At 62.4% G+C, this 207960-nt stretch carries 165 protein-coding genes, 10 tRNA genes and 2 pseudogenes; 48 read left to right on the forward strand and 129 right to left on the reverse strand.

All coding sequences use genetic code 11. The annotated features are described in order from the left end of the window. Positions 1–633 (reverse strand): transposase family protein (locus tag B1526_RS05600; protein WP_456061922.1); only part of this gene is annotated, 633 nt, incomplete at its 3' end. Between B1526_RS05600 and B1526_RS05605 the strand changes: the two genes are divergently transcribed. Together B1526_RS05605 and B1526_RS05610 are read left to right on the forward strand one after the other, a co-directional pair. Next, positions 583–1728: a restriction endonuclease subunit S gene (locus tag B1526_RS05605; protein ID WP_327078352.1), complete on the forward strand. Its 1146-nt coding sequence runs from the start codon at positions 583–585 to the stop codon at positions 1726–1728. The genes B1526_RS05600 and B1526_RS05605 overlap by 51 nt on opposite strands. 73 nt (positions 1729–1801) lie before the next feature. Then, entirely contained in the window at positions 1802–5266 is a 3465-nt protein-coding gene (locus B1526_RS05610; protein ID WP_162287944.1) for a type I restriction endonuclease subunit R, read from the forward strand. Between the two features lie 32 nt (positions 5267–5298). Here B1526_RS05610 and B1526_RS05615 read toward each other — a convergent pair whose 3' ends face one another. Genes B1526_RS05615 through B1526_RS05625 form a run of 3 tightly spaced genes read right to left on the reverse strand, consistent with a single transcriptional unit; the run spans position 5299 to position 8406 of the window. Then, positions 5299–6228 carry an ImmA/IrrE family metallo-endopeptidase gene (locus B1526_RS05615; protein WP_095615102.1) on the reverse strand — a complete coding sequence of 310 codons (930 nt, stop codon included), beginning with the start codon at positions 6226–6228 and terminating at the stop codon, positions 5299–5301. A gap of 4 nt (positions 6229–6232) precedes the next feature. Next, entirely contained in the window at positions 6233–7126 is an 894-nt protein-coding gene (locus B1526_RS05620; protein ID WP_095615103.1) for a hypothetical protein, read from the reverse strand. Further along, a complete protein-coding gene (locus B1526_RS05625) occupies positions 7123–8406 on the reverse strand; it encodes a hypothetical protein (RefSeq protein WP_095615104.1) in 1284 nt (427 codons plus the stop codon). The genes B1526_RS05620 and B1526_RS05625 overlap by 4 nt, the downstream gene beginning before the upstream one ends. Positions 8407–8601: 195 nt before the next feature. Here B1526_RS05625 and B1526_RS05630 point away from each other — a divergent pair, with 195 nt between their 5' ends. The 3 genes from B1526_RS05630 to B1526_RS05640 all read left to right on the forward strand — a co-directional run bounded on the left by B1526_RS05630 (position 8602) and on the right by B1526_RS05640 (position 10705). Further along, the gene (locus B1526_RS05630) at positions 8602–9387 is read left to right on the forward strand and encodes a hypothetical protein (RefSeq protein WP_095615105.1); all 786 of its coding nucleotides are present in this window, start codon (positions 8602–8604) and stop codon (positions 9385–9387) included. Positions 9388–9457: 70 nt separating this feature from the next. Then, positions 9458–9832 (forward strand): hypothetical protein, encoded by a 375-nt coding sequence (locus tag B1526_RS05635; protein ID WP_133088487.1) that lies wholly within the window; start codon positions 9458–9460, stop codon positions 9830–9832. 114 nt (positions 9833–9946) lie between these two features. Beyond that, complete coding sequence (locus B1526_RS05640; RefSeq protein WP_235607065.1) at positions 9947–10705, forward strand: hypothetical protein; 759 nt, start codon at positions 9947–9949, stop codon at positions 10703–10705. A gap of 182 nt (positions 10706–10887) precedes the next feature. On the opposite strand, the gene B1526_RS05645 is transcribed toward B1526_RS05640, so the two are convergent. The 8 genes from B1526_RS05645 to B1526_RS05680 all read right to left on the reverse strand — a co-directional run bounded on the left by B1526_RS05645 (position 10888) and on the right by B1526_RS05680 (position 14660). Next, positions 10888–11550, reverse strand: coding sequence for a hypothetical protein (locus B1526_RS05645; protein WP_095615108.1), 663 nt, complete (start codon positions 11548–11550; stop codon positions 10888–10890). A gap of 239 nt (positions 11551–11789) precedes the next feature. Further along, the gene (locus tag B1526_RS05650) at positions 11790–12413 is read right to left on the reverse strand and encodes an ABC-2 transporter permease (RefSeq protein ID WP_095615109.1); all 624 of its coding nucleotides are present in this window, start codon (positions 12411–12413) and stop codon (positions 11790–11792) included. Beyond that, positions 12410–13297: an ABC transporter ATP-binding protein gene (locus B1526_RS05655; RefSeq protein WP_095615110.1), complete on the reverse strand. Its 888-nt coding sequence runs from the start codon at positions 13295–13297 to the stop codon at positions 12410–12412. Before B1526_RS05655 ends, B1526_RS05650 begins: the two co-directional genes overlap by 4 nt. Next, positions 13294–13713, reverse strand: coding sequence for a GntR family transcriptional regulator (locus B1526_RS05660; protein WP_095615111.1), 420 nt, complete (start codon positions 13711–13713; stop codon positions 13294–13296). Before B1526_RS05660 ends, B1526_RS05655 begins: the two co-directional genes overlap by 4 nt. Positions 13714–14280: 567 nt before the next feature. Then, positions 14281–14353 (reverse strand) — tRNA-Val (locus tag B1526_RS05665). 33 nt (positions 14354–14386) lie between these two features. Further along, positions 14387–14458: transfer RNA gene (locus B1526_RS05670), tRNA-Val, on the reverse strand. A 30-nt stretch (positions 14459–14488) separates the two neighbouring features. Continuing rightward, positions 14489–14559: transfer RNA gene (locus B1526_RS05675), tRNA-Cys, on the reverse strand. Between the two features lie 28 nt (positions 14560–14587). Then, a tRNA-Gly gene (locus B1526_RS05680) sits at positions 14588–14660 on the reverse strand. A 281-nt stretch (positions 14661–14941) separates the two neighbouring features. On the opposite strand from B1526_RS05680, the gene B1526_RS05685 reads away from it, so the two are divergent. Next, complete coding sequence (locus B1526_RS05685) at positions 14942–15742, forward strand: PAC2 family protein (RefSeq protein WP_095615112.1); 801 nt, start codon at positions 14942–14944, stop codon at positions 15740–15742. An 89-nt stretch (positions 15743–15831) separates the two neighbouring features. On the opposite strand, the gene B1526_RS05690 is transcribed toward B1526_RS05685, so the two are convergent. Continuing rightward, on the reverse strand, positions 15832–16722 hold the full coding sequence (locus tag B1526_RS05690) for an undecaprenyl-diphosphate phosphatase (RefSeq protein WP_095615113.1): 891 nt from the start codon (positions 16720–16722) through the stop codon (positions 15832–15834). Between the two features lie 265 nt (positions 16723–16987). Between B1526_RS05690 and B1526_RS05695 the strand changes: the two genes are divergently transcribed. Next, the gene (locus B1526_RS05695; protein ID WP_095615114.1) at positions 16988–17782 is read left to right on the forward strand and encodes a fructosamine kinase family protein; all 795 of its coding nucleotides are present in this window, start codon (positions 16988–16990) and stop codon (positions 17780–17782) included. A gap of 22 nt (positions 17783–17804) precedes the next feature. Here the strand turns inward: B1526_RS05695 and dnaJ are convergent, their stop codons facing one another. Together dnaJ and hrcA are read right to left on the reverse strand one after the other, a co-directional pair. Then, complete coding sequence (gene dnaJ, locus B1526_RS05700; protein ID WP_095615115.1) at positions 17805–18953, reverse strand: molecular chaperone DnaJ; 1149 nt, start codon at positions 18951–18953, stop codon at positions 17805–17807. Between the two features lie 63 nt (positions 18954–19016). After that, complete coding sequence (gene hrcA / locus B1526_RS05705; RefSeq protein WP_095615116.1) at positions 19017–20111, reverse strand: heat-inducible transcriptional repressor HrcA; 1095 nt, start codon at positions 20109–20111, stop codon at positions 19017–19019. A gap of 336 nt (positions 20112–20447) precedes the next feature. Between hrcA and tkt the strand changes: the two genes are divergently transcribed. Together tkt and tal are read left to right on the forward strand one after the other, a co-directional pair. Next, the gene (gene tkt / locus B1526_RS05710; protein WP_095615117.1) at positions 20448–22544 is read left to right on the forward strand and encodes a transketolase; all 2097 of its coding nucleotides are present in this window, start codon (positions 20448–20450) and stop codon (positions 22542–22544) included. 95 nt (positions 22545–22639) lie between these two features. Then, the gene (tal, locus tag B1526_RS05715) at positions 22640–23743 is read left to right on the forward strand and encodes a transaldolase (protein ID WP_095615118.1); all 1104 of its coding nucleotides are present in this window, start codon (positions 22640–22642) and stop codon (positions 23741–23743) included. A 113-nt stretch (positions 23744–23856) separates the two neighbouring features. Here tal and B1526_RS05720 read toward each other — a convergent pair whose 3' ends face one another. The 12 genes from B1526_RS05720 to uvrA form a co-directional block, all read right to left on the reverse strand. Continuing rightward, the gene (locus B1526_RS05720; RefSeq protein WP_095615119.1) at positions 23857–25020 is read right to left on the reverse strand and encodes a pyridoxal phosphate-dependent aminotransferase; all 1164 of its coding nucleotides are present in this window, start codon (positions 25018–25020) and stop codon (positions 23857–23859) included. Then, positions 25020–25538, reverse strand: a complete 519-nt coding sequence (locus tag B1526_RS05725; protein WP_095615120.1) for an Lrp/AsnC family transcriptional regulator — start codon at positions 25536–25538, stop codon at positions 25020–25022. The genes B1526_RS05720 and B1526_RS05725 overlap by 1 nt, the downstream gene beginning before the upstream one ends. 42 nt (positions 25539–25580) lie before the next feature. Continuing rightward, positions 25581–27419 (reverse strand): aminotransferase class I/II-fold pyridoxal phosphate-dependent enzyme, encoded by a 1839-nt coding sequence (locus tag B1526_RS05730; protein WP_407641005.1) that lies wholly within the window; start codon positions 27417–27419, stop codon positions 25581–25583. A gap of 251 nt (positions 27420–27670) precedes the next feature. Then, positions 27671–28501, reverse strand: coding sequence for an HAD hydrolase family protein (locus B1526_RS05740; protein WP_235607067.1), 831 nt, complete (start codon positions 28499–28501; stop codon positions 27671–27673). A 160-nt stretch (positions 28502–28661) separates the two neighbouring features. Continuing rightward, positions 28662–28913 carry a preprotein translocase subunit SecG gene (secG, locus tag B1526_RS05745; protein ID WP_095615242.1) on the reverse strand — a complete coding sequence of 84 codons (252 nt, stop codon included), beginning with the start codon at positions 28911–28913 and terminating at the stop codon, positions 28662–28664. Between the two features lie 82 nt (positions 28914–28995). Beyond that, entirely contained in the window at positions 28996–29802 is an 807-nt protein-coding gene (gene tpiA, locus B1526_RS05750; protein ID WP_095615122.1) for a triose-phosphate isomerase, read from the reverse strand. A gap of 121 nt (positions 29803–29923) precedes the next feature. Continuing rightward, complete coding sequence (locus B1526_RS05755; RefSeq protein ID WP_095615123.1) at positions 29924–31129, reverse strand: phosphoglycerate kinase; 1206 nt, start codon at positions 31127–31129, stop codon at positions 29924–29926. A gap of 181 nt (positions 31130–31310) precedes the next feature. Then, positions 31311–32261 carry a DNA-binding protein WhiA gene (gene whiA / locus B1526_RS05760; RefSeq protein WP_095615124.1) on the reverse strand — a complete coding sequence of 317 codons (951 nt, stop codon included), beginning with the start codon at positions 32259–32261 and terminating at the stop codon, positions 31311–31313. A 158-nt stretch (positions 32262–32419) separates the two neighbouring features. Beyond that, positions 32420–33355 (reverse strand): RNase adapter RapZ, encoded by a 936-nt coding sequence (rapZ, locus tag B1526_RS05765; protein WP_235607068.1) that lies wholly within the window; start codon positions 33353–33355, stop codon positions 32420–32422. Then, complete coding sequence (locus tag B1526_RS05770) at positions 33352–34263, reverse strand: shikimate dehydrogenase (RefSeq protein ID WP_095615125.1); 912 nt, start codon at positions 34261–34263, stop codon at positions 33352–33354. Before B1526_RS05770 ends, rapZ begins: the two co-directional genes overlap by 4 nt. A 137-nt stretch (positions 34264–34400) precedes the next feature. Then, positions 34401–36707 carry an excinuclease ABC subunit UvrC gene (gene uvrC / locus B1526_RS05775; protein WP_095615126.1) on the reverse strand — a complete coding sequence of 769 codons (2307 nt, stop codon included), beginning with the start codon at positions 36705–36707 and terminating at the stop codon, positions 34401–34403. A 51-nt stretch (positions 36708–36758) separates the two neighbouring features. Beyond that, positions 36759–39695 carry an excinuclease ABC subunit UvrA gene (gene uvrA / locus B1526_RS05780; protein ID WP_095615244.1) on the reverse strand — a complete coding sequence of 979 codons (2937 nt, stop codon included), beginning with the start codon at positions 39693–39695 and terminating at the stop codon, positions 36759–36761. Positions 39696–39997: 302 nt separating this feature from the next. Between uvrA and B1526_RS05785 the strand changes: the two genes are divergently transcribed. The 3 genes from B1526_RS05785 to B1526_RS05795 all read left to right on the forward strand — a co-directional run bounded on the left by B1526_RS05785 (position 39998) and on the right by B1526_RS05795 (position 43199). Beyond that, a complete protein-coding gene (locus tag B1526_RS05785; RefSeq protein WP_095615127.1) occupies positions 39998–40918 on the forward strand; it encodes a hypothetical protein in 921 nt (306 codons plus the stop codon). After that, the gene (locus tag B1526_RS05790) at positions 40915–41475 is read left to right on the forward strand and encodes a DNA-deoxyinosine glycosylase (protein ID WP_095615128.1); all 561 of its coding nucleotides are present in this window, start codon (positions 40915–40917) and stop codon (positions 41473–41475) included. Before B1526_RS05785 ends, B1526_RS05790 begins: the two co-directional genes overlap by 4 nt. Before the next feature lie 122 nt (positions 41476–41597). Next, positions 41598–43199, forward strand: coding sequence for an ABC-F family ATP-binding cassette domain-containing protein (locus B1526_RS05795; RefSeq protein WP_095615129.1), 1602 nt, complete (start codon positions 41598–41600; stop codon positions 43197–43199). A 146-nt stretch (positions 43200–43345) separates the two neighbouring features. On the opposite strand, the gene B1526_RS05800 is transcribed toward B1526_RS05795, so the two are convergent. The 3 genes from B1526_RS05800 to bsh all read right to left on the reverse strand — a co-directional run bounded on the left by B1526_RS05800 (position 43346) and on the right by bsh (position 46409). Then, the gene (locus B1526_RS05800; RefSeq protein ID WP_095615130.1) at positions 43346–44434 is read right to left on the reverse strand and encodes a cation diffusion facilitator family transporter; all 1089 of its coding nucleotides are present in this window, start codon (positions 44432–44434) and stop codon (positions 43346–43348) included. A 44-nt stretch (positions 44435–44478) separates the two neighbouring features. Continuing rightward, positions 44479–45237: a carboxymuconolactone decarboxylase family protein gene (locus tag B1526_RS05805; RefSeq protein ID WP_095615131.1), complete on the reverse strand. Its 759-nt coding sequence runs from the start codon at positions 45235–45237 to the stop codon at positions 44479–44481. A gap of 227 nt (positions 45238–45464) precedes the next feature. Then, entirely contained in the window at positions 45465–46409 is a 945-nt protein-coding gene (gene bsh / locus B1526_RS05810) for a choloylglycine hydrolase (protein WP_095615132.1), read from the reverse strand. 342 nt (positions 46410–46751) lie between these two features. On the opposite strand from bsh, the gene B1526_RS05815 reads away from it, so the two are divergent. The 7 genes from B1526_RS05815 (at position 46752) to B1526_RS05845 (ending at position 54623) form a co-directional block, all read left to right on the forward strand. Continuing rightward, positions 46752–48587: a bifunctional ADP-dependent NAD(P)H-hydrate dehydratase/NAD(P)H-hydrate epimerase gene (locus B1526_RS05815; RefSeq protein ID WP_095615133.1), complete on the forward strand. Its 1836-nt coding sequence runs from the start codon at positions 46752–46754 to the stop codon at positions 48585–48587. A gap of 51 nt (positions 48588–48638) precedes the next feature. Then, complete coding sequence (locus B1526_RS05820; RefSeq protein WP_095615134.1) at positions 48639–49202, forward strand: redoxin domain-containing protein; 564 nt, start codon at positions 48639–48641, stop codon at positions 49200–49202. Beyond that, positions 49202–50977 carry an FAD-dependent oxidoreductase gene (locus B1526_RS05825; protein ID WP_095615135.1) on the forward strand — a complete coding sequence of 592 codons (1776 nt, stop codon included), beginning with the start codon at positions 49202–49204 and terminating at the stop codon, positions 50975–50977. Before B1526_RS05820 ends, B1526_RS05825 begins: the two co-directional genes overlap by 1 nt. A gap of 217 nt (positions 50978–51194) precedes the next feature. Next, complete coding sequence (locus B1526_RS05830; protein WP_095615136.1) at positions 51195–51827, forward strand: HAD family hydrolase; 633 nt, start codon at positions 51195–51197, stop codon at positions 51825–51827. A gap of 71 nt (positions 51828–51898) precedes the next feature. Continuing rightward, the gene (locus B1526_RS05835) at positions 51899–52828 is read left to right on the forward strand and encodes a LysR family transcriptional regulator (protein ID WP_095615137.1); all 930 of its coding nucleotides are present in this window, start codon (positions 51899–51901) and stop codon (positions 52826–52828) included. Between the two features lie 516 nt (positions 52829–53344). Further along, on the forward strand, positions 53345–53689 hold the full coding sequence (locus tag B1526_RS05840) for a winged helix-turn-helix transcriptional regulator (protein ID WP_095615138.1): 345 nt from the start codon (positions 53345–53347) through the stop codon (positions 53687–53689). A gap of 34 nt (positions 53690–53723) precedes the next feature. Beyond that, positions 53724–54623, forward strand: a complete 900-nt coding sequence (locus B1526_RS05845) for an ADP-ribosylglycohydrolase family protein (protein WP_095615139.1) — start codon at positions 53724–53726, stop codon at positions 54621–54623. A 121-nt stretch (positions 54624–54744) separates the two neighbouring features. On the opposite strand, the gene B1526_RS08980 is transcribed toward B1526_RS05845, so the two are convergent. From B1526_RS08980 to B1526_RS05855, 3 genes are all read right to left on the reverse strand, one after another. Next, the gene (locus B1526_RS08980) at positions 54745–54984 is read right to left on the reverse strand and encodes a helix-turn-helix domain-containing transcriptional regulator (RefSeq protein WP_133088489.1); all 240 of its coding nucleotides are present in this window, start codon (positions 54982–54984) and stop codon (positions 54745–54747) included. Between the two features lie 58 nt (positions 54985–55042). Continuing rightward, the gene (locus B1526_RS05850; protein WP_095615140.1) at positions 55043–55471 is read right to left on the reverse strand and encodes a GNAT family N-acetyltransferase; all 429 of its coding nucleotides are present in this window, start codon (positions 55469–55471) and stop codon (positions 55043–55045) included. 384 nt (positions 55472–55855) lie between these two features. Continuing rightward, positions 55856–56227 carry a hypothetical protein gene (locus B1526_RS05855; RefSeq protein WP_095615141.1) on the reverse strand — a complete coding sequence of 124 codons (372 nt, stop codon included), beginning with the start codon at positions 56225–56227 and terminating at the stop codon, positions 55856–55858. Between the two features lie 184 nt (positions 56228–56411). Between B1526_RS05855 and B1526_RS08985 the strand changes: the two genes are divergently transcribed. The 5 genes from B1526_RS08985 (at position 56412) to B1526_RS05875 (ending at position 63843) form a co-directional block, all read left to right on the forward strand. Continuing rightward, positions 56412–56657 carry a hypothetical protein gene (locus B1526_RS08985; protein ID WP_133088491.1) on the forward strand — a complete coding sequence of 82 codons (246 nt, stop codon included), beginning with the start codon at positions 56412–56414 and terminating at the stop codon, positions 56655–56657. Between the two features lie 113 nt (positions 56658–56770). Beyond that, positions 56771–59914: a type I restriction endonuclease subunit R gene (locus B1526_RS05860; protein WP_095615142.1), complete on the forward strand. Its 3144-nt coding sequence runs from the start codon at positions 56771–56773 to the stop codon at positions 59912–59914. A 64-nt stretch (positions 59915–59978) separates the two neighbouring features. After that, complete coding sequence (locus B1526_RS05865) at positions 59979–61670, forward strand: type I restriction-modification system subunit M (RefSeq protein ID WP_095615143.1); 1692 nt, start codon at positions 59979–59981, stop codon at positions 61668–61670. Beyond that, complete coding sequence (locus tag B1526_RS05870; protein ID WP_162287945.1) at positions 61663–62871, forward strand: restriction endonuclease subunit S; 1209 nt, start codon at positions 61663–61665, stop codon at positions 62869–62871. Before B1526_RS05865 ends, B1526_RS05870 begins: the two co-directional genes overlap by 8 nt. A gap of 51 nt (positions 62872–62922) precedes the next feature. Beyond that, positions 62923–63843, forward strand: a complete 921-nt coding sequence (locus tag B1526_RS05875) for a tyrosine-type recombinase/integrase (protein WP_095615145.1) — start codon at positions 62923–62925, stop codon at positions 63841–63843. Positions 63844–63891: 48 nt separating this feature from the next. Here B1526_RS05875 and B1526_RS05880 read toward each other — a convergent pair whose 3' ends face one another. The 15 genes and pseudogenes from B1526_RS05880 to B1526_RS05955 all read right to left on the reverse strand — a co-directional run bounded on the left by B1526_RS05880 (position 63892) and on the right by B1526_RS05955 (position 82353). After that, a complete protein-coding gene (locus B1526_RS05880) occupies positions 63892–64998 on the reverse strand; it encodes a restriction endonuclease subunit S (protein WP_095615146.1) in 1107 nt (368 codons plus the stop codon). 21 nt (positions 64999–65019) lie between these two features. After that, a pseudogene (locus B1526_RS09430) lies at positions 65020–66354 on the reverse strand (serpin family protein). A 33-nt stretch (positions 66355–66387) separates the two neighbouring features. Then, a complete protein-coding gene (pyrE, locus tag B1526_RS05895; RefSeq protein WP_095615245.1) occupies positions 66388–67083 on the reverse strand; it encodes an orotate phosphoribosyltransferase in 696 nt (231 codons plus the stop codon). Positions 67084–67142: 59 nt separating this feature from the next. Then, entirely contained in the window at positions 67143–68105 is a 963-nt protein-coding gene (locus tag B1526_RS05900; RefSeq protein WP_235607079.1) for a dihydroorotate dehydrogenase, read from the reverse strand. Between the two features lie 11 nt (positions 68106–68116). Then, entirely contained in the window at positions 68117–68935 is an 819-nt protein-coding gene (locus tag B1526_RS05905; protein ID WP_095615150.1) for a dihydroorotate dehydrogenase electron transfer subunit, read from the reverse strand. A 63-nt stretch (positions 68936–68998) separates the two neighbouring features. Next, entirely contained in the window at positions 68999–69952 is a 954-nt protein-coding gene (gene pyrF / locus B1526_RS05910; protein ID WP_095615151.1) for an orotidine-5'-phosphate decarboxylase, read from the reverse strand. A gap of 51 nt (positions 69953–70003) precedes the next feature. Next, a complete protein-coding gene (locus tag B1526_RS05915) occupies positions 70004–71407 on the reverse strand; it encodes a dihydroorotase (protein WP_095615152.1) in 1404 nt (467 codons plus the stop codon). Then, a complete protein-coding gene (locus tag B1526_RS05920) occupies positions 71407–71829 on the reverse strand; it encodes an aspartate carbamoyltransferase regulatory subunit (protein WP_095615153.1) in 423 nt (140 codons plus the stop codon). Before B1526_RS05920 ends, B1526_RS05915 begins: the two co-directional genes overlap by 1 nt. Continuing rightward, positions 71829–72791, reverse strand: a complete 963-nt coding sequence (pyrB, locus tag B1526_RS05925; protein ID WP_095615246.1) for an aspartate carbamoyltransferase — start codon at positions 72789–72791, stop codon at positions 71829–71831. Before pyrB ends, B1526_RS05920 begins: the two co-directional genes overlap by 1 nt. A 243-nt stretch (positions 72792–73034) precedes the next feature. Continuing rightward, on the reverse strand, positions 73035–76136 hold the full coding sequence (locus B1526_RS05930) for a bifunctional [glutamine synthetase] adenylyltransferase/[glutamine synthetase]-adenylyl-L-tyrosine phosphorylase (protein ID WP_235607069.1): 3102 nt from the start codon (positions 76134–76136) through the stop codon (positions 73035–73037). Between the two features lie 55 nt (positions 76137–76191). After that, complete coding sequence (gene metF, locus B1526_RS05935) at positions 76192–77028, reverse strand: methylenetetrahydrofolate reductase [NAD(P)H] (protein ID WP_095615154.1); 837 nt, start codon at positions 77026–77028, stop codon at positions 76192–76194. A 122-nt stretch (positions 77029–77150) separates the two neighbouring features. Continuing rightward, entirely contained in the window at positions 77151–79451 is a 2301-nt protein-coding gene (gene metE / locus B1526_RS05940; protein WP_095615155.1) for a 5-methyltetrahydropteroyltriglutamate--homocysteine S-methyltransferase, read from the reverse strand. 193 nt (positions 79452–79644) lie between these two features. Continuing rightward, positions 79645–80196 (reverse strand): SixA phosphatase family protein, encoded by a 552-nt coding sequence (locus B1526_RS05945; protein WP_095615156.1) that lies wholly within the window; start codon positions 80194–80196, stop codon positions 79645–79647. A 78-nt stretch (positions 80197–80274) separates the two neighbouring features. After that, positions 80275–81342: a tRNA (adenine-N1)-methyltransferase gene (locus tag B1526_RS05950; protein ID WP_095615157.1), complete on the reverse strand. Its 1068-nt coding sequence runs from the start codon at positions 81340–81342 to the stop codon at positions 80275–80277. A gap of 117 nt (positions 81343–81459) precedes the next feature. Beyond that, entirely contained in the window at positions 81460–82353 is an 894-nt protein-coding gene (locus B1526_RS05955) for an ABC transporter ATP-binding protein (RefSeq protein ID WP_095615158.1), read from the reverse strand. A gap of 215 nt (positions 82354–82568) precedes the next feature. Between B1526_RS05955 and B1526_RS05960 the strand changes: the two genes are divergently transcribed. Then, a complete protein-coding gene (locus tag B1526_RS05960; protein WP_095615159.1) occupies positions 82569–83054 on the forward strand; it encodes a peroxiredoxin in 486 nt (161 codons plus the stop codon). 133 nt (positions 83055–83187) lie between these two features. On the opposite strand, the gene B1526_RS05965 is transcribed toward B1526_RS05960, so the two are convergent. The 5 genes from B1526_RS05965 to lepA all read right to left on the reverse strand — a co-directional run bounded on the left by B1526_RS05965 (position 83188) and on the right by lepA (position 93365). After that, positions 83188–83646: a hypothetical protein gene (locus B1526_RS05965; RefSeq protein WP_095615160.1), complete on the reverse strand. Its 459-nt coding sequence runs from the start codon at positions 83644–83646 to the stop codon at positions 83188–83190. Positions 83647–83818: 172 nt separating this feature from the next. Beyond that, positions 83819–85354, reverse strand: a complete 1536-nt coding sequence (locus tag B1526_RS05970; protein WP_095615161.1) for a glutamate synthase subunit beta — start codon at positions 85352–85354, stop codon at positions 83819–83821. 1 nt (position 85355) lies between these two features. Continuing rightward, entirely contained in the window at positions 85356–89924 is a 4569-nt protein-coding gene (gene gltB, locus B1526_RS05975; protein ID WP_235607070.1) for a glutamate synthase large subunit, read from the reverse strand. Positions 89925–90206: 282 nt separating this feature from the next. Continuing rightward, positions 90207–91406, reverse strand: a complete 1200-nt coding sequence (gene hemW / locus B1526_RS05980) for a radical SAM family heme chaperone HemW (protein WP_095615163.1) — start codon at positions 91404–91406, stop codon at positions 90207–90209. A gap of 78 nt (positions 91407–91484) precedes the next feature. After that, complete coding sequence (gene lepA / locus B1526_RS05985) at positions 91485–93365, reverse strand: translation elongation factor 4 (RefSeq protein WP_095615164.1); 1881 nt, start codon at positions 93363–93365, stop codon at positions 91485–91487. A 148-nt stretch (positions 93366–93513) separates the two neighbouring features. On the opposite strand from lepA, the gene rpsT reads away from it, so the two are divergent. Further along, positions 93514–93774, forward strand: coding sequence for a 30S ribosomal protein S20 (gene rpsT / locus B1526_RS05990; RefSeq protein WP_095615165.1), 261 nt, complete (start codon positions 93514–93516; stop codon positions 93772–93774). Between the two features lie 71 nt (positions 93775–93845). Here rpsT and B1526_RS05995 read toward each other — a convergent pair whose 3' ends face one another. The 3 genes from B1526_RS05995 to B1526_RS06005 all read right to left on the reverse strand — a co-directional run bounded on the left by B1526_RS05995 (position 93846) and on the right by B1526_RS06005 (position 97040). Then, on the reverse strand, positions 93846–94688 hold the full coding sequence (locus B1526_RS05995; RefSeq protein ID WP_095615166.1) for a trimeric intracellular cation channel family protein: 843 nt from the start codon (positions 94686–94688) through the stop codon (positions 93846–93848). A 201-nt stretch (positions 94689–94889) separates the two neighbouring features. Beyond that, positions 94890–96017, reverse strand: a complete 1128-nt coding sequence (locus B1526_RS06000; protein WP_095615167.1) for a branched-chain amino acid aminotransferase — start codon at positions 96015–96017, stop codon at positions 94890–94892. 402 nt (positions 96018–96419) lie between these two features. Further along, positions 96420–97040 (reverse strand): 50S ribosomal protein L25/general stress protein Ctc, encoded by a 621-nt coding sequence (locus B1526_RS06005; protein WP_095615168.1) that lies wholly within the window; start codon positions 97038–97040, stop codon positions 96420–96422. 263 nt (positions 97041–97303) lie between these two features. Here B1526_RS06005 and B1526_RS06010 point away from each other — a divergent pair, with 263 nt between their 5' ends. Continuing rightward, a complete protein-coding gene (locus tag B1526_RS06010) occupies positions 97304–98299 on the forward strand; it encodes an alpha/beta hydrolase (RefSeq protein WP_157908705.1) in 996 nt (331 codons plus the stop codon). A gap of 104 nt (positions 98300–98403) precedes the next feature. Here the strand turns inward: B1526_RS06010 and B1526_RS06015 are convergent, their stop codons facing one another. From B1526_RS06015 to B1526_RS06025, 3 genes are read right to left on the reverse strand one after another with little or no spacing between them, the layout of a single operon-like run. Next, positions 98404–99834: an NAD(P)(+) transhydrogenase (Re/Si-specific) subunit beta gene (locus B1526_RS06015; RefSeq protein ID WP_201260136.1), complete on the reverse strand. Its 1431-nt coding sequence runs from the start codon at positions 99832–99834 to the stop codon at positions 98404–98406. Then, positions 99834–100142, reverse strand: coding sequence for an NAD(P) transhydrogenase subunit alpha (locus B1526_RS06020; RefSeq protein ID WP_095615248.1), 309 nt, complete (start codon positions 100140–100142; stop codon positions 99834–99836). The genes B1526_RS06015 and B1526_RS06020 overlap by 1 nt, the downstream gene beginning before the upstream one ends. Before the next feature lie 13 nt (positions 100143–100155). Beyond that, positions 100156–101301: an NAD(P) transhydrogenase subunit alpha gene (locus tag B1526_RS06025; protein ID WP_095615171.1), complete on the reverse strand. Its 1146-nt coding sequence runs from the start codon at positions 101299–101301 to the stop codon at positions 100156–100158. 250 nt (positions 101302–101551) lie between these two features. On the opposite strand from B1526_RS06025, the gene B1526_RS06030 reads away from it, so the two are divergent. Then, a complete protein-coding gene (locus tag B1526_RS06030; RefSeq protein WP_095615172.1) occupies positions 101552–103603 on the forward strand; it encodes an AMP-dependent synthetase/ligase in 2052 nt (683 codons plus the stop codon). A gap of 99 nt (positions 103604–103702) precedes the next feature. Here B1526_RS06030 and era read toward each other — a convergent pair whose 3' ends face one another. From era to B1526_RS06060, 6 genes are all read right to left on the reverse strand, one after another. Next, a complete protein-coding gene (era, locus tag B1526_RS06035; protein WP_095615249.1) occupies positions 103703–104692 on the reverse strand; it encodes a GTPase Era in 990 nt (329 codons plus the stop codon). After that, positions 104685–106109 (reverse strand): hemolysin family protein, encoded by a 1425-nt coding sequence (locus tag B1526_RS06040; protein ID WP_407641006.1) that lies wholly within the window; start codon positions 106107–106109, stop codon positions 104685–104687. Before B1526_RS06040 ends, era begins: the two co-directional genes overlap by 8 nt. Positions 106110–106150: 41 nt before the next feature. Continuing rightward, positions 106151–106696 (reverse strand): rRNA maturation RNase YbeY, encoded by a 546-nt coding sequence (ybeY, locus tag B1526_RS06045; protein WP_095615174.1) that lies wholly within the window; start codon positions 106694–106696, stop codon positions 106151–106153. After that, positions 106693–107823 carry a PhoH family protein gene (locus B1526_RS06050; RefSeq protein WP_095615250.1) on the reverse strand — a complete coding sequence of 377 codons (1131 nt, stop codon included), beginning with the start codon at positions 107821–107823 and terminating at the stop codon, positions 106693–106695. The genes ybeY and B1526_RS06050 overlap by 4 nt, the downstream gene beginning before the upstream one ends. Before the next feature lie 128 nt (positions 107824–107951). Beyond that, positions 107952–108287: a histidine triad nucleotide-binding protein gene (locus B1526_RS06055; protein ID WP_095615175.1), complete on the reverse strand. Its 336-nt coding sequence runs from the start codon at positions 108285–108287 to the stop codon at positions 107952–107954. A gap of 88 nt (positions 108288–108375) precedes the next feature. After that, a complete protein-coding gene (locus B1526_RS06060) occupies positions 108376–109200 on the reverse strand; it encodes a 16S rRNA (uracil(1498)-N(3))-methyltransferase (protein ID WP_095615176.1) in 825 nt (274 codons plus the stop codon). 120 nt (positions 109201–109320) lie between these two features. Here B1526_RS06060 and B1526_RS06065 point away from each other — a divergent pair. Next, a tRNA-Leu gene (locus B1526_RS06065) sits at positions 109321–109407 on the forward strand. Positions 109408–109563: 156 nt separating this feature from the next. Further along, the gene (locus B1526_RS06070) at positions 109564–110439 is read left to right on the forward strand and encodes a TrmH family RNA methyltransferase (RefSeq protein ID WP_095615177.1); all 876 of its coding nucleotides are present in this window, start codon (positions 109564–109566) and stop codon (positions 110437–110439) included. 36 nt (positions 110440–110475) lie between these two features. Here B1526_RS06070 and B1526_RS06075 read toward each other — a convergent pair whose 3' ends face one another. From B1526_RS06075 to B1526_RS06130, 12 genes are all read right to left on the reverse strand, one after another. Then, on the reverse strand, positions 110476–111042 hold the full coding sequence (locus B1526_RS06075; protein ID WP_095615178.1) for a metal-sulfur cluster assembly factor: 567 nt from the start codon (positions 111040–111042) through the stop codon (positions 110476–110478). Between the two features lie 49 nt (positions 111043–111091). After that, complete coding sequence (gene sufU, locus B1526_RS06080) at positions 111092–111637, reverse strand: Fe-S cluster assembly sulfur transfer protein SufU (RefSeq protein WP_095615179.1); 546 nt, start codon at positions 111635–111637, stop codon at positions 111092–111094. Between the two features lie 89 nt (positions 111638–111726). After that, positions 111727–112998: a SufS family cysteine desulfurase gene (locus tag B1526_RS06085; protein ID WP_095615180.1), complete on the reverse strand. Its 1272-nt coding sequence runs from the start codon at positions 112996–112998 to the stop codon at positions 111727–111729. 47 nt (positions 112999–113045) lie between these two features. After that, positions 113046–113825: a Fe-S cluster assembly ATPase SufC gene (sufC, locus tag B1526_RS06090; RefSeq protein ID WP_095615181.1), complete on the reverse strand. Its 780-nt coding sequence runs from the start codon at positions 113823–113825 to the stop codon at positions 113046–113048. Further along, positions 113826–115052, reverse strand: a complete 1227-nt coding sequence (gene sufD, locus B1526_RS06095; protein WP_095615182.1) for a Fe-S cluster assembly protein SufD — start codon at positions 115050–115052, stop codon at positions 113826–113828. A gap of 3 nt (positions 115053–115055) precedes the next feature. Next, a complete protein-coding gene (sufB, locus tag B1526_RS06100) occupies positions 115056–116537 on the reverse strand; it encodes a Fe-S cluster assembly protein SufB (protein ID WP_327078358.1) in 1482 nt (493 codons plus the stop codon). 218 nt (positions 116538–116755) lie between these two features. Further along, positions 116756–118357, reverse strand: coding sequence for a L,D-transpeptidase (locus tag B1526_RS06105; protein WP_095615184.1), 1602 nt, complete (start codon positions 118355–118357; stop codon positions 116756–116758). A 164-nt stretch (positions 118358–118521) separates the two neighbouring features. Further along, positions 118522–120183 carry a CTP synthase gene (locus B1526_RS06110; protein ID WP_095615185.1) on the reverse strand — a complete coding sequence of 554 codons (1662 nt, stop codon included), beginning with the start codon at positions 120181–120183 and terminating at the stop codon, positions 118522–118524. Positions 120184–120233: 50 nt separating this feature from the next. Next, on the reverse strand, positions 120234–121100 hold the full coding sequence (locus tag B1526_RS06115; protein WP_157908706.1) for a helix-turn-helix domain-containing protein: 867 nt from the start codon (positions 121098–121100) through the stop codon (positions 120234–120236). A 205-nt stretch (positions 121101–121305) separates the two neighbouring features. Next, positions 121306–122901, reverse strand: coding sequence for an alpha-amylase (locus tag B1526_RS06120; RefSeq protein WP_095615251.1), 1596 nt, complete (start codon positions 122899–122901; stop codon positions 121306–121308). A 147-nt stretch (positions 122902–123048) separates the two neighbouring features. Next, positions 123049–123858, reverse strand: coding sequence for a hypothetical protein (locus B1526_RS06125; RefSeq protein WP_095615187.1), 810 nt, complete (start codon positions 123856–123858; stop codon positions 123049–123051). Positions 123859–123872: 14 nt separating this feature from the next. Continuing rightward, the gene (locus tag B1526_RS06130; RefSeq protein WP_095615188.1) at positions 123873–125354 is read right to left on the reverse strand and encodes a hypothetical protein; all 1482 of its coding nucleotides are present in this window, start codon (positions 125352–125354) and stop codon (positions 123873–123875) included. Positions 125355–125534: 180 nt separating this feature from the next. Between B1526_RS06130 and B1526_RS06135 the strand changes: the two genes are divergently transcribed. From B1526_RS06135 to B1526_RS06145, 3 genes are all read left to right on the forward strand, one after another. Continuing rightward, on the forward strand, positions 125535–125960 hold the full coding sequence (locus B1526_RS06135; RefSeq protein WP_095615189.1) for a protein-(glutamine-N5) methyltransferase: 426 nt from the start codon (positions 125535–125537) through the stop codon (positions 125958–125960). 98 nt (positions 125961–126058) lie between these two features. Then, complete coding sequence (locus tag B1526_RS06140) at positions 126059–126703, forward strand: hypothetical protein (protein WP_235607071.1); 645 nt, start codon at positions 126059–126061, stop codon at positions 126701–126703. A 45-nt stretch (positions 126704–126748) separates the two neighbouring features. Beyond that, positions 126749–127720, forward strand: coding sequence for a GIY-YIG nuclease family protein (locus tag B1526_RS06145; RefSeq protein ID WP_095615190.1), 972 nt, complete (start codon positions 126749–126751; stop codon positions 127718–127720). A 90-nt stretch (positions 127721–127810) separates the two neighbouring features. Here the strand turns inward: B1526_RS06145 and B1526_RS06150 are convergent, their stop codons facing one another. The 5 genes from B1526_RS06150 to aroC form a co-directional block, all read right to left on the reverse strand. Further along, positions 127811–130621 (reverse strand): InlB B-repeat-containing protein, encoded by a 2811-nt coding sequence (locus B1526_RS06150; RefSeq protein WP_095615191.1) that lies wholly within the window; start codon positions 130619–130621, stop codon positions 127811–127813. Between the two features lie 277 nt (positions 130622–130898). Continuing rightward, complete coding sequence (gene pulA, locus B1526_RS06155) at positions 130899–136088, reverse strand: type I pullulanase (RefSeq protein WP_235607072.1); 5190 nt, start codon at positions 136086–136088, stop codon at positions 130899–130901. Positions 136089–136463: 375 nt separating this feature from the next. Beyond that, positions 136464–136925 carry a type II 3-dehydroquinate dehydratase gene (aroQ, locus tag B1526_RS06160; protein ID WP_095615192.1) on the reverse strand — a complete coding sequence of 154 codons (462 nt, stop codon included), beginning with the start codon at positions 136923–136925 and terminating at the stop codon, positions 136464–136466. A 55-nt stretch (positions 136926–136980) separates the two neighbouring features. Beyond that, positions 136981–138639 carry a bifunctional shikimate kinase/3-dehydroquinate synthase gene (locus B1526_RS06165; RefSeq protein ID WP_095615193.1) on the reverse strand — a complete coding sequence of 553 codons (1659 nt, stop codon included), beginning with the start codon at positions 138637–138639 and terminating at the stop codon, positions 136981–136983. A gap of 36 nt (positions 138640–138675) precedes the next feature. Next, complete coding sequence (gene aroC, locus B1526_RS06170; RefSeq protein WP_095615194.1) at positions 138676–139869, reverse strand: chorismate synthase; 1194 nt, start codon at positions 139867–139869, stop codon at positions 138676–138678. Positions 139870–139914: 45 nt separating this feature from the next. On the opposite strand from aroC, the gene B1526_RS06175 reads away from it, so the two are divergent. After that, positions 139915–140385 (forward strand): prepilin peptidase, encoded by a 471-nt coding sequence (locus B1526_RS06175; RefSeq protein ID WP_268802228.1) that lies wholly within the window; start codon positions 139915–139917, stop codon positions 140383–140385. Here the strand turns inward: B1526_RS06175 and mltG are convergent. The 6 genes from mltG to B1526_RS06205 all read right to left on the reverse strand — a co-directional run bounded on the left by mltG (position 140382) and on the right by B1526_RS06205 (position 146296). Continuing rightward, complete coding sequence (mltG, locus tag B1526_RS06180; protein WP_095615195.1) at positions 140382–141596, reverse strand: endolytic transglycosylase MltG; 1215 nt, start codon at positions 141594–141596, stop codon at positions 140382–140384. The genes B1526_RS06175 and mltG overlap by 4 nt on opposite strands. A 24-nt stretch (positions 141597–141620) precedes the next feature. Beyond that, a complete protein-coding gene (ruvX, locus tag B1526_RS06185) occupies positions 141621–142076 on the reverse strand; it encodes a Holliday junction resolvase RuvX (protein ID WP_095615196.1) in 456 nt (151 codons plus the stop codon). Between the two features lie 11 nt (positions 142077–142087). Then, entirely contained in the window at positions 142088–144784 is a 2697-nt protein-coding gene (gene alaS, locus B1526_RS06190; protein ID WP_095615197.1) for an alanine--tRNA ligase, read from the reverse strand. 89 nt (positions 144785–144873) lie between these two features. Next, entirely contained in the window at positions 144874–145110 is a 237-nt protein-coding gene (locus B1526_RS06195; protein ID WP_095615198.1) for a hypothetical protein, read from the reverse strand. 3 nt (positions 145111–145113) lie between these two features. Next, the gene (locus tag B1526_RS06200) at positions 145114–145530 is read right to left on the reverse strand and encodes a DUF948 domain-containing protein (protein ID WP_095615199.1); all 417 of its coding nucleotides are present in this window, start codon (positions 145528–145530) and stop codon (positions 145114–145116) included. 88 nt (positions 145531–145618) lie between these two features. Beyond that, on the reverse strand, positions 145619–146296 hold the full coding sequence (locus tag B1526_RS06205; protein ID WP_095615200.1) for a histidine phosphatase family protein: 678 nt from the start codon (positions 146294–146296) through the stop codon (positions 145619–145621). Between the two features lie 39 nt (positions 146297–146335). On the opposite strand from B1526_RS06205, the gene B1526_RS06210 reads away from it, so the two are divergent. After that, on the forward strand, positions 146336–146701 hold the full coding sequence (locus tag B1526_RS06210) for a phage holin family protein (RefSeq protein WP_095615201.1): 366 nt from the start codon (positions 146336–146338) through the stop codon (positions 146699–146701). Positions 146702–146801: 100 nt separating this feature from the next. Here the strand turns inward: B1526_RS06210 and rpsD are convergent, their stop codons facing one another. Then, a complete protein-coding gene (gene rpsD, locus B1526_RS06215) occupies positions 146802–147428 on the reverse strand; it encodes a 30S ribosomal protein S4 (protein ID WP_095613116.1) in 627 nt (208 codons plus the stop codon). Positions 147429–147656: 228 nt separating this feature from the next. Next, positions 147657–150368, reverse strand: a complete 2712-nt coding sequence (locus tag B1526_RS06220; protein ID WP_162287946.1) for an ATP-dependent helicase — start codon at positions 150366–150368, stop codon at positions 147657–147659. A 192-nt stretch (positions 150369–150560) separates the two neighbouring features. Between B1526_RS06220 and B1526_RS06225 the strand changes: the two genes are divergently transcribed. Both B1526_RS06225 and B1526_RS06230 read left to right on the forward strand, forming a co-directional pair. Further along, the gene (locus B1526_RS06225; RefSeq protein WP_022857631.1) at positions 150561–151142 is read left to right on the forward strand and encodes a xanthine phosphoribosyltransferase; all 582 of its coding nucleotides are present in this window, start codon (positions 150561–150563) and stop codon (positions 151140–151142) included. A 20-nt stretch (positions 151143–151162) separates the two neighbouring features. Beyond that, on the forward strand, positions 151163–152512 hold the full coding sequence (locus B1526_RS06230; RefSeq protein WP_095615203.1) for a nucleobase:cation symporter-2 family protein: 1350 nt from the start codon (positions 151163–151165) through the stop codon (positions 152510–152512). Between the two features lie 270 nt (positions 152513–152782). On the opposite strand, the gene B1526_RS06235 is transcribed toward B1526_RS06230, so the two are convergent. From B1526_RS06235 to B1526_RS06245, 3 genes are read right to left on the reverse strand one after another with little or no spacing between them, the layout of a single operon-like run. Beyond that, positions 152783–153661 (reverse strand): transcriptional regulator, encoded by an 879-nt coding sequence (locus tag B1526_RS06235; protein WP_235607073.1) that lies wholly within the window; start codon positions 153659–153661, stop codon positions 152783–152785. Next, positions 153648–155120, reverse strand: coding sequence for an alpha-amylase (locus B1526_RS06240; RefSeq protein WP_235607074.1), 1473 nt, complete (start codon positions 155118–155120; stop codon positions 153648–153650). The genes B1526_RS06235 and B1526_RS06240 overlap by 14 nt, the downstream gene beginning before the upstream one ends. A gap of 50 nt (positions 155121–155170) precedes the next feature. After that, positions 155171–155920, reverse strand: a complete 750-nt coding sequence (locus B1526_RS06245; protein WP_095615205.1) for a gamma-glutamyl-gamma-aminobutyrate hydrolase family protein — start codon at positions 155918–155920, stop codon at positions 155171–155173. A gap of 191 nt (positions 155921–156111) precedes the next feature. On the opposite strand from B1526_RS06245, the gene B1526_RS06250 reads away from it, so the two are divergent. Then, on the forward strand, positions 156112–157137 hold the full coding sequence (locus B1526_RS06250) for an adenosine deaminase (protein ID WP_095615256.1): 1026 nt from the start codon (positions 156112–156114) through the stop codon (positions 157135–157137). On the opposite strand, the gene B1526_RS06255 is transcribed toward B1526_RS06250, so the two are convergent. Together B1526_RS06255 and B1526_RS06260 are read right to left on the reverse strand one after the other, a co-directional pair. Continuing rightward, positions 157138–157902, reverse strand: coding sequence for a hypothetical protein (locus B1526_RS06255; protein ID WP_095615206.1), 765 nt, complete (start codon positions 157900–157902; stop codon positions 157138–157140). 3 nt (positions 157903–157905) lie between these two features. Further along, complete coding sequence (locus B1526_RS06260) at positions 157906–158412, reverse strand: hypothetical protein (protein ID WP_201260134.1); 507 nt, start codon at positions 158410–158412, stop codon at positions 157906–157908. A 523-nt stretch (positions 158413–158935) separates the two neighbouring features. On the opposite strand from B1526_RS06260, the gene B1526_RS06265 reads away from it, so the two are divergent. Beyond that, positions 158936–159592, forward strand: coding sequence for a zeta toxin family protein (locus tag B1526_RS06265; RefSeq protein WP_095615257.1), 657 nt, complete (start codon positions 158936–158938; stop codon positions 159590–159592). A gap of 14 nt (positions 159593–159606) precedes the next feature. Here the strand turns inward: B1526_RS06265 and B1526_RS06270 are convergent, their stop codons facing one another. Continuing rightward, the gene (locus B1526_RS06270; protein ID WP_095615207.1) at positions 159607–160044 is read right to left on the reverse strand and encodes a GNAT family N-acetyltransferase; all 438 of its coding nucleotides are present in this window, start codon (positions 160042–160044) and stop codon (positions 159607–159609) included. 182 nt (positions 160045–160226) lie between these two features. Beyond that, positions 160227–161060, reverse strand: coding sequence for a helix-turn-helix domain-containing protein (locus tag B1526_RS06275; protein WP_095615208.1), 834 nt, complete (start codon positions 161058–161060; stop codon positions 160227–160229). Positions 161061–161307: 247 nt separating this feature from the next. Here B1526_RS06275 and B1526_RS06280 point away from each other — a divergent pair, with 247 nt between their 5' ends. Next, a complete protein-coding gene (locus B1526_RS06280; RefSeq protein WP_095615209.1) occupies positions 161308–161733 on the forward strand; it encodes a GntR family transcriptional regulator in 426 nt (141 codons plus the stop codon). A 1-nt stretch (position 161734) separates the two neighbouring features. Then, positions 161735–162850 (forward strand): DUF1648 domain-containing protein, encoded by a 1116-nt coding sequence (locus tag B1526_RS06285; protein ID WP_095615210.1) that lies wholly within the window; start codon positions 161735–161737, stop codon positions 162848–162850. A 26-nt stretch (positions 162851–162876) separates the two neighbouring features. Here B1526_RS06285 and B1526_RS06290 read toward each other — a convergent pair whose 3' ends face one another. Then, positions 162877–163374, reverse strand: coding sequence for a P-loop NTPase family protein (locus tag B1526_RS06290; RefSeq protein ID WP_235607076.1), 498 nt, complete (start codon positions 163372–163374; stop codon positions 162877–162879). Positions 163375–163583: 209 nt separating this feature from the next. On the opposite strand from B1526_RS06290, the gene B1526_RS06295 reads away from it, so the two are divergent. Further along, a complete protein-coding gene (locus B1526_RS06295; RefSeq protein WP_157908708.1) occupies positions 163584–164579 on the forward strand; it encodes an FUSC family protein in 996 nt (331 codons plus the stop codon). Positions 164580–164775: 196 nt separating this feature from the next. Here the strand turns inward: B1526_RS06295 and guaA are convergent, their stop codons facing one another. Beyond that, on the reverse strand, positions 164776–166338 hold the full coding sequence (guaA, locus tag B1526_RS06300; protein ID WP_095615212.1) for a glutamine-hydrolyzing GMP synthase: 1563 nt from the start codon (positions 166336–166338) through the stop codon (positions 164776–164778). Between the two features lie 497 nt (positions 166339–166835). Here guaA and B1526_RS06305 point away from each other — a divergent pair, with 497 nt between their 5' ends. The 3 genes from B1526_RS06305 (at position 166836) to B1526_RS06315 (ending at position 172960) form a co-directional block, all read left to right on the forward strand. Continuing rightward, positions 166836–169313 carry a phosphoketolase gene (locus B1526_RS06305; protein WP_095615213.1) on the forward strand — a complete coding sequence of 826 codons (2478 nt, stop codon included), beginning with the start codon at positions 166836–166838 and terminating at the stop codon, positions 169311–169313. Positions 169314–169541: 228 nt separating this feature from the next. Next, positions 169542–171221 carry a phosphate acetyltransferase gene (pta, locus tag B1526_RS06310; protein WP_095615214.1) on the forward strand — a complete coding sequence of 560 codons (1680 nt, stop codon included), beginning with the start codon at positions 169542–169544 and terminating at the stop codon, positions 171219–171221. 500 nt (positions 171222–171721) lie between these two features. After that, positions 171722–172960, forward strand: a complete 1239-nt coding sequence (locus tag B1526_RS06315) for an acetate/propionate family kinase (RefSeq protein WP_095615215.1) — start codon at positions 171722–171724, stop codon at positions 172958–172960. A gap of 840 nt (positions 172961–173800) precedes the next feature. Here the strand turns inward: B1526_RS06315 and aroA are convergent. The 26 genes from aroA to B1526_RS06445 form a co-directional block, all read right to left on the reverse strand. After that, on the reverse strand, positions 173801–175204 hold the full coding sequence (gene aroA, locus B1526_RS06320) for a 3-phosphoshikimate 1-carboxyvinyltransferase (RefSeq protein ID WP_095615216.1): 1404 nt from the start codon (positions 175202–175204) through the stop codon (positions 173801–173803). Between the two features lie 171 nt (positions 175205–175375). Continuing rightward, a tRNA-Asn gene (locus B1526_RS06325) sits at positions 175376–175451 on the reverse strand. Positions 175452–176116: 665 nt separating this feature from the next. Next, positions 176117–176192, reverse strand: a tRNA-Asn gene (locus B1526_RS06330). Between the two features lie 97 nt (positions 176193–176289). Next, on the reverse strand, positions 176290–177378 hold the full coding sequence (gene tsaD / locus B1526_RS06335) for a tRNA (adenosine(37)-N6)-threonylcarbamoyltransferase complex transferase subunit TsaD (protein ID WP_095615217.1): 1089 nt from the start codon (positions 177376–177378) through the stop codon (positions 176290–176292). Between the two features lie 75 nt (positions 177379–177453). Then, positions 177454–177990, reverse strand: coding sequence for a ribosomal protein S18-alanine N-acetyltransferase (rimI, locus tag B1526_RS06340; protein WP_095615218.1), 537 nt, complete (start codon positions 177988–177990; stop codon positions 177454–177456). Continuing rightward, positions 177987–178850: a tRNA (adenosine(37)-N6)-threonylcarbamoyltransferase complex dimerization subunit type 1 TsaB gene (tsaB, locus tag B1526_RS06345; protein ID WP_095615219.1), complete on the reverse strand. Its 864-nt coding sequence runs from the start codon at positions 178848–178850 to the stop codon at positions 177987–177989. The genes rimI and tsaB overlap by 4 nt, the downstream gene beginning before the upstream one ends. A gap of 43 nt (positions 178851–178893) precedes the next feature. Further along, positions 178894–179466, reverse strand: coding sequence for a tRNA (adenosine(37)-N6)-threonylcarbamoyltransferase complex ATPase subunit type 1 TsaE (gene tsaE, locus B1526_RS06350; RefSeq protein ID WP_268802229.1), 573 nt, complete (start codon positions 179464–179466; stop codon positions 178894–178896). Positions 179467–179509: 43 nt separating this feature from the next. Then, positions 179510–180490, reverse strand: coding sequence for a DNA polymerase III subunit delta (gene holA, locus B1526_RS06355; RefSeq protein WP_095615221.1), 981 nt, complete (start codon positions 180488–180490; stop codon positions 179510–179512). A 35-nt stretch (positions 180491–180525) separates the two neighbouring features. Beyond that, positions 180526–182400 (reverse strand): ComEC/Rec2 family competence protein, encoded by a 1875-nt coding sequence (locus B1526_RS06360; RefSeq protein ID WP_095615222.1) that lies wholly within the window; start codon positions 182398–182400, stop codon positions 180526–180528. After that, on the reverse strand, positions 182397–182993 hold the full coding sequence (locus tag B1526_RS06365; protein ID WP_157908709.1) for a ComEA family DNA-binding protein: 597 nt from the start codon (positions 182991–182993) through the stop codon (positions 182397–182399). Before B1526_RS06365 ends, B1526_RS06360 begins: the two co-directional genes overlap by 4 nt. A gap of 354 nt (positions 182994–183347) precedes the next feature. Next, complete coding sequence (leuS, locus tag B1526_RS06370) at positions 183348–186320, reverse strand: leucine--tRNA ligase (RefSeq protein ID WP_095615224.1); 2973 nt, start codon at positions 186318–186320, stop codon at positions 183348–183350. A gap of 81 nt (positions 186321–186401) precedes the next feature. Then, positions 186402–187295 carry a transporter substrate-binding domain-containing protein gene (locus B1526_RS06375; RefSeq protein WP_095615225.1) on the reverse strand — a complete coding sequence of 298 codons (894 nt, stop codon included), beginning with the start codon at positions 187293–187295 and terminating at the stop codon, positions 186402–186404. Positions 187296–187301: 6 nt separating this feature from the next. Further along, on the reverse strand, positions 187302–188252 hold the full coding sequence (locus B1526_RS06380; protein ID WP_095615226.1) for a magnesium transporter CorA family protein: 951 nt from the start codon (positions 188250–188252) through the stop codon (positions 187302–187304). Positions 188253–188370: 118 nt separating this feature from the next. Further along, positions 188371–189198: a histidine phosphatase family protein gene (locus B1526_RS06385; RefSeq protein WP_095615227.1), complete on the reverse strand. Its 828-nt coding sequence runs from the start codon at positions 189196–189198 to the stop codon at positions 188371–188373. 138 nt (positions 189199–189336) lie between these two features. Continuing rightward, positions 189337–189741 carry a pyridoxamine 5'-phosphate oxidase family protein gene (locus B1526_RS06390; RefSeq protein WP_095615228.1) on the reverse strand — a complete coding sequence of 135 codons (405 nt, stop codon included), beginning with the start codon at positions 189739–189741 and terminating at the stop codon, positions 189337–189339. Between the two features lie 207 nt (positions 189742–189948). Further along, positions 189949–190021, reverse strand: a tRNA-Ala gene (locus B1526_RS06395). Between the two features lie 34 nt (positions 190022–190055). After that, positions 190056–190128 (reverse strand) — tRNA-Ala (locus B1526_RS06400). Between the two features lie 113 nt (positions 190129–190241). After that, positions 190242–191120: a hypothetical protein gene (locus B1526_RS06405; protein WP_095615229.1), complete on the reverse strand. Its 879-nt coding sequence runs from the start codon at positions 191118–191120 to the stop codon at positions 190242–190244. A 104-nt stretch (positions 191121–191224) separates the two neighbouring features. Next, positions 191225–191929, reverse strand: coding sequence for a histidine phosphatase family protein (locus B1526_RS06410; protein WP_235607077.1), 705 nt, complete (start codon positions 191927–191929; stop codon positions 191225–191227). 11 nt (positions 191930–191940) lie between these two features. Continuing rightward, positions 191941–192336 carry a ribosome silencing factor gene (gene rsfS, locus B1526_RS06415; RefSeq protein WP_095615231.1) on the reverse strand — a complete coding sequence of 132 codons (396 nt, stop codon included), beginning with the start codon at positions 192334–192336 and terminating at the stop codon, positions 191941–191943. Between the two features lies 1 nt (position 192337). After that, positions 192338–193720, reverse strand: coding sequence for a bifunctional UDP-N-acetylglucosamine diphosphorylase/glucosamine-1-phosphate N-acetyltransferase GlmU (glmU, locus tag B1526_RS06420; protein ID WP_095615232.1), 1383 nt, complete (start codon positions 193718–193720; stop codon positions 192338–192340). Between the two features lie 87 nt (positions 193721–193807). Next, positions 193808–193881, reverse strand: a tRNA-Gln gene (locus B1526_RS06425). 77 nt (positions 193882–193958) lie between these two features. Further along, complete coding sequence (locus tag B1526_RS06430; RefSeq protein WP_162287947.1) at positions 193959–194978, reverse strand: ribose-phosphate diphosphokinase; 1020 nt, start codon at positions 194976–194978, stop codon at positions 193959–193961. Positions 194979–195082: 104 nt separating this feature from the next. Next, complete coding sequence (gene nadD / locus B1526_RS06435; RefSeq protein ID WP_407641004.1) at positions 195083–195811, reverse strand: nicotinate-nucleotide adenylyltransferase; 729 nt, start codon at positions 195809–195811, stop codon at positions 195083–195085. Between the two features lies 1 nt (position 195812). After that, entirely contained in the window at positions 195813–196367 is a 555-nt protein-coding gene (locus tag B1526_RS06440) for a phosphoribosylglycinamide synthetase (protein ID WP_235607085.1), read from the reverse strand. Between the two features lie 68 nt (positions 196368–196435). Next, positions 196436–197749 carry a glutamate-5-semialdehyde dehydrogenase gene (locus tag B1526_RS06445; protein WP_095615234.1) on the reverse strand — a complete coding sequence of 438 codons (1314 nt, stop codon included), beginning with the start codon at positions 197747–197749 and terminating at the stop codon, positions 196436–196438. Between the two features lie 645 nt (positions 197750–198394). On the opposite strand from B1526_RS06445, the gene thrC reads away from it, so the two are divergent. After that, positions 198395–199876 (forward strand): threonine synthase, encoded by a 1482-nt coding sequence (gene thrC, locus B1526_RS06450; protein ID WP_095615235.1) that lies wholly within the window; start codon positions 198395–198397, stop codon positions 199874–199876. A gap of 556 nt (positions 199877–200432) precedes the next feature. On the opposite strand, the gene B1526_RS06455 is transcribed toward thrC, so the two are convergent. From B1526_RS06455 to B1526_RS06465, 3 genes are all read right to left on the reverse strand, one after another. Continuing rightward, positions 200433–201197 (reverse strand): HAD family hydrolase, encoded by a 765-nt coding sequence (locus B1526_RS06455; RefSeq protein ID WP_095615236.1) that lies wholly within the window; start codon positions 201195–201197, stop codon positions 200433–200435. A gap of 230 nt (positions 201198–201427) precedes the next feature. Continuing rightward, a complete protein-coding gene (gene recN, locus B1526_RS06460) occupies positions 201428–203173 on the reverse strand; it encodes a DNA repair protein RecN (protein WP_095615237.1) in 1746 nt (581 codons plus the stop codon). Between the two features lie 66 nt (positions 203174–203239). Beyond that, positions 203240–204343 (reverse strand): NAD kinase, encoded by a 1104-nt coding sequence (locus tag B1526_RS06465; protein ID WP_095615238.1) that lies wholly within the window; start codon positions 204341–204343, stop codon positions 203240–203242. 430 nt (positions 204344–204773) lie between these two features. On the opposite strand from B1526_RS06465, the gene B1526_RS06470 reads away from it, so the two are divergent. Next, the gene (locus tag B1526_RS06470; RefSeq protein ID WP_095615239.1) at positions 204774–206237 is read left to right on the forward strand and encodes a TrkH family potassium uptake protein; all 1464 of its coding nucleotides are present in this window, start codon (positions 204774–204776) and stop codon (positions 206235–206237) included. Between the two features lie 383 nt (positions 206238–206620). Continuing rightward, a complete protein-coding gene (locus tag B1526_RS06475; protein WP_095615240.1) occupies positions 206621–207271 on the forward strand; it encodes a potassium channel family protein in 651 nt (216 codons plus the stop codon). 44 nt (positions 207272–207315) lie between these two features. On the opposite strand, the pseudogene B1526_RS06480 reads toward B1526_RS06475, so the two are convergent. After that, a pseudogene (locus B1526_RS06480) lies at positions 207316–207960 on the reverse strand (ISL3-like element IS2001 family transposase); the annotation flags it as partial.

A 207960-nucleotide genomic window follows, 5' to 3' on the forward strand; every position in this document is an offset into this window, starting at 1 on the left:
CATGTCCAGCAGTCTTGCCGGCCTGCCGTCGCAACGCGGGGTCAGGTCGACGATCACGGTCACGTACCGGTCTCCGAACGCGCCGTGGCGCCACACGTGCTCGTCCACGCCGATCGCGCGCACCGAGGAGAACCGGTCGGCCTGCTCGAGCAGCAGCATGCCCTGCTCGCGCACCGCCCGGTCGACCACCGCCCATGCCACATGAAGCAGCCTGGCGCACGCCGAGACAGTCATCGAGTCCAGGCACACGCGCCGCAGCGCCCACATCACCGCCGGCACGCTCAACACGCCCCTGCCGGCGCCCACCGCCTCAAGATCATCGCTCCACGAGCGTGAGCACGGCACGCACTCGTAGCGGCGCACGCGCACCAGCAGATGCACCGCGTCGTCGCCGTAGGGCACATGCGCCAGCGTGCGCAGCCACGACGAACGCACCCTGGCATACGCGCCGCACGAGGGGCACCAGCGTGCGTCGTGCGAGTCCGGCTCGCACCTGATCTGCCTTAATCCCGGGCCGTCCGGCCTGCCAAGACGCCGCCACGAGAGCACACGAAGACCCATCTCATCCAAACCAAGGAAACGTTGGGGGTCGAACACGATAAACTCGGGTTCAGGCCGTGTTTCCTCATTCAATTTTTCTATCACACAAGCAATGATGAAGCACGGCCCTTACACACTAACTTGAGAAGAGCCATTAAAGCTTCGGATTACTGTGTATCGGGACGATATCCGATTATTGACCAAGGACAAAATGCGATAGCAGGATATACAGATGACGCGACGGGCATATATGAAAATGTTCCTGCCATTGTCTTCGGAGACCATACGGGTGTGTTCAAATATGTGACACAGCCGTTCTTCATCGGCGCAGATGGCACAAAAGTGCTCGAGACTAAAGACCCAACAACAGAACAGCGATACCTATACCACGCGCTACGCTTTGTTGATCTTCCGGACGGAGGTTACAGCAGGCACTATAAATGGCTCAAGGAAGTTGCAATACGCGTTCCAGATACTGTATTGCAGCGACGCATTGCCAACCGATTGGATGAGATTGAGCGTCTTCAACGTATCGCGCAGGATATGCTGGAGAAATACGACGAGCTCATCCAATCCCGCTTCGTTGAGATGTTTGGCAGTTCGGATCAAGAGATGGTAACGCTCGGTGAGTGTTGCATGCTCCAGAGTGGTAAAACGCCTTCAAAAAGGAATGCTGATTTCTGGGAGCATGGCACTATCCCTTGGTTTAGTCCGAAGGATATGAAGCATCCTCATCTGACTGATTCGCAGGACCACATCACAGAAAAGGCAATTACTGACGCGTCCATGACTGTATTCACCGAGCCCACGGTGGTCGTTGTAGTACGAGGTATGATTCTTGCCCATGATGTGCCCATTGCCGTGTTGAGTGGTCCACACGTTACAATTAATCAAGATATGAAGGCACTTATCCCCAAAGATGCAATGGACCCGACATTCTTGGCGGAAGCGGTGCGCAATCAGGAACAGCTATTGCTGGCTGAAACGACCCAGTCTGCGCATGGCACATACAAACTGGATGCTCAGGTTCTTGTGCAAATTCCAATTCCACACGTCCAATTGCCATCACAGCAGCGTTTCGCTGCCTTCGTCGAGCAAGTGAACCAGATGAAGGATGCGACAACAAGAACACTTGAGCAACTGCAGATGCTGTACGACAGTCTCGCACAGCAATATTTCGCCATCTGAACCAGACCAGACGATGTTTTGTCCGGTTATCCAAGTCGCGAAACCATACCCACCACCACACGGAGGAAAGCACATGTCCACGAACTTCACCGGCAACTTTGGATTCCTTCTTGAGTATCCGGATTATGAGGCCTTCGCCAAACCATGCATGGAGGCGGAGCGCGCCATGGGATTCTCATACAATACGGTCGTCGAAAACTCACGCAAGGCACTCGAACAGGTGGTGAAATGGATATACGCGACCGAGCAGTTTGGGGACATCTCGGTGCAGCGTGGTGTGCCGATGTTGGGTGATCTGCTCAAAGGACCGGAGTTCGTTCGGCTCATGGGGCAAGACGAAGTCAATAAACTGCGTAGCGACATCGTGACACCAGGCAACAAAAGCATGCACAAGAACACGCAGTACGGGAAAGATGAGGCGCTGCAGTCGTTGCTTCGCCTCTTCTCGTTCGTCGAAGGTGTGGATCGGCTGTACAACGAGGACTTCGTCAAGCGTTCGTTCGACGCCCGGAAGATTCCGATCGTGATGGCCCGTGCGCTGCAACGGCAGAAAGCGTCGGAAGCCGCAGAGCGGGAACGCCAGCGTGAAGAGGAGATGTCACAGAAGGAAATGGAAATCGCCGAGATCCGCCGTCAGCTGGAATCGGTGCGTGCGGAACTCGTCGAGACTCGCAAGACACGTCCCGTCGAGTCGACGATGGCGTCCTTCGATATCTCCGAAGCGAAGACGCGGAGCATCTACATCGATTACGAACTTCGTCTGGCCGGATGGACACTCGGGGAGGATGCGCTCACCGAAGTGCCTGTGCCGGATATGGAAGGCCATGCCGGGCAACATGGACGCATTGACTATCTGCTCAATGGCCCGGATGGCAAGCCCCTTGCGATTATTGAGGCGAAGAAGACCTCACGTGACGCCCGTGATGGCGAGCATCAGGCGAAGCTGTACGCGGATTGCCTTGAGCGGCAATACGGGTACAGGCCGTTCGTGTTCCTGTCGAACGGGTTTGAGATCTGGCTCGCCGATGATCATTTCGGCCCGTCGCACCGTGTTGGTGGATTCTACTCCCCCAATGACCTGGGCCGTCGTTTCCGGCAAAGCAGGGACTGGAACAATCCAGCGCTCGTACCAGTGAACAAGCAGATCGCTGGCCGCGACTATCAGCTGGAAGCCATCAAGGCGGTGTGCGACAACATCGATGCCAGGCATGCGCGCAGTCTGCTCGTCATGGCGACCGGCACCGGCAAGACGCGCGTCTCCGCGGCACTCGTCGACGTATTCTCCCGCGCGGGACTCGTGACGAATGTGCTGTTCCTGGCAGACCGTGTCGAGCTTGTCCGGCAGGCGAAAAGCTCCTTCGGTGAATATCTGAAGGACCAGTCGCTGTGCAACCTGTGCGATGACAAGTCCGGCGCGGCCGACTCCCGCATCGTGTTCTCGACCTACCAGACGATGATCAACGCGATCGACGCGCTGCAGCACCCTGACGGCAGCGCACTGTTCGGCGTGGCCCATTTCGACCTGATCATCATCGACGAGGCGCACCGCTCGATCTTCAACAAGTACGGCGAGATCTTCCGCTATTTCGACGGCCTCATGGTCGGACTCACCGCAACCCCGGCGAAGGATGTGGACCGCAATACCTTTGAGTTCTTCCATGTGAAGGAAGGCGAACCCACGTTCGAATACGAGTATGCGCAAGCACTCGCAGCAAAGTATCTGGTGCCGTTCTACTCAATCGAAGGCAGCACGAAATTCATCGATGAAGGCATCACATACGATGAATTGTCCGACGAGGACAAACAACGCTACGAGGAGGACTTCGGCTCCGTTCCCGCAGACGACGATGAGGAACGCGAACAGCGCGATCTGCCGAAGCACATCAACGCGTCGGAACTCAACACGTTCGTCATGAACGAGGACACCGTGGACGAGGTGCTCCTCGATCTGATGGAGAACGGCATCCGAACAGCGGGTGGCGAACGGCTCGGCAAGACGATCATTTTCGCGCAGACGCAGGCGCATGCTCGTTTCATCGAGGAACGCTTCGGCATACTCTACCCGAAGGAATCCGCAGACGGGTGGATGAAGGTCATCGTGCATAGCGAAAGCTACGCGAACAATGCGATCGACGAATTCAAGACCAAGCCGTTGCCCATCATCGCCGTCTCGGTCGATATGCTCGACACGGGCGTGGATGTACCCGAAGTGGTCAATCTCGTGTTCTTCAAGAAAGTGCGTTCGAAAATCAAGTTCTGGCAGATGATCGGACGTGGCACGCGAACCTGCGAGGGCCTCGACTGCGTCGATGGCGTGGACGGTGAATACGTGGACAAGCGCCGCTTCTACATCTTCGATTATTGTGGCAATATGCGGTTCTTCGGACAGAATCCGGAAGGCATCCCGGCTTCCGTCCCTGTCTCGCTCAGTGAACGCATTTTCCGTCAGCAAGTGCATCTCATCGAATCATTGCAGTCATCGGCAAGCACATCCGACGACAAGCTCATGCAATGGCGGGACGAGCTTGTGCGCGATGCCCAAGCACAAATCGCATCGATCGATACGAACACATTCATTGCGCGACTGCACCGCGCCGCCATCGTACGATTCAGCGACGAACATGCGTTCGACCATCTCGACGACAAGGATGTGCAGATCCTTGACAAGGAGATCGCACCCTTCGCCCATTATGGCGACGATGACATCCACGCGTTGCGCTTCGACTCGATGATGTATGAGTTCATGGCATTGCGCGTGGGCGGCGGGAAGACCCAGGCCTATGTCAACCGGCTGACCGACGTCGCCTCGCAACTGGACGACCATATGACGACCCCCCAAGTGCGTGAACACCAGCAGACAATCAAACTCATCACAAGCGACCCTGCGTTCATCAAGCATGTCGACGCACATGGGCTTGAAGATGTACGCGAAGAGCTTCGCGGCCTCATCCGGTTCATCTCGGATTCGAAAGAGGAGCGGGAAAAGGCAATCGTGTTCACCGCATTGCAGGACGAGGTGCGTTCGCGCGTGGAAGGCGAGGCATTCGACCAATTGGTGCAGGTCGATGCGCTCGCGGCCTACAAGACTGATGTCACGGACTACATCGACAAGCACCGCGAGGAAGGCGCGATCGGCATGATCGCACATAATGAGCCTGTTCCGATGCCTGAATGGAGCGAACTCGAGAACGCGTTGATGAAGACGATTGGTTCCGAGGAGCAGTACGCACAGGCGTATGGTGACAACCCAGTGGGACTGACAGTACGCAAGACGACCGGCGTGGACCATGCGGCGGTGCGTCGGGCATTCGCTGATTTCCTTGACGCCAATGAGCTGACGGACCCCCAAAGGGAGTTCATGGAATTCCTGATCGACCAAATCGCCAAGAACGGGTACATCAAGGAAGCGGGTGAATTGTTCGAACCTCCATTCGACCGCCCACAGACGATGGACAAGCTGTTCTCCGAAGACCAACAGCGCACCATCATCGCTTGCGTCAAGCGCATCAAGCACAACGCGGAGGGACCAGCCAAGTAGCCCACAATCCCCTCATGCGACATGCGTCATAATCAGTACGGCCTCAGGACGATAATGTGCCATCGGATGCCGCCCTTGCCTGTCTGCTGCGCCGACATCGTCATCATGCCCCGCTTGGTCTGCCTGTCGACCTGCACACGCCCGGCATCCTGAAACAGGTTGTGTTCATCTTCGGTGCATGCCGGGCCGTATTCGATGCCGCCGCCGGCATGCGCCCGAAACACGATGCGCATCCTGCCGCTGTCCCCCATCGCATACGCCAAAGCCGTATAGCCTCCGTCCGGAAGGAAGTCAGCGAATCGCCTCGTGACCGCCTGCCGCGACACCCGGCATACCCTGCGGGTGCCACGGCTCTGGTCCGATTTGAAGAAATCCGCGACGTTCTTTGCGGTGAATGCACGGAGCATCCTGCAATGCTTACGCATATACGCATCCGGAAGCAATGAGAGCGACGCGAACCTATTGCACGCCCCCTCCTCGAAACGTTTGTTGTAATTCGTCGAGCTGATCGACATAAGCGTTTCGGCGAGGTCATCGTCGGTCTGTTGCAGATAATGGCCCAGTTCATGCAGTATCGTGAAATACCGGCGCATCGAATACCGGGTCCGGTCGTTGCTCATCCGTTTGCGCTCGTCCCTGCGCTCTTTCTTCCTGTATTGGACCTGTATCCTATGGACGTGGCGGCTATCGAAGGAGGGACTGAACAACCCGAGCAGATCATTGAGCGAGGAACGGTCCTCACCGTCGTTCTCATAGAACACATACGCATCATCACGTAGCTGGCTGTCCACCAACGAATCGACAAAGCGGATGGACACATCGCCACGCCAATGCTTGGCAAGCATATCCGGATCCGTGATGCAATCCTCTTCGAATTCAGGATGCAGTGTACGGGCGAGCTCGATCATGCGCCTCGCCTGCTCGTCCACTGCGCGGTGAAATGCGGCGTTGGGATCCGTCATCGTATCACTGTCCGTGCTTCATCGATTCGATGGCTTTAAGGAACGCGCCGTTCACTGCGGCGGCATCGTGGCCGGATGTTCGGGCGGCGAGATCGAATGCCGCCGTGCGGGCGAGTTCCAAACGAACGTCATTGCCATCAAGATCCATATCATCGAGGGCTTGGTGCCAGCGGGGCTGTTCGGCCGCAATCAGATACTCATCGGGAATGGCCTCTTGCGCTTGGGGCGGAGTGGATGCGAAACCGGCCTTTTCCATCTTCTTGGCCTGTGACGCCGTAAGACGCATGCCATGGTTCATGATCGCGTTGCGTTGCACAGCGCTCAGTCCAAGGACATCCTTCAACGCCTGCGCATACGCTTTGCGCTCATCGGAGACACCGAATGTGATGGCTGCTTCCTGATGCAGTGGCGGCAGATGCTTGCCAATCGTCCACCAATGCTGGAACAGCCGCGCCCGAGCGGATGCCTGGGCGTATGCTGTGAGGAAATCGTCCGGATTCTCCGCCCGGTGCACCCGTTGGTCCAGATCAGGCTCGTTGTGTGCGATGGCCTGTACGACCGTGGGTTCGAAATCGCCAAGTGGCACATCCAATACACGGATGGGGATCGGAATCGCCAACGAGGGCCATGCGACCATCGGCATACCCAACGGCGTTGTTTCGATGACAAGCCCGTCCGACGTCTGCTCAATGGGGGCATTGGACATCGGGATGATGTGCGCGATGCGCGGATCGCACTCATCAATGTCTACAATCATCAGGAACTCGGTGCGGTCCTGCTCTTCGGCGATCCATAACTGACCGGCGTGTGGCCCTGCCTCAATCGCCTGACGACGGTAATCGGGATTGGTGACGTCGAGCATCTCCTGAGGTATCTGCGCAGGTGTTCGTTCGTTCATGAGCGGTCCTCCTTCATCGATTCACGCAATTCGGATTCGAGCTGCTCGATAATCTCATCCTTACTCGTTGTCCGCATACGTCTGCAACGTATTTCGATTGCAAGTCCCCTCAGCATGTGCGGCGGCAGCGCATGGACATCAATCAAGTCCTGTGCCTCCTCGGGTAATTCGGCGCGGATGATCCCGATCAACGCCCGCTGCTCACGAGTCCCCATCTCCTGGCTCTCGTAGAAGCCCAACGCGTCGGCGGGGTCTGTCGAATCCGGATACCCTGTAGGAACATGCCGCCCATATGCGCTCATTTCGACGTCAGTGCGCATCGTACCATCCTCAAACTCCAGTGATTCCATGTGCATGTCAACCTGATGGTCAGGGGCGAGATAGGGATGGTCGATGAGCATCACCTCGACGATCTCGGAAAGCGTCATCGACCCTTCGGCCGCGGTGAGCACGGCCAAAAGCCATGCGTCCAGCTGTGACATCCTTCCTTTTGCCCCATTTTTCCCAATCGTATACCTCGGCCCCCGTTGCTGATACAACATGCCGGTTTTGGGATCATATTCAAGGGCAAGGGCGGCACGTTTCCTGTCCACGTCCCTCACCTCTTCCTCGGTAGGCCACGAGACCGTGACCTTGGCGCCGGCTTCGGCCAGTGCTCCCTTCGTCTTCGTCGTCCGTGCAGTGGGCGCGCCCAGCACGTGCCACGCATTCACGTGTTCACTACGTTCGGGAGCATTGCACGCGGCCTTGATGTACTCAAAGACCGGCTCGCCGGATTCCACAGACGTGCACCGTTGCAATCTGGCTTCGACGCGCGCGCGAAGGCGTCCGAAATCCGTGTTCTGGGCGAATTCCTTGCCGAAGAAATCATGAACGGGTTTATAGGAGCGGATACGGAACTGATGGTCGCTGTGGGAACTGAGATACAACTTGATGAATGCGGGACGCAATCCGATCGCCTTGCGTTTCTTGTCATACAGCATATGCATCGTGCAGAACTCATTCGCCCAGTACTCACCCATCTGGTCGGCGCCACAACCATCCGTGTCATCCTGGTATGCAAACATGGCTTGCAAATCCGGGTAGAACACAATCCTGCTGTTGCAGGTCTTCCCCAAGACGCCGATAGTCTTCGGGCCCGGCTTCCTCAAGTCACGGATTTCCTCGCCGATCCGGTAACTGCCATCATCGGGCGTTTCAGGTGCTTCGAACCATTCCGCGGCCCACCCTCTCGGATGTTGTGCGGGATCCCATGTCGTTTTCGCCTGTTTGTTCGGCATCACTCCCCCTTTCGCTATCCTTCTGCGGCATGTCTGATTCTAGCGAGTCGACGCACGAACGGACAACCCTCACCGTCACCAACCGGACAATATGTCCGTTACACCGACTGTTTTGGCGACAGGTCGCAAGTTTTATCCGGTTCATAGCTATACCACCGCAACGAATCGTGCACAACAGGAAAGGATTGATGGGTCATGAACAATGCATACAACGACATCGATGGTCATGGCGAAGGGTTCATCTGGGTCGGGGACACAAGCCGACCTGATGCAGTCGAACAGGTACAGCGTTCGTTCAATGAGCAGCTCGCGCATGCGGCCGAGCAATTCCGTATCACTGGCTTCAAGGATTTTTCAACACTCGAATGCAACAAGTATGGTTGGCCTTCCGCGTTCCTGCTGTTGCGTCGCGACTGGCATGATTCGCGCATGCGGATACAACACGACACACTCAAGGAGATCGCGTTCAATATGGCCGCACTGCGCTCCCTCACCCCGGTCAATTCGGTGAGCACCGGCGATTTCGTCGTGCGTTTCCTTGATGAAGGCGGCTTGGATGAGCACCGTATATTGACGAACGTCCAACGCACCAACGTGCTGCATAGGCATGGTTTCCTCACCGACGACTACAACAAGCGGGAAGGCTGCGCGCTCGCCCTCAATTGTGTACGTACCGGATTCACATTGGCGCTGCCAAGTGAGAGCGTCGTGGTATGGAAAACCGATGACAATGGATTGATCATCGACCTCGGCATCTATGACGCGGTGTCACTGCGCATGCAGATGCGAGCCTACCCGCAGCTCTTCGACAAGGGCTCCATGCTCTCGGACGATGATATGGAACGCGATATCACCGATTGTCTCAATGTACTCAATTTGATTCGCGATGCGCATCTCAATCCACAGGAGGTACCGCAGGAACAACTGCTATTTCTGCCGCCACACGCACTGAACAAACGATACGAACCACAACAATATTGACGGACCTGTCTTCGTCCATTGACCTATATTTCATATTTCATCACAACAATGCATCAGATAAGGAGTCATCATGATATCGCTAAACGTGACCTGTGTGGACACACATGCACTCACCATCACGCCCGACAATACGCAAACACAGGATGATGGTGATTTCATCGACACCATCGGTCCGCTGTTCGACAATGACGACGGACCCCACGACGAATCATGCAATTATCTGTACGGTACGTGCGATGATGTAGCCACATTCTCGATCACCAACATCGACTTCGATGGCATGGCCAACACACGGTTCTACTGCCCCAAGCATTTCCTATTGTGCCTGCACTTCATCATCGACGCGACGACAAGCGACAACTGGTTCTCCCAATTGGACACCCAGGAAGAGCGAGCCGCGGCGTTCCGCACATACTATGCCAGCGCGCAACGCATCCGTGGGTAATCGGCGATGCCCGCATGCCGCACTATGCTATGCTCATTGCGCGGCATCGGCACCACAGAACGCCACAGATACTTCATGCGATGATGCGCCATGACCGCTGGCAGGAGGAAGCATATGCGCTATTTCACTTCCGACACGCATTTCGGTCATCCCCTCGTCTCCGCATTGCGCGGGTATATCAAGGACGGTGATGTACGCTCGCGGTATCTGGGGATCTGGCGTGATGAAGGACGCGACAATGCCCAAACATGGCTCAGCCAGTATGTGCGCGATCATAAGACCGCGTTCCGCCGCATAGCGGATGTCGACGCGCATGACAATGCCGTCATCGCACATATCAATGGCACGGTGGGTGCTGATGATGAGCTGTGGATACTCGGCGATGTCTCATTCCGTTGTTCGGCCGACCACACGATACGGCGGTTGCGTGAAATCGACTGCCGCCATCTGCATATGGTCATCGGCAACCATGATTTCAACTTCGAAGACCGGACGAAGGACGGCATATACAGCAGCGTGTTCGAGACGATCGATGCGTGCGCGCAGATCATGATGCCGTTGCCGGTGTTGTCCGGCGACAGCATCACAGGCGACATCGCGGAGCAACCGGTGACACTTTCGCATTTCCCGCGGCGCAGCGCCGTAGAGGCGGTACGCGAAGGCGCCACCGTAACGAATGACCAGGCTCCGAACGCCGCCGATTTCGTCGACGAGGCACCGGCGACGGATGGCTGGCTCCTGTACGGCCATACGCATCAGGGCGTCCCCGATGGCACCGATGCGCGTAGCGTCAACGTCGGACTCGACGCGTGGGACATGCATCCCGTATCCGAACGCGAGATCATTGACTGGTTCACGAAAGCCAATGCGTAACGATCAACGTACAGCAACGCTCACGTGTGATTCGGGTATCCGCATGTGTACGTGTGAGGCAAAAACAGTTGTAGCCTGCGCATGGGCCACTGCACCAATACAAAAAGCGCATGCCGTACATCCGATTGGATGCCGGCATGCGCTTTCCTTTACTGTCCAGATGGAGCAAAGGTTAGGTTTGGTCAGTCGCGACGTAGATTGGTGAATGTCTCCACACTCGCCGATGGCACGGCGTTTTCCTGCATTTTCGCCTGTTCCATGTTGGACAGTGCCTCATCGACCTTGCGGCGGATTTCGCTGTCCGCCATGCCATTATGGCGTTTCATTTCCTGCCGCTCCTCATAGGTCGGGCCCGGGTCAGCCGCCACGCCATGCGCACAGGCGAGACCAATGAGGCATATGATGCCGCTGAGTATGATCATCAGCCAGTTGTGGCGGTAGGTGAGCATGAGCCATGCGGCCGGGCCGACGATGAACGGGGACATGGCGATGGTGATCAGGATCGGGTGTTTGGAGTTGGTCTTGCTGCCGATAGCGCCGGCGATTGTGCAGATGATGTAGGTGACGGCGAACAGGGCGACGAGCAGGCCGATGCCTGCGAGCATGCCATTGAAGCCATTGAGGCCGAACGTGTTCTGTGAGGTGTCGCATACGGCTTCGTCCCAAGCGTTGAGGCCTGTGCACTTGTAGCGTCCGGTTTCGTCGGTCGGCATGAGGATGTTGCCGATGAATTGGATGCCCGTGATTGCGCCGACGCCTGCGACTGCGAAGATGATGATGCCGCCGACGATGGCGATGGCGATCAGTGTGAGGACTATTTGTCCGATTTGTTCGAGCAGTTTCATGTTGGGTTCCCCTCCCTCTCAATTTCTATAAACATATAACTATATCATATAAAGCAACACACAGCGTAGATGCTCATATCCCATTCATAAAGAATTATTTCAGTATGCAGGACCGGCGCTGTAGCGTCTGTCGTGAAATAAAGATGAATCGAATAATCCTGTGACCACGAATAACTTGTGTGGCATTGGCCTACAAAAAAGGGGAACCATCGCTCCCCCAATCGACTCATGCTGTCATCTCACAGCTGTGCACGGCGCAACGCATGCAAGGAGACCATCGCGGACACGGCGAGCGACGCGACGCCAATCGCGACACCCGCGCCATACAATGCCCACGCCGGTATCGACGCGATCGTCCGCAGCAACCCTTCGGGGCCCATGTCGATCGACACCGCGAGCACGACGAGCGTGAACACGACCGCGAGCACACATACGCGCGCGACCTGCGCACGGTCGCGGAAGACGATGTTCACCGGGATCTCGACCGACACGGTGAGCGCCGTCAGGAACGCCGCGCATGCGACGACCATCACCGACTGCGCGAACGTCTGCCGGTGCACGGCCGCGCTGACCGATTGCAGCGCGATGGCGAACAGAATGGATGGGGCAGTCGAAACGAGGTACTTCTCCGCGACGTACTCCCCTTTGCCGAACGGCAACGCGAACAACGCGCGCCGTATCGGCGCGCTCATGTCATTGCGCACCATCGCGCCGCACACCGTCGCGAACAGCATCGGCATGAGCAACACGCCCGTGACGTACATGTCCGAAACGACATAGCACACGCACAGCACGACCATCACGGCGAGGAACACACGATTCTTGCCCATTGCGATGACATCCCGCTCGAACAACCCTTTCATGACCTGCTCCTTTCGTTACGTGCGCCGTGAGCACCGGCCGCAGCGATGATCGTGACCAATTCGTCGATGTCGCCGCGCACGACCGCGACGCCGGGCATATTCTCCTCGACATACCGCCGCGCGTCGGTGAGCGCACGGACACCGCCGTGCACATGCGCGCTCGCGAGGATGTGCGTGCCGTCGAGCGTTTTCGCCTGCTCGTCGGTGAGCATGAGGACCGCGTAGTCGTCGCGCAGCCGGTCGATTGTCTCATGCAGCAGGATGCGGCCGCGGTCGATGAGGTAGAAGTCGTCACACAACGTCTCGATGTCCTTCGAATTGTGCGAACTGATGAGGATCGAGCGGCCCGGTGTCTCCATGTAGGCGCGCAGCACGTCGAGCAGTTCGCTGCGTGCGACGACGTCGAGACCGGCGGTCGGCTCGTCGAGGATGAGCACGTCGGGCCTGTGGCTCATCGCGATGATTGTCTTGAACTTCGCCGCCATACCGGTCGAGAACTCCTCCATCTTCCTGTCCTTCGGCAGGCCGAACCGCGCAAGCAGCGCGTCGCAGCACGCGGTGTCGAAGTCCGGATAGAACGCCTGCATCTGACGGATGACGTCGGCGCCCGTGAACGCCACGTCGAACGACGAATCCGCGAGGACGGCGCCCACGCGTCGTTTGACGGCGTTCGGCAGTCCGGTGACGTCCGCGCCAAGCAGTGTGCCGTTGCCACTGTCCGGTGTCGTGAGTCCGAGGATGATGCGGAACGTCGTCGTCTTTCCCGATCCGTTGACGCCGACGAGTGCGGTGATCGTGTCCTGCGGCACATGCATCGTCACATCGAGCGTGAAATCGTCGTACCGTTTCGTGACATCGTCGAGCATGATCACATCGTTCGTCATCGCGTTGCTCCTTCCGTGTGTGCACCGCTGTCCGCACTGTCTTCGGTGTCGTCGAGCAGCATCGTGACAAGTTCCCTGATCTCCGCGTCGCCCAGCCGCAATCGGCGCGCCTTCGCGATCGCCTGGGCGAATTCCTCTTCGACCTGGCGGTTGAGTTCCTCGGCGACGATGTTCGGTGAGACGTCGGCGACGAACGTGCCTTTGCCCTGCGCGGTGACGACGAGTCCCTCCTGTTCGAGCACGTCGTACGCCTTCTTCGCGGTGAGCGCCGAGATCGCGCACTGCCGCGCGAGGCCGCGCACCGACGGCAGCGGGTCGCCCGCCTTGAGTTCGCCTTGCTTGATGAGCGCGCGTATGCGGTCGACGATCTGTTCGTAGATCGGCGTCATCGATGTCGGATTGATGATGATGTCCATGATCTCCTCATCGTGTGTGCTTCGTGTCCTTGTGCGATACCGACGTTTCATCCACGATGTCCGAACGTGGTATATAACACTATACAACAGTGAGATACAGTATATAACTTTCGACGACGAACCGAGGGCGTTTGCGGTTTCGGCGTGTCGTCCAACCGCTCAAAACACTGGGCAAAATCGCCAGTGCCCTAGGCAAACGTGTACACGTCAGCATCAGCTGACCTCATGCCCTCGGACTGGACGACGCACGTCTGCAGGACACGAACGCAGATTTGTTCATCGGCACCGCACTCGGTGGCACCGCGCGACGACGGGAGCCCACATCCGTCCATCGTTGCCACATGCAGCGAGATCGTGCGACGCAAACAGGTGCCGCAAAGTCCAGCGGCAGCGCATATCGCGGTATCGCACGTCGCGCAGGGGTGATGCAGCGTCGCGTCATGCAGCATCCTGCGGCACCGCGCGACGCTCGCGATATCTCCGAGGGCAGTCCCCTGAAACCGATCCGCCACCGCAGGGAACGCGAGAGGCCCCCGGAATGCATCCGGGGGCCTCTCGCTGTATCTGTGGGTGATGTAGGAATCGAACCTACGACCCCTTCCGTGTGAAGGAAGTGCGCTAGCCGCTGCGCCAATCACCCGTATTCGGTTATATGCGCCGATTGCTCGGCTCGTGGGCGATACAAGATTCGAACTTGTGACCCCTTCCGTGTCAGGGAAGTGCGCTACCACTGCGCCAACCGCCCGGTCGGCTCGGATGATCGCTCATCCATGCGAGGTGGGTACGAGAGTCGAACTCGTCTATACGGCTTTGCAGGCCGCTGCCTAACCGCTTGGCTAACCCACCAACAAGGTCTGCACATTGTGGACCTTAGAGCGGACAACGGGACTCGAACCCGCGGTCTCGACCTTGGCAAGGTCGCGCTTTACCAACTAAGCTATGTCCGCATGTGCCGTCCAGAAGGGCCTTCGCCGCTGTCTGAGCACGATTGACTACCTTAAACGACACGGACGTCATTCGCAACACGTCGGCGTGTCGCACATGGCGCGACCACAGTGCGGACGTGGCGCATATGCGCCCGTTGGGGCAATCTATGCTGTGAAAACCAACATTCATGCCGAGCTGTTTGTACACAGTGTCAGCCCGGGGCTAATCTTCACAATTCCGGAACAAACCGGGGATTAGAGTAAGAACCATGTACGGACAGAGAACCAGAGCGAAATACATCATGGTCGCGGCATTCGACGGTTGGAACGACGCCGGGCAAAGCGCGACGAACGTTATCCGCCATCTGGTCTCCAAGTTCCATGCGCTTGAGGTCGGCCACATCAGCCGGGACGGCTACTACGACTATCAGACCGCACGCCCGATGCAATGCGTCATCCAGGGCACGCGGCGCATCCTGTGGCCGCAGACCGCGTTCTACGACATCACGATAAACGAATCGCTGCACATCCTCGCACAGCTCGGACCGGAACCGAACTACCAGTGGATGGAATACTGCAAGGAAAGCCTGCATTTTGCACGCCAATATGATGTGGACAGCATCATCACGCTCGGATCGATGTTCGCCGAATGCCCGCATACGAGGCCGCTGCCGATGGACATGAGCATCGGCGGCGAACAGACGGATCCGGACAACGAATACAACGGCCCGATCGGCATCCCCCACGTGCTCGATGTAGCGGCGATCGAAGAGGGGTACGAGACGAAGGCGATTTGGGTGTCGCTGCCCCAGTACTTCGGGTCAGACCCATGCCCCCAGGCCACATTGCAGCTCCTCGAGACGCTCTCCGACATCATCGGCGTCAGACTCGACCCCAAGGAGATCGCGGAGCGAGCGGAACAGTGGCGCGCGCACTGCGACATCATGGTGCGCAGCAACGCCGACCTCGCGCAGTATGTGGACCAGCTCGAGCATGACGCGGACATGCGCCAACATGCGAAAGACATCGCATCCTCCGGAACGCCCGCGGTCGAACAGCTCGTCCAGGAAGCGGAGGCCTATCTGCGTGACCAGCAGATCTGAAACAACGTCATTGTGTGTATATGGTTCGGCGCCCACGGAATCGAAATTCCGTGGGCGCCGAACCATATACACACGAAGATGTCAGCGTGTCACGCGTTGCCTCCAAGCGGCGCACCCTCAAGCGGCTGCAGGACGCCGGTGAGCAGCAGCACCGCGACGACGACCGCAAGCACGATGCGGTAGATCGCGAACGCCTTGTACGAGAACGTCGAAACGAACTTGAGGAAACCGATGATGACGATGTAGCCGACGACGAACGCGACGACGGTCGCCGCGATCGTCGCGCCCCACCCCGGGAACATCGGATCGGCGGCCGCTCCCCCATGGATCGCCTTGTACGCCTCGAGGATGCCGGCGCCGAACACGGCGGGGATCGCCATGAGGAACGCGCAGCGCACGGCGGCCTCGCGCGTGTAGCCCATCGCGCGGCCGAACGTGATCGTGCCACCCGAACGGGAGACGCCCGGGATGAGGGCGAGCATCTGGCCGATGCCATACAGGACCGAATCCTTCGTCGTCATGTCGTCGATCGTCTTCGCCTGCGGCGCACGATCATCGACGATCCACAGGATGATGCCGAAGATGAGCAGCATCGCCGCGGTGATCCACAGGTTGCGCAACGTGCTTTCGATCGCGTCCTGGAACAAGAGGCCTGCGACGACGATCGGGATCGTCGCGATGATGATGTACCAGCCGAGTCGCGCGTCCTTGTTGCCCGCGCCCATGCGGTGCCGCCAATCGGAGCCGTGCTTGCCCGCAAGGCACAGGCACCAGTTCTTGAGGATGTTCCAGATGTCATGGCGGAAATACAACAGGACGGCGAGCTCGGTGCCGATCTGGATGATCGCCGTGAACGCCGCACCCGGATCCTGCCCAAGCATGAGATCGCCGATGATGCGGATATGCGCGCTTGACGAGACCGGCAGATACTCGGTCAACGCCTGCACAAGTCCGAGGAAGATGGCCTGAAAGAAGTTCATGAACCCTCGTTGAGATAGATGGATAATCGGATAGACTTCATGTTCACTGTACCGCGACCCATTCCATCACACCCACATGTGCACCGGCGGCGTAGGGACAGTCCATCCACACGACCCATACCGGACATGCACGATGCCCCACGCACGGACGGCCGTTTTGCGCCGAACGCGCATACCACCACCGTCCTACGATGGGAGAGGACAGCGCCACCACGGCGCGCATGACCAACCTACAACCATCCCTCAGCAGGAAGGAGCCTCGACGATGACTTCGGTATACAGGAAAAGCAGGGCGTTCGCACCCAAAGGGTTCTTCGAATGCGAAGGCAAAGGCCTTGAATGGCTCGGCGCGGCGCAACCCGAAGGCGGACCACGCGTCGTCAAGGTGTTCGACTGGGGCGACGACCACCTCGACATCGAACGTGTGGCCCCCTGCCCAGCGACGCCCGACGCCGCCTACCGCTTCGGCGCGGCGCTCGCGCATATGCACGACGCCGGCGCACCGTACTTCGGCTCCGCGCCGGACGGCTACGACGGCACATGCTACTTCGGTCCCTTGCAGGACCCGGTGCCGATGGACACCGGCACATGGACCGATCCGGCCACCTACCTCGCCGAAGGACGCCTGCGCCCGATGGTGCAGCTCGGCATCGAACGCGGCACACTGCGCGCGTCGGACATGAACCTGACGAACGACGTCATCGACGCACTGCCCGAACTCCTCGGACGCGCCGCCACGGACAAGCCCGCACGCGTGCACGGCGACCTGTGGAGCGGCAACGTCATGTGGACAGGCGACAGCGGACACGTCGAAGCCGTCCTCATCGACCCCGCCGCACACGGCGGCCACCGCGAGGAGGACCTCGCGATGCTCCACCTGTTCGGCATGTCCTATCTGAGCGACATCACAGCCGGATACCAATCCGTCCACCCGCTCAAAGCCGGCTACGAGGAACGTACAACACTCTGGCAGCTCTACCCGATCGCCGGACACTGCGTGTTCTTCGGCGGCGGCTACGTCAGCGAATACCGGCAGGTGTGCCGGTCACTGCTCGGCTGACGACGGCCGGCTCCAGCCGAACTCAGCTGAACGCGTCCTTGATCTTGCTGAAGAACCCCTTCTTCTGTGACGGGACCGGCTTCGAGCCCTGCGCATCGACGGAACGCTCACCGTCCTTGCGTAGCTGGCCGAATTCGTCGATGAGCTTGCGCTCGCGGTCGTTGAGCTTCGTCGGAATCTGCACGTCGATATGCACGACGAGGTCGCCGCGCGAGCCGTCGCCGTCGAGGTGCGTCACGCCGAGACCTTTGAGTTCGATCGACTGTCCCGGTTGGCATCCGTCGGGAATCTCGAGCGTCTGCGCGCCATCGAATGTGTCGATCGACGTTTCGCGGCCGAGCACGGCCCATGTCATCGGCACCGTGATCCAGCAATGCAGGTCGTCGCCGTCACGCGTGTACTGGCGGTCGCGGCGTACACGGATGTCGACGTAGAGGTCGCCTTCCTCGCCGCCGCATTCGCCGACCTCACCCTGATGGGCAAGGCGGATGCGCATGCGGTCGGCGACGCCCGCCGGGACGGGGACGCCGATCGTACGGCGTGTGGGGACGCGGCCATGGCCGTGGCACACCGTGCACGGATGCTCGATGATCGTGCCATGCCCCTCGCACCGTTCGCACGGCGCGGACGTCATCATCTGGCCGAGCATCGTGCGCACGACCTTCTGGACGTGTCCGGTGCCATGGCATTGCGGGCACGTGACAGGCGGCTTGCGGTCCTCGGAACCGGTCCCCTCGCAATGCTCGCATACACCGAACGTGCTGTATTCGAGGTCCTGTGTGCCGCCGAACACGGCCGTCTTGAGCGAAATCGCGAGGGACGCGAGCGTGTCGCGGCCCGGCTGTGTGCGTGGGACCGGCCCTTCCCCGCCCCCGCCGAACGCGCCGGTGAAGAACTGGCTGAAGATGTCGCCCATGTCGAACGCACCTGACCCGCCGAAGCCCGCGCCGCCGCCGTTCGGGCCGTTCGGGTCGACGCCCGCGTCGTACATCCTGCGCTTGTCCGGGTCGGAGAGCACCTCGTAGGCGCTGTTGACCTCCTTGAACTTGTCCTCGTATTCGGGTCCGGCGATGTCGGGATGGTATTTGCGGCTCATCTTGCGGTACGCCCGCTTGATCTCCTCTTCGGTAGCCGTGCGTTCCACGCCAAGCGTTTCGTAGTAGTCAGCCACTGCCAGGTTCCTTTTCTGTTGCTGTTGCGGTTCTTCCGGTTGATCTGCGGGTATGGTCCCGTGTCACGAGGCCATGCTGGTCTTCGACGTCCCGGTGTTGCCCAGGAACGTCGTCAGGTATTTCGCCACGGCGCGCACCGACGCCATCGTGGCCGCATAGTTCATATGCGTCGGTCCGATCGAACCGACGAACGCGATCGGCTCATGCATGCCGTCCGTTGGCGTGTCAACGCCGTCAGACGACTCGCTCGCACCGTATCCGCTTGTGACGACGGCCGCGTGGATGAGGCCGGGCGTGTTCGTCTCCGATCCGATCGCCACGCCGACGCCACGGACGTCCGGCGTCTCGCTGAGTTCGGTCATCAGATGCATGAGGACGGCGCGTTCCTCGAGCGCGTCGAACAATGGGGCGAGGTCCTGCGCGCTCGCCTGCTGGTGCGCGAGTGTCGAGACGCCCGACATGAACAGTTCATGAGTCCGTTCCTCGTCGGCCATCGATTCGAAGGCCTGGGCGAGCATATCGGGCAGTTCACGAACATCCTGCAGGTCGTCGCCGTACCGCAGCGTGCGGATGTGCGCCGCGGCGGCGCGCAGCGTCATCGACCCGCACCGTTCGTTCACGGTGTCGCTCAGCGACCGCAGATGGTCGCGCGACGGCAGCTGCGCGACCGAAAGCACATGCTGTGCGACACGCCCTGTGTCGGTGACGACGACCGCGAGGATCGAATTGGCGGAGACGGGCACGAGTTCGAGGTGCCACAGCCGTGATTTGCTCAGCGAAGGCGATGCGACGACCGCGACCTGGCCGGTGAAACGCGACAGCAGATGCGCGGCGCGCTGCAGTGTGTCCTGCAGGTTGACCGAATCGTCAAGGAACGTGTGGATCGCGCGTCGTTGCGTCTCGCTGAGCGGGACGACGGTCGCAAGTGTGTCGACGAAATAGCGGTAGCCGCGCTCGGTCGGCACACGTCCCGCAGACGTGTGCGGCTGGACGAGGTAGCCTTCCTCCTCGAGCGCGGACATGTCCTTGCGGATCGTGGCCGAGCTCACATGAAGGTCGTGGCGTGCGATGAGCGCCGCGGAACCCACGGGTTCCTGTGTGCGGATGTAATCCTCGACGACGGCGCGCAGTACCTGCATGCGACGTGTCTGGGTCATGGTCGCTCAAGCCTCCTGAACTTGGTTGCGCGTAATCGTGCATGCGCGCATCGGGGCGCACGTGCACAGCACTCATTCCATTGTATGAGCACTCTTGGTCATCGAGTGCTAGTTTTGACTCATAGAAGAAGGCGCTTGCCCTGCGCAGGCTCGTGAGGCACCATGGCACACGATACGGCCCCGTATATATACAGCACTGTGACGAACACGCCAAACCCCGCGGTTTAAGTCGGTTACGGCGGCTAGTATGTAAGGGCAATGTGAAGGGCATGCGAAAGACCGGCACAATGCCGACCTTTCGCACGCCCGAAGTATTGGAAGGAAAGTAGATCACCTATGACCGATAACACCTGGTCTGAACTGGACGAGCGCGCCATCAAGATGGCGAAGGCCCTCTCCGCCGATGCGGTGCAGAAGGCGGGCCACGGCCATCCGGGCTCCCCGATTTCGCTGGCCCCGATCGCCTACACGCTCTATCAGCGCTTCATCAAGCAGGATCCGAACGACCCGAACTGGGCCGGCCGCGACCGCTTCATCCTCTCGGGTGGCCACGCCTCGCTCACCCAGTACGTGCAGCTGTACTTCTCCGGCTACGGACTGACGCTCGATGACCTCAAGTACTTCCGCGGCGGCGCGGACACCCGTACGCCGGGACATCCGGAATACGGCCTGACCCCGGGCATCGAGATGACGACCGGCCCGCTCGGCCAGGGCGTCGCCTCCGCCGTCGGTTTCGCGTACGGCCAGCGCTACGAGCGCGGCCTGCTCGACCCGGACGCCCCGGAGGGCACCTCGCCGTTCGACCACAAGGTGTGGGTCATCTGCGGCGAAGGCGACATCGAGGAAGGCGTCTCCGGCGAAGCCTCCTCGCTCGCCGGCAATGAGCAGCTCGGCAACCTCTTCGTCATCTTCGACGCGAACCATATCCAGATCGAAGGCGAAACGAAGATCTCGCTCGACGAGGACGTCATCGCGCGTTACAAGGCCTACGGCTGGTACACCGACGAGTTCAGCTTCATCCAGCCCGACGGCTCCTACAAGGAAGACATCGAAGGCCTGACGAAGGTCCTCGAGAAGGCCGAGCAGGTCACCGACCGCCCGCACTTCATCAAGGTCGACACGCTCATCGCATGGCCGACCCCGGGCAAGACGAACGATCCGTCGTCGCACGGCTCCGCCCTCGGCGACGAGGCCGTCGCCGGCCTCAAGAAGGCCCTCGGCCTCGACCCGGAGAAGACCTTCGAGGTCGACGAAGAGGCGCTTGCCCACGCCCGCAAGGTCGCCGAGCGCGGCCTCGAGGCACACAAGGAATGGGACGAGGCTTTCGACAAGTGGGCCGCGGCGAACCCGGACAAGGCTGCGCTGTACAACCGCATCAAGAACGGCGAGCTCCCGGAGGAGTTCGACAAGGCGATCGACGACCTCGAGGCCGGTTTCGAAGCCGGTTCGAAGGTCGCGACCCGCAAGGCCTCCGGCGCCGTCCTCAACGCGATTGCGCCGATCATGCCGGAACTGTGGGGCGGCTCCGCCGACCTCGGTGGCTCGAACAACACGAACATCAAGGGCGCTGCTTCCTTCGCCCCGGCCGATGACGCCACGACCCAGTGGCCGGACTGCTCGCCGTACGGACGCCAGCTGCACTTCGGCGTGCGCGAGTTCGCGATGGGCTGCATCACGAACGGCATCCTGCTCGGTTCGGACACCCGTCCGTTCTCCGGCACGTTCTTCCAGTTCGCCGACTACATGCGCGCCGCGGTCCGCCTGTCGGCCCTCATGGAGATCCCGAACCTCTACATCTGGAGCCATGACTCCGTCGCCCTCGGCGAGGACGGCCCGACCCACCAGCCGATCGAGCACCTGAGCTCCTTCCGCGACATCCCGCAGCTCGAAGTCGTTCGTCCTGCCGATGAGTGGGAGACGGCCGAGGCCTACCGTTACTTCTTCGAGAAGAAGAACACGCTGCCGACCGCGATGGTCCTCACCCGCCAGGGTGTCCCGACGCTCGTCGAGACCGCCGAGAAGGCCAAGGAAGGCGTGCGCAAGGGCGCCTATGTGCTCTACGGCGAGGAAGGCGAGCCGGATGTGATCATCATGGCTTCCGGCTCCGAGGTCCAGTGGGCCCTCGAAGGCGCGAAGCAGCTCGCGTCCGAAGGCATCAAGGCCCGCGTCATCTCGATGGTCTCGATGGAATGGTTCGAGGAGCAGGACGACGAATACAAGGAGGAGATCCTCCCGAAGAGTGTCAAGGCCCGCGTCTCGATCGAAGCCGGCTCCGCGATGTCCTGGTACAAGTACCTCGGCACCTATGGCAAGGCGATCGCGATCGACCAGTTCGGCCTGCAGGGTGACGGCGCCCAGAACATGATCGATTTGGGCATCACCGCCGAGCACGTCGTCGAAGCCGCGAAGGCCTCGATCGAAGAAGCCCGCTGATTCATCCATGAGGGGATGTCGTCCGGCATCCCCTCCCCTTTGTGCCTATACTGATAGGCGAATGATTTTCCCCAACAACAATTAGGAGAAGCAATATGACTGCATCTACTCAGGCAATTTCCGACGCCGGCGTTTCGATCTGGCTGGACGATCTGTCCCGCACCCGCATCGAATCGGGCAACCTCGAAGAGCTCATCAAGAACGACAATGTGGTCGGTGTCACGACCAACCCGTCGATCTTCCAGAAGGCCCTGAGCCAGGTCGGCCCGTACGACGCGCAGCTCAAGGAGCTCGGCAAGGTCGATGTCGAGACCGCGATCCGCGAGCTCACGACGACCGACGTGCGCAATGCCTGCGATATCTTCAAGCCGGTCGCCGAGGCTTCCGACTACGTCAACGGCCGTGTCTCGATCGAGGTCGACCCGCGCCTCGCGCATGAGACCGAAGCCACCGAGAAGCAGGCCGAGGAACTCTGGGCCAAGGTCGACCGCAAGAACGCGATGATCAAGATCCCGGCGACCCTCGAAGGCCTCCCGGCGATCACCGCGACGCTCGCGAAGGGCATCTCCGTCAACGTCACGCTCATCTTCTCGCTCGAGCGCTACGAGCAGGTCATCGACGCCTTCATCGAGGGCATCGCCCAGGCCGCCGAGAACGGCCATGACCTTGAGCACATCGCTTCGGTCGCTTCGTTCTTCGTCTCCCGCGTGGACACCGCGGTCGACAAGCAGCTCGAGGAGATCGGCTCGCTCGAGGCCAAGGGCCTCCTGGGCAAGGCCGCCGTCGCGAACGCGCGCCTCGCGTATGAGCTCTTCGAGAAGAAGTTCGCCGAGGATCCGCGTTGGGCCGACCTCGAAGCCAAGGGTGCGAAGAAGCAGCGTCCGCTGTGGGCCTCCACCGGCACGAAGAACGCCGCCTACTCCGACGTCAAGTACGTCGACGAGCTCGTCGCGAAGGACGTCGTCAACACGATGCCTGAGAAGACGCTCATCGCCGTCGCCGACCACGGTGACGCGACGATCGGCATCACCGGCAACTATGACGAAGCGCACGACATCATGAACGACCTCGCCGAAGTCGGCGTCAACTTCAAGGATGTCACCGACAAGCTCGAGGCCGACGGCGTCGCCGCCTTCATCAAGTCCTGGGATTCGGTCCTCACCGACGTCCAGTCCGGCATCGACCGCGTCAACGCCTGAGATCATCCGGATTCCCTGAATCCGGACCGATAGCGTATATGGGGATGCCCCGGCACCTGTGCCGGGGCATCCCCATATTGCATATGTAGGAACATGGTTGGTTGGGTTTCCGGTCAGGCGTCGCGCAGCGTTTCGAGGAACCCCTCGATGCGCGCGCACGCCTCTTTGATCTGTTCCATGCTCGTCGCATAGGAGATGCGCACGAAACCTTCGCCGGACTCGCCGAATGCGGTGCCCGGCACGACCGCGACCTTCTGTTCCTCGAGGAGGCGTACACAGAATTCATCCGACATCAGTCCCGACGATGTGATGTTCGCGAAGACATAGAAGGTGCCTTTCGGAACGTTCGTCGTCAATCCCATCCGGTTGAGCCGCGCGCAGATGAGGTTGCGGCGCGCCTCGTATTCGCCGCGCATCGCTGCGATGTCCGGCATGCCGTGTTCGAGCGCCTCGATCGCCGCGTATTGCGCGGAGGTGGGCGCCGACATGATGACGAACTGGTGCACTTTCGTCAGCTGCGCGCTCAACTCCGGATTGGCGAGCAGGTAGCCGAGGCGCCAACCGGTCATCGCGAACGCCTTCGAGAACCCGTTGATGACGAGCACCTGGTCACGGATCTCGTCGAAATGCGCGGGAGAGCAGAACTCCCCGTCGAACACGAGTTCCGAATAGATCTCGTCGGATATGACGTAGATGCCGGATGCTTTGAGGATCGGCACGAGGCGCGCGTAGTCCTCACGGGTCATCACACCGCCCGTCGGGTTCGACGGGAAGTTGACGATGACGGCTTTCGTCCGCTCGGTGATCGCCTGTTCGAGGTCTTCGGGGAGCAGTTTGAAATCGTGTGCCTGCGTGAGCGGGATGCGCACGGGTACACCGCCCGCCATCAGGATCGCTGGTTCATAGGCGACGTAGTTCGGGTCGAGCACGATGACCTCATCCCCCGGTTCGATGATCGTGCGGCAGCACAGGTCGACCGCCTCCGATCCGCCGACTGTCACGAGGATCTCGGATTCGGGGTCGTAATCGATGCCGTAGCGGTTGCGGTAGTAGTTCGCGATCTGCCGGCGCAATGCGATCAGGCCGCGGTTCGCCGTGTAGTGTGTGTGCCCTTCCGCGAAGGATTCGACGGCCTTCGCGCTGATGTGCCAGGGCGTGTCGAAATCCGGTTCGCCGACGCCGAGCGAGATGACGCCTTCCATCGCGTTCGCGAGGTCGAAGTATTTGCGGATGCCGCTCGGCTTGAGCCGTTCGATTGTGCTGTTGATCGGTTTCATCAGTAGCTCACCACCAATCGCCCTTCGCCCGGCGTCGTGCGCCCGGCGCCTGTGAGCACTCCGGATTGCTTGTATTGTTTGAGCACGAACAGTGTCTTCGTGCTTTGCACGTTCTCCATGACGGCGATGCGGTCGGCGACGAACTGGCACACTTCGAACATCGTCCTGCCCTGTACAAGGCATATGAAGTCGTTGTCTCCGGTGATCAGGTACAGCGAATCGATCTCCGGGTATTTCGCGAGCAACGCCGCGGTGTGGTCGTAGCCTTTGTCCTTCATCGGCGAGACGTCGACTTCGATGAACGCCATGATGCGTTCGTCGCGCAGCACTTTGTTGTAATTGATGACCGTATGGTATCCGCAGATGATTCGCTCGTCCTCCATGCGCCGCACGGCGTCACGCACGGCGTCCGCGTCCTCGTTGAGGATGTCCGCGAGGTCCTGCGCGTTGAGCCGTGCGTCGTTCTCGAGCAGTTCGAGGATCGATTGGTCGCGTCCGCTGATGTTCGGTTCCGTCATATCCACCTGTCCTTCGCTGTCCCGTGCATCGTCATCGTGGTGTCACTGTCGATAGTAGCCGAAGAAGTCCGTCATTTTCTCGACGGCGCCTTTGAGCACTTCGACGCGCGGCAGGTAGACGACGCGGAAATGGTCGGGGTCCTTCCAATTGAAGCCGGTGCCTTGCACGATGAGCAGTTTCTCGTCGTGCAGCAGGTCGAGCGCGAACTGTTCGTCGTCGTGGATGTTGAATTTCCTCACGTCGATCTTCGGGAAGATGTAGAACGCGGCCTTCGGTTTGACGGCGGTGATGCCGTCGATCGAGTTGAGCGCCTCGTAGATGTATTCGCGCTGCTCGTAGAGGCGGCCGCCGGGAACAAGGTAGTCGTTGACGCTCTGGTGTCCGCCGAGTGCCGTCTGCACGATCGACTGCGCCGGTACATTCGAGCAGATGCGCATGTTCGTGAGCATGTCGATGCCTTCGATATAGTCCTTCGCGATCGCCTTGTTGCCCGACAGGACCATCCATCCGATGCGGTATCCGGCGATCATATGCGATTTCGACAGGCCGCTGTAGGTGACGCAGAACAGGTCGGGCGCGAGCGACGCGATCGACGTGTGCTCGAGGCCGTCCATGACGAGACGGTCGTAGATTTCGTCGGAGAAGATCATCAGCTGGTGTTCGCGCGCGAGGTCGACGATCTGTTCGAGGACTTCCTTCGGATAGAGCGCGCCCGTTGGATTGTTCGGGTTGATGATGACGATTGCCTTCGTGCGATCGGTGATCTTCGCGCGCATGTCGTCGATGTCCGGATACCATTCCGACTGTTCGTCGCAGATGTAGTGCACCGGTTTGCCGCCGGCGAGTGTGACACATGCGGTCCACAACGGGTAGTCGGGCGCCGGGAGAAGCACTTCGTCGCCGTTGTCGAGCAGCGCGCTCATGCTCAGGTTGATCAGTTCGCTCACGCCGTTGCCGGTGTACACGTCCTCGACGCCGACGTTCGGCAGATGCTTGAGCTGCGCGTACTGCATGATCGCCTTGCGCGCCGAGAACAGGCCCTTCGATGCCGAGTAGCCTTCCGTGTCGGTGAGCTGCTGCGCCATGTCGTAGACGACTTCGTCGGGTGTACGGAAACCGAACGGTGCCGGATTGCCGATGTTGAGCTTCATGACGTGCATGCCCGCCGCCTCCATGCGCGCGGCCTCGTTGACGACTGGTCCGCGTACATCGTAGAGGACGTTGTCGAGCTTATGCGATTTTGTGAACGTCCTGCGTGAACGGACGGTCGGCTGTCCTTCCGTCACACTCGACGGCACGTCGGTGAACGACGGGTCCTGTACGCTGTTGTCGAATTGCGGTTCCATGACGTGCTCCTGTCCTGTGGATGGCTGCTGCGGATGATGACGGTCTGTCGCGGACGATTGTTGTGCAATCGTCGAAGAATGTTCAATATTGGCCGCGACTGCATTGTTGTTCAATGTTGATGGCGTCGCATGTTCCGCATCACTATGCTCAATATTGATGTGTTCAATGCCCTGTTGTTCAACATTATGGTCATTAGTTTGTTCAATATAGTATGCACTATTACGTTCAATGTTGTGTTCAACCCCGCGTGCACGAGTATGTTCAACGTTCCTTTGCGCCATATGGATGGAATCGTTTCGTGCGGCAATCTTCTGCACATCGTCGAAGGTCGCCGGACACTCGTCGAACGGCACGCGCTCCCCTGCGAGCCACCGTGCGTCGACGCGGAGCACGGCGGCGAGGAAGCATTCGATCTCCGGACGTGGTTTCGTCTTCCCGTTGACGTATTGGCTCACATGGCTGCGTCCGAGCTTGACGCCGTGTTCTTCGGCCGCTTTGACGAAATCGCTCTGCCGTATGTTGCGCAGGTCCATCGCCTGGTTGAGGCGTTGCGTGAAGAGATCGGCCAAGTCCAGCTCCCGTCCTCGGATGTTCAAAACAACAACTGGGAACCAGTCTACCACGCGTTGAACACAACACACAGAACATTGAACATTATCGACGATATGATGCCGTTAGCGACGACATACGCAATCGCAGCTCAAGCATTGTTCAAAGTTTACATCTGATTCCTGATTGTTCAATATGAATACTGTATATTCAACGACACTCGTCTATGTTCAATTTACAACAATTTCTGTTCAATCCATTGGGCGACGCCATCGTCGTTGTTCGACGGGCAGACTTCGTCCGCTATTTTGAGTACGTCGGGATTCGCGTTCGCGACGGCGACACCGGTACCGCTTATCCGCATCATGTCGATGTCGACGATGTCATCGCCGAACGCCGTGACATCGGACAGGTCGGCGCCCCACCGTCCGCACAATGTCCGTGTCGCCTGTTCCTTGTTCGCGTCGGGTGCCATGAGCATCCAGAGGCGTCCTTCCGAGACGTGCACGTCGAAATCATCAGGGATGAGCGCCGCGAGCGACTTCGTCTGGTCAGGGCGCGGGAACGCGATGATCTTGTCGGCGGTCCCCTCGGGTACGTCGCGGAAATCGGTGTAGGTCCACGTCTGCGTCGTCCAGTATTTCGATACGTCGAACGTCGTGTACCGCACGTCGTCCATGACGATGCCGATCTCAAGGTCGGGGATGACATTGAGGATCGCACGGCAGACGTCGCATGCGCGCGACGAGGTGAAGCCGACCTTGAGCAACGTGTCCGCACGCGGCGGCTTCCTGCCAGTGAGCATCTCGATGTCGGAATGCGCGGGGTCGAAATCGATGAGCGCCCCGTTCAAATAGATGCACGCATCGGCGCGCAGACGGCGTACGATGTCATGTCCGGTGCTCACGGGACGTGCCGTCGCGACGGCGAACGGGATGCCCTCGTTGTGCAGACGGTCGACGGCGCGCTGGGTGCGCATCGTGAAGTCACGGTCCTCGAAGCGCGCGGCGTCATGCAGCAATGTGCCGTCAAGGTCGACGATGACGATCGGTGTTGTGGAAGGCACGGCCACTCCCCTACTGTTGTGTCCTGTACTGTTGGTGTTCGGTTGATGTTGGTGTTGGCATCCGTACGGTAACCGTCGCTGTGCGGATGCGGATATGCAGCGATCCCATGGCCTTCGCGGCCATGGGATCGGCAACGTCATTTCCCTGCGTTGGGATGCGTCATGCGGTCGGGACGAACTTCGCGATGAGCCCGAGCGCGACGACGATCGCGACCCAGACGAGGGCGATGATGACCGTCCAACGGTTCAGGTTCTTCTCCGCGACACCCGATGAGCCGGCGTTCTGCGTCAGACCGCCGCCGAACATATCGGACAGGCCGCCGCCCTTGCCCTTGTGCATAAGGATGAGCAGGGTGAGCAGCAGGCTGAGCGCGACGAGCACAATCTGCAGAATCAGCTTGACAACTGCAATACCGGACACTGGTGAACCTCCAAAACTTTTCAATTGCTTGTACCACCATAGCGCATGGTGGAGAACAAAACGACGGGTAATCTCAAAGACCTTGTGAAGATGTCGTCTTGAGCGTGAGCATGCAGATCTTCGTCAGTTCGTCGACGTCGAGCGCGGCGCCGCCGATGAGGAAACCGTCGACGTCGGGTTCGCTGATGAGTTCGACGGCGTTCTTCGACGTGACCGACCCTCCGTACAGGACGCGTACCGTCTGTGCGACATGCTCGTCGAAGGTCTGCGACAGGTGCGCGCGGAACGCCTCGGCGGCGTCCTGGGCGCTCTGCGGCGTCGCGACCATGCCGGTTCCGATCGCCCAGACGGGTTCGTACGCGATGATGAGTTTTGCGGCCTCCTCATCGGACAGGTCCCGTGTCACATCATGAACCTGCCCGACCGCGAAGTCGAGTTCGATGCCTTTGCGGCGTTCCTCGAGGCTTTCGCCGACGCACAGAATCGGCTGCATGCCTGCGGCGAGGACCGCGCGCACCTGGTCGACGATGTTCGCGTCGTCCTCGGGGTGGTATTTGCGCCGTTCGGAGTGTCCGACGATGACATAGCTGCAGCCGAGGCGTGCGAGCATGTCCGCGGAGACGTCACCGGTGAACGCGCCCTGCGATGTGACGGAGACGGTCTGCGCGCCGTAGCGGATCTTGAGGTTGTCCGCGTCGACGAGCACCTGGACGCTGCGCAGCGACGTGAACGTCGGGAAGAGCGCCACTTCGCACTTCGGGAAGTCGAACCGTTTCGATTTGAGGTTCTTCGCGAACCGTTCGACAAAGGACGTCGCCTCGAGATGGTCGAAGTTCATCTTCCAGTTGCCGGCAACCATCGGCACACGTGCTGATGCCATATCGTTCCCCTCGGACGTGATGAAGGCTTGATGATTCAAGCGCAAGGCGCGCACCGCCGTGCTTGCCGGACGGTGCGCGCCGCGCGTGGGCCGCATCGGTCGCGCCAGTGGCGCTCCGATGTCAGTCGAGGACCTTGAGGCCCGGGAGTTCCTTGCCTTCGAGGAATTCGAGGGAGGCGCCGCCACCGGTCGAGATGTGCGAGAAACCGTCCTCCGGGAAGCCGAGGTTGCGCACCGCGGCCGCCGAATCGCCACCGCCGACGATCGTGAACGCGCCGTTCGCGGTCGCGTCGACAAGCGCCTGGGCGACGGCGCGTGTGCCCGCCGCGAACTGCGGGATCTCGAACACGCCCATCGGTCCGTTCCAGACGACGGTCTTGGAATCGACGATCTTGTCGTGGAAGAGCTTGCAGGATTCCGGTCCGATGTCGAGGCCCATCATGTCGGACGGGATCTGGTCGGCCGGGACGACCTTCGGGTCGATCGGGGTGTCGCCCGCCGGGAAGCCCTTGTTGACAACGATGTCGACCGGCAGCACAAGTTCGACGCCGTTCTTCTCGGCCGTCTCGATGTAGCCCTTGACCTTGTCGATCTGGTCCTCTTCGAGGAGCGACGTGCCGACCTCATAGCCCTTGGCCTTGAGGAACGTGAACACCATGCCGCCGCCGATGACGAGACGGTCGGCCTTGTCGAGCAGGTTCTCGATGACGCCGAGCTTGTCGGAGACCTTCGAACCGCCGAGCACGACGGTGAACGGACGCTCGGGGTTCTCGGTCGCCTTCGAAAGCGCCTTGACTTCCTTCTCGACGAGCAGGCCCGCGGCGGCCGGCAGGTCGGCGGCGACATCGTAGTTGGAGCCCTGTGCGCGGTGCACGACGCCGAAGCCGTCGGAGACGAAGACGTCGCCGAGCGCGGCGATCTTCTTCGCGTACGCGGCGCGTTCGGCCTCGTCCTTGCTCGTCTCCTCGGGGTTGAAGCGGACGTTCTCGAGCAGGACGACGTCGCCGTCGTTCATCGCGGCGACCTTCTCCTGGGCGTCCGGGCCGTATGTGTCCTTCGCGAGGACGACCGGGCAGCCGAGCAGTTCGCTCAGGCGTGCGGCGACCGGGGCGAGGGAGAGCTCCGGGACGACCTTGCCCTTCGGGCGGCCGAGGTGCGCCATCAGGATGACCTTCGCGCCGTCCTTGCGCAGTTCCTCGATCGTCGGCAGGGCGGCCTTGATACGACCGTCGTCGGTGATGGTCGTGCCATCGAGCGGCACATTGAAATCAGCGCGGACGAGGACGCGCTTGCCCTTGAGATCTCCAAGATCCTTGAGTGTCTTCATATGGATTATCCTTTCTCGCCGCCGGTGTTGGCGCCGAACGGCTGCATGATCCGCCAGTTACGCATCATAGCGTCAAAAACGAACAAGCGCGGCATTCGCCGAGAGCGGCAACGCCACGCCCGTCCAACAATCATCGAAGGGCCCGGCACGATGCGGGTCCGGAAAACCGGGAGCCGGTCAGTCAGTCCGCGGCGCCCTGGGTCTTGGCGACCTTGTCAGCGAGCTGCAGCAGACGGCGGATGCGTCCCGCGACCGCGTCCTTCGTGATCGGCGGGTCGGCGAGGCGGCCGAGCTCCTCAAGGCTCGCGTCGTCGTGGTCGAGGCGCAGCTGGCCCGCGGCGCGCAGGTTCTCCGGGATGTCGTCGCCGAGAATGTCGAACGCGCGGCGCACCTTCTCACATGCTTCGGCGGCGGCTTTCGCGCTGCGGCGCATGTTCGCGTCGTCGAAGTTCGCGAGGCGGTTCGCCTTGCCGCGCGCCTCGCCGTCGGAGCGTTTGCCGGTCCACTCGCGCGCCGCATGCGGCGCGCCCATGAGGATGAGCATGCGTTCGATCGCGTCGGGGTCCTTGAGCGTGACGCGGCGCGAGCTGCGCAGCTGACGCGGCTTTGCGCTTATGCCAAGGCGGCGTGCGGCGCTCGTGAGCGCCAACGCGGTCTCATCGGTCGGGCAGATGATTTCGAGGTAGCTCGCCTTGCCCGGGTCGGACAGGCCACCATGCGCGAGGAACGCGCCACGCCATATAGCCTTGACCTGTGCGATGTTGCCGGACGTGAGCTCTTGCGGCAGTCCCATGACGGCTTGGCGTTTGTGGCGGTCAAGCAGTCCCGTTTGCAACGCGAGGGCGACGCCGCCGCGTTCGACGATCACCATGTAGCGGCGTACCGGTCCTGCGGGCGTCTGGCGCTCGACGGCGGTGAGCATCGCATCATGGCCGTACAGGTTCTTGATCGCCCGTTGGAGCCATTGCGCGGCATCGATCGTATCGAACTGCGCCTGGACGATGATGGTTCGGTCGCTTTTGCGAAGGCCGCCTCCGAAACGGAGCATGGACGTCACTTGTGCCTTCTGTGCGAGGACCATCTCCCCGTCGATTTCGGACAGCTCACGTTTGACTTCATCGAGAAGAGCCAAAGGATCCTCCTGTTGTATTGATCGTGATCGATACGGCGTGTCGCGAGTGACTACCGAGATTCCGTGATACCGAAGGTCTTGGACATCTGCGGATGTGGACGCTCATTTGACAAACCGTTGGAATTATGCTTATTTGTCCGCGTGTCGCACCCGCGCGATCAGGATTGGCGGCGGTCGAGTTCGCGTGCGGACACGCTCACGTTGAGGCCGTGTGCGCGCAGCCGGTCGGCAAGCGCCTCGCTCATCGCGACCGACCTGTGCTGGCCGCCTGTGCAGCCGATCGCGATCGTCACATAATGCTTGTCCTCCTGCGCGTAGCCGTTGACGGCGGTCTCGATCGCCTTCTCGTACGCGTCGAGGAAGTCGGACGCCCCCGTGCTGCGCAGCACGTAGTCGCTCACCGGCTTGTCCTTGCCGTTGAGCTCGCGCAGTTCGGGCACCCAGTACGGGTTCGGCAGGAAACGCACGTCGGCGACGAAGTCGGCGTCAATCGGGATGCCGTATTTGAAACCGAAGCTGAAGATGTGCACCGAGACGGTCGTCGGCCCCGATCCCATGAGCGCATTGTACAGTTTCGTCGACAGTTGGTGGATGCTCAAATGGGATGTGTCGATGACGATGTCGGCGCGTTCCTCGAGGTTCTCGAGCATCTCGCGTTCCTCGCGGATGCCGTCGATGAGCCTGCCGTTGCGTTGCAACGGGTGCGGGCGGCGCACCGATTCGAAGCGTTTGATGAGCACTTCGTCGTCGGCGTCGAGGAAGAGGATGCGTGTCTTGACGCCGAGGTCGTCGAGATGGCTCAGCATCGCGGACAGGTCGGCGAAGTAGTCGCGCGAACGCACGTCGATGACGGCGGCGAGCTTGTGCACGCCGCTCTGCGACGCGGTCATCATGTCGACCATCGGCACCATGAGCTGGGGTGGCATGTTGTCGACGACATACCAGCCCATGTCCTCGATGCTGTGCGCGGCATGCGAACGGCCTGCGCCGCTCATGCCGGTGATGAGGATGACCTCGAACCCTTCCGCGGGGCTGCCGACGTATCCCCCAGGCTTGCCGTCCGCTTCCCGCTGCGCCTCGTTCGTCTGGCTCACAACGCCTCCTCCAATGCTGCCCTCATGGCCGTTTCGAGTGCTTCGTGCGTGGCCTGCGCCCCGACTTGGTCGAATGCGTCGTCGTGCGCGCGCCCCGTCATCAGGAGCACTTGGGCCACCGCTTGATACAGTAGCATCTCCTCTCCGCCGAGCGTGATCCCTCCCAGACGTGACCACGCGCGCATGAGCGCGGTCGGCCTGGGATCGTAGACGACGTCAAGCAGCATGCCATGCACACGGGCATCGGCCGCGTCGAGCCGGGCGGCGACGTCGTCCGCGCCATGGCCGGGAATCGTCGAGATGGCGATGCCGGCCGTTTCGAGCCGCACGATCGTGCCGTCGGACGCGAGCGGCAGCATCGACACCTGGATGCCGTGGCGTGCGCCGAGTTCGGCGAGGCCGGGGTTGCGTTCGGGGTGGCGTGCGGCGACGGTGACGTCGCGTATGCCCATCATGATGCATGCGGCAAGCGCCGATGTCGCCGTGTTGCCATTGCCGAGGATGACGGCGTCGTCGATGTGCGGCGCCGTCTCGCCCCTCGCGTGCGCGAACGCGCGTGCGATGCCGTAGACATCCGTGTTGTACAGCTTGACGCCGCCGTCGGAGAACACGGCCGTGTTCGCGACGCCGAGTTCACGCGCCCACAGGTTCGCGGGGTGCCCGTATGGCTGGATTGTGCGTTTGAGCGGCATCGTCAGGCTCAGTCCCGCCCATGTCCCGTCGAGCGTCGCGAGGAATGGCGCGAGGTCGTCCTCCCCCGCCTCGACGCGCCCGTAGGTCCATCCGTCGAGGCCGAGCGCGCGGTATGCGGCTTCGTGCAGCACGGGCGAGAGCGAATGCGCGATCGGTTTGCCGAGGACCGCGCACCGTCGTGATCCGCGCGTCCCGCCTTGTGGTACCTGTGCCATAACACCTCCTGACAGGCTGTGCGTCGCCGCGGGGCGCCGCACAGCCTTATCGTCGTCTTCTTGTGACATCTGCTTTGTGCGTCCAGCGTACCGAACATGTGCGTCTTGCGCCGGTGCACCGTCCGGCCGGTGGCCCGTCAGGCGTCCGTGGCCACATCCCGTTCGGCGGCTGTCTCCGTTGCCGTCCGCGCATCTGTCGTGGCCATGCCATTGCCTGTGCCCGTGCCGTCGGCATGGAGCGCCGACCAGATCCGTTGCGCCTTCGCATGGCCGATGCCTTTGACCTCCTCAAGCTCTTCGACGCTCGCTTTGCGCATCGCGCGCACCGACCCGAAATGCGCAAGGAGGCGTTTTTGGAACGCGGGGCCGACGCCTGGGATCTCGTCGAGCGCGGAACGCAACGCGCCTTTGCGGCGCGTCTGGCGGTGGTAGATGATCGCGAAGCGGTGCGATTCGTCACGCACCCGTTGCAGCAGGTACATGCCTTCTGATGAGCGTTTGAGGATGATCGGATAGTCGTCGTCTGGCACCCACACTTCTTCGAGGCGTTTCGCGAGCCCGCACACGGCGACGTCGGTCACGCCGCTGTCAGCGAGGGCCTTCGCGGCCGCCATGACCTGCGGTTTGCCGCCGTCGACGACGACGAGGTTCGGTTTGTAGGCGAACCGGTGGCGCTCCGTGCGCTGTTGCACGGCGTCCGCATCCCCCGCCTGTGCGGCACGGCGTTCGTTGTCGATGCTGTCACCGCTGTCACCGGCGATGTTGCCATGGCGGAACCGCCTCGTGAGCGTCTCATACAACGCCGAAAGGTCGTCGAGCGCGCCGGAGCCGTCGTCGCCGCGGATCGCGAAGCGCCGGTACTCCGATTTCTTCGCGACGCCGTCCTCGAACACGACCATCGACGCGACCTGGTAGGCGCCGCCGACCGTGTTCGAGATGTCGTAGCATTCGATGCGCAGCGGCGCCTCGTCGAGGCCGAGCGCGGCGGCGACGTCGTTCATTGCTTTCGTGCGCGCGCCGATGTCGCTTATGCGGCTCATCTTGCTGCGTTGGAGCGCCTGGCGCGCGTTCTCGTCGGCGCGGTCGAGCAGTTGCCGTTTCGTGCCGCGTTGCGGCACGTCGATCGAGACGGTTCCCCCGCGCAGGCCGGAAAGCCATTGTTCGAGCTCGGCCTTGCGCGCCGGTTCGATCGGCACGAGGATCTGGCGCGGCACGGGCGCGATCGGCGCGAGCAGGTCGGCGCGGCCCGTCTGTTCACGCCGTTCGTTGCGTGCGCGCGTCGCCTGGGCGCGCGCGGCCGCATCGGTCGCGCGGAATCGCTGCGACGCGGCGACAGCGTTGCGTTCCTCGTTGACGACGACGTTCGACGCGCGCTCCTCGCCGACGAGGTCGGCGTAGACGCGCACGAGCAGGTCGGCGATGATCTCGCCGTCCTCGATGCGTTCGGTGCGTTCGACGCTCCAGTTGCGTTCGCCGCGGATCGTGCCCGCACGTACGAAGAACGCGTGCACGGACGCTTCGAGTTCGTCGGTGTCGAAACCGAAAACATCGGCGTCGGTGTCTTGGTCGAGCACGACCGAGTTCTGTTCGACGACGGTCGACAGCATCTGGATGTCGTCACGCAATCTCGCGGCGCGTTCGAAGTCGAGGTCGGCGCTCGCCTCCTTCATCTGCGCGGTGAGCTGTGCGATGTAGCTGCGGCCGATGCGTCCGGTGAGCACGCCGACGAGCTGTTCGCACATGCGCCGGTGTTCCTTCGCGCCGATCCTGCCGACGCATGGCGCCGAGCATTTGCCGATCGAGGCGAGCAGGCATGGCCGTCCCGTCAGATGCGCCTTGCGGAACACCGACGGCGTGCATGTGCGCACGGGGAAGGCGCGCAGCAGCCGGTCGAGGCTTTTGCGCAGGTCCCATACCTTCGCGTACGGCCCGAAGTAGCGTGTGTCGCGGCGTTTGCGGCTGCGCGTGACCCATACGCGGGGGTATTCCTCACCGACCGAGACCGCGAGGTACGGGTAGGTCTTGTCGTCGCGGAACACGACGTTGAACCGTGGGTCGAATTCCTTGATCCACGTGTATTCGAGCGTGAGCGCCTCGAGTTCGGTGCCGACGACGGTCCATTCGAGCGACCGTGCGGTGAGTACCATCGTCTGGGTGCGCGGGTGCAGCTGGTGCAGTGGTTGGAAGTAATTCGTCAGGCGGTTGCGCAGGTTCTTCGCCTTGCCGACGTAGATGACCTGCCCGTCGCCGTCGCGCCATTTGTAGACGCCGGGCTGGGCGGGGATGTCCGAGGTCTTCGGGCGGAACAGGTCGCGGCTGTCGCCGAGCAGCGGCGCGCCGTTCGCGTTGACGCCCGCGCCGCCCTGCCCGATCGGCGCGGGCGCGGCGAGGCTGCGCGCGATCGCGTCCCATGTGCCCGGCGCGTGCCGTTCGAATATACTCACGGTGTCTCCCTGTGCGTGCGTTTCCTCATCGTTCCAAGACCGTTGCGCCGTTCAGCCGAGCAGCGGTTCGAGGAACCTGCCGGTCCACGACGCGTCGCATGTCACGATGTGTTCGGGTGTGCCTTCGGCGACGATCGTGCCGCCGCCTTCGCCGCCTTCGGGGCCGAGGTCGATGATCCAGTCGCTGGATTTGACGACGTCGAGGTTGTGTTCGATGACGATGACGGTGTTGCCTTTGTCGACGAGGCCCTGGAGCACGACGAGGAGCTTGTTGACGTCCTCGAAGTGCAGGCCCGTCGTCGGCTCGTCGAGGATGTACACGGTCTTGCCGGTGGAGCGCCGCTGCAGTTCGGTCGCGAGCTTGACGCGCTGCGATTCGCCGCCCGAAAGCGTCGTGGCGGGCTGGCCAAGGCGGATGTAGCCGAGGCCGACCTGCACGAGCGTGTCGAGGTAGCGTGCGATCGACGGGTACGCCTTGAAGAACTCGGCCGCCTCGCTTATCGGCATGTCGAGCACGTCGGCGACCGACTTGCCGTTGTACTTCACTTCGAGCGTCTCGCGGTTGTAGCGTTTGCCATGGCATTCCTCGCAGTCGACGTAGACATCCGGCAGGAAGTTCATCTCGATCTTCAACGTGCCGTCGCCGTGGCAGGCTTCGCAGCGGCCACCCTTGACGTTGAACGAGAAGCGTCCCGGACCGTAGCCGCGCACCTGCGCCTCGGGCGTCTTCGCGAACAGCGCGCGGATCTTGTCCCAGACGCCCGTGTAGGTCGCCGGGTTGGACCTCGGGGTGCGTCCAATCGGGTTCTGGTCGACGTGGATGACCTTGTCGCATTGGTCGACGCCTTCGACACGGGTGTGCTTGCCGGGCACGATCCTCGCGCCGTTGAGCCTGTCGGCGAGCACCGGGTAGAGGATCTGGTTGACGAGCGTCGACTTGCCCGAACCGGAGACGCCGGTGACGCATGTCATGACGCCGAGCGGGAAGTCGACGGTGAGGTCCTTGAGATTGTTCTCGCGGGCGCCGACGACACGCAGCCTGCGGCCCTTCTTCGCCTTGCGTCGCTTCTTCGGCGTCTCGATGCGTCTGCGGCCGGCGATGTAGTCGCCGGTGATCGAGCGTTTCGCGTCGACGAGATGGTCGGCGGGGCCCGAGTAGACGACTTCGCCGCCGTGTTCGCCGGCACCGGGGCCGATGTCGACGAGCCAGTCGGCGCTGCGGATCGTGTCCTCGTCGTGTTCGACGACGATGAGCGTGTTGCCGAGGTCGCGCAGATGGTGGAGCGTGTCGATGAGGCGCGTGTTGTCGCGCTGGTGCAGGCCGATCGATGGTTCGTCGAGCACGTACATGACGCCGACGAGGCCAGACCCGATCTGCGTCGCGAGGCGGATGCGCTGCGCTTCGCCGCCCGAGAGCGTCTTCGCGGCGCGTGAAAGCGTCAGGTAGTTGAGGCCGACGTCGTTGAGGAAGCCGAGACGCGCCCGGATCTCCTTGACGACTTCGCCGGCGATGTGCGCGGCGGCGCCGGAGAGCTTGAGCCCGTTGATCCATGCGAGGCTGCGCTCGGCGGACATGTCGCACACGTCGGCGATCGACTTGCCGTCGACGGTCACGGCGAGCACCTCGGGCTTGAGGCGTTTGCCGTGGCATACGGCGCATGGCACCTCACGCATGTACGACTCGTAGTACTGTTTGCGCTGTTCGGAATCGGTCTCCTCATGGCGGCGCATGAGCGAACGCACGACGCCTTCGAAACCGGTCGAGTATTCGCGCATGCGCCCCCAACGGTTGCGGTAGGAGACGGTGACTTTGAAGTCCTTGCCGTACATGATCGCCTGCCGTACCTCCTCGGGCAGGTCCTTCCAAGGCGTGTCGAGGTCGAAGCCGAGTTCCGAGGCGAGACCCTCGAGCACATGGCGGTAGTAGTCACCCGAGCTTTTCGTCATCATCCACGGTTCGATCGCGCCCTCGTTGAGCGTCTTGTCCGGGTCGGGCACGACGAGTTCGGGGTCGATCGCGAGGCTGAAGCCCAGACCCGTGCATTCGGGGCATGCGCCGTAGGGGGCGTTGAACGAGAACGTGCGCGGCTCGATCTCGTCGAGTTCGAGCGTGTGCCCGTTCGGGCACGCCATGTGCTCGGAGAACGGTACACGGCGCGACGGGTCGTCCTCGTCCCGGTCGACGAAATCGGCGACCATGAGGCCCTTCGCGAGCCTGAGCGCCGTCTCGACGGAGTCGGTGAGGCGTTGACGGATGCCGTCCTTGACGACGAGACGGTCGACGACGACCTCGATCGTGTGCTTCTTCTGCTTCGTCAACGTGATGTCGTCGGACAATTGGCGCATCTCGCCGTCGATGAGCGCACGCGCATAGCCGTCACCGCGCAACAGCTCGAGTAGGTCCCCGAACTCGCCTTTGCGGCCGCGCACGACGGGCGCGAGGATCTGGAACCTGGTGCGCTCCGGTTCGCCGAGGAGCCTGTCGACCATCTGCTGCGGCGTCTGCGCGCTCACCTCGGCGCCGCACACCGGGCAATGCGGCACGCCGGTGCGCGCGAACAGCAGGCGCAGGTAGTCGTAGACCTCGGTGATCGTGCCGACCGTCGAACGTGGGTTGCGGTTCGTCGTCTTCTGGTCGATCGACACGGCGGGGCTCAGGCCCTCGATGAAATCGACGTCCGGCTTGTCCATCTGGCCGAGGAACTGGCGCGCGTACGCGGACAGCGACTCGACATAGCGCCGCTGGCCCTCGGCGAACAACGTGTCGAACGCCATCGACGACTTGCCCGACCCGGACAGGCCCGTGAAGACGACCATGCGGTTGCGCGGGAACTCGAGGTCCGCGTTCTTGAGGTTGTGCTCACGCGCGCCCTGGATGACGATCTTGAGATCGTTCGGCAGATGGCCGATGTCCGCGATGAGCGAACCATGCTCCTCGCGCAACGGCGCTTTCGCAAGCTCGCGGCTCAGAAAGGAATCGCTCGACATCACACGTTCGAGGACGACGTTCGTACCCTGTGCTGCACGTTCGGCTGCCAATGTTCCTCCATACCTTGACGTGTCCGTAACAACCACGACAAGGATACCGCATCGAAACGAAAAAATCGAACACCTGTTCGAAACCTTCGCATGTGCATGCCACACACCCGACACTGACGCCCCGGTTGTTTACCCCTTGTTTTACCCCGCAGGGGAAAACGTCGCGGCCCTACGCACACAAACCCCGTTTTCCTCTACTGTGGGAGACAGGCCGGGACACATCCGGCAGTACCGAGCGCAAAGGAGAGACGATGACGCACGACACAGACGTACAGGACGACGGGAAGGCGAAAGTCACACGCGACATCGAAATGATCGTCGCCTGGGTCTCCTTCCTCGCGCTCATCATCGTCATGGCGCTCGCGCAATGCGGCGTGCTGGTCCACATCGACATGGACGACGAACGCCAACGCGTCTACTCATGGTTCGCCGCCGAACGCTACGTGCAACTCATCTGGGTGCCCGTCTACCTGCTGCTCGCGATCTGGCTCATACGCATCGGCAACGGCCGCAAGCACGCACGCAAGCTCGGACACACCCGCTTCACGCTCATCGGCGTGCTGTTCATCGCCACATGCCTCGTCGGCATCGGCTGGGTATTCGCATGGGCGTTCAAGAACTACCCGAGCGCCGTGCCGCTCATCGGCATCCAGACGCTCCTCGTCTGGGCCCTGTGGTTCTTCTCGCGCCGTGAGGACGGCAGCTTCTGGGGCTGGGCGCCATTCTCGCTGTGGGGCGCATGGCTCGTCGTCGAAACGGTCACCGACCTCGCACGCGCCGTCACCTACTACGTCTCGAAGGACGGACCGATTGCGGCGGGTGGACAGTCGGCCGCGACGATCGCGCTCGCGCTCATCCTGTTCGCGCTCGCGTGCTTCGCACGCTTCAGGTTCGACGACTGGCTCTTCGGCCTCGTCGTGCTGTGGTCGATGGTGGGCGTCGCGATGCGCCTCATGGATGTCTCGAAATTCACGGCCGTCGTCGTCATCGCGCTTGCCGCCGTATGCGCCGTGTTCATGTACATCCCATGGAAGCGCGTCTCTGGGCGTCTCGACGCGATCGAGCCGCGCAAGCCGCAGCCGACGCCGGAGCAGCGCAAGGCGGCGCAGGAGACGTCGACGCCGCACGTCGAGGACTATGACGGCGGCACCCACGAGGAGGCGCTGCGATGAGCGGCCGGAGCGGCGCCAGCACGCAATGGACACGTGTCGAGCACGGGTTCGGCCCATTGTTCGACGCCCGTTCGCGTGTCCTGTTCCTTGGCACGATGGCGAGTCCGAAATCACGTGAGGCCGGATTCTTCTACATGCATCCGCGCAACCGGTTCTGGCCGATCATGGATGCGCTCTTCGCCGATCCGCACGACCCGGATGACAAGGTCGGCGCGACGCGTGCGACACGGCGCGCGTTTGCGCTGCGGCATCGCTTCGCGCTCTGGGACACGGTCGAATCCTGCGAGATACTTGGCGCGTCCGACGCGTCGATCAGGAACGTCGTGCCGAGCGACCTGACGCCGATCATCCGCGGTTCGCAGATCAGGCACATCTACCCATGCGGCACGAAGGCGATGCAATTGTACGAACGCCTGTGCCGTCCGCTGCTGCTCGGCGACGGCATCGACCTTCCGGTGACGGCGTTGCCGTCGACATCACCCGCCTATGCGTCGAAGACGCTCGCCGACCTCATCGGCATCTACCGCTCGCGCATCGACATGTCCGATTTCGTCTGACGGCCGCGGCGGCCGCGCACAGGGGCGGCCGCCGCCGGGACAGTGACGTCCCGGCAGCGTTCATGGCCGCGTTTATGATGGTTTTCCGGCAACGAACAGTGCTCATATGAAGACGGAGACGCATGGCAATCGAAGTACAGGGACTGGAGATCCAGATCGGCGCGCGCACGCTGCTCAATCCGACGAGCTTCCATGTCGCGAGGGGAGACAAGATCGGCCTCGTCGGCCGTAACGGCGCCGGCAAGACGACGCTCACACGCACGATCGTCGGCGAACTGCTGCCGACGGCGGGCACCGTGCGTGTCAGCGGCAAACTCGGCTACCTGCCGCAGGACACGCATGCCGACGATCCCGAACAGTCCGCGCTCGACCGCATGATGAGCGCGCGTGACATCGCCTCGATCATCAGACGCATCCGCAAGGCGGAGAAGGAGATGACCGACCCCGACCCGGACGTCATGACGAAGGCGATGAACCGCTACGACAAGGCGATGCAGGATTTCGAGAAGGCCGGCGGCTATGCGGCGCAATCGGAGGCGCAGGCGATGGCGGCGAGCCTCGGCCTGCCACAGGACGTCATGGACCGCCCGCTCGGTACCCTGTCCGGCGGCCAGCGCCGCCGCATCGAACTCGCGCGCATCCTGTTCTCGGATGCGGACACGCTCATCCTCGACGAGCCGACGAACCACCTCGACGCCGATTCGATCGAATGGCTGCGTGACTTCCTCAAGAAATACGAAGGCGGTTTCCTCGTCATCTCCCACTCGGTCGAACTGCTCGACGAGGTCGTCAACAAAGTGTGGCATCTCGACGCGCAGCTCGCGCAGATTGACATGTACTCCCTCGGCTACAAGGCGTATCTGCACCAGCGCGCCGTCGACGAGGAGCGCCGCCGCCGCGAACGCGAAGTCGCAGAGAAGAAGGCCGAACGCCTCATGCAGCAGGGCATCCGCCTGCATGCGAAAGCGACGAAGGCCGTCGCCGCGCAGAACATGATGCGCCGCGCCGAGAAACTGCTCAGCGAGACGAGCGGCGAGCAGAAGAAGGAGAAGGTCGCGGACATCCGCTTCCCGGAACCAGCGCCATGCGGACGCACGCCGATCATGGCGAAGGACATTTCCAAGGCGTACGGATCGAACATCGTGTTCGCCGGCGTCGACCTCGCGATCGACAAGGGCTCACGCGTCGTCATCCTTGGATACAACGGCGCCGGCAAGACGACGACGCTGCGTCTGCTCGCCCACCTCGACGAGCCGGACACCGGCACAGTCGAATACGGACATGGCGCGAAGATCGGCTATTTCGCCCAGGAGCATGACACGCTCGAACTCGATATGACGGTCCTCGAGAACCTCCAGCATGTCGCCCCCGAACTCACCGACACGCAGGCGCGTTCGATCCTCGGCTCGTTCCTGTTCTCCGGTGATGACGCGTTCAAACCGGCGCGTGTGCTCTCTGGCGGTGAGAAGACACGTCTCGCGCTCGCGACGCTCGTCACGTCGCGTGCGAACGTGCTGCTGCTCGACGAGCCGACGAACAACCTCGACCCCGCGTCGCGCGCCGAGATCCTCAAGGCGATCTCGAAATACGAGGGCGCGATCGTGCTCGTCACGCACGACGAGGGCGCCGTCGAGGCGTTGCGCCCCGAACGGGTGCTGCTCATGCCGGATGGTGACGAGGACCTGTGGAACGATTCCTACCTTGAGCTCGTAGCCGAGGAGTGACGCCGCACACCGGACTCCGGCTTCCGCGCCGCGGCATGCCCAGGCCCCTCCCACCGTACGGTGGGAGGGGCCTGGGCATGCCGCGGCGCGGAAGCCGGAGTCCAACTTGGCAATACGGTTTGCGCCGGGCTGTGGCCGTCTGGGGGTCACTCGTCGTCGTCCGGGTCCTCGAACTGTGCGGGGCCGTGCGCCTTCGCCGGGTTGTAGATGTCCGGTTCGACGTAGATCTCCCAGTTGAACCATGGCATCGCCGAACGCACGGAGTCCTCGATCTTGTTGACGGTGTCGACGTCGTAGTCGCGGTCGAGTTTCGACGTCTGCACTTTGAGGCACAGCAGGATGTTGTCCTCGGACATGTGCACGGTTTGCATGTTGATGAGTTCCTCGACGCCTTCTGTGCCTTCGACGGCGTCGATGATGCGCGACTGCGTCAGGTCGCTCGCCGATTCGCCGATGAGCAGCGAACCGACCTTGTATGCGAGCAGGAGCGACCCGATGATGAGGACGACACCGACGCCGAGGCCGCCGAGCGCGTCGTAGAGTTCGTCATTGCACACGATCGCGGCGCCGATGCCGAGGAACGCGAACGCGAGGCCGATGAGCGCGAGTGTGTCCTCCATGATGACCGAGGCGAGGTCGGCTGATTTCGTCACGCGCCAGAACCGGTAGATGCCCATATGCGGCATGCCGGTGTGTTCCATGCGTTCGTTGGCTTCCTTGATGCTTTGGTGCAGGCCGTAGCCTTCGAGGCATGCGCTGATGATGACGACGATGAGCGCGACGACGAGTTCGCCGCGGTTCGCGGCGCGTGCCGCCGGGTTTGCGCATACGTCGATGACCTTCTTGATCGCTTCGCTTGACGAGAAGAAGCCGCCGACGAAGAACAGCAGTGTCGCGACGACGAATGACGCGAGGTATTTGACACGGTACCAGCCGAACGGATGCACGGTGTTGTACCGGTGTTTCGAGAATCTGCCGCCTGCAAGGAGCACGATCTCGTTCGAGCAGTCCGCGATCGAGTGGACGGATTCGGACAGCATCGACGACGACCTGGTGAACGCGAATGCGGCGAGTTTCGCGAGGGCGACGCCGATGTTCGCGGCGAGGGCCGCCTTGACGGCCGCGCCTTCGTGTTTGCGTTCGCGTCGCACGTCCGCGTTCGCCTTCGGTGGGATCGTGCGCACCGCCGCGCGTTGCGCTTCGCCGGCGTCGGGTGTCGCGCCTGTGGATGCCATGGGTGTGGTTCCTTCCTTATTCCTTCATTCCTGTCGTGTGCGGTTCAATCCTTGACGACGTCGCGTATGCATGCGATTGCGTTGAGTGCGCGCGGATAGCCGATGTAGGGCAGGCATTGCGAGATGACGGCGATGAGGTAATGCGTGTCGCGTCCCAAGTGCAGGTTGCCGCGGATGTGTGCCCTGACCTGCGCGTCGCAACCGCCTTGGGCGATGAGGATGCACAATGTGACCATCTCGCGTTGTGCGAGGGTCAGGCCGCCGCGCGTGTAGTAGTCGCCGAAGCAGTTGTCGGTGAGCCATACGTTGATGTGCTTCGTGTCGTCGGGGCCTTTGCGGTGGAAGTCCTGCATCGCGTCGCCGAAAATCGCCGTCTCGACCTGGGCGCCTTTCGCGAGCCTGTCGTCCGCGGTGACGGTCGCCTGTGGCGCGAGCGGCAGTTGCACATTGCGCGCGTTGAGGAAATCGTTGAGTTTCTTCAGATACGGCAGGGAGTGCGCGAATCCGGCGAATGCGGTCGCCTGGTAGATGACCTCCTTGAGCTGGACCGATGTGACGCCCGCCTGGTAGACGACCGGCAGCATCATATCGAACGCGTCCATGCCTTGCGCGCCGATGATCGCGGCGATGACGGCGAGGCAACGGTCGGTCTCGTCGAGTGCGTCGTCGTTCGCTTCGGGCTCGTGCACGACCTCGTCGTAGGCGAACCGTGAGAACAGTTCAATGAATTCCGGATCGGTCTCGCTCAACGTGCGGTCGTCATTCCAGAAATGGTTCATTTTCCTATGCAGTTCCTCGAACATCGATAACCTTCCATCCATTGTGCTCATGTCGCTCATGGTCTCGCCCGCGCCTGAACACTAAGGGTGGATGGTGGGATGTTCGCGCACAGATCAAGACTCCGATGACCGTGTAATACGACAGAATATTGCATGGTGCCCATGACGAGCCTTTCCTGTGCGGCCGGCTCGTCATGGGCACCGTTGTTCGAATGCCGTGGGCGGCGCGGATCGCCGCCCACGGCCGCATGTCACTTCTCCTGCAGCTTGTTGCTCGACGCGTCGAAGTCGGAGACGGGTGTTGCGACGATCGTCGGATCGTCATACGTGGACATGTAGTACGTCTGCGTCTTCGCCGAATAGCCGCTCGTGAAGACGGTCTTCTCGAACTGGCCGTCGGCCATCGCGCTCATGCCCTCGACCATCGCGGCGCTCGAAAGGGTCTTGAACAGGCGCGTGACGTTGTCCTTCTCCCCCTCCTTGTTCGGATAGTGCGCGTTCGCATAGGCGACGCGCACGAAGCGGGACATCGAATTCGGGTCGCCCGGCAGGCCATGCGAGCTCAGTCCGGCACCCCACGGCTTGAGTTCCGCATTGCCCCACTTGACGGGCTTGACCATCGCCGGATCGCAGTTGATGTAGTTGATGAGATTGGCGCGATGCACCGGGAACTCCGGCTGGTTCGTCATGACATCGATGTCGTTGTCATAGACATGCATGCCGCTCTCCGTGTATTCGACGACGATGCTGCGCGTCGCGTCGGCGATGATCCAGTGGAGCATCGCAACCGGATACTTGTCGTTGATCGGCTTGCCGACGATCGTCACGTTCTTGAGCGCCTCCTGCACCTCGTCGACGCTCGTGAAGCAACGCGCGACCCACAGCGGGAACTCATACGCGGCGACATTCGTCGTCAGGTTGACGGCATCCGGCGCGTACTGCGCATAGCCCGGGAAATTCAGGCCGGCGACTGCGAGGCCCGCATCATTCGCGCAATCGAAATACAACGGGGTGTCATCGGAAATGATGCCGACGCCGATGACGGCATGGTTGCGGTCCTCGGCGTTGAACGCAGGCTGATAGTCGTAGTCGGCCGGCGTGTAGACGATCTTCTCGCCATAATCGAACGACCAGTCGAGGTTGCGTCCGAAGAACAGGTTGCCGTCGCCGTCGACGAAGCGGACTGCAGTGCACATGATGATGTTCCTTTCGTATACGGCAAGACCATCGTCCCACCGTGGGTTTCGCATGGGCGGCGTAACGCGTCACCGGAACCGGCCCAAGTCCGGACATGCCATATAGCCGCCATTGTAGGAAGCCACGGCATGCACCGGCCACGGTTATCGTTGACAGAGGAAGCGCCGCCGCATTCGCCGACGGTGTGCTTAAGCTCACACACCCGGCCTTCAGACGATGGCGTAACGGCCGCACGGACCCACACGCGGCGGTACTACAGTGGACAACGTATCCGGTTGCCGTACACGACGTGCGCTGATGGATCCGGCCACGCCCCACGGCATGACGCGAAAGGACGACCGATGAACGATTCCGGCACGACGACAACGGGCCCGACGCCACACACCGACGATGCGGACATCGACGAGGACCTGCGCGTCGACACCCTACTGTCCTCCGCATTCGACACGGCGACCATCCGCGCACTCGAACGCCCCCTGCTCGACGATGGCGTCCCCCTCATGCGCATCGCCGCCGGAGCCGCCGCGAAACACATCCTCGACGTCATCGCCGACGAGGAATGGGACCCCGCCACGTTGCGAGTCTGTGTGCTCGCCGGCGCCGGCGACAATGGCGGCGACGGACTCTACTGCGGCGCGGCGCTCGCGGCCGAAGGGTTCAATGTGACCGCGATTGCCGTAGGCCGTGCGCTGCACGACGCCGCATTCGACGCGTTCCGCCGTTCCGGTGGCCATGTCTTCACACTCGACCCGAACGCGCGCATCCCCGGGGCGCCTTCCGGCATGTCGTCGGGAGAGGCTGGGCAGCGCCTTGAACAGGCAGTGCAGTTCGTGTCCCGCGCGCACATCATCATCGACGCGATGACCGGCATCGGCGTCGAAGGCGCCTTGCGCGGCATCCCCGCGGCGATCGCGGCCGCCGTCGGCGCGCAGGATGGCGCGCCACGGCGCATCGCGTTGCCCGACGACGAACTTGACATCGAATTCCCCTTCGTCGTCGCGATCGACACCCCATCGGGCATCGGCGTCAATGACGGCACACTGCCCGGCCCGTACATCCCCGCCGACATGACGATGATGTTCGGCGCGCTCAAGCCATGCGCGGTGCTGCCGCCCGCCTCCTACGCATGCGGACGCATCACGCTCGTCGACTTCGGCTTCGACGTGGACGACACCGACGTCGAACCGGCCGTCGAAGTCGCCGACCGCGCCTTCGCGCAATCGGCGATCCGCATACCGAACATCGAGGACGCGAAATACGACCGTGGGGTGACCGGGCTCATCACCGGATCGGTCCACTACCCCGGCGCCGCCGTGCTCTCCACGGCGGCGGCCGCGCGCTCGAACATCGGCATGGTCCGCTACCTCGGCCCCGAACGCGCACAGAACCTCGTCCTCAACGCATTGCCCGAAGCCGTCATCGGCAAAGGCCACGTCCAATCCTGGGTCGTCGGCTGCGGCGTGCCCGACGGCACGCACGGCGACGCCGACGACATGCAACGCGCCGCGATCGCGGCGTTGCTGCACCACTACGCGCTCGACGACGCCGACGACATGGATGAGGAAGCGGCGCTCACGATGCCGCCGATCGTCGTCGACGCCGGCGCACTCGACCTGCTGCCCGCCCACGTCCCCGCGCAGGTCGTCCTCACACCGCACGCGGGCGAGATGGCCGCATTGCTCACCCGCCTCGGCCATGACCGCACCGCACAGGACGTCAATGGCCATCCGCTCGAAAGCGCGGCGCTCGCCTGCGAACTCACCGGCGCGACGGTGCTGCTCAAAGGCGCGATGACGGTCATCGTCGGCCCAGACGGCACCGGGGCGACACGCACGCTCGTGTGCGGGCGCGCACCAGCGTTCCTTGCAACGGCTGGCGCCGGCGATGTCCTCGCCGGCATCACCGGCGCGATGCTCGCCCAACAGGCGGACGCGATTATCACCGACCCGTCGCTCACCGCCGAGGTCGTCGCCGGCGCCGCCTACGTCCACGGCCTCGCCGCGGCGCTCGCCTCGCACAGCGACCAACGGTTCTGGAACGAACCGGTGTTGTTCTCGGATGGCGCGTCGAAGGCGCATACCGTCGAATCGGTCGGCCATCCGATCGTCGCGTCGGACGTCATCGACGCGTTGCCGGACGCGTTCGACATGCTCAACGCGACGGCGCGCTACGAGTGACCCACGGATAACCCTTGACAACAAGCAACCATCATCCACAAAGGAGCCAATATGACATTGCTGCAACACGACCTCACCGATTTCACCGCGGATGCATACCAGAACAACGAGATCAAGCAGGTGCGCAAGGACGACCTGCTCGGCCACTGGTCCGTCCTCTTCTTCTATCCTGCCGACTTCTCGTTCGTATGCCCGACCGAGCTCGAGGACCTCGCCGACCATTACGACGAGTTCAAGCAGGCCGGATGCGAGATCTACTCGGTCTCGTGCGACACACAATGGACGCACAAGGCATGGCATGACGCGAACGAGAAGATCGGCAAGATCACGTTCCCGATGATCGCCGACCCGACCGCGCTCCTCGCTCGCGACCTCGACACCTACAACGAGAAGACCGGCCTCGCCGAACGCGGCGACTTCATCATCGACCCGGAAGGCCGTGTCGTCGCCTATGAGGTCATCTCATCGAACGTCGGCCGTGACGCCGCCGAGATCCTGCGCCGCGTCAAGGCGTCGCAATTCGTCTACGAGCACACCGACCAGGTGTGCCCCGCCAAGTGGGAGCCCGGTGAGGACACGATCAAGCCGAGCCTCGACCTCGTCGGTGAACTGTGATGCCGATTCCACAGGACGATTTCCATGACGCCGTCGTCATCGGCGGCGGCCCCGCCGGGCTCACGGCGGCGATGTACCTCGCACGTGCCCGCTACCGCACCTTGCTCGTCGAGAAGGACGATTTCGGCGGCCAGATCACGATCACGGACGACGTCGTCAACTATCCGGGCGTCCTCACGACGAACGGCAGGAAACTGACGGCGGTGATGCGCCGGCAGGCGCAGGATTTCGGCGCCGAACTGCGCGTCGCCGACGTGACGGGCATCGATGTGCTCGACGACGGCGTCAAAGTCGTGCACACGACGCGCGGCGACGTGCGCACGTTCGCCGTCGTGCTCGCGATGGGCGCATCCCCGCGCAAGGTCGGCTTCGCCGGCGAACGCGAATACGCGGGACGCGGCGTCGCCTACTGCGCGACATGCGACGGCGAGTTCTTCACCGGACGCGACGTCCTCGTCGTCGGCGGCGGTTTCGCGGCGGCCGAGGAATCGGTGTTCCTCACACGCTATGCGCGCAAGGTCACCGTGCTCGTACGCGAGGACGATTTCACCTGTGACGCGTCGGTCGCCGCGCACACGAAGGCCAATCCGAAGATCGACATCATGTACGGCACCGAACTCAAAGGCGTCGAAGCGGGCGAACGCGGCCTCGTCGCCGCGACGCTGCGCGACGCGCACACCGGCGAACGGCGCCGTTGGCAGCCCGATGACGACGGCACGTTCGGCGTGTTCGTCTTCGCCGGCTATGTGCCCCAGACGTCGATCGTCGACGGCGTCGTGCCGCTCGATGACCACGGCTATGTGCTGTGCGACCCGATGACGCTCGAAACGACGGTCCCCGGCATCTACGCGGCCGGTGACCTGCGCGTCAAGGACCTGCGTCAGGTCGTCACGGCGACGGCCGACGGCGCGATCGCCGCCGTGCACGCCGAACAGTATGCGGCCGAGGCGAGCAAACGCACCGGCATCGTCCCGAAACGACCGACCGACACCGTCTACGAACGCGACGCGCGCGACGCGCGCACGTCCGCCCCGGCGCAGACGTCGATCGCCCCCGTGTCGAACGACGTCGAGGACACACCTGCCGCGTCCGTCCATGCGATCTTCGACGACGACGTGCGCGCACAGCTCACGATGGTGTTCTCGCGCATGGCGCGCCCGGTCACGCTGCAGCTGCAGCTCGACGACACCCCGTTGAGCGTCGAACTCGACGCGTTCATCGACGAGCTCGTCTCGCTTTCGGACGGCAAACTCGGGAAGGTCGCCGACCACGTCGGCCGTATCGACGAGCACGGACGTGGTGCGTTCGACGCGTCGCAGCCGCTGCCGTTCGCAGCCCCCGTCGTGAGCGTCCTCGTACGCAACGACGACGGCGAACTCATCCCGACCGGCATCTCGTTCCACGGTGTGCCGAGCGGTCACGAATTCAACTCGTTCGTGCTCGGCATCTACAACGCGGCAGGCCCCGGTCAGCCCTTGACCGACGACGAACGGGCGCGCATCGAGGAGATCCACGAGCCGGTCGACATCATGCTGCTCGTCTCGCTCACATGCACGATGTGTCCGGAAACGGTGCGCGCGGCGCAACGCATCGCCGCGCTCAACCCGAACGTGCGCGCGGAGGCGTATGACATCGCGCACTATCCGGAACTCAAGGAACGCTACGACGTCATGAGCGTGCCCTGCATCGTGCTCACACGTGCCGGTGAACGGCATATCGATTTCGGCAGGAAAAGCGTCGCGCAGATGCTCGACCTCATCGAACAACAGCACTGACGGAAGCACGATACACACCAAGGTTACGGCGTGGGCGGAGGTCTGGCACACAGACCTCCGCCCACGCCGTTCGCGTTTGTTACCCCGATATTTCGAGATGTGCACATAACACGTCCACGGCAACAGCCGTGCAGTACACTGACGAAGGCGCGGCTCGGCATACGCCCGCGCCGGCCACAACATGGCACAGCCCTGCGGATCCTGAAACGAGGTAGCGATGAGCGTTGAACGTCCGATAACCGATGCCGTCTTCGATTTCTGCGGCGTACTCGTCGACTGGCAGTCCCATTGCGCGCTCGACGGCCACGTGGACGCCGCCCTCGTCGCACGCATATGCGCGCCCGACGACCCCTATGGCTTCTTCCGCTACGAGGACCTCATGGACGGCGGCATGCGCCTCGACGACGTGCTGCCGATCGTCGAACGCGATCACGGCGCGGACATCGCCGCGATCTACCGCTATTACATCGAACACTACGGCGATGCGCTGCCGGCCACGGTCGACGGGATGCCGCAGCTGCTCAAGGACCTCAAACATGCGAGCGTACACGTGTGGGGGTTGACGAACTGGGCGGATGAGACGTTCCACTTCGCGTTCGAACGCTTCCCCGAACTCGCCGAACTCCTTGAGGGGACGGTCGTCTCGGGCACCGAGCGCCTGCACAAGCCACAGGAGGCGATCTACCGCCTCGCCGAGGAACGCTTCTCGCTCGAGCCCGAGACGACCGTGTTCGTCGACGACACGGCGAAGAACATCGCGGGCGCGCAGGCGCTCGGATGGCACGGCATCCACTTCACCGACGCGGCATCCACGCGCGCCGCGTTACGCGCGCTAGGCGCCGCGATCTGACGAATCCATCCAAAGACAACACCGGTATTGCAGAAGAGCACAGGAACACAACAGAAAGGAACGGCATCGCCATGGCCACGTTGCTGCAGCTCAAATACATCGTCAAAATCGTCGAATGCGGATCGATGAACGAGGCGTCGCACGCGTTGTACATCTCGCAGCCCGCGTTGAGCTCGTCGGTCAAGGAACTCGAGAACGAACTCGGCATCGAGATCTTCACCCGCTCGTCGCAAGGCATCGCGCTCACCGTCGACGGCGCCGAGTTCCTCACGTACGCACGTCAGGTGCTCGACCAGGTCTCACTGATGGAGGAACGCTACAAGAACGCGAAACCACGCAAGCAATTGTGCTCGGTCTCGACGCAGCATTACATGTTCGCGGTCGAGGCGTTCGTCGAGATGATCGAATCGATCAGATCGGACGAATACGAATTCACGATCCGCGAGACCCGGACGCGCGACATCATCAACCAGGTCGCGAACATGCGTTCGGACATCGGCATCCTGTACCTGTCCGACTTCAACAAGCAGGTCATCGGCAAGCTGCTGCGCGAGAAGCACCTCGACTTCCATCCGCTGTTCCGCGCGCCGCTGCACGTGTTCATCGCGCGCACGAACCCGCTCGCGATGAAGAAGAAAGTCACGATGGAGGACCTCAAGCCGTTCCCGTTCATCCAATACGAGCAGGGCGAGGAAGGCAGCTTCTACTTCGCCGAGGAGGCGGTGTGGCCCGACCACTCCCCCAAACAGATCAACGTGACCGACCGCGCGACGATCCTCAACTTCATCATCGGTCTCAACGGGTACACGGTGTGCACCGGCATCGACAACGGCGACCTCAACAATGAGAAGATCGTGACGGTGCCGCTTGAGACCGACGAGACGATGCTCCTCGGATGGATTTCGCACGAGCGCGCGAAACTCACGACGCCCGCGCAGGTGTACCTCGACAAGCTCAAGGAGGTCATCGCCTCCCACGGCTACGACATCATCGAACAGTGACGTGTGATGTGTGGTGTGTGCGCCTGCACATCACAACTCGTAGATGTGTGCGTGATTTCGATTTGTGAGCCCGTGCCGTGTGTGCTGCGCATCCCCTATGAGCGACACACACGGCGAATGTCACACAACCAACCAATGCCGCACGATTCGCGCACATTTACACACGGTAGCGCTCATATGCGCACATGTACTTTCTCGCATGAGCGCGCGTAGGCGTGCCCCCGGGGCCACCATTCGCGATATCCTCCGTATCTGCGATTTATGACCCCGGGATTGACGTACATGCACCCCGTCAGATCATCGTACGCCCACGGTATGCCGATTCGAACGCGTCGCGCAGCGTATGCGAATAATCTTTCCTCTTGTTGCGACATCCGCGCATCCGGCTAAGGCAAGCATCGACCTTTCCGCTAGGTGCTTTACTTGCTGTGGTCAGGTTGGTGCTGTGTGCGGTGGTTTGGGAAGTGATACTTACTATCCGTAAGTACCTGTATATTTGTATGATACAATGGTCTCATGCAAGACATCGACATCTTCTCGAAGGACTGCCCCACGCGCTTCAACCTCTCGGTCATCAGCGGCAAATGGGGCCTGCTCATCATCCTCGCGCTCGACGACCATCCGCTGCGGTTCAGCGAGCTCGTGCACACGATCGGTGGCATAAGCGAACGCATGGCGTCGCAGACACTCAAGTACCTCGAACGGTGCGGCGTTGTGCGCAGGCACGTCGTGCAGCACGCGAAGCCGCCGCAGGTGTACTATGAGCTCACGTCGCTCGGGCGGCAGTTCGTCGCTCCCCTCTCCCAGCTCGTCGAAATCGCGAACCGCAACGTCGACGCGCTCGTCTACCACCACGACTGACGCACGTCCCGGCACAACAACCACAGGAGGTCATATGTTCGGAGCGATCATCGGTGACATCGTCGGTTCGAAATACGAGTTCGCGCCAATCAAGACGAAGGATTTCCCGCTGTTCTCCGAGGGCTGCAGCTTCACCGACGACACGGTCATGACGTGCGCGGTCGCCGAGGGCATCATGAACGGCGGCGGCACCGACGATTTCATCGACGCGTTCAAGAAATACGGGCGCATGTATCCGGACGCCGGATATGGCGGACGGTTCATGCGCTGGCTGTTCTCGGACACGCGCGAGCCGATCGGCAGTTTCGGCAACGGCGCGGCGATGCGCGTCGCGCCATGCGCATGGATGATGGATTGCGGATTCATGATGCGCACCGGGCTCATGCCGATCGCGGGACGCGAGCTCGCCGAACGGTCGATCGCCGTCACGCACGACCATCCCGAGGGCATCAAAGGCGGCATGGCGGTCGCCGACGCGATCTTCCTCGCACGATACTGGTTCGGCGGCTGCCACGGCGAATTCGAGAAGGGCGTCGCCGACGACCCTGCCGAATGCAAACGCCGCATCCGCGACTACATCAACCACGCGTACGGGTACAACCTGAGTCTGCCGCTCGACAGGATCCGCCCCACCTACCGTTTTGACGTGACGTGCCAGGGTTCCGTCCCCGAGGCGATCCGCTGTTTCCTGGAGAGTGAGGATTTCGAGGATGCAATCCGCAACGCCGCCTCGCTCGGCGGCGACAGCGACACGCAGGCCGCGATCGCCGCGAGCATCGCACAGGCGGCCTATGGCATCCCCGATGACATCGCCGCCGAGGCGCTCTCCTACCTGCCGACGCCATTGCGCGACGTGCTCGAACGTTGGGACGACTTCTACCGCGAGCGCGACGTGCCGCCGTTATTTGTTGTGCATCGTCCGTTGGGAAGATGAGGTGTGTGTTATGGTGCCGAACATGGATGATATGAATTATGAATGAGGAGTCGAACGCGGTGAGCTTGGAAGCGATTGCGGAGGGCGACGTGTTCCTTGATGGTGGTGGTACCGGTCGTTTTCAGGATGCGCCGTCGTTGATTGCCGCGGCTCTTGGCTGACTGGTTTCTACGGCGTCACCGTTCTTTGGCGCGGAAGACGACGAGTGGGGGTGGTTTCTTTGTGTTTTGGCTATGTCTCCGATGGCGGCTTGGAGTAGTACGGGATCGTTGAGTTCTATTACTGCGTTGAGGTATTCGGCGATGCCTTCTTCGTCTTCGAGATACTCGGTTATGTCCCATGCCGTGGTGTTCAGTGCCATGCCATGCTCCTCGATATCGTGTGTGCGCGGTTTGCTCGGTTCGGCACAACGTCCATGTTCATGTGTCGATGCGGGTAATGTGGCGTAACGCTTTGTTGCGGTAGGTGAGGTCGTCGCGTGAGGTGAAGCCGAGCCGTTCCCAGAAGGTGTTGCCGGCGGTGTTCTTTGTGAAGACGACGAGGGTGACGTTGATGATGCCTTCGTTCGCGAGCGCGTGCAGTGTCGCGTTGACGAGTGCGGTGCCGATGCCTTGGTTGCGGTGGTTGGGGTGGACGGCGGTGTGGTAGACGGTGCCGCGTCTGCCGTCGTGTCCTGCGAGGATGGCTCCGTCGATGGTGCCGTCGCTGGTTTCGTGGACGAAGCTGGTGGCGGGGTTGCGCTGGAGGTATCTGGTGATGCCTTGGCGTGAGTCGTCGATCGTGTTGAGTCCCATGCCGGTGCAGGACATCCAACATGTGTGGACGGCGTCGTAGTCGTCGGGTGTCATGATGCGGTTTGGTGGGTGTGGTGTGGGTGCTGTGTGCTTTGTCTGGGTTATCGTGCAAGGAACGGCATGCCTCATTCGTCTACTTCGACACTATGCGCTCTGGCTTCTTCGCTGGGTGTTCCGCTGCCCGCAGCGGGGACGATGATGGGGGTGTCCGTATTCATCAAGTCCTGTGATGTTCGCATTGTAGTCGGCGAGCCATTGCATGACTCTCCTGTCCCCTTGCACGTGCCATAGGCCCATCAGATCGTTGAACGTGCGTCGCTCCGGGTCTTGGGTAGGTATGATCAATGCACGCGCCGTTCCATGGCCCAGCAGCACCCGGTTGGCGACGAGAAGCGCCGTGCGTTTGTTGCCGTCACCGAAGGGCTGCATTCTGGCGAGTCAGGCGAACACTTCGGAAGCGTCACGAAGGTTACCGTCACCGTTCCTCGCCGCGGCCAGAACTGATTCCATCTTCTCCTCATCGGGCGGTTCGGGGATGTAATCACCTGCCGATGTCCTCACCATGCTGTTGCGTTCCGTGCGCAACACGCCTGGTTCAATCGCCGCGGTCCGGCTCAGCTTCGCATTGACATCTTGCACGAAATCCACGTCCAGTGGGGATGAAGCGTGCAGAGCATACAACGAAGCGTCCTTGAGGTCCTCCAGCAGTGCGAGGTCGGCACGCGATTCAATCACGTTCGGGTTGTTTGTGCGCAGGAACTCCTTCGTGGCGGCATAGGTCGCGGACAGATTGTCGAAGGTGTGGCCCATGGAGTACAGCAGCCCTCGCCAATTGTCTCGTATTCAACCCCATGGTTTTGCCTCCATTTGTCGAAACATGCCTGCCAGCGGTGCCCGCCATGCCTTGCATCCATGGATGCTCCACCCGTCGTCCTCCCAGTCGACGGTCCGCACACATCATCCCATCATATCTTCGTGACTACTGCAGGAAGATATGCGTTTAATCAAGCTAGTTGCCCAATACCCGCAGATGCAGATCTATTCAAGCAAACAGCAGTGGGCATCCCCCCAATACGGCACGAGTGCGGTTGGGAAGGGGCAAAACCCCGGAGGCATGGCACATGGGCCAGAGGCTGTTCCGGAGCATCCGATGGACAGTGTATCAGCATCGCTGTATGGCCGCAATATGATTGTTGGTTCGCGGGCGCAGCCAGCGTTATCTCCGTTATTGCCTGCATGATGATTCATGGCACACTTGTTCTCGTGCTTGCGATCCGTTCCTGATACCTCCTTGCCTGTACAACTCTGATAGGCTTACGTTTGCATGTAGCGTAAGGATCGAGGAGGGATTCCATGCTGACTGAGGCGCAGTTTGAATCAGAGTTGATTCATTATCTGGAGACGGTGGGTAATATCAAGCAGTGGGAGTACAGACCGGATATCAAGACTACGGAACAGCTGTGGCAGAATTTTCGCGAGATCTTGGAGCGTAATAATCAGGAGGCGCTCCGTGGGCGCCCGCTGACTGATGGTGAGTTCGCTCAGGTTCAGCGCGAAATATGTGATTTGAAGACGCCGTATGATGCGGGGCGTTTCCTGTATGGATTCAATGGTCGTTCTACTGTGTCAGTGATGCGTGATGAAGCGCGTGATGCTGAAGCACCGTCGATGATTTTGACGATTTTTAAACAGGATGAGGTTGGTGCCGGTAATACGACGTATCAGGTTGTCAATCAGATTCGTCGTGAGCATGTGCAGGCTGGCATGCAGGATCGTCGTTTTGACACGACGTTGTTGATCAACGGTCTGCCCATCATCCATATCGAGGAGAAGGCAGACAGGCATGATGCGTATGAGGGTTTGAATCAGATCCGCCAGTACATTGATGAGGGATTGTTCGGGGACATTTATTCCACTACCCAGATTCTGATTGGCATGACGCCGCAGGATACGAGGTATATGGCGAATACTGATTCGCGGAGTTTTAACACTGATTTCGCTTTCCACTGGCAGACCGAGTCGGACAACAAGACCGTGTGGCAGTGGCGCGAGTTCTGCGACAAGATGCTTTCCATCCCAATGGTTCACTATATGGCTACGAAGTATATGATTCTTGACGGGGCTCGTGATCATAAGCAGCTGATGGTCATGCGCCCGTATCAGGTGTATGCCACGCGCCGTGTCATCGAACGTCTGCGCGCACATGAATTCGGTATGGATCCGCTTGAAGTGGGATATGTGTGGCATACGACCGGATCGGGTAAGACGGTGAGCAGTTTCAAGACCGCTTGGCTTGCTTCCCGCCTTCCCAACGTGGACAAGGTGGTGTTCCTTGTCGACCGTCGCGCGTTGACATCGCAGACCTATGACAATTATGCCGCGTATGATCCGGACACTGATGATGACAACAATGGCGGCGTCATTTCGGATACGCGCAATACGGGTGATTTGAGAAGGCGCATGAGGAGTTCCCGTACCGAGAACAACATCATCGTCACCTCGATCCAGAAAATGGGTCGCCTTGCGAAGACGATGGATGGCGTCATCGATGATCACAACGTGGTCTTCATTGTCGACGAGGCGCACCGTTCCACAAATGGCGAGCTACTCCCGCTGATCAAACAGCGGTTCCCTCGCTCCGCCTGGGTCGGTTACACTGGCACCCCTGTTTTCGATAAGGATCTGACCCACAAGGCATTCGGCGATCTCATCCATGCCTATACGATTCGCGAAGCGATTGCCGACAGGAATGTGCTTGGCTTCCAAGTGGATTTTGAGCACACGCTCAGCGAGGATGAGATCAAGGAAAAACTCCTCCCCGACCTGCTGCGTATCAAGAACCCAACGCTCACCGATCCGGAGATCGAAATGCGCATAGCGAGCATGACCGGCGAGGAAGTGGACTCACTGGTGGATAGCGGCATCTACGACTGTAACGAACAACATGTGCAAGCCGTCGTGGAGGATGTCATATCGCATTGGGACAGCCGATCGGTGAATGGCAAGTACAGTGCCATCTTCACCACACATGTCGGCGCAGGCAAACCTTCCGCACCGATGGCGTTGATGTACTTCGACGCATTCCAGCACGCCAATGCCAAACTGATGGAGCAAGGCAAACAACCGCTGAACATTGCGGTGACGTTCTCGATGGACACGAGCAACTCCGACATGCAGTTCAGTAAGAACGCAGGGCTGAAGGAAGCGATCCGCATATACAATGCTGCGTTCGGCACACAGTTCGGCGCGGACACCGTCGAAGAGTATTTCAATGATGTCACGGATAGGCTCTCGGGCAAGGCCGAAGGTCCCAAACTGGATATCGTCATCGTCATCGACCAGCTGCTGACCGGCTTCGATTCGAAGATCGTCAACACGTTATACGTGGACCGCGTGCTTTCCGGGGCGAACCTGATCCAGGCATACTCACGCACCAACCGCGTCTACGACATGCAGACCAAACCATTCGGCCATATCGTCAATTACCGTTGGCCGCTCATGTCGAAGCGACTCATGGACGCGGCGCTCAAAGTATACGCGAATCCTGATTCCGCCCTTGTCCAAGGTGACTTGGGCGGGGAGAAACAGCAAGAAGAACGTGGCTTGGACGGCGTATTGACCATTCCCTTCCGCGAGCGCGTCGAACAGACAGGCAAGATCGTCGACACTTTGCGCGATCTCACCGACGATTTCACCCAAATTCCTCCCAGCGAAGCACAACAGGAGCATGCTGCGGAACTGCTACACGACTACAACAATGAAATCGCCGCACTGAAACAGTACACCGATTACGACCCCTCCCATCCTGAGCAACTGCTCAACCAGCTCCGTCTCAGTGACGACAACCACGAATGGCTGCTCACCTCACTGCGCTATGGCCTGCAAAGGATCGCCGTCGATTACGCCGACTCGTACATAGACACTTCCGATTTGAATTTTGAAGCCGAACATGTGGCCGACGTCAAGGTCAACTATGACTATATCGAGGAACTGGTGGCCAAACTGCTCAATCAGGTTCATGATCACGAACCTGAAGCGGATAAGACATTCGACGACCTGCAGCATGCCACCGACCGCTTGCCTGACCGGCACCATGCGGAACAAATCATGCGCACCGCACAAGATGCGATGGATGGCAATCTGGATGCGCAACACTATCCTGTCGAACCTTCCGACGTCAGTGGCATCGTACGCTCGCATATGGAGAATTCACGGCGCCACGCCGTGCTCAAATTCCGTGAGGAATGGGGGCTCGTCGATATCATCACAGCCACCCAGCTCATCAATACGATGCTCAACCGCCACGTCATAGGCAAGGATGACTTGGACATAGGAGAAGACATGTCCACATTGCTTACCGCAGCGGTCAAGAACAGGTTCTACCAAACCGACGCGAAGCGGATAGAGATCCGTCAGCTCTCTCCCATCCAATACAAGCGGGAGCTGCGCAAGGCCCTGCGCGAATTCACCGATCAGATCATCGCCGATTTCGGCTGATGCCTTATCACCATCACACAGACGCACATCATATTTTTTATAGTTATAGTAACGAGGAGTATCCATGGCACCGACCACACACAACAACGCACGTGAGCTCACGTCCCAGCTTTGGGCGATGGCGAATGACCTTCGTGGAAAGATGGACGCCAGCGAATACCGTGATTACATTCTCGGTTTCATCTTCTACCGGTATCTTTCCAAACGGCAGGAACGGTATTTGGCGGACTCCGGCCTACTCGAGTTCACCGACACTGAAAACAGTTCGAACCCACAGGACGTCAATAATGCATTTGCACGCCAAGTAGCGTTGGACGGCATCGAGGATTGGCGTGAGGATCTCGCTTTGCAAAACGGGTACGCCATCGACCCCGAATACACGTGGACAACGATCATCAATAAAGTGCAATCCCAGAGCATCAGGCCCGAGGACTACCAGAATCTGTTCTCTCGATTCAAAGACAATGCCCTGTTGAACACCAATGCGACCAACGATTTCAAAGACGTGTTCGACAATATCAACCTCTCGGATTCCAGTCTGGGCAATTCCGTTGCGGCACGTGCCAAAGCATTGTCGCAACTGGTCGAACGCATCGACAGCATCGACTTCCACGACGAGTCCGGGCATGACATCCTCGGCGACGTATACGAGTACCTCATCGCTGAATTCGCCGGCGCCAGCGGCAAGAAAGCAGGCGAATTCTACACGCCACACGAAGTGTCCCGCGTGTTGGCGAAACTCGTCACCTACGTCTCCCCCGACTCCAGCGAGGAAGCCAAAGAAGTCATCGAACACGCAAGCCGACCATTCATGGTCTACGATCCGACGATGGGATCCGGCTCCCTACTGCTCACCGTGCAGCATGAACTCAAAACCGAAACCGACAACCCTGACACTGCACGTGTGCACTTCTTCGGCCAGGAAATCAACCGGACCACCTACAACCTCGCGCGCATGAACCTGATGATGCACGACGTGAAATACCAGTACATGGACCTCCGCTGTGCCGATACACTGGAATCGGACTGGCCCAATGGCATGGACGAGAACGGCATCGATCATCCTGAATTCTTCGACGCAGTTGTGGCAAACCCTCCTTATTCGCTCAAATGGGACAATGCCGAATCCAAACTGAAGGACCCACGATTCAAGGACTACGGCAAACTGGCCCCAAAGTCGAAAGCAGACTACGCATTCGTTGAACATGGTATCTACCATTTGAAGCCAAGCGGTCGCATGGCGATTGTATTGCCTCACGGTGTCCTCTTCCGAGGTGCAGCCGAAGGAACAATCCGCAAAGCGATCATCGACAAGAACTACCTTGATGCCGTCATCGGACTCCCCTCAAACCTCTTTTACTCCACCGGCATCCCCACCGTCATCCTCGTGTTCCGAAAAGACCGCAAGACCAACGATGTGCTCTTCATCGACGCCTCGCAGCATTTTGAGAAAGACAAGAAGCAAAACCGCCTGCGCGAGGAAGACATCGATCTGATTCTCGAGACCTACAAGAATCGTCAGGATGTCGACAAGCTCGCGCACGTCGCCACCCTTGATGAAATCAAAGACAACGACTACAACCTCAACATTCCCCGATACGTCGACACGTTTGAGGAAGAGGAGCCAATCGATCTGGATGACGTCAACCGTCAGCTCGCGGAAGTCGACGAGGAAATCGCCCGTTTGGAGAAGGAACTCGAAGCCATGCTTGCAGAGTTGGTCCCAACCGATCAGAACGATGAAGACGATGAGTGATTACACAACAAACGGGAAAGGACAGAACACGATGGGCAAGAAACTACAGCCAAAACTCCGCTTCAGAGGCTTCACTGACGCTTGGGAGCAGCGCAAGCTCGGCGACATACTGTCGTATGAGCAACCTTATGAGTACATCGTTTCCAGTGACGATTATTCACCTGTCGCGCGCACGCCTGTGTTGACCGCGGGAAAAACTTTGATATTGGGATATACCAACGAGGCAGATGGTGTTAAGGCAGCGACCAAAGACTCTCCTGTAATCATATTTGATGACTTTACCGCATCGAGCCATATAATTGACTATTCGTTCAAAGTCAAGAGTTCGGCGATGAAGATATTGTCTCTACGTGATTCTGAAAATGACCTGTACTGCATCTACTATGCCCTGACAAGAATCATCCGTCCGTCCGCGTCACATGAGCGGCAATGGATCTCAAAATATGCTAGGGCGACAGTGACTGTTCCCTCCAAGGATGAGCAGCAGGTCATCGGCGACTTCCTTCGCAAACTTGATCGACTTATCGCTGCCGAAAAGCGTAAACTCGACCTCTGGAAGAAGAAGAAGACAGCCCTTCTCCGCCAAATCTTTGAGCAGAAGCTGAGATTCAAGGGATACAGTGATTTCTGGGAACAGCATAAACTAGGTAGTCTTGGCAACTCTTATTCGGGTCTATCTGGGAAAAATAAAGCAGATTTCGGGCATGGGCTTGCTTCATATATTACATATATGAACGTATTTCAAAATTCTATCGCTGATATTGATGGCAATGGTCAAATCGAGATTGACTCTAAGCAACATGCGGTGCAGTACGGTGATGCGCTTTTTACTATCTCTTCGGAAAAGCCTGAAGAGGTTGGTATGTCATCTGTATGGCTTGGAAATCAGAAAAATGTCTATTTGAACAGTTTCTGTTTCGGGTACAGGCAGAATGGCGCATTTGATGCACTGTATTTGGCATACATGCTTCGATCAGAGGCCGTTCGAAGCCAAATGAGAATGCTCGCACAAGGCATCTCTAGATTCAATATATCACAACATAAAGTAATGGATATCAATGTTACGATTCCATCTATTTCTGAACAGCAAAAGATTGGTTCCTTCTGCAGAGGATTAGACCAGCTCATCTCCGCCGAGATGAAAAAGATCGATTTGCTGATGCTCAAGAAGAAAGCCCTTCTGCAGCAGATGTTCGTCTGAATACATATGTTCCTTTCTGTCTCGCAACAGGTGCGAGACAGAAAGGAACATATGTACCGAAAACAACTCCTGACCCGTTATTTCGCCGAATGGGTCAATACCTACAAACGTGGTGCCGTGGCGGATATAACGTTAAGCAAGTATCTGATGACCTTGCGTCATCTTGAAGAACTTGCACCGAGTGTGACTTTGGGCGATTTGAATCGCATGGAATATCAGCGCATCCTCAACGACTTTGCTAGGAATCATGAGCGGCAAACGGTCATGGATTTCCATCATCAGGTCAAGGCAGCCATCATGGATGCTGTTGACGAAGGGGTCTTGCGTCGAGATCCAACTCGCAAGGCAGTCGTCAAGGGCAAGCAGTCCCGTGAAAAACGTCCCAAGTATCTCAATCAGTTCGAGCTACGCACGATGCTTACAGCACTGCAACTTGACGATGAGCATCCCAATGACTATCTGCTTCTTTTGGTCGCCAAGACCGGATTGCGTTTCGGGGAGGCCTTAGGGTTGACTCCCAGTGACATCGATTTCCAAACGCAGCAGATCAATGTTGAGAAGACCTGGAACTACAAAGATCCGAAAGGCGGCTTTGCCCCTACAAAGAACCGTTCCTCTCAGCGGAAAGTGCGTATGGACTGGTCGCTTTGTATGCATCTCAAGCATCTCTGCGACGGTCGCGACCCCAGCAAGCCTCTATTTGTCACTGAGGGGAAACGCATCTTCAACGCAACAGTGAACGACCGACTTTCTGCCGTCTGCAAGCAGTGCGACATTCCTGCGATCACTGTTCATGGGCTGCGTCATACGCACGCGTCATTGCTTCTTTATGCGGGGGTGTCGGTGGCATCCGTGGCCAAGAGACTTGGCCACGCCAACATGACGACAACGCAGATGACCTATTTGCACATCATCAAAGAGTTGGAAGCCAAGGACACCGATAGGATTATGCAGTTCCTGAGCACGTTGTAGATTCGAGTTCTGGCTGAGGGTTCTCAGCGAATTGAGAGCCCTCAGCGATCATACGAACATATCTCGGAGAAGAGCCTTCCTCTTCTTTTCCAGTAATCGTATTTTTTGATTAGTTTCATCCAGTATTGAATCAAATAATGAGAATAACTCTCCTATCCTATATTGCTCGTCTATAGAAGGAGTAATGATGCTTGTGTTCTCTATATTCTTTTTCGAAAGACTAGGTAATCCTGTGGACTCATTCTTCGATTTCCAATTGATATTTTGAAATACCGCAAACAAGAAGTTGAGATCATAACCATTTCGGGGCAGCGCGTAGAAAAGAGTATCTACCGTCCAGAAAGGTGCATGAAGAACATATGGTTTGTCGATAGTACCTTTACGCCCGATTCCTATTGCATCACGATTGGAAAGTGCTTTCGACACACTGGTCATGTATCCCCCCGTCCCGTAAACGGGTATGTTGCCCTTTGACAGATGTTTATAGTCCTTCCCGCTGCAAACACAAATCGCATCGTCAAGTTTTAACTGAATCCAAGAATCACAAAATCCCATAAACCGCATTTTTCCATTAAGTATTCGTTGAAGCAGTAATCTTTTCTTCATTTCTATAAGTTGGAGTTTACGCTTTTCGGCAGCGATGATGGAGTCGAGCAGCCTGAACAAGGCGCCAATCTTCTCCTGCTCATCTCTCTCTGGAAGCTGGACATCAAGTCTGGAAAAGTCATCAAAGACAAATTCATTCATCAAGGTGCCTGCTTTAGTGGAACAGATGAGCAGACGCCTCATGTCTCTCTCGTTCTGCAATAAGTACTTCCAGAAGGATATGACGCAAGGTTCTTTCGGCCTTATTGATTGGAAACGGGAGGACATCAATCCATCGCCAATATCGTTAATGACCAACTGTCCAAAAGGGTGAGAGCGATGTCGATTGCCTTCAAAGGCTATGTCCCCTCGACGTAGAATTTTGTAACTACTCAAAGATGAGTGCGCTGCTCCGTTTCCGCGTGGATTGAAACGCATTGAGGCCACCGAGATGGTTGTTCCAAAGGATAACTCCTGATTTGCATTCCGCTCGTTCGCTTGAACAAATAGGCCACCTAGTCTACGATGCTCCCAAGCGTTAATATCATGACAGCGACCCTGCTCTACCAATCAGCAATATCGTGCTGGCCATCACAGGTTACGCACGGCTCCAACGAACAATGGCAGTCGGTCGCGCGTCATAAGTGCATACATGAATGGACGATCCACGGTGAAGGTGATCTCACGGCCCCATTGTGGCGCTGCACCTGCCACGGCGATGCCTGTATACGCGGCTGCTCGCACCCCATGCTCGTTGACTTCGATGTGCGTATTCTGCACGATATCACTGATAGCGAGCGCTCCTTCGCATATACTGGAGAAATCTGCATGTGTGGGATCGAATGCATCGGTAACGCCCAATGATTGCAGGATGGTGATGATGGTTCTTCCGTTGATGGTGCTGTCGATTTCGAACCGGGGCAATGTTACTTTTGCGGTGACGGTGTTGGCATAGATGGGCATGCTTGCAGGGTTTTTGCGTGCGGCGAGTTTGGCTTTGAGCCTGTCCATGCCGGTGAGTTCCTGCTTGTCTTCCTGTGGGATGGTCTCCGCCAGTTCTGTGCTGAACGCTCAGCGCAGCGCTACGGGGTCGTGTACCAGCGTCTCGAGGGTCCCTGAATCGGGCAGGACTATGCGCAGCTCGCTGTCATCATCGAATGGGATATCCACGCGTTCCCATCCGAAGGTCTCATCGCATAGATAGGAGACGTCCTCACACCGTTGGTGCATGAATGGCACCGTCGCATCTCCGTGGTCTCCATGGAATACCGCAGGCTCGGTGTCGTTGAGTTCAAACGGGGTTTTCCAGCGGCTGTCTGCGAATACGGTGCTGATGATGGACAACAGTTCGGTTCCATTGCACTCGATGGCTGGTTGCAGCAATCCTTTGGTATGTTTGCTGATCCAGGAACTGATGCTTTTGCCGGCATTGGGATCTGAGAAATCGATGATGTTGACTTCCGCCGCAAACGCATGCCGCACATCATCGATGAATGATGTGCGAGGAGTCAATGTGGCGCTGATCCACACGGAATCATGCACGGATATCACGGATTTGACGCCCGGTCGCCGTTGGTTGATCGACTCGACAAGTGTGCGATATTCGTTCCCACTCAGTCCGTGGATGCCGAGTGCGTCCGTCAGCTGCTCCAGGGTACGACCTTGCGCTCCTTGTGCAACCAATGCCAATGCGAGCCACAGTGAGATAGGCGATACATTCACGTTCCCCCTGCCATCCGCTACTGTTGCGAGCATGTCTGACGCCGAGCGGTAGACGAAACCGGCGCGGTCGCCTGGCTCACCGTCAAGCCCCTTGAGTACGTCGAAGAGTGCGGTATCGGCTTCCATTGTTCTCCCCCATGGTTTAGTGATGGCAAAAGCCCGCACGACTCGTTCCCCAATAGAGCGATGAGCCGTACGGGCCATGATGAACGTATGTCAGTATTGCGGGCTGTCCGTTCACGCCCCGTACCGCGTCAGATACTCCTCGGCGGCTTTCGCGATCTCGTCTGTCACATACGGGGTGCCGTCCTCATTCGGCAGTTCGCGGCCGGCGGCGAAGATTTCCTTGACGTTCGCGATCGCGAACACGGGGAATCCGAATTCGCGTTGCACGTCCTGCACGGCGGACAGGTCGGAGTCCTTCGTCTTCTCCATGCGGTCGACGGACAGGACGAGTCCGACGATGTTGACGTCGGCCTGCGCCTTGAGCTTGGGAACGACCTCGCGCACGGCGGTGCCGGCGGTCATCACGTCGTCGACGAGGAGCACGTTCATGCCGTCCTCGAGTGGTTTGCCGACCATCGTGCCGCCGTCGCCGTGGTCCTTCTTCTCTTTGCGGTCGAAGGTGTAGCCGACGGTCACACCGTAGTTGAGTTCGAGCGCGATCGACGTGGCGACGGCGAGCGGGATGCCTTTGTACGCGGGGCCGAAGATCGTGTCGATGCGGATCGGCATCTGTTCGTTGTCGATCTCGGTCTGGATCTTCTCCGCGTAGAACGCGCCGAGTGTCGCGATCTTCCCGCCGTCGTCGAAGGCGCCCGCGTTGATGAAGTACGGTGATTGGCGGCCCGACTTCAACGTGAAGTCACCGAATTTGAGCGCGTTCGATTCGAGCAGGAACTTCGTGAATCGATGGTCGAGGGATTCGAACATCGTGTCTCCTTCCTTGGGATGGGTCATGCGTGCGCTGTGCGCGTGCGGGTGGCTGGCGTTCAGCGCCACGTGTCGCCCTTCGCGAGTTTTTCGTTCAGTGCGGGACGCGAGTCGAGCAGTTCCTCGAGTTCGCGCGCGACGCGGATCGGCGCGGTCGGATCGTAGAGCGCCGCTCCCCCGACCTCGACGGCGTTCGCGCCCGCATACAGGTATTCGAGCGCCTTCTCGCCCGAGTCGATGCCGCCGATGCCGATGATCGGAATGTCAGGCAATGCCGCGCGCACACGCCACACGCATGCGAGGCCGACCGGGAACACGCACGGGCCGGACACGCCACCGGTGCGGTTCGCGATGATCGGCTCGCCGGTGCGGATATCGATGCGCATGCCGACAAGCGTGTTGATCATGCTCAGGCAGTCGGCGCCACCTTCGGCCGCGGCCCTCGCGATCGCGGCGATGTCGGTCACGTTCGGTGTGAGCTTGACGATCATCGGCTTGTCCGTCATCGGACGCAGCCGGTCCATCAGGCGGCCCAACGCGACCGGGTCGGTGCCGACGGACATGCCGCCATGCGTCACGTTCGGGCAGCTCACGTTGATCTCGAGCATGTCCGCGTCGGAAGCGGCGAGCTTCTCGACGACCTCGGCGTAGTCGTCGTCGCAATGGCCGGCGACGTTCGCGACGACGGTCGCGCCAAGCCCCTTGAGGATCGGCAGGTCATGCTCGAGGTAATGGTCGACGCCCGGGTTCTGCAGGCCGACGGCGTTGACGGTGCCGGCGGGGCTCTCCGCCGTGCGTACGCCCGGATTGCCGAGCCACGGCACCGGCGAGACGCCCTTCGTCGTGACCGCGCCCAGCTGGGCGACGTCATAGAACCGGCCGCACGCGTCCACATTGAAGGTCCCCGAGGCGGTGCCGACCGGGTTCTTCCACGGCACGCCGGCCACGACGGTGCCGTGCCGCCATTCGTGCGGGGCGTACAGATTCGTCGGGGTTTCGTTGAGTTCCTGTTCGATGTTCACGTTGTCCTCGCTCACTTGTTGTCCCATCCCAGCTCGTGTGCGGTGAAGACCGGTCCGGCCTCGCACACCTTCTCACGTCCGTCGCGCGTGTCGATCGTGCACGCGACGCATGTGCCGTAGCCGCATCCCATGCGCTGTTCCATGCACAATTGCGCGTCGACGCCGCGCTTCGCCGCCCATTCGGCGACGGCCTTCATCATCGGCGTCGGACCGCACGACAGGATGATGAGCCCACGGCCGCGCTCCTGCAGTTCGGGCCACAGGCGTTCGAGCAGCGTGAGCACATTGCCTTCCGACTCGTCGATGCTGTGCACCTCGTCCGCGTACTTCGCCGCGTACACGTCGGCGAAATGCGCGTCACGGTAGCCGAGCACGGCGGTCGTGTGGCAGTCGGCGCGTTCGCTGAGCGCCTGCGCGGCCTCCAAAAGCGGCGGAATGCCGAGTCCCCCGCCGACGAGCAGATAGTCGGCGTCGGCGCCGATATTGAACGGCTTGCCCAAGGGCCCGAGCACGTCCACATGGTCGCCGGCCTTGAGCGCGGCGAATTCCTCGGTGCCGTAGCCGACGACGGCGAAGATGAGGCTCACGTCGTCGCCGTCCACGTCGCTCACGCCGAAGGGGCGTGGCATCAGGTGCTGCGGGTTGCTCGAATACAGGTTGACGAACTGTCCGGGCTTGACATTCGCGGCGATGAACTCGTCACGGAACGTGAAGCGGACGACGCCCGGCGTGAGCTCGCGCACGTCGGTGACGTCCACGGTGCGCCGCGTGGGCATGCGGCCGGCCTGTTCGGCCTGTTCCACGGTGTGGGTGAACGCTGTGGTTGGCATGGGTCTCCTTGCTTGTTCTTCTGCTCTTCGTAAGGTGTTCGGTTGTCGTGGACGCGCTGGGCTTCAGGCGAGCGCGACGCGCAGTTGGTCGCGCATGTCCTCGGCCGCGGCGCGCGCGTTCGCGGCGACGAGGTCGAGCGCGGTCTGCGCTTCGAGGGTCTCGCTGTAGCGGGGGTCGTCGCGCCATGCGCCGATGATGCCGCGTGACGAGTTGACGATCGCGCCCGAGCCGTCGCGGTCGAACATGCCGGCGACGGATTGTGCGGTGCCTCCCTGCGCGCCGTAGCCGGGCACAAGGAAGAACGTGTGCGGCATGCGCGCGCGCAATGCCGCGCCTTCCTCGGGGTGGGTCGCGCCGACGACGGCACCGGTGCGCGCATAGCCGAACCGTCCGATCGTGTCCGCGCCCCATTGTTCGACGAGGTCGGCGACGTGTTCGTAGACGCGTGCGCCGTCCGCGAGTTCGAGTTCCTGGATCTGCGCACTCGATGGGTTGGAGGTGCGCACGAGGATGAACAGGTCGCGGTCGGTTTCGCCGGCTGCCGCGGTGAAGGGTTCGATGCCGTCGGATCCGAGGTACGGGTTGATGGTGATCGCGTCCTCGTGCCATACGTCGGCGCCGTCGAAGCCGCTCAGGTGTTTCGCGTAGGCGGCCGCCGTCGATCCGATGTCGCCGCGTTTGACGTCGCCGATGACGTACAGCCCTTGTTCGCGCGCGTACTGGCACGTCATCGTATAGCAGTCGACGCCCGCCGGGCCGAGCGCCTCGTACATCGCGATCTGTGGTTTGACGGCGGGGACGATGTCGGCGACCGCGTCGATGATCGCGCGGTTGTATTCGAAGTACGCGGCGGCCGCGCCGGTCGCGGCGAGGTTGTCGTCATCGTCTTCGACGTATTCGTCAGCTTCGATATGGTATGCGTCCATGACCTGGACGGGGACGAGCGCGGGTGTCGGGTCGAGTCCGACGACGCTTGGGTTCTGTTTGTCTTCGATGGCTTCGATGAGGCGGTCCATCCTGCTCCTTTGTGCCTACTGGTGCGTATATGCGGGTATGGGGGTGCGCCCTCAGCCGATCGCGTCGATGCGGCTGAACACGATCCGTGAACCGATGATCGTCGCGTACGGCCGTCCGGTGACGTCCCATCCGTCGAACGGGGTGTTGCGCGCGTTCGACGCGAACTCGTCCGCGTGCACCGTCCACTCGTCATCGAGTCCGAGGATGACGAGGTCGTTCGATTCGGGGTGTTCGGTCGTGCCAAGGTCGAGTGTGCGTTGCGTCGCGCACCGTGAACTCGTGTTGAGCAGTCCCGCGATGTCGGTCGCGTGCCGTCCCATGAGGGACGCCGGGTTGAGCGACATGAGTTCGATGAGGCGCGTGTCACTGATGTAACCACCGTCGACGAGGACCTTATGGCAGACGCCGAACGCGCATTCAAGGCCGATGATGCCGTTCGGCGCCTCAAGGAAGCCGAGGCGTTTCTCATCGAGCGTGTGCGGCGCGTGGTCGGTCGCGATCATATCCACCGTCCCGTCGGCGATCGCGGCGATCGTCGCCTGGCGGTCGCGCTCGCTCCTCAACGGCGGGTTCATCTTCGCGAGCGTGCCGTATTCGAGAAGCGCCTCGTCGTTGAGCGCGAGGTAATGCGGCGCCGTCTCGCAAGTGACCGGCAACCCCTCGGCCTTCGCGCGGCGGATCGCGTCGAAGCTGATCGCCGTGCTCACATGCTGGAAATGCACATGCACGCCCTTTTCGCGCACCAAATCGATGTCGCGTTGCACAATCGCGAGTTCCGTGTCCTCGGGGATGCCGGGCACCCCAAGTTGCTCGGATACGGGACCCTCATTGACGGCGCCCGTATCGTGGTGTTCGCAATGCTCGATGAGATACAGGCCCGTGTCCTTGACGTTGCGGAACACATCGCGCAGCACAGGCGTCGGCACGGCGGAACCGTCGTCGCTCATCGCCGTGACCGGATGCGCGATCTGTTCGGCGTCCTTCTCATCGTCACGGCCCGGCATGTACCACACCCAGTCGGACGGATCGGACGGCACCGCACCCGCGCGGCCCTTCGTCGCGCACACACACAGCTCATAGCGCACCGGCAGCGTCACATCGTGGATCCGCTCATAATGCTGCAGATAGTCGATGACGTTGTCGCAACCGGCGGCGATGAGCTCGTTCGCGCCCGGCTCCCCCGGCTCAACCGTGCACCCGTCCATCGCGGGCACCGTGTTCGGCATGATGAGCACATTCGTGTACCCACCGGACGCGGCCGCGCGGCAACCGGAGACCATCGACTCCTTGTACGTCTGGCCGGGATCGCGGAAATGCACGTGCGGGTCCTCAAGACCCGGCGCAACCGTGAGCCGTGACGCGTCAAACGTCACATCACGCGTATCATCGGGCACGACCAGATCGATGCGTTCGCCCGTGTCCCACACACGGATGTCCTTGAACGTGACCGCCATCAGAACTCCGCCTCCTCATCGCAATACCGGCACCGGTACACGTCACCGTCGGTACGGTCGAGATAGAACATCTGGTCGATGCCCGGCTCCGTCGTCGTCACACAGCGCGGATTGACACACGTGATGACGTTGACGACACGTTCGGGCAACGTCGGCGTCTTCTTGTCGACGATGCGACCACCATGGATGACGTCGACGGTCGCCGAACGCGCGACAAGCCCAAGCACATCCAAATCGATCGCCGTGTCCGCATCCTCGATCTTGATGATGTCCTTCGTGCCATACCGGCGCGAATCGGTGTTCATGATGAGCGCGAGCTTCGTCGACGCCGGATCGATGCGCAGATACTCAAGCACCTTGAGCGCCGTGCCCGCGGGCACATGGTCGATGATGATGCCATCCTGGATGCTCGTGACCTCCATCAGGCCGCCACCTCCTTGTTCACATAAGCGTCGAACCCGGGCAGTTCGTCACCCAGGACCGAACTTTCGAGCGCCATGCGCATGAGCATGCCGTTCCTGACCTGTTCGAAATACGCGGCGCGCGGATCGTCGTCGACGTCCTTCGCGATCTCGTTGACGCGCGGCAGCGGATGCAGGACCGCCATCGTCGGCTTCGCGCGCCTGAGCTTCGCCTCGTCGAGGATGTACGTGTCACGCAGGCGCAGATAGTCGTCCTCGTTGAAGAAGCGTTCCTTCTGCACACGCGTCATATACAACGCGTCGAGGTCGCCGATGACCTCGCTCAGGTCGGAGACCTCGACATACGAGCAGTCCTTCGTCGCGTTGATGCGGTTGAGCACATACTGCGGCGTACGCAGCTCCTTCGGCGAGATGAGCACGAACCGCACATTGCCGAAACGGCACAGCGTCTCGATGAGCGAATGCACGGTGCGCCCGAACGTCAGATCCCCGCACAGGCCGATCGTCAGGTCGTTGACGCGTCCGAACCGCGAGCGCAGCGTCGCGAGGTCGGCGAGGGTCTGGGTGGGGTGCATGTGGCCGCCGTCGCCTGCGTTGATGACGGGGACGGACGCGGCGGATGCGGCGACGAGCGCCGCGCCTTCCTTCGGGTGGCGGATCGCGACGACGTCGACGTAGTTGGAGACGGTCTTGAGGGTGTCGCTTATCGATTCGCCTTTCGTGACCGAGGCGAGTTGGGCGCCCGCGAAGCCGATGACCTTGCCGCCGAGGCGCAGCATCGCCGTCTCGAAGCTCAGGCGTGTGCGCGTGCTCGGTTCGTAGAAGAGGGTGGCGAGCACCCTGCCGTCGCATGTGTGCGCCACGTCCTTGCGGTGCGTGTCGATGTAGCGTGCCTTGTCGAGCAGTTCGTTGATCTGTGCGATGGACAGGTCGTCCAATGTGATGACGCTCGTGCCGACGATCGAACGCGCGTGTGCGTCGTGTGCTTCGCTAGCCAATGACTCACCTTTCTACCCATGTCTGAAGGTGGTCACCGAAGTGACCTCTCCAACTATAACCGCACCCGCCTATTGGGGGCCGCCGCGCGTGTGCGCGTGCGGGCCGTTGTCTCACGATGCGGGAAACGCGGAGTGTGGCGGGGCGTGCAGTGGCGTGCAGTGGCACCTGCCCGTCGGCGTCCGTCCATCTGGCGGCGGTGTGGGCGCTCACGCTTCGACGCCGTAGAAGAGGCGCTCGCACACGTCGCGGCTGCGGCGCATCTGCGCGAGGATGTCGTTCTCGAAGGTCTGTCCGTGGTTCGCGTCGTAGCCGAGGTAGACGGCGATGCCGCCGAGCGAGTACATGTCGGTCGGCAGGATGTCGGCCTGGTTCGCGCGTCCGCTCCACAGGTAGTTGCCGTTGCGCGCGTCGGTGCACATCTGCCACGCCTCGCCGAGCGTGGCCGCGTCGTCGCCGCCGATGAAGCCGGCGGATGCGAGTTCGCCGAGCGCCGCGGTCGTCGAGTTGACACGCAAGGCCTTGTCATCGTGCGCGTGCTGCAGTTGCAGCAGTTGGACGGTCCATTCGACGTCGCTCAGGCCGCCTTTGCCGAGTTTGAGGTGGCGTTCGCGGCGCACGCCGCGCGGCAGGCGTTCGGCTTCCATGCGGGCCTTGAGTTTGCGGATCTCGCCGATCTCGTCGTCGGTCAGCGGCCGGTCCGGGTAGCGGCGCGGGTCGGCGATGTTCGTCAGGAAGTCGTGCGCGAGCGCCATGTCGCCCGCGGCGGCGCGTGCGCGCAGCAGGGCCTGGCGTTCCCATGTGCTCGACCAGGAGCGGTAGTATTCCTCGCAGGACGCGTAGGAGCGCACGAGGGGTCCGTTCTTGCCTTCGGGGCGCAGGTCCATGTCGAGTTCGATCTTCGGTTCAAGGCTGAGGGGGCCTTGCACGAGCATGCGCAGCTGTTCCTGGACTTTTCGCGCGAAGCGGTTCGCGGTCTGGTCGTCGGCGCCGGCGGCGGGACGGTAGATGATGATGATGTCCGCGTCGGAGCTGAAGTTGACTTCGCGTCCCCCGTAGCGGCCCATCGCGATGATGGCGAGTGTCGCGGGCGCCTCGTCGAGGCCGTCGGCGCGCAGTTGTGCGTTGATGGACCAGGTGAGCGCGGCGTCGAGGATCGCGTCGTAGACGTCGGTCATGCCTTCGAGCATCTCCGGGCCCCAGACGACATCGCTCATCCAGCCGAGGCCTATGCGTTCGATCTCGTGGCGGCGCAACGCGCGCAACGCGGTCGCGGCCTCTTTCGGCGCGTCGGTGTGGCGGTCGATGATCGCCGCGCATTGCGTGTCGAGGCTTGTACGGCTGCGGGCGTGCAGTTTCGCGTCGTCGCCGAGCCATGTGATCGATTCCGAGGATTTGCCGAGCGCGTCGCCGAGGTAGCGTGAGTTGGACAGGACGTGGCACAGGCGTTGCGCGGCGGAGGGCGAGTCGCGCAGGAAGCCGAGGTATTCGTGCTCGCCGCCGAAGCGTTCCTCGAGCGTACGCCAGTACAGCAGGCCCATGTCGGGGTTCTGGCCTTCGCCGAGCCAGCGCAGCACGGCGGGCAGCAGGATGCGGTTGATCTTCGCGGCGCGTGTCACGCCGTCGGTCAGGGCGCGGATGTGGCGCACGGCGGCCTGCGGGTCGGCGAAACCGATCGCCTCGTAGCGTTCGAGCGTCGCCTGCTCGCTCAATGCGACCGTCTCATCGGGGCTTGTCGCGGCGATTGGCAGCATCGGACGGTAGTAGATGTCGTTGTGCAGGCGGCGCACTTCGCGCCGTGTCTCGTCGTAGCGTTCGACGAGCTGTTCGGGCAGCATATGGAACGCGCGCGCGAGACGGTGCATTTCGGGGCTCTGGTTGAGTTCGTCCGCGTCGATCGCGCGTTTGCGCTCAAGGCCGCCGACACTGCCCGCGCCAAGGTCCGGGAACAGGTGCGTGCGTTTGAGCATCCACATCTGCTGGCGGTGCTCGAGGACACGTTCGAAACGGTAGTCCCAACTCAACGTCTTCGCCTGGGCGCGCGAGACGTAGCCGCCGTCGGAAAGCGCCTGGAGCGCGTCAAGCGTCGAACGCACACGCAGCGACTCGTCGGTGCGCCCGTGCACAAGCTGCAGCATCTGCACGGTGAACTCGACGTCGCGCAGGCCGCCGCGGCCGAGTTTGATCTCACGGTCCTTGAGCGGCGCGGCGATGAGGTCCTCGACACGTTCGCGCATGCGCTGGCAGTCGTTGACGAAATTCTCACGTTTCGCCGCGCTCCACACGAACTTCGCGGCCATCGCCTCATATGCGGCGCCCAGTTCACGGTCGCCGGCGACGGCGCGCGCCTTGAGGAGCGCCTGGAACTCCCAGTTCTGCGCCCACTGCACATAGTAGGCCTCATGCGCGTCGAGGCGGCGCACGAGCGCGCCGTCCTTGCCTTCGGGACGCAACGCGCCGTCGATCTGCCACAACGGCTGTTCACATGCGCCGGAGACGACGGATTGGCACACGCGTTGCAGCATCGTGCCGATCTTCGTGCCGATGCGCGTCAACACCGTGTTGTCGGTCCCCTCGTCGGCCGGTTCGACGACGTAGATGAGGTCGACGTCGGAGACATAGTTGAGTTCGCGGGCACCAAGCTTGCCCATGCCGATGATCGCGAAGCGCACATGGCCGCTGCCCTCGACCTCGCGGCGCGCGATCGCGAGCGCCCCTTCGAGCGCCGCGTCGGCGAGGTCGGACAGTTCGCGGCTGACCGTCGTCTGGATATCGATCGGGTCGCCTGCGCTCACGTCCTGCGCCATGATCGCGGCGAGTTGTTCACGGTAGTCGGCGCGCAACGCGTCCGTCGCCTCGGCGAGTGGCTTGCCGGCCACCGGCGCGGCGCCATCCTTGGCGCCGACGGCGTCGAGGATGCGTTTGCGGCGTTCGTCGCGCGTGACGACGGCGGTGTCGCGTGGCGGTGTGAGCGCGGCGGCGACGAGCGCGGGACGGAACCGCATGAGCGTGCCCATCGCGTTCGAGGCGCCGAGCACGTCGATGAGGCGCGCCATCTGCGCGCCGTCGGTAACGATGTCCGAGAGCGGCTCGCCACGGTCCTTGAACGAACGGTCAATGTCGACGAGGTTCGCGAGCGCCGTGTCCGGGTCGTCGCATTCGGCGAGCTGTCCGAGGAGTGTGGCGACATGCGTCTCGTCGCCGTCGGGGCCGAGTAGGTCGGCGATGAGCTGTTTCGCCTTGCCGATCTGTTGGAGCCCGGCGTGGATGACGTCGCGTGTGGGGATGTTCATCGGTGTGCGTTGGTCCATGTATCCAATCTACGCGCGGCAGATGACGCGCCGGGCACCCGTCCCATGGCCGGTTTCAGGCGAAGAACGGTTTCGTGTTCGCCCATATGCGCCTTGTGACGCATGGGCGGTTCATCGTGTACAGGTGGATGCCGTCGACGCCGCGCGCGACGAGGTCGCTGATCTGCTCGGACGCGTAGATGATGCCGGCTTCCTTGAGGCTTGCCGGGTCCTGACCCCATGCGTCGAGCATGACGTTGAGGCGTTCGGGGATCTTGGATCCGCACATGCCGGCCATGTGCCGTACGGAGCGGCCGTTGACGACGGGCATGATGCCCGCCTCGATCGGCACGTCGATGCCGGCGGCGCGCGCCTTGTCGCGGAAGCGCAGGAAATCCTCGTCGTCGTAGAACAGTTGGGAGATGAGATGGGTGACGCCCGCGTCGACCTTGCGTTTGAGGTTGTCGATGTCCTCGTCGAGGCTCGCCGCCTGCGGGTGTTTCTCCGGATAGCAGGCGCCGTAGATCTTCATGTCGGGGCGGCGCTCGCGGATGAACGCGGCGAGGTCGGACGCATAGTGGAACACGTGCGCCGGTTCGCGTTCGGGGTTGCGGTCGCCGCGCAGCGCGAGGATGCCGGAGACCTTCGCCTGGTCGAACAGGTCGAGCGCCTCCTCGGCGGCCTCCTCGTCGAGGTATTGGGCGGTCAGGTGCGCGACGGCGGGGATGCCGTATTCGGCGCGCACCGTGTTCGCGATGCGCGCGGTCGCGGTGCGGTCGACCGATTTGCCGGTGCCGTACGTCACGGAAATGAATGCGGGCTGGAGGCCCTGCAGGCCGTCGAGCGTGTCGTAGATCGTGCCGACGGGCGCGGTGCGTTTCGGCGGGAAGATCTCAAGGGAGAAGATGGGCATGATGGTCGTCCTTGCAACAGATTCGTGTCGTGTGCGGCCGTCCGTGCGGATGCGGACGGCCGCGCGTGGGCGACCGGCCCGCCCGCGTCGTCGGCGGGCCGGTCATGGGGATGGTGGTGGCGTCACAGGCGCGAGCGCACCGCGGCGGCGGCTTCGACCATGTGTTCGAGGCTCGGCCACGTTTCGGCGTCGCCACGGGTCTTCAGGCCGCAGTCGGGGTTGATCCACACCTTCTCGACGTCCATCTTGCCGATGATCTCGCCGATGCGTTCCTCGATCTCCTGTTCGGACGGGATGCGCGGCGAATGGATGTCGTAGACGCCCGGGCCCGCCTCGGTCTCGAATTGGGCGTCGTGGATCGCGTCGAGCACGACGAGGTCGCCACGCGACGCCTCGAACGAGATGACATCGGCGTCCATCGCATCGATGTCGCGGATGATGTCGTTGAACTCGGAATAGCACATGTGCGTGTGGATCTGCGTCGTCGGCTCGACCGCGGCATGCACGAGGCGGAACGCGGGGATGGCCCAGTCGAGGTACTGCGTATGCCAGTCGGAGCGGCGCAGCGGCAGCTTCTCGCGCAACGCGGCCTCGTCGATCTGGATGATGCGGATGCCGGCGTTCTGCAGGTCGACGACCTCGTCGCGGATCGCGAGCGCGAGCTGGCGTGTCTGCTCCTCGTTCGAGATGTCCTCGCGCGGCCACGACCAGTTGAGGATCGTGACCGGGCCGGTGAGCATGCCCTTCATCGGCTTGTCGGTCTTCGACTGCGCGTAGGCGCTCCACGCGACCGTGATCGGTTCGGCGCGCGAGACGTCCGACCAGACGATCGGCGGTTTGACGCAGCGCGTGCCGTAGGACTGCACCCATGCGTTCTTCGTGAACAGGAAGCCGTTGAGATGCTGGCCGAAGTATTCGACCATGTCGTTGCGTTCGAATTCGCCGTGGACGAGCACGTCGAGGCCGATCTGCTCCTGTTTGCGGATCACGTCGTCGATGCGCGCCTTGATGAACGCGTCGTAGTCGTCCCTGCTGATCTCACCTTTGCGCAGGCGTGCGCGTTCGGCGCGGATCTCCTTCGTCTGCGGGAACGAACCGATCGTCGTCGTCGGTAGGAGCGGCAGGCCGAGCGCCTTGCTCTGCAGCTTCTGGCGTTCGGCGCGCGCCGGCTGGCGTACGAAGTCGTCGTCGGTCAATGCGGCGAGGCGCGCGGCGACCGCCTCGTCACGCGCGACACGGCTGCCGTCGAACAGCAGCTGGTTCGCCTTGAGCGTCCCGGATGCCTTTTTCGCGTCCTCGTCGAGGTCGACGAGGTCCGCGATCTCGCGCACTTCGTCGAGCTTCTCGACGGCGAACGCGAAATGCTTGAGCACGTCGTCGCCGAGTGCCTCCTCACCCTTCGTGCTGAACGGCACATGCAGGAGCGAACAGGCGGATGCGACGGCGACACGGTCGGTGACCTGGCGCAATGCGTCGACGAGGCCGATGCTCGTCGCATAGTCGTTGCGCCAGATGTTGCGTCCGTTGACGACGCCGGCGAACAGCGTCGTGCGTTCGGCCACACCATGGCGGGCGACGGCTTCGAGGTTCGCGTCGCGGCCCTCGACGAGGTCGAGGCCGACACCGTCGAACTCGAGGAGCTTGACCGTCTCGTAGACGTCGGCGATGTTGCCGAAATACGTGTTGAGCAGCACACGGACACGGTCGCCGCGCGCCGGCAGGATGCGCGTGTAGAGCGCCTTGAACAGGCGCACGTCCTCGTCGTCCTTGTCGAGCACGAGGTAGGGTTCATCGAACTGCACCCATGAGGCGCCAAGGTCGGCGAAACGGCGGACGACTTCGGCGTACACGCCGGCGACGGCGTCGATGAGGCCCGCATCGATGGACAGCTCGCGCGCCTGTGAGTCACGCGACAGCTTGAGGAACGTGTACGGGCCGATGAGCACCGGCTTCGTGTCGATGCCGAGCGCCTTCGCCTCCTCGTACTCGTCGAACGGCTTCGTGCCGTTGAGCCGCACTTCGGTCGCGTCGTCGAACTCGGGGACGAGGTAATGGTAGTTCGTCGTGAACCACTTCTTCATCGGCAGCGCCGTCACGTCGCCGCGTTCGCCCTGATAGCCGCGCGCCATCGCGAAAAGCGTCTCCTCGGGATGCTCGAACGAGAGCCTGCGGTAGCGGGCCGGGATCACGTTGAGCAGGATCGCCGTGTCGAGCATCTGGTCGTAGAGGCTGAAATCGTTGCTCGGGATCAGGTCGATGCCGGCGGCCTGCTCGATCCTCCAATGCTCGGCGCGCAGCTCACGGCCGACATGGCGCACGTCATCAAGGGATGCGGCGCCCTTCCAATACGCTTCGATGATCTTCTTGAGCTCACGGTTCCTGCCGATGCGCGGGAAACCGGAAATGGACGTGAGAACGCTCATGGGTGCCTCCAAACGTGGTCATGGCTTGCTTCATGCAACGTGCATCACGCTACCAAACAAACCCGCGCGCCGCTCCCCACATCTTGGGAAAACCCGCCCCGGTGGCATACCAGTTATTGAGACATCGTTATAACCGCAGCTTATACCCACGGCCGGCAAGACCGGCACAAGCTATGGCAGGGGCACCTGCGCCCTATTCGAAGTCCTTCGGGCCCAGCACGGCGATGAGGTCGGCCTCATGCGTGCCCCACTTCCTGAACGGCGCGTCCGAACCGAACACGGCGACACACGCGGTCGACATGCCGAGCTTGAGCAGGTCGATCATGCCCGGGTCGGACTGCGGGCCGGCAAGCCACTGGCACGCCATCGACACGGTCGGCTCATGGCCGAGGACGAGCAACGTGCGCCGCTTGTCCTTGCACGAGGCAAGCGCGTCGAAGACCGACTGCATGCCGCTTTCATACAACGACTTCGTATAGTCGACCTTCGGCCCATCACCGAACACCTTGAGCATGCGCTCGCACGTCTGGCGCGCGCGCACCGCGTTCGAACAGTCGATCTGGTCGGGCACGAGGCCCATCGCCTTGAGCCCCTTCGCGACGCGCTTGGCCTGCTTGAGTCCCTTGTCGAGCAGTTCGCGGTCGAAATCCCCCTTCGCGTTGAACGGCTCCGTCTTCGCGTGCCTCATGACGAGCAGCACATACTTGTAGCCCTTCGCCTGCTTCGCTGCCTTCTTGACGTTCATCGGCGCCCTTTCGTCCGTCCGTTGCCCGGGAGGGGCATTGCAGATGCCAGTATACTGTGCGGCCGCGCCGCCGGCCGCCTATTCGCCTTCGGCGTCGCCGATCGCGCGCAGCTGCGCGTCGAGGTCACGCAGCACCTTGCGCAACTTGCGGTCGGAGATGTCACGCAGTTCAAGCTCGTCGAACGCCGCCTCACGCTCCTCGGGGCTCAACGCGTCGATGTCGCTCGTCGTGTCCTTCGCGGCGCGGTCGCGTTTGCGCAGCGCCTCGAAGCCTTCGGCCATCGCGCGCGAGACGACGAGGAAACCGGTGTGCCCGATCATCTGGTGGTCGGGGCGCACGGCGAGGCCCTGCGCCTTCCAATTGCGCTCCAACGTCTCCTGGACCTGCGGTTCGGTCCAACGCCCCGACGCGCGCAACGCCTCGACGAGACGGCTCATCTGCGTCGTCGTCGTGATGTAACACGTGAGCACACCGCCCGGCGCGATGACGCGCGCGGCCTGTTCGAGCCGGTTCCACGGGTCGAGCATGTCAAGCACGATACGGTCGAAATACCCGGCCTCGAGGTCCGCGGCGACCGAGTCGAAATCCCCCGTCATCAACGTCCAATTGTCCGGATGGGCCCCGTAATACAGGTCGACGTTCGCGCGCGCGACCCTCGCGAATTCACCCCGCAGCTCGATCGTCACGAGTTCGCCCCCGCCGCCGCACGCCTCAAGCAGATGCAGACTCATCGCACCCGACCCCGCGCCCGATTCGAGCACACGATGGCCGCGGCGGATGTCACCAAGCTCGATGACCTGCGCCGTGTCCTTCGGATACATGATCTGCGCGCCGCGCGGCATCGACAGCACATAGTCGGCAAGTCGCGGGCGCATGACGGCGAATCGCCACCCGCCGATCGCACGCGTGCCCTTCCACGGCTTGTTGCGGTCGCGTTCGGGATGCTCGGCGTTGACCTGCGCCTCACGTTTCGCCGTCACGCTCGTGACGATGACGCCTTCGCTCCTGCCGATGACGTCGTCATGCAGGATGAGGCCATGCGCCGTCTGCGTCGCCCCTCCCGGCGTGAGCTGGTCGGTGATCTTATTCGACTTCCTGTCGGTGAACTGGACCTTCTCCCCCGCTACGAACGGACCACGGCGCATACGGCGGCTCCTTTCCCGGAAAAAACAGGCCGCCTCCTTTCGGCGCGCCCTTGGATGTTGACAACCATTGCCCAGCGTACACGACGCCTGGGGCCTGCGGACGCAAGGCCGCCTGAGTCAGCGCGCGTACGCGCTCCAACGGCCCCCGTCATGGTGCACATGCAGGTCGAGGCCGAAGAGCGAGGAAAGCCGCTCCCCAGTGAACCCGTGGTCGAGGTCGCCCGCATAGACGACCGTGCCGGGCATCGGTTCACGTCCCGCGACATGGTCCGCGAGCGCGTCCGCCTCGCTGCCGCGCACCCTACCGAGGATCGCGACATGGTCGAATCCTTCCGGGATCTCCTCGAGGCGATGCGTGACGACGATGACGGTGCGTGCGGCGTCATCGGTGCCGATCCTGCTCAACGCGCGCAGCGTCGTCTCGCGGCCGCCCAGGTCGAGGCCCGTCGTCGGCTCGTCAAGGATGAGCAGTTCGGAGCGCGCCATGAGTGAACGGCATATCATGACGCGTGTGCGCTCGCCTTCGGACAGGTTGCCAATCGACTTGCCGATGAGGTATTCGATGCCGAACTCGCGCATGAGGGCGCGCGCGTGCGCGTACTCGTCGGGCGTGTACGTGTCGCGCCAACGTCCCGTGACGGCCTTGAGCGCCGTGACGACGGCGTCGAGAGGATCCTCGTCGCCCGGCACAGCGCGCAGCAGCTCCGCCGAGCTCAACCCGATGAGATGGCGGTAGGAGAAGACGTCCACCTTGCCAAGCCTGCGGCCTAGGATGTGCACGTCGCCCGACGACGGGAAAACGCGCGTCGCCATCATCTGCACAAGCGTCGATTTGCCGATGCCGTTGGGGCCGAACAGCACCCATTTCTCGCCACGTGGGATCGTCAGGTTCACGTCGGTGAGGATCGTGCGCCCATATCTGCGGAACTCAACGTCGCGCAGCACGACGGCCGCGTCATCGTCCCCGTGCGCGTATGTGCGCGTGTATGCGGCGGTCGTGTCGTCACCCATCGTTCCTCCTGTCGGTGTCATCCATCATCGTATGCACCCACGCTAGCGCACCCATGCACCACCGTCGCGGCGTGTCCCGGGATGCGGTCCGGCGGCGCGAGCCGCGCATACCACCTCGGCACGGGCGGCGCGCGCACGGTTCGCTCATGACGGCAAAACTTCGCCTTACCGCGTATTTCCCGTCTCCCCACGCGATGTGCACTAGCGTGGGAACCATGAGTGAAACAACCATGGTACGCCTGACCAAAGGCGAGACAGCACCGAACTTCGAGCTCGAATCCGACGAATACAAGCATTACGCGCTCGCCGACTTCAAGCACAAGAACATCGTGCTCTACTTCTATCCGAAAGCCGGATCGTCGATCTGCACGCTCGAGGCGAGGGATTTCCAGAAGAACCTCGAACGCTTCGCGAACGAAGGGTACACCGTCATCGGCGTCTCCCCCGACGACGTGAAGGAACTGCAGGAGTTCCGCGAGAACAACGACCTCGGCTTCGTGCTGCTGTCCGATCCGGAATACACCGCGCACAAGCTGTACGGCGCCGCGAAGGAACACGTCAAGGATGGCGAGAAGACCTATGAGACCGTCCGTTCGACCTTCGTCATCGACGGCGACGGCAAGATCGTGCTCGCGAGCTACGACGTCGACATCAACGGCCAGATCGAGGCACTCCTCGACGAGATCGAGAAGAACAAGTGATCCGATAGGCCGATGAAGCGCGTCGGGGTCTTCCCCCCGCGCACCCATACGGAACAAGGCCCCGGCGCCGCATCCGCTCCGTCCATACGGACGGCGGATGCGGCGCCGGGGCCTTTCGCATCGGCTGATCGCGTCACACGGCGGTGCCGTTCTGGTCGAGGTTCGGATTGTTCTTCGGGTCGCCCGCCGTGAAGAACAGGCTCAGCACGCCCGCGGCGAAGCACGCGGACACGGTGATGATCGACCACAGCGGATGCTGGGGCAGCCACATGACGACGAAGAACATGATCGCGGAGACGACGATGACGACCCAGCTCGCGACGCGGAACCACTGGCGCACCGAATGGGGCGCGCGGATGACCTGCGGCGGGTCGAAATCGTTCGGATCGGTGTCCATCGCGACCTCTTCGGCGTGTTCGAGCTCGCTGCTCGTCGGCTTCCACGGGCCGGTCTTGCCTTCCTTGAGACGGCGGGACTTCTCCTGAAGCTGGTATTCGTCGATCATGCCCGAGCGGCCGCGACCCTGCGTCGCGTCATACTGCTCCGGCACGCCGCCCTTGTTCCTGGCGCGGCGTTCCGCACGGTTTGCCATGGCGACTCCTTTCCTCTACAACGTTGTCACCGCCTCTACTGTACTGCATGGCACGGCGGTCCCCGCACGTTCCGCCACCGGGCGCAACAGATGGGTTCATGATTCCCCTGCACACGAAGGCGCCGCACACCATGATGGTGTGCGGCGCCCAGTGGAAGCGCTGTCCCCGCGCTCAGCGGCGCGGCAGCGACATCGGCCGCTGCGAGGCGACGATCGGCGCAGGCAGCTCGGTCGGCTCGCCGGTCAGATAGGCGTCGACGGCGGCCGCGCACGAACGGCCTTCGGCGATCGCCCAGACGACGAGGCTCTGGCCGCGTCCCGCGTCACCGCACGAGAACACACCATCCTGCGACGTCTGGAACGCGTCGTCGCGCGCGACGTTGCCGCGCTCGTCAAGACGCACCGGCAGCTGCTCGCCGAGCGTCGACGTGTCCGGATGCAGGAAGCCGACCGAGATGAGCACAAGGTCGGCCGGGATGACGCGTTCGGTGCCCGGCTGGCGCGTGAACGGGCCGTTCTCGCCCGGCGCGACCGACACGACCTTGAGGCCGGTGACGTGTCCTTGGCCGTCGGCGACGAAGCCTTCCGCCTGCGCCGACTGCTCATAGGTGATCTTCGTGCCGTCCTCCTCGCCGACGAAGTTGACGGAATCCGTGTTGTACACGTATTCGCCGCCCTCCTCCATCGACGACGTCTTCTGGTAGAGGCGCGCGAACGTCGGCCACGGCTGGTTGTCGGGGCGTGCCGACGGCTCCTTCGGCATGATCTGCAGGACCGTGACGTCCTTCGCGCCCTGGCGGATCGACGTGCCGAGGCAGTCGGAGCCGGTGTCGCCGCCGCCGATGATGACGACGTGCTTGTCCTTCGCCGTGATGCCATGGACGGGTTCCTTGCCGTAGACGCGGCGCGTCGCGTCCGGCAGGAAGTCCATCGCGAAATGGATGCCGTCAAGCTCACGGCCGGGGATGTTCATGTCACGCGGCACCGTCGAACCGATCGCGACGACGACCGCGTCGTACCGCGAACGCAGGTCGTCCCATGAGATGTCCTTGCCGATCTCGACGTTCGTGCGGAACCGTGTGCCCTCGGCTTCCATCTGCTCGACACGGCGGTCGAGGATGCGCTTGTCGAGCTTGAAGTTCGGAATGCCGTAGCGCATGAGGCCGCCGACCTCGTCGTCGCGTTCATAGACGACGACGGTATGGCCGGCGCGCGTGAGCTGCTGCGCGCAGGCAAGGCCCGCAGGGCCCGAACCGACGACGGCGACCGTCTGCGAGCTGAGGCGTTCGGGCGGCAACGGCTTGACGTAGTCGAGCTCCCACGCCTGGTCGATGATCGTCACCTCGTCGTTCTTGATCATCGTCGGCGGCTGGTGGATGCCGAGCACGCACGCCGATTCACACAGCGCCGGGCAGATGCGTCCGGTGACCTCCGGGAAGTTGTTCGTCATCGACAGGCGGTTGTACGCCTCCTCCCACTTGCCCTGGCGCACAAGGTCGTTCCATTCGGGGATGAGGTTGCCCAGCGGGCAGCCGGACATGCAGAACGGCGTGCCGCAGTCCATGCAGCGCGCTGCCTGCTCCCTGGTCCAATCCTGCAGGCCGCTTTCGGCATGCACGTCGAACCAGTCGTTGATGCGTTCGGCGACGGGGCGTTCGGCCAGTTCCCTGCGGGTACGGACCTTCAGGAATCCACGTGGATCTGCCATGTCAGCGCGCTCCTTCCATAACCTGCTCGTACGTCCGCTCCCAGACGCCGGGCTCATTGAAATCGATATTGTCGGTCTCCGCCTGCCGCATCGCGTCCGTCATCGCGACGAACTGCTTCGGGACCATGTGCGTGAAGCGGCCGCGCGCCATCGCCCAATCGGCGAGGAGGTCCTCGGCGAACTTCGAACCGGTCAGGCGCACATGGGCCTCGACGAGGTCTCGTACATGCGTCGCGTGTTCGTCGTCGAGCGCCTCGAAGAGCAGCGCGCCGGCGGCGGATTGCGGATTGACCTTGTCCATGTCGAGGTCGAGCACGTAGACGTGGCCGCCCGAGAAGCCCGCGCCGAGGTTGCGGCCGGTGGAACCGAGGATGACGACCTCGCCGCCGGTCATGTACTCGCAGCCGTGGTCGCCGACGCCTTCGACGACGAACGACGCACCGCCATTGCGCACGCCGAAGCGTTCGCCCGCGCGGCCCGCGACGAACATCGTGCCACTCGTCGCGCCGAAGCCGAGGACATTGCCGGCGATGACGTTCGTATGCGGGTCGAAGGTGACGTCCTTCGGCGCGGCGATCGTGATGCGGCCGCCCGAAAGGCCCTTGCCCGCGTAGTCGTTGACCTCGCCGACGATGTGCAATGTCTCGCCGCGCGGGATGAACGCGCCGATCGACTGGCCACCCGTGCCCGTGAGGTTCAGTTCGACCGTGTCATCCGGCAGGCCTTCCTCGCCGTAGCGCTTCGTGATCTCGTAGCCGAGCATCGTGCCGAGCGTGCGGTTGACGTTGCGGATGCCCATCGCGATCTCGACATGCTCGCCGCGTTCGAGCGCCGGTTCGGCGCGCGCGATGAGCTCGTTGTCGATCGCCTTGTCGAGCTCATGGTTCTGCTCGATCGTCTTGTGCAGGATCGTGCCCGGGACCGGGCCAGGCTGCATGAGCACATTCGAAAGGTCGACGCCTTCGGACTTCCAGCGCCTGATCGCCTCGTTCTGGTCGAGGCATTCGACGTGGCCGACGGCCTCCTCGAGCGTGCGGAAGCCGAGTTCGGCGAGCAGTTCGCGCACCTCTTCGGCGATGAACATCATGAAGTTGATGACATGCTCGGGCTTGCCGGTGTAGCGTGCGCGCAGCTCCGGGTCCTGCGTCGCGATGCCCTGCGGGCATGTGTTCTTCTGGCATGCGCGCATCATGACGCAGCCTTCGACCATGAGCGCCGTCGTCGCGAAGCCGAACTCCTCGGCGCCGAGCAGCGCGGCGACGACGACGTCGCGGCCGGTCTTGAGCTCGCCGTCGCACTGGACGGTGATACGCGAACGCAGGCCGTTGAGCACAAGCGTCTGCTGCGTCTCGGACAGGCCGATCTCCCACGGCGTGCCCGCATGGCGGATCGCGTTGAGCGGGGCCGCGCCCGTGCCGCCGTCGTAGCCGGAGATGAGCACGACGTCCGCATGGCATTTCGCGACGCCCGCGGCGATTGTGCCGACACCGAACTCGGAGACGAGCTTGACATGGATGCGCGCCTTCGGATTCGACATCTTCGCGTCGTTGATGAGCTGCTTGAGGTCCTCGATCGAATAGATGTCATGGTGCGGCGGCGGCGAGATGAGCTCGACGCCCGGCGTCGCATGGCGGACCTTCGCGATCCACGGCGGAACTTTCGCGCCCGGCAGATGGCCGCCCTCGCCCGGCTTCGCGCCTTGGGCGAGCTTGATCTGCAGGTCGGTCGCATGGACGAGGTAGTCGCTCGTCACGCCGAAGCGCGCCGACGCGATCTGCTTGATCTTGCTGCACAGCATCGGGTCGTTGAGTCGTTCGGTCGACTCGCCGCCCTCACCGGAGTTCGAACGCGCGCCGATCGAGTTCATCGCGATCGCGAGTGTCTCATGCGCCTCCTTCGAGATCGAGCCGTAGCTCATCGCACCCGTCGAGAACCGCTTGACGATCTCGCTCGCCGGTTCGACCTCGTCGATGTCGATCGGTGTGCGCGTATGGTTGAACTTCATCAGGCCGCGCAGCGTCATGATCCTGTTCGACGTGTCGTTGATGTGCGCGGAGTACTGCTTGAACATCCCGTAATCGCCGCGCTGCGTCGACTGCTGGAGCAGGAAGATCGCCTCCGGGTCGTTGAGGTGCTCCTCACCCGTGCGGCGCCACTTGTATTCGCCGCCAGTGCGCAACGTGCGGTGCGGCGTCGCGGTCCATTGGTTCGGATAGGCCACGCGGTGGCGGATCGCGACCTCCTCGGCGAGGTCGTCGAGGCCACAGCCGCCGACGCGCGAGACAGTGCCGGTGAAGTAGTCGTCGATGACCTGCTGGTTCAGGCCGACGGCTTCGAACAACTGCGCGCCACGGTAGCTCATGATCGTCGAGACGCCCATCTTGCTCATGATCTTGAGCACGCCCGTCGACAGCGCGTTCTTGAGGTTCGTCACGGCCGTCTCGGCGTCCACGTCAAGGAAGCCGGTGCGCGCGAGCTCCTCGACCGATTCGAACGCGAGGTACGGGTTGACGCACGCCGCGCCATACGCGATGAGCAGCGCGACATGGTGGATCTCACGCACATCGCCCGCCTCGACGACCATCGAGATCTGCGTACGCGTCTTGCGGCGCAGCAGGTGGTGCTGCACGGCGGACGTGAGCAGGGGCGACGGGATCGGCGCCATCATATGGTTCGAATCGCGGTCCGACAGGATCAGGAAGTTACGCCCGTCCTCGATCGCCGCGTCGACCTCGTCGAAGATCTCCTCAAGGCGCGCCTTGAGCGCCTCGCCGCCACCCGTCACCTGGTACAGGCCCTTGATGACGACGGGCTCGTAGTAGCCGTCGAGCTGGCGGGCGCGGTCGACGTTCTTGAGCTGCGCCATCTCGTCGGAGTCGATGACCGGCTGTTCGATGAGGATCTTCTTCGCATGCGTCGCGCAATCCTCAAGCAGGTTCGGTTCGGGGCCGATCGCCGATTCGATCGACGTGACGATCTTCTCACGTTCCCAGTCGAGAGGCGGGTTCGTGACCTGCGCGAACTTCTGCGTGAAATAGTCGAAGAGCATGCGGCTGCGGCCGGAGAGCACCGACATCGGGATGTCGTTGCCCATCGAGCCGAGCGGTTCCTTGCCGGTGTCGGCCATCGGCTTGAGCACCATCTTGAGCTCTTCCTGCGTGTATCCGAACGCACGCTGGCGGCGGTGCACCGACAGGTCGGAATAGGCCACATGTTCGCGCTGCGGCAGGTCGGCCATGCTCACGGTGTTGCCTTCGACCCACTCGCGGTACGGATGCTGCGTGGCGAGTTCGTGCTTGATCTCGTCGTCCTCGATGATGCGGCCGGCCGCCGTGTCGATGAGGAACATCCTGCCCGGTTCGAGGCGCCCCTTCGCGACGATGTGCCCGTCGGCGACCTGCGGCAGGACGCCCGCTTCGGATGCGAGCACGACGTAGCCGTCGTCGCTCACCTGCCAACGTCCCGGGCGGAAGCCGTTGCGGTCGAGCAGCGCGCCGACCTGCACACCGTCGGTGAACACGAGGTCGGCGGGGCCGTCCCACGGTTCGATGAGCGCGTTGTTGTACTCGTAGAACGCGCGCACATCGGGGTCGAGCTCGGTGTTCTTCTCCCACGCCGGCGGCACCATCATCAAGATCGCGTGCGGCAGCGAACGGCCGGCGAGGTTGAGCAGCTCGAGGACCTCGTCGAACGTGCCCGAATCGGAATAGCCGGGCGTCAGGATCGGCAGCAGGTCGTCCATGTCACCGAGCAGCTCGGACTTGAGGCGGCCCTGACGCGCCGAGAACCAGTTGCGGTTGCCCTGGATCGTGTTGATCTCGCCGTTGTGCGCGATGAGGCGGAACGGCTGCGCGAGCGGCCACGACGGGAACGTGTTCGTCGAGAAGCGCGAATGCACGATCGCGACCGTCGTCTTCATGCGTTCGTCGGACAGGTCCGGGAAGAACGGCTTGAGCTGCATCGTCGTGAGCATGCCCTTATACGTGAGCGTGCGTGCGGACAGCGACGCGAAGTAGATGCCGACCTCATGCTCGGCGCGCTTGCGCACGCGGTAGACGCGGCGGTCGAGGTCGATGCCGGAGAGCTCTCGTTCGGGGTCGGCGAGCACGAGCGTCTTGAACGACGGCATGCTTGCGAGCGCCTGCAGTCCAAGCCCGTTCGGGTCGGTCGGCACGACGCGCCATGCGAGGACCTCGAGGCCTTCCTCGGCGGCGATCGCCGCGATGCGCTGCTCCTGCTGGCCCGAGATGGCGATGTCACGGTCGAGGAACGCGATGCCGGCCGCGTAGTGCAGCGGTTCGGGCAGTTCGGCGTCGATTGTCGCGCGCATGAACTCGTCCGGCATCGCCATGAGGATGCCGGCGCCGTCGCCCGTATTCTCCTCGGCGCCGACGGCGCCTCGGTGGTTCAGGTTCACGAGTACCTCAATGGCGTCGTCGACGATTTTGCGTTCCGGCTTGCGATTGAGGGTGGTGACCATGCCTACGCCGCAGGCGTCATGCTCGGAATTGGGATCGTACATGCCTTCCGGGCGATGAATCGTCAAATCAAGCGGGGTTCCAAACGTCACCGCAATCACCTCTCTAGTCACAGGGAAAGCCCATCCCCTACTGAAGTTCCAGTTGCAGGCTACCAGTGCGCGACGGGTCGGCATGGTCCGGTGACCACATCGCGAATCGTGCGCCCGCCCTCACGTGTGCGTTGCGCGCGGGGCGGCGGCAATCCAGCCTTTCGCATTCTATGAGGTCGATTATTTCGGAAGTATGACGACATCGCCGCGTCCGTGGAAAAAAATCACATAGTGAGACGGCGGCGTGTCCGTCTGTGGCGGCGCGCGTCGCGGCGCGCGCCGCTACGGCAGCTCGTCGAAGATACGCTCGATGACGGCGTCGTTGAGCAGACGTCCGCGCCGTGTCGCGACGAGCCGCGCGCCGCCTGCGGCGTGCACGCGCGTCGCGAGCCCCTCATGTTCGAGTTCGCGTACGACGGCGCCGAGGTCGCGTGCGGTGAGGCGTTCGATCTCGTCGATGTCGAGCCCTTCGCGCAGGCGTACACCGAGCATGACGCGCTCCTCGAGGTCCTCGTGTGCGGAGACGACCTCATGGCCGCCCCATGGCACGTCGCCTTGTGCGATCCGCTGCGCCCACGCGCGCGGATGGAGCACATCCCATGCGCGCAGCGAACGCGCGCCGTCCGTACCGGACGCGGCGGGCAGCGTGTAGTGGCTGTGCGCGCCGGGACCGACGCCCGCCCAGTCGGCGTTCCTCCAGTAGCCGAGGTTGTGCCGGCTCTCATGGCCGGGGACGGCCCAGTTCGAAATCTCGTACCATTCGAGGCCCGCGGCGCGGCACATGTCGTCGACGATCTCGTATTTCGCGGCTTCGTCGTCGTCATCGGGGCGCGACAGCCTGCCGGCCGCGATGAGACGTCCCATCTTCGTGTGTGGTTCGACGGTGAGCGCGTAGGCGGACAGGTGGTCGACGCCGAGGCCGAGCGCGGTTTCGACGCTCGTACGCCAATCGTCGAGGCTTTCGCCTGGCGCGCCATAGATGAGATCGACGCTCGCGCGCAGCCCGGCGGCGCGCGCGGCGGCGACACCGTCGGCGACGTTCGCGGGCGTATGCGTGCGGTCGAGCGTGCGCAGCACATGCGGCACCGCGGACTGCATGCCGAACGAGATGCGTGTGAAACCACCGTCGGCGAGCGCTCGGATCGCATCGGCGTCGACGGTGTCGGGGTTCGCCTCGGTCGTGACCTCGGCGCCCTCCTCGATGCCCCATAGGCCGCGCACCGCATCAAGGATCGTGACGAGGTCCTTGACGGGCAGGACCGTCGGCGTACCGCCACCGAAGAAGACCGTCGAGACGGCCGGCTCGTCGATGCCCTGTTCACGTTGCCACCGCCGCAGCAGGCGCATCTCCTCGACCGCCGCCGCCGCATAGCCGGCGCGCGACGCGCCACCGCCCAGATCGTGTGCGGTGTAGGTGTTGAAATCGCAATAGCCGCAGCGGCGCAGGCAGAACGGGACGTGGATGTAGACCTCGTAGCTCAACGCACACCTCCGCCGCAGCCATCGCGACACAGGCGGAACGGGACGTGGATGCAGACCTCGTATCGCATCGCGCGGCGCTCAGCCTTCGGTCTTCTGGGCGGCGCGGATCTTGTCCTTCGTGTCGCGGTCGCTGCCGGTCTCGCCCGTCGACAATGCGGCTACGAACGCCTCCTGCGGCACCTCGACATGGCCGAGCATCTTCATGCGCTTCTTGCCGGCCTTCTGCTTCTCAAGCAGTTTGCGCTTGCGTGTGATGTCGCCGCCGTAGCATTTTGCGAGCACGTCCTTGCGCAATGCGCGGATGTTCTCACGGGCGATGATGCGCGAGCCGATCGCCGCCTGGATCGGGATCTCGAACTGCTGGCGCGGGATGAGCTCGCGCAGCTTCTTCGTCATCATGACGCCGTAGCTGTACGCCTTGTCACGGTGCACGATCGCCGAGAACGCGTCTACCTTGTCGCCCTGGATGAGGATGTCGACCTTGACGAGATCGGCCGCCTGCTCGCCGTCCTCATGGTAGTCGAGTGACGCGTAGCCCTTCGTGCGGCTCTTGAGCTGGTCGAAGAAGTCGAAGACGATCTCGGCGAGCGGGATGCGGTAATGCATCTCGACGCGGTCGGTCGAGATGTACTCCATCGTGCCCATGACGCCGCGGTGGTCCTGGCACAGTTCCATGACGGCGCCGATGAACTCCTTCGGCGTGATGATGTCGGCCGCGACGACCGGTTCGACGATCCGTTTGATCTTGCCTTCGGGGAATTCGCTCGGGTTCGTCACCCGGTGCACGGTGCCGTCCTCGCTCGTCACCTCGTACGGCACGTTCGGCGCCGTCGAGATCAGGTCAAGGCCGAATTCACGGCTGAGGCGCTCGGAGACTATCTCCATGTGCAACAGGCCGAGGAAGCCGCAGCGGAAGCCGAAACCGAGCGCGACCGACGTCTCCGGCTCATAGACGAGCGCCGCGTCGTTGAGTTTGAGTTTGTCGAGCGCCTCGCGCAGCTCGGGGAACTGCGCGTTGTCGATCGGGAACAGGCCCGCGTACACCATCGGCTGCGGGTCGCGGTACCCGGCGAGCGGCTCGTGCGCCGGATGCGCGGCCGATGTGATCGTGTCGCCGACCTTCGACTGGCTCACATCCTTCGCGCCGGTGATGACGTAGCCGACCTCGCCCGCGCCGAGCGCGCGCGTCGGCATCATGTCCGGACTGATGACACCGATCTCGATCGGATCGTACGTTGTGCCGACGCCCATCATATGCAGCTTCTCACGCGAACGCAGCTCGCCGTCGACCATGCGGATGTAGGTGACGATGCCACGGTACGAGTCGTAGACGGAATCGAAGATGAGCGCACGTGCGTCGGCGTCCGGATCACCGCTCGGCGCGGGCACGTCGACGACGATGCGGTCGAGCAGGTCGCGCACGCCTTCGCCCGTCTTGCCGGACACGCGCAACACGTCGGAGGGGTCGCATCCGATGAGGCCCGCGATCTCCTCGGCGTGCTTGTCCGTCTCGGCGCTCGGCAGGTCGATCTTGTTGAGCACCGGGATGATCGTCAGGTCATGGTCGATCGCCATGTACAGGTTGCTGAGCGTCTGCGCCTCGATGCCCTGCGTCGCGTCGACGAGCAGCACGGCGCCCTCGCATGCGGCGAGCGCGCGCGAGACCTCGTACGTGAAGTCGACATGGCCGGGGGTGTCGATCATGCCAAGCGTGTACTCCTGGCCGTCGTATGTCCACGGCACGCGCACGGCCTGCGATTTGATCGTGATGCCACGTTCCTGCTCGATGTCCATGCGGTCGAGGAACCGGTCGCGCATCTCACGTTCGGGCACGATGCCGCTGAGCTGAAGGATACGGTCCGCGACGGTCGACTTGCCGTGGTCGATATGCGCGATGATGCAGAAATTGCGGATCAACGACTGATCGGTGAAACCGGGCTGATTATGATGCTGGCTCACGCCACCCTCCTGTTGTACGAGTTCGCGACCATTCTAGCGGCAACGCGCGGCAAACGGGAACGTGCGCCGATGGTGTCCTTTATCCGCGGTGCGTGGTAGTATGCCTTTTCGTATGTCCTTATAGAAACCGTTGTTTGGAGAATACATAGTGGCAAACATCAAGTCGCAGAAGAAGCGCGTCCTCACAAACGAGAAGGCGCACAAGCGCAACGTCGCGGTCAAGTCCGCGATCAAGACCGCGATCCGTCACACCCGCGAAGCCATCGCCTCGGGCGACAAGGCCGCGGCTGAGGCGGCGTTCCAGATCGCTGGCCGCAAGCTCGATCAGGCGGCCAGCAAGGGCGTCATCCACAAGAACCAGGCCGCGAACCGCAAGTCCGGTTTGGCGCTGCAGATCAACGCGATGTGATCTGATCCACGCTTGACGAATGGGCCCGGATGGCGATGCCACCCGGGCCCATTCGTATGTGCGCGTACATGTCACTGCCGTGGGTCGTCCGCACCACCATGCATATCCGTTTCCCGATGCGCCTCGGCCATCTGCGCATCCCCCGATTCCATTGCGGCGCCGTCCTGTGTGGTTGGCGGCTGTGGCACGTTCTGTACGGTCACGTCGCCGACACGGTGGTGGACCCGGCGCACAAGGAGCACATGCGGCAGATGCGCCTTCGCGCGCGGCACCGCGGTCGGCAGCTGCCAGTTGAACCGCACCGACCCCAGACGCAACAGCACGACGATCGCGATGATTGCGACGTCGAGCGTCATCTCGACCTGGTCGTTGATGAATCCGCGCGCATGCCACCGCCATACGGGCACGGTGAGCATGCTGCCGATGACGGCGGGCACGATGTACCAGTGGCGGTCGCGGATGACCATCGGCACCTCGTTGAGCAGGATGTCACGGATCATGCCGCCGCCCATCGCCGTGAATGTGCCGAGGAACACGGCCGTCATGCCGCTTGTGTTGTAGACGAGGCCCTTGCTTGTGCCATTGACGGCGAAGAGGCCGAGCGCGAGCGCGTCGATTGTGAGCATCGACCATTTGAGCTTGTCGACCTCCGGATGGATGACCGCAACCGTGCATCCGGCGAGGAGCGCCGTGATCACGGAGACGCGGTCGGATATGCATACGGGCGGCACCGCGCCGAGCAGGATGTCACGGATCATGCCGCCGCCGAGCGCCGTGAGCCATGCGGTGATGATGATCGTGAAGACATCGTAGCCTTTGCGGATCGCCGCGAGCCCGCCTGCCATGCCACAGCAGAAGATAGCGAGGTATTCGACGCCAAGGAAGAACGGCGAGTTCTGCAACGCGACTTCCATCGACCGCTCCTTTTCGAACGTGTGCGTATCTGCGCCGGCGGACGGGTTGGGCCGCCGCGGCCCCGACCATTGTACGCGCCGTGGCCTGTCGGATATGCCTGGCGCGTATGCGAACGGGGCGGACGCCGTGAAGCCGGCGGCCGCCCCGTCACTACGATTCAATGTGGCCGCCCCAGGGTGCGGGCGGCGTGTCCGGTGCGCTCAGCACACCTTCCACATCCAGTTGTGCGGATCCTCGATCTCGCCGAGCTGGATGCCGAGCAGCTGGTTGCGGATCGCCATCGTCAGCTCGCCGGGTTCGCCGTCGCCGACGGTGACGTCGAACTTCTCGGACTTGAAGCGTCCGATCGGCGTGACGATTGCGGCGGTGCCGCACGCGAACACCTCGGTGACCTCGCCGGACTTGATGTCCTCGAGCAGCTTCTCGAGCACGATCATCGTCTCGACGACGTCATGGCCGTCGTCCTCGAGCAGCTGGATGATCGAGCGGCGCGTGACGCCCGGCAGGATGCTGCCGGTCAGGCTCGGCGTCTCGACATGGCCGTCCTTGTACACGACCATCATGTTCATGCCGCCGAGCTCCTCGAGATAGGTCTTCGTGGCCGCGTCGACGAAGCACACCTGCTCGCAGCCTTCGGCGATGCCGCGGTACTCGCCGAGGAGCGATGCCGCATAGTTGCCGCCGCACTTGGCGAAACCGGTGCCGCCGGGGCCGGTGCGGAACCATTTGTCCTCGACCCAGATGCTCACCGGCTTGACGCCACCCGCGAAGTACGGGCCGGACGGCGACGCGATGACGCAGTATTCGACCTCTTCCGGCGCACGCACGCCGAGGAACGCCTCGGACGCGAAGATGAACGGGCGCAGGTACAGCGTGTATTCACGGCGTGCGGGAACCCACTTGACGTCCTTCTCGACGAGTGCGGCGCACGATCCGAGGAAGTCCTCGATCGAGACCTCGGGCAGGTACAGGCGCTTCGCCGAGTTCTGCATGCGTTCCGCGTTCGCGTCCGGACGGAAGAGCCATGTCGAGCCATCGGCGTGGCGGTATGCCTTGAGGCCTTCGAAGACCTCCTGCGCGTAATGCAGCACCGAGGCGCCCGGGTCGAGCTTGAGCGGCGCGTACGGTTCGATGCGGCGGTCGGACCAGCCTTCGCCCTTCGTCCAGGTCATATGGGCCATGCTGTCCGAGAAGACCTGACCGAACGCCGGCTTGTCGATGAGCTCCTCGCGCTTCGCGTCCGACGCCGGGTTCGGGTTCGGCAGGACGGTGAAGCGTTCGGCGAGGGAATCGAGATACGCTGGATCGTGATGGGATTCATTGGTCATGATGATGCTTCTTTGAGAAATCGGATGAAATCGTAGTGGTTGGCCATGGGCGCTTTTGGCGCCGACTTGGTTCATACTCTTGCACAACCCCATGTCCAACGCGGGCGGGGCGTTCACATACTGACATGCCATATGGAACCGCGCCGACAAGCGCGTGGCCGGTGCGAACCGTTGGCGTTGCACCGCTGGCCGGCTCCCATCGGTTGCCGGTGGCATGGCGCTCCCTACGCGCTCGGCGGATGGAAGGGAGGCATTGTCCGCGAGGATGCCTATGTTGCCTAGATTGCCGGTTTCCCGCACATGCGCCGCATATGGCAGGATGCCCACCCCCAGCGACGGGGGCGGGCATCCTGATGATGACGTTGTGGCGGCCTATGCCATGACGGCGCGGCGGCCGATGGGTCAGGCGGCCGGGTTTGATTCGTCAATCGCCGGGACGTTCTCTTCCTCGGCTTCGGTGGCCTCAGGCTCGGCGGCCTCCTCCGGCACCTCGACGGTGACGACGGACTCGTCGAGGTTCTCCATGTCGAGCTCGACGCCCTCAGGCAGCGCGAGGTCCTTGAGGAAGACCTTGTCGCCGTCGGCGAGGCCATCGACGGAGACGACGATCTTCTCCGGCAGGTTGCTGACGTCGGCGCGGACCTTGAGCTCCTGGATGTCGACGAACGCGATGGCGGCGCCCTTCGGCGTGCCCTCGACGAAGACCGGGACCTCGACGTCGATCTTCTCGCCGGCCTTGACCTCGTAGAAGTCGATGTGCTCGACGATGCGCTTGACCGGGTTGCGCTGGACGTCCTTGACGACCGCGAGTTTGCTGTCGTCGCCGTACTTGACGGTGATGAGGGCATTCGTGTGGCGCAGCGCGAGCGTCGTCTCCTTCATCGGGAGCTTGACGTAGACCGGCTGCTCGCCGCCGGCGTAGATCGTCGCCGGGATCTGCTGCGCGACGCGCATGCGGCGCGACGGGCCCTTGCCGAACTCGGTGCGCAGTTCGCCTTCAAGAACGATGGTGGTGTTTGCCATGATGTGTTTCTCCTTGTTTTTGTCTTCGACGCATCAACGAGCCGAAGGCGCCAAGGAGCGTCTTCGTGCCGAGTCGATCACGGAAACGCGCGTCATGCGCTTCCCTCGCCAAAGCAACGTTTCGAATATAGTCGCACGGCTGGACAAGCCTCCGCCCGTTTCCCATGCGATAGGTGCGCGCCATCGCCTGCCGCACCCATGTACAATGTGCAGCAGTCATGGAATCCGGCCGCCAAGGCCGGGGAATCGAGGATTGTTCGACCATGTCATCGTCATCAGCGAACCGTATCATCACAGCCGTCGCGGGCGCCGGGGCCGCCGTCGCGGCGGCGACCGTCACCGGCGCGGGCGTCGCGCTTGTACGCATCGCGCTCGACACGACGTATCCGAAATCGATCTTCGCACGCAAACGCCTTGATCATTTCGCCGACTACGACGACGCCGGCGACCATGTGTCTGAGGAATCGCGCCGCTGGTTCGAGCAGACGCGGCAGCCCGTCGTCATTCGCAGCTACGACCATCTCAAGCTGCACGCGTGGCGTTTCGATCCGGATACGGCCAAACCGGCGCCGCACCACTATGCGGTATGCGTGCACGGCTACTCCGGCGATCCGGAAGAAATGGCGCCATGGGCGCAACATTACGCAGCGATGGGATACACGGTGTTCACGCCCGCGCTGCGCGCGCACGAATTGAGCGAAGGGCGCTATGTGACGATGGGCGCGATCGAGAGCAGGGACGTCAAACAATGGGTCAATTTCATCGTCTCGAACGATCCGCAGGCGAAGATCGTGCTGCACGGCAATTCGATGGGCGCCGCAAGCGTGCTGTTCGCCGGCGCCAACCCATGCCATGCGCCGAACATCAAGGCGATCGTCAGCGACAGCGCGTTCACGGCGGGAGCCTCGCAGCTCGCGCATAGCATGGCGGACGCGTTGCATGTGCCACGCGCGCTCACGAGGCCGTCGATCGCGTTCGCGAACCTGCTGCTCAAACGTGCGGCCGCCGCGTCGCTCGCCGACGCCGATGTGCTCGCCGCCGTGCGCCATCTGACGGTGCCGACATTGTTCATCCAAGGGGATGCGGACACAATCGTCGACCCGTCGAGCGCCCGCACACTCTATGAGGCGTGCGCAAGCAACGACTGCGAGCTGCTTGTCGTCGACGGCGCCCCCCATGTCGCATCGCTCATGACCGACCCGCAGCTGTACTGGTCGACGGTCGACCGCTTCCTGCACGGCGTGCCGGGACTTGACTGAGCCCATCGCCACATGTACATATGCGGGGAGGCCCGGCACCATTGGCGCCGGGCCTCCCCGCATATAAGGACGGTGTCCGGACGGTGCCGTCCGGACACCGAGCATCAGTCGAGCAGCTCCTTGACGGCCGCGATGACGGCCTGCAGGCTCGCCTTCGCGTCCCCGAAGAGCATCTGCGTGTTGTCCTCGAAGTACAGCTCGTTCTCGATGCCCGCGTAGCCACGGCCGCGGCCACGCTTCATGACGACGACATTCTGCGACTTGTCGACGTCGAGAATCGGCATGCCGGAGACCGGGGTGCCCGGTTTGCGGGCCGCCGGGTTCGTCACGTCGTTCGCGCCGACGACAAGCGAGACGTTCGCGCTCGGGAACTGCGGGTTGATGTCGTCGAGGTCGACGAGCTCGTCATACGGCACATTCGCCTCGGCGAGCAAGACGTTCATATGGCCGGGCATACGCCCAGCGACCGGGTGGATCGCGTATTCGACCTCGACGCCATGCTCCTTGAGCAGTTCGCCAAGGTCGGCGAGCTCTCGCTGCGCCTGCGCCTGGGCAAGGCCGAAGCCGGGGACGAAGATGACCTTGTCCGCGTAGACGAGCTGGACGGCGAGGTCGTCGGGTGACGTCTCCTTCATCGTGCCCTCCGGACCGTCCGCGGCACCGCCTGCGGCGGTCGCGCCGCCGAAGCCGCCTGCGAGGACGGACATGAGCGGACGGTTCATCGCCTTCGACATGAGCACGGACAGCGTCACGCCCGCGGCGCCGACGAGCGCGCCGGCGACGATGAGCGCCACATTGTCGATCGCGAGGCCGGACATCGCGACCGCGGTGCCGGTGCACGCATTGAGCACGGAGATGACGACCGGCATGTCCGCGCCGCCGATCGGGATGACGAACACGAGGCCGTAGCACAGCGCGAACACGGTCGTCAGGACCGACCACATCACACGGTGTTCGGGCTGCACGCACAGCATGACGAACGCGGCGATCGTGAGCACGATGAACAGGATGTTCCACACGCTCTTGCCGGGCAGCGTGAGCTTCTTGACCCACTTGATGCCCTGGAGCTTGCCTGCGGCGACAAGCGAACCGGTGAACGTGACCGCGCCGATCATGACGCCCAGGCCGGCCGTGATGAGCACGACGAGGCTCGGGCTGCCATCGCCGGCGAGGATGTCATTGAGCGCGACGAGAGCCGCCGCGCCGCCGCCGACGGTGTTGAACACCGAGACGAGCTGCGGCATGTCGGTCATCTTGACCTTCTTCGCCGAGACGACGCCGGCGACCGCGCCGATGACGATGCCCGCGACGAGCAGGATGAGCGCGGTCTTCGAGAAGTTGCCGTCGATGAACAGTTTGATGAACGCCATCGCGACGGCGATGACCATGCCTGCCGCAGACACGAAGTTGCCCTTGCGCGCGGTCTTCGGCGAGTTCATGTAGTGCAGGCCCATGACGAAGAGCACAGCGGCGAGCACATAGACGCACCACGCGACGATGTCGACCGTGGAAGCGGGAACCCAATTGTCGTAGATCACTTGTTGTCCCCCTTCTTCGCCTCGGACTTGTCGGACTTGAACATCTCAAGCATGCGGTCGGTGACGACATAGCCGCCGACGACGTTCATCGTGCCGAGGACGGCCGCGAGGAAGATGAACACATAGGACAATGTGCTCGTCGCATGTGCGGCAACGATGACGACGCCGACGATGACGATGCCGTGGATCGAGTTGGCGCCCGACATGAGCGGCGTGTGCAGCGTCGCCGGGACCTTGCCGATCACTTCGATGCCGATGAGCAGCGCGAGCACGAACAATGTGAGCGCGATCACCAGATTGGGCATGATGGTTTCCATGTCACTCCCCCTTCGTTTCCTGGGCCGGCTTGTTGCCGGCGACGACCATGGCCTGGTCGATCTCGTCGGACGGGTCGACGGCGAGCGCGCCGTCCTTGATGAAATGCACGAGGATGTCGGCGACGTTGCGACTCAGCAGGTTCGACGCGGTCGTGCTGACCTCGCTCGCGAGGTACGGCGCGCCGATGATCGTCACGCCACCTTCGGTCGTCTGTGTGCCGACTGCGGAGCCTTCGACGTTGCCGCCGAGCTCGCTCGCGGCGCAGTCGACGACGACGGCGCCGCGGTGCAGCCCGTCTACACCCCGCTTCGTCAGCAGGACCGGGGGCTTGCGCCCCGGGACCTTCGCGGTCGTGATGATGATGTCGAATCCGGCGGCCTTGTCGTCGACGGCCGCCTGCTGCTGTGCCTGCTCCTCGGGCGTGAGCGCACGCGCATAGCCGCCTTCGCCCTGACCCTTCGAGAAATCGAGGCCGAGGTCGAGGAACTTCGCACCGAGCGACTCGACCTCGCCCTGCGAGGCCGGGCGCACGTCGTATGCGGTCACGACGGCACCGAGGCGCTTCGCCGTGCCGATCGCCTGGAGGCCGGCGATGCCGGCGCCGAGGATGAGGACCTTGGCCGGGCGAATCGTGCCGGCGGCCGTCGTCATCATCGGGAGGAACGAGCCATAGGCGTTCGCGGCGACAAGCGCGGCCTTGTAGCCCATGACGGAGTTCTGCGACGTCATCTCGTCCATCGACTGCGCTGCGCTCAGCTGGCGCGGCAGGCGCTCGATCGCGACGGCGGTCACGCCGTGCCTGTCGAGCTGTTCGATGTAGTCGGCGTCGGTGAACGAGCCGAGCATGCCGATGACCCATGTGCCGGGCCTGAGGTTGGCGATGAGTCGCTCATCGGGGCGGTCGACGAAGCCGAGCGCGTCCGCCTTGGACACGATCGTCGCGGCGTCGGTCACCTGCGCGCCGGCCTTCGCGTAATCCTCGTCCGTGTAGTCGGAAGCCTCGCCGGCTCCTGCTTCGATCAGGCAGACGACGCCTGATTTGCGCAACCGTGCGACGATGTCCGGCGTCAGCGCGACGCGGGACTCGTGCTCCGACGTCTCGTTGAAGACGCCGAAGGTCACGGTTCCTTCTGGTAGTTCGGCCATGTGAACCCTTTCTATGCATCCCGCCCAGCGCGGGATGGTGAACATACAGCGTTATAGTGTAACGAATCATCGGTCCCGCACCCCCATGCGTCCATCTTTCGAATAGTCGCACACGATTTTGCCGAACGGGAAGTTTTGCCGGCGAACCCCCGAAAAATGCGCCTGGCTACGCAAGCGTAGGGTGACGCGCCCCCCAAAAACGGCTACACTGCAAAGGAATAGTGTATTTTCGCGGGTAAGGAGCAACCACATGTCCATCTTCAAGTCCGTCAAGGACCGCGCGTCCGACCTCACGCAGCGGGCGCTGCATTTGGGGGGTGACTTCTCGCATCCGATAAGCGGCGACGGCGACACACCCGACTACGTCGATCCGCAGGCCGAACTGCAGCACCACGACTATGAGAACCTCCCCCATGTCGATTTCTGGGGACCCGACCGTCCGACAACGACGTTCATCGACGCCGATTCCGGTTTCATCACCGCGAGCACAGAAGGCAACGGCCCACTGCCGGATACCTTCAACGTCTACCGCATCTATGAGGACCGCGCGAGCCGCATGGGCGACGAGCCGCTCTACACCTACAAGCTCAACGGCAAATGGGTCTCGAAGACGGCGAACGAGACGCTCGAGGACATCCGCGCCGTCGCGAAGGGCCTCATCCACATGGGCTTCAAGAAGGGCGAAGGCTGCGCGTTCATGTGCCACACGTCCTACGATTGGGACGTCTTTGACGCCGCCGTGCTCGCCGTCGGCGGCGTGCTCGCGACCGTCTATGACACCGATTCCGCCGAGCAGATCCGCAACATCGTCAACAACGCCGACGCGACGCTCCTCGTCGTCGAGACGAAGGACATGCTCAAGAAGACCGAGCTCGCGAAGCAGGACTGCCCGACGCTCAAGAACATCATGTGCCTCGAGAACGGCGCGCTCGACGAGCTCAAGGCCTACGGCAAACGTGTGAGCGACCGCCAGCTCGACGAGCGCATCGCTTCGGTCAGGCTGCACGACCTGTGCTCGATCGTCTATACGTCCGGTTCCACGTCGGCGCCGAAGGGCGTCGAGATGACGCATGCGCACTATTGCGCGACGGCGACGAACCTGCCCGAGTACATGCCCGGCCTGCTGCACGACAAGAGGCACCGTGTGCTGCTGTTCCTGCCGCAGGCGCATTCGTTCGCGCGCGCGATCAACTACATCTGCGTCGCGAGCAATATCCACATCTACATCGCGAACGGCATCAAGACACTCACCGGCGACCTCAAGGTCGCACGCCCGCACATCATGATCGTCGTGCCGCGTGTGCTTGAGAAGGTGTACAACGCCGCGTCGCAGAAGGCCGGCAACGGGCCGAAGGGCCGCGTGTTCGCCGCGTCCGTCGTCGCCGCGCAGAAGTACATGCAGGAGCTGAGCGAACGCGGCAAGGCGAGCCGCTTCGCGACGATGCGCCGCAACGCGTTCGACCCGCTCGTCTACTCGCAGATCCGCGACGTGCTCGGCGGTTGCGCGAAGTGGATCGTCACCGGCGGCGCGCCACTCGACCCCGAGCTCATGGCGTTCTTCCGTGGTGCCGGCGTGCCGGTCTATGAGGGCTATGGCCTGACCGAGACGACCGCGCCGTGCGCGTTCAACCCGATTGGCGTGCCCTACCATCAGGGTTCCGTCGGCATCCCGTTCCCCGGCTTCGAGGTGCGCATCGGCGACGGCAACGAGATCCAGGTCAAGGGCACGGCCGTCTTCCCGCGCTACCACAAGAACGAGGAGCAGACGCAGTTGTCGTTCACCGACGACGGCTGGTATGCGACGGGCGACCTGGGTCGCCTCGACGATGACGGCTTCCTGTACATCATCGGACGCAAGAAGGACCTCATCATCACGGCGGGCGGCAAAAACGTCTCGCCGGGCCCGATGGAGGAGGTCATCCAGCGTTGCCCGCTCGTCTCGCAGGCGCTCGTGCTCGGTGACAAGCGTCCGTTCATCTCGGCGCTCATCACGCTCGACCCCGACGCGTTGCGCGCATGGCTCGCGTCGAAGGGCCTCGACACGGACATGCCGATGGAGGACGCCGCGGTGAACCCGGCCGTGCGCGCCGAGGTGCAGAAGTGGGTCGACCAGGCCAACGAGGGCGTATCGCGGGCCGAGTCGGTACGCAAGTTCATCATCCTGCCCGAGGAGTTCTCGCAGGAGAACGGTCTGATGACCGCGTCGATGAAGATCATCCGTCCGAAGGTCATCAAGCGCTACACGGATCTGCTCAATACGCAGATGTACACGAAGCGCAACCCCGCCGAGAACATGCAGTGACGATTGGCGCTGTCCATCGCGAAAAGGCCGCGCAGGGAATCGATTCCCTGCGCGGCCTTTTCGCGATGGACGGCGCCTTCCTCAAGGCCGCCCGCCCGCTCAGAACCCGAGCCTGTCGAGTTTCTTCGGGTCGGACTGCCAGTTCTTCGCGACCTTGACATGCATGTCGAGCTGCGCCTTCTGTCCGACGATCCGGTTGACGGCGGTCCTGAGCCTCTTCTTGACATGCACGAGGTGCTCGGCCTTGTGCCCGATGATGATCGGCTTCTGCGAATCGCGTTCGACGTAGATCGAGACGAGCACGCGCGCCTTGCCTGCGTAGCGTTCCCCCGTCTCGTTGTCCTCGGGTTGCTCGATCGAGTCGACGACGACGGCGAGCGAATGCGGCAGCTCGTCGTGGAGTTCCTCAAGGAACGCGCCGCGGACGAGCTCGGCGATCGCGTCCTCGGGCCTCTCCTCGGTGATCTGTTCGGCCGGGTACATCTGCGGGCCTTCGGGAAGATGCTCGACGAGGACCTTCGTGACTTCGGCGAGGTTGTCGTCCTTGAGCGCGCTCACCGGCACGATGTCGGTGAAGTTCGCGAACTCGTTGATCGCGATGAGCTTGTTGATGAGCTGTGTGCGGTCGAGTTCGTCGATCTTCGTGACGATCGCGATGAGCGGCACCTTCCATACGAATTCTCCGCTGTCCGATTTCGCCGCGAACTGCGAGCGCAGCCTGCTGAGGATGCGCTTGTCCCCTGGCCCGATCTCCTGGTCCGCCGGCAGCAGGAACGCGATCTCGTCGCATTCGGCGAGCGAATCGTCGACGATGTCGTTGAGTCGCTGCCCGAGCAATGTGCGCGGCCGGTGGATGCCTGGCGTGTCGACGAGCACCATCTGCGCGCCGTCAAGCGTGAGCACACCGCGGATCGCCTTGCGCGTCGTCTCCGGCCGCGACGACGCGATCGCGACCTGTGTGCCGATGAGCGCGTTGATGAGCGTCGATTTGCCGACGTTCGGCCGCCCCACGACGGCCACGAACCCGGAACGGTATTCCCCGTCCTCTGCGGTGTCCCCCGTTGTCTGCGTCGTATTCGTCTCAGTCATCGTCGTGTCCTTGCTCCTTGCCGTCATGCGATGCGCGATCGCCTTGTCCATCCGTCGTACCGCCAGTTTCGTCATCACCCTCGACGGACACGGGTTTGACGACGATCGTCGAGACCTTCTTACGGCGTCCGGCCGAATCGACGGCCGTCAGTTCAAGCCCGTGCGTGCGTGCGCTCGCGCCGACGATCGGCACACGGCCGAGCAGTTTCGTGAGCAGTCCGTAGACGGTGTCCACGTCGTCCTCGTCGAGGTCGATTTCGAAGATCTCCTCGAGTTCCGTGATCGGTGTGCGCGCGGGCATGCTCCACGTCCTCTCCCCGATCTTCTTGGGCGCGGCGTGCTGCGTGCGGTCGTGCTCGTCGTCGAGTTCGCCGACGATCTGCTCGATCGCGTCCTCGATCGTGACCATGCCGGCGATGCCGCCGTATTCGTCGACGACGACGGCCACATGGTTGCGTGTGCGCTGCATCTCATGGAAGAGGTCGTCGACCGGTTTCGATTCCGGAACGTACATCGGTTTGCGCATGATTGATTCGATGTCGCGTCCACGGGCGGCCGGGTTGAACGCCGTCGCGCGCACGGCGTCCTTGAGGTACGCCATGCCGAGCAGGTCGTCGATGTCCGCACCGATGACGGGCACGCGGGAGAAGCCGGAGCGTGAGCACAGGCACAGGAAATCCTGGAGCGTGCCGTCGCGTTCGATTGTGATCATGTCGGTGCGCGGCACCATGATCTCGCGTGTGAGCGTATCGGAGAGCATGAGCACGTTGCGCAGCATGTCCGAGACCTCGGGGTCAAAACGGTTGTTCTCGATGAGGCGGTCCATCGCGGCTTTGCCCTGCTCGTGGTGGATCTTCTCAAGCTCCTCGTCGTCGGAGATCTCGGAACGGCGTTCGCCGGCGGTCTCGACGTCGTTGCGCCTGTGGATGAACGGTGTGAGCCTGACGCATATCGACGCGAGCCCGGCGTGTTTGACGAGCACGTCGAGCGGTTTCGTGCTGCCGACCGTGCGCGGGCGCATGAGCACGGTCACGAACGCGATGACGAGCGCGACGACGAGGCCGGCGACGAGCTGGATCCACATCGCATAGCCGAGCGTCGCGGCGATGCACGCGACGAGGACGCCGGTGAGCACGTTGCCGCATATGCGGAAGAACGCGCACGAGTTCGACGCGGCGTAGCGGTGCATGACGATGCGCTGCGCCGCGTGCAGCCGCTTGATTTTCTTCGTGCGTGTGAAATCGGACAGTTCGTCATCCGACTGCACTTCGATCATCAGGTTGTTGAGGTTCGCGCGCGTCACACGCGAAATCGCGCTTTCGAGTGCGGCGAGCATCATCGAAAGCCATGCGAGCAGCACGGCGGCGACGCCAAGCGCGACGATGAGCACGATCATGAGTTCTTCGGACATCTTCAGTTACCTTCCGGGGAAAAGAGATGGGCACGCCGTCCGCGCGCTCAGTGGCCGAGCTGGCGGTCGGTGCCGTGGCGTTCCTCGTAGGCGGCGAGCGCATCGGGAGCCCCGTCCGGCACGAGCGCGATCCATGAGGTGCCCTGTCGGAGCGCGAAGAACGTGAGCAGCAGCTGGCGTTGCAGGCCGAACATCTGGCGTTCCTGCTCGGGGGTGCCATGGTCGTAGCCGAGCAGGTGCAGGATGCCATGGATCGTGAGCAGCAGCATCTCCTCCATTGTGCTGTGGCCTGCGGCGGCGGCCTGTTGCGCGGCGACCCATGGGCAGATGACGATGTCGCCGAGGCAGCCTTCCGTCAGCGCACGGTCGTCGCCGGGGCGCAGTTCGTCCATCGGGAAGCTCATGACGTCGGTCGGACCTTGCAGGCTCATCCACCGTTCGTGCAGTTCGGCGATCGGCTCGGGATCGACGAACAGGATCGACAGGTCGGATTGCGCGCTCACGCGCATCTGGTCCATGACCCATACGCCGAGGTCTGCGAAGACCTTCGGGTCGATGATCCAATCCGTCTCGTTGTTCACTTCAACGCTCATGCGTGTGCGTCCTTTGCTGTGTCGTCCGATGGTTCCGTCTTGGCGTCCGCGCGGCCATGCGTGCGTGCATGCGCCTCATCGTAGCGTTCGTAGGCGGCGACGATTCTGCCGACGAGCTCGTGGCGTACGACGTCGCCGGCCCCGAGGTGCGCGAACGCGATGCCGTCGATGCCGTGGAGCACACGTTCGATCGAAACGAGTCCCGATTGCGGTTTGGCGAGGTCGACCTGGGTGACGTCGCCGGTGACGACCATCGTCGTGTTGAAGCCGAGCCTCGTGAGGAACATCTTCATCTGCTGCGCGGTCGTGTTCTGCGCCTCGTCGAGGATGACGAACGCGTCGTTGAGCGTGCGACCACGCATGTATGCGAGCGGCGCGACCTCGATCGTGCCGTCCTCGATGAGCGCATGCATGCGCTCGGGGCCGAGCATGTCGGAGAGCGCGTCGTAGAGCGGCCGCAGGTACGGGTCGACCTTCTCGTTGAGTGTGCCCGGCAGGAAGCCGAGGTTCTCGCCGGCCTCGACTGCGGGGCGTGTGAGGATGATGCGGCGCACTTGGCCGTCCTCGAACGCGCGCACGGCCTTCGCGACGGCGAGATAGGTCTTGCCGGTGCCGGCCGGTCCGATGCCGAAGGTGATCGTGTTCGAGGCGATCGCGTTGATGTAGGCGACCTGGCCGGCGGTCTTCGGACGTACCGGGTACCCGTTCGCGTAGGCGATGACGCCGGGGACGCGGGGCTTGCGGTATGTGGCGTGGCTGTCACGGCTTGAGGCGCGCCGCTCCTGGCGGATCCTGCGGATCGTGTCGGTGCGCACGCCGTGGCCGGGCGCCTCGTCGCGCACATCGTTCGACAGCACACGCTGGTCGAGCATGCGCCGCAATGTCGGCACGTCCATCGGTTGCACGTAGGCGGCGTCGATGATCAGGTGCAGCAGGTCCTCGGCTTCGCTGGCCTGCGCTTCCCCTTCCTTCGACGTCGACCTGATCGTCACCCTGTCGCCACGGATATGGACCGTGATTTCGTCGAACGCGCGCTCGAGTTCACGGATGACCTCGTCGTACGGGCCGAATACGCGTACCGGATCGAGCTGGTCCGGCACGATGACCGTTCGCGTTGCAGTCGCCACCACACCTCTCTCTGGCGGCGCCCCGTGGCGCCGCCGTCCATTGATTGATCTGATTGATCCAAACACACCATGATCCGGATGGACGCGCCACAAGGCGCGGCCGCCCATCCGCGGGGCACACCCGGGGCCTATTCCTCGAGCGGCTCGCCGGTGAGCACGTGCGCGTGCACATGGAACACCGTCTGTCCCGCGTGCTCGCCGGTGTTGAAGATGAGCCGGTAGGAACCGTCATAGTCCTGGTCGGCGATGCGTTGCGCGACCTCGACGATGTGCGCGAGCAGCTGCGCGTCGTTCCTCGCGAGTTCGTCGACGTTGCGGTAGTGTTCGCGTGGCACGACGAGCACGTGCACTTTCGCCTTCGGGTTGATGTCCTTGAACGCGTATGTCGTCGCGTCCTCATACACCTTCTCGCTCGGGATGTCGCAGTTTACGATCTTGCAGAACAGGCAGTCCGGTTCGGTCATCGTCTTCCTCTCGTTCATCGTTCCGCCGGCTCCCGGCGGCCGTTCCCATCGTATTGCCGCACTCGGATAAACAACGCCAGCGGCCCCGCTATTCCTCGTCCGGCGTGCATGCGAAGCGGCCGAGCTCGCGCGACAGCAGGCTCAGCGCGACCGGGCCGGCCGTCGAGGCGCGCAGGATGTTCCTGCCGAGCACGCACACTTCGGCGCCTGCGTCCTTGAGTGCCGCGACTTCGGCGTCGCTTATGCCGCCCTCGGGGCCTACGACGACGTGGACCGTGCGCACATTGCCATCCTCAAGGCTGCGTTCGAGCACATCGCGCACGCGGCGCTCGATCCCATCCCAGCTCAGCGTGGCATCCTGATGGAGCACGATGACGAGGTCGCCGCGCACGCACGCCCTGCGGCACAGCGCGATGAGCTGCTTGCCGCTCAGGCAGCCGTGGAGCGTCGGCATCGCCGCACGCCGCGACTGTTCGGTCGCCGCCGCAAGCGTCGCCGTCCACTTCCTGTCGGTGCGGCCGGCCTTCCACCGTGCGATCGCGCGTTCCGACTGCCACGGGTAGACGTCATCGACACCTATCTGTGTGCTCACGTCGATCGCCTGCTCGTCGTGCCCGTTCTTCGCGAGGGCCTGAATGAGGGAGAGTCGGACGACGGGAGGCTCCTCCTTCGTGAACGATTCGACGCACACGTCGCCGTTGTGGTCGTCGACGACGGTCGCGTCGATGCGCAGACCGCGTCCATCGGATATCTGGAGTTCGTCGCCCACGGTGAGGCGCATCGAGCCGAACGCATGCCGGCGCACGTTCTCCGGCAACGTCATGATCCAGCCGGTGCGCCCCGACGCGATCTCCTCGGCCGCCAACGGGGCGTCATCATGGCTCACATCCACGAGAAACAAAGGGATTGTCATAGGTTCTAGGCTACCCGACACGAGCGCGACACGCCGAAGTTGCGCACGTCGCAAACGTGCCCTATAGTTTTCAACTGTTGCCGCTGAGAACACAGCACAGTGATCAGCACAGCGACCCGGGTCCGGGTGGCGGAATGGTAGACGCGCTAGCTTGAGGTGCTAGTGCCTATTTATACAGGCGTGCGGGTTCAAGTCCCGCTCCGGACACGACCAAGACCGGTGGTTCTCATTCGAGGGCCACCGGTTTTTCGTTGCCATTCGTAGCCAATGTGCCACCGCATCACCGCGCCGCCGCCACATTGGCGTTCGTCCAGGGCGTCCCGCTCCCCTTGTGGCCGTCCGCAACCCCACGGGAGGGCCGCCATGCGCTTCATCCATCTCGATTCCGTCGACGATCCGCGTGTCGACGTGTACACGAACCTGACCGAGCTGCAGTTGCGCAACCGTCTCGAACCGGCGAAAGGCGTGTTCATCGCCGAATCGCCGAAAGTCATCACCCGGGCACTCGCCGCGGGACGTGAGCCATTGTCGCTCCTCGTCGAGGAACCGTGGATCGAGGGGATGGCGGACACGTTCGCGTCGATCGACGTACAATGGGGCGATGATGTCCCCGTCTATGTCGCCTCCCCTGAGCAACTCAAACGGCTCACCGGCTACAGGCTGCACCGCGGAGCGATCGCCGCGATGCGCCGCTGGCCGCTGCCGTCGGTCGAGGAGGTGTGCCGTGGCGCGACGCGCATCGCCGTCCTCGAGAACATCGTCGACCATACGAACGTCGGCGCGATCATGCGTTCGGCCGCCGCACTCGACGTCGACGCCGTCCTCGTGACGCCATCATGCGCCGATCCGTTGTACAGGCGCGCCGTGCGCGTGTCGATGGGCACGGTCTTCCAGGTGCCGTGGACACGCATCGGCGGCGATGACGTCCACTATTGGCCGTGGAAGGGCCTTGACGAGCTCCATCGGCTCGGGTTCACGACGGCCGCAATGGCGCTCACCGATGATTCGATATCACTCGACGACCTTGTCGCGCGCCTTGAGGGCGACTCCCCCGAAGCGCCATACGTGGACAGGCTCGCGCTCATCTTCGGTACGGAAGGCGACGGCCTGTCACGGCATACGATCGCGAACGCCGACCTCACCGTCAAGATCCCGATGAGCCATGACGTCGATTCGCTCAACGTCGCCGCATCGAGCGCCGTCGCGTTCTACGGCACGCGCGACCGGCGCCGCGTATGAGCGCGCGGCGCGCGCAAAGGGCCCTGATGGGGCGGATCAGTACCGGGGCATCATGTCGAGGTTGAAGCCCAATGCGGCGAGCTGTTCGCGTCCTTCGGGCGTGATCTTGTCGACGGTCCAACGCGGCGTCCACGTCCAGTCGATGCGGAATTCCTCGACGAGTCCGGCGAGTGTGCTCGCGCACTCGTCCTCGATGAGGTCGGTGAGCGGACATGCGGGCGTCGTGAGCGTCATCGTGATGATCGCACGTCCCAATTCGTCGATCTCGATGCCGTAGACGAGGCCGAGGTCGATGACGTCGATGCCGAGTTCTGGGTCGATGACCTGATGAAGCGCCTCCTTGACGTCCTCGGCGGTCGCACGCCCGATCTCGTCAACGCCTTTGATTGCGATGCCGTCCTCGTGGCATGTGCATGCGTGGCCGTCGCCGACATGGCCTCCACAGCAGCCGTCCTGCATCCCCGCGTCCTCGCCGTGCGCATGCATGTCCTTCGCGAGCGACGGATTCGCGATGATCGCCTCCGCCGTCGCCTCGTCACCGACGACGTTGCTGACCGCGTCGAGGATCGTCGCCTGTGGTTCCGGTACGAGATTGTCGCCCATGTCCGTTGTCCTTCCTTGAAAAATGTTCCGATTGATGCGCCGGGTGCCGCTATGCCGGTTCCCGCTGCGCGGCAAGCGCCTTCGCGACCGCATCCTTGAGCCCTTCCCAGCCGAGCAGCGCGCATTTGATGCGCATCGGGTATTTCGAGACACCTTGGAAGACGGTCGCGTCGCCGAGCTCGTCCATCGCCGCCTCATCGTCGAGTCCCACGCCACGTGACTGCATGAGCGCATGGAACTCGTCGGACAGATGCATCGCCTCGTCGACGGTGAGCCCCTGCACGAGGTCCACCATAATCGACAGGCTCGCCTGTGAGATCGAGCATCCCTGGCCGTCCCAGACGATGTCATCGATGCGGTGCGGCTCGTCACGCCCCACTTCGACGTGCACGGTGACCTCGTCGCCGCATGTGGGATTGAACTGATGTGACCGGGCCGTCGAACACGATTCATGCGCGGCGGCGACATGCGACTCCCCCATCGTCGCGTCATCGTCTGCCGCGGGCAATGTGCCTTTGCCGTGCGGATGCCGTGAGGCGTCGAGGATGACCTCCTGATACATCTGTTCGAGTTCGGCGTTGCTCGTGTCGCCCATGTCCGTTCCTTTCCGTTGCGCGGTGCACCGCGCGTGTCCTACCGAGCCAACACGGTGGCCGGGGTGCCGTATTCCCGTATGGAGTGCGTTCAGCGTGTGAAGAATGGGCGCACGCCTTCGACGGCCTCGATGAGCGCGTGCACGTCGTCGACGGTGTTGTAGACGCCGCTGGACGCGCGGTTCGACGCGAAGACGCCGAAATGACGGTGGATCGGCTGCGCGCAGTGGTGGCCGACGCGAATCGCGATGCCCTGCGCGTCGATGTACTGTCCGACGTCGTGCGGGTGCACGTCGTCGATTTCGAACGCGACGGTGCCGATCCGGTCCTTGTTTCCTTCGGGTCCTAGGATGCGCACGCCGTCGATGCGTCCGAGCTTGAGCAGTTCCTCCGTCAGCGTCCGCTCATGCGCGGCGATCGCGTCCATGCCGATGCCCATCATCCAGTCCGCGGCGGCGCCTGCGGCGACGACCTGCGCGACCGGTTGTGTGCCCGCTTCGAAGCGCGCCGGCGGCGCCATGTAGAGGGCTGGCTTGTCCATGTAGGCGAGTTCGACCATCGAGCCGCCGAAGCGCGCCGGCGGCAGCTGCTCGAGGAGCGCGCGCTTGCCGTAGAGGAAGCCGACGCCTGTCGGTCCGTACATCTTGTGCGCGCTGAACGCAGCGAAGTCGACGTCGAGCGCGTGGAAGTCGACGGGGATGTGCGGCACCGATTGGCACGCATCGAGCACGAAGAGCGCGCCGACGTCGTGCGCGCGCCTGATGATCGGCGCGATGTCGGTTATCGCGCCGGTCACGTTGCCGATGTGTGTGACGGCGACGATGCGCGTGCGTTCGGTGATCGTCTCATCCGCAAGGTCGGCCATGATGCGGCCGTCCTCGTCGAGTTCGAGCCATGTGAGCGTCGCGCCCGTGCGTGCGGCGAGCTCTTGGAACGGCAACAGGACCGAATGGTGTTCGGCGCGCGAGACGACGATCTCGTCGCCCGGCTTGAACGCGAAGCGTTCGGCTTCGGGGCCTCCGCGGCCGAGCGACGCGTTGCCGATCGCCGTCGCGAGCAGGTTGAGCGCATCGGTCGCGCCCATCGTCACGACGAGCTCCTCGCCGCCTTCCTCACTTGAGGCGCCGACGAGGCGCGCGACTTTCGCACGCGCCTCCTCGAACGCGACGGTCGCCCGCGACGCGAGCGTATGCGCGCCACGGTGCACGCCCGCGTTGTCCGTCTCATAGAACGCCGTTTCCACGTCGATGACGCATTGTGGCTTCTGCGCGGTCGCGCCGCTGTCGAGGTAGACGAGCGGATGCCCGTTGATCTCCTGGCCGAGGATCGGGAATTGCGAGCGTATCGCGCTGAAGTCCATCACTGGTCGTTCCTTCCGTCGATGGGTGTCGGGGATATCCGGATCGTTGCTCAGGCGAGCGCCGATTCGGAATCGGAGCCTTCCGGCAGGTATTCGTCGTAGCCGCGCTCCTCGAGTTCGTCGGCGAGCTCGGGGCCGCCCGTCTTGACGAAGTGGCCGTCGGCGAACACGTGGACGATGTCGGGCTTGATGTATTTGAGGATGCGCGTGTAGTGCGTCACCATGAGGATGCCGAAGTCGTTCGCCTCCTTCGCGCGGTTGACACCCTCCGAGACAATGCGCAACGCGTCGACGTCGAGTCCTGAGTCGGTCTCGTCGAGGATCGCGAACTTCGGTTTGAGCAGTTCGAGCTGGAGCACTTCGGCGCGTTTCTTCTCGCCGCCGGAGAAGCCTTCGTTGACCGAACGCGTCGCGAACTTCGGGTCCATCTTGAGGCGGCGCATCGCCTCGGTCAGTTCCTTCGTCCAGGTGCGGATCGCGGGCGCCCTGCCGTCGATCTCGGTCTTCGCGGTGCGCAGGAAGTTCGTCATCGAGACGCCGGGAACCTCGACCGGGTACTGCATCGCGAGGAACAGGCCCGCCTTCGCGCGCTCGTCGGGTGTCATCATCAGGATGTCCTCGCCGTCGAGGAGGACTTCACCGGAGTCGACCTCATATTTCGGGTGTCCCGCGAGCGTGTAGGCGAGCGTCGATTTGCCCGAGCCGTTCGGCCCCATGATCGCGTGCGTCTCGCCGGAGTTGACGGTGAGGTTGACGCCGCGCAGGATCTGCTTGCGGCCTTCCTTCGTCTCGACCGATGCGTAGAGGTCTTTGATTTCGAGCGTGGGCATTTACTTCTCCTCCAATACGGTTTGCATGGCTTCGTCTTCTCCGCGCGCCAGACGGCGGTCGATCGCGTTCATCAGATGGTCCGCGAGTTCGTCGATGCCGATCTCCTCGACGAGTTCGCCGAAGAAGCCGCGCACGACGAGTTTGCGCGCCTGGGGCTCGGGGATGCCGCGCGACTGCAGGTAGAACAGCTCCTCGTCGTCGAAACGGCCGACGGAGCTCGCGTGCCCAGCGCCGATGATGTTGCCGTTCTCGATTTCGAGGTTCGGTTCGGAGTCGGCGACGGCGCCCGGTGTGAGCACGAGGTTGCGGTTGAGCTCATAGGAGTCGGTGCCGGGGGCGGTCGGTTCGATGAGCGCGTTGCCGACCCATGTCGAATGCGCGTCTTTGCCGCTCAGGGCGCCTTTGTAGACGACGCGCGATTTGCATTCGGGATGGTTGTGCACGACCATCGTCCGGTGTTCGATGTGTTCTCCGGGATCGACGAAGTAGATGCCGAGCATGTTGACGTCGCCGTGCGCGCCGCCGAAGTCCTGGTCGATGCGGATGCGCACGAACGCGCCGCCGAGGGTGACGACGGAGTGACGCAGCGACGATTCCGCACCCAGATGGATGCGGTGGTTCGCGACGTGTTTCGAGACGGGTCCCCATTCCTGGATGAACGTCGTGCTGATGTGCGCGTCGCGTCCGGTGACGATCTCGACGCCTTCGGCGAGGCGCGCGTCGCCGTCGTGTTCGATGACGATGTCGCCGTGCACGCCGTCGCGTGCGGCGATGACGAAGTGGAGCGCGTCAAGGTCGAGGCCCGCGCCGTGCACACGCACGAGCACGGGGCGCTGCGTGTCGCGTTTGAGTTCGACGACCCATGCGCGTGTCGCGCTGTTCCATTCGACCGCCGAGACGCGGTCGTTCGGCTTGCCGACGGTGCCGGACAGGTCCTCCCCGAGCGTCGTCTCGCGTACATCGACGTCGTCGGCGTCGAGCGGCGAGCCGTCGATCGCACTCACCGAGATGCGTGTCGCGCCGCTCGGTGTGAAGGGGTCGAAGAATTCGGGGATGCGCTCGACCGGCGTGAAGCGCCAATCCTCCTGCTTGCGCGTCGGCGCGGCGAAATCGGCCAGGTCGAACGAGCGTGGGTTCGTGTCCGCGCTCGACGGCATCGCCGCGGGCACAGCGTACGGGTCGTTCGGATCCGCGACCGGGATGTTGATTTCTTTGCGGTCTGCCATCGGTCAGCCCACCGATCCTTCCATCTGCAGTTCGACAAGGCGATTGAGCTCAAGCGCGTATTCCATCGGCAGCTCACGGCTGATCGGTTCGACGAAGCCGCGCACGATCATCGCCATCGCCTCTTTTTCTTCGATGCCACGGCTCATCAGGTAGAACAACTGGTCTTCCGAGACCTTCGACACCGTCGCCTCGTGGGCCATCGACACGTCGTCTTCGCGCACGTCGACATGCGGATAGGTGTCGGAACGTGAGAAATCGTCCACGAGCAGCGCGTCGCACACCACATTCGAGCTGGCGCCCTCCGCGCCGTCCACGATCTTGACGAGACCGCGGTAGGCGCTGCGGCCGCCGCCGCGCGAAATCGACTTGGCCACGATCGTCGAGCTCGTGTGCGGGGCCAGATGGATCATCTTGGCACCGGTGTCCTGGTATTGGCCTTGGCCGGCGAAGCCAAGCGACATCGTGGACGCGTTCGCATACGGTTCGGCGAGAATGCACGCCGGGTATTTCATCGTCGCCTTCGAGCCGATGTTGCCGTCGACCCATTCCATCGTGGCGCCTTCGCGCACATAGGCGCGTTGCGTGACGAGGTTGTAGACGTTGTTCGACCAGTTCTGCACGGTCGTGTAACGCACGCGCGCGTTCTTCTCGACGATGATCTCGACGATCGCGGCGTGCAGCGAGTCGGTCGAGTAGATCGGCGCGGTGCAGCCTTCCACATAGTGCACGTACGAGCCTTCGTCGGCGATGATGAGCGTGCGTTCGAACTGGCCCATGTTCGGCGTGTTGATGCGGAAGTAGGCCTGCAGCGGGATGTCGACGTGCACGCCCTTCGGCACATACACGAACGAGCCGCCCGACCATGCGGCGGTGTTGAGCGCGCCGAACTTGTTGTCCTCGGGCGGCACGACCGTGCCGAAGTACTTCCTGACGAGGTCCGGGTATTCGCGCACGGCCGTGTCGGTGTCGACGAAGATGACGCCCTGCTTCGCGAGGTCCTCCTGGATCGAATTGTAGATGACCTCGGATTCGTACTGTGCGGCGACGCCGGAGACGAGACGGCTCTTCTCGGCCTCGGGGATGCCGAGCCGGTCGTAGGTCTCGCGGATGTCGTCGGGCAGGTCCTCCCAGCTCGCCGCCTGCTTGCCGACGGGCTTGACGTAGTATTTGAAGTCCTCGGCGTGGAATCCGGACAGGTCGACGCCCCACTTCGGCATCGGCTGTTCGACGAAGGCCTTGTAGCCGCGCAAGCGCATGTCAAGCATCCATTGCGGCTCGTGCTTGTCCGCCGAGATCTCACGCACGACGTGCTCGTCGATGCCTTTCTTCGCCGCTTCGCCGGCGGCGTCGGAATCGTGCCATCCATACGAGTATTCACCGAACTGTTCGATGATCTCGTCGTCCTGTCGTATCTTGTCCTCGTTGACGCGGCCGCGATCAGCCACATACTGATTCATCTCCACGTCGTTCGCTGCGTTGGGCATCTGGTCGTCTGCCACAGGTCGCCGCCTCTCGTTTGCCTTGGTCTTGTTCCGCATTACATGGTAACGGACGACGTATGGACACGCCAGTGCCGTTCGCCGACGCGGATTGAGATTGTCGTCACATCGGCGCGGATACGCCGTGGGCGGCCGGAACCGAACGTGCATCGGTTCCGGCCGCCCACGGCGTCGCGCGAGGTGCCTGCGTGGCCCCCCAGTGGTCACAGCTGGATGTGCACGGTCGTGCCGAGCGGCGCGAAGTCGTAGAGCGACTGCGCCGTGTCCCACCCGAGTGAGACGCAGCCATGCGTGCGGTTGACCATCGATGTCAGCTCGTCGTTGCTGACGGGCGCCGAGGTCGCGATGCGGTGGATCGCGCAGCCGTCATCGGTGAAGTAGTTCGAGAACCCGACGTTCGGGATGTCCCATTTCTCGACGCGGCCGTCGGGGAGTTTGATGTTTCCCCGCATCGTCTCGTTCTCCATCTTGCGGAAGATCTTGAAATCGCCCGTCGGCGTGCAGAAGTCGCCTTCGCACGCGCCCGTCGTGTCGTTGTTGTCCTGCCCGACGAGCACATTGATCGCCTTGATCTGTTTGCCGTTCTCGATGAAGTACAGTTTCTTGTCGGACATGTCGACGATGATGTGGCGTTTCGTCTTCTTGACCTGCATCTTGTCGACGTCGCCGTCCACCTGCACGTCGCTTTTGCCATTCGCGAACGCCTCGGCGGCCTGCTGTCCGACGTTCGCGTCGGCGCCTTCCTTGATTGTGACGCCGTCGTGGCCTTCGGAGATGACCTTGATCTCCTCGTCGTTGTTGTTGACGATGACTTCGCGGTCCTCCTTCGTCGACGAATAGTGCGGTTTGATGTCGTCGTCGTAGTGCTTCTGGAGTTTGGCCGCATCGTAGACGACGACGCCGTCACGCGACTCGCCGTCCTTGAGCGTCGATTCCTTGTTCGGTTCGATGCGTACGGAGTCGAGGAGCGCCTTGGCGCCGAAGCTCGCGACCTTCTCGTCGCCGATCGCGATGCCGGCGTTGCCGTCGATGAGTTTGTTGAGCGTCTCCTTCGCCTCGCCGGCGGTCGCGTCGTCGATGGTCGGCTTGATCGTGTCCATCGTGAGTTCGACCGTCTTCGCGGTGGAGCCGCCAAGCGACGTGATCGTCCTGACGGCCTCGTCGGCGACGTCCTTCGCGTCCGCGCCCGACCCGTCCGCGCCGGAGACCGTCTCGACGTGCGCGCCGTCGTCGGTGAGCTTGAGGGAGGCATCGACCGGCTTCGTGCTGTTCGTGCCGAGTTTCGCGTCGAGCACGGACGCATCGGTCTCGGGGGTGATCTGCGGATCCACATCCTTCTTGTCCCACGGCATGTACCGCGTCCATACGCTGCCGTCACGCTTGGCGTCGACGGCCTGCTTCGCGATCGCGTCCGCGTCCACATCGATGCCGAGGTCGGCCGCGGTGACATTGGCGGTCGTGCCTTCATAGCTCACGGGGACGGATACGGATGCGACCTGGTCGTCGATCATCCGCGCGATCTGGCTTTCGTCCTTGCCTGCGACGGAATGCCCCCAGAGCGTCGTGCCGGGAAGCGCGCGGTTTTGGAAATACGCATACGTCCCAGTGGCCGCCGCCCCCGCGAGCACGACCGCGCCGAGCACGATCCATGGCCATATGCGGCGCTTCTTGGGTTGCTGCGGTTTGCGTGCGATCTCAAGATCGTCCACATCGGCACCGGCCGGCCGCCCTACGCCTTGCGTGGCGGGCGCGAACAGGCCTTCCCCATCACCGCCGACGCCATGGTTTCCATTGGAAAAAGACATTGGTTTCCCTTGCACAAAAAAATCCGTTGATTCGCTTCAACAATAGAGGAAGGTCGTGAACAATGCCATGTCCACGACCACAATGGGTGCCATATCTGCACGAAACTTCCACGAACGGGGCCGATGTGCGGCGCCCCGTCTGCGGAAGCATCGCGCAGGTCCGCTCAGCGCTGCGCCTGGTGCTCGAGCGAGGCCTTGACAAGACCGGCGAAGAGCGGGTGCGGTTTCGTCGGGCGAGACTTGAATTCCGGGTGCGCCTGCGTCGCGACATAGAACGGATGCACGTCCTGCGGCAGTTCGACGAATTCGGTCAGTTCGCCGTCCGGGCTCTGTCCGGAGATGACGAGTCCGCCTTCGCGCAGACGGTCCTTGTAGGCGACATTGACCTCATAGCGGTGGCGGTGGCGTTCGGTCACGTGCGTCGTGCCATAGAGCCGCGCGACGAGCGAATCCTCGAGCAGGTCGGCCGGGTACGAGCCGAGACGCATCGTGTGGCCCATGTCGCCGTTGCCGGCGACGATGTCCTTCTGCTCCTCCATCGTCGCGATGACCGGGTTCGGGCAGTCCGGATCGAACTCGGTCGATCCCGCGTCCTCGATGCCGAGCACGTCGCGCGCGTATTCGATGACCATCGACTGCAGGCCGAGGCACAGGCCGAGCACCGGCAACTTGTGCTCGCGCGCGTAGCGCAGCGCGCCGATCTTGCCGTCGATGCCACGGATGCCGAAACCACCGGGGATGACGATGCCGTCCATCTGGTCGAGCGCCGCTGCGGCGCCTTCCTCAGTCTCGCAACGGTCGGCCGCGACCCATTTGACGTTGACCTTCGCCCAGTTCGCGAAGCCGCCGGCCTTGATCGCCTCGGTCACGGACAGATAGGCGTCCGGCAGGTCGATGTATTTGCCGACGATCGCGATGTTGACCTCGTGCTTCGGATGGTGCACGCGTTCGAGCAGGTCCTCCCACTCGTCCCAGTCGACGTCGTGGAACGGCAGTCCGAGTTCGCGCACGACATACGTGTCGAGCCCCTCGTCGAAGAGCACCTTCGGCACGTCGTAGATGCTTGCGGCGTCCACGCAGTTGACGACGCCTTCGGGGTCGACGTCGCACATGAGCGAGATCTTGTCCTTGATGCCCTGGTTGAGCGGACGGTCGGAGCGCAGCACGAGCGCGTCCGGCGTGATGCCGAGCTGGCGCAGCATCATGACGGAATGCTGCGTCGGCTTCGTCTTGAGTTCGTGGGCGGCCGCGATGTACGGGACGAGCGAGACGTGGATGAACATGCAGTTCTCCGGTCCGAGCTCACGGCGCACTTCGCGCGCGGCCTCGAGGAACGGCTGCGATTCGATGTCTCCGACGGTGCCGCCGATCTCGGTGATGATGACATCGACGTCGTCGGAGGCCTGGGCGCGCATGCGCGACTTGATCTCGTTCGTGATGTGCGGGATGACCTGCACGCACTGGCCGAGGTATTCGCCCGCGCGCTCCTTGCGCAGGACCTCCTGGTAGATCTGCCCCGTCGTGACGTTCGCCTTCTGCGACAGGAAGACATCGAGGAAACGCTCGTAGTGGCCGATGTCGAGATCGGTCTCGGCACCGTCCTCGGTCACATAGACCTCGCCATGCTGGAACGGGTTCATCGTGCCCGGATCGACGTTGATGTAGGGGTCGAGTTTCTGCTGGAGGACGCGGATGCCGCGGCTGCGCAGCAGACGGCCCAAGGATGATGCGGTGAGACCCTTGCCGAGGGAGGAGACGACGCCTCCGGTGACGAAGATGTGTTTCGTGACGTGTTCCTGAGCATTGCCATGTTGTCTTCTAGCCATGGGTCTTCATGGTATCGCTCCGCCGTGACATGGCGGAGCGGTCCACAACCTCACTTTCCTTCGATGATGAGCTCGCTCGCCACGCCGTTGAGTTCGACGATGTTCGCCGCGTCCTCGTCGACGTGCACGCCACCGCCGACGATCGTGCGCGTGCGCAGCCCATGGGTGAGCACGGCGACCGGCGTGCCTTTCGGGACGCTGATGCGCGACGTCGCCGACAACTGGTTGACGTCCACGCGTCCGTCGAGTGACAGGCAGTCGATCTCCATGTCGAGGTTGCAGTTGATCTCGACATGCCCGTGCACGTCGTCGAGGTCGAGGCGCTGCGTACGCACGTCGAGTTCAAGGCCGTCGCATGACAGGCCGCGCACGTGCGCCTCGTAGGCCTTCGCCGCGCATTCCATCGTCGTCACGTAGCGTTGCGGGATCCATAGGATGACTGAGACGTCGTCCTTCGCGAGCGTCTCGCTTATGCCGCTCCCCCGTTTGACGACGACGTCGAGCCGTTTGGAACGGTCGTCGATCGACACTTTGAAATGGCGCACCAGTTCGGCGACCGTGTTCGATACGACGCGCACGCGCAGCTGCTCGCCGTCGTAGCCGCGAATCGTCACAGCATAGAGCGACCCACAGTCGATGTCGAAATGCTTCGCGCCGTCGATGTCGTAGTTCGTCGCGCTTTCGTAGCGGTATTCGCGCGCCGCCGCGCCACCGGACGTGTCCGCGACGCCGAGGAGTGAGTCGACGCTCACGGCGAACACGTCGGCGAGCGCGACGAGGTTCTCGATTTCGGGCCGCCCCGCGCCGCTTTCCCATTTCGTGATCGCCTGCCGCGAGACGCCTATGCGGTTCGCAAGCTGCTCCTGCGAGAGCGCCGCCTGCCTGCGCAGGTCCTTGAGCCGTGTCGTGAATTCCATATGCCGCTCCTTGTGTTCCTTGTCCAGGCACGCCCCTTCGGCGGAGGTACCATTGCGGTGTCGTGACGATGCCCCGCGGCCCTGATAACGCGTGCCACTTCGTGGCCCCACGCTAACGGCATCGTGGCTTTGCCAACAAGCAACGAACGCCGACATCACGCACATCGGATGCTACGATGCGTGGCATCGGCTTCGTTCCAATGGTTCAGTGGCGGCGTGTCGATGGGTCGACGGCCGTGTCGGATGCGGGATGCGTCTGCTTCGTCGCGCCCGAATACAATGCGACGGCGGATTGCGGATCGATCGTGACATGGACGTGCCCTTTGCGCACACGCACCGTCTTCGAGCAGTCCTGCACGGCGTAGACGTCGCAGTATTCGCCGTCGGGCATCGTTGTCGTGAATTCATGCTCGTATGCGTCGTCGCCGTTGTTGAACGCGACGAAGCCTTTGTCGCCACGTGAGAACGCGATGACGGACGCAGTCGGTTCCTGCATGTCCTCGACCTTCGTGCCGTGCACATGGTTGTGGAACGCGATCATGCCACGCGTCGGCGTCCAACGCTGCTGGCAGTTCCAATCGCCGTCATCGGTCGCGCATGCCTCGTCGAAGTCGACGGCGGGCACCGACGTGTCGGTCGCACCGGGGGCGCCCGCATCGTGGTCGGAGAACCGGTAGTCGGACAGCAACCGTGGCGTGCCGTAGTCGTACGCGAGCATGAACGCGTTCGCGAGCGGGTAGAGCGCACCGTCCTTGTAGGTGATCGCCTGGCCGTCGTTCCTCGCCGTGTCCCAGTTCGTCACGAACACGTTCGCGTCCTTCGATGGGATCGCGAAGGGGTTGCGTTTGGTGTCACCGAGCCGTTCCGCGAGGTCCGTGAGGGATGAGACGTCGCCGCGCAGCGCCGAGTTCAGGTTCGAGGCGTACGCGAATTGTGTGACCGTTCCGGTGTCGAAGTAGTTCTTCGGCTGGATGCCGGATGCCTCGGCCGCGTTGCCGATGACCTCCTGGATCCAGAAGATGTCGTCGGGATTCTTGCCGACCTTCTGGGCCATCCTGTCCTTGATGCCCTTGATGTCCTCGTTGCTGATGTGCTTGACGGTGTCGATGCGGAAGCCCTTGACGCCCATCCGGTAGAGCTTCGCGAGGTAGCCGGACTGGATGTCCTGCACCTTCTCGCTCGATGTGTCGAAGTCCCACATGCCGCTCAGGCGGCCTTCCTGCACTTCCTGCTGGTCGAGGTAGCCGTTGATGCTCGCGCCGTTGTCGTAGTCATGGAAGTCCTTCGCATCCACACCGTCGGGGTATTGGCCGTCCGCGTCGGTGAACGCCGGGTATTGCCCGGTCGCCGGATTGTACCGCGACCCGGCCGTGCCTTCCTTCCAACCGTCCGTGCCGGATGTGGCCGCGCCCGTCGTATGGTTGAGGACGACGTCGGCGATGATGCCGACGCCAGCCGCCGCGCATTCGTCGATCATGTCCTGGAATTCGGCTTCGGTGCCGAGTTTCGAATCGAGCTTGTAGCTCACCGGCTGGTAGCTCGTCCACCACTGCGTGCCTTGGACCGTCTCTTGCGGCGGCGAGACCTCGACGTAGGCGACGCCTTCGGGACCGTAGGTCGACGTGCATTCCTTCGCGATCGACGTCCACGGCTGTTGGAATGCGATGACCTCGACGTCCGTCCTCTCCGGCAGCGTGGTGCTGCCGGTGTCCTTCGCACCGCACGCCGGCAGTGCCGCGCACACGACCGCCGCGCATGCGAGCGCCGCAAACGCACGCGTGAGTGTATGGTTCTTCCTCATGTTCCCTGCTCCGATCACGGCCGCATGAATTCTCTACGCTTCCACTGTAAATCATTGCGTAGTGTTCGACATTGCCCGATAATGGCACCCGTTCACCGGCAGGATGCCCATCGCGCACATACCATGTGAAGCGACACAGGCCTAATCTTAGGGGAAGGCCCTGTTGAATACTCCGCAGGTTATCATGCCCGCCTCCCTGCTCCCAGCGCAAACCATCACGAACGTGTCATTGATGAGATGATAGTTCGACGATGTCGCCAATGTCATCTCATTAATGAATCCCGATTCACCTTGCGTATACCCGATCTGCCGGGCGAAGCATTCATAGGCTTTCGAATCGGCGTCATCCCTGGCAAGCCCCGGATACATTGCGCTGTCTATCATTTCGACAGCCACGCCGTTTCCGTTCCACTGTGGTTTGATCCACGAACGGTCGGATATATATTCTGCACAATTGCGGATATACGACTGAGACAATGGGATAGATGGATCCACCTCCGTACGGTGCTCATAGCGATACCATATCCATATGGCTGCTGCGACGACGGCTACGCACACGACGATGATGACGATGTGTTTTCGCCACTGTCGTGCCTCGGCGGTGTTCGTCGCATGCTTTATCCCAGCGGCCGGATGACGCCGTATTCCGGCATTGGCGAGCATAGTGGGCACATGGCTTCCCTGATACATTTCAGGAAGGGAGAAGCCATCCACTCCATCGATGTGCACATGCCAGGGATTGTCGCGAATCCACACATCATCATGCATCGCCAAGCCGGCGCCTGATTCGTGACGCGTCCCACACAGTACATGGATGCGGAAGGCAGGCGCACCGTTCTGCGCGACATTTCCAGTGAGTGTCGGGTTCGCGGAGGTGTCCATGACCACTCCGAGCATCGATAGTTGCGCGTTGTCAACAACCACAAGGTCGCCTATGTGCATGGTCCTGCGAGTCATTGCCGTTCATCCCCTTAGGTCAGCCGTGAATAGAACACAGTATCATCAGAAACGCTGTTGTCCGGAGTCTGTCCGTATGGCTGAATGATGAGATAGGCCACATGCTCCGGAGGGTTCGATTCATCAAGGCCTTGGATGGGAAGCTCGTTGGTCGGCCCCACGCGAGTCACCGCAAGTGGATTCTGTTCGAATTTGACGCCGGTTCCGGGGGTGCCGCCTACAGCCATATCCGCCATATGCAATGTGGTGCCATCACAAGGTTCGTCTCCATACATACTGCAATCGATGCGATAGGAGTATTGGGTAATCATGCGCAGCTGCTGTTCGGTGTCCGACGCACTTGGCTGGCTCTGGTAGTTGTACCCCATCAGCGTGGTCGTCTGGCCGCTGGGCAACGGATTCTCCTCCCCCATCTGCGATGTATCCAGAACCAGAGGTGTGGCCTTCCCTTCGGTCTGCGGTGTGATGATCACGCAGGTGGTGCCGTCTTTCCTGCACCATCTGCCGCGCACATTGTCCGGATTGAATTCGCCGGCGGCCTGTTGTGCTCCACCGGTAGTGGTATCAGCTGGACTTGATGACGGTTCGCTTGACGCCGACCCATCCTCAGAGGGGGTATCGTTCGAATCATCTTCGCCGTACGATTCGTCCCCACTGCGAACGTCACAGAAAAACCCACCGTCCATGCCCGTGGCGCATCGAGCTTCGACATCCATCACCGTTCTCCAGGATGCCGACTTCAGGTCAGCTCTGGTAGCCAGCATTGTGGACACGCTGCCAATGAGTCCGGTCCACAGGGCGTATCTGTTGGCTCCCGTATCCTCCTCCCCCATCGATGTGACCATACATCCCAACGTATTCCAGTCCACCGCATCAGCAGGAAACGTAACCGTAGCATATTCCGTTCCATATGCCGCGTCGATCGTCGGCAGATCACCACAGTTCCTAATCAACTCCACCACATACGAATCAGTGCTGTCGATGAGATCCTGCATCCGTTCGCGCTGCCGCTGTGCGGCTTCCTGCTGTCGTTGCATAGCCACCTGCTGCCGGTGATGCCTCACCAAGGCCATCGCACCCGACACGACCGCAATGACGCAGATGATGGCGATGACGATTGATGCAACTCGTTTACGACGACGACGTGCATGAGCGGTCGCCACCTGCTCGTCAGAAAGGGCTTTGCGCGTTACCCCCGAACGTCCAAGCGCATCGACGACATTCTCGCCAAGGAACGATTCAGGCAACGTGAACCCATCCTCGCCATCGATATGGACCTGCCATGGGTCATCCTCCAACCAGACCTCGTCACCAGACGGCAACGACGAACCATCCGCCCGTTTCCTACCGAGCACAACGCGGATGAGGTATGCCCAATTCCCTGTGTCGGCATTCCCCAATCCTCCGGTAAGATCCGGATCACCGGAGATCTTCTCGACAACACCGAGAGCGTGAATTCGTTCATTGTCGACGACAACGACGTCACCGACTTCCATATGCCTACGTGCCATTCCCTCTCCCACTCTTTATCTTTTATATAAGATAACAAGTTACGTTTCAGGATAGGGCCAGCCATCACACGCGTCAAGCCGACACACGGTTCACCCACATGTACATACCGCGAATGTTGTTCCATCTTGGTAAAAAGGATACGAAACACTTTGCACGGAAGGACGATGATGGCTGAAATCGTCACCATGAAAATCGGACCCCGGAAGATACTGGACTACAAGGAAACAGACTACGAAGGCACAATCATCCCAGCCATCGGCTGGGAACCTGGCATGAGCGAGGAAGAGATCTGGGCCTGCAGCGCCGGATGGTGGAAACTTGAGCCTGGCCGTGCGGTGCGCTGCGACATCGGCATCGTGCTCAACCCCGACAACATTGTGGTCTGCGTGGCCAAGATCAAAGGCATCGTCAAGCGCGAGGACATGCGCATGAGGTTCCTTGGCGAACTCGCCGGCGAGCACTACCATCCATGGATCGGCAAGACATTGGAGCGCAACGATTCGAAAAACCCCATCGCCTATTTCGACGAGCGCGCCATTATTGCCCCTGAGGACGTCAGCGCCGACACCAAGGTGCTCAACCGCAAATGAAACACGAAACACAATGACGCATGCCTCTAATCTCTTTATCTTTTATATAAGATATCATGTTGCAAAGCTAATGTATCCGTGCGTCGAAGAAGGCACCTATGACCACACTTGGGTTCCGTTATCACATTTTGCAGAACATCGGCGTTCCCGCACCGGCACGCGCACACATACTGGAGCGAGCGATCAACCACTGGTTCTCCACACTCGCATGGTCGAACTGGCACGTCCCCTCTCCTCTGCATGGCGTACACACGCGCACAACGGTTCCCTTCATGTCAATCGGACATCTTCATGCCACAGGAATTCCAAGCAGCGATTTTCGTGAGTTCAACATTGTGAGCGTGGACGGCAAACCGTTCTACCGCGAGCTCATCGACAACGAGCAAGGCATCAACATCTACGACGAGGCCATCGACAGACTCTGGCAGACGGTTCAGCTGCTCGAAATAACGATCCGCGCATCGCATGATGCAGTGTCCATTGACCGTGAACGAATTGCCATCATGTTCGGCAACGATACGGCCAGACCCGTTCCCACGTTGTGCCTCGACCGGATTCCCACATTGCAGGATTCACTGCGGGGATTTCAAGACGCCCTGTACAGGTCAAACCCGTTTGAGTTGTTACTGTTCGAATCGCCGATATTCACGGTCAACGATGAATGGTTTGAGACGATGCGACAAGGCGCCGATGCGTTGCATACCGCATACCGCGCCGCAGCGACTGCATGCATCCCCCAATGACCTCTTGACGCATTTGCGGAAAACCATTTGAGGAAAGGAAACACCATGGCAAAACATTCCATACCGACCATCAACTTCTTTGAGATGATGGGCATCAGCGAGGAAGAGCTCTCCCACTACTTGATCAGGTTAAATAAAAGCAGCGCCAACTGGTTCGATGTGATGACGCTGTATTACGAAAAGCACGACGAGCTCATGAACTGGGTGTTCACACGCCGTTGGAACAGTGGCGGGCGCAACAACGGTAATATGCCCCAAAGTAAGGTACTGCAGTTCATTCAGCTCGACGGCAACGAAAATCCACCCACGCATTGGCTGTTTGTCGGTGCTTATGAGATTCTTGGCACGCATGTTGAGGGCGAGCGCGAAATCTATGGTTGGAAGAGTATCGAGCGCTTCCAGCCATTCGAAGCCCGTACAGTTGTCACCTATCGCAAGGGCAAGGGCTCCATGCAGCTGGTCAACAACATGGGCAACGAGAATTTGCGTCATCGATTCATGGACACGATGATCGTGGAAAAGATTGCCCAATCCCCCGTCTCCGCCATGCCGTTCCCCGGCTACGCCAATGTGCGCCTCTCATTCGATGAGCTGGCCGCGGCGGTGCACAACGACGAATGGCGTGGTGCACTGAGCAGCATCAGTGCTGTGTATCTGCAAACCGATACGCGCACAGGCTGGCACTACGTCGGCTCCGCATACAGCCACAACGGCGGTTCACAAGGCCTGCTCTCCCGATGGGAAGAATATGTGGGCGGCGACCACACCGGCGGGAATATACTGCTCAAGGAACTCGTCGCGGAACATGGCGCCAGCTACATCGAGAAGTATTTCCAGTATTCGATTCTCGACATCTTTGACCCACGTGTCCCCAACCGTGCCGTGATCGAACGCGAACACTGGTGGATGGACACGCTCAGCTCGGTGCGCCACGCCGGCGTGGACGATCCGCACGGATACAATTCGCCGGCGCAATGGAAGAGGACCGCCGATGGTGAGGACGCCGGCACGGACTGAATGCCGCGGCCACTTGCGAGCCGAATATGGTGAGGCCTCGGGAATCCTTGGATTCCCGAGGCCTCGCTCGTATGCGTCAATGCCGGCGTATCAGGCGTTGCGCCTGCGTGCCAGCAGCATGCCCGCGCCGAGCATGGTGGCCGTCAGGCAGGCGATGACCATCGCCGTGACCGACGCACCCGTCGTCGACAGCACGGTGGTGTCGCCCGTGGTGCCGGTGCCGTTCGCGTCATCGCCGGTTCCGGAACCGCCTGCCGCACCGCCATCGGTCGAGCCATCATCGGCAGGATCGTCGGATGGATCGTTGGACGGGTCATCGCTCGGATCGTCGGCTGGCGTGTCCGCACCGTCGATCCTCTCGAACACGGCCTGCACGTGCACACTGCCCCGCGGCATCTCGAACGTGCCGTCATCGGCGATGTCGATGCCACCGCGTGTCACAACCCACTTGTCGAAACGGTAGCCATCCCGCGGCATGGCCGTCAGTGTGACCTTCGTGCCCGGGGCGACGTCGGTCGTATGGTCGGCGCTTGCCGTGCCGCCTTCGGACGCGTCCACATGCACCGGGAACATCGTGTTCGCGACGCGCCACAGCTGTGTGCCGTAGAACGGGTTCGCGGTGCCGATGAGCATGTGTTCGTCGGTGTTGACGAAGATGCGCAGGCCATGGTTGAAGGGATCGCCGAAACCGTCATCGGCGACCGTCGTGATGTCGACGGAGCCGTCCTCCCCTTCGCTGATCTCGAAGAGGTTGAAGCCACGCTTCGACTGTGCGAGGTACGGCAGTGACTTGAGGAACGCCTTGAGGTTGTTGACGTCGAGGAGCTTGACGAGCGTCTCGTAGATCTTCTTGAGGTTGTCGGGGATCCGCGGTGCGTCCGCGACGAGTCGCTGCGCCTCCGCGTACATGTCGGCGAAGTCCTCGGACGCCTTGTCGTCGAGCTCGCCACCAAGTGCGGCGAGCAGTTCGTTCGCGTGGAGCAGCCGGGCCGCCGTCTCGCTGTCGTCGAGGCTCGACGGGACGATGTCGCCGTGTTCGATGCCGTCGACGAGCGCTTTGCGGTCATCGACGTCCAACGTGACATCGACGTGCGCGTCGTTGTCTGTGTCGGCGGTCGGTTGCGCCGCGTTCGCGCGCGCCGCCGCCTGTTCGACGGCCCAATCGACGAGCGCGTCCGCGTCGTCCGTTCCCGGGCTCGCAGCAGCGTTCGCCTTGGCATCCACGTCGGCATCGTCGGACGTGGGTGCCACCGCCGCGAGCGCGTCGCGGTCGAGGATGAGTTCGAGGAACGTGCGCAGATAGGACAGTGTCGTGCGCCATTCCTCTTCGTCCATGTCGAGGACGTCGCCGTTCGTGAACTGCGCGATCGGTTCGAGCAGCGTCGTCGTGTTCATCGTCGACAGGTACATCTTGCCTTCATGCACGGTCGTCTGCCACGTGTACTGGTTCATGTGGTTGCCGTATCCGGATCCGAGTCCCGTCGTACCGCCGTCGGGGAAGGTCCCGTTCGGGTCGCCGACGAGCATCTCGATGTCCTCATTGGCGTCCATGCGGTAGAGGTTGATCGACTGTTCGAGGTTCGTCGCCTGCGTCACGAAGTTCATGCGCAGCGCGAAGCCCTGCAGCGCGCTCGAGACGTCGTTGTAGTCGCCGATGTACAGACGGTCGTTGTAGATCTGCAGCGTGCAGGCGCCGGCGCTCACGCGGCTCTCGTCCATGCCGAAGGTGTATTTCGCGCCCCTCGTCTTGTCGCCGACGAGCGGACGCCACGTCCAGTCGGCCTTCTCGGTCGGGTCGCCGTTGTTCTCGCCGACGTAGATCGCGAACGAACGCAAGGTTCCCGTCTGCTCGTTGCGCGTCGCGCTGCTGCCGGTGCAGACGACGACGTACAGCTTGCCGTTGAACTCGAGCACCTGATAGATGCCGCCGCCTCCGTTGACGTCGGAGCGGTGGATCGCCGGCAGGCCGTCGAAGCTGTCCATGTCGGCGATGACCTTGTAGGAGCCGGGCACCGACGGCGTCTTCGATGCGACGAGGTAGGCCGCGCCCTTGCCGTCGGCGGTCGGCTTGAGGTCGCCGGCGATGAGCGCGTCCTTGAACGAGCCGATCGCGCGCGTCGACGTGAACACGTTCTGCTTGACGAGCTCGCGGAAGCCGGCGGCGTCGACGCTGTCGTAGACCTTCGTCAGGCGGTCGCCGTCGGACGGGTCGACCTCGTAGATACACGGGAAGCCGTTCTGCATCGCCATCGCCGTGCCGATCTCCTGGGCCGTCAGCTCGGTGTTGTTCGTGTCCATGACCATGCCCTCGAAGTACAGCTTGCCGTTCATCTTGAACGCGCTGCGGAAGGTCGGGATGACGCCTTTGCCGCCGTCGACGCCTTCGGACTGGGACATGAGGATCTTCGTCTCGCCGGTCTTCACGTTGAACTTGAACAGCACGCCGCCGGCGCTCTTGCCGTCCGGCTCGCCGAGGTACATGTTGCCCGAGTAGAGCGTCTGGATCAGCGCGGTCGCCTCCTCGACGCTCATGCCCATGTTGGCCGACAGGCTGCCTTTGAGAATCGCCTGCACGCCGAGGCCGCCGTACATCGTGCCGATGTAGACCCAGTTGCCATCCGATTCGGCGGCGTAGCTGTAGGATTGGCCGCGGTCGCCCTGGCCGCCGCCGTCCGCCGCGATCCTGCCGTCGCCGATGTAGTCGACGACGCCGTCGGCCGTCTTCAGGCCCTTATCTGGATGGCTGACCTTCTCGAAGGTCATGCCGTTCGCCGTCTCATAGACGGTGCTGATACGGCCGTCCAACGAGGTGTCCTGTGCGCTCGCGGGGCCTGCGAGCGCGCCGATGAGCACGGCGCAAGCGGATACGGCGCCGATTGCGGCGCGTAGTTTGGTCGTCATTGTTCTCCTCAGGGATCGTTCGGGAGTTGCAAAGGCCAGATATTGTGCTGACGGCGAACAAGCATAGCATGCCGAGTCGGCCCACCGACCCAATTCGCACAACGTTTGCACTCATGCCACGCAACGTGTCCGCGATGCCACGACGCGTGTCCGACGCAAAGCTGTGCGCAACGGGCGCATATGCGAAAAGCGGGGAGGCGAACCCGAAGATTCGTCTCCCCGCTCCCGGTTGCCATGACGCCATTCAGCGTGACGGCGTCATGTCAGCGGTCGGCGCTCAGTGCGACCGGCGTTCGCGTAGTGCCACGAGGAGCACCGCGGCCGCGATGATCGCGACCGTCGCGACGACGATGACGACCGCGATCGACGAACCGGTCGAGGCCATGCCGGTCACCGCGGAGTTCGCGGCGCCCGCATCGACATGGTCGTTCGCACCAGGCTGTCCCGGCTTGTTCGCGTCACCCGGCTTGTCGGTGTCGCCCGGGTCATCCGGATTGTCCGCCCCGGCGAGATCCGCGACGGGGGCGAGAAGCACAGCGCTGTGGGCAGGCACGACGATGCCCTCGCCGTCCTTGACGGCGATCGATGCGCCTGCGACCGAAGCATCCACACCATTGACGCCCTCGGCCAATGCCACGGCCTGAGCGTCGCCCGGATGCAGGTAGGTACGGCCGTTGGACACGAGCACGCCGTAATCGCCGGCAGTCACGCCCGGCACAGTCGCAGCCTCATCACCCGCGTTGAGCGCCACCACATAGGTGCCGTTCGTACGCGCGATCTCGTAGGCCACGACGCTGTCGGCTGCCTTGAGTTCCTTCGTGTTCCTCGAGATCTGCTTGTAGCTCTCGACACGCAGCGCGGAGACCTTCTTGCGGATGGCGATGAGGTCCTTGACGTACTGGGCGTGGTCGCCATACCCGGCGTCGTTCATGCGATCCCAATCCACGGCGTTGACCGCATCGCCCGACTTGTAGCTGTTCTCGTCGCCGCCCTTCGTGCGCAGGAACTCCTGGCCCACTTGGAACTCGGAGATGCCGAACGCCATGAAGATCGCGGAATCGGCGAGCTTCGAGGTCTCGATGACCTTCGCCTTCCGGCCCGCCTCATCAAGGCCTTCGTTGCGGCCCTGTGCGAAGAGCGACTTCTCGAGCTTGTCGTTGAGCGTCAGGTTGTCGTGGATCTCCACATAATTGACGACCTGGCCTGCGTTCGCGTACCTGACGTTCGCGTTGCCGTTCGTGCAATAAGCACCGTCGAAGTCGTCGGTGTTGCGGCAGCCGAGCATGTTGTTGAGGATCACACGCTCGAGGCCCTGCTTGCCCGAGACAAAGCCGTTGTCCTCCTCGGAGAACACGGAGCCCTTGAGCTGATCGCGGATCGAATCGTTGAAGAACGAGATGGTGGAGTTCGGGGTGTCGAGTTCGTAGCCGTTCGGCTGGATCGACATCGCGGACTTGTCCATCGTCGTGTTCATGTCCCAGCCCTCGCCGACGATGACGATCGACGGGTCGATCTTGTCGAGCGCGGCACGCACCTGCTTCATCGTCTCGACATCATGCAGGCCCATGAGGTCGAAACGGAAGCCGTCCATGTTGTATTCCTTCGCCCAGTAGGTGACGGAATCGACGATGTACTTGCGCATCATCGCTCGCTCGGAGGCCGTGTCGTTGCCGCAGCCCGAGTTGTTGACGAGTGCGCCGTTCTGATAGCGGAAGTAGTAGCCCGGCACGGTGAGCCCGAACGGGTTCGTCGCGGCATCGGCCACGTGGTTGTACACGACGTCCATGACCACGCGCAGGCCGTTCTTGTGCAGGCCGTCGACCATCTGCTTGGCCTCGACCACGCGGTTGGCGGGGTCGGTCGGATCAGAGGCGTAGGAGCCTTCCGGCACATTGTAGTTGAGCGGATCGTAACCCCAATTGTAGTTGGAGTCGTCGAGCGGCTTCGTCTCGTCGACGCTCGCGTAATCGAACATCGGCTGGATCTGCACATGCGTGATGCCGAGCTCCTTGAGGTAGTCGACACCAGTGGGCTTGCCAGCGGAGTTCTTCGTGCCGTTCTCGATCATGCCGAGGTATTTGCCGCGCTTGTCGGCGTCCACACCGGAGTTCTCGTTCTTCGTGAGGTCGCGGATGTGCGTTTCCGCGATGATCGCGTCGGTCGTCTTCGAGAACGGCGCCATGCGCGTCGCACCTTCGACGGTCGTCTTGGCGGGCGACAGCACAACGGAACGCCTGCCGTTGACGACGGACGCACGCGCATACGGATCGGCGGAATCGTTGACCGTACCATCGGCGAACGACACACGGTAGATGTAGGCGGTGCCGTCATCGACCTTGGTCGTGACGCTCCACACCCCCTTGTCGCCACGTGTCATCGTGATCGGATCGTTGGCTTCGGCGTCGGCGGTCTTGGCGTCCTTGAACGTGATGAGTTCGACCTTCGCCGCGGTCGGCGCCCACAGCTTGAACGTCGAACCGTCCTTCGCGTAGGTCGCGCCGAGGTCGTCGCCGTCGTAGGCGTATTCCTTGTCGAAAGCGTCGGTGCGCACGACGGAGCCGGCGACGGCGTCGGCGGAGCCGAAGCCTTCGATAGCGACCGTGTACTTCGCGGTCACGTCGAGGTCCTTCTTGAGCGTGACCGTGACGGCCGTCCCGTCGACCTTCACATCGTCGACCTCGACCTCGTTGCCGTCGGCGTCGGTCACCTTGACATCCCCGGCCTTGACGTCGGCTGGCTTTGTCAGCTTCGCGTCAATCGTGTTCTTCTTGGCGATCTCGGCCGTCGAAATGCGCGCACCAAGCGCCGGACGCGCCGTGTAGACGGTCGGGTCGTCCTGCATGAGCCACACTTCGGCTTTCGCGGTGCCGTCGTTGTTGAAAACGAGGGCGTTGGCGGTCATCTTGATATCACCATCGGAGCCGTCCTTTTTCTTCCACTCATCGACGCCGTAACGACGCAGCAGGCCGAAGTCCGATTCGCCATTGGACGCTTGGTAGGTGTATTTCGAGAACGATGCGGTGGCGAGCTCACCCCAGTCATCATGGCCCGTGAACTTCGAGGCGAAGCCATTGCTGTTCGAGTTCCACATCCACAGATCCCACTGCGGGACCTTCGTCTCGGCGTCGGCGGCGTTGAAGTACAGGCCGTCGTTGCGCATGTAATGCACGGTCACGTCGACCTTGTCGGCCTTGCACTTGTAGTCGGCCGGCGCTTCGGTGAGCGTCGTGTCAGCGTCGGCGGTGCCGTCGATCCAGACCTCGACCGTGCCGGTCTTGCCGACCTTGACGTTGCGGTCGCCGCCGAACTTGTCCCAGTCCTCGGTCGTGATGATGAAGCCGAGGTCCTCGTACTTGCCGTCGAATGTGAGTTCGGCGACCTTGCCGTAGCAATCCTCGCCGGTGAACGGATGGTGCTTCGCTGCCATGTCGGCGCCGGTCGCATCCTTGCCCCAGACATAGACGCCACGGTTCTTCTCCGCTTCGTCAGCCGCCGGCTTGTAGTGCACAAGCATACGGGTCTGGGCACCGATCGCCTCGGGGTTGCCGACGGCGAGCGCGCTGTTCTCGACGGCGACGTGTGTGATGCCCTTGCGGATCAGATAGTTCTGGCCGCCGTTGCTGTCCCACTCGCTGGCACCATTATTGAAGCAGATCTGGTGATCCTCACCCTTGGTATCGATCGTCTTCGTGTAGTAGCCCTGCGCGTCCGGTCCTTCCATCTGTTCGCCGGGAACGGCTGTCCAATCAGAGCCAGCGCCATGGTGCACGAAGACCTTGTCCCACGTGTTGACGGGCTTGTACCACACGGTCGTCGTCTGGTCGTCCGGCTTGACGGTGTTGTCCGGGATGACGACGTCCGGGGTGCTCGGGTCAACGGCCACGTCAGACACGGGGTGCGTCGTCTTCGTTGCACCGCCGTAGATCGCGATGGCTTGCATCGCCGGCACGGTCACCTTGACCTTGCCACCGGAGACGGTCACGGTCTTCGAACAGTCCTGCACGGCGTAGACGTCGCAGTACTCGCCGTCGGGCATCGAGGTCGCGTATTCGGCCTCCTTGTCCTCGGTCGAGTTGTTGATCGCGACGAAGCCTTTGTCACCGCGCGAGAACGCGATGTTATTCGTGCCGTCGTCCTGCCACTGCTCGACGGCGGTCCCGTCCACGTAGTTGTGGAACGCGATCATGCCGCGCGTCGTCGTCCAACGCTGCTGGCAGTTCCAGTCGCCGTCCTTTGTCGAGCATTCCTTGTCGAAGTCGACGTCCGGCACCGAGACCGCGGTCGCGCCCGGCGCTCCATCATCCTTGTTGTCGTATTTGTAATCAGAAATCAGTCGCGGCGTTCCGTAGTCGTAGGCGAGCATGAATGCGTTCGCGAGCGCGTACATCGAATCGTTCTTGTAGGTGATCGCGCCGTCGTTACGGGCGGTGTCCCAGTTCGTCACGAAGACGTTCGCGTCCTTGGACGCAATCGCATTCGGATTCGACGACAGGTCGCCGATGCGCGTCGAGAGGTCCTTGAGTTCGGCGATCTTGCCCTTGAACTTGGCGTTGAGGTCCGACTTGTAGTCGAACTGCGTCACGGTGCCGGTCTCCAGGTAATTGCGCGGCTGGATGCCGGGCGCTTCGCTCGCATTGCCGATGACTTCCTGGATCCAGTAGATGTCGTCGGCGTTCTTGCCGACCTTCTGGGCCATCTTGTCTTTGATGCCCTTGATGTCCTCGTTGTTGATGTGCTTGACGGCGTCGATGCGGAAGCCCTTGACGCCCATCTTGTAGAGCTTGGCGAGATAGTCGGACTGGATGTCCTGCACCTTCTCGCTCGACGTGTCGAAGTCCCACATCGAGTTCAGGCGGCCTTCCTGCACCTCCTGTTGGTTCTTGTAATCGGAGACGCTTGCGCCGTTGTTGTAGTCATGGAAGTCGGCGGCGGTCACACCTTGCGGATATTGGCCGTTTTCGCCGGTGAAGCCCGGATAGTCGCCGATCGAGCCGTTGTACTTTGTGCCCGCCACACCGGTCTGCTCGCCTGCAGCGACATCCAAACCGGTCGTCTGGTTGAGCACGACGTCGGCGATGATGCCAACGCCCGCGGCATCACATGTCGTGATCATGTTCTTGAATTCGGCTTCGGTGCCGAGCTTCGAATCGAGTTTGTAGCTCACCGGCTGGTAGCTTGTCCACCATTCGGTGCCCTGGATCGATTCCTGTGGCGGTGAGATCTCGACGTATTTGACGCCCTGCGGCCCGTAGGTGTTCGTGCACTCCTTCGCGATCGACTTCCAGGTCTGCTGGAACGCGATGACCTGCACGTCGGTCGCCGCGGGAAGCGCCGTGCTTCCCGTGTCGGCAGGGGCGGCGTTGGCCGCCATCGGCACCGTGAGCAACGCACCCGAGCAGGCCATGGCGAAGGCCACGCCCATCCCGGTTGTGCGGCGCATCGCAGTGCGGAACTGCTGATTCACCATATGTTTTCCATTCTCTTTTCCCTGTTCCGGATGGATTCCAGTCGCGACGTCATAGTATCGTTCCTTTTCCTCCAGCCGGATTGCCAATGTATGCAACGCTCGCTTGCATATTTTGCAAGGATTTCCGAGGGATTCGTCAACGAATCGTGCATACGTTTGCAGTGAAATCACAAGCAATTATACCTCAGCTGGAAGCAAAACTCCACCGAATGCTCACATTTTCCCCTTGTGTCGGCATGTCCCCCTCCCCCACCGTGCGTCGCGATCATCGAAGGTATTGTTCGGCACAAAGCACAATGCGAACAACATGGCGGGGTCCGGAACCACAAAAGGCTCCGGACCCCGCCATATATCAGAATTGGGATAAGTTCCCGCTCACGCCTTTGTCAGTTCGGCGACCGCCTCAAGCGCAAGCCGGTAGCCGAGGAAACCGAGTCCCGTGATTGTGCCGGTCGCGACCGGGCTGATGACGGAACGCTTGCGGAACTCGTCACGTGCGGCCGGGTTCGAGATGTGCACTTCGATGAGCGGCATGTCCGCATCGAGCACCATATGCGCCGCGTCGGCGAGCGCATACGAATAATGCGTGAACGCGGCCGGGTTCATGACGACCGCCTTCTGCCCCTCGGCCGCCTCATGCATCCACTGCACCATCTGCGCCTCGTCGTCCGTCTGGCGCACATCCACGTCGAGGCCTTGTTCATCGCCCCACTGTGTGCACAGCCTGCGCAGCTGTTCGAGGTCCTGCCTGCCATACACGTCCGGCTGGCGCACGCCAAGACGGCCGAGGTTCGGCCCGTTGACGACGATCACGTTGACTCGTTCGGTTCCGGCCATTTCCACTCCAATCCTTCCGGGGACATCACAGCCCCATGATAGTACCGCGTGCGCGTCATGCCTGCTGGCGGACGCGTTCGAATGCCTTGCGCACCGCATCGGCATCGGGGTCGTTGAGGTGGAACGGTGTGCCGATCTCCTCGAGGCCGACGAAGCGCAGCGTGTTGCCACGCGCCTTCTTGTCGCGATGCATCAGGGCGAGTACCTCGTCAAAGCTGGCGCCGTTCCATGACGTCGGCAGGCCGAGCCGGTCGAGCAGGTCGTACGTGTATTCGACGGTCTGACGGTCGAGATGCCCGGTGAGGTTCGACAGTTCGGCCGCGTAGACCATGCCGACGGCGACGGCGTTGCCATGCCTCCAGCGGAAATGCTCGAGCTGTTCGATCGCATGCCCGAATGTGTGTCCGTAGTTGAGGAACTCGCGCAGCCCCGCTTCCTTGAGGTCGGCGGACACGTGGTACGCCTTGACGCGCACAGTGCGTTCGATGAGTTCGGCGACGACGGGTTTGAGTGGTGATTCGAGGAACGTCTCGCCGTCGAACGCGCGCAGCTCGTCGGCATGGTCCTCAAGGATCGTCAGAATCTCCGGGTCGCGGATGAATCCGGATTTCGCGACTTCGCCGAGGCCTTCGATGAAGATGTCGTTCGGCAGCGACGTGAGCGTGCGCAGGTCGGCGAGGACGCCCGCCGGCGTGTAGAACGAGCCGACGAGATTCTTGCCCTGCGGTGTGTTGATGCCGGTCTTGCCGCCCGTGGACGCGTCGACCATCGCGAGGAGCGATGTCGGACAGTTCACATAGCGCACACCGCGCATCCATGTCGCGGCGACGAAACCGGCGAGGTCGGTGCATGCGCCGCCACCGAGCCCGACGATCGCGTCGGAGCGTGTGAAGCCCTCGTTGCCGAGCCGCTCCCAGATGCCGTTCGCGACCTGGATCGTCTTGCCGGCCTCGGCGTCCGGGATGACGATGTCGCTCACCTCGTAGCCGGCCTTGCGCAGGATCGCGCGTGCGCGGTCGGAGTGGCGCTGCACCGACTGCGTATGGATGAGCGCGACGCACACGGGCCCTTCGCCGATGACATCGGGCAGATGGTTGAGCGTCCCCTCCCCGATGCGCACGTCGTATGGTTCGATGCCCGCGCCGTCGACGTGGACGATTCCTTCATTCGTCATTTCGATCATCTTCCTTGCCGCCGCTTTCGGTGTCATGCCATGGGTGCGTACGATGACGTTCGCCACCTGCCTGTAGACCGGATCGCGCTGCTCATAGAGCGCCATCCACCGCGCGTCCGCGTCGCCGTCGAGCATCGGCCGCCCGCCGCCCCTGCGCGCGCGGTCCATCGCCTCGGACGGGTCGGCGAGCAGGTAGATGACCCGGCCGCCACGGTCGGCGTAGTTGCGCAGCCGCTCACGCACGGCCGGCGTCATCGGGGCGCCGCCACCGAGCGCGTAGATGCCGTCGAACGAGCCGAGTGTCTCGTCGATGACGTCATATTCGACCTGTCTGAACGCCGGTTCGCCATGCTTCGCGAAATACTTCGGTATCGTCATGCCGATGCGTCGCTCGATCTGCTCGTCCGCGTCCTCGAACGCGATGCCGAGCATCTGCGACATCTCCTTGCCGAGCCGCGTCTTGCCGGCGCCCATCATGCCGACGATGACGGCCTCCGGCTGCCGCCGCGCACGCTTGGCGCGTCTGCTGTGCCCTGCCACTGCTCTCCTTCCGATATGCCGCGCAATCGATGCGTTTCAGCGCATGTGCTCGGGCCACGAGGCGAGGTAGGCCTCGATGTTGCGGCGTGTCTCGGCGATGCTGTCGCCGCCGAACTTCTCGAGCACATATTTCGCGAGCGTGAGCCTGACCATCGCCTCGGCGACGACCGCCGCCGCCGGCACCGCCGTGCTGTCGGAACGCTGGTTGATCGCCTGCGCCGCCTCGCCGGTCGTCACATCGACGGTGCGCAGCGCCTTCGGAATCGACGGGATCGGTTTCATCGCGGCGCGTACACGGATCGGCTGCCCGTTCGACATGCCGCCTTCGATGCCGCCCGCGCGGTTCGTGAGCCGTTCGATATGCCCGTCCGCGCCGGTGACGATCTCGTCATGCGCCTGCGAGCCGGGGCGCATCGCCTCAAGGAAGCCGTCGCCGATCTCGACGCCCTTGATCGCCTGGATGCCCATGACGGCCGATGCGAGCGCCGCGTCGAGCCTGCGGTCGGATTCGACATAGGTGCCGACACCGGCGGGCATGCCGTATGCGATGACCTCGATGACGCCGCCGAGCGTGTCCGCGTTCGCTTTCGCCTCGTCGATGCGCGCAATCATGCGCGCCTCGGCGTCCTTATCGAGTGTGCGCACCGGGGACGCGTCGAGTGCGTCGACGTCATCGGGGGTGGGCAGTGGCATCGCGGACGAATCGTCCGCACCCGCACCGCCGATCGACAGGACATGCGATACGGTGCGGATGCCGGCGGCCTGCTCAAGGAAGCGGGCCGCGATCGCACCAAGCGCGACGCGTGACGCGGTCTCTCGGGCGCTTGAACGCTCGAGCACGGGACGCGCGTCGTCGAACCCGTATTTGCGCATGCCCGTCAGGTCGGCGTGGCCAGGGCGCGGACGGCTCAACGGCGCGTTGCGGCCCTCACGTGCAAGGTCATGGTCGAGCGCGTCCGCACTCATGACCTCGGTCCATTTCGGCCATTCGGTATTGCCGATCTCGATTGCGATCGGCGAACCAAGCGTGGAACCGAAACGCACGCCGGTGAGCATGCGCACCTGATCCTGCTCGAACTTCATGCGCGCGCCGCGGCCGTAGCCGAGGCGGCGGCGGGCGAGCGCCCCACGGATGTCGTCCGACGTGATCCTCACGCCTGCGGGGATGCCCTCGATCATCGCGACGAGCGCCTCGCCATGGGATTCGCCAGCGGTCTGCCAACGCAACATGCCAACTCCTTTGGTCCTTGGGAAAACTGTGACTATCTTAACGGTATGCCGTACCTTTGCTGCCTGCCCGGACTGCTTTGTGGAATCGCGGCGTGCGTGACCGACATGCGCCGCCGCCTTGTCCCGCGACGCCTCATCATCGCCGGCGTCACCGCCCAGCTCGCAGCATGCATGTTCCTCGCATCCTCCACCGGTGAGGCGGTCGTGCTGCTCCACGCGATCACAGGCCTTGTGTGCGCGGCCGGCATCCAGCTCACGCTTGCGCTCATCCGCCCGGGCGCGCTTGGCCTCGGGGATGTCACCGCGTGCGCGCTCATTGGCTGTATGCTCGGCGTGTTCGGCACCGCCGCGTTCATATCGTGGTGGCTGTTCATGGGCCTTTTGGGCCTCGTGTGGATCGACGCATGGCACCGGCATGCGAAACGGCACCCTGACGCGGATGCCAGGGTGCCGTTCGTCCCGGTGATCGTCGCCTCGGGGCTCCTTGCCGTCGCGACGTCGGTCATCGGGCATTAATTCGCGTTCTCGTTGCCGTTCTTGTACTCCTGGACGAACTTCTCGAACTCGTCATAGCTGCTCGTGAACTTCGTCTCCCCCGTCTTGAGGTCGGTCGTCACGAAATACAGCCAGTCGCCGTCCTCGGGATGCATCGCCGCTTGGATCGCGTCATCGCCCGGATTGGAGATCGGCGTCGGCGGCAGCCCCTTGTTCACACGCGTATTGAACGGGTTCGAACCGTCATTGAGCTGGTCGTTCGTCAGCTCCGTACCCTTGACTTTGAACCCGTATGCGACCGTCGAATCCATACCGAGCGGCATGTCGTCCTTGAGGCGGTTCTCGATGACGCGGCTGACCTTGCCGTAGTACTCCTGCGAGTTCACTTCGGCTTCGACGATCGACGCGATGATGAGGATGCGTTCCCGTTCCTCATCTTCCGGCACGCCAAGCTCGTTGAGGTTCTCGATCCTCGACTGCACCATCTGCTCGAGGATCGAGCGCGGGGTCGGATTGTCCCCGATGTTATAGACGCCCGGTTCGAGCCAGCCCTCGATCTTGCCGTTCGCACTCGCGGGGAGGATCTCGCTCATCTTCGCCGCGTCGTTGACGTAGTCCTCGAAATCCTTGAGCGGCAACCCCGAGGACGTCGCCGCCGTCTTGAGCACATCATCGAGGCGCTCGCCCTGGCGCACCTCGACGAAACCTTTCGCGTTGCCTTCGTCGGAGAGGATCTTCGCGACCGCGGACGCCTTCATATGGTATTTGAGCTCGTATGTACCCGGATAGAGCGTGTACGAATTGCTTGCGACGACGCCCGTGAACGCGTCGACCGATTTGATGATGTCCTTTGCGTGCAGCCCTTCGGCGATCTCGGCGACGCCCTGCCCCGATTCGACCGTGAACGCCACGTCGCCGTCGCCCGGACCCGGATAGTCGTCGACGACCGAGCTGTCGGTGAGGTTGTTGTGCCGCCACTGCTTGACCTTGCCGTACGCGAAAACACCGATGCCGATGCACATCGCGATGACGACAAGCGATGCGATGATGACGATCAGGCGTTTGCGATGCTTGCGTTTGCGATGCCGGCGCATATCGCGGCGCGATTTCGGCGGGCGCGGCGGCAATGTCGATGAGCCGCCGTCCACGCCGTCCGAGCCGAAATGGTCATGGCCCGAGCCATCATCCCAGGAATCGTCATCGCTGAAAAAATCATGAAAATCCTCAGGCACACTCTCTCCTCTGAACCTTGCGCATCACTGGCGGGCCCGTTCCAAAGCCGTCTGCAGGATCGTCACCGCTGACTGCTGGTCGACCGCGGCGCGGTGCCGCCGGCTTCCCAATTGCGCGTCGAACAGTCGGCGGTGGGCGTCGACCGTCGTCAGACGTTCATCTATGAGCATAATATCAGGTACCCAGTCGATGCCCGACATCGCATCTTCCGATTCGGCCATGAGGCGCGCGCCGAGCGACTTGGCCCACCGGCGCGCCTTCTTCGCGCTTTTGCCCTCGGTGCCGTCCATCTGCAACGGCAGGCCGATGACGACGCATGTGACATGCTCGTCCTCGATGACGTTGAGGACGTCGTCGAACGCCTGGAAATAATCTCCCCGCACGGTGATGTTGCCCGCGGGATGGGCGAAGGTCAGCTCCGGGTCGGACAATGCGAGCCCGACCCGGGCGTTCCCCAAATCGATGCCTAGCCAGACCATGGGGCGGGCGGTCAGGCCTTCTGCGCTTCCTTGGCGAGCGCCGCGACGGCATCGTCGAGCTTCGACGCGTCGGAACCGCCGCCCTGGGCGAAGTCCGGCTTGCCGCCGCCGCCGCCGCCGAGGATCTTCGAGGCGCCGCGCACAAGGTCGCCGGCCTTGATGCCTTCCTTGCGCGCCGCTTCGTTCGTCGCGACGGCGACCATCGGCTTGTCGTCCTCGTTCACGCCCGCAAGCGCGACGACGACCGGACGGTCGTCGCCCAGACGGTTGCGGATGTCCATGACGGTCTTGCGCAGCACATCGAACGAGCCGAAGTGGCCGACGTTCTTCGCGGCGACGACGATCGGCGCATGTGATGCGTTTGCGTCGTCGATGATCTGCGGTACCGACGCGGCGATGCGCGCCTCATACATCGCGGCAAGGCGTCGATCCGAATCCTTGAGCCTCGCGAGGAGCGTGTTGACGCGTTCGGCGAGCTCGTCGGGGCGCGCGTTGAGTGTGTCGGACAACTGCGAGACGAGCGCATGCTCGCGCGCGTTGTAATCGTAGGCGCTTTCACCCACGAGCGCGTCGACGCGTCGCACGCCCGAGCCGACCGACGCCTCGGACATGATGTTGACGAGGCCGATCTTGCCGGCGAAATCGACATGGGTGCCGCCGCACAGCTCACGGCTCCACCCGTCATCGCCGATTGTGACGACGCGCACGACGTCGCCGTACTTCTCGCCGAACAGATGCATCGCGCCGAGCGCGATCGCGTCGTCGAACTTCATCTCCTGCGTCGAAACGTGCAGGTTGTCGCGCACACGGTCGTTGACGCGCGCCTCGACGGCGCTCATGAGCTGCTTCGTCGGCGCCTTCGGCCACTGGAAGTCGAAGCGCAGGCGGTTCGGGGCGTCCTCGGAGCCACGCTGCGTCGCCTGCGGGCCAAGCTCCTCACGCAGCGCCTTGTGCACGATGTGCGTCGCGGTGTGCGAACGGGCGATCGCGCCACGGCGCTCGACGTCGATCTCGGCGGTCACTTCGGCGCCGACGACGAGCGTGCCCTCGATGAGGCGGCACTGGTGCACGATGAGGTCCTTGATCGGCTTCTGCACATCGTCTACCTCAAGCACGGCGCCATCATCGGAGACGATGTCGCCCTGATCGGCGAGCTGGCCGCCGGCTTCGGCGTAGAACGGCGTGCGGTCGAGGATGACCTCGACGGTCGCCGGTGCGGAGACCGCCGGCACGGAGCCGACGCCCTCCATCATGATGCCGAGGACGCGGCTGCGCGACGTCATGTCCGTGTAGCCGAGGAACTCGATCGGCGCCTCAAGCTTGTTCTTGAAATCGTCGTATTCGCTCAGGTCCACGTTGTGGCGCTTCCTGAGCGCATCCTGGCGCGCACGCGACTTCTGCTCGTTCATGAGCTCGCGGAACTTCTCCTCGTCGACCTTGACGCCCTGGTCCTGCGCCATCTCGAGCGTGAGCTCGATCGGGAAGCCGTAGGTGTCGTGGAGCGTGAACGCCGCGTCGCCCGAGACGACCGGCTGCGCCTCGTGCTGCTTCGCGGCTTCGGCCTTCGCCTTCGTGACGGCCATGTCGAAGATCTCGATGCCGTTCGTGAGCGTGCGGCGGAACGCGTCCTCCTCGCCATAGGCGGCTTCGGACACGTCATGGAACGTGTTCGCGAGCTCCGGGTAGTTCGGTTCCATCGCGGCTTCGGACACGGGCAGCAGTTCGGGCATGACGGGCGTCGTGACGCCGAGCACGCGCATCGCCTCGATCGTGCGGCGCAGCAGGCGGCGCAGCACATAGCCGCGGCCCGCGTTGCTCGGACGCACGCCGTCGCTCATGATCATCAGCGCGGAGCGCACATGGTCGGCGACGACGCGCATCTTGACGTCCGCGTCCTTGTCCTCGCCGTACTTGATGCCGGCGAGTTTCTCGGCAGCCTCGATGACCGGGAAGACCTCATCGGTCTCGTAGATGTTCTGCTTGCCCTGCAGCAGGTACGCGAGACGTTCGAGGCCCGCGCCGGTGTCGATGTTCTTGTGCTTGAGCTCGCCGGCGATGTGCAGTTCGGTCTTCGACTTGACGTTGTCGACCATATAGTTCTCGAAGACGAGGTCCCAGATCTCGATGTAGCGGTTCTCGTCGGCGATCGGGCCGCCTTCCTTGCCGTATTCGGGGCCTCGGTCGACGTAGATCTCGGAGCACGGGCCACCGGGTCCGGGGCCGCCCGTCGTCCAGAAGTTGTCCTCCATGCCGAGGATCTGGATGTGTTCGGTGTCGACGCCCTCGTTCTTCCAGATCGCGCGCGCCTCGTCATCGTCGGTGTACGTCGTCATCCACAGCTTCTCCGGGTCGAAGCCGTAGCCGCCCTGATCGACGGGGCTCGTGAGCAGCTCGTACGCGTAGTGGATGGCCTCCTCCTTGAAGTAGTCGCCGAAGGAGAAGTTGCCGAGCATCTGGAAGAACGTGCCGTGGCGCGTCGTCTTGCCGACCTCGTCGATGTCGAGCGTGCGCACGCACTTCTGGTTGCTCGCCATGCGGTGGCTCGGCGGCGTCTGCTCACCCATGAGGTACGGGATGAACGGCACCATGCCGGCGATCGTGAAGAGCGTCGTCGGGTTCGGCGAGATGAGCGAGGCGGACGGCACGATGAGGTGGTCCTGCTTCTTGAAGTAGTTGAGGTATCGCTGCGCGATCTCCGCGGTGCGCATTGCTGGCGGCTCCTTTGAAGATGGTTGAAGATGATGGTGGGGTTGCGTTGGGATCTTGGGAACGCCCGTCCGGAAGCGTCCGTCGCCGTTCAGCTGAGCTTGTCCATGTAACGGCTGTTGAGCTCGGCCTCACGGGCCCGGCGCGTGTCGGTGAACTCGGCCACAAGGCCCTGGAGCGTGCGCATGCCGACGTTCTGCTGGTCGGGGCCGAGGAGGAACTGACGTGCCTTGTCGGGCGTGTTGGCCTTCACATAGGCATTCGCCTTGCTGACGGCGATGACGCCGGCGATCATGCCGAGCGCGATCCACAGGAGACGTTTGCGCATGGCTCACTTCCCTTCCGTCGTGGTAGCCGTGACCGTCGTGGCGGCTGCGGTGGCAGCGGGCTTCCTGCCCTTGTTCATGAACGACTGCGCCGTGGTCTTGAGCGCGTAGAATGTCGAGGCGAGTTTGATGATCGGCTTGCCGAGGAACGAACCGTACAGGTTCGTCAATGCGCCGATGTTGTTCGCGGTGCTCGAGGCCGCCGAGGAGATCTCGTTGACGTCGGCGAGCGACTTGTTGACCTGCTGCACCGTCGTCACGCCCTCATCGAGCGCCGGCAGCGCATGGTCGCCCGTCTCCTTGACGGTGTCGGCGAGCTGGTCGAACAGCTTGCCAAGACGGATGAGCGGATATATAAGGAATCCGGCGAGCACGGCGAACGCTATCGCCGCGATCAGTCCAGCAATTTCTCCAGCACCCATGTTCGTGCACCTCTTTCTGCCACGACGTGTTGTGTCACGACTTCCTCTTACCCGACTTAGGGTATCCAAGCGCCCCGACGGGGAACGGTTAGCGGCGGTTGTAGGAAATCACGCTGAGCGAAGAAGCGAACACGGTGTCCGTGTCGAGGTCGAACTCGGTGACGGAACCGTTCGCCGGCCGCTCGCTCAGGTCGTAGCCTTCCGGGGCGAATCGCTGCATGAGGCTGAGCAATGTGTTGCCGTGGGAGATCTGCAGGATGTGGTCGCCGTCCTTGAGCGCCGGGTTCGCCGCGATGAGCGCGTAGCCGCCGGCGATGCGCTCCCAGTACTCGTCGTCGGATTCCGCATCATGGAACGGGTCGGCTTCCTTGAGGAAGTCGCGCGTCGCGGCGAGGCCGTAGCGTTCGACGATCGCGTTGTAGGTCGGCGCACCGTGGGGGCCACCCGCGGCGAGCCATGCGAGCGACATGTCCTGCCCCTCGTAATAGCCGTAGAACTGCTCGCGGAAATGCATGTCGCTCACGAGTCCGGGACGCCTATGTCCGTGGGCTTCGTTGATGTCGAGGATGCGTGCGGCGGTCGTCTGCGCGCGTGTCGTGTCCGAACAGTAGGCGGCGGCGAAATCGATGTCCGCGAGCAATGCGCCCGCATGCGCGGCGTCGTCGAGTCCGGATTGCGTGAGCGGCGAGTTCGACCATCCCTGCAGACGGTTGTATCGGTTGAAGAAGGTCTGTCCATGGCGGACGAGATGCAGATGGAGAATCATAACTACCGATTATCGCACTTGGTTGCCATAATCGTGACCATGGGTAGTTTTCTTATTCGCTGGGCGATTCTGACGGTCGCCGCCGGCATCATGGTCGTGCTGCTTCCCGGCATGCACGCCGTGGGCCATCCTCCGATCCTCGGTGTCGCCGCATTCGCGTTGTTCATGGCGCTGCTCAACGCGTCGATCAAACCGGTCGTGCAGATGCTCGCACTGCCGTTCTCGATTCTGTCGTTCGGCCTGGTCGCCCTCATCATCAACTGGCTGTTCATGGAGCTTGCCTCGTGGCTCGCGCTCAAGCTGTTCGACGTCGGCGTCACGATCGACGGCTTCCTGTGGGCGGTCCTCGGGTCCCTGATCATGTCGGTCGTCAGCGGCATCGTGAGCTCCGCCGTCTCCTCCTGACCGCCCCTCCCCGGCTACACGTAAGGCCCCGCGATCTGCATCGCGGGGCCTTACGCTGTATGTCCTTATACTGTATCGGTTTACAGTATGTGAATCCAGATCAGCGGGCGTAGAACTCGACCACGTACTGGATGTTGACCTGCACCGGAATCTCCTCCGCTTCAGGCTTGCGGGTCAGCGTCGCCTTGAGCTGGGCGATGTTGACGTCCAGATATCCCGGGACCGGCGGCAGCACGTCACGGTGCGTGCCTTCGGCCGCGATCTGGAACGGGACCATCGTCTGGCTCTTCGGCTTGACCTGGATGGTCTGGCCGGGCTTGACGCGGTAGGACGGGCGGTCGACGATGTTGCCGTCGACGAGGATGTGGCGGTGCACCACGAACTGGCGGGCCTGCGCGGTCGTGCGGGCGATGCCGGCACGCAGCACGAGGGCGTCGAGACGGGTCTCCAGATCGGTCAGCATCGCGTTGCCGGTCTGGCCCGCGGTGTGCGTGCCCTTTTCATAGGCGGCACGCAGCTGCTTCTCGGAGATGCCGTACTGCGCGCGCAGACGCTGCTTCTCGCGCAGACGGACCGCGTAATCGGATTCCGCGCGGCGGCGGGTGCGGCCGTGCTCACCGGGGGCATACGGACGCTTTTCGAAGATGCGCTGAGCCTTCGGGGTCAGTGCGATGCCGAGGGCGCGCGAAAGGCGCACCTGACGGCGGGAACGCTGAACGTTCGTCATTGGTTTGTATCCTTTGTTCGTTCTGTCGTTGTCTGAACGGAACATGGCGTGACGGGTCACGCCATGCGAGCCGGCCTCTCCAGTGCTTCGCCGTGCCATGCACGAACGGCCCTGCGGCCGCCGATCCACTGACGGGCTATGGCTCCAGACGGCATCGCCCGGTGGGACGACACCAATCGACGATTGTACACCTCAGGGACGGACATGCCCATCGCCTCCGGCCGCGGCTCACAGTTTCTCGATTGGCGCGACGCGCAGCATGAGCCTTTTGACGCCGTCGGATCCGAAGTCGACGGTGATGATCGAGTTCCTGCCTTTGTCCTGCGTCTCGAGGACGGTGCCGAGTCCGAAACTGTCATGCGACACCTTGTCGCCGACATGGAAATCGTTGATGTCAAGACGGTTGTCCCTGTCAAGCGATGACGCGGGCTTGGCATGCGGTTTCGGCGCCGCCTTGCGCGTCGTCACCTTCCCCGAGCGCGACGACGCCGAGGAGGATCCGAAGCGCGGCGAACGGGACGGCGACGCGCTCGTGCCGTATGTGAAATGGGCGCCGCCGTTGCCAGACGATGAGGACGATGACGTGCGCTCGCGCGCCGCCGAACCGAAGCGCGGCGCCTGGGAGCCATACGACGAACCGGAACGTGACGACGATCCGTATGACGAGGACCCATACGACGCCGATCCGTACGAGGAGGATCCATGGGAGGACGAACCGTACGACGACCCACCATAGGTCGTTCCCATCGAATCGTCGTCCCAGTCGCCGAATTCGTCAAGCGTCGCGTTCCAATCGTCATCGGAGCCGCGGCCCCAGCCGGCGCGCATGCGTTCGACGCCCGCCTCCTTGCGCTTCCAGTCGATGAGCCCCTCCGGGATCTCGTCGAGGAACTGGCTCGGCATCATCTCGCTCGACCTCCCCCACTGCGCGCGCACGGCGGCGCGCGTGATATAGAGGTGCCGTTTCGCGCGCGTGATGCCCACATAGGCGAGACGGCGTTCCTCGCTCAGTTCGCTCGCGTCCTCCATCGCACGCGAATGCGGGAACGTGCCCTGCTCCATGCCCGTGAGGAACACGACCGGGTATTCGAGGCCCTTCGCCGTGTGCAATGTCATGAGCGTGACCTTGCCGCTGTCCTCGCTTTCGTCGGGCAACTGGTCGAAATCGGCGACGAGCGCCGTCGTCTCCAAAAAGCCCACGAGCGTCGCATCGGGCGTGTTCTGCTCATATTCGGCGGCGACCGATTGCAACTGCGAGAGGTTCTCGACACGCGACTGGTCCTGCGGGTCGGTCGATTTGCTCAATTCATCGAGCAACCCGCTCTCTCTGAGCACCCGCGCGACGACCTGCGACGGCTGGCCGTCGTGTTCGGCCGCGAACGCGCGCAGGCCCGTCATCAGGTCGGCGAAGCGCTTGAGCGGGTTGAGCGTGCGCGTCGTCATCCCCTCGATCCTGTCGGCCTGCTCGACGCCTTCCCAGAACGTCAGGCCGTGCTCGTCCGCATACATCGTGACGATCGATTCGGCGCGTGCGCCAAGGCCTCGCTTCGGTACATTGAGGATGCGGCGCATGTTGATCGCGTCCGCCGGGTTGACGATCGCCTGCAGGTACGCGAGCGCGTCCTTGACCTCCCTGCGCTCGTAGAACTTCGTGCCGCCGATGAGCTGGTATGGCACATGCGCCTGGATGAGGCCCTCCTCAAGCGAGCGCGACTGCGCGTTCGCCCGATACATGACCGCGATGTCCGAGTAGCGTACGCCCTCCTCCTCATGCAGCCTTTTGATCTCGTGGGCGATCCAATGCGCCTCGAGCTGCGCGGTGTCGGCCGCGTATCCGGTGATCGGGACGCCTTTGCCCGCGGACGTCCACAGTTTTTTCGGTTTACGGCCTTCGTTGTGCGCGATGACGGCGTTCGCGGCGTCGAGGATCGTCTGCGTCGAACGGTAGTTCTGTTCGAGCATGATCGTGCGCGCGTTCGGGAAGTCCTTCTCGAAATCCTGGATGTTGCTGATGTCCGCTCCACGGAACGCGTAGATCGATTGGTCGGAGTCGCCGACGACGGTGATCCACGCGGGTCCTACGCGTCCGGCGCCGCGCGCGTCGGGCGACGGGTGTTCGCCCGCGTCGACGCCCGCGAGTTCGCGGATGAGCACATATTGCGCGTGGTTCGTGTCCTGGTATTCGTCGACGAGGATGTAACGGAATTTGTGGTGGTAGTATGCGGCGACGTCCGGCTGTGTGCGCAGCAGTTCGACGGTGCGCACGATGAGGTCGTCGAAATCGACGGCGTTCGCGAGCGCGAGACGGTGTTCGTATTCGGCGTAGACGACCGCGTAGAGTTCCTCGACGTTGCCGATGCGTCCGATGTGGTATCCGCGTGTGCCGGGGCGGAAGTCGGGTGCGTATTGGGCGAGCAGTTCCTTCGCGCCCGTCAGGTTGTTCTTGTAGTCGGAGATGCGTGCGAGGATCTGACGTGGCGTGTAGCGCTTGACATCGAAGTTGAAGTCGGACGCGATGAGTTTGACGAGGCGTTCGCAGTCGGCCGTGTCGTAGATCGTGAACCCGGATTTGAGGCCGATCCTGTCGCCGTCACGGCGCAGGATGCGCACGCATGCGGAGTGGAATGTCGAGACCCACATGCGTTCGGCGACCGGTCCGATGAGTGACGACAGGCGTTCGCGCATCTCGGCGGCGGCCTTGTTCGTGAACGTGATCGCGAGGATCTGGCTCGGCCATGCGCCGAACTGCGTGAGGATCCATGCGATGCGGCGGGTGAGCACGCGCGTCTTGCCGGAACCCGCGCCCGCGCCGATGAGCAGGGCCGGGCCGTGGTATTGGACCGCTTCGGCCTGCTGGGGGTTCAAATCACCAATCAGCGCCTCTGGTGGTCGGGCGATGACGTCGGGATCTTGCTGCACGTCGCTTCCTTTCGTAACCATGGGACCCGGGGACAGGCCGGCTACCATATCTAGCACACCGATTGGTCACCTCGCGACGGCATGCGCCGGCACTGCATGCCGTGGTCAGTTGTACGGCGTACAGTGATGCGACATATTCACCCAACAACACGCGCACCATACTGGAGACCCTATGCCGCCACCGGTGCCGCATTCCCAGATGGAAGGACGCAGATGCTGGAACTTGAGGAACGGATCAGGCAGCAGGGAACGGTCAAACCGGGCAATGTGCTCAAGGTGGACGCCTTCCTCAACCATCAGTGCGACGTGGCGCTGTTCGATGCCATGGGCGCGGCATGGGCCGAACATTTCCAAGGCAAGCCGATCACCAAGATCCTGACCATCGAGGCTTCCGGCATCGGCATCGCATGCGTGGCCGCACGCCATTTCGACAACGTTCCGGTCGTGTTCGCCAAGAAGGCACAATCGATCAACCTCGACGGCGAACAGTACGTGACGCAGGTGTATTCGTTCACCAAGCAGCGTGAGTTCCCCGTGATCGTGGCCAAGAAATTCCTGTCGGCGGACGACCATGTGCTCATCATCGATGACTTCCTTGCCAACGGCAAGGCGCTTCAGGGGCTCATCGAGCTGTGCGAGGATGCCGGCGCCACGGTGGAAGGCATCGGCATCGCCATCGAAAAGGGCTTCCAAGGTGGCGGCGACCGTCTGCGCGAAGCGGGATTCGACCTTGATTCGCTGGCCATCGTCGAGTCGATGGATGCCGACAATGGCACCGTGACCTTCCGTCACTGACTGCACAAGAGGAGCCCAAGGTGAAGCAACAACGCAGTAAGGTCTCGTTCGCCACGCTTTCGTCGCTCGACGCCCCCGTCTCGTTCTGGCGCGGCATACCGTTCGGGTTGCAGCATGTGCTCGCCATGTTCGTGGCCAATCTCGCCCCCATCTTCCTCGTGGCGGCAGCAGGCCACATGAGCGCCACCGATTCCGCACGCATCATCCAATCCGGCCTGCTTGTGGCGGGCCTGGGCACATGCCTGCAGCTCTACGGCATATGGCGCATCGGATCGCGACTGCCGATGGTCACTGGCATCTCGTTCACCTATGTGGCCGCGGCGATCGCCATCGTAGGGCAGCAAGGCTATGGGGCCGTAGTGGGTGCGGTGCTCGTCGGCGGCCTGCTCGAAGTCGCCTTGGGGCTCACGGCCCAGTATTGGGCGCGGTTCGTACCTCCAGTGGTGTCCGCCGTGGTGGTCACGTCGATTGGCTTCTCACTGCTTTCCGTGGGCGCCGAAAGCTTCGGAGGCGGCTCGGGTGCACCGGATTTCGGCAGTTGGCAGAATCTCACGCTCGGCACGGTCTCATTGGTCGCATGCCTTGCATTCCAGCTGCTCATGAAAGGTGTGGCCAAGCAGCTTTCCGTGCTGTTCGGCCTTGTGGTGGGCTACCTGCTGGCATTGTGCCTTGGCAAAGTGGATTTCAGCGGGTTCGCGCATCTGCAGGTGGTGAGCCTTCCCACATTCATGCCGTTCAAGCCGGAATTCGATTGGGGCGCCATCATCTCGATCGGCCTGCTCTACGTCGTCTCATCCGTCGAAGTGCTGGGCGACACCGCAGCACTGACCAAGGTTGGCCTCGACCGCGCCCCCACCAAGAAAGAGACAGCTGGAGCCATCGCCGGCGACGGCCTGATCTCATCGTTCTCCGGCTTGTTCGGATGCCTGCCGCTCACCTCATTCGCCCAGAACATCGGTCTGGTGGCCATGACCAAGGTCGTCAACCGCAAGGTGATCCTCTCGGGTGGCCTGCTGCTCGTGCTCGCGAGCTTCGTACCTGCCGTGTCCGAAGTCTTCAACTCCATGCCGCAGGCGGTGCTGGGCGGTTGCACGATCATGATGTTCGGCAACATCATCCTCTCGGGCTTCCAGATGATCTCCGACGCCGGCTATACGCAGCGCAACATCACGATCGCCGCGCTCTCCTTGACCATCGGCATCGGCTTCACGCAGGTCTCGGCGATCTTCGTGAACTTCCCGCCGCTGTTCCAATCGATTTTCGCGCACAACTGCATCGCGGTGGCGTTCGTGGTGGCCGTGGTGCTCAATCTGCTGCTGCCCGGTGAGGAACGCTTCCTCGCCATGCCAAGCGAACAGCCGCAGGACTAGGCGCACCTGACGCATCCCCATGCGGTCGGCTGGTGGCCACACGCGTATGGCGTGGCCACCAGTCGACCGCATTGTTCTTTACGTGAACAATGCGCATGCTGATGATGAGCCAGCCGCCGGCAACACCCACACTCCCTTTGCCCAACCGAATCGCCATACAATACGGGACAGCACATACCCAACGTCACACCAACGCAAAGGAATCACGCGACATCAACGGCACGGACCGTCTCATCCGCGGCGCGCGCATACGCACAGGCCTGAACGACGTCAGTCGAAGTCGGGCTCATACTTCGATTTCGCGTACTTCAGCACGAGCTCCTTGCCGACGATGACGATGGCAAGCATGGCCACCAACGGCACCCAGAAATAGGTCGTGCGCACGGACGGCAGGAAATACAACGCGAGCGCGCCGATGACGCCGAACACAACCGCGAAACTCGTGAGCGATTCGGACAGGTCGCACAGCCGTTTTTCAGCGAGCTGCGTCGCGCGGCGCCCGTCGGGTTCGTTGACGCCGAGCTCGTAGATGTTGATGCGGCCCAATGCGCGGAAGTTGTAGCGGAACAGGTTCGTGCGCGCGGCGAACATGTATCCGTAGACGTACAGCCACCAGCCGATTGCGAGCGATGTCTGCGACAGTCCCGCCGTGCAGTCGGGGCTCCATGCCGTGCCGAGCGTGAGCAGCACGGCGTGCATGCCGACGATGATGGCGGTCGCCGCGCACGCGCACGCCGCGCACACGACCCATCCGCGCCTGCGTTCGTCTGGCGTGTAGAACTGCTCGATCCTGCGGAACGTGCGCTGGTAGTCGTGGAGATCTTCCTTCGTGTGCCTGAGGATTGTGTAGCCGATGAGCACACCGATGATTTCGACGATGAACGATTCGGGGTGCCGTTGCGCTTCGGGCAGTTCGACGAGTTCGTGCGTCATGAGCCCGACGAGTTTGTCGAGTCCTTTGATGATCTCCTTCACGTCCGCGGTGTTGCGTTCGGGCAACAATGCGAGGAAATGCCCGATCGCGAATCCGAGGATGATGATCGCGACGGCGTTCGCGGTGCGCCATGCGCGCCGCCGGGAGAGCCCGTCGTATCCGAAGTAGTCGCCGTGTACGGCGATCCGTTGCAAGGACTCCTTATGCGATGGCATCGCGCATCTCCTGTTCATCGGCGGCGTCGATGTAGATGCTGCAGGTTCCTGCAGGGCATGTCAGCGTCCCGTGTCCTTCCTTGCCCATCTCCGCCGGGGCACCCGCATGGCAGATGTCGACGAGTGTCCGTGAGACAAGCGCCTCGCTGGTGACCTCACGTTCGATCGGCGTGTCGGATGTGTTGAGCACGACACAGACGGGGTGCTCACCCGCAACGCACCAGCACAGCGAATGGGCGCTGTCGCCGGGCTGTTCCTCGACACGGTCGCCCAAAAGATGCGCGCGGATCCATACCATCGCGTTGAGCATCGGCATCGGCCGGATGCGGTCGTGCGGCACACCGTACAGGTCGCCGAAGAACACGCATGGGTATTGCGCGTCGCGGAGCAGCACGTATGCGTAGGCGAGCGGTTTGAACCAAGGCTGCATCCATGATTCGAGCGCCTGCCCCGGCTGGGTGTCGTGATTGTCAACGAACACGCACGCAGAGTCCGGCTCCCGCTCGAGCAATGTCGCCCCGCTCAATCCGCGCAGATCGAAGTCGTCGGGGTTGTTCGAGGCCTGTTCGAAGCGGAAGTGGAGCGCGACGTCGAACAGTGTCATGCAATGCCCGCAATCGTCGAGGTATCCGGTCAGTTCGTCGACGTCACCGGACCAGTACTCCCCCACGGCGAAATCGGGATGGTTGCCGTAATGGCGCATCGTCTTGAGCCATGGTGCGAAGAACTTCGCGTCGATGCTTTTGACGGCGTCGAGCCTAAAGCCGTCGACGCCCGTCGTCTCGGTGTACCATACGCCCCATTCGGTCAGTTCCTTGACGACCTCGGGTTCGTTGACATCGACGTCGTCGCCCATGATGTAGTCGAAATTGCCGCGTTCGTGGCTCACGTTGTCGCTCCACTGCTTGCCTGCGAAACGCATGATGCCGGTGCTGCCGTCGTTCGCCGTGTAATCGGTCCCGGTGAAGTCACGCCAGTTCCAACGGAACGTCGAATACGCGCCGTCCCGTTCGGGGAAATCGTAGACGGTGTCGAGTGTGCGTTCAATCGCCGTGCTGTCGTTGACGGTACGGTCGTCGACGTCGACGACGTGCGCGGTGACGCGTTCCTCACCGTCAGCGCCCATCCTGTGGTTGAACACGATGTCGGCGAGGACGTGCAGGCCGTGCGCGCGCAATGTGCGGATCGCGCCCAGATAGTCGCCGCGTGACCCGTATTTCGTCGGCACCGAGCCTTTCGCGTCGAATTCGCCAAGATCGTACATGTCGTAGACGCCGTAGCCGACGTCCGCGTCACCCGCCTGTCCTTTGTATGCCGGAGGCAGCCATGCCATCGTGAACCCGGCGGCGGCGAGGTCCTGCGCCTGCGCCGCGATCCAATTCCACAACCCGTGGTCGTCGGGCAGATACCATTCGAAGCATTGCAGCATCGTCTCGTGATTCGCTGTGCCAGCCGTCATATCCGCGTGTTCCTTCGTCAGTATCCGTGTGTGCCTTATCGGTTTCCATGCTAGCCGCGGCACACTTCGCTACGCCCGTAGCGTGGCTCTGCGCTTTGTCTCGCGCAGGCGGCGACGAACGAGCGGAACAGTCGCCGGCTCGGCCCATCCACTGTGTAGAGGAATTCGGGATGCCATTGCACAGCACGGAAATACGTGCTCACCGGCCTGTCGATCGCCTCAACGAGGCCGTCCTCGCTCACCGCCATCGCAGTAAGACCATCCCCCAACTCGCGTATCGCCTGATGATGGTAGCTGTTGACCGCGAGGGCGTCGACACCGAGTTCAGCGAACAGTGGCGTCCCTGTTTCTATGCGCACGCCGTGCACGGGACGGTCGTATGGAGGTCGCTGATGATGGTCGACACCGGAATCGAATTCGCTCGGCAGATCCTGGTACAACGTGCCACCACACGCCACGTTCATGATCTGCAGACCACGGCATATGCCGAACACCGGTTTGTCGTGCGCGAGCGCGAGGCGCAGCAACGCAAGTTCCATCGTGTCACGCTCGGCGTTTGGCACGACGTTGTCGAACCTCGGCTCCTCCCCATACTGCCGTGGATCGACGTCATGACCGCCTGTCATAAGCAAGCCATCGCACATCGCGAAGATCTGCTGTATCTCGTCATCATCCGTCGTCAATGCCGGCATGAACGGCACGGCACCGGCTTCGCGCAGCGCATCCATATACCCGGGCAGCATCCACAGGCTTTCACGTTCGTCGTCGACGAGCGGCATCACGGCGATCGTAGGTCTCATGGGCATCCTCTCTGCTTCGTTCGGCGTGGATGGATGCTTCAGCCTACCCACATTCGGCATTCGTCTCCATGACGTGCCGATTACGTCCCTGTTTCGGATGGTGCACCTCGGCCGCCGTGGCGCGACGGACGCGTATCGAAGGTAGAATTTTATGGGAATCCGTATCCAATGCCGTCAGGGAACGAGGAATCATCGTGGATGAGACAATGCGACAGGCGCTCGCGACAATGCCGAAATGCGAACTGCATCTGCACATCGAGGGGACACTCGAACCGGATCTGGCATTTGCGTTGGCGAAACGCAACGGTGTCGCATTGCCGTGGACGAGCCTCGACGAGATGAAGGCGCAATACGAGTTCGAAGACCTGCAGTCGTTCCTCGACCTCTACTATGCGTTGATGAGGACACTCAAGACGAAGGATGATTTCAAGGACCTCATGGTCGCCTATCTCACACGAGCGAACGCGGATGGAGTCAAGCACGCGGAGATCTTCTTCGACCCGCAGGTGCATGTGTGCACGAATGGGTTGGATTTCGACATGATGCTCGACGGCCTCCTTGAGGGAATGATGATCGGCCGCGAGCGCTTCGGCATCACCGGTGGCCTGATTCTGAGCATTGTGCGCGACATGGATATCGATTCGGCGAACATGATCCTCGATCTGGCGCAGCCGCGGAAAGACGAGATCCTCGGCATCGGCTTGGATTCGGCGGAAGTGGGCTATCCGCCGGACCGTTTCGTCGACCAGTTCGCACGGGCGCGATCGTTTGGTTGGCATTGCGTGGCGCACGCCGGCGAAGAGGGGCCGGCGGCGTATATCCGTGATGCGCTCGATCTGCTGCACGCCGAGCGCATCGACCACGGCATCCACATCCAGGACGACCATGAGTTGCTCGAGCGCGTCGTGCGCGATGGCGTTCCACTCACCTGCTGCCCGTTGTCGAACCTCAGGCTGCAGGTCGTGCACGATATGCGCAAGCATCCAATTCCTGAGTTCCTGCACGAAGGACTCATGTGCACGGTCAATTCGGACGATCCCGCGTATTTCGGCGGCTATGTCGCCGCGAACTATGCCGCGCTCGCCGACATCGGCATGCCGATGGAGGAATTGGCGGCGCTTGCCGGCAACTCGATCGACGCGTCGTTCGCTTCGGATGGGCGCAAGGCGCAGCTCCATGCGGAGCTCGCCGTATGGCAAATGGAGCGTGGACTCTGATCATTCCTCTGCAGCGGCATCAATGAACAATCTCATGTGATGCATCGATGCGTCAGTGATGATTCCGCGCAGTGCATCACCATATTGCCTGCTGAGATTCAGCACCAAACCCTGTTGTGTCCCGCTCCAGGCATCGTAAGGCAATTTGATGCCATCACCGGTGATGAAATCACAGTAATAATACCGGTGTTCATCGAATCCCGCATGCACGGTCACCACGCCGCCCATGTAGATGTCCCTATCATCATATTCCACTGGTTGTGGAGGATGGCCATCATTGCACAGTTCTTCCGCTCGGCCGTATACCGACAATGGGAACAGTTCGATCTCCCCGACCACCGCGATTTTCCTGTCGTGATTGGTCAGGAAAGGAATGCCTTTGCGTAGATAATCCTCGTAATCTCCACATGTGGGCATGTCAGTGGCCTCCTCGAGACGTTGCTTGTATTCTTGGTCAAACCAATGCATATACAGTCCGCTCAGCACCATCATGCATACCGGGTATCGTTCATTGCCCACAATCACTGCATCGACGCCACAATACGGGCACAATGCAGTGTCGTCCTCCCCGTCGTCTTCCTGCAGCCATTGAGATACTTCATTCCCCGCGAATATGCCACCGCAGTGAAAGCAACCGCAGCGTGCAGAGCCCTCCACTATGGTTCGGTTATACGCGGTCTGGCCGTTGAGTTCGTTTTCATCATCGAATCCCATGGGAGGAATGCGCAATGACGTATCATCAGGAAGAATATTGGGATTTGTCATGATTCAGCACCATAGTATGGGATTGCGGGTTTCCAAGGATGCGAGCAGTAGCCGCTGCAAGGAGCAAGCCATGCCACGTGCACATTCATCGCGTGTGATCCGAATGAACTGTTCGACCTCGACCAATGTTGCCTCGGTTTTCTCTACGGGATACTGGCCACCATTCGCTGTAGGGAGCATATGACCAAGTAGCGGAAGGACTTCCTTGCCACCAGCTTCTTCAACCGCATCCTGAAACACCCCATACATGCCCCACGTGCCAATCCATTCGGAGCAATACTCACCATTCTCATGTTCGCAACAATCCTCCAACCACAGGGTGAACTCCTCATCCAGCTTTCCGTACCGTGCGTGATAACGACGCCAATCGTATCGTATCGAAGCAGTGTCAAGCGTGCGGGACGCCAGATATCCGTCCTCATCGATGTACAAGTCGGTCACCGGCACTGGCCCCGGCTTCAATCTGCCATCCTCAAAGCATCGACATCGCACCCTTGCATCCAAACCCATCGTTGCCTCCCGCCTCGTCAGCCGTCTGCTTCGGACGCCCAACTGTTCTCCGGGGCATCGAAGCATCTCTGCTTGCCCTCATTGCATATCGCTTCATGGGTAATGTCACCCTATATTATCGAATAGCGATCTATATCGGCATGCATTGCTTTATATTCCGGAATCCCGCGTGTGGTCATCGCAAAGGTGCGGAAGTTCCATGACCGCCCATCACCGACACCCGCTGAAGCATAAAACGGCACGCAGCATATCATTCGCCGGTCTCATATGGTTCGACACGCGCCGGCGACGCGCGCCTGAGTGCATCGACCATCCTTGGACTCAAAACAACGATTCCCTCAGGAGCATCATGAATTCATGAAAGACAACAACATACTCTCGACCGAGTTGTATGTCATTTCATTTCGATATATCACCATATATCACCTTGTATTCGGTTATATCACCGTATATTCGCATATATCAACGTATATTCGTGGATGTCTGCACACACCACATATCTCCATCGCTGTACCATGACATCATGAGCGCACATGAGATACACACGCGTCTGATCATCGTCGAAGGACTGCCAGGCAGCGGCAAGAGCACGACGGCCGCGATGGTCGCCGCCGAATTGGAAGCGCGGGGAAGGAACATCGTCTGCGTCGACGAAGGAACCGCGGACCACCCCGCCGACGTCGGCGACTACGACTTCCCTGATTTCGCGAGTGAACGCGCCACGATACTCGATACGTGGCGCGCGTTCGCGGCCCAAGCCGAACCTGATACGACCTATGTATTCAATTGCGTCCTGTTGCAGAACCCGATGTGCGAGACGATGATGCGGTTCGGCATGAACGAGGATGAGTCACGACGGTATATCGGTGAAATCGCGACAATCATCGCGCCGCTGCATCCCGTCATCATCTACATCGACGCACCGGATGCGAAAACGGCGGTTGACGGTGTCCGCGACGAACGCGGTGATGGTTGGCTCAACGCCGTCATTGACTACCACACGTCACAAGGGTATGGCAAAGCGCATGGTTTGCGCGGATACGAAGGATACATCGCGTGCCTTGAGGAGCGTAAGGAGCGGGAACTGCGTATCCTACGCTCACTTCCGGCTGACAGTCGCATCATCGCACCATTGCGTAGCGCACAGCAAATAGCGGCGTTGATGGATACGATAGGTTGACACGGCCGCATCTCCTACAGCCACTGGATGAACGCGGTCTTGTCGGTGCTGTTGTAGCCGGCATGGCGGTAGAAATCGAGGGTCTTCGGATCATCAGAGCCGGTGAGCAGCATCATCTTGTAGCAGTCGGCCCGCTGCGCGAGCGCCTTCGCATGGTTCAGGCACGCGGTCGCGTACCCCTGTCCACGTGCATCAGCGCGCGTCACGACGTTCTCGACGAACGCATACGGCCGCACGCCGCGCGTCAGATTCGGAATGATGACGCATACGCACGAGGAGACGATGGCACCGTCGCGCTCGCATACGATGAGATGATGGTCGGGGTCGGAGAGGATGCGCCCCCACGTGTCACGCAGACACCCGTCATGGTCCGGAACCGAGCGCTCGTGCAGGTCGAGATACAGCTCGAGCAACGCATCAAGATCCTCTTCGCGCGCTTCCCTTATCACCATCGCCCATCTCCTTCCCTTCAGGGAAACCACCTTACGATCATGCACGATTATCGCGCAGCGCCCGAACCCCGATCATCGCCGTCTCGTTTCCATGACGAGAGGCCGCGCACGAAGATGGACCGCTGACAGAAGCCGTCACCCCCCATGAGTGGGGCGCGCCGACAGCGTTGGTCACGCGCCCTTCACGCTACCGGTAATCCGGCCGCGGATCCCCTCGTAACGGCATACCGGACGAAACAGCCGCCCGATGCGAGCAGCAGGAATGCGATGGTGAGGGCATCCCAGATCCCGAACTCCGGCTCGTCAAGCATATGCGACAGGGTGAGGTTGATGGCGATTTCAAGCAACGCCGCCAGCGCGCAGAAGACGCCCCACGCAATCAGCCGACGGCGTCCGCCGTATGCCCGGAAGACGAAGGCCGTCGCCCATAGGAACACGAGCACGGGGACCGCCACCGCGGCGCCGATCGACAGCACGCGGGCGACATGCAGCAGCCGGCTGAGCACGAACAGATACGGAATCGTGAGCGCCGTCAACGCGCCCAAGCCGATGTACAGGCCCTTGCCTCCCATGAGCATCTCCGGCACGACGACCATCCACGCGTAGAGGATGGAACTGACGGGCACCAACGACCATGTAAGCGTCCCCGATATCGACAGGTCGCAGATCAGGCAGGTCAGCATGCCCACAAGCATCAGCGCGGAAAGCGCGATCGCCGTGGCGCGGTTCCAGCGCACGGCGCGTTCGTCCTTGCGTCGCAGCGCGAGCAGGTTCTCGTCCGCCTTCCCCTCCGCCTCCTCTTGCGCCAGCTCCTCCCCGCTGAGCAGTTCGTTCACGGTGATGCCCAATATGTCGCACAGCGGCAACATGATGGACGCATCGGGCATGCTCTTGCCCGTCTCCCATTTCGATACCGCGCGGTCCGTGATGTTCAGTTTGCGCGCCAACTGCAGCTGGGTCAGATTCCTCGCCTTGCGACGTGCGGCGATGAACGCGCCGATCGTTGTCTGATTCATCGTCTTCACTCCTTTCGCCATTCACGCTACAGGCATCCGGACCGCAAGACGGCGCCGACATCCATCTTTCGCACACACCGTTGGTTGAATCGGCCGGCTCAACCAACGGTTGAGCGGCGCCGGACCGCCGGCGACCAAGACGACGCGCGCCGCGGCGCCGATCGACGGGTATCCAGTTTTGTTCTAGATGAACTGGCACAACACTCGTTTATTTGTTATAGTCGAGATATAACAAAAAGGAGACGACATGCTGCTCACCATCGACAAGACCTCGCACGAACCCCTGTACCAGCAGATCTACCGACAGATCGTCGCCGGCATCGCCACACGCGCGTTGCGCCCCGCGGACCCATTGCCCACGGTGCGCGCACTGGCCGGAGACCTCGGCATCAACATGCACACCGTGCACAAGGCGTACACGTTGCTCAAGGCCGACGGGTACATCACGATGAGGAGCCGCGCCGGCGCGGCGGTCGCCGAACCCGACCCGGGCGACGACACCGAACGGGACGCACCCGCACGGCGCATGCTGGAGGAACTGCATGCGCTCGCGCTCGCCTACCGTGCCCGAGGCCGCGCGATGAGCGAGTTCCTCGACGACGCAGCCGCGCAGGCGGCACAGGCCTACGCCTCCACGACCGGCCCCACAACCCGACTAGCAAAGGCACAATGACATGCACACCTCAACCACCACCCTTCTGCTCATCCTGAGCGCATTCATCCCTGTATCCGGCGTCATATTGGCGATCACACCGTATCTGATGCCGTCCGGCGAATGCTTCGCCGTCACGATCCCCTCGGCGCGGTCGCACGACCGCGCACTCGTCGGATACCGGCGCATGTATTGCGGCATCATGGTCGCATGCACCGCCGCCATGACGGCGGCATGCGTGGCTGCAGCCTGCCTCGATCCGACACACGCCTTCCTCGCATGCTTCATCGTCGGCATGCTCGCACTGATCATCTTCGGATACATCCTCATGCTCGTATTCCGCACGAAAGTGCAGCATATCAAGCAGGAACGCGGTTGGCAGGCACAGCGGCAGCGCTCCGCCGCGATCATCGGCCCGGACGGCCACGTCCCCCATCCCATCTCGATGTGGTGGAACCTGCTGTACGTGCCGGTTTTCGCCGTCACATTGGCGATCGGCTATGCGGGATACCAGCGCATGCCGGAACATATCCCACTGCAAGTGAACCTCAGCGGCGAGACGACACACACGATAGCGAAATCACCAATGGCCATCTGGCTTCCATTGCTGATGTTCGGCCTGCTTGCGGCCGTGCTCATCTTCACGCAGTACGTCATCGCACACTCCAAAAAAGGCGTCGACGTGAACGATCCGGAATCCAGCGCCTACGCTTACGGGTTGTATGCGCGCGCGTGGAGCGTCTTCACCTTGGTCGCGGGGCTCATCGTATGCATGCTCGCCCCGATCATGGAGCTGAGCTTCGCCGGGGCCCTCTCACCGCGGCAGGCAATGATCATCGTATTCGGTGTACTGATATTCGTTATCGGCGGCAGCGCGACGCTCAGCATTGCACTCGGACAGAACGGCAGCAAAGTCCGCATCACACAACGCGGCGATATGGACATACCCTCCGACGATGATGCGCATTGGAAACTGGGCGTGTTCTACGCCAACCATGATGACGCGAGCGTCTTCGTGCCGAAACGGTTCGGCATCGGATGGACGGTCAACATCGCGCGACCCGCCACCTGGGCGCTGTTTGTGGTTGCGGCCGCACTCACCGTCGGCGGCGTCGTAGCGGTGACGATGCTCGCATGAGCGGTCACGCTGTCATCGCCTCCACATCATCGCATATCGCCGAGCTCGGTTTCGAGCTCGGCCCTTGCATGCAGCGTACGGACACGCACACCGTGACGCGCGGCGGCGTCTTCGAGTGCGGCGACCATCTGCGGACGCCGCTCAGTGGGAAAGTCGATGATGTACTGCCGGAACTCCTCATCGAATTCATGCTCAACCCACGGCATATCCTCATGCTTTGTGCCAATACGCCGCTCGACGCCCTCAAGGCACACACCGGTGGGGAAATCAAGGAAGAACACAGTGTCGCAATATGCAAGTCGCATCGGCAACGTCCGGGCGAAATTGCCGTCGATGATCCACTCGTCCTGCTCGAGAATCATCTGCAGACGTATGTCGAATTCCTCACGCGTGACGGTCGTCCGGTCCGGCTTGTGCCACAGCATATCCAGATAATACAGCGGCAGCCCGGTTACATCCCGTAACTTGCGCGCGAATGTGCTTTTGCCCGCGCCGGGGCATCCGATGACAAGCACGCGTCTCATATCCCCTACTATGCCATGGCCTTCCGTCCACCCCGGCCCATGCAGGCGGCATACGGCTGCTATCATGAAGCTGAAAAATCACTCGGGACAGGAGATGCGCCATCAACGAACCATCCTTCTATCAGCTTCTTCAGATGGATGCCCATGGGCTATGGGCGAAAGTGAAGGCGACCACGGAACCGCGAACAAAGGCTCGTCTCATCTTCGCCATGTCAATCAGGAGCATCCTGCTCGTCTCCTTCGCCGTCGTGTTCATCGGCGGGCTGTCGGCGGTGTTCGGCCCCGATAACTCCGGGCTGGCCGTGGCGGGATTCTGCATCCTGCTCGGCATCAAGCATGTTCCTTATGGATACCGCGCCGCGGACAGTGTCATCGCCCTGGCGTTCGTCTTAGCGGCCATGGTGTGTGGGGGACTGGCGGCCCAGGCATGGCCGCCAGTCCCCTGCCTGATGGTGAACTTCCTGCTCATCACCGTCATCCTGGTACTCGTTGCCGACGAGCCGCTGATGGGCAACGCCGGGCTCTATGTGTTCGGATACCTGTTCGTGAGCCAGACGCCTGTGAACGGGGAAGCGCTCGCAAGCCGGTGTGTGCTGGCGTTGCTGCTGTGGCTGGCATGCAGCGCCGTGCTCCTGCACAAACACCACGGGAAGTTCCAGAATGTTCGTTTGTATGACATGCTGGCTGCATTCAGCGTATCCAGCGCAAAGGGACTCTGGCAGATCAGACTGTCCGCAGGGGTGGCCATGGCTTTGCTCATCGGGGAACTGGCAGGACTGCCCCGAGGCGTATGGGTGGGCTACGCCTGCATGTCGGTGCTCCTCCCCTTCGGCGAAGCGGGAGCGAGCCTGCCAATGCGAGCGCTGCAGCGCATAGGCGGGGTTGTCGTGGGATCATTGCTATATGCCGGATTCTCGCTTGTGGTACCGGCCGGGTCCCGCATCCTGTTCGGCCCCATCGCAGGCATCTGTATGGGATTCTCCAGCAAGTACATGGTAAACAACGCCCTCAATTGTTTCGGCGCCCTCCTGCTTGCCGAGAGCGTCTACGGCGTCTCCGGATCCGTGACATTGCGGATCTACGACAACATGATTGGTGTGCTCTTCGCGGTATGCTGCACCGTGCTGTTCTCACTTCTGGAACGCCATGCCTCCTCCGATGAAGCACCGGCAACCAAACGCACCAAGCCGTCGACGAATATATAATTCCCGTTCCAGACGGTGCCTGTCGCAGTGCGCATTCATCCAAAAAAGAAAGGCCTGCCGAACCTACTTCGGCAGGCCTCGTCATGCGGAGCACAATCCACAAGGGCGGCAGTTCATGCGTTCTCCCATGGAATGGAGCCCAATCATGCTCGATGGAGGGGCAACTCAGAAGTGTTCCCAGACCAGAGCGTCGCACTCACTCCCACTCAATCGTCGCCGGCGGTTTCGACGTGCAGTCGAGCACGACACGGTTGATCTGGCGGCACTCGTTCGTGATGCGCGTCGAGATCGTCGCAAGCACATCGTATGGCACGCGTGACCAGTCGGCCGTCATCGCGTCCTCGGAGCTCACTGGACGCAGGACAATCGGCGAACCATACGTGCGTTCGTCGCCCTGGACACCCACCGAATGCACATCGGCGAGGAGCACGACCGGACACTGCCAGATGTCGCGGTCGAGCCCGGCCTTCGAGAGTTCCTCGCGCGCGATCGCATCGGCGTCGCGCAGCAGGTCGAGGCGTTCCTTCGTGATCTCACCGATGATGCGGATGCCGAGGCCGGGACCTGGGAACGGCTGGCGCCAGACGATCTCATCCGGCAAGCCGAGTTCGGTGCCGATCGCGCGCACCTCATCCTTGAACAGCGAACGCAGCGGCTCGATGAGTTCGAACTTGATGTCCTTCGGCAGGCCGCCGACATTGTGGTGCGACTTGATGTTCGATGCGCCGTCGCCGCCGCCGGATTCGACGACATCCGGATAGAGCGTGCCCTGCACGAGGAACTTGACTTCCTTGCCGTGCGCGCCTGCCTCTTCGATCACCTGACGCTGCGCCTTCTCGAACGTGCGGATGAACTTCTCACCGATGATCTTGCGCTTCGTCTCCGGATCGGAGACGCCCTTGAGCGCATCGAGGAAGTCCTCGGAGGCGTCGACGGCGATGAGCTTGATGCCGGTCGCGGCGACGAAGTCGTGCTTGACCTGCTCGGCCTCCCCCTTGCGCAGCAGGCCGTGGTCGACGAACACACAGGTGAGCTGGTCGCCGATCGCGCGGTGCACAAGCGCGGCGGCGACGGCGGAGTCGACACCACCGGACAGGCCGCATATGACCTGCGCGTCGCCGACCTTCTCGCGGATCGCCTCGACCTGTTCGTCGATGATGTTCTTCGCGTTCCAATCATTCGGGATTCCCGCGCATTCGTGCAGGAAGTTCTCGATCAGGTCCTGCCCGAGCGGCGTGTGCCTGACCTCCGGATGCCACTGCACGCCGTAGAGCTTGCGCGCATCATCCGCCATCGCGGCGACCGGCGCACCCTCGGTGTGCGCGAGCACCTCGAACCCCTCGGGTGCCGTGTTGACGGCGACACCGTGGCTCATCCACGTCGTCTGCAGTGACGGCGAGCCGTCGAGGATGCCGCGCGCGTCGTCGACGACAGCCTCGGTCTTGCCGTATTCGCCAAGTGCGGCCTTGTCCACGTCACCGCCGAGTTCATGGGCCATCACCTGGAAGCCGTAGCAGATGCCGAGCACGGGGACGCCCGCATCGAAGACCTTCTTGTCAATCGTCGGCGCGCCCGGTTCATAGACGGACGCCGGGCCGCCGGAGAGGATGATCGCCGAGGGCTTCTTGGCGAGCATCTCGCCGACGGGCATCGAATGCGGGACGAGCTCGGAATACACATTGGCTTCGCGTACACGGCGTGCGATGAGCTGCGCGTACTGCGCGCCGAAATCAACGACGAGGACAGGACCGGTGGCCATACAACTCCCTTGGACAAACGGATTGCGCTGTTGCGCATGACACGTATATATTGTGCTGCCGTAAGGCGACATTGAACACCACCGCCCTGCACAATGCACCGTCAGCCAACGCACATACAGATACTTAAGCGCTCAAGTACATATGGCATAAGGGCGTCCCGACGGCGTTCGTCTGGACGCAACACGCCGCCAGCCCAACGCCGAATCGAACGAGACAAAAAAGCGTGATGCTCCCATATCCCAATGTTTCCAACGTTTTCACTCATTGTTCGCCCATCGGCCGAATTCACATTTCATCAGCGAATTCTCTCAAAATGCATAAGAAATCGAACAATATCGCTCACACCTAACCAAAACTACGCAAAACGTCAGTGAGTCCGCGTAACATGTTCTTCGACCGGACATGGGGTTTCCCCCGACAAGGGAGGACATGCGGATCCCACGTCCCAACCGAAAAAGAACAATCGCACACTATGTGCAGGAGTACAGGAGCACACATGACTAATCCTGTTATTGGCACCCCTTGGCAGAAGCTGGATCGACCGGTTTCCGAAGAAGCCATCGAAGGCATGGACAAGTATTGGCGCGTCACCAACTACATGTCCATCGGCCAGATCTATCTGCGTAGCAACCCGCTGATGAAGGAACCCTTCACCCGCGACGACGTGAAGCACCGCCTCGTCGGTCACTGGGGCACCACCCCGGGCCTGAACTTCCTTCTCGCCCACATCAACCGCCTCATCGCGGACCACCAGCAGAACACCGTGTTCATCATGGGCCCGGGCCACGGCGGCCCGGCTGGCACCTCCCAGTCTTACGTCGACGGCACGTACACCGAGTACTACCCGAACATCACGAAGGATGAAGCTGGCCTGCAGAAGTTCTTCCGCCAGTTCTCCTACCCGGGCGGCATCCCGTCGCACTTCGCCCCGGAGACCCCCGGCTCGATCCATGAGGGTGGCGAACTTGGCTACGCCCTGTCCCACGCCTATGGCGCCGTGATGAACAACCCGAGCCTGTTCGTGCCGTGCATCATCGGCGACGGCGAGGCCGAAACCGGCCCGCTCGCCACCGGTTGGCAGTCCAACAAGCTCGTCAACCCGCGCACCGACGGCATCGTGTTGCCGATCCTGCACCTCAACGGTTACAAGATCGCCAACCCGACGATCCTCGCCCGTATCTCCGATGAGGAGCTGCACGACTTCTTCCGCGGCATGGGCTACCACCCGTACGAGTTCGTCGCCGGCTTCGACAACGAGGACCATCTGTCGATCCACCGTCGCTTCGCCGAGCTCTTCGAGACGATCTTCGACGAGATCTGCGACATCAAGGCAGCGGCCCAGACCGACGACATGACCCGTCCGTTCTACCCGATGCTCATCTTCCGCACCCCGAAGGGCTGGACCTGCCCGAAGTTCATCGACGGCAAGAAGACCGAAGGCTCCTGGCGTGCGCACCAGGTTCCGCTGGCTTCCGCCCGCGACACCGAGGAGCACTTCGAGGTCCTCAAGGGCTGGATGGAATCCTACAAGCCGGAGGAGCTCTTCAACGCCGACGGCTCGATCAAGGATGACGTCACCGAGTTCATGCCGAAGGGCGAGCTGCGCATCGGCGCCAACCCGAACGCCAACGGTGGTGTGATCCGCGAGGATCTGAAGCTGCCGAACCTCGAGGACTACGAGGTCACCGGCGTCAAGGAGTACGGCCATGGCTGGGGCCAGGTCGAGGCTCCGCGCTCCCTGGGCGCTTACTGCCGCGACATCATCAAGAACAACCCGGATTCGTTCCGTATCTTCGGCCCGGACGAGACCGCATCCAACCGCCTCAACGCGACCTATGAGGTCACCAAGAAGCAGTGGGACAACGGCTACCTCTCCGGCCTCGTCGACGAGAACATGGCCGTCACCGGCCAGGTCACCGAGCAGCTCTCCGAGCATCAGTGCGAAGGCTTCCTCGAGGCCTACCTGCTCACCGGCCGTCACGGCATCTGGAGCTCCTACGAGTCCTTCGTGCATGTGATCGACTCGATGCTGAACCAGCATGCGAAGTGGCTTGAGGCCACCGTCCGCGAGATCCCGTGGCGCAAGCCGATCTCGTCGATGAACCTTCTGGTCTCCTCGCACGTGTGGCGTCAGGACCACAACGGCTTCTCGCATCAGGACCCGGGCGTCACCTCCGTCCTGATCAACAAGACCTTCAACAACGATCACGTCACCGGCATCTACTTCGCGACCGACGCGAACATGCTCCTCGCGATCGCCGAGAAGTGCTTCAAGTCGACCAATAAGATCAACGCGATCTTCTCCGGCAAGCAGCCGGCTCCGACGTGGATCACCCTCGACGAGGCTCGCGCCGAGCTCGAGGCCGGCGCCGCCGAGTGGAAGTGGGCTTCGAACGCCAAGAGCAACGACGAGGTCCAGGTCGTCCTCGCCGCCGCCGGCGACGTTCCGACGCAGGAGATCATGGCCGCTTCCGACGCCCTGAACAAGGATGGCATCAAGTTCAAGGTCGTCAACGTCGTTGACCTCCTGAAGCTGCAGTCCCCGGAGAACAACGACGAAGCCATGTCCAACGAGGACTTCGCCGAGCTGTTCACCGCCGACAAGCCGGTCCTGTTCGCATACCATTCCTATGCCCAGGATGTGCGCGGCCTGATCTACGACCGTCCGAACCACGACAACTTCCACGTCGTCGGCTACAAGGAGCAGGGCTCCACGACGACGCCGTTCGACATGGTTCGCGTCAACGACATGGATCGCTATGCGCTGCAGGCCGAGGCTCTGCGCCTGATCGACGCCGACAAGTACGCCGGCAAGATCGACGAGCTCAATGAGTTCCGCCAGAAGGCGTTCCAGTTCGCGGTCGACAACGGCTACGACATCCCGGAGTTCACCGACTGGGTGTGGCCGGACGTCAAGGTCGACGAGAGCGCGATGCTCTCCGCGACCGCGGCCACCGCGGGCGACAACGAGTGAGTCATCGCGACTGACCTCGCCTGAACGATAGGAAAACGGGGATCCGGATCGATATCCGAATCCCCGTTTTCATGTTATCTAGCTCACATTTTCCATCCGCTCCTGCGCGCCGCCGGCGTCCGCACACATGCGCTGGGTACAATGGTCCGTTGTGAACAACGTTGTCACACGTCGTTGCCCGCACGATGCCGGACATCGCGACTCTCCACACGGTAAAAGGAGCGAACAGTGAGTCTCAAGAACGTCAGTATCCTCAGCCCGAACCCCGGCAACGGTCGCAACGCCGTGGCGCTCGGCGTCGTCAGCACGCTTTCGCGGCACTTCAAGACGAGTGTGTTCCGCCCTGCCGTATGCCCTGACGAACAGTTCACGGACACATTGCTCAAGTACACATCCGTCGACCAGACACGAGAACAGGCCTTAGGCGTCACGATGCCGACCGCACGACTGCGCAAACGCGAGGCACGCGAACAGATCGTCGCGAACTTCATTGACACGAACGCCGCGCTCAACCCACAGGCGCGCGTCATCGTCGGTTCCGACAAAACCAACGTTGGCGATCCGGAACGGTTCTCGTTCAACGCAGACGTCTCCGCGGACCTGCAGTCCCCCGTCCTGCTCACCGTGTGCACAATCGGACGTACGCCCGACGAAGTACTCGAAACGATCGCATCGTGCACCGAAGTCATCAGGAACGCGGGCACCGAACTCATCGGTGTGTTCGTCACCGGTTGCAAAGGCGAGCAGACGGCGTCGCTCAAGGAATATTTCAAGGACTATGCGGTGCGCGTGTGGACGCTGCCGTTCATCGACCTGTCCGATTTGACGAACGCGGACGCCGCGATCGCGTTGTTCGACGAACACGTCCCCGAACACGAGCTCATGGAGACGCTCGATTCGCCATTCGTGCCGCCGACGACGCCGTACGCGTTCCAATACGACCTGCTCGCGCGCGCAAAGGCGGACCGCAAGACGATCGTGCTGCCGGAAGGCTCCGACGACCGCATCATCCAAGCCGCCGACTACCTGTTGCAGTCCGACATCTGCGACCTCATCATCATCGGCGAACAGGATGACATCCTCGAACGCGGCCGTACACTCGGCCTCAAATCGATCGACCGTGCGCGCTTCCAGTCGATGGACGACGAACAGCTGCTGACCGTGATGGTCGACCGCCTATGCGAACTGCGTGCGAAGAAGGGCATGACACCCGACGTCGCGAGGAAGACGCTGCGTGACCCGAACTATTTCGGAACGATGCTCGTCGTGCTCGGGCAGGCCGATGGCCTCGTCTCGGGCGCGATCAGCTCGACGGCGAACACAGTGCGTCCGGCGCTCCAGCTCATCAAGACGAAGCCCGGCATCAAGTCGGTGTCCGGCGCGTTCCTCATGTGCCTCAAGGACCATGTGTCGGTCTTCGCGGACTGTGCGATCAATCTCGACCCCGACCCCGAACAGCTCGCCGACATCGCGTTGCAGTCGGCGCAGACGGCGAAGGCGTTCTCGATTGAGCCGCGTGTCGGCATGCTCTCCTATTCGACGCTTGGTTCGGGCAAGGGCCCCGACGTCGACCTCGTCGTCGAGGCGGCGTCGATAGTCAAGGAGAAGGCCCCCGACCTCGAACTCGTTGGCCCGATCCAGTTTGACGCCGCATGGTCCCCCGAAGTGGCATCCGTCAAAGCGGCGGGCAATCCGGTCGCCGGACGTGTGACCGTCTTCGTGTTCCCCGACCTCGACTCCGGCAACATCTGCTACAAGGCCGTCCAGCGCACGGCGAACGCCGTCGCGATCGGCCCGATCCTCCAAGGCCTCAACAAGCCGGTCAACGACCTGTCACGTGGCGCGCTCGTCCAGGACATCATCAACACGATCGCATTGACCGCGATCGAAGCCCAGCAGAACGATTGAGCCAATCCACACCTCCGTGGCGGGGTTGGGGAGACATCCTGAATGTCTCCCCAACCCCGCCGTCTTCTTATGGGCAGCCCCTTGTTCTTACGGATAGTCGTTCTTACGGGGGCGGCCCCTTATGGGTTGCCTTTCATTCGTACGTACTGCTTTTCCTTACGGGTGGTCATTCTTACGGGAGGTAGTCCTTACGGGAGGTCATTTTTACGGGTAGCCCTTGTTCTTACGGGTAGTCGTTCTTACGGGGGCAATCCTTACGGGTAACCCCTCATCCTTATGGGTGGCATCCTGTCATCTCCATTTCCTTCTTCTTCCTCACTTCCCCCACCAACATCACCCATGCATCCCGTAAGCGGAACGGCGACGACATCGACATCGACGATGAAGGCACTGTCCACGTTTGGGCACGGCCGTAGCGCGTTTGTAGCATTCGCTGAGTAATCTGTGTGTTTGGAAAGTCGCAACCGCGGCGAACGCAATAACCAATGGAGGATGCCACAATGGCGAAAACCGTCCTTGTTATCAACTCGGGCTCCAGCTCGATCAAGTACCAGCTCGTCGACCTCGAAACCGGTGAAGGAATCGCTTCGGGCCTCGTCGAGAAAATCGGCGAACCGATCGATGGTCATTACAAGTACGAATACAACGGCGAAAAGCATGAGCTCGAAGAGCGCATCGAAAACCATGAGCAGGGCCTCAAGCGCGTGCTCGGCTTCTTCGAGGAGTACGGCCCGAAGCTCGAGGACGCCGGCATCATCGCCGTCGGCCACCGCGTCGTCCAGGGCGGCAACACCTTCCCGGATCCGGCCCTCGTGACGCCGGCGACGACGGAGAAGGTCGAGGAACTCGCCGTCCTCGCGCCGCTGCACAACGGACCGGAAGCGAAGGGCGCGCGCGTCATGCGCCAGCTGCTGCCGGACGTCCCGCAGGTCTACGTCTTTGATTCCTCCTTCTTCCAGCAGCTGCCGAAGGCTTCGAGCACATACGCGCTCAACAAGGAAGTCGCGGACAAGTACAAGATCCGCCGCTACGGCGCCCACGGCACCTCCCACTGGTTCGTCTCCTCGCAGATCCCGGAGTTCCTCGGCGTCGACGCCGAAGCCGCGAAGGGCCTCAAGCAGATCGTGCTGCATATCGGCAACGGCGCGTCCGCTTCCGCCGAACTCGGTGGCCGTCCGATCGAGACCTCGATGGGCCTGACGCCACTCGAAGGCCTCGTCATGGGTTCGCGTACCGGCGACATCGACCCCGCCGCCGTCTTCCATCTGATGCGCAACGCGCACATGGACGTCGACGAACTCGATGACCTGTTCAACAAGAAGTCCGGCATGATGGGCATGACCGGCTTCGGCGACATGCGCGAAGTGCATCGCCTCATCGCGGAAGGTGACGAGAACGCGAAGCTCGCGCTCGACGTCTACGTCCACCGCATCGTCAGCTACATCGGTGCGTACACGGCGCAGCTCGGCGGTCTCGATGTCCTCACGTTCACCGCGGGCGTGGGCGAGAACGACGAAATCGTGCGCCGCATGGTGTGCGAGAAGCTCGCCCCGTTCGGCGTCAAGCTGGACATGGAGAAGAACGATACGCGTTCCAAGGAGCCGCGCATCATCTCCACCCCGGATTCGTCGGTGACAGTCGTCGTCTATCCGACGAACGAGGAACTCGCGATCGCGCAGCGTGCTCAGGAGATCGTCGACAACGGTGAGGATAAGTACGGCAACAAGATCGCCGACTGATCCACACCGATGCTTTGACGCATCGATACAGGGGACGGTCCCTCTGGGACCGTCCCCTGTTCATATGTGCGCACATCGTCGCGATGGTGACGCGCCGGTGCATGGACAACGGTTGGATGCTTGGACGGATGGTTATCGGTAGCACCGAAGATGTGGCTGACGGTAGCGCTAATCCGTATAGAAGATGGGATTACCGGTGGCAGCATCCGCTACAGGCAGCGGTCTGGTTACCGGTAACTGCTGCCATTCGTTACCGGTGACAGCAATTTTCTTGTCTCGTTACCGGTAGCGAATCCCTGTACTCGTTACCGGTAGCAGTTCCCTTTTCTTGCGAGAGGCAGCAGTCTTTGACCGGTGGCGGTCTCATTCATCATCGGTGGCAGTAGGTGGTACTGGTGGTAGTTCGATTACCGGCAGCAGTGTTACCGGTAGCAGATCTTGATATTGGCTGCATCATCCCCTGTACAACACGATGATGGTATGCGAGGTGCCACCGGTAGCACGACCTCCCGTAAGAGAGCGACGTACGCCACACACTGCGCACATGGTCACCATCCAAGGAGATGCCACCCGTAAGATGCACCGCGCATAAGCCGTACATGCCACCCATAAGATGTAGCCCTCCCGTACATGCATCAACGCGGGCTGGCTGCCGATGCACTACCCGTAACACCAAATCCAGATCACGCGCAGATCTCGCAACGGAGCGCATCTGTATCGCGCAAAATGTTACGGGTGGCACCCCGCACGAAGTGCCACCTGTAACGAAAACGACAACCATATGCGCATATGCGGCATGGGCGGATCTTCGTGGAAGATCCGCCCATGCCGCCCGTAAGGTCACTCGTGCTGTGCGAGCATCGCGGTCCACATTCCTGTGAAGTCGGGGATCGTCTTGCGTGTCGTGAGCACATCCTTGATTTCGATGCCGGGGATGCGCAATCCGAGCATCGCCGCGAACGTAGCCATGCGATGGTCGGCGTACGATTCCATGACCGCACCGTGCAAGGCGTCGTCCGCCACCGGTTCGATCGCGATGCCATTGTCGAGCTCCTCGGCACGCGCCCCGACCCGTTCGATTTCCGTGACAAGCGCAGCGAGCCGGTTCGTCTCGTGGCCGCGCAGATGCCCGATGCCAATGAGTTCGGTCGGGCTGTTCGCGAGTGTCGCGATCGCGGCGACGCTTGGCGCGATCTCCCCCGCCGCCGACAGGTCGAGTTCCCCGAGACCGCGAATCGAAGTGCCACCCGTAACAGCGAGGGTGCCATTGAAGTCGTCGTCGAACATCTCACAATCGTTGACTTCGTCGAATGGGTCGCCGTCGAGCGTGACCGTCGCACCGAACTTGTGGAGCATCGACGGCAACAGTCCCCCCGGCTGCGTCGTGTGCGCGGGCCAATTCGGCACACGCACGACGCCGCCCGCGATGAGCGCCGCCCCAAGGAACGGCGCGGCGTTCGACAGGTCGGGTTCGACCGTGACCGTACCGGGAAGGCCGAGCGCGCGCGGCTGGACGAGCCAACGGCCGCGTTCCGGCATCGTCACGTCGCCACCTGCGACGTTGATGTCCTCCATCGTCATCCGGATATGCGGCAGGCTCGGGAGCGTCGTGCCCGTATGCCGCAGCAGCACACCATCGGGAATCCTGGATGCCGCGAGCAGCAGGCCGGAAACGAACTGCGAGGATGATGAGGAATCCACGCGCACCTTGACCGGTTTGCCATCACCGGTGCCCAGATGCTCAGGTGGCGTCACGGTGAATGGCAGATGGCCGCGCTCACCGTGGTATTCGACACGCGCGCCAAGCTGTTTGAGCCCGAACAGCAGCGGTTCCATCGGACGCGCGTACGCCTGCTCATCGCCATCGAAGCGGACGGGCCCGTCGGCGAAAAGCACAAGCGGCGGCACGAATCTCATGACCGTTCCCGCGAGTCCGCAGAACACCTCGCTGTTGCCGCTGAAAACACCGTCCTTGGGTGGTGTCACGGTGACGGTCGTCGGTTCGTCGGTGTCTTCCTCACAGGTGACGCCGAGCGCGCGCAATGCGCCCATCATCAGATCGGTGTCGCGCGAACGCAGCAATCCGCGGATACGGACGGGATCGGATCCCAAGGCCGCGAGGATGAGATAACGGTTGGACAGGGATTTGCTGCCGGGGATTGTGACCGTCGCGTCAAGCGGCGCGGTCGCGACAGGCGCGGGCCACGGATCGGCCACGACGTGTGCTTGGTTGGCTTCGTTCATACGTCCCATCGTACTGGGGATGTCAGATTGTGCGGCCGCCGCGCATCCATAGTTGAGACGGGAATCCGAACGACCATGCTGTTGTATGCGTCTGTCATATGCGACGTCGTCGATCGATGATGCCCGTACTTGCTCCATCGGGATACGAAAAAGCCGCCCGGAGGCGGCTGTTGGCTCCTGCGACTGGGCTTGAACCAGTGACCGTCCGATTAACAGTCGGATGCTCTGCCAACTGAGCTACGCAGGAATACTGCAACGTCGAATCTCTTCAACGCAACAGAAAGAAAATATACGCGCCGACCAACGAATATGCAAATCGGCGTGTCGCGACCGCTTCCCCTGCGGTGACGACACGCCGACGCATCCCCTCCTCCCTCTCATGCCGTCCATGCCGACGCGCGCACACGACATCATAGTCGTCGTGAACCGACTCCCACACAACCTGCAAAGTCTGCCGCCGGATGAACCAACATCCCCTACGATACGTGACCATGCACGCGTGCCGCGGCGTCTTCCGCCATTCCACACGGATCCTTCGCAATACCCGCACTCCATCTTCACAACATGCCCATTCCCCCACTGCACATCGTATTCGCGATGATTGCCATGATGCCGTTGGATGTGCACGGATACGGGAAATCGGTTCAAGGCCAATGTATGACGGGCAAGTCCCGAGCCCCCGGAACCACTGACGCAAACCACCCATGCGCCCCTACGGGACCCGCCGCCGTCGGCCTTGAACCGACATGTCCCACAATACGCGCCCACAATCGCCGATGTCGTGATATCGCGCGCTTCCATACAATTCCCACATATTTGCTTCACGAATTAGACATATATCGATACGTGTCCGATATCCGCGCGACGCCCATGACATCGCGAAAAACGAAAAAGCCGCCCGGAGGCGGCTGTTGGCTCCTGCGACTGGGCTTGAACCAGTGACCGTCCGATTAACAGTCGGATGCTCTGCCAACTGAGCTACGCAGGAATACTGCAACGTCGAATCTCTTCAACGCAACAGAAAGAAAATATACGCGCCGACCAACGAATATGCAAATCGGCGTGTCGTCATCGGCGCATTATCCTCATGGCATGACGATGCGCGTGAGCGGCATCGCCGAATCGATCGGGAAATCGGGAGACGACGGCGCGACGCCCGCCTCGACGAGGTTCGAACCAAGCATCGCGACCATCGCACCGTTGTCGGTGCACAAGGCGATACGTGGCAGCCTCACGTCGACGCCGTGGCGTTCCCCGGCCGTGAGCAACGCCTGCCGCAGCTGTGAGTTCGCGGAGAACCCACCACCGACGATAAGCGTGTCCGCACCATATTGCGTACATCCACGCATCGCCTTCTTCGCGAGCACATCGGCGACCGACGCGGCGAGCGACGCGCACACATCATCGACGGGAATCGGCTCGCCTGCGGCCTGCCGCTCTTCGATCCACCGTGCGACAGCCGTCTTGACGCCTGAGAAACTGAAATCGTAAGGATGCGCTTTGCCGGCGCGCCCCTGCGTCAGCCCCTGTGGCACACGGATCGCATGCGGATCGCCCCGCTGCGCATGCGCGTCGATATGCGGGCCGCCTGGATACGGGAAGCCGAGCAGGCGCGCGATCTTGTCGAAGCATTCGCCTGCGGCGTCGTCGAGCGTCGTGCCGACGACGTCGACATGCCGCGCGATGTCCTCGACATGCAGCAGCGACGTGTGTCCGCCCGAGACGATGAGTGCCATCGTGTTCGCCGGCAGCGCGCCGAACTGCAGTTGCGTCACCGCGACATGCCCGATGACATGGTTGACGCCGTAGACCGGCTTCCCCGCTGCCCAGCCAAGCGCCTTCGCCCCGGAGACACCGACGGCGAGGCATCCGGCGAGTCCCGGCCCCGCCGATACGGCGATCGCGTCGACGTCCGAGATCTCCAGTCCCGCGTCAGCGAGGGCTTTCGAGACGACCGGTACGAATGCCTGCGCGTGCGCACGTGAAGCGATTTCGGGGATGACACCCCCGTAGCGCGCATGTTCGTCCATCGACGAGGCGACGACGTTCGACCTAAGTGTGCCGCCTTGTACGACGGCGGCCGCCGTCTCGTCACATGTCGATTCGATGCCGAGGATGATCGGCCCGTGCGTTTCGCCCGTCTCGTCCAATGCTGTGCGCGACGTCGTGTCCATCGTCTGCTCCGTCCTGTCGTGTCGTCGTGTGCGTGTGTGTCTGCGTCCACGTATGCGGTGCCGTGTGCGCCGCCGTCATTGTTGTTCCGCCGTGTGTGGCGTGGGCGCCGCGAATCCGACGACGCGTGGCGCGAGTTCGAGGCTCATCGTATACGCGTCCACGCCTTCGGGCTGGTAGTAGCGTTTGCGCAGCCCCATCCGTTTGAATCCGAGTGACTGGTACAGTGCGATTGCCGCGTCGTTGTCGACGCGCACTTCGAGCAGCATGCGTTCGGCGCCGGCGTCTTTCGCGTCCTTGATCATCCGTTCGAGCAGCGCGCGGCCGATGCCTTCGCGTTGGTGGGGTTTCGCGACGCCGATCGTCATGATCTGCGCGTCATACCCGTCATACCAGTATCCCGCGTATCCGCGCATCCGCGGGGATGTGGTGTTGGCGTCCACACTGTGCCCATCCGTATCGTCGACGTCGAAATAGTATGCGCGCGCGGGGGCGTCGAGTTCCTGCCTGACTGCATTCGCACTCCACGCGCCGGCCCCGAACAGGTCCTGTTCGAGTGCGCCCATCTGGGCGACCGCCATCTCACGGTCGACCGTGTCGCCGCGTACGATCATGACACGGCCTTCCCGTTGTCCCGTTCGCGCACGGGGTCGTGGTTGAGGACATGTTTGAGTGGATTCGGCACGCTCACGTCTGGACGGCGCAGATACAGCGGTTCGACGTTCCCATCGCCGTCTTCCGCGTTGCCGTCCGCTTCGCACTGGCGTTCGGCGATATGCGCGAACAGGGCGAGGCCATGCACACCCGTATCGAGCGCGGCGGTGTCGCTCACCGTCTCCACGTGTCCAATCGCATCCCATGCCGATGCGTATGTGCACGCGCCGTGTCCGATGACGTCGACGACCGCATTGATGCCGGGATGTCGTTCGAGATGGTCGTCGACGCACTGTCGCACGCGTTCGGCGATATGCACGGGGGCGTCGATGTCCATGTCGATGATTGTCGTGGGGTCGTCCCCTTGTGGGTCGAGGTCCGCGTACAGCGCGAAGTACAGCTGTTTGCGGCGTGCGTCGTTCACACTCAATGTGAAGTTCACGGTGTTCGTGTCCGCATTCATGACGCTCACGTCGCCGTAATCGAACCACTGTGCGAAGCGCGCGTCGTGGCGGTGGACGGCGTGCATGAGCGCGACGTTCGGCGTGAGGTCGTCCTGTCCGAGCAGTTGTGCGCCTGTCGCGTATGCGATCGCCTTCGCCGTGACGATGCCGGCGCGCAATCCGGTGAACGGCGCAGGACCGATGCCGGTGACGATGCGGCCCAATTCATGCGGTGCGATGCCCGCACGTGCGCATGCGGCGGCGATGTCGTCGCGCAACCGCTCCACATGGGTGCGCGAATCGTGTTCAATGACCGGTTCGTATCCGACGACGCCCACGGTCGATCCGAACGATGTGTCGATGACTAACGTATGCATGTTCCGTCTTTTCGTTGTTGTCCGTTGGTTGCCGATGCGCCGGTCACGCGAAGTCGAAGGCGCCGAGGAACCCATCCCATCGTCCTCCCACGGCGGTGAGCGTCGCGTACCGCATGCCATCACTTGTCAGCTCCCTGTCCGTCCGCCGCACATGTCCCGTTCCGACCGGGCGTGTGAGCGTGATGTCGAGGCGTTCGTCCGCGAGCGCGGCGGCCATCTGTTCGCCCCATTCCATCAGGACGACGGCGTGTTCGTCGACATCTTCGAGTTCCTCGTCGAGGCCGAGCGATTCGAGTTCGTCAAGCAGACGGTCGACGCTGTCCTGCCCCGGCGCGTAGTCGGTGCCGCCGAGCCGGTAGGCGTCGACGTGGATGAGCCGTGCCGGTCTTCCATCGGCGAATGTGCCGTTGAGTTCACGCGCGATCGTGAACGTCGGCGAGACGATGGGTTCGTCGATGCCGAGTCCGGCGCCGAAGCCTTGGGCGAACGTCGTCTTGCCGGCGCCGAGCGGTCCGGACAGCAGGATGACCTCGCCGCCGCGCATGCGGCGTGCGACCTGTTCGCCGAGCGCGCGCATGCGTTCGGCCGTCGGTATTGCGTACTGCTTCGATTCCACGTCCTGCGCCTTCCGATCGTCATGGATGCCACTGGGCACCATGTTACTCAACGCCTTTGTTCGCGATGAGCTCGACACAGCGTTCGAGCGCATAGGCGGGGTCGCTTCCGGTCGTCTTGCATTGCTCATCCGCCCATGCGAGCCGCCGCACGCACCGGCCGAGCGATTGCGATGACCAGCCGGCGAGCTGACGCTGGGTCTTGCGGATGAGCCATGGGGGCATCTTCGCCTCCGCGTCCGTGATCGTTCCCGCACGCACGGCCGACGCCTTCGCGAGTGAACGCAGTTTCATCGCGAGCGCGCCGACGAGCGCGATCGGGTCGACGCCTTGGACGAGCGCCGAGCGCAGCATGACGACCGCCTGCGCGCCCTGGCCTGCGAGTGCGGCGTCCGCGACGTTGAAACCGGTGACCTGTGGATTGGCGATCATGTATTGATTGACTTCGTCGAGCGTGATCGGATCGTCGGTGAAGTCCATGCACAATTGGCCGACCATCGCGCACAGTTCGCCGAAGTTGCCTTCGCCGTACACGGCGGCGAGCTGTTCAGCCGCTTGGGGTTCGACGCGCCGGCCTCGGCGTTCGAACTCGCCGATTGTGAAATTGCGCACACCGCCTTTCTCCCGCAGCGCCTTGATGTCATCGACTTTCTGCATCGCGGCGCCCGCCCGTTTGAGGTCGTCGACGAGCCTCTTGCCTTTGTTGCCGCCGGCATGGCGCATGATGACGGCCGAGGCGTTCGGGTCGCCCTCCGTCGCTTTCACGTAGGAGACGAGCGTTTTGGCGAGTGGTTCGTCGGCGTCCTCGAGATGCGTGAGGAGCACGCCTGCGCGGTCGCTGAGCAGCGATGGGCTCACCGCCTCGTCGAAGTCGTATCCTTCGGTCGTGCGCGCGTCGAGTTCGATGAAGTCGGCGTCGCGGTGGTTATCGAGCCAGTGCCGGATATCGGCGCGCGCCTCGCGTTCGTTGAGGTACTCGATGCCACCGAAGACGATGACGCAGTTCGCGTCGTTGTTCACACCCATAGTCCCAATGTGTGCGCATCGTTGGACAATCATCGTCATGGCCCCTTTCCCCATACACGCTCCGTGCGACGCCGATGGCTCCGTTGCGACCCGTCCTCTCCATTGGGTGGTCGCATGCGCCATCGCATCGATGTGAGCATTGTCCTCGTATCCGCACACCATAGACGCATCCCGGCGATTGGCGCCGCCCCGGAGGCGAATACGTGCGCAGACGGGCGTCGTGTCCGCGCGACGTCCGCCATCGTATGCAGCAGGATCGCGATGAGCAGCACGATGAGTTCCGCCGCGGCGAGACGGACTACCCCGCCACCCCACGCAACCGTGGAGCCGGACGCGTCGGCCCCGAAGGCTCCGGCGGCGAGCTCGATGCTTTTTGTGCCAAGCGAGGCGCACCATGCGAGAGCGAACCCGAGCCATGGCATGAACCAGCTCACCGCATAGGAGGCAAGCCCGCATACCGTCGCCGCGTCCATCCACGGCGCCACAAGCAGATTCGCCGGCACCGACCATACCGGGATCTCGGGCTGCAGGAGCAGTTGGACCGGCAATGTGAACACTTGCGCGCCGACCGTCGTCGCGAGCGCGTCCGCGAGGCGGTGTGGCAGCCAAGACCGCAGACGTTCGGCGACCGGCCCGCTCACGAGCGCGATGCCGAGCACGGCGGCGCATGAGAGCGCGAAACCGAAATCGGCGGCCCGTTGCGGATCGGTGACGACCCCGATGATCGAGGTCCACAACAGCAACGGCATCGTCTGCTCCCGACGCCCCAACAGCACATATCCGACCGCAAGCAGCTGCATGATGACGGCCCTCGTGATCGACTCGCTTGGCACAAGGACGACGGTGAGCATGATGACGCCCATGGCGCGGACGGCCGCGACGACCCACCGTGGTGCGAGCACGAGTGCGCACAGCATCGTCGCGAACGAGCCGACGAGCGCATAGTGCCCTCCGGATACGGCCATCAGATGGATGATGCCGGCCCGTCGGCATTCCTCCTCAAGCCGCGTGGCATAGACCTCATTGACCGGTTCGCCGTCGGTGGGCGCATCCTGGCCGAGCACGCCGAGCGTCAGCCCCGGCACGAGGACCCTCCCCTGGTCCGAGAGTCCTTCGGTCACGGCGAAGAACCTACGCTGCATCGTATGCACGGCGCGCCTCCACCATGGCGCACGGCGCACGGTGACGGCCGCTGCCGCGTCCTCATCGTCGACGGTCAGTTGCAGCACATGGGGGTCCCAGGACGTGCGCGCGAGTGTGCCACGCATCCGGTATCCGCCTCCGTGCACGATGCGCGCGCATAGGGGTTCGGCAAGCAGGACGCGTACATCGACCGACGATGGGACCATCACGGCATCCTTCATGATGGCACGGGTCCCGGCTCGGACAGTGCATGCTGCCGACCGGCTCGCCGAACGCAGCGGCGGCGACTGCGCCCGCACGTCGACGTATGCGAGGGCCGGTCCGTCACGCGTCATCCGCATCGCCGGATCGGATGCGGCGCGCGCGATGTCGAGTGTCGTCGCGAGTGCGCTGGTCAACGCCGCCGCAATGCATACGAGCGCGCATGCGGCAACGCGCATGCCGGGCTGTGCCCTGCCCGGATGCGTACGGCGGACCCATCCGGTGACGGCGATGAGCGCGACGAGCAGGACGATGCCCGCCCCCGTGCACATCGTGGCCGCGAACACCTGTGTCCCGGCGATGCGGTCCTCATCGAGCATCGCGCGCATCGCGAGCGCCGACGCCCATGCCCCAAGCGCCGCGGGAAGCAGCCGCATGTCGCGGTGCCCTGATTCGCGTGCAAGCCAACGGCCGAAGGTGCCACGCAATGCGTTGGCGGCGACTTTGCGGGTGTGATGGATGCCGATTTGCCGCGTGCCGTCCTGCCATTGTGGTTCTCGGCTCATCGCACCGTCACCTGCCCGCGGATCTTATCGAGCGTCTTGATCCCGATGCCGTTGACGTTGAGCAGGTCGTCGACACTCGTCAAACGGCCCACGCTCAAACGGTAGCTGATGATGTTCGCCGCGGTCACCGGTCCTATCCCCTTGACCGTCTCAAGCTGTTCCTGCGTCGCCGTGTTGAGGTCGATGAGTTGCGGTGTCGACGGTGTCTGGGGTGCCGGCTGTGGCTGTGCATCCGGTTGCGGCTGCGTCTGTGTGTCGGAAGCGGTGCCTTGCGGTTGGCCATCTGGTTGTGCCTCGGCCGTCGCGGTGCCGGCATCGCCATCCACTCCCGTGACAGGTTCGCGCGTCTCCGCTGTGCCCGTCGGCGCCTGACCTTCGGCCCTGTCCGGTGCGGCGGCCAGATTGACCGATTGCTCGACAAGGAGCGTCAAGCTTGCCGCGAGGAGCGTGACGAGGATTCCCATGATGATGAGCGCGTGGACCGGCTCGATGCTCAACCGTGGCTTGTCCCGTATGGCGTCCTGTGGTCCGTCGTCGCCGCCCTGCACGCCCGTGAGTCCGGCGAGCAACGCCTTGGCGTCATCCGCCTTCACCCGCCGGGGCGCACCATCCCCACGATCGTCCCGTGGCGGCACGCCCCCTCCGCGAGGCCTGTCGGGCGGCCGTGGAGGAAGCGGCACATCGCATGGGCGCAACCGGCGCGCATGGACGGGACGCGCGGCGGGCGCCTTCCGCGCCGGCACATCATACTCGTCATCAATCATGCACCCACTGTCGCCTGACCGGCGTGGCCGTGTCCAGCCGCACCGGGCCATGTGTACGGACGATCCTGTTATCCACATTCCGCTGCCGGCTGAGCGCCCAACCGCCGCATGACGCGATGGGGGCCGTCCCTATCGGGACGGCCCCCATCGTCGGTGTGTCGTCACATGGGCGATACCGCCCTGTCAGTTGCCGGGGACGATCGACACGATCTTCGGCGCCTTGACGATGACCTTGCGCGGCGGTACACCACCGAGACGGTCGGCGACGGCCGCAAGCGCCATCTTCTCAAGCTCGTCCGGATCGATGTCCGGGCTCACGTCGAGCTTCGCACGCACCTTGCCCTTGATCTGCACGACCGCGGTGACCGAATCCTGACCCACATAGCGTTCATCGGCCTGCGGCCACGGATGGTGCGCAAGCGACGCGTCATGGCCGAGCCTGCTCCACAGTTCCTCGGCGATGTGCGGCGCGATCGGCGAGACCATGAGCACGAGCGGTTCGATCGCGGCGCGCGGGACACGGTCCATGCCGGTCAGATGGTTGTTGAGCACGATGAGCTTCGCGATCGCCGTGTTCGGACGCATCGCCTCCATCTCGACCGTCACATCGGCGATCGTGTTGTTGAGCAGCTTGAGCGTCTTGTCGTCGAGCGGCTCGTCGCTCACGGTGACCTCACCGATGTTCTCATCGATGACATTGCGCCACAGGCGCTGCAGGAAACGCATGCCGCCGACGACGTTGCGCGTGTTCCACGGACGCGACTCGTCGAGCGGGCCCATGCTCATCTCATAGAGGCGGAACGTGTCGGCGCCGTAGTTGTCGTACATGTAGTCCGGCGTCACGATGTTCTTAAGGCTCTTGCCCATCTTGCCGAACTCGCGGTTGACGTGCTGCCCATTCCATGTGAACGTCGGTTCGCCCGACGCATCCGTGGGGCCTTCCTCGACCTCGTCGGCCGGGACGTATTCGCCACGGTCGTCGGTGTAGGCGTACGCCTGGATCATGCCCTGGTTGAAGAGCTTGTGGAACGGCTCCGACGAGTCCACATATCCGAGGTCGAAGAGGATCTTGTGCCAGAACCGCGAATACAGCAGATGGAGCACGGCATGCTCGACGCCGCCGATATACAGGTCGACGCCACCGGACGCGCCGGCCGTCGGATTGTGCTCCGGACCCATCCAATAGTCGTATTCGTCGCGTTCGACCATATGCTCGGTGTCGTGCGGGTCGAGATAGCGCATGTAATACCAGCACGAACCGGCCCAGTTCGGCATCGTGTTCGTCTCACGGTGGTATTGTTTGGGGCCATCGCCAAGGTCGAGCGTCACGGTGACCCAATCGGCGTTGCGGCTCAACGGCGCCTCCGGATTGGACTGCGCGTCCGCCGGGTCGAAGGTCTTCGGGCTGTAATCCGGCACTTCGGGCAGGTCGATCGGCAGCATCGAATCGGGAAGGAGATGGGGCACACCGTCCTCGTCGTAGACGATCGGGAACGGTTCGCCCCAATAGCGCTGGCGGCTGAAGAGCCAGTCACGCAGACGGTAGCTGACGGTGCCTTCACCGACCTGCGCCTCCTCAAGCCACGCCGTGACTGCGGCGATCGCGTCGTCGACGCGCATCCCGTTGATGTCAAGCGCGTCCCCACGCGCCCATGTCGCGTCGACGGACGAGTTGATGACGATGCCGTCATGGGAGACGAACGGCGCCTTGCCTTTGTAGTTCGCCAGACCGTCGCCGCTTTCCGGGAGCGGCTCGACGGTATAGACGACCGGCAGGCCATACTTGACCGCGAAATCGTAATCACGCTGGTCGCCGCCCGGCACGGCCATGATTGCGCCGGTGCCGTAATCCATGAGCACATAGTCGGCCGTAAACACCGGAAGATCGGCGCCGGTGATCGGATTGACCGCGTAAAGGCCGGTGAACAGGCCGGTCTTCTCTCCGGCGTCGTTCACACGGTCGGCGGCCGTCTTCGCCTCGGCCATCATGCGGTAGGCCGCGACCGCCTCAAGCGGCGTCGCATATCCGCCCGTCCACCGCTCATCCACGCCTTCGGGCCACTGCGCCGGCACATCGAGCAGGAGCGGATGCTCCGGGGACACAACGCAGAATGTCGCGCCGAACAATGTGTCCGGCCTCGTCGTGTAGATCTCCATGTCCTTGAGCCCGTTCGCGCAACGCACCTTGAAATGCACCGATGCGCCATGCGACTCGCCGATCCAGTTGCGCTGCATGAGCTTGACCTTCTCCGGCCAGTCGATTGTCGTGAGATCCTCGATGAGGCGGTGACCGTAGGCGGTGATGCGCATCGACCACTGGCGCAGCTCACGCTGGAACACCGGGTAGTTGCCGCGTTCGGAGCGTCCTTCGGCCGTCACCTCCTCGTTCGCGAGGACCGTGCCAAGGCCGGGGCACCAGTTGACTGGGGATTTGGAGATATAGGCGAGACGGTAGTCGTTGAGCACGTCCGCCTGCTCCGCGGCGCTCAGCTCATCCCATGCCTGGCCCTCATGGCCGTCGATCGGGCGTTCGCCCGAACGGAACTGCTCGACGAGTTCGCCTATCGGACGCGCGCATCCCATCGAACCGCTCGGGTTCCTCTTGTCCGGGTCATACCAGGCGTCGAAGATGCGCGAGAAGATCCACTGCGTCCACCGCACATAGCCGGGTTCGATCGTCGCGAATGAGCGGCGGTCGTCGAAGCTCAAGCCCATGCGGTGCAGCTGGCGGCGCATGTTCGCGATGTTCTGTTCGGTCGTCACGCGCGGATGCTGGCCCGTCTTCACGGCGAACTGCTCGGCCGGCAGGCCGAACGCGTCATAGCCCATCGCATGCAGGACGTTCTCGCCCTTCATGCGGTGGTAGCGGCTCACGACATCGGATGCGAGGTATCCGAGCGGATGGCCCACATGCAACCCCTTGCCCGACGGGTACGGGAACATGTCCATCGCGAAGAACGGCCTGCGTCCGTCCGCATGGCGGCCTTCGCCGTCGGTGAGTTCACCTTCGACGTTCGCCGCCCAAAACGTGCCCTGCTCGTCCCAGATCCTCTGCCATTTGTCTTCGATCGTCTGCGCCATCTCGGCGTTGTACCGGAAGGCCGCATGGTCCGCACCATGTGATTGCGCGTGCGCGCTCGGTTCGATGTCACTCATAGGGCACGATTATTGTTTTTCAACTGGACACACCACCGGTGCTGTCCGGAGTGCGAACCATGTACGCCATCGGCGCAACGCTCAGCCTTCGTCGCGGCCGTTGACGATCTGCGGCGGATTGAGCTTCAGGTCCATCCTGATCCCCAACGATTGTTCCGCACCATCGACGATCGTGTCCCATGTGCCGTCATCGATCATGTCCTGCAGGCTCATGTTGATCTGGCGGATGAGTTCCCTGCCGTCACCGTTGATCGCCACGCCATAGGCGCGTTCGCCGAAGGAATCGGCGACGATGTCCACATACCCGTTCCCCGCTTCGCCACGCAGCCCCGCGAGCACCGGTCTTGAGCCTGCGACGGCATCGCTTTCGCCGGCGAGAAGCGCGGAGACGCACTTCTGGAAATTGCTTTCCTCACGGAACCGCACATCAGCCACGCGACGTTCGAGCTGCGTGCGCACGTCATCGTCCTTGACGACGCACACGGTGCGTCCACGTACATCGCCGGCGCCGCGGATCGTCGATCGTTCGTCCGCGCGCACAAGCAGTTCGTCGTTCGTGATGAGGTACGGTCCGGAATAGCGCACATCACCGTCGCGTGAGGCGAGCTCCTTCGTGAACGCGCGCGCATCCTTGCCCCCGTCGTAGGCGTACGTCGTCATCGCGAAATCAATCGTCCCGTCTTCGAGCATCGCGTCGCGTCCGCCCATCGTCATCGGGTGGAAAATGATCTGGCTGTGACTGTAGCCGAGTTTCCTCGCGACATATTTCGCGACCTCGACACCCAATCCACTGTAGCCGTCCTCATGGTACCAGCCGACACCGGGTTCATCGGTGGCGACGCCGATGTTAATCATCGGACCGTCCGCCTGCCCCGGCACCGACACCTCGACGGATGTGCCGCACGCGGCGAGCGACGCCGTCATCGCGGCGGTGCACAACGCTGCGGCGGCTTTCATATGGTTATCGGTACGCATGCGGCCTCACTTGAACAGGCGGGAACGGGTGAGGAACCACAGCACAAGCGCCGCGAGCACGATCGCGAAAACGATGATGATGAGGAATCCCCAGCGTGAAGCGGTGAACGGCATGCCAAGCATCCCGTTCTGGAAGTTCATGCCATACATCGAGAAGATGAGTGTCGGAATGGACAGTGTGATCGAGATGATCGTGAAGATGCGCATGACATTGCTCAGGTTGTTCGAGACGACCGACGAGAACGCGTCCGTCATGTTCGCGAGAACGCCGCTGTAGATGTTCGCCATCTCGATCGCCTGTTTGTTCTCGGTGATGACGTCGTCGAGCAGGTCCTCGTCCTCCGGATACTGTTTGATGCGCGAAAGCGTCGTGAGTTTCTCCATGACGATCTCGTTCGATTTGAGCGATGTATTGAAATAGACGAGTGTCTTGCTCAGCTCGAGGAGCATGAGGATCTCACGGTTCTGCATCGAATGGCGTAACCTGAGTTCGAGTTTGTCCGTCTCGCCGTCGATGATGCGCAGGTACCGCAGATACATCGTCGCGTTGCGGTAGAGGATCTGCAGGATGAAGCGCGAGCGCATGAACGTGTTGAACCCGCGGATCGTGCCCTCCATGAACGGGTGGAGCACGGGCGTGTCCTGCATGCACACGGTGACGATGAGCGTGCGGGTGACGATGATCGACAACGGGATCGTCTCGTACCAGTTGCGCCCCGAACGCTCCCCGACCGTCGGGATATCGACGATGATCATCGTGTAGTCGTCCTCGACGTCGACGCGGGAGCGTTCCTCATCATCGAGCGGCGCCCGCAGGTCGGCGAGGTCGATGCCGGTCTCCTGGGCGACGGTCGTCAGTTCGACGTCGGTGGGTTCGGACAGGGCGAGCCATGACCCGTTTTCCGGTTTGTCTATCTGCTCGACCTGTCCGTGAACGGTGCTGAACATGCGCAGCATGAGATACCCGCCTCTCATTCGCTTAGCCGCATGGCATGCGGCCAGTCCTATGCAAACATCAACAGCTTAGTCGCACCTGTCAGACACGTGGCGACGACGGTACCGCGCCGCGTCGGGTTCACGCGGTGATCGGCTTCCACATCGGCATGTCCGGATTGCGCAGTTCGGCCGGCCCGTTCTCCCAGTCGACGTACTGCGCGATCTGCGGTCCTTCGTTGAACGCCGCAAGCAGCCAGCGTTCGCCGTCCGGGCTTGTCTCGAGCCCCATCCTCGACCAGAACGCGTTGCGCATGCCGTCAAGCCCGCTGACCTGCTCGATGTCCATGCCCATGAGTGTCGCGATCGTCGCGACGATCCATGAGCCGTGCGAGACGACGAAGAGCGTCTCCTGGCCGGGACGCGCCTGCGCGTCGTGGACATACGAACGGATTGCCGCGGCTCCCCGTCCCCCGACGGCGCGCCGGCTTTCGACACCGTGCGCGAGTTCGCCGCCCCGGTGCCGTTTCCATGCATGGAAGTCGTCCGGCCAGCGCGCCTCGATCTCCTCACGCGTCATGCCTTCCCATTCACCGAAGCCACGCTCACGCAACCGCGTGTCGAGATGCACGTCGAGACCGAGGATGTCCGCGAACGCATGCGCGGTCTGCTGTGCACGGAACAGGTCGGAGCACACGACATGCATCGTGCGCGCCGCGGCGGGCGCGTTCGTGTACTCGGACGCCTCCACGTCGCGCACGGCCTGCGGTGGGGTGTGCGGCAGCAGGTCGGGGTGCGCGGCGATGTTGCTCACCTTCGCCCAGTAGTAGCGCTGTGCGAGCGCGAACCCGCTCTGGTCCACCTGCCATTGTCCGATGATGTCGAGTGGGACGTCGATCTGCCCTTGCAGACGGCGTTCGAGGTTCATCGACGTACGTCCGTGACGCAGCATGACGATGTCGGTGATCATTGCGGTTCGCTCCTTGCTTGTCAATCGTGCGGATTATACGGATCATGCGTGGGACGGCGCGCCTTCGCTCGCCGTCCCACACGTTGCCGGCAGTGTGCCGGGTGGGGCGGATGGTATTGGCACGCGTGGGCTGGCCGCTCAGTCCTTCGTGATCGTCTTGCCGGCGTGGGCGCCCGCCGAGAGGTCCTCGATCGTGTCGATCGTCATGACCGGTACGCATGCCGGGACCTTCGTGCCGCGTTCGTTCGCGAGCCTGACCTGCTCATCGTAGATGTCGTCGTCGGTGTGCAGGACGACTTCGCCACGGAAGCGGTACCCCTTCTTCTGTTCGAAGTTGACGAACGCGACGACGAGCGGGCTGCCGTTCTCAAGGTTGCGGTAGGTCTGGCCTGCGGTGCGCTCGTGGTAGGCGAGATGGCCGTCGTCGAGCACGAACATGCTCATCTTCGGGCCGAGGTCCGGCATGCCGTCCTGGCTGACGGTCGCGACCCATGCGAGGTTGTCCTTGATGAAATCCTTCATTTCCTGAGTGAGTTGTGCCATGTGCGGCTCCTTTCTATTCGCTCTCCACACTACGCGACCGCCCGTCGGCACACGCCCCGTTGCGCTCTCAAGTGAGTGCCGTGCATGTCATGTCACTCACATGTGATGTCGCTCACATCACCGATGCCATCGCCGCCCACGGGACGGCCTTGGCGTCGGCGCATCCACGAAAAACGGAAAAAACCCGGCCGAAGCCGGGTTGAATCGTGGAGCTAAGGGGATTCGAACCCCTGACCCTCTCCATGCCATGGAGATGCGCTACCAGCTGCGCCATAGCCCCGTGAATACGGGAACCTGATGTTCAGGAACCTTTGTGGAGCTAAGGGGATTCGAACCCCTGACCCTCTCCATGCCATGGAGATGCGCTACCAGCTGCGCCATAGCCCCGTCGGCTTGTTCAAGCCAACCTGAGATAGGTTACATCATGCCTTCATGATACGCAAAGGCCGGCGTGTCGCATGATGGCGGCACGCCGGCCCCTGATGTTGCGTCCATGGCGGTCAGTCGCCGTTCGTATCGGCATCCTTGTTCTGTGGGCCGTCCGACGGTTGGCCGGTCCCATCCTGCCCGGAGCCGTCCGTGCCCGCTTCCCCGCTGCCGTTCGCATCATCGGTGTTCCCACCCGCGTCCTGACCTGCGCTTGGCGAAGCGGTCGGCTCGGTGACGTTGCCGTCCGATCCGCCGCCGTTTGTGTTCGTGTCCTGATGCGTTCCCGACTTTGGGGTCGATGTGCCCGCCGTCGAGGACGGTTCGGACGTGGATGTCGCATCCATCGAAGGTGTGATGACACTCTGTGACGGAGACGGTGACATCTCACCGCCATCGTCGCTCGTCATGCTCGGGTTGATGATGTCGTGGACGACCGAATCGGTGCCTTTGCCGCCAGTGAGCGCGAGGATGACGCCGGCGGTCACTGCGACGGCGATGAGGCCCGAGACGGCGGCGACGACAATCGCGACACGCTTGTCATGTTTCGTGAGCGGCACCCTGCCGTTACCGGACTTGCGCCCGTTGTCCGCGTTTGTTGCGGAACCGGCGTCCACGGCCGCGCCATCCGACGCGACGACACGGGCCTTGCGCCCACGCCCGTTGCCGGACGCGCCGACCGGCGGGATCGTCTGCGTGTCGGCGTCCTGATCCCTGCCGTCCGCCGGCGCCCCGCCGAGTTGCTGGGCGGCCGCGTTCTGCAGTTTCTTACTTGAGGCGTCTATGACGTTCTGGTAGATCTGTGAAGCCGCCGTGGAAACGATGGACGCGACGGCGACACCGATCACCGAGCCGGCGATGCCGATCTTCGATGACAACAGGAACGACGTCACCGCTGCGAGCGCGCCCGCGAGCAGCTGGGAGAGCGATAATCCGTTAAGAAAATTCTTCACTGTCGATTCATCCGGTCATGGCGTGCCGCCATGCCCCGGATGGCATGGCGGCACGTCGGTGGGCAAAACTGCCATAAGCATAGGTCCGATTGCTGGGGGTTGCCTTAATGTCGCGTGGGGTTCTCCCACAGCTCAGTGTCCGCGAGCGCCGGACCATGGTTGTAGTCGACGAGGATCCAACGGTCCGGATCGTCAAGCCCGGCGTTGACGAGCCGCGCCCAATGCGCGTTGCGCATCGATGTGACGGAGACGAAGTCGGGGTACACCGACCCTATGCCGAACAGGGCCTGCAACGTGTTCTCGATAAGTGCGCCATGGGAGAACACGAACAGGTCGGTGTCCGCCCCGGCCGTGTGCGACCATTCACGCAATGCTTCGACGCCGCGCGCCCCAGCATGTTCATGGGATTCGGCGTGGTGGCGCATCTCGCCTCCGAGGCCTTTGCACCACAATGCGAAGTCCTCGGGCCATTGCGCGCCGAGCTCATCGCCCGACATGCCCTCCCAATCGCCGAAGCTGCGCTCGCGCAGCCGTTCGTCAAGATGGACCTCGGTGCCGATCGCATCGGCGAACATATGCGCGGTGCGGCTCGCCCGCTTGAGGTCGGACGCCACGACGAGCTGTCGGGCGCAGGGGTCCCGGTCGACGTAGAGCTTGCGCAGCGCGTCGCCCGTCTGCTTCGCCTGCCACACGCCGACGTCGTCGAGCGGGATGTCGATGCCGCCTTGGACGCGGCCCGCGAGGTTGTATGAGGTGCGCCCGTGGCGGACAAGCGTGATCGATCGCACCGTCTCGAGTGCCGTCATCATGTCCTCCGCGCTCAGTCGGCGTCCGCGGTGTCCACGGGCGCGTCGGGCAGTTCGAGGTCGATGCGCGGGCAATCACGCCACAGGCGTTCGAGATGGTAGAAGTCACGCGCCTCCTCGTGCATGACATGCACGATGAAGTCACCGTAGTCGAGCAGGATCCACTGCGCCTCCTGGACGCCTTCGCGTCCGCGCGGCTGCAGTTTGCCGCCCTTCGTGTACAGGTCCTTCTCGATCTCCTCGGCGATGGCGAGGACCTGCCGTTCGTTCGACGCCGACGCGAGCAGCATGCAGTCGGTTATGCCAATCTGCGCGCTCACGTCGTAGGCGACGATGTCCTGCGCCTTCATGCGGTCGGCGGCCGCCGCCGCTATGCGAACCGAATTGATCGATGATGCAAGTGCCGTCATATCAACGCTCCCAGGCTGGTTTCCACTGTTCTACAATATGTTGCGTGTTCTCCGAATAGACCATCGCGTCATCCGGAACGTCGTGCCGGATGACCGATCCGGCACCGCTTGTGACGTTGTCGCCGACCTCGACCGGGGCGACGAAGAGGTTGCCGGCGCCGATGTGGACGTCCGAGCCGATCGTCGTATGGTTCTTGTGCACGCCGTCATAGTTCGCCGTGATCGTGCCGCCGCCGATGTTCGTTCGCTCGCCGAGGTCGGCGTCGCCGACATAGCTCAGATGCGGCACCTTCGTACCGTCGCCGATGTGCGCCTTCTTCATTTCGACGAACGCGCCCGCCTTCGACTCCTCACCGAGTTCGTTGCCGGGGCGCAGATACGTCCACGGTCCGATGTTCGCCGCGCGTCCGATGTGTGATTCCTGCACACGCGAACGTTCGACGTGCGCATCGGAGTCAACGGTCGCGTCGATGAGCGTCGTGTACGGTCCGACGACGGCGTTCTCACCGATCGTCGTGCGCCCTTCGAGGAAGCAACCGGGCAGGATCGTCGCATCCCTGCCGATCGTCACATCGTCCTCGATCCACGTCGTTTCAGGGTCGAGGATCGTCACGCCATCGAGCATCCACCGTTCGCATACGCGCACGTTGTACGCCTTCGCGAGCGCCGCAAGCTGCACACGGTCGTTGACGCCTTCGACGCTGAGCGGGTCGGGGGCCGCGAACGCGCCGACCTTGCCGCTCGCCTTGGCGGCTTTGAGCGCGTCGGTCAGATAGAACTCGCCTTGTGCGTTGTTCGCGTCCAGCCCCGCGATCGCATCCATGAGCACATGCGCGTCGAACACATAGACCGACGTGTTCACCTCATGGACGGCGAGTTCGCTGCTGTTCGCGTCCTTCTGCTCGACGATCTTGAGGACGTCGCCGTCACTGTCGCGGATGATGCGCCCATAGCCGGTCGGATCGTCGAGCACGGTCGTGAGCACCGTCGCGTCGTCGCCGCTCGACGCGTGGTAGTCGAGCAGCGAACGCAGCGTGCCCGTGTCGAGCAACGGCATGTCTGAAGCGGTGATGAGCACATCCCCCTCAAGGTTGCCGCCGGGCGCGAGCTGGCGCATCGCGCACTGCACGGCACGGCCCGTCCCCGGGATGTCATCCTGCTCGACGATTGTCACGTCGGCGTCATAGCCGCGCGCCGCCTCGGCGACACGTTCGCCCTGATAACGCACGACGACGGCGAGCGTGGCCGGGTCGAGCGCGTCGACGGATGACATGACCCTTTCCAGGAACGTCTTGCCCGCGAAGGTGTGCAACACCTTCGGCTTCGACGAGCGCATGCGCGTGCCCTCGCCCGCAGCCAGCACGATTGCGGCGGTTACCGTCATCTGTCCTCCTCCAGACATGATTCATCGTGGTCCGATGTATGCGAAAGGCGTCCGCACCCGAAGCCGAAGCATGGATGCGGACGCCCATGGCTCCCCCACCTGGACTCGAACCAAGACAAAGGGTTCCAAAGACCCGTGTGCTGCCATTACACCATGGGGGAACGGCGGGTTACACCCGCCAAGTGTTCATTATGCCATAGGCCCTGACTTATTGCCAAACCCTGGCGTCGCCTGTCGGTCAGGCGAACAGGAATCCCTTGCCGTGGTGCTCGGGATAGGTGTCGAACAGTTCGGCGACCGAACCGTCCTCGAACACGGCCTTGATCGCGCTCGCGAGCAATGGGGCGATCGAGAGCACGGTCAGCCCGTCCCAACGCTTCTCGTCGGGGATCGGCACGGTGTCGGTCAGCACGACCTCGCGTGCGCCGCAGTTCTTGAGGCGGTCGACGGCCGGACCGGACAGGACGCCATGCGTCGCGACGACGGTCACCGACTTCGCCCCGGCCTCCTGGAGCACCTTGCATGCTCCGGCGATTGTGCCGGCCGTGTCGATGAGGTCGTCGACGAGGACGCAGTCCTTGCCGTTGACATCGCCGACGACACGGTTCGCGACGGCCTGGTTCGGCCGCGTGATGTCGCGGGTCTTGTGCACGAACGCGAGCGGGCCGCCACCGAGGCGCTGCGCCCACTGTTCGGCGACGCGGATACGGCCGGCGTCCGGCGACACGACGGTCACATTGTCAAGCTGGTTGGCGAAGCGGTCACGGATGTAGTCGACGAGCACCGGCATCGCGATGAGATGGTCGACGGGGCCGTCGAAGAAGCCCTGCGACTGGGCGGCGTGCAGGTCGACGCTCATGATGCGGTCGGCGCCCGCGGTCTTGAGCAGGTCGAAGACGAGGCGGCAGGAGATCGGCTCGCGGCCACGGTGCTTCTTGTCCTGACGCGAGTAGCCGAGCAGCGGGCTCACGGCGGTAATCGACCTTGCGGATGCACGCTTGAGCGCATCGATCATGATGAGCTGCTCCATGATCGACTGGTTGACCGGGTTGCTGTGGCTCTGCAGCACGAAGACATCGGCGCCACGCACGGATTCGGTGTAGCGCACGTACATCTCGCCGTTCGCGAAGTCGTAGGCGGTCGTCTCGAGCACGTCGATGCCGAGCTGGTCGGCAACGTCCCTCGCAAGCTTGGGATGCGCCCTTCCGGTGACGAGTATGAGGTTCTTATCTGGTTTGCCTTCGAGAATTGCGCTCACCGTATCTCCAAACGTCAGTTCGTTCGTAACCGTGTCCCCAGTGTAATGCCGGCAGCTGACGTGCGCCGGACGCTGAACAGGGTGCCATCGGTGTGTCCACCATGTCAGTCTCGCCCATGGTAGAGGCCGTGCTTGCCGATGTACTGGACGACGCCGTCAGGGACCAGATACCACACCGGTTCGTCATGTGTCGCCCGTTCACGCACATCGGTCGATGAGATCGCGAGCGCGGGGATCTCGAGCATGTCGACGCTGCCTGCGGGCAATGTGACCGACGACGAGTATCCGGGGCGTGTGACCGCGACGAAATGCGCGATCTCGAACATCTTGTCGACGTCCTTCCACTGCATGATCTCGGCGACGGCGTCCGCGCCCGTGATGAAGAACAGTTCGGCCTGCGGGTACAACGCGCGCAGGTCACGCAGCGTGTCGATCGTGTAGGTGACTCCTGGACGGTCGATGTCGACGCGCGAGACGGTGAACTTCGGGTTCGACGCCGTCGCGATGACGGTCATGAGGTAGCGGTCCTCGGCGTTCGTCACATGCTTGTCGAGCTTGAACACGGGGCGTCCCGTCGGCACGAAGATGACCTCGTCGAGGTCGTAGACCCATGAGACCTCGGATGCGGCGACGAGATGGCCGTTGTGGATCGGGTCGAACGTGCCGCCCATGATGCCGATGCGTGGACGCGCATGCCAGTTGCCCCGCGGCGAACGCCGTCCCGGTGGCGAGACGAGATGGGCCGTCGCGGCGTCCGCGACGGACAGTTCCGCCATCCTGCGCGGCGTGTCAGCGGCCATGCCGGCGTCGTCGATGCCGTTGTCGGACGCCATGTCAGTGCTTCTCCTGGTTGTGTTCGCGTGCATGCTCCGTGGTGACGCGGTCGATCTGCCGCTGGAGCGTGAGCTCCTGCGCATAACCGTCGCCGCTTTCGCCTTCCGGATCGATCTTGCCCATGTCCTCGTTCCATTCGTCCTGCACGACGCGCCGGATCTCGGCGAACGTCGGCAGCAGGAAACTCGGTTGGAACGCGCGGCGTACATGGGCGACGCGTTCGGTGATGCGGATGAGCGTATCCGTCATGCCGTCGATGTCATTGTCGCGTTCCATATCGCGGAACCTGTCGATATAGTCCTCCATGAGCACGATCTGTTCGACGACGACGTCGTATTGATCGTCATCGACTGCGACGACATCGGCGGCATCCGTCTCCGGCCAACCGATGAGCACGGCGTCCGCGTATTCGAGCGACGCGCGCTGCGCGGCGGACGCGATGCCGTCCTCGATCTGCACGAGGAACACGTACCGTACGAGGCTCAGGCGTTCGGACGCGGCCTTGAGGAGGTTCCTATGGTCGCTGAGGTCGACACCCCAGGGATTGGCGAACATATGCGCGTCGTCGAACGTGACGGTCGTCACCTGCCCCTCATGCGCCGCGCTTTCGGTATGCTCCGCGCTCATGCCCTCACCTGCCCCGTGCCGTAGCCGATCCACTTCGTCGTCGTCATCTCCTGCAGACCCATCGGGCCGCGCGCGTGCATCTTCTGCGTCGAGATGCCGAGTTCGGCGCCGAAGCCGAACACGCCGCCGTCGGTGAACCGTGTGGACGCATTGACCATGACGACGGCCGAATCGACGTCTTTCGTGAAGCGTTCGATCGCACCGTAGTCCTCCGCGAGGATCGCCTCGGTGTGGTGCGTCGAATAGCGGTTGATATGCGCGATCGCCTCGTCCATCGAATCGACGACGAGGACGCCGATCTCAAGCGCGAGGTATTCGGTGCCCCAGTCGGCCTCGTCCGCCTCATACAGCTTGATGTCACGGATGTTCGCCTCGTCGATGATCTTGTAGGAGACGTCGTCGGCGTGCATGACGACGTCCGCGGTCGCGAGCGCCTGTGCGACGATCGGCAGGAACGCGTCGGCGACGTCACGGTGGACGATGAGCTTCTCGGCGGCGTTGCATACGCCGACGCGCTGCGTCTTCGCGTTGAGGATGATCGGGATCGCCTTGTCGAGGTCGGCGGTGCGGTCGACGTAGATGTGGACGTTGCCGGCACCCGTCTCGATGACGGGAACCTTCGAATTCTCGACGACGGCCTGGATGAGGCGTGCGCTGCCGCGCGGCACGAGCAGGTCGATGTGGCCGCGCGCCTCCATCATCGCCGTCGCGCCTTCGCGCCCATGGGCGTCTACCGTGCCGATGAGCGCGTCGTCGAAGCCGAGTTCACGCAGCGTGTCCTTGACGATCGCGAGCGTAGCGGCGTTCGTGCGCTCCGCCGCATGACCGCCGCGCAGGATCGCCGCATTGCCGGATTTGACGCATAATGCGATGACGTCGACGGTCACGTTCGGACGGGCCTCGTAGATCATGCCGATGACACCCATCGGCACGCGCACCTGCTGCAGGCGCAGGCCGTTCGGCGCCTCGAACCCACGCACGACCTGTCCGACAGGGTCCGGCAGTGTCGCGACGTGGCGCATGTCGTTCGCCGACGCGGCGATGCGCGTCACATCGAACTTGAGGCGGTCGAGCTTGCCTGCGTCCATGCCATCGTCGAAGGCCTGTTGCATGTCCAGCTCGTTCGCGCCGGCAATCTCGTCGGCGCGTGCGTCGAGCGCGTCGGCGATCGCCATGAGCAGACCGTTCTTGGCGTCGGTCGTGGATTGCGCGAGCTTCGCCTGCGCGGCGGCGGCCTTGTCCGCCATCGTGCACACCGCATCGAAGACGTCGTCGCTGACCTGATTGTGTTCGCTCTGTGTGTTCGTCATACTTGCACATTAGTGGAAACAGCCTACACCCGCATCCCATGTCCATCGACACCGCAATCTCCACCCGCACCGCATCACCCCTGACTCCCCTTACCGGCGGCACCCACTGTAACCGCTGGCCCAACATCCTTCCCGGCAGCACACACCCCCTATCTCTTCTTAACCTCTTTACAGGCAGCACCCACCTTAACCAGTAACCCAACATCCTTACCGGCAGCATCCTTCGCTTACCGGCCGCGCCCCTGCTGGTCACGCACATGCTTACTGGCTGCACCCACTCTCGGCGGCCACTCCCCACTTACCGGCGGTACCATCCTTACCGGCGGTACTCGCTGGTTTATTGGTAGCATCCATTGCTATCGGCAGCCTCCATTACCGGTAGCATCCTGCTGCCATCGACTATCGTCGACACCCAGACGACATTCTCAATGGAACAATGCCACCCGTAAGCAATCACCCCTCCCACACTCACCTATACACCTATACGCCACACTCACCCATACACATGGAGACCTGCGTTCGCTGACGGCACCGCGAGCACCCATTCCGGAACACGGACAACGCGGCTTCCTCGTTCTCCTGTGCGCCCTATACTGAAAATCGTCCACACACCATATCTTTTTCAATATCGCAAGGACGACACGAGTGAACAAGTTCCACAGCACACGCAGCACAACCGATTCGTTGACCTCGAAGCAGGCCATCCGCAAGGGCATCGCGGACGACGGCGGCCTGTTCGTCACTGACGAGCTCGGCGAACGCACCGTCCGCATCGACGATCTCGCGGGCAAGCCATACCAGCAGATCGCCCACGACGTGCTCTCCGTGCTCCTCGACGACTTCACCGCCGACGAACTCGACGCATGCATCGCACAGGCCTACGGGCAGCAGTGGTCCGACAAGCGCATCACCCCCGTCAAGCCGCTCGGCGACGACTACGTCATGGAACTGTTCCACGGCCCCACATCCGCGTTCAAGGACGTCGCATTGCAGATCCTGCCCCGCTTCATGGCACGCACGACGCCCGCGGACGGCGACGAGAGGATCATGATCGTCACCGCCACATCCGGCGACACCGGCAAGGCCGCGCTCGCGGGCTTCGCCGACGCCGAAGGCACCGGCATCACCGTCTTCTACCCACAGGGCAAGGTCTCGCGCGTGCAGGAACTCCAGATGACGACGCAGACGGGCGGCAACGTCAACGTGTGCGCGGTCAACGGCAACTTCGACGACGCGCAGTCCACGGTCAAGCAGATCTTCGGCGACAAAGAACTCGCCGCGCGCATCGAAAAAGACGCGCACGTTGTGCTCTCGTCGGCGAACTCGATCAACGTCGGCCGCCTCGTGCCGCAGGTCGTCTACTACTTCTCCGCATACGCGCAGCTGCTCGAACGGCAGGCCATCAACGTCGGCGACCCGGTCGACTTCGTCGTGCCGACCGGCAACTTCGGCGATGTGCTCGCCGGATACTACGCGAAGATGCTCGGCCTTCCCGTCCGCCAGCTCGTCGTCGCCTCCGACAGGAACAACGTGCTCTTCGACTTCCTGACGACCGGCACCTACAACCGCAAGCGCCCGTTCTACGAGACGATCTCGCCGTCGATGGACATCCTCATCTCCTCGAACCTCGAACGCATGCTCTACTACATGAGCGAGAAGGACCCGCGCCTGATCACCTACCTGATGAACGACCTCGCCGAATGGGGCGCGTTCGAAGTGCCGGCGGAACTGCTCCGGCAGATCCGCCGCCTGTTCGCGACCGGCTGGGCCGACGAGGACCAGGTGCGCCAGATGATCGCCGAATGCTACGACGAACACGGCTATGTGCTCGACCCGCACACCGCGTGCGGCTATTTCGTCATGCAGCAGATGCCCGCCGAACCGGGCGTTCCGCGTGTCCTGCTGAGCACGGCGAGCCCGTACAAGTTCCCGCGCGTCGTCAACGAGTCGCTCGGATTCAAGTCCGACGGCACCGACTTCGAATGCATGGACGAACTGTCCGCGAAGACGGGCACCGAGATCCCCCCGATGCTGCGCGCGCTCGAAACCGCCGACGTGCGCTTCCGCGACTGCGTCGAGGTCTCCGACATGGGCCACTACGTCGAACAATGCGCCGACAGACTGTGACGGGTGAGCCACGGACGATACCGAACCACACCGCATAACAGCACTCAAGCACACTCAAGCGTTATGGGTGGCACATTCCCAAGGTGCCACCCATAACGCTTGTTCTTGCCGCCGTACTCACCATCGGTTATCGACTCACCATCGGTTATCGGTAGTGCATTCCTGCTGATTGATACCGGTGGCACTTCGTGTTATCGGCGCCACCTACGCACTACCGGTAACACTGTGTCCTCCGATTGTCATTTTGTCATTGGTGGCATGATTGTTATCGGTAGCACATTGTTATCGGTAGCACATCTTCCCGTCGTTACCGGTAGTGCTGTGCCCTCCATTGGTTACCGGTGGCATATCATCCTGATTGTCATCGGTGGCACATTCCTTCAACCGCTACCGGTAGCATATCCCCTCCTCCGATTCGCTACCGGTGGCACCCCTCTTCCATTGATATTCGGCAACACATCTGTTATCGGTAGTGCCGCCCCTACGCGCTACCGGTGGCACATTCCTTCAGCCGTTGATGGTGGCATCGGCGGCCGTTACCGGCGGTACGTGGATGTCACCGCAGACTGCGCGGCGCATCGGCGAAGTCGAACAGTACACCGTCCGCAAGTGCGCATATGCGTCCCCAGTCGTGATCGGACGAATCGTCGTGCACACCCCACACCTGCATCCCCGCGCGCTTCGCCGAACGCATACCGACGAACAGGTCCTCGAACACGGTGCAATGCGCGGGATCCACTCCTACCGTGTCCGCGGCCAACAGATACACGTCCGGATGTTCCTTGCCGCGGCCTGCCGCATCATCGACACCGACGACGGCATCGAACAAATCCGCCATCCCCGCATGTGCCAACGCGGGGGCGCGCAGATCCGGGAGCATCGTCGTGGCGACGGCCAGTTTCGCCCCGCTTTCCTTGAGCTCACGCAGATAGGCGACGGCATGTGGTTTCGGTTCGACGACGTGCGCGTACATCCGCTTGGCCATCTCGTTCCATTCCTCGACGAGCGCCTGCGGCGTGTCGTCGAGACCGAACCGTGCGATTGTGTACTCGGCGATCTGCCTGAACTGCATGGCGCTCACCTTCGCCATGTAGTCATCGGGGACAGCGATGCCGCGCTTCGCGAGGAACTCCGCATCGATCTGGTCCCAGACACCCATCGAATCGAGCAATGTGCCATCAAGGTCGAAGATGGCGGCACGCCCGCGGTTGTCCGCGACACTGCTACCGGTAGCGGTGTTGGTGGTGCCACCGGCAGGAGCAGGAGTACCTCCCGTAAGCACACTGTTACCCGTAAGGGTGCCGCCGCCCGTAGTAGTCATACGAGTACCACCACCCGTAAGCGCATCGCTGCGCATAGTGGTGATGCCTCCCGTAAGCGCATCGTCACATTTACTCTCGCTACCGGTAAGAGCATCGCTACCCGTAAGCGCACTGCTGCCCGTAACCATCTTCGATCATTCTCCGTTTTCTATGGGTGCCACTGTTTCCTTCAGGTTCCTTCAGGTCATACCGTGTTCCGTTTCATACCGTGTTCCGTTTGTGCCGCATGTCAAGAGAGTTTCGACGACGCGAGCAGTTCTCTCGCGTGGTCGAGCGACGTCGCGGTCGTACTGCCATCGAGCATGCGCGCAATCTCCTCGGTGCGCGCATCGCCGATGACCTCCCGTACATGTGTGCTGACGATGCCGTCGCCGTCCTCTTTTTTCCCGACGACGTACTGACTGTCCGCCCACGACGCGACCTGCGGCAGATGCGTCACGACGATTACCTGTGCGCGCCTGGCGAGGCGTGCGAGGCGCCGCCCCAGCTCGACGGCGGCCTTGCCACCCACGCCCGCGTCGACTTCATCGAAGATGAACGTCATCGGAGGGACCTCATCACCTTCCGGCGCTTCCCCCTCCTTGTGCGCGTCCTTGTGCGCGCGTTCGCCCGCAGCGGACAGTTCGAGCGCGAGCATGAGGCGGCTGAGTTCGCCGCCCGAAGCGCTTTTGCCCATCGCAAGCGCCGACGACCCTTTGAACGGTGTGAACAGGAATTCAACATCGTCGCCGCCGTTCGCGTCAAGCGCACCGTCGCCTTCGCGCGCACGCACCTCTATCGTGAGCGACGATCCCGCCATCGCCAATTGCGCAAGTTCGCCATCCACGTCCTTCGACAGTCGTTTCGCCGCCCGTTCGCGCGTCTTCGTGAGTGCGGAGGCCGCCTTGTGCGCCTTGCGGAGGCATTCGTCACGCTGCGCCGCAAGTTCCGTGAGTTTCTCCGGTGACGCGTCGAGGTCCTCGACGTCGAAGCGCGCCTTATCCCGCCATGCGATGACGTCGTCGAGTGTCGGACCCCATCTGCGCGTAAGCTCGTCGAGTTCATGGATGCGTCCGTTGAGCGTATCGAGGTCCTCACCCGACGAATCCAGGTCAAGCTGCTGCGACAACGTGAACGTCACATCCTCGATTTCCGCCCTCGCCGATTCGAGACGGTCCGCGCATTGTTCGAACACACCCGACAGATGTATGCCACGCAACGCATGCACCGCGTGTTGGATGAGCGCGTCCGCGCTTTGGTAGTCGTCGCCGCCGTCGCCTTGGGATGCGTCGAGCGCCGCGAGCGCATTCGCGACGCCGGCGTTGATCTGCGCCGCATGTTCAATGCGTTCACGTTGGCGTTTGAGTTCCTCGAGCTCCCCCGGTCGTGGGTCGACGCGGTCGATGCGCGCGATGGATTCGCGCAGGTAATCCGCCTGTTGGCGCATCGACGATTCCTGAGAGCTCAGGCGGTGCAGGCGGTCGTCGATTTCCCGGTACGCGTTCCACGCCTTCGCGTAGGCGAGACGTTCCTTGTCATTGTCGGCGCAACGGTCAAGGAACTCACGTTGGCGTGCGGGTGACGCTATCCGCAGCTGTTCGCTTTGGCCATGTATCGTGATGAGTTCGTCCGCGAGCGAAGCGAGCACCGATTTCGGTACCGTCTTGCCGCACAGGATGGCGCGCGAACGGCCCGACGCCGGTACGGTGCGCGCGACGAAGATCTCATGATCGTCGCATTGCGCACCCGCTTGTTGTGCGATCGCGAGCGCCGCGTCGCCTTCGTTCACGACGAATATGCCTTGCGCCCATGCTTCCTTCGCGCCTGTCGCGACACGGCTCGCATCCGCCGGGGCTCCCGAGATGAGCCTGAGCGCGCTGAGCAGCATCGATTTTCCTGCGCCCGTCTCACCCGTGATCGATGTCATGCCGCGCGCGGGCACGAGTTTCGCGTCGTGGATGGGTCCGAGGTCACGCAGTTCGAGTTCTTCCAGCACGTGTCACCGTTCCTGTTGTCGTCTGAATATTCAATGCTCCCGGTAATCGACGAATCGACGATGTCGTCATCTCACCGGGGGTTCCGTGGATTGCGCGGTCGTAGACACATCGCATGCACCATCGCCGCGCGCGTCGTCATTGCGCGCGTTGTCGCTGTCCGTACCACCCGTAACCGATGTGATTGCTTCATTCGCCACGTATGCGCCTGCGTCGGCGTCGTCGGGATCCTCGACATCGCCCTGTCCGCGCAGTGATGTGCCGACGCGCGCCGTGTTCGGGGTGTGCAGGTCGCGCCATCCGACGACCGGAAGATTGAATTTCGTGACGAGTCGATTCGTGAACGGCGCGTCGGAAAGGTGCGCGAGGCGCAGACGTCCCGACGATTGGCGGATGTCGACGCGCGTGCCGCGCGGCAGCGGACGTTGGCGGCGGCCATCGCTGCAGATCCAACCATCTGATGTCGAGTCGTCGTCGATGCGTATCGAGAATGTGGAATCGGAACCGATGACGATGGGCCGCGCGAACAACGCGTGCGCCGCGAGCGGGACGAGGAGGAGCGCCTCAACCGCAGGCCAGATGATCGGGCCACCCGCGGAGAACGCGTAGGCGGTCGAACCGGTCGGTGTGGAGACGATGATGCCGTCGCAGCCGAACGAGCTCATCGCCACACCATCCACGGCGATCGACAACTCGACCATTTTGCCACGGTCGGCGCGTTCGATCGTGATGTCGTTGAGCGCCCAGTCGCCGAGCGGCGTGGCCGCATCCGGTAACCACACATCGACGTGCGCGATCATGCGTTCCTCGATGCTGTAGTCGTGTTCGGCGATGCGGTGGATCGCTTCGTGGATCTGGAAGCTTTCGTACTCCGCGAGGAAGCCGACATGGCCCATGTTGATGCCAAGGATCGGCACATCCGTGCAGGTGACGAGCTCCGCCGCGCGCAGGATCGTGCCGTCGCCGCCGAGAACAAGCACGATCTCGGTGTCCGGATCGACCTTTGGTGACGGCGACCCGAAATCGGGGGCTTCGGTGTTGTCGATGACGGTGACGTCGAACCCCTCGCCCTGCAGTTGCGCGATCGCGTTCTCGACGATCGCGCTCTGCCGGAGCCTTTCATGGGTCACGACGACGACATGGCGTGGACCTTTCGTTTCCGCTGCCTGCATGGACACCCCTTTACGCATAGTTTCCACTCACAGTGTAATGGAACCGGCGAATGCGTCCAAGCCCCTGTATGCCCCGCGCCGCCCCCATAAGGGCGGCATCCCCCTATGTGCAGCATCTACGGGCTGCACATCCTTATAGATGGCACCCCCTACAATCTACCTACAATCCCCCACCTTCTTACGGGTGGCCATACCCTACGGGCGGCACTATCTGCCGGCTGCACCTCCTTACGGGTGGCACCTCCTACAGCCCCACACCTTCTCTTACGGGTAGCTCTCACTCCTACCGGTGGCGCATCCTTATCGGCGGCACATGCGCGGACGGCGCCCATGGCCGTCGCCGCAACCGATGTGACACGAAAACGTCACCGACCCATCTACAATGGCAACGTATCGACTACACGGCACGGCACAACCAATCGGAGGCAGCATGGCCAATCTCCTGTTCGACGAATCGGCGTCGAACAGCGACGCTTCGAAGGGATACGCCTGGTGGTTCTCCGGCGACACCTTCGAACAAGCCGCCGCTAACGAACGCCGTCCGCTCAAACGTTCACTCTCCTACCGGATCAATTCTCATCCGGGACGACTGACGATCCTGTATTTCCTGCTCCTCATCGCACTGTCGACGAGCCTGCTGCTCCTGCCGATCTCGACATTGCCCGGGGAGAAGACCGAGTTCTCGACCGCGTTCTTCACCGCCGTGTCGGCGCTCTCGACATGCGGCATATCGATCGTGAACACGACGACGCACTGGACACTCTTCGGACAGGCGGTCCTTATCTTCTCCGTGCAGCTCGGCGGCCTCGGCGTGATGACGTTCGCATCGCTCATCGCGCTCGCCGTCAACCACCATCTCAAGGCGACACAGCGTCTGCTCACGGCGAACGAACTCGGCACGAACAAGCTCAGCGAAATCCGCGGCGTCCTCACCGTCGTGCTCACGACGACGTTCGTCATCGAGCTCATCACCTTCATCGCGCTGTTCCCCGGCCTGTTCCACGTCAACAAAGGCAACATCAGCGGCACATTGTGGGAATCGCTCTTCTTCGCCGTGATGTCGTACAACAACGCCGGTTTCACGCCCGACGGCGCCGGCCTGTACGTCGACAACTGGGCGGTCGGCATGCCGATCATGCTCTCCGCATTCTGCGGCACGCTCGGTTTCCCGGTCATCCTCAACATCTACCGCACTTCGCGGCGCCACCAAAGCCCGAAACGTTGGAGCCTGCATACGAAAATCACATTGCTGACGACGTTCGCAATCGTGCTCGTCTCTCTCGTGTGGTTCCTCACGGTCGAATGGGACAATCCGGCGTTGTTCAAATATGCCGACGTCGAAACGCGTATGCGTCGTGCAATGGTCGCCGCCGTGATGCCGAGGTCGAGCGGTTTCGACCTGTCGTGGGTGCCGCAGGTGAGCGAGGCGACGAAGGTGTTCATGAGCGTCGTCATGTTCATCGGTGGCGGAAGCACATCGACCGCCGGTGGCATCCGTGTGACGACGTTCGCGGTCATCCTGCTCGTGTGCAGGGCCGCGTTCACTGGACACAGCGACGTCACCGCGTTCAAACGCCGCATCCACACCCACGTCATCATGACGGCCGTGAGCATCACGACTGCTTGTTTCGCGCTTGTGCTCACCGCTTCGATCGCGCTTATGCTCATCACCGACGCGGCGTTCAGCCACGCCGTCTTCGACGCATGCTCCGCGTTCGGACTGGGTGGATATTCGGTGGGTGTCGCGGACGTGAACGATGCGCCCGCGTTGTACATTCTCGCGGCGACGATGCTCGTCGGACGTATGGGACCGATGACGCTCGCGTATGCCGTGAGCCGCCCAAGGCAGACGGAAGTCGTCCGCTACCCTACTGACCAGATCGTCGTAGGCTGAGGTTCCGGCAGTTTTCTCCCATCGGCTACATCTGGATTTCCCGATGTATCCGGACGCATCCGATGGCTCTGCGTTACCGGTGGCATCCAACGCTACGGCATAGCGCCAACTGTTACCGGTGGCATTCCGTTGCCAGTGGCGTTTTGTTACAGGTGGCACCCCGTTCCCGGAGGCCTCACATCGCCCCCCGGTAGCCATCGGCGGCGCGACGCATTCAGCCGCCACTGGCAGCACTTTTCGGATTGCCGGTAGCGCACCGCTACGGGTATCATACGGGTAGCATTGGTATAGGAAACCGCAAAAATCGCTTGCACTCATGTGCGGGCTGAGCCCCGTAGCCGCGTCCGTTCGCTACCGGTGGCGGCATTCGAGGAGGATTAGGGATGGCAGATAATCGCAGCGTGCTCGTCGTGGGACTTGGTCGTTTCGGCAGCGCGGTCGCCACAACGCTCGACGAGATGGGACAGGATGTGCTCGCCGTCGACAAAGACGCGGAACTGGTCAACCGTTGGTCCGCACAAATACCGACCGTCCAGGCGGACATGACCGATGTGCTCGCGCTCGAACAGCTCAACGCCGCCGATTTCGACATAGCGGTCGTGGCGATCGGCGATAGCGTCGAAGCGTCGGTCATTACCGCCGGTAACCTGCTCGATGCAGGCATTTCCGACATCTGGGCGAAATCGGTGTCGAAGGAACATGCACGCATCCTGCAGCGCATCGGCGCACGCCATATCATCAACGCGGAGACCGACGCCGGCAAACGTGTCGGGCATCTCGTCTCCGGCAACTACCTCGACTACATCGAGCTCGAAGGCGCATACAACGTCGTCAAGATCCATACACCCGCGCAGTTCGTCGGGTACACGATCGGGGACGCGAAGATCCATGACCGGTACGGCATCACAATCGTCGGCGTCAAGTCTCCAGGCCATGAATTCCAATACGCATCCAATGACCTTGAGCTCCGCCGCAACGACGAACTCATCATCATGGGCAAGCAGGACCAAATCGACCATTTCATCCGCGGATGATGCTGTACGAAGCCGCTGATCGAGGATATGAGGCTCTTCTCAGGTTAGTGTGTAAGGATGTCTTTGAGTTGGCTGCTGTGGATGAGGCATCGTTGGATGTAGCTGGTGGTGTTGGCGAAGCCCATGGCGTTGCCGCGCAGGGTCTCGAGCCTGCCGTTGATGGCTTCGGTGGGTCCGTTGCTTGAGTGGGGGTGGCGGAAGAGGGCGAGGATGTCGCGCATGCGTCTTTTGAGCACGCGGCCGAGGGAGGCGAGTTCCCGGCAGCCTTTGTAGCGCCCCGGTCCGGTCAGGTCGTCGATCAGCTCGCGCATCATGCGTTCGCCGCGTCGCCGGTCGTCGCACCGGTAGGCGTGTATGACCCTTTGGTAGGCGTCGTGGGCGAGCATGAGGTCGTGGTTGGTCTGGATGGCGAACAGGGTCATGAGTCTGGCACGGCCGCGTGCGCCGAGGTATTCGTCGCTGGTCAGCAGGGCGCGCCTGCAGTCGTAGAGCCTGTCGCCCTTGACACCGCGCCTGCCGGTGGCGTCGCGTTGCAGGCGGCAGCGCACCTTGGTGACGCGGGCGGCGGCCAGTTGCACGACGTGGAACGGGTCGATGACCTCGACCGCGTGGGGCACGACGGATTCGACGGCCTGCTTCCAGCCGGCGAACGCGTCCATGGCGACCACCCCGACGCGTCTTGTGAACTC

Source organism: Bifidobacterium criceti, from assembly GCF_002286935.1.
Taxonomy (GTDB): Bacteria; Actinomycetota; Actinomycetes; order Actinomycetales; family Bifidobacteriaceae; genus Bifidobacterium; species Bifidobacterium criceti.

Bases quoted from the DNA above. Each gene is read 5' to 3' on its own strand.
- B1526_RS05610 (WP_162287944.1), top strand. From the start codon at position 1,802: ATGTCCACGAACTTCACCGGCAACTTTGGATTCCTTCTTGAGTATCCG.
- B1526_RS05615 (WP_095615102.1), bottom strand. From the start codon at position 6,228: ATGACGGATCCCAACGCCGCATTTCACCGCGCAGTGGACGAGCAGGCG.
- B1526_RS05620 (WP_095615103.1), bottom strand. From the start codon at position 7,126: ATGAACGAACGAACACCTGCGCAGATACCTCAGGAGATGCTCGACGTC.
- B1526_RS05625 (WP_095615104.1), bottom strand. From the start codon at position 8,406: ATGCCGAACAAACAGGCGAAAACGACATGGGATCCCGCACAACATCCG.
- B1526_RS05630 (WP_095615105.1), top strand. From the start codon at position 8,602: ATGAACAATGCATACAACGACATCGATGGTCATGGCGAAGGGTTCATC.
- B1526_RS05635 (WP_133088487.1), top strand. From the start codon at position 9,458: ATGATATCGCTAAACGTGACCTGTGTGGACACACATGCACTCACCATC.
- B1526_RS05640 (WP_235607065.1), top strand. From the start codon at position 9,947: ATGCGCTATTTCACTTCCGACACGCATTTCGGTCATCCCCTCGTCTCC.
- B1526_RS05645 (WP_095615108.1), bottom strand. From the start codon at position 11,550: ATGAAACTGCTCGAACAAATCGGACAAATAGTCCTCACACTGATCGCC.
- B1526_RS05650 (WP_095615109.1), bottom strand. From the start codon at position 12,413: ATGAAAGGGTTGTTCGAGCGGGATGTCATCGCAATGGGCAAGAATCGT.
- B1526_RS05655 (WP_095615110.1), bottom strand. From the start codon at position 13,297: ATGACGAACGATGTGATCATGCTCGACGATGTCACGAAACGGTACGAC.
- B1526_RS05660 (WP_095615111.1), bottom strand. From the start codon at position 13,713: ATGGACATCATCATCAATCCGACATCGATGACGCCGATCTACGAACAG.
- B1526_RS05685 (WP_095615112.1), top strand. From the start codon at position 14,942: ATGGTCGCGGCATTCGACGGTTGGAACGACGCCGGGCAAAGCGCGACG.
- B1526_RS05690 (WP_095615113.1), bottom strand. From the start codon at position 16,722: ATGAACTTCTTTCAGGCCATCTTCCTCGGACTTGTGCAGGCGTTGACC.
- B1526_RS05695 (WP_095615114.1), top strand. From the start codon at position 16,988: ATGACTTCGGTATACAGGAAAAGCAGGGCGTTCGCACCCAAAGGGTTC.
- hrcA (WP_095615116.1), bottom strand. From the start codon at position 20,111: ATGACCCAGACACGTCGCATGCAGGTACTGCGCGCCGTCGTCGAGGAT.
- tkt (WP_095615117.1), top strand. From the start codon at position 20,448: ATGACCGATAACACCTGGTCTGAACTGGACGAGCGCGCCATCAAGATG.
- tal (WP_095615118.1), top strand. From the start codon at position 22,640: ATGACTGCATCTACTCAGGCAATTTCCGACGCCGGCGTTTCGATCTGG.
- B1526_RS05720 (WP_095615119.1), bottom strand. From the start codon at position 25,020: ATGAAACCGATCAACAGCACAATCGAACGGCTCAAGCCGAGCGGCATC.
- B1526_RS05725 (WP_095615120.1), bottom strand. From the start codon at position 25,538: ATGACGGAACCGAACATCAGCGGACGCGACCAATCGATCCTCGAACTG.
- B1526_RS05730 (WP_407641005.1), bottom strand. From the start codon at position 27,419: ATGGACCTGCGCAACATACGGCAGAGCGATTTCGTCAAAGCGGCCGAA.
- tpiA (WP_095615122.1), bottom strand. From the start codon at position 29,802: ATGGCATCAGCACGTGTGCCGATGGTTGCCGGCAACTGGAAGATGAAC.
- B1526_RS05755 (WP_095615123.1), bottom strand. From the start codon at position 31,129: ATGAAGACACTCAAGGATCTTGGAGATCTCAAGGGCAAGCGCGTCCTC.
- B1526_RS05770 (WP_095615125.1), bottom strand. From the start codon at position 34,263: ATGGCACAGGTACCACAAGGCGGGACGCGCGGATCACGACGGTGCGCG.
- uvrA (WP_095615244.1), bottom strand. From the start codon at position 39,695: ATGTCGAGCGATTCCTTTCTGAGCCGCGAGCTTGCGAAAGCGCCGTTG.
- B1526_RS05785 (WP_095615127.1), top strand. From the start codon at position 39,998: ATGACGCACGACACAGACGTACAGGACGACGGGAAGGCGAAAGTCACA.
- B1526_RS05790 (WP_095615128.1), top strand. From the start codon at position 40,915: ATGAGCGGCCGGAGCGGCGCCAGCACGCAATGGACACGTGTCGAGCAC.
- B1526_RS05795 (WP_095615129.1), top strand. From the start codon at position 41,598: ATGGCAATCGAAGTACAGGGACTGGAGATCCAGATCGGCGCGCGCACG.
- B1526_RS05800 (WP_095615130.1), bottom strand. From the start codon at position 44,434: ATGGCATCCACAGGCGCGACACCCGACGCCGGCGAAGCGCAACGCGCG.
- B1526_RS05805 (WP_095615131.1), bottom strand. From the start codon at position 45,237: ATGTTCGAGGAACTGCATAGGAAAATGAACCATTTCTGGAATGACGAC.
- bsh (WP_095615132.1), bottom strand. From the start codon at position 46,409: ATGTGCACTGCAGTCCGCTTCGTCGACGGCGACGGCAACCTGTTCTTC.
- B1526_RS05815 (WP_095615133.1), top strand. From the start codon at position 46,752: ATGAACGATTCCGGCACGACGACAACGGGCCCGACGCCACACACCGAC.
- B1526_RS05820 (WP_095615134.1), top strand. From the start codon at position 48,639: ATGACATTGCTGCAACACGACCTCACCGATTTCACCGCGGATGCATAC.
- B1526_RS05825 (WP_095615135.1), top strand. From the start codon at position 49,202: ATGCCGATTCCACAGGACGATTTCCATGACGCCGTCGTCATCGGCGGC.
- B1526_RS05830 (WP_095615136.1), top strand. From the start codon at position 51,195: ATGAGCGTTGAACGTCCGATAACCGATGCCGTCTTCGATTTCTGCGGC.
- B1526_RS05835 (WP_095615137.1), top strand. From the start codon at position 51,899: ATGGCCACGTTGCTGCAGCTCAAATACATCGTCAAAATCGTCGAATGC.
- B1526_RS05840 (WP_095615138.1), top strand. From the start codon at position 53,345: ATGCAAGACATCGACATCTTCTCGAAGGACTGCCCCACGCGCTTCAAC.
- B1526_RS05845 (WP_095615139.1), top strand. From the start codon at position 53,724: ATGTTCGGAGCGATCATCGGTGACATCGTCGGTTCGAAATACGAGTTC.
- B1526_RS08980 (WP_133088489.1), bottom strand. From the start codon at position 54,984: ATGGCACTGAACACCACGGCATGGGACATAACCGAGTATCTCGAAGAC.
- B1526_RS05850 (WP_095615140.1), bottom strand. From the start codon at position 55,471: ATGACACCCGACGACTACGACGCCGTCCACACATGTTGGATGTCCTGC.
- B1526_RS05855 (WP_095615141.1), bottom strand. From the start codon at position 56,227: ATGGGCCACACCTTCGACAATCTGTCCGCGACCTATGCCGCCACGAAG.
- B1526_RS08985 (WP_133088491.1), top strand. From the start codon at position 56,412: ATGCGTTTAATCAAGCTAGTTGCCCAATACCCGCAGATGCAGATCTAT.
- B1526_RS05860 (WP_095615142.1), top strand. From the start codon at position 56,771: ATGCTGACTGAGGCGCAGTTTGAATCAGAGTTGATTCATTATCTGGAG.
- B1526_RS05865 (WP_095615143.1), top strand. From the start codon at position 59,979: ATGGCACCGACCACACACAACAACGCACGTGAGCTCACGTCCCAGCTT.
- B1526_RS05870 (WP_162287945.1), top strand. From the start codon at position 61,663: ATGAGTGATTACACAACAAACGGGAAAGGACAGAACACGATGGGCAAG.
- B1526_RS05875 (WP_095615145.1), top strand. From the start codon at position 62,923: ATGTACCGAAAACAACTCCTGACCCGTTATTTCGCCGAATGGGTCAAT.
- pyrE (WP_095615245.1), bottom strand. From the start codon at position 67,083: ATGTTCGAATCCCTCGACCATCGATTCACGAAGTTCCTGCTCGAATCG.
- B1526_RS05905 (WP_095615150.1), bottom strand. From the start codon at position 68,935: ATGCCAACCACAGCGTTCACCCACACCGTGGAACAGGCCGAACAGGCC.
- pyrF (WP_095615151.1), bottom strand. From the start codon at position 69,952: ATGGACCGCCTCATCGAAGCCATCGAAGACAAACAGAACCCAAGCGTC.
- B1526_RS05915 (WP_095615152.1), bottom strand. From the start codon at position 71,407: ATGGCGGTCACGTTCAAGGACATCCGTGTGTGGGACACGGGCGAACGC.
- B1526_RS05920 (WP_095615153.1), bottom strand. From the start codon at position 71,829: ATGGAGGTCACGAGCATCCAGGATGGCATCATCATCGACCATGTGCCC.
- B1526_RS05930 (WP_235607069.1), bottom strand. From the start codon at position 76,136: ATGGACCAACGCACACCGATGAACATCCCCACACGCGACGTCATCCAC.
- metF (WP_095615154.1), bottom strand. From the start codon at position 77,028: ATGCCCATCTTCTCCCTTGAGATCTTCCCGCCGAAACGCACCGCGCCC.
- metE (WP_095615155.1), bottom strand. From the start codon at position 79,451: ATGAGCGTTCTCACGTCCATTTCCGGTTTCCCGCGCATCGGCAGGAAC.
- B1526_RS05945 (WP_095615156.1), bottom strand. From the start codon at position 80,196: ATGAACGTCAAGAAGGCAGCGAAGCAGGCGAAGGGCTACAAGTATGTG.
- B1526_RS05950 (WP_095615157.1), bottom strand. From the start codon at position 81,342: ATGCGCCGTGGTCCGTTCGTAGCGGGGGAGAAGGTCCAGTTCACCGAC.
- B1526_RS05955 (WP_095615158.1), bottom strand. From the start codon at position 82,353: ATGGGTGACGACACGACCGCCGCATACACGCGCACATACGCGCACGGG.
- B1526_RS05960 (WP_095615159.1), top strand. From the start codon at position 82,569: ATGAGTGAAACAACCATGGTACGCCTGACCAAAGGCGAGACAGCACCG.
- B1526_RS05965 (WP_095615160.1), bottom strand. From the start codon at position 83,646: ATGGCAAACCGTGCGGAACGCCGCGCCAGGAACAAGGGCGGCGTGCCG.
- B1526_RS05970 (WP_095615161.1), bottom strand. From the start codon at position 85,354: ATGGCAGATCCACGTGGATTCCTGAAGGTCCGTACCCGCAGGGAACTG.
- B1526_RS05995 (WP_095615166.1), bottom strand. From the start codon at position 94,688: ATGGAAGTCGCGTTGCAGAACTCGCCGTTCTTCCTTGGCGTCGAATAC.
- B1526_RS06000 (WP_095615167.1), bottom strand. From the start codon at position 96,017: ATGACCAATGAATCCCATCACGATCCAGCGTATCTCGATTCCCTCGCC.
- B1526_RS06005 (WP_095615168.1), bottom strand. From the start codon at position 97,040: ATGGCAAACACCACCATCGTTCTTGAAGGCGAACTGCGCACCGAGTTC.
- B1526_RS06010 (WP_157908705.1), top strand. From the start codon at position 97,304: ATGTCATCGTCATCAGCGAACCGTATCATCACAGCCGTCGCGGGCGCC.
- B1526_RS06020 (WP_095615248.1), bottom strand. From the start codon at position 100,142: ATGCCCAATCTGGTGATCGCGCTCACATTGTTCGTGCTCGCGCTGCTC.
- B1526_RS06025 (WP_095615171.1), bottom strand. From the start codon at position 101,301: ATGGCCGAACTACCAGAAGGAACCGTGACCTTCGGCGTCTTCAACGAG.
- B1526_RS06030 (WP_095615172.1), top strand. From the start codon at position 101,552: ATGTCCATCTTCAAGTCCGTCAAGGACCGCGCGTCCGACCTCACGCAG.
- era (WP_095615249.1), bottom strand. From the start codon at position 104,692: ATGACTGAGACGAATACGACGCAGACAACGGGGGACACCGCAGAGGAC.
- ybeY (WP_095615174.1), bottom strand. From the start codon at position 106,696: ATGAGCGTTGAAGTGAACAACGAGACGGATTGGATCATCGACCCGAAG.
- B1526_RS06055 (WP_095615175.1), bottom strand. From the start codon at position 108,287: ATGACCGAACCGGACTGCCTGTTCTGCAAGATCGTAAACTGCGACATC.
- B1526_RS06060 (WP_095615176.1), bottom strand. From the start codon at position 109,200: ATGACAATCCCTTTGTTTCTCGTGGATGTGAGCCATGATGACGCCCCG.
- B1526_RS06070 (WP_095615177.1), top strand. From the start codon at position 109,564: ATGCGCTTCATCCATCTCGATTCCGTCGACGATCCGCGTGTCGACGTG.
- B1526_RS06075 (WP_095615178.1), bottom strand. From the start codon at position 111,042: ATGGGCGACAATCTCGTACCGGAACCACAGGCGACGATCCTCGACGCG.
- sufU (WP_095615179.1), bottom strand. From the start codon at position 111,637: ATGGGCGACACGAGCAACGCCGAACTCGAACAGATGTATCAGGAGGTC.
- sufC (WP_095615181.1), bottom strand. From the start codon at position 113,825: ATGCCCACGCTCGAAATCAAAGACCTCTACGCATCGGTCGAGACGAAG.
- sufD (WP_095615182.1), bottom strand. From the start codon at position 115,052: ATGGCAGACCGCAAAGAAATCAACATCCCGGTCGCGGATCCGAACGAC.
- sufB (WP_327078358.1), bottom strand. From the start codon at position 116,537: ATGCCCAACGCAGCGAACGACGTGGAGATGAATCAGTATGTGGCTGAT.
- B1526_RS06105 (WP_095615184.1), bottom strand. From the start codon at position 118,357: ATGTCTTTTTCCAATGGAAACCATGGCGTCGGCGGTGATGGGGAAGGC.
- B1526_RS06110 (WP_095615185.1), bottom strand. From the start codon at position 120,183: ATGGCTAGAAGACAACATGGCAATGCTCAGGAACACGTCACGAAACAC.
- B1526_RS06115 (WP_157908706.1), bottom strand. From the start codon at position 121,100: ATGGAATTCACGACACGGCTCAAGGACCTGCGCAGGCAGGCGGCGCTC.
- B1526_RS06120 (WP_095615251.1), bottom strand. From the start codon at position 122,901: ATGAGGAAGAACCATACACTCACGCGTGCGTTTGCGGCGCTCGCATGC.
- B1526_RS06125 (WP_095615187.1), bottom strand. From the start codon at position 123,858: ATGACTCGCAGGACCATGCACATAGGCGACCTTGTGGTTGTTGACAAC.
- B1526_RS06130 (WP_095615188.1), bottom strand. From the start codon at position 125,354: ATGGAAGTCGGTGACGTCGTTGTCGTCGACAATGAACGAATTCACGCT.
- B1526_RS06135 (WP_095615189.1), top strand. From the start codon at position 125,535: ATGATGGCTGAAATCGTCACCATGAAAATCGGACCCCGGAAGATACTG.
- B1526_RS06140 (WP_235607071.1), top strand. From the start codon at position 126,059: ATGACCACACTTGGGTTCCGTTATCACATTTTGCAGAACATCGGCGTT.
- B1526_RS06145 (WP_095615190.1), top strand. From the start codon at position 126,749: ATGGCAAAACATTCCATACCGACCATCAACTTCTTTGAGATGATGGGC.
- B1526_RS06150 (WP_095615191.1), bottom strand. From the start codon at position 130,621: ATGACGACCAAACTACGCGCCGCAATCGGCGCCGTATCCGCTTGCGCC.
- pulA (WP_235607072.1), bottom strand. From the start codon at position 136,088: ATGGTGAATCAGCAGTTCCGCACTGCGATGCGCCGCACAACCGGGATG.
- aroQ (WP_095615192.1), bottom strand. From the start codon at position 136,925: ATGGCCGGAACCGAACGAGTCAACGTGATCGTCGTCAACGGGCCGAAC.
- aroC (WP_095615194.1), bottom strand. From the start codon at position 139,869: ATGTTGCGTTGGCAGACCGCTGGCGAATCCCATGGCGAGGCGCTCGTC.
- B1526_RS06175 (WP_268802228.1), top strand. From the start codon at position 139,915: ATGCCGTACCTTTGCTGCCTGCCCGGACTGCTTTGTGGAATCGCGGCG.
- ruvX (WP_095615196.1), bottom strand. From the start codon at position 142,076: ATGGTCTGGCTAGGCATCGATTTGGGGAACGCCCGGGTCGGGCTCGCA.
- alaS (WP_095615197.1), bottom strand. From the start codon at position 144,784: ATGCGCACCGCGGAGATCGCGCAGCGATACCTCAACTACTTCAAGAAG.
- B1526_RS06195 (WP_095615198.1), bottom strand. From the start codon at position 145,110: ATGCGCAAACGTCTCCTGTGGATCGCGCTCGGCATGATCGCCGGCGTC.
- B1526_RS06200 (WP_095615199.1), bottom strand. From the start codon at position 145,530: ATGGGTGCTGGAGAAATTGCTGGACTGATCGCGGCGATAGCGTTCGCC.
- B1526_RS06205 (WP_095615200.1), bottom strand. From the start codon at position 146,296: ATGATTCTCCATCTGCATCTCGTCCGCCATGGACAGACCTTCTTCAAC.
- B1526_RS06210 (WP_095615201.1), top strand. From the start codon at position 146,336: ATGGGTAGTTTTCTTATTCGCTGGGCGATTCTGACGGTCGCCGCCGGC.
- rpsD (WP_095613116.1), bottom strand. From the start codon at position 147,428: ATGACGAACGTTCAGCGTTCCCGCCGTCAGGTGCGCCTTTCGCGCGCC.
- B1526_RS06220 (WP_162287946.1), bottom strand. From the start codon at position 150,368: ATGGTTACGAAAGGAAGCGACGTGCAGCAAGATCCCGACGTCATCGCC.
- B1526_RS06225 (WP_022857631.1), top strand. From the start codon at position 150,561: ATGCTGGAACTTGAGGAACGGATCAGGCAGCAGGGAACGGTCAAACCG.
- B1526_RS06235 (WP_235607073.1), bottom strand. From the start codon at position 153,661: ATGCCATCGCATAAGGAGTCCTTGCAACGGATCGCCGTACACGGCGAC.
- B1526_RS06240 (WP_235607074.1), bottom strand. From the start codon at position 155,120: ATGACGGCTGGCACAGCGAATCACGAGACGATGCTGCAATGCTTCGAA.
- B1526_RS06245 (WP_095615205.1), bottom strand. From the start codon at position 155,920: ATGAGACCTACGATCGCCGTGATGCCGCTCGTCGACGACGAACGTGAA.
- B1526_RS06255 (WP_095615206.1), bottom strand. From the start codon at position 157,902: ATGACAAATCCCAATATTCTTCCTGATGATACGTCATTGCGCATTCCT.
- B1526_RS06260 (WP_201260134.1), bottom strand. From the start codon at position 158,412: ATGGGTTTGGATGCAAGGGTGCGATGTCGATGCTTTGAGGATGGCAGA.
- B1526_RS06265 (WP_095615257.1), top strand. From the start codon at position 158,936: ATGAGCGCACATGAGATACACACGCGTCTGATCATCGTCGAAGGACTG.
- B1526_RS06270 (WP_095615207.1), bottom strand. From the start codon at position 160,044: ATGGTGATAAGGGAAGCGCGCGAAGAGGATCTTGATGCGTTGCTCGAG.
- B1526_RS06275 (WP_095615208.1), bottom strand. From the start codon at position 161,060: ATGAATCAGACAACGATCGGCGCGTTCATCGCCGCACGTCGCAAGGCG.
- B1526_RS06280 (WP_095615209.1), top strand. From the start codon at position 161,308: ATGCTGCTCACCATCGACAAGACCTCGCACGAACCCCTGTACCAGCAG.
- B1526_RS06285 (WP_095615210.1), top strand. From the start codon at position 161,735: ATGCACACCTCAACCACCACCCTTCTGCTCATCCTGAGCGCATTCATC.
- B1526_RS06290 (WP_235607076.1), bottom strand. From the start codon at position 163,374: ATGAGACGCGTGCTTGTCATCGGATGCCCCGGCGCGGGCAAAAGCACA.
- B1526_RS06295 (WP_157908708.1), top strand. From the start codon at position 163,584: ATGTCAATCAGGAGCATCCTGCTCGTCTCCTTCGCCGTCGTGTTCATC.
- guaA (WP_095615212.1), bottom strand. From the start codon at position 166,338: ATGGCCACCGGTCCTGTCCTCGTCGTTGATTTCGGCGCGCAGTACGCG.
- B1526_RS06305 (WP_095615213.1), top strand. From the start codon at position 166,836: ATGACTAATCCTGTTATTGGCACCCCTTGGCAGAAGCTGGATCGACCG.
- B1526_RS06315 (WP_095615215.1), top strand. From the start codon at position 171,722: ATGGCGAAAACCGTCCTTGTTATCAACTCGGGCTCCAGCTCGATCAAG.
- aroA (WP_095615216.1), bottom strand. From the start codon at position 175,204: ATGAACGAAGCCAACCAAGCACACGTCGTGGCCGATCCGTGGCCCGCG.
- tsaD (WP_095615217.1), bottom strand. From the start codon at position 177,378: ATGGACACGACGTCGCGCACAGCATTGGACGAGACGGGCGAAACGCAC.
- rimI (WP_095615218.1), bottom strand. From the start codon at position 177,990: ATGATCGTACGCGGCGACACGGTCGACCGTGAGATGGCGGTCGCCCAG.
- tsaB (WP_095615219.1), bottom strand. From the start codon at position 178,850: ATGCATACGTTAGTCATCGACACATCGTTCGGATCGACCGTGGGCGTC.
- holA (WP_095615221.1), bottom strand. From the start codon at position 180,490: ATGGGTGTGAACAACGACGCGAACTGCGTCATCGTCTTCGGTGGCATC.
- B1526_RS06360 (WP_095615222.1), bottom strand. From the start codon at position 182,400: ATGAGCCGAGAACCACAATGGCAGGACGGCACGCGGCAAATCGGCATC.
- leuS (WP_095615224.1), bottom strand. From the start codon at position 186,320: ATGAGTGACATCGAACCGAGCGCGCACGCGCAATCACATGGTGCGGAC.
- B1526_RS06375 (WP_095615225.1), bottom strand. From the start codon at position 187,295: ATGCGTACCGATAACCATATGAAAGCCGCCGCAGCGTTGTGCACCGCC.
- B1526_RS06380 (WP_095615226.1), bottom strand. From the start codon at position 188,252: ATGCTGCGCATGTTCAGCACCGTTCACGGACAGGTCGAGCAGATAGAC.
- B1526_RS06385 (WP_095615227.1), bottom strand. From the start codon at position 189,198: ATGATCACCGACATCGTCATGCTGCGTCACGGACGTACGTCGATGAAC.
- B1526_RS06390 (WP_095615228.1), bottom strand. From the start codon at position 189,741: ATGGCACAACTCACTCAGGAAATGAAGGATTTCATCAAGGACAACCTC.
- B1526_RS06410 (WP_235607077.1), bottom strand. From the start codon at position 191,929: ATGATGACGGCACTCGAGACGGTGCGATCGATCACGCTTGTCCGCCAC.
- rsfS (WP_095615231.1), bottom strand. From the start codon at position 192,336: ATGACGGCACTTGCATCATCGATCAATTCGGTTCGCATAGCGGCGGCG.
- glmU (WP_095615232.1), bottom strand. From the start codon at position 193,720: ATGACGGTAACCGCCGCAATCGTGCTGGCTGCGGGCGAGGGCACGCGC.
- nadD (WP_407641004.1), bottom strand. From the start codon at position 195,811: ATGGCGTCCGACAACGGCATCGACGACGCCGGCATGGCCGCTGACACG.
- B1526_RS06440 (WP_235607085.1), bottom strand. From the start codon at position 196,367: ATGTTCGCCAATCCCTGGGGTGTCGACCTCAGCGACCATAGGAACCTC.
- B1526_RS06445 (WP_095615234.1), bottom strand. From the start codon at position 197,749: ATGACGAACACACAGAGCGAACACAATCAGGTCAGCGACGACGTCTTC.
- B1526_RS06455 (WP_095615236.1), bottom strand. From the start codon at position 201,197: ATGACTACTACGGGCGGCGGCACCCTTACGGGTAACAGTGTGCTTACG.
- B1526_RS06465 (WP_095615238.1), bottom strand. From the start codon at position 204,343: ATGCAGGCAGCGGAAACGAAAGGTCCACGCCATGTCGTCGTCGTGACC.
- B1526_RS06470 (WP_095615239.1), top strand. From the start codon at position 204,774: ATGGCCAATCTCCTGTTCGACGAATCGGCGTCGAACAGCGACGCTTCG.
- B1526_RS06475 (WP_095615240.1), top strand. From the start codon at position 206,621: ATGGCAGATAATCGCAGCGTGCTCGTCGTGGGACTTGGTCGTTTCGGC.